Genomic DNA, 196,179 nt, shown 5'->3' with positions numbered 1-196,179 from the left:
GGGCGGGCCGCGGCGACGACCAGCTTGGTGTCGGCATCGATGATGACCTGCACGTTCGCCGAGAACCGGTAGTTGCGTGATGACGCCCCGGCCTTCCGGTCACGGACCGGGATGAGGGTGCCGTCCACGATCCACAACCGTTCCACCGCGTCTGCCGGAGCCGCTGCCGGCTCGATGGCCAGCAGCGGCCGCAACCGCTGGATGACTCGGCACACCGTCGCAGGCGAGCATCCAAACAGGGGGGCGAGCTGCCGCATGGTGAGGTTCGTGCGGTAGTACACGGCGACCAGCAGCACGCGGTCAGCCAGCGGCAGGCACCATGGACGGCCGCCACCGGGCCCGTTTCCACCCCGTTCACGCACTACCTTCAGCAGGCGCTCGAACTGCCGCATCCGCAGTCCCGTGAACGTCTCCACCCACAACGGCTGAACCCTCAACACCCCACGCATACAGGGGAAATGCCCGCTACGCAGCCTTCCGCAACACGCTTTAGCCCCAGCTCCAGCGATGCCGGACCGCAAGGGCCCCGGATCTCGTTCCCGAGATCCGGGGCCCTTCGCGTTGAGGCCGGCGCGCCGGACCCGTGATCGGCTGAGGCGTCCAGGCCGGCCAGCGTGCGTGGAGGGTTGAGAAGTCAGGGCGTCGCCTTGGCACAGGAAGGCGAAGACCAGCCGATTGTCGTCCCGCACCACCAGCTCGCCATCTAGCGGTGCCGTCGGCGCAACCGGACCCCTTCGATTCCGGACGCCCGCATGAGTCTGGCGACACGCTTGTGATTGACCGCCTCACCGCTCGTCTCGCGGAGCTCGGCGGTAATCCTCAGGGCTCCGTAGGTGCCGTCCGATTCCTGGTGCACGGCCCGTATCCGGGCGGCCGGCTTCGCGTCGGCCACCTGACGGGCGGCCCGGTCCGCAGCTGTCCGGCGCCAGTAGTAGAAGCTCGAGCGGCTGACGCCGAGGATGGTGCACAGCCGCTTCACGCCGTAGCGGCGCTGATGGTCGGCGACGCACTGGAAGCGGTTCACCAGCGCGTCTTCCCGGCGAACTACTTCGCCGCTTTCCGCAAAATCTCGCCCTACTCCTCGAGTTCGCGGACATTCTTCCGCAGAGCCGCGTTCTCCGCCTCCAGCGGGGCCGGCGGTTGGGCCGGTTCCTGCGGGCGGCGTCCCCGGGGACGACTCGCTCCGGCAGCCCGAGCCCAATTCCGCAGCGTCTCCGAATTGATCCTTAGGTCGGCGGCGACCGACCTGATCGTCACTTCGGGCCGCGACTCGTACAGCGCGACCGCGTCCGCCTTGAACTCCGGCGGGTAGTTCTTCATGACCACGAGATGTCCGCCTCAGATCCTCAGGATCCAGTGTCTCGTGGGTCCAACATCAGGGGTCAAGGCCCGCCTGCCGCAGGGCGCGTGGCCGCCCGTTTGGGAGTCGCGCCAAGGAATCGCCTTTGAGAGCCCTTCAAGGACATCTCACTGATGGGCAAGGAGGACTTCGTCAGGCCGGACGCAGGGTCCGCCACCCTGCCCGTTGCACACACAGCGGGTGGCGTCCGGTGATGCGCGGTTCTTCGTTGTCGGCGAGTGTTTACCGAAGAGCGGTACGGCTCTCACTCAAACGGGGACTACGCGAATACCTGCGTGCGCACCCCGAAACCATGCATACCCGAAACTACTTCTTCTTCGCACTGCGAACCATGGTCCGGGCCGCACAAACAGCTTCCCTTCGTACCCGTAAGAAGGTACTCGTTGCCCCTGCAACGATCCGCTCCTACCGTGAAATGGCACGGAGACTTTGGTTTCTCTTCGATGGGTACACCATGCGGCTGCACCACCACTTCTCCTCCCGTCTTCTTCCGCGAACCAAGGGACTGAGTCCTTCCCTGTCAGCAACCAACGGCACGAACGCTCGTCGGCATTGGGTACTCACCAAGGACGGTTTCCCGCTCGACGTCGAGGTGACGAGCGCCCGGCATCCGGAGGAAACGGGGCAGCCGCTGGTCGTATTGCCGGCGAGCTGGGCCGCCTCCGCGCGCAGCTTCGCGTGGTTCCAGAAGTGGCTCGCTGATTCGGGCTACTTGGTGGTCGTCTACACCCCGCGCGGTTTCCGCGGCTCCGGTGGGCGCGTCGACGTGGCCACTCATGCGGACGTGCAGGACTTCAGCACGCTGATCGACTGGGTGGGACGGCACCTCCCGCATGTTGACACCGAGCGGGTAGCCGCGGTGGGGCTCTCCTACGGCGCTGGCATCAGCCTCCTCGCCGCAGCTTCCGACCCTCGCGTCGCCACCGTGGTAGCAGTCGACGGTTGGGCCGATCTCGGCGCCGCACTCATGGCCGGGGACACCCCCCGGTTGAGTTCCGGCCTCCTGGTGGCGGGTGCGTTGAGGGGACGCTTCTCGTCCGAGTTCGCGCGCAAGACCCTGCTGCTCTACAGCGGGTTGGGGCGCTCCGAGCTGCATGCCTGGGCGGTCCAGCGGTCCGCCTCGGAGCAGCTCGAACGGTTCGACCGGCCGGGACTGTCCGTGCTGCTCGCCGCCGGGTGGAACGACACGATCCTCAGGCCGGAGCAGGTGGAGGACTTCCACCGGCGGTTGCCGTGCCGCTCACGGTTGCTGCTGCACCCGGATGAGCATCCCGTGCTGCCCTGGTCCCAACTGGCGAGCCAGACCGGACGCGAAGTGTGGCGTCGCGCGGGCGAGTGGCTGGACCAGGAACTGCGCGGCCTGCCGCGTGACATCCCGACGGAGGGTGTCGAGGTCTTGGACGGCCCCGTTTGGCAGGACACTCCGACGAGGCAGCCGGTGGGCCGCCGCTTCTCCACCCCCGCCCACACCCAGGTCTACGAGTTGGGCCCACCACGGTGGCTCGGTCCTGGCCGGATGGGCGCCGAGGGTTCCACCTGGCAGGCCCGGCTGTGGGGGGCGCTGCCGTCCGGGGCGGCCGACCGCGTTCCGGTGCTGTCCCGGCTGGCCGAGCGTACCGTCGGGTATGTCCCGTCGGTCTTCTTCCCTCTGCTCCCCGGCCCGGCCGCCGTTTCGTGGACGACGGCAGCCTTCGAGCGGCCGAGGAAACTGCGGGGATCCCCGGTGCTCCGGGGTTCGGTCAGCTGCCCTACCCGGCGGGTGACGCTGACGGCGCACCTCTACTCGGTGGGGCCTTCGGGTACGGGCAGGCTGTGCAGCCAGGGGGCGGTGACGCTGCCTACCGGCGGCAAGGGGGCCATGCCATTCTGCGTGACCCTGCGTACCACCGTGTACGACGTACCGGTGGGCCACCGGCTGGGGCTGGTGGTCGGGACCTGGGACCCCACCTGTGTGGGCGCCACCCGCCCGCTGAGCAGAGTGGTCCTCCACTCGACACAGAAGCACGCGGCCTCGCTCGCGGTGCCGTTGCACTGAACCGCTGCACAGAACTGCGTTTTCCCCCGTCCGCATGGAATCTGAAGAGGGTCTTCAATGGCTGCAGCCGCCGGCGAAACATCGCGTGCACTTACTACCTCCGAGGCGCTCCTATGGCGGGCCGAGGAATCGGGGCACCGGCTACCGGTCGTCGCTATCGCCGTGCTGGACGGAACTCCGGACTTCGCTGCGCTGAGCGCCACAGTTGAGCGCAGCACACGCCACAACCCGTCGCTCCGGTCCCGGGTGGTGGGTCCGCGTTTCCAGTTGGGCGGCCCCCGGTGGGAAGCCCTGGACGAAATCGACCTCTCCTACCACCTGCGTCACACCACCCTGCCGGGTGCGGGCGGGACCGCGGAGTTGCTGGAACACACGCAGGCAGCGGTGGGTGCCCCCTTCGACGGGAACCGGCCGCTCTGGGACATGCTGCTGGTGGACGGTATGGAGGGGGATGGCTCCGCGCTGGTCATTCGCCTGCACCACGCCATGGCGGACGGTCTGCGCGCCCTGGAGCTGTTCTCCTCTCTCTGTGACGAGACCGCTCCGCGACCCGGCGCGCACCGGCTGAGTCTGATCACCCGGGGGCTGGAGAATACGGACGGTCCACCATCGGACGTTTCCCTTCCGGACACCCTCCTCGGGCTCCTCCCGTGGCCGCGGGCGGGCGCGGGAACCCTCAGTGCGGGACGTCGTTTCCTGGGAAGCGGCCTGCGGCAACTTGTCAGGGCGGGAGCGGGGCTTCAGGCATCTCGCTCCGCACTCCGCCTTCCTGCCGCGCACTCCCCCGTCCTCGTCGGACGCTCCCAGAGCCGCAGGCTTCTAACGCTCACCGCTCCCAAGGAGGAGTTGCGCCGGGCGGGGCGAACCGTCGGTGGGACGACCCATGACGCTTTCCTGGCGGCCGTGGTGGGTGGCCTGCACCACTACCACCGTGCTGAAGGCGTCAGATGGGACCGCGTTCCCATGGCGGTGGCTGTCGCGCTGCCGGCACGGCCGGGTGAGGCGCGCAACCGTTTCACGGGAGTACGGCTCGCCGGTACGACCGGCGAGGAGGATCCGCGACGCCGCCTTGAGCAGACGTACGCGTCGGTCCGCAGAGTACGGTCCCTGCCCTCGATCGACCCCGACCAACTCGGCCCCCTCTCCCCCGCCCTGATGGCCGCGCCCGTGAAGGCGGTACGGATGTTGACGGACCTCGTCACGGAGAGCGACGCCCATTGCACCTACGTGCCCGGGCCCGAGGAGCGCAAAAGCATTGCCGGTAAAGGGATCTCCAAACTCCTGCCTTTCGCGCCGCTGGTGAACAGCGCACTTTCCGTAGCGATGTGCTCATACGACGGAACGTGCGCCATCGGTGTGAATGTTGACTCGGGAGCAGTAAAGGACGTGGAACTGCTACACAGTTCCCTTCGAGCAGGCTTGGACGAAGTCCTGTCTCTCGGTAACCGGTAGTCAACTTGACACCGCAGCACCCATCCCCCGCCTCGACAACATATCGATATCACTCCAGCGTGAAAGGAGCATGATCCGTGGAAAAGCGAAAAGTCCGCCCTTCAAGGAAGCACGCGGAACACGCCGAACGTCACCGCCACAGCCTCAATGACCTCCTGACCGCCGTCGGGAAGCTGGCGGAGACCGTGCAGCAACTGCACTCCAATTTGGCACACCTGCTGCCGTCAGCAGCTCATCCCCCTACACGGGTGCCGGCACCGGCCACCGCCCTCGACAATCGTGCGGGCCACACACAGGCTTGCTCCGGAACTGCCGCGGTCCCCATGGCACCCGAAACACCCGCAGCCCCCGAGACGACGCTCAGCCCTCAGGAGATTCGGGTACTCCGACTCACCAGCCGTGGCTACTCCAACCGGCAGATCGCGCGCGAACTGGCCCTGTCGGAACAGACGGTCAAGAACTACATGTCCACCGTCTTCCGCAAGATCGGCGTGCAGAGCAGGACCGAGGCCGCCTACTACTGGACCCACAAGCACGGAACGCACCCTACCCATTCCCCGTAGGACACGGCTGGGAAGCCGCGCATCCCGACGTTCGGGGCACGATCGAGTACTTAGGTACTCGACTACCACCGCGAATCGACTGGAAGAATGAAAGAACAAAGATGGAGGAGAAAGAATGAAAGTGCCGGTTGATGCTCCTGCGGCCGAACCACTGCCACTTCGGGACGCGAAAATGACGTCCGAGGCGGAGGAAATCGCGGTCCGTGCAGTCGAATGCCCACGCTCGGACGTATGGGTGCTGAGCCGCCGAGAAGACGGAAGGCGTCAGGCTTTCCTTCCTGACGGGGACTCCGTGGAGAATCTGGACACCAACAAATGGAGCGTGGAGGGAATTCTGCCGGGACTGTTTCCCGAATGGCTGGGAGACCGCGGATTCACCGATCGGCACGGAGTGCGGTTTCCCTACGTGGTCGGTGAGATGGCCAACGGCATCGCCACGACGGACATGGTCGTCGCGGCGGCACGCGGCGGTTTCCTCGGCGTGTTCGGAGCCGCGGGGCTGACCGCACGGCAGGTCGAGAAGGCGGTTGGATGCATCCGGAGGGAACTCGGCACCGAGCCCGGGTGGGCGGTCAACCTCATCCACAGCCCTACCGAGCCGGCCGCCGAACGTGCCGTCACGGAGCTGCTGTTGCGGGAACGCGTCCCCACCGTCTCGGTGTCGGCCTTCATGGATCTCACCCCCTCTGTGCTGCGTCTGGCGCTCTCGGGGATCACCGAACGCCCCGACGGCTCCGTGCACCGGCCCGTACGCGTCATGGCCAAGGTCTCACGCCCTGAAACCGCCAGAGCCTTCATGTCGCCCGCCCCGGCCACCCTGCTGGAAAACTTGGTGGACAAGGGCCTGCTGAGCGCGGAGGAGGCACGCCTGGCGGCCCGGATCCCGGTGGCCGAGGACATCACCGCGGAGGCCGACAGCGGGGGCCATACCGACAACCGGCCTCTCACCGCACTGCTGCCGAGGCTGCTGGCGCTGCGCGACAGCATGGCCCGGGTCCACAGCTACACCGTGCGGGTGGGTGCGGCCGGCGGCCTCGGTACGCCGCACGCCCTGGCTGCCGCCTTCGCCGCGGGCGCGGCCTACGCGGTCACCGGCTCGGTCAACCAGACCGCTCGCGAGTCCGGCATCTCCGAACGGGCCCGCACCCTGCTTGCCGCGGCCGACCTCCCCGATATGGTCATGGCGCCCGCCGCCGACATGTTCGAGCTGGGGATCAAGGTGCAGGTCCTCGGGAAGGGGACGATGTTCGCCCAGCGGGCGAGGCTGCTCCACCGGCTCTACGACCAGCACGACGGCCTGGAGCAGCTCGACGAGAGGACGCGGCACCGGCTCGAGCGCGACATCTTCCGGGCCCCCCTCGCCGACATCTGGGCACAGACCGAGAAGTTCTGGGCCGACCGCGACCCCGCCGAGACCGAACGGGCCGCCTCCGATCCGAAGCACCGGATGGCCCTGCTGTTCCGGTGGTACCTGGGCCGATCGAGCCACTGGGCGATCCGGGGCGAGGAAAGCCGGGCCGTGGATTACCAGTTGTGGTGCGGCCCCGCACTGGGCGCGTTCAACCACTGGGTCGCCGGGAGCTTCCTCGCGGACACCCGGAAGCGTTCGGTGGTCCAAGTGGGCCTCAACCTGCTGGAAGGGACGGCCTCGCTCACCCGCGCCCAGCAACTGCGCGCCCACGGCGTCCGGGTGCCCGCCCGAGCGTGGACGTTCCAGCCGCGTCCGCTGCGCCAGTCAGCGTAGCCGAAGTACCCGCCCGGACAGCCACCGGAGGGACACCCCCCGGAGGGGAGGCAGATCAGCCCGGGGACAGACTCGGACAGATCACGCAGAACACTCGGACGGGCAGTAACTCTGTGTACATCCACGGCTGCCGGCAGCGCACTCGCGCCCTGCGGAGCTTGGGTCGGCGACAAACCCCGTCCTGAAGGCACCGGCCCCGGCCCACGCGAGCCCCGCCGGAAGCCCGTACTTCGGGCACGCCTCCCTTTGCGTCACGGCGCCAACTCGTAGGCACCCGGCCTCTCCCCGATGGTCCCAGGCTCCGCACGGCCGGAGGCCTCGGGCCACCACCACGCCACACACACGCCTTCGCCTCTCGTGTCCCCTGGCCCCGCGCCCCGTCGGCCCACGCGCGTAGGACCGTGCCCGGTCCCCCGCCCGCACGTGGGCAGCCGCCCCTCACCCGGAACGTCCGGTCGTACAACCGTCGCCGCAGGATCCCGCCGTGTCCACCCGGCCCCTCCGGGCCCCTCACCCTCTACGGAGCTCCCATGACCGCCCTGTCAACCCGGGTTGACCCCGCCCACACACCTCCCCCCTCCACCTCACCCCTCGACATCGCCGTCGTCGGCGTCAGCGCGCTGATTCCCGGCTCACGATCGACCACCGGTTTCTGGCGCACGGTCTCCTCGGGCCGCGACCTCATGCAAGAGGTGCCCTCCTCCCACTGGCTCGTCGACGACTACTACGACTCCGACCCCGCGGCCCCCGACCGCACCTACGCCACCCGGGGGGCCTTCTTGGATCCCGTGGACTTCAACCCGCTGGCGTACGGGATCCCGCCGAAGATGATCCCGGCGACCGACACCACGCAGTTGCTCGCGCTGATGACCGCCGAACTGGCCCTGTGCGACGCCTTTGGAAATGACCTGTCCGCGCTCGACAAGGCACGCACCGGCGTCATCCTGGGAGCCTCCGGGCTGGAACAGCTCACCGAGATGGGCTACCGGCTCCAACGGCCCGTCTGGCGCAAGGCGATGCGGGAGCACGGCATCGGCGATGAGCAGGCCGAGCGGCTCTGCGACGCCATCGCCGATCATTACACCCCCTGGCAGGAAGCGACCTTCCCCGGTCTGCTGAGCAACGTGGTCGCGGGACGCATCGCCAACCGGTTCGACCTCAACGGCCCCAACTGCACTGTGGACGCGGCGTGCGCCGGATCCCTGGCCGCCCTGTCCATGGCGGTGGCCGAACTCCAGCTGGGCAGGTGCGACACGGTCCTCACCGGTGGGGTGGACACGTTCAACGGCATCGCCATGTACATGTGCTTCAGCAAGACCCCGGCGCTCTCCCCCTCGGGGGACTGCCGGCCTCTCTCCGACGAGGCCGACGGCACGATGCTCGGTGAGGGACTCGCCATGTTCGCCTTGCGACGGCTGGCCGACGCGGAACGCGACGGCAACCCTGTGTACGCCGTTCTCCAGGGGATCGGCTCCTCGTCCGACGGAGGCGGTGGCGCGATCTACGCGCCGGTCCCCCGAGGGCAGCAGATCGCCCTCGAACGCGCCTACCAGCAAGCCGGATACGGCCCCTCGACCGTAGAACTGGTCGAGGCGCACGGCACGGGAACGAAGGCGGGCGATACCGCCGAACTCACCGCTCTGGTGGAGGTGTTCGACAAGGACAGGCCCGGCGAGTCCACCGGTGAGCCGTGGTGCGCCATCGGGTCCGTCAAGTCCCAGCTCGGCCACACCAAGTCAGCGGCCGGCGCGGTGGGACTGCTGAAGGCAGTGCTCGCACTGCACCAGCGCGCGATCCCTCCCACCATCAAGGTGTCGGCGCCGAATCCGCTCCTCGCCGACTGCGGTAGTCCCTTGTACGTGAGTACGGAACTGCGCCCCTGGGTGCGGGACGGCCGCCACCCCCGACGGGCATCGGTCTCCAGCTTCGGATTCGGCGGCAGTAACTTCCACGTGACGGCGGAGGAGTACCGGCCGGGGAATCGACGGGTCGTGACGCCCCTGCTGCGGTCCGTGACGAGCGAACTCCTGCTGCTCGGCGCCGACTCGCCCGCGGAGCTGGCCGGGGCGGCCTTGCGGCTCTCCGGTTCCAGTGCGCCTTTGAGCGAGGACGCACGGACCACGCAGCTTTCCTTCGACGCGGGCCATCCCTACCGGCTAGCCGTCCTCGCGGCGGACCGTGCCCAGGCCATCGAGCGGTTGCGCTCGATGGCCGACCACCTCCGCGACGAACCCGCACACGGCGTCTCGCATCCCGGGCGGGCGCACTACGCGGGCCCGGTCACCGAACCCGGCAAGCTCGCCTTCCTCTTCTCCGGCCAGGGCAGCCAGTACGTGGGTATGGGCGCGGCACTCGCCCTGCACAGTCCGCAGGCGCTCGCGGTCTGGGACCGCGCTGCGGACTGGGGTGACGAACTCGGTTGTGCCCCGCATCGGTTGGTGTTCCCGCCGCCCGCCCTCAGCCGTGCCGCCCGGCGCAGGCAGGCCGAGGCGTTGGCGCAGACCGAACACACCCAACCGGCGCTGGCGGTACAGTGCCTCGCCCAGCTTTCCGTACTGACGTCGATGGGCCTGCGTCCCGACTGCACCGGTGGACACAGTCTCGGTGAGCTCGTCGCCCTCCACGCCGCCGGCGCCTACGACGCGCACACCCTGTTCCGGCTGGCCGCCCGCCGCGGTGAACTCATGGCGTCCGCCGGGGCCGAGCAACCGGGCGGCATGCTGGCCGTCGAGTGCTCGGCCGATCGCTTGGCGGACCTGCTCGGCGCCCAACTGCCCGAGGGGCTCTGGCTGGCGAGCCTCAACGCACCCGAGCAGGTGGTACTCGCCGGGCAGCACGCAGCGATCCAAAACGCCTCGGACTCACTCGCCCGGTCCGGGGTGCACGCCACCAAGCTGCCCACGGGCGCCGCCTTTCACAGCCCTGCCGTCGCCGCAGCCGCGGCGCCCTTCGACGCCTTCCTCGACGTCACCGCCCTGCGGGCGCCTCGTGTCGACGTGTGGTCCAACGTGACCACGGAACTCTATCCGCGTGAGCCCGCCGCCGTACGGCGTCTACTCGGGTCCCAGATGGTGTCGCCGGTCCGTTTCGCGGAACAGGTGGACGCCATGTGCCGCAGCGGGGTGCACGACTTCATCGAACTCGGGGCAGGCAACACGCTCAGCCGCCTCGTCTCACGCAACCTCGGCGACCGGCCTCACCTCGCCGTCGCGGTCGATCACCGGGGAACCGACTCGTTCACCGGTTTCCAGGACACCCTCGCGCAACTCGCCGTGCACCGCGCCAGGTCTCTCGACTTCGCGCCCCTATGGGCCCCGTACGCGGCCGCTACCGACACGCCGGCCGACAGGCTCGGCCGAAGCGGGATGACCGTACCCATCCGCGGCAGCAACTACGGCAGGCCCTACCCTCCCGTCGCCGCCGAACAGACTGCCCTTCCGGCACGCCGTACGGCCGCTGGTTCCCGCTCGTCGGTGTCCTGAGCCGCCGCCCGCCCCGTGCCGCGTGCCCCAGCCGCGAGCAGCAGCGACCGCCGGAGACGTACAGGGGGCGGGAGAGATCCACAGAAGGAGCAATCTTGCCGCCCTGACGAGCCCCGGTGCCCCTCGCGCCCGCCCTTCAACCGCCCCACTCACGTCACCTGTACACCACTCGGACCACCCCAAGGAGCACTCATGACCTCCCTCTCGCAGCACAACAACTCCGCATTTCCCAACGGCAGCAGTGGCATGAGCCCCACGTCTGAGGGCGACGCGGACTTGCCGGCCGTGCTGCGCGGCCTGCTCGGTCCTCTCACGCAGCTCCAGGAGCAGCACAAATCCTCCCTGACCACCCTGAACCAGCTGCACACCCTCCTGACTCGTGTCTCGGCTGACGACACGGCCACCGCTTCGGACCGCAGTTCCCCGACGGCGGAGTCGGATGCCTCGCGTACCGACTCAGGGTCGGGGTCCATTTCGGGGTCCAGCGAGCAGCCCATGACGCCGCCCCCCGGGACCGCATTCTCCAGCTCCGCGGCACCGGCTCCCGCCGGAACAGAGCCGGCCGGCAAGACCGACTCCGGCACCGGGCAGGCCGACAGGGCGACGGAATTCACTCCACTCCTGGTGTCGGTGATCGCCGATGTCACGGGATATCCCGAGGACGCGCTCACCCCGGACATGTCCCTGGAGGAGGAGCTGGGCATCGACTCCATCAAGCGAGTGCAGATCCTTGCGATCGTCCGTGACCAGGTTCCGGGGCTGGACGACGCCGACGGGGCGGAAATGGCACGGCTGCGTACCATCGCCGATGTCGCCGCGCGGCTCGGTGAGCTCACCGGGGCCGCGAACGGGCAGGCTTCGTGACCAACGACGAGCTTGCGACCGACGACGACTTCGCCATCAACGATGTCGTCACCGGCCACGATGTCATGACCGACGACCGCTTCACGCACGGCGACGGGGTGATCACTGCCCCGCCCCGACTGACGCGACTGGCCCTCACGGCCCGTGCGCACCAGCCACCCGGATACGCACTCCCCGGTCTGTCGGGGCAGGTGCTCGTCACCGACGACGACAAGGGCATCGCCACGGCGGTCGTCGCCACCCTGGTCACCCGTGGTGTGCGGGCCCGGACGGTGCGCCCCGGTCTGCCGCTCGACGAGCTGCCCCCGGACACCAGTTGCCTGATCCTGCTGGATGCTCTGCAGAATCTGCAGCAGCCCCCCAAGGCGTCGCCCCTGCTGCACGGTGAACTGCTTCGTCAGCTCGGGTTGCTGACCCGCGCTCCGGCGGCCGTCGAGTCGGTGGTACTCGTCCACGACGGCGGCGGTGACTTCGGGCTCTCCGGCCGACAGGGCCAGGGTGCCTGGCTGAACGGCGGGGCGGCCCTCGCCAGGACCGCCGACCGGGAGTGGCCAAAGGTCACTGTCAAGGCCATCGACCTCCAGCGCGGCGGGCGTCCGTTCGCCGAAGCCGGACAGTCCCTCGCACACGAACTGCTCCTGGGGGGCGACGAGAGAGACGTGGCCCTCGCCGCCGACGGTGAGCGGTACGTGCGCGACTTCACGCCGGCTCCACCCATCCCGGAAAGTCCAGGAACGGCCGTCAACCGCCGTTCCTTCCTGGTGGTGACGGGCGGGGCCCGGGGCATTACCGCAGACTGTCTGGCCGCGCTGGCGACAGGGCGTTCTCCCCGGCTGCTCCTCCTGGGCCGTACGGCTCTGGTGACCGAGAACCCCCGGCTCGCCGCACTGGACGACGAGCCGTTGCTCGTCAGGGCGCTGCTGGAGTACGACAGGGCCGCAGGCACGTCCAGGCCGCTGCCGCAGGTACGCGCGGCAGCCGCGCGTCTGCTCGCCTCGCGGGAGATCCGCGTCACGCTGCAGAGACTGGAACGCGCCGGGGCGACCGTGCGGTACCGCGCAGTCGATGTCAGAGACGCCGCGGCGGTGCGGGATTGTCTGAGCGAGACCAGAGGCGAATGGGGTCCGGTGACGGGTCTCGTACATGCCGCGGGAGTGATCGCGGACAAGACGGTAGCGGAGAAGACTCCCGAGCAGTTCGAACGGGTCTTCACCACCAAAGTGGCCGGCCTGCGAAACCTCCTCGACGCCACCGCCACCGATCCTTTGCGGACCGTGTGCCTCTTCTCCTCGGTCAGCGCCCTGGTGGGGAACAACGGTCAGAGCGACTACGCGATGGCCAACGCGGTCATGGACCACCTGGCCCCCCACCTCGCCAGGCAACGACCCGGCGCCCATGTGGTGTCCATGGCGTGGGGAGCGTGGTGCGGCGGCATGGTGGGACCCCAGCTCCAGGAGCACTTCACCGACCGGGGAGTGGCACTCATTCCGGTCGAGGAGGGGGCCCGCGCGTTCGCAACCGAATTGGCGGCGGGATCGGGTCCCGCCCATGTGGTGCTGGTCCCCGACGAACGGCAGGTCTTCAGCTGGGGCGAGGAATCACCGGAACGCGAAGCGGGCCCCGACGGGGGGAAGCTGACCGCCACGCTACTGACCCACGGCGCTCTCCAGCCACAGTTGGCTGACCACGCGATCATGGGCCGGGTCGTCGTCCCGGTAGCCACCGCCGTCGAGTGGATGGCACGCACGATCGTTCCGCCCGGGGAGGACGGCCCCTTCCTGCTCAGGGACGTCAAGGTGCAGAGCAAACTCGCGCTCGACAACTATCCGGACGCTGAATGGCTCAGCGTCCAGCGCTTTCCTGGCCCGGATGGGACGTATGCACTGCGGCTCGGGCGGCCCGACGGTCACCCTCAGTTCAGCGCGGTGGGTTCGGTCGGCGCCCTGACACCACCGGCGGTTCCACGGGAAGCGCCCCACCTCCCGGGCCCGCAGCAGCCCGTGAGCGGGCCTTTCCGGTACGGCGGCGAGAACCGGTTCCACGGGCCCCTGCACCAGGCGCTCCAGGACATCGCCTACTGCGAGCCGGCCGGAGCGCAGGGCACCGTGCTCGGTCTGCGGGAGTTGGGCTGGGACGCCGGCGAACCGTGGCGTACCGATCCGGCGCTGATGGACGGCGCGGTGCAACTCGCCGTGGTGTGGGGCGAACAGGTGACCGGCCGACCCAATCTGCCCATGGCAGTGGACCGCTGCGAGGTGCACCGCCCGGGTCCCGCCTCCGGACCAGTCACCTGCCGGGTGACTCCTCTCCGCGCCGGCCGGATGCGCGCCGAGTGCGACGCCGTCCTGATCGACGCCGACGGCGGGCTGCGGGCGGCCCTGAGCGGTATCCAGCTCATCGTCCGCCCGAGGTGACCGGGGGCGGAGGCTGACGAGCGCCGGCGAAGCCAACAGAGCGATGCGCGTGAGACGCCGTGTGCACCCGCCGCTCTCCCTCTGCATACGGCTTGGCCAAGAGCCTGCGACCCGAACCGCCCCCTGTGCCTCCGGCACCGCCCGTACACCGTCCCGTACCGCTCCGAGCAGTGACCCGTACGACCTCGCCGACTTCCCTTGCTCGGCTCGACGAACGAGGCTTTTCATGAGTTTTGCACTGATCGCCGTCATGGGCCGCGGCTGCGTCCCGCCTGGCGCGTTGAACCCCGGTGCGCTGTGGAGTGTGGTGGTCTCCGGCGCCTGCGATCCCCGCACCGGCTTGGTCATGGGGAACCTCTCTCATTCGACCGAGGCGTTCACCCACCTGGTCGCGACCCGCAGGCGAATGGGTCAGACGCTCGCGCCCTTCCGGGCCGTGCCCGACATCGATCTGCGCAACGCCTTCTGCTCCGGCGAGCCGGCGGTGCAGGCGGCCGGGACGTTCGGCCTCGGTGCTGGGTCGCTCCTCCTCGACGCCGCGTGTGCTTCGTCGCCGTACGCCGTCAAGATTGCCTGCGACCGGCTGCACGAGGGCGAGGCCGTCGTCATGGTCGCGGGCGGTGTGAGCGATGCGGACAACCTCTTCATGCACATAGGTGTCACCGTGCTCTCCGCGCTCAGTCTGCGCGGGCACAGCTGTCCACTCGACCAGGCGGCGGACGGTCTGGTTCCCGCCGAAGGCGCCGCCTTCGTCACCTTCGTACGGATGGCGGACGCGCTCGCCGGAGGGCTTCCGGTACTCGGTGTCGTGCGGGGCATCGGGTGGGCCGACAACGACCGGCGCGGCAGCTTCGTCACTCCGAACGAGGAGATCCAAAACCTAGTGGTGCGCCAGGCGTACCGGCAGCCCGGGCTCACCCCTGAGGACGTCGGTCTCCTGGAACTCCACGCCGCGAACACTCCCTTGGCGGAGAGTGCGGAGATCCGCAGCACGGCCCGGGATGTCGCTGAGGTCCGTGATCGCCCCACCGGGGCGGTGAAGGCCAACGCCGCTCACGCCTTGGCGAGTTCGGACCCAGTCGGACTGCGCAAGCTGATAGTCACGCTGGAGGAGGGCGGCACCCCGCCGGTCAGCGGGATACAGACGCCGTCCGGAACACTGCGGAGCAGCCCATTCCGGCTGCCTGCCACGCCCGAACCCTGGACCGGTCCGCGGCCGGCGGGGCTCAGTGCCTTCGGCTTGGGCGGGAACAACGCCCGCCTCGTCCTCGAAGCCCGGCCCGCCTCCCACCCGCCTCCAAGGTCCGCCCGTACGCGCCTCTCGGGCGCCGCACGCCCCATTGCTCCCAGGGCGATCGCCTTCCCGTGCCTTCCCCAGCAGAGAGGACCCTCGATGCCCAACGAGCAGGACGAGGCGGCCACTCCCGGCCCCGAGCAGCCCGCTTCTCCCCCACACACACGGCCCGCGCACCGGGACACCTCCCAGGAGCACTCCCTACCTGCGGGGCGTCAGGATGCGGCCGAGATTGCGGTGGTGGGTCTGGGCGTCCGACTGGCGGGCGGCCGGTCCGTCGAAGACCTGGTGCGCCGGCTCGTCACCGCCGACCGACAGCCCGCCCCCTTCGTAAGCCAGGTTGAACTCCCCACGCAGGACCTGCGTTTCCCGTCCGCCGCCTATGCCGGGGCCCTCTCCCACCAGGCGCTGCTCATGGGCGCCTGTCAGGAGGCGACGGCCGGTGTGCGGTTGCCTCGGGAACGCACGCTCGTCCTCGTGGGGGTGGAAGGCGCCCCGGAAACCGCCGGTTTCCGGCAGCGCTGGAACACTCTTCACCGTGACGGCTCCGGCCCGGACACCGTTTCGGGCGAGGGGGCGTCCACCGGTTCCCCGACCGCGTCCTCCATCGACTCCGCGACCACATCCGCGACCGCCCCGGGCTCCGCCGTCGGCCAAGACGGTCCGCAGTTCGAACCTCTGACCACGAACGCCGTGCTGCGGCACACCGAGGCCACGATCGCCGACCAGATCAACGCCTCCCTCGGCCTCACCGGGTGCGGTTTCGCGCTGTCGGACGGCGAGGTCCCGGGACTCACCGCGCTGCGGTTGGCCGCCCATTCGATCCGGGCGGGGGAGAGCGACGCCGCGATCATTGGGGCGGTAGCGGCCCCCGACGAGCCGGTGCACCGCAACATCCCGGCAGCTCTGGGCCGGCCGGTGGACCCCGTGGACGCAGCCGTAGTACTCGTCCTCAAGGACTCCGAGCAGGCCGCCCGGGACGGGGACCGCGTGCTCGCCCGGTTGCCCGCCGATGCCGCGCCGGCCTCCGGTGCTCTCCGGCTGCCGGACCTCGGGGCGCCGTTGACGGTGGGCGACGTCTCCCCCCTCCCGGAATGCGGACGCACCGATCTGAACGTGTCCGAACTGGTCGGCCACGCGGGCTGCGCGCACGCCCTGGTGTCGGTCGCGATCGCCGTGATCTGCCTCGATCGCGCCACTTTGCCGCGACTCGGCTCCCCGGCCTGCCCGTGGCTGGGTGAGCGCACGGCGGAGGTCGTGGTGCGGCCGGCCGACTCGGCGGACGCCCATCGTCTCCGCCTGCACGCCGCACCCAGTCCGCCACGTGCTTGCCTCGTCGAGCCGTCACCCCGTCTGCACGTCTACCGGGGCTCCGGGACGGCCACCCTCCTCGACAACGCCCACGCCTTCCACGAGGGCGGGGGTGGTCCCGCCCGACTCGTCGTCCTGGCCCAAGGGGAGGGGCAACTGCGCGAGCGGGTGGGAGCCGCGTCCCGGTGGCTGCGCCAGGGCGGTGTACGCCCGGCGGGGGTGCACCACCGGGAGACGCCGTTGGAGGGCTCGGTCGCCTTCGTCTACACCGGGGGCGCGGCCTCTTACCCCGAGATGGGCCGTTCGCTGATGCTGGCGCTGCCCGACACCCTCAGCACCCTCGCGGAGCGTTGCGGCGGACCGCTGGGGCCGTTGGTGCAGTGGCTGTTCGACAAAGACAACGCGGACAAGGATGGTACGGAGGATCTGTCCGCCATGCAGCAGATCTGGGCGGCGACCACTTTGAGCGTCGTCCACACCTCACTCACCCGGGACACCCTGGGCCTTCGGCCGCAGAGCGTCATCGGCTACTCGTCGGGGGCCACCAGCGCGCTAATCTCGCTCGACTACTGGCAACGACTCGAATCGGTGATCGCCGACTCGGTCGCCGACCCCTTGTTCGCGGGCGCCCTGACCGGTCCGTGCAGCGCGGTGCGCGCGTACTGGCGCAGGCGGGGCATCACAGGTACGCGATGGGCCACCCACGTGGTGGGTGCCTCGCGCAAGCAGGTCGAGGAGGCACTGACGGGTGAGGCGGCTGTTCACCTCACCGCGGTCAACAGCCCACAGAGCTGCAACATCGGTGGTGAGGAGGCGGGCTGCGAGAGAGTGCTGAAGCGGTTGCGTCCCCGGTACGCCTTCCGCCTCGAGTACGACGTCGCCGTGCACGCACCGGAGCTGAACGAGGTCGCCGCCGCCTGGCGCAGCTTCCACCACCGGCCGCTCAGCCCGCAGCCGGGCGCCTCCTTCTACGCCTGCGCCACGGGCACTCCGCAGGTGGTTCCGACCGCGGACTCCCTCGCCGACGCGCTGACCGCGCAGGCGACCGGCACCGTGGAGTTCGCCGACTCCGTACTCGACGCCTACTCGCGCGGGGCACGCGTTTTCGTGGAGCACGGGCCCAAGCAGGTCTGCACGAACTGGATCGGGGAGACGCTGCACGGCAGGGACCATCTCGCGGTGGCGATGGACGCGTCCCCCGCCCGATCGCTCTCCCAAGTCTTCGACGTGGCCGCACAGTTGGCCGCAGCTGGAGTGGAGGTGGACCACGAGACCCTGACGCGGCGGTTCTCGCCGCCGCCCACACACCTCGCCACGGCGGCCCGTGCCGTCCTCGTCTCGTCGGCAGAGGCGCGGTCCCGGGAACGGGAGCAACCGCAAAAGCGCGGTTCGGAACAGGGCCGGGCCCAAGCTTCGACAACCCCCCGCCCCCGCGAGGAGTCCGCCTCCGCCATCTCCCCGACGCGGACGACGATCGGACCCGCGACCAAGGCCACGACTCCGGCCGGACCTACAACCGACGCCGCGACCTCGGCCGAACCGACCCCCGCCCCACAGGGCCACCCCCCGGCCGTTCTGTTCAACCGCGACCAGCTTGAGTACCTCGCCGAGAACCCAATCTCCCACCTGTTCGGTCCACGCTTCCGCGACCAGGACGGGCGGCGTCGCCAGACGAGGCTGCCCACGCCACCCATGCTGCTGGTCGACCGCGTGACCTCCATCGAGGCGGAGCCGGCCACCATGGGCAGGGGGGTGATCTGGACGCAGACCGACGTCACGCACGACGCCTGGTACCTCGACCCCGCCGGGCGCATGTCTCCGGCGCTGATGGTCGAAGCGGGCCAGGCGGACCTCCTGCTGGTCAGTTGGCTCGGGGTGAACCTGGGCCCGGACGACGGCCGCGTCTACCGGCTGCTCCGCTGCGACCTCAGCTTCCACGGACCGCTCCCCCAGCCCGGTGAGACCCTCACCTACCGCATCGAAATCACCGGGCACGTGCAACACGCCGGCGTGCGCCTCTTCTTCTTCCAGTACGACTGCTGGCTGGGGGACGAGCTGCGCATCAGCGTGCGTAACGCCCAGGCGGGCTTCTTCACCGACGCGGAGCTGGCGCAATCCCCGGGCGTGCTGTGGCGGCCGTCCGAACTGTCCCGTGCCACGGACACGGGTCCGCTGCCGCCGACCGGGGAGGCGGTACGGGCGTTCTCCCCGGCACAGGTGCGGGCCTTCGCGCTGGGCAGCCCCGCCGACTGCTTCGGGCCCGGATGGGAGATCACCCGTACCCATCTGCGGACCCCCCGCATCGGCGCGGGAAAACTGCAACTGTTCCAGGAGGTGACGGACTTCGCTCCGCGGGGCGGGCCTACCGGCGCAGGCTACCTGCGCGCCGAACTGGGCCTGACCCCGTCCGCCTGGTTCTTCGACGGGCACTTCCACGACGACCCGTGCATGCCGGGCACCCTGATGCTCGAGGGCGGCTACCAGGCCATGGCCTTCTACCTGGCGGCGCTCGGCTTGACCACGTCGCGGGACGGCTGGCGCTTCGAGCCTGTCCTGGCGGAGCCCGTGCGGATGCGGTGCCGGGGCCAGGCGGTGCCCGCCAACTCGCTGCTGGTCTACGAGCTGTTCGTCACCGGCGCAGAGGAGGGGCCGGAACCCGTCCTGCGCGCGGATCTGCTGTGCACCATCGACGGAAGGGCGTCCTTTCACGCGGCCGGTCTCGCCCTCAGGCTGGTTCCCGATACCCCGCTCACCCAGTGGCGGGGCCAGGCACGGTCCCTGCCCGCGGAGCAGTGTCCCCCCATGCCCGTCGATCCGGGCGAGCTGGCCCGGGTGGAGCCGCAAGGGCAGGCGTACGTCTTGGACGGCACGCCGCTGGACCGCGATTACATGCTGGGCCTGGCCTGGGGTTCGGCACGTCAGTACCTGGGTCCGGTCTTCGTCGGTGAGGACGACGGGCGCACGATTCCGCGCCTGCCCGGACCGCCCTACCTGTGCATGGACCGGATCGTCGCGCTGGGGGCGCAGGCGGCGCAGCCGGCGGAAGGCAGCTGGGTGGAGGCGGAGTTCGATCTGCGCGCCGACGCGTGGTACTGGAAGGACAGCGGCGGAACGCTCCCCACGGCCCTGCTCATGGAAGCCGCCCTGCAACCGTGTGGCTGGCTGGCACAGTTCGCGGGCTGTGCCCCCGACAATGGGCGTGGCCTGCACTTCCGCAACCTGGACGGTGCCACCACGCTGCTGGAAGCCGTGTCCGTAGGCACACGGACGCTGCGCACCCGGGTCAAACTCACCGGACACACGGTGGCCAACGAGATGGTGCTCACCTTCTTCGACATCGAATGCGCCGCGGACGGCGTACCTGTGCTCAACTGCACCGCCAGCTTCGGGTTCTTCCCACCCGGCGCTCTCGAATCCGCCAGCGGTCTGCCCGCTCCCTCCTGTGCCCACGAGCCGGAAGATCCGACCGACGGCACGGAACCTCGGGCCGATCAGGCGCATGCCGGCCCGCCTCCCGTCGACCTCACGACCCGCCCCGAGGAATACTGCGGGGGTCCGCTGAGGATCGGGCACAGCCGCCTGGTCGTGCCCCAACGGGCCACTCACCGCGACACAGGGGGCGGCGCGGCCGGGCTGGGCAGCATCCGTGGCGAGAAGGACGTCAGGGCCGACGACTGGTACTTCAGGGCGCACTTCTTCCAGGACCCCGTACAACCGGGATCGCTCGGGGTGGAGGGCCTGTACCAACTGTTCCGCGTCCTGCTGATCGACAAGGGCTTCGGTGCCGGGATGCGCGCCCCGCGCTTCGAAGCGGCAAATACCGGCAAACCCCTGTCCTGGAAGTACCGCGGACAGGTCAGCCCCACGTCGCGCCGGGTCCAGTTCCGCCTGGAGATCACCGAAACCGGTGAGACCGCGGAGGGACGTTACGCCGTAGCCGACGGCTGGCTCGGCGTGGACGGAACCTGGGCGTATCGCGTGGACAACATCACCCTGCGCGTGACGGACACCGAACCCGTCGCACTCCCCCAGCACTTCGGTGCCCGGACTCTCGACCCGGCCGTCGAGACCTGGCTCGGCGACCACCGTCCGACGTGCGCCGACCCCGCTCTGCCCGCGACCGTCATCGCTGACGTGCTGGCCTCGGCGACCGAGCGGCACACCGGTCGCACCTGCCACTCGCTCGAGGAGCTGGTCCTCGACCGCTGGGTGGTGCTCCGCGGGCCGTGCCACCTGAGGACGGAGGTACGGGCCCGCCAGGGCGGCGCGACAGTCGAGCTCTTCGCCTGGCGCGAGGCGGGGCGGCCCGCGCTCTGCCGGTACGAGCTGGTCGCCCGGGCGGAGGTCCGCCACGAACCGTCACCGCTGCCCGAAGCGCCGCCCGCGCTGTCCGGCTCCCGTCCGGTACTCGGCTCGCCCTACACCGAGGGACACCTCTTCCACGGACCGGCGTTCCGCTCGCTGGTCGCCCTGCGGATGGGCGACACGGGGAGCAGCGGCGTGCTCGACCCGCGCCGGTGCACGGTGCCGGCGGCGACCCTGCACCCGGGCCTGCTCGACGGCGCGCTGCACGTGGTGCCGTTCCAGAAGCTGGAGCTGTGGGAACCCAGGATCCCCCCCGGTCACGTCGGTTTCCCCCGTCGTTTCCTCCACCTGCGCCGCCATGCGCCCATGGCCTCGCACGGACCGGTGCGTGCCGAGGCCAGGTACGCCGGGCTGGCGGACGACGACCCGCTGCGTCCGCTGATCGACATCGGGCTGTACCAGAGGCAGCGGCCACTGGTCACCATGCGGCTGGAGGTACGCATGATGGACACGGGAAGGCTGGCAGTCCACTCTCCGCAGGACCGTCTGTCCTTCCTGCGCGGGGAGGCCGAGCTGCCCGTCGAGGGCATCAGTGAGGTGCGCGGGTCCCATACCATGCTGGCCGAAGAGGCTCTGCGGTCTCTCGACTGGTTCCCACGCACGCTGACACACGTCTTCGGCCTGGCAGACGACATGGCGGCCGAAGAACTGCCCTTCGCGGTGGCCGTACGGGAACACGTTGCCCGTCGCAGCTCGGTCCATCCCCGGCTGGTGAACGTTGTCGCACGCGTCCAGGCACAGGCACCCAACCTGCCCCTGACGACACATCACCTCTCGGTGCGGCGGAGAGATGGACGGGTGTACGTCCGTGACGCCGCGCCGCCCTCTCTCGATCTGGCCCGGCCTACTGCCTGGTGGGCGGCGCAGAACGGCCCCGATTGGCCCGCACTGGACCTTCTCTCGGCCCTGCTCCGCGGCTTCCTCGGCGGCATCTGCCTATCGCAGGAGCTGGCTCGGGCGCCGCGGTCTCCGCACGGTTCGCCCACTCCCGGCCGCCTCTACGTCCATGGGCCGGGCCAGGAACCCGCGGCGCTCGTCCTGGCGGTCGCCAACTCCGCCCTGCGTGGGCAGCAGACGCTGCTCCCGGCTCCCACCCGCACCACTGAAGGGCTTCTGCGCCTGCTCTTCGACGCCCCTGGCACCCGCACCGATCTCCGTCGTTGTCCCTGCACCCGCGACAACACACCGTTGGCGCAGCGGGTACTGACCCACCTCGCGCACGGCGCCGACGCCGTCCTCCCCGTGAGTGCGGGAGGCGCCGACCCCGAGCAGTCGGAGTCAGTGCTTGAGGCGGCCGGCCGCGCCGGGGTGCCCGTGCACCCGGTCTGCTTCCAGCCGGTACGTTACGCCGACGGGCTGGAGAATCACGTTGCCCTGGGCGCTCTACGGGTGAGCACCACGCATCACGTGGCCGCGGCCTGCCCCGCCGGTACCGTCCAGAACGGGGCACGGCTGACAGCCGCGCTGGCCGCACTCACCCTTGTGCCCGCGCCACCCGCTGTCGTCGTTTCCACCGCGCTGGACGACGCCCGGGCCCACGCCACGCGCCATCCCGCGTATGCCGGCAAGGATCCGGACGACGCCCTGCTTCTCGCACTGGTCCGGGGCCTGCCGAGGCCCAGGGGGTCCTTCGAGGCGGTGCTCGGCGGCCACAGCTCCGTGTCCGGTACCGCCTGGGCACGCGAGGTACGCAAACGGTTCGCGGACCCGGCGGCGCGGAGCAGCGGAGAGAGGCTGCGCGCACCCCGACGACTCGTCACGGGACCGGTGTGAGGCCCGCCTGCCGGTACGCCACAGGGCCACCTGACGACGGGGCTCACCGGCGCCGTCACCTGAGGGACCACCACCCCACCAGCAAAGAGAGGCACCACATGCTCAAGCACCGTCGCTCAGCCACGGTGGACGCCGTGCTGAGCCATCCGCACGCAACCCGTGAGATCCGAGCGCTGTCGCAGCGCACCGGCGTCGACACCGTGGCCGCCCGCCGTCGCGTGCGCCGGTGCCTGCGTGAGATGGTCACCGTCAGGGGGTCGGGGGCCGACCGGTTCACCCGCTTCCTGCGCCGCGCGCTCATTCCCTCCTGGCGGGTGGAAATCACGGAGGAGGACCGGCGGATGCTGCTCGGGCTGGCCGCGAGCGACGCCTGCCTGATCTACCTCCCGCAGCACCGTGCGTACACCGACCCACTGTTCGTGTCCCAGGCCCTGCACGGCGCCGGCAGGGCACGGCCGATCTGGTTCGCGGGTGACAACCTGCGCCTCCCCCTTCTGACCTGGCTCGCGGCCCGTTCCGGCGTGGTGTTCCTGCGTCGCGTCTCCCCGGCCGATGAGGACTACCGCAGTGCGCTCCGGCTCTACATGCGCCACCTCGTGGCCGGGGGCGAGACGCTGGAGTGGTATCAGGAGGGCGGCAGGTCACGTACGGGGCTGCCCGGACCGCCCCGGCACGGGCTGCTGGAACACACCGTGTCCGCGGTCCGGGACAACCCGGGCAAGAAGGTGTGGCTCGTTCCCGTCGCCCTGTCCCTCTCCTGCCTGCCGGACGCGACGGCGCTGGCCGGAGAGGAGGAGGGGCGGGCCAAACGTCCCGAGTCCCTGCGCTGGTTCCTGCGTTACCTCCGTACGCAGCGCCGGACCCGGGGGGTGGCCCATGTGAGGTTCGCCGCCCCACTGTCCGTCGACGACTTCGTCGGACGCAGGAGCGGCTCGCTCTCCGGGCCCGCGGCCGCCCGGGTCCTGGCCCGCGAGGTGAATCGTGCGCACTGCAGAGTCACCCCCGTCACCGGACAGTCCCTCGGGGCACTGGCCGTGTCGGCGGCCGGTGAACGGCCGACCACGACGCAGGTGCACCGCAGGGCGCAGCCGCTCCTGGACGCTGTCGAGCGGGCGGGCGCCCCGATGCTCGACGCCGAGGAGCTGCGTACCGAACAGGGCGTACGGAGCGCTCTGCTGCGCCTGCAGGACGTCGGAGCGGTGTCGCTCATGGCGGCCTACACGGCTCCTGCGGACCAGCAGGGGGAGCCGCCGGTACTCCGCGCGCACGTCCATGAGCACCGCCCGGTGGCCACCCAGTACCGCAATCAGAGCATCTACTGGCTGTGGCCGCGTGCGGCAGCCGAGGTCGCCGCGCTCCGAGCCTCCCGAGTGGCACCAGCCGGCGCGTGGGATGCGGGCGTACAGGAACTGTGGGAAGTCCTGACGGCTGCCACGCTCGGGACCGGGCTGGGCGTCGAGCCGGCCCTGCTGGCGACCGGGGTGGTCGAACTGAAGCGGCTCGCGGCACCCGCGGGCAACTCGGAAGAAGCCCCCTGGACCTTCCCCACCCCGCTCGCGCCCCCGGAGGAGCTCATCGCCCCCGACGTCCTGGCCGACGCAGCTGCGGGGCAACTCGTCGCCTTTCGGGAACTGGCTCAGGAACCGGACAGCAAGGCGGTAGACATCGACGCCTTGCTCCCCCGTGTCCTGGCCCGCGCCCGCGCCAGGGCGGGCACCATTGCGAGCGGGTCCCTCCGACCCCCGCGCGCCCCGGGCTTCTACCAGTGCCTGCTGCTGGACGCCCGGCGGTCGGGACTGCTGGAGCCGGGCACCGCGGCGGAGGGCAGGCGCCGGTACGCGCACGCCGAGTCCCGGCAGCTGCACGCCGACCTGGTGGCGCTCGCCCGGGTCCGGCGGGCCTCGACGCCACCGGGGGGGCGCGGTCTGCCCGGTGGGGGCCTGCTGTGACCGGGACGCCCGCGCTCGCGATGCGCGAACTGCTGGCCGACATCGACAACTCACCCCCTGGCCCAGCGACGGGTGCCTACTTCGACTTCGACGGCACCCTGATCCGCGGTCACTCCTCGATGGCCTTCTGCGTCAACCGACTGCGCCATGGGGAATGGCCGGCGGAGGCATGGCACGCGCTGACCTCCGCCGCGCCTCACCGCATCGCCGCCGATCTGTGGCGGTCCAGGTCCGGTGTCGAGACCCGCGCAGCGGCACGGCTGGGAGCCGCGGCCGCAGCCTGCTGGCACGGACGCGCCGAGGACGAACTTGCGGTGCTGAGCGAGCGCGTCTTCGTGGAGGAGATCGCTCCGAAGATCGACCGCGATATGTGGACCTTGGTACGCGCCCATCAGGCCCGCGGACACTCGGTGTGCGTGGCGACGGCGGCGAGCTCGGCCCAAGTAGGGCCTCTGGCGCGGACGTTGGGGGTTTCCGAGCTCCTCTGCACACCGGTGCCCGTGGTCGAGGGACGGGTGGTCGGCGACACGCTGCCGACACTGTGCTCGGGAGCGGAGAAATTGGCGGCCGTACGCGCGCACGCCCAGCGCTGCGGCGTCGAGCTGACGGAAAGCTACGCGTATTGCGACGGTTACGAGGACCTCCCCCTGCTTCAGGCCGTCGGCAAACCACGGGTGGTGCGTGCCAAGGCCGCACTGGCCGCCGAAGCGAGCAGACGGGGCTGGCCTGCTGTTCTGGTCGGCCGGACCGGCGGTTCGGTTCTCGGCACCTTGCGTTCGACGACGGGGGCCACAGGAGCGGCAGCGGTCTTCCTCGCGGCAGCGTTCGTCGCCGCGGGTGCGGGGGGTGAACGTCGCGCAGTCGTCTCCGGCACCTTCCGCCTGGGCAGTTCCCTCGTCCTGCGGGCCGCCGGCGTTGAGGTGGTGATCAGGGGCGAGGAACATCTGACCCGGGTGGGGCCCGCGGTATACGTCGCCAATCACACCAGTTGGCTGGACGCCGTCATCCTGGCCCGGCTCATCGAGGGTGACTGGTGCGTCGTGGCGAAACGTGAGTTGGGCGACCTCCCCGTGCTGGGCTCCTGTCTGCGGTTCGCGGACACGCTGTTCGTCGACCGGGCCCGACCGCTGCGGTCGGCCGGTGTCCTGGACGCAGCGGTCAGGCGCCTGGCATCGGGACGCTCTGTGCTCGTACTGCCCGAGGGCACCAGGGCCTTGACGCCGGACGTCGGACCCTTCCGAAGCGGCGCATTTCGGATCGCCGCGTGTGCCGGCGTGCCGGTCATCCCCATCGCGATCCACAACGCCACCGACGTGGCGGGGAAATCGGGGCTGACCCTGCGGCCGGGCAGCGTCGAGGTCACCATCCTGCCACCGGTGGACACCCGGGGCTGGGACCCCGCGGCGATCCGCGCGGAGACGGACCGAGTACGTCAGTCGCTCGTGAAGGCGCTGCGAACCTGACCGACGGATACGCGCGACGGACCCAGCGTCACACCTCACCTCGCACCCGCGCCCTGCACCGCAAACGCCCCGCGAGCGCTCGCCCGACATTCGTACTCCCAACGGGAATTCGCGGCACCACATAGGAGGCACAGGTGTTTCTACGCGGTCGCAGCCTTCTCTTCTGGCTGCTCTTTCTCACCACTCTGTATCTGATCCTCACCGTCCCGGAAGCGTTCGCGGAGGCAACCAAGAACCTCTTCAACGGGCTCGTCGACTTCCTCCGATCGGTACGGCGCTACTTCGAACACCTCAGTTCCTGAGGCGCCGGCGAACAGAAGGGCCACCATGTCCGTACGGCAGATGCTCACCATTTTCGTCGTCTCCCTGACCGGTCTGCTCACCGCCGTGGGTTACCGAATCCAGCACCCGTCACCACCCGCCCCGCACGGCGTCACCGTTCTTCTCCCCAACGTGGCCAGTACGCTGGGCCCCACCATGTGGCCCATGCCGCTCCCTGACAAGGCGTCACCAACAGCCTCGCCAGCACAAACCTCCCCGCCCACCAGGAACCCTGCCACCTCGGACGGCACGCCTTCCCCGCGGGGAAGCTCTCTGCCGCAGGGCTCACCGCCCACCACGCCCGCTCTTTCCACTGCACTGCATGCCGCATCCGGCGATCCGGCACCCGCCAGCGGCCTCTGCGCGCCGGGGAGCGCGGGTACCAGGCAGGCTGAGGACCTGGACCGCACAGGGTCGATGCCCTCAGCATTCTCCGAACCTCCGGAGACGTCTCGACCCTCGGAGTCCTCCGGACCTTCGGATGCCCCGGAGTGCTCGCGGGAGAGCCCCGGTAGCGGTCTCCCGGCGACATCCAGGCCGGCGGATTCGCGTACGCCTCCCGCGACGGCCTCTCCTCCGGCGCGTGCCAGTCAGTAGGGACGGCCACGCAGCACCGCCACCCGGGCAAAGGCGCACCGCAGATCAGGCAGAGGCGCAACAGAGGTCAGGCGAAGGCGTCCGGAGCCCTCAACTCGTCCAGCAGGGCGTCGATCCGCGTGCGGGAGATCTGTCGCATGACGTACACGTGGACGTAGTCCCGCTGCTCCCCTTCATGCGTCAGTGTCTGTCCGGGGAGCCCGGCGCGGGTGATGATGTGTTCAGCCGGCGCTCGAAACCAAACACTCAACGACCAGGGCGAGCGGCCCACCCACAGATCCAGTCCGTCTGCGCGTTCTCGCTGGATCTCGCGCAAGCGCTTCGCGGTGTACTGCGCCAGATGCAGCGCCGCCACCACGTGCCTGGCCTGGTCCATGTGGGAGTTGCGGGCGAAGAAGTACCACAGGAGCACGGCGGAGTGACCGTTGCGCGAACCTGCCAGGGTGGTGTCGGAGATGCCGAGGTAATGTGCGAACTGCGGGGGCATCAGGCAGTACCGGTTGTGGGTCATGTAGACCCCGCCGGGCCAAGGGGCTCCGATCCACTTGTGCATGCTGACCAAGAGGGAGTTAATTTCGCGAACGCCGAAGTCGAAGGAGGGCAGCGGAGCCCCCTCATCGGTCGGCGGTAGGGCGCCCTGCTCGACGCCGAGGTGCAAGAAGGGCAGGTAGGCCGCTCCCAGTGCCCCGTCCACGTGCAGCCAGAACCAGTTCCGCCAGTCGCCCCCCGCCGGCCCCGTCCCGCGCGTACCACTTGCCGCCCTGCGCGCCGACGGGTAGACAAGCACACGAAGCCCATCGGCCCGCAGCCCTGCCCGCGCGCACCGCCGCGAGAACGCCTCGGCCTCGGGCAGCTGGCACGACGGTCGACCTTAATCGACCCCTTCTACCAGGAGCTTCGTCGTTCCGCAGCTCCGTCCAACTCGCAGTTGTTCATGCCAGGTTAGAAGGCCCTCCAAAGGCGGTGGGGGGGGGTGTGTGGGGTGTAGCTCTTCACCGGTTGATGGTGAGGCGCTGGGGACCTGCCGGCTACGGCCCTGGTGCGGCTTGCACGAGACGCCCGTCCGGCTCAGAGGAGAATGGCGAGGGTCTCACTCCCGCTTTGCTGGTGGACGTTTGAGGCGAGGCAGCCCAGGACGTCGAGGTCGAGGGTGACTACTTCCCTTTCGGCCGCAGATCCCTGCGCGTAACCGGAGGTGACGGTGCCCGCCGAGGTCACGACGTTCTGGTTGGCGACTCGGGCAACAGCGGTGAGGGTATATGTGATGGTGCTGGTCTGGCCGTTGCTCCAGTGGTACGTGATGACGTCGGCCGGCGGCACGGTGCCCGTGATCGGCGGGATCAGGCAGCTGGCCGACTCCGTGAAGGAGGCGGTGGCGGCACCGGTGAGGAATGGGCCGCCGAGACACGTCAGTCCCTCGGACACGGACACGCCGGTGGGCTGCGGCAGTGCGCCGAGCGGGGGCGAGTACTGCTGGGTCTGTGTACCGGTGCAGACCACCGTGGCGGCGCCCTTCGGGGGCGCGGCCTGAGCCGAACCAGCGACGAGTGTGACCACGGCGATGAGAGCGGCCAGAGAGAAGGAGGCAGAGAAGAGTCTGCGAGCACGTCGCATGTGCTGACCTTTCACCACGACGTCCATGGACGTCCGAAAGCGAATTCTGGGGGGAGATGGGGCCTCCAGCAGCGAAAGCGGGAAGCAACAGCGGGGCCCGGCCGCACCCACAGACCGGAGCCTGGATCCTCATTGTCCTCAGCGGACGGGGCACGTACATAGTCCAGCCGGGTGGTAGGCATGGCCATAACGGACGGAATGCACGCTCCCTTGAATATGCACGCCCCAGCGCTTACGTCCGAGCGTTTTGTGAACGACCCACCTGTCCCCCTTCCAAAAATATGGCTGAATTGATATGTTTCCAACTCGGTAGCAGGGACTGGGGCGTTAGCAAATTTGGGCTGCATGGAACGGCGAAGCTCTTGGCTCGAAAGAAGTGGAAGTCGGATGCCTCATAGCCCTTCCGCAACTATTCGACCGGGGTCGTGCAGACAAGAGCGTCTACTCTTCTCCCTGCCTGTTCGGGAGACTCCGTGACGGCGCGTCGCCAGCGAATCCTGCTGCGCGCCGAGCGGCTCTGGGACGGGCTGAGTGACCGGCTTTCCGAGGAAGCCTGGGTTCTGGTCGACGGCGACCGGATATGTCAGGTTGGTTCTGAGCCTTCCCAAGGGATGGACGTCGAGCGTATCGAGTTGCCGGGGTGCACCTTGCTGCCCGGCCTCATCGACTGCCATGTCCATCTCCCGGATGAGGCCGCAGAAAAAGATTCCACGGCCTATCAGGTACTGACCGCGCTGCCCGCCATGCGGGCCCTGCTGGCCAATGGATTCACCACGGTGCGTGATCTGGGCAGCGCCCATCAACCGCTTAATGTCGCGCTGCGCCGCGCCGTGGAGAACAAGCTGGTTGAGGGCCCGAGGATCCTCGCCGCTCCCAACATCATTTCTATACGGGGCGGGCATGGCGACAAGGCGCCGCACATCACGGAACGATACGGCGCACAGATCGGCACGGTGGCGGACGGGCTCGAGGAACTGCGCCGCGTGGTCCGTCTCCAGGCGCGGGATGGAGCTGACTGGATCAAGTACGCAGGCAGCGGAGGTGTGTCCTCACCTGCCGATAGCCTCGCGTCTCTCGCCTACGCACAGGACGAGGTCGACGTGATCGTGACGACCGCCCGCGATCTGGGTCTGCCCTGCGCCGTCCACGCGCTTCCCGATGAGGCGATTGTCCGGGCGGTACGAGCCGGAGTGCGCAGCGTAGAACACGGCACGCTGGCCAGCGCACGGACTCTCGCAGCGATGGCATGCGAAGGCATCTTCCTCGTCCCCACACACTACTGCCAGTCCCTATATCTGAACCATTTCCAACCCCGAGGCCACGGACGGGACTGTTCGCGTTCCGGCGAGGGCCAGCTGCCCGCCGACGTGTGCGCCGGGCTGCGCCGGCATGCTCGGTCGGATGTGCAGATCGCCTTCGGTTCCGACGCGGGCATGTTCCCCCACGCCGACAACTGGCGTGAGTTCACCGCACTCGTCGACCAGGGCATGACGCCGCTGCGCGCGCTCCAGGCGGCCACATCGGTCGCCGCGGACCTATTGGGACTGCCTGCCCTCGGCCGCGTCGAACCAGGGTGCACAGCGGACTTGGTGGCCGTGTGCGGAGACCCGCTCACTGACATCGCCTGTATGGGACGGGTCGGATTCGTCATGCAGGGAGGCCGAATCATCCACCGACGGGGCTTCCTCCAAGGGGAATGAATGAATTTTCCACCGGAGGCGGCAGGGCCCGCCAGGAACACCCGCCGACCAGCACATAGGCGTTCGCCACGAACAAGCTCTCATCGGGCGTTTCCTTCGTCCCGCCACCCTGCGGCCGCACCTTTGACGGCGGGATGTGGGGCTTCGCGAACTCCCACAATCCGTCCGGAACAAACCAACTCCGCGTTTCTGAGCCAGGTTGAACAGTGCTACCCAGCACTCCCGTAGGACACTGTCGTAGTGTTTTGAGGCGGTGAACCCTACGCGTCGGTCAACCCGGAGCTCACTCGTAACCCCATCGAGTGGTATCGAGGCCTGAGCTTTTAAGAGGGATCATGGCTTCGGATCCGTGCGGATGAGTTTCGTAGTCGCGGGCCAGGGCGGTGTAGCTCAGTCAGCCGTACGTCCGCTCCACCGCCCACCGTTTCGGGATGGGCCTGAAACCCCCTGAGCCGAGGGGCCGTTGGACGATTTCGAGACCGATGCCGATGGCGGCCGCGTGGTCGATGAAGTGCTTGCGGTACCCGCCGTCGACCCAGACCTTGCGCGGTGTGGGGTGGTCGACGGCCGCCTGCTCCAGGAGAGTGTGGCGGCTGTGGAGTCCTGCCCGCTGGCCGCGGTGACCAGCACGGCCAGCAGCAGACCGAGAGTGTCGGTGACGATGCTCCGCTTGCGGCCCGCGATCTTCTTGCCTGCGTCGATGCCCTGATTGCGGGCGGGGACGCTGGTGGAGGCCTTGACGCTCTGGGCATCGATCACGCAGACCGACGGGTGGCGCCTCTTGCCCTCCTGCTGGCGGACCAGTTCTCGTAGCAGGCCATGGGGCTGGGCGAAGATGCCGTCTCTCTGCCACCGGGCGAAGTAGCCGTAGACGCTCTGTTGTGGTGGGAAGTCGTGCGGCAGGTAAGCCCTCTGGCAGCCGGTCCGGCCCACGTAGAGGATCGCATTCATGATCTCACGCAGGTCGTGTCGCGGCGGTCGGCCGAAGTCCAGGGCCCGCTAGGCGGTTTCGTTTGGATCAGCGGGCGGACCAGAGGAAGATGCCTGCGATGTGAAGTCCGGCGAGGTAGACGGTCGCGGTCTTCTCGTAGCGGGTGGCGATGCCGCGCCACTGCTTCAGGCGGTTGATGCACCGCTCGACGGTGTTGCGCTGCTTGTATGCCTCGCGGTCGAAGGCCGGCGGTCTGCCGCCCGCCCGTCCGCGCTGCCGCCGGTTGGCCTGCTGGTCGGCCCGCTCCGGAATCACCGCGCGGATGCCGCGTCGGCGCAGGTGGACGCGGATCGCGCGGGAGGAGTACGCCTGGAACGGTGGGAGGCCGCCCCTGATCAAGGTGTGGGCGAGGAACGCCCAGCCCAGCCGCCCGTATGAGGCCGGCTGGTCGTCGGCCCAGCGAGCAGCATGGAGACTTGCTGCGGTCCATTCGCCGTCCTCTTGGTGAGTAGCAGGCACCACCGCGTCAGATGGAGTGCCGGTACGGCACCCAGGGCCCCGTCAGGATGCCGTCGCGCAGCGCGTGCACCCGGCGTTGCCACTCCGTGCGCAGGGAAGGGTGCGTGCGCAGCAGCGGCAGCACCACCGTGAGGACGTTCAGCGCGTGGACGCGGATCAGGGCAGGCAGGCCGGCCCAGTCGCGCGGGTCGAATCCGTAAGCGTCCACCAGGCGCTGATAGTCGGCCCACGGACGGCCGTAACGCAGACAGCCGACGAGTTCGGGGACCAGGTCCCACTCGGGTGGACCGAGGCACATGAAGTCCAGGTCGCACAGCACGGCGTGTCCTTCCGGGGCGCGCAGCATATTGCCCATGTGGGCGTCGCCGTGGATGACCGCGGGGGGCAGCGTGAAGGGGAGCGCGGGCAGTTCGTCCGCCAGGCGGTCGGCGAGGCCGTGGAGGAAGGCGAGGTCCGTGGGAGGTAGGTCGTCAGGCGCCCGCCGGAGCCGGCCACGGGTGACGCGGAGGGGATCCCACTCGGGCAAGGGGCGAGGTGGCGGGCCGAGCGCGTGGAGGTGACGGAGTGGACCGGCCAGTTCCGGTGGGATCGGCTGGGTCCCCGGGTGCTGCGGCAGGTAGTGCCAGAACGTGGCCGCTGTCCCGTCGGCGGTCACGACCGGTTGGTCGACGGTGAGGTCGGCGAGTCGCACGGTGGGGGCGTCCTCGTCTGCCAGCCACCGCGCAAGCTCGACCACGCGGGCGGCGTCCTCCACACCGAGTTGCGGGCCCGCGATGCGGACGACGAGAGGAAGGGAGCGCAGGCGGAAGACGGCGTTCACGGTGATGTGGACCAGCTCGGCCCCTTCCGCGCTCACGCCCGCGATGCGACAGGCGCCGTCCAGCGCTTCGCGGAACGCCCCGGCGGTGGACGGCACCAAGCCCATCGTCAGGCCGCCGACAGGTCGCGTCGACGCAGAACGAACGGCCCGAGGACCAGAAGGTCCATCGGTGTGGTGGCGAAGCAGGCAACGGCGTCGCGCGGATGATCGGCGATGGGCATCTCGGCGACGTTGAAACTGGTGTTGATGACGACCGGGACGCCCGTCTCCCGCTCGAACTCCTTCAGCATGCGGGCGACGACGGGTTCGTCGGTCGCGTCGATGGTCTGGATGCGGGCGCTGCCGTCGACGTGCAGAGCGGCCGGGATGCGGTCGGCCCAGTCGGGCCGTACCTGGTGGGTGAAGAGCATGTAGGGGCTGGGCACAGGCCCGTCGAAGATCTCCGCGGCCCGCTCCAGGAGGACCATGGGGGCCACGGGCCGGAACTGCTCGCGTCCCTTGATGTCGTTGAGACGTTCGAGGTTCTGCGGGTAGCGGGGGTTGGCCAGGATGCTGCGGTGCCCCAGGGCGCGGGGGCCGAACTCGCTGCGGCCCTGGAACCAGCCGATGACCTTGTTGTCGGCCAGCGCGTGGGCCGCGACCGCGGCCACGTCCGGCGGGCGTGAGTACGACACCCGGTTCGCCCGCAGCCAGGCCTCCGTCTCCGCGTCGTTCCAGCCGCGCCCCAGTGCCGCGGTGGTCATGTGCTTGACGGGATCGCCCGCGGCCTGCGCGGCGTACAGCGCGCCACCGAGTGCGGTGCCCGCGTCCCCCGCCGCGGGTTGCACCCAGACGGACTCGAAGGGGCCCTCGCGGGCTATGCGGGAATTGGCGACGCAGTTGAACGCCACACCGCCGGCCATGGCCAGGTTCCGCTCCCCGGTCTGCCGTTTGAGCCAGCGTGCCAGGTCGAGCAGTACCTCTTCCAGCCGCCGCTGGACGCTGGCGGCCAGGTCCGCGTGGTGGGACTCCATCTTCTCGCCGCGCAGCCGCCGGGGCATCAACTCGTGCAGGCCGAGCGGTTCGACGACGAAGGTGCCGTCCGGATGGGTGCGTACCCGATCCCGGAACCGGCTCAGATAGGCGGGCCGGCCGTAGGCGGCCAGAGCCATCACCTTGTACTCGTCGGCGGACCTGCGAAAGCCCAGGTGTTCGGTGACCTCCTCATACAGGTGGCCCAGGGAATGGGGCAGCTGCTGCCCGGCCAGCACGGTCAGCACTCCCTGCTCGGCGTGGCCCGCCAGGTGCGTCGCCACCTCCCCGCGCCCGTCCAGGACGAGGACCGCGCAGCTGTCGTAGGGGGCCGCCAGGTAGGCGGAGGCGGCGTGGGCGAAGTGGTGGGGCACGAAGGTGACCTTGGCCGCGTCGAGGTCCGGAAACATGCGGTGCAGGAATTCCGGTGCCGTCTGGGCATAGGTCTTGTGGGCCTGTTCCCAGAAGCCCCGCGGTTCACTGATGTCCGGTTGCGGCACAAGAGAGGGCTCATAGGAGTAGATCACGGCGTCGAGATCGCTCATGCGCAGTCCGGATTCGGCCAGACAGCTCGCGACCGCGAACTCGGGAAGTTCCCATCGGTTGAACGGGACCGGTGTTTTGCGGGCCTTCTTCCGGGTCAGTCGCTCCTCCTCCTGCGCGGTGACGATTTCCCCGTCAACCACCAAAGCGGCTGCGGGGTCATGGAAGATCGCGTTGATGCCGAGGAATTTCACGTGCTCCCCTTCATGCCTACCGTGCGCCCTTTGAATGCGCCCTTACAGCGAGCCGGGTGCCGTCTTACTGTAGGGGACAGCCCAGAGGGAACGTAAGGTCATAAACCAGTACCTACCAAGACATTCCACCGGGGGATGATCCGTGCGAATAGAGCACATCTCGGCCACGACGCGAGTGCTGCCAACGCGCGAGAAGCAGGAAATGGGCACCGACTCACTGATCGACTCGGTGACCAATGCCTTCCTGCGCGTCCGGAGCGACCAGGGGGTTTACGGGTACGGTGAGGCCGCGACCTGGAGCCAGTTCTCCTCGGAAACCCCTGAAGGAATATGCCGGGTGGCCGAGAATGTCATCGCGCCTCTTCTGGCTGGTCGGGATGTTTTGGACATCAACAGCATTATGTCGGCTGTGGATACCGCCATCGTAGGCAATCCAGGCGCCAAGAGCGCCGTGGAGATGGCGCTTTACGACCTTGCCGCACGCAGCCTGGGCGTTCCCGTGTACAGCCTTCTCGGCGGATTGCGCCGTGCCGATCTCGGGCTCTCGTACTCCGTATCCGCCCAGGACATGGCGGAGGAGGCGGATCTGGTCCAGGCCCGTTACGAGGAGGGGTACCGGATCTTCAAGGTGAAGACTGGCGTTCAGGACTGGCGCACGGACGCGGCCCGGATCAAGGCGATAGCCGGCCAGTACCAGGACGTCACCATCCGCCTGGACTTCAACTGCACGGGCGATCCGCTGACGGTGCCCCATTTGCTGCGCGAGGTGGCGGACGTACCCATCGACTTCGTGGAACAGCCCTTCCCGCCCGAGCAGTTGCAGCCGCTGCGCCGCCTGCGTCAGAGTTCGGGCATCCCGCTCTGCGCCGACGAAGGCTGCCGCACCCCCGCCGACGCCCGCCACCTGCTCGCCGAAGGCTGCTACGACCTGATCAGCCTCAAGGTCGGCAGGCTCGGCGGCTACGGCGTCACGGGTCGGATCGCCTCGGCGGCGGCACTCCACGGGGTCTACGGCTACGCCGGAGCGTTCTCCGAATCCCGGCTGGGCACGACCGCCGCCCTGCACCAGATGCTGACCCTGCCCTGCCTGGCCGACGGCTGTGACTACTACTTCTCGTTGGTCATCCTCGACCCCGACCACGGCCCTCAGGGCGGCTTCGAGGTGCGCGACGGGCGTCTGCGCCTGCCCGCCGGGCCCGGACTCGGCGTCACGGTGCCCGATCACTGGTTCGCCTGACCGCCACCACCGCCCCGCCCGTCGGGCGACGTCATCGAACGACACCACGGAGGACGCGTGACCGCCGCTGCCGCTGCCCTGTCGGAGACCCTTCCGCTCGCCCATCTCGCCTCGGACCTGGGAGTCCGGCTGGACCACGCGGTCGACTTCGCCGTCGGCCCCCGCCGGGTGCGGCTGCTGAGCAACGATCCGGTCGTCGTCGCTTATGCCGGGGCGGTCCTGCGGCCCGGCACACCGACGCCACCTGGATCACCCGACCGGCAGCCGGACGCCGTGTGCCTGGCAGCTCTGGTCGACGCACCGGAAAGCGACTGGCCGGCCACCGCTGACGGCCGGCCGGCCGAGCCGGTGGCCCTGCATCGAGGCGGCACCGGTCTGAGCTCTGTGCTCAGCGCGGCGCACGGGTTCCGGCTCTTCCGCGTGCCCGGTCGGCAGGATCGTTTCGTCACCGACGCGAAGGCGCGGACCGTGCTGTACATCGGCCGGCGGGGCGACCCGAGGGCCGTACGCGAACCGGTCTGGCTGGTCGAGGCGGTACTGACGGCGGTCACCGCGCAGGACGGACCCGTCCTGGCCGCGGCGGCCGTGGGCTCCGGCTTTGGCGCGGCGCTGCTGCTCGACTGCGGATCCGGGACGGCCGGTGCGGTCCTGCCCTTGCTGGACGGGCCCGGTGCGGCCCTCGTGGCCTGGTCCAACGTCCAGCTCACGACCGCCGCGGACGAGCCGGACCAGCTTTTGGTGCGCGGGCTTCCCGGGCCGTGCGAGGTGCCCGAGCCACTGGTCCGGCACCGCCCGGCCCTGCGTCGGTCGGTGTGCCTTGCCGACCACCCCTCTCTGTCCCTGCCCGGCACAGGACAGGCCGAGGGCCGGGATGAGCGGGTGTCCTTCACCGCCGACGAGATCGGCCGCGCCCTGGACTGCGCCCGGGTGGACGAGGCCCCGTTGGCCTTCGTGGCGACGGAGCGCGGAGCGAGCCGCCAAGCACTCCTGCGCCGGGCCGCCGAGAGGGTGACCACCCGCTGTCCGGCCTGGCACGGCATCTGTCCCCCTCCCGCGCCGGTGGACGGTCCGCTCTGCGAGGCCGGTCTCGCAGCCCTCCCATGGACGACCGTGGACACGTATGACGTCGTCGCGGCCGAGAGTGTGGCAGCGGAGCTGCGACAGCACCGGCTCACCACAAGTGTCCCCGATCTCCCGGACGCCCGGCACTGGCCGCGCGCCCCGATGACCGGACGCTGGGTGGCCGTCATGGAGCACCGCCGTCTCACGCGCGGCATGAGGCTGGAGCGGTGGCGGACACGTGCGGTGAGCGCGGGTGCCGTACACGAGTTGATGACCACGCCGGCCCCTCCCCCACCGGGCAGCGACCGGGTCGATGACGTCGCGTACCTGGGGTTCGCCGAGTTCACCGCTGGGCTGTTCGCCGTCGGGGACGCGGTGCGGGAGGCCGACGGCACCTTGCTGGGACACGTTCTGGGCTTTGACGACACGCATCTGCCCAACCACATGAACGTGATCCTGCTCGCCGAGGACCGGCGTACCGGGCGCCGGCGCGGTCTGGTCCCAGGGGGCGGGCTCCATGTCGTGTCGCCCGCCGACGCACGGACGACACGGGAAGGCCGTGGCCTGTGACGCGCCCACTCCAGGGGTTCAGGAAGACTTCCGGGACGAGCGGGAAGGACGTCCACGCGGTCTGCGTCCGCTGCGGCCACACCCGCCCGTACGCCGCGGTCGACCCACGCTGCGACTGCGGCGGTCTCCTCGACCCGGAGTACGACCTGAAGAGAGCCGTCGTGCGTGACGACGAGGCCGTACCGGGCGCGCGCTATTTCGATCTGCTCCCGCTGCGCGGGCCCGAGTCCGTCCTGGACATCGGGGACGGCAACACACCCTGCGTCCACGCCCGCACTCTGGGGGCGCGGCTCGGACTCGACCAGCTCTACCTGAAGGACGAGACCCGCAACGCCACGTGCACCACAAAGGACCGCATGGCAGCGTGCGTACTGGCGGTCTTCCAGGAACTGGGGGTAGACGAGTTCGTGGCCAGTTCCACCGGCAACAGCTCCACCTCCTTCGCCTGGGGCCTGCCGTTCACCCGAGGCATGCGGGTCCATCTGTTCGCCGGACGGGACTTCATCGACCGCCACCAGTACACCGACCACCCGGGTGTCGAACTGCACGTGGTCGACGACGACTTCGTCGGCGCGGCCAAGGCCGGCCGGGCGTACGCGGATGAGCACGGCCTGCTCTTCGAGGGCGGTTTCTTCAACTCGGCCCGCCGCGAGGGCCTGAAGCTCGCCTACCTGGAGGCGTACGACCAGATGCCGCGGGAACCGGCCGTGGTCGTGCAGGCCATCAGCAGCGGGATGGGTGTCTACGGCGCGCACAAGGGCGCCCGCGAGTACCTGGCGATGGGCAGGCTGCGAGCGATGCCCCGCTTCGTGTGTGTGCAGCAGAGCAGTTGCGCGCCCATGTGGAACGCCTACCGCGAGGGCAGCGACCGCATCCTGCCGCAGCACATCCTGCACCGGCCGCGGGGGCTGGCCAAGGCGATACTGCGGGGGGACCCGACCAACACCTATCCGTTCATGCACGCCATCACCACCGGTACGGGCGGCAGCTTCGCCGCCGTGTCCGACGCGGAGATGGCCGACGCGCGCCGCTGGCTGGCACAGGACGAAGGCATCGAGGTGTGTTTCGCCGCGGCGGCGGCGCTGGCCGGAGCCGCCCAACTGGTCGCGCGCGGAGAGATCCGGCGCGAGGAGGCGGTCCTGGTCAACCTGACCGGGGGCGAGCGGAACGGATCAGCTGATGGGTGAGCCCTCGCACGACACTCGGCGTCCGCTGCGCATCAGTGCACGGGCGCTGCGCATCCGGCTGGCCTCGGTACGGGCGGTACGGGCCACTCGCTGGGGCTTCCTGGGTTCCTGCCTCTCGGTGGCGGACATCCTGGCCGTCCTCGCCGAGCACCTGCGCTTGGCCGACGCCGCCCGGGAGACACCCGACGACGACCGCCTGGTGCTGTCCAAGGGGCACGCGGCTCCGGCCCTGTACGCGGCGGTCACCGAGTGGCCCGGCGACGGCAGTTACGCCGCGCTCGGCAGCTCGTATCAGGGGCATCCCAATCTCTCGTTCCTGCCCGGAGTCGGTGTGACCAGTGGGTCGCTGGGGCTGGCCGTCCCCGCGGCCGCCGGGCTCGCCCAAGGGATGTCGCTGCTCGGGGGCACGGGAAGCGTCGCCGTGGTCCTCGGTGACGGCGAACTCCAGTCCGGCATAGCGCTGGAGGGGGTTCTGTGGGCGGTGCGGGCCGGTCTGCGCAACGTGCTGTTCGTCGTGGACGCCAACGGCTTCCAGTCCGGTGGCGCCACCCCCGGCGGGGACGTGACGCGCCGGATGCTGGAGGCCGCGGTGCCCGCGTTCACGGCTGTCGACGGCCATGACACGGCGGAACTCGACCGCGCGATCGGCCGCTCCTTCCGGGAGGCCGCGGGGCCGGCCCTGGTGTGGGCCACGACCGTCCGCGGCAAGGGGATGGCCGCCGTGGAGGAAAAGCCCGTTCCGATGAGCTGGATCCCCGAGGACACCGTCCTGGCGGCGGCGGAGGAGGACCTGACCGAGGCTCTGCGACGGGCCGATGACCGCCTCGCCCGCCCAGCGGTCGAGCAGACCGTATCCGGGAGGAGTTCGTGATGCGCACTGGAGCCGACGCCCTGGTCGACGCCCTGCACGGCGCGGGGGTGGAGATGTTCTTCGGACTGCCCGGCGAGTCCACGCTGCCGTGGTACGACGCCGTGCGCCGCGGCGGCGTACGGCACGTGATGGCGCGCAGTGAGACCGCCGCCGGGTACATGGCCGACGCCTGCGCCCGGTTCACCGGGAAGGTCGCCGTGGTGGACGCGCCGGGCGGCATCGGATCGCCCCTGCTCCTGCCCGCCTTGCACGAGGCGCACAACAGCTCCATACCACTGGTCGCGCTCACCAGCGGCGTACCCGCGGCGCAGGAAGGCCGGTGGACGACGGCGGCCTGCCGGCACCAGGAGATGTTCCGGCCCACGGTGAAGGCCACCCTCTCCGTGCCGGACGCCGCCCACCTGCCGGCCCTTGCTGCCCGCGCGGTGCACCTCGCCCGCCAAGGGCGTCCGGGGCCCGTCCATCTCGACGTTCCGTCCGACCTCCTCGCCGCACCGTACGAGGGCCCGCCCGCCCCCCGGGAGAGCCGTGGGTACGCGCGCTCCCGCATCCGCCCGGACCAACAGGAGCTGGCCCGTGTGGTCCGCCTGCTCATGGCGGCCGAACGCCCTCTGGTGGTCGCGGGCGGCGGCGTACAGCTCTCCGAGGCCTACCCCCAACTGGCCGCCGTGTGCGAGACGTTCGGCGTGCCCGTGGGGACGACGTTCAACGGCAAGGGCGCACTGGCCGAGACCCATCCGCAGAGCATCGGCGTCGTGGGCGCGAAGGGGTCGGCGGGCGCCAACGACATCGCCGCCCGGGCCGATGTGGTGCTGTGGATCGGCAGCAAAGCGGGCGACAAATCCACCGGCTATGGTCGGCTGCCCGGCCCCGGGGCCGTGTGCGTCCAGGTGGACATCGACGAGGACGAACTCGGCCGCATCCTCACGCCCCGGCACTGCCTGCACGCCGACGCGGCGGCGGCCCTGGAAGACCTCGCCGACGCGCTGAGCGCGGCGGGATGGGCCGGAGCGCCGGACTGGACGGGCACCACGGGCGCCCTGCTGGACGAGCCGCAGGACGACGTCAGCCCCTCCCCCGGCGAACTCGTCCGCGCCCTGACCGACCTCTGCCCGGACGACACCGCCGTGATCGCCGACGCGTCGCGTGCGTGCAGCTGGGTCGGGGCGCACTTCCGCTGCCATCGGGCCGGGCGGTCGGTGATCGCGCCGCGTGGCAGCGGAAGCATCGGTTACGCGCTGCCCGCCGCCATCGGTACCGCGCTGGCCCAGCCGGAGCGCACCGTCGTCGGCGTCGGTGGCGACGGTGGGTTCGCCCTGGCCTGCCAGGAAATGGAGACCGCCGTCCGCACCGGAGCACGTCTGGTCTTCATCCTGCTCGACGACAACGCGTTCGGCCTGCTGAACCGGGTCTCCTCGGTCAACCTGGGAGATCCGCGGCTGGTGGAACCCTTCGCACCCACCGACTGGACGGCGGTGGCCCGGGGATTCGGCTGGCAGGCGCACACGGCCCGGGACCGGGCGTCCTTCGAGAGCGCCCTGAAGGCGGCGCTGGTGGCTCAGGGCCCGACACTCATCGACGTACCCCTCGCGTCCGACGTCTCCTCACCGGACTTCCAGATGTACGCCGAGCGGCAGGCGGGCCGCAGGTGAGCGCGGCGCCCGGACCCGAATCACAACTGGAGGCGTTCACCCACGCCTTGTGCGGCGAACTGCTGCGCCGGCCCGAGCCGTTCGTGATCGTCAGCTGCGACGCCACTTTGTCCTTCCGGCTGGGAGAGTTCGCCCGGCACCACCCGGAGCGGGTCGTGGACGCCGGGATCGCGGAGGCCACCGCCGTCGCCGCCGCGTTCGGCATGGCACGCGCCGGGCTGCGGGTCGTCGTGGCCGGTTTCGCCGCGTTCTTGTCCCTGCGCGCCCTGGAACCCCTGCGCTCTCTCGTCGCCCTGCACCGGGCCGACGTCACCGTCCTCGCGGGCATGACGGGGCTGAGCGCGGGCCGCGACGGCGTACAGCACCAGGCCACCGAGGACGCCGCTCTGGTGCGCTGTGTACCGGGCGTCGAGATCGTCGCCCCCTCCGACGCGGCCGGCGCACGAGCCCTCGCCGCCCACTGCGCCGCCCGCCCCGGGCCACGCTGGGTCCGCCTCGTGCGGCGTCCCGTCACGCTGCGGGGCCCGGCGGACACCGGCCCCGCCTGGGCTCCGGCGCGGTGGCTCGTACGAGGGGACGGCTCCGTCGTGCTCTGTGCCCACGGGGCTCTGTGCGAGCAAGTCGCGCAAGCCGCACGGCTGATGGGCGACCGGTACGGCATCAGCGCCTCGGCCCTGGAAGTCGGGCAACTGGCCCCGGCGCCACCCGGGCTCGCCGACCTGCTCCGGCAGCACTCCCTCGTACTGGCTTGCGAGGACCAGACCAGCCCCGGCGCACTCGCCGCCACCTTGGCGGAAACGCTCACCACCCGGCACGGCCGCCCCCTCACCGAAGTGGCCGGTCGACGGCCGGACCCGCCTCTCCTGCGCTTCGATCTGGCCGCGTCGCCCGGTTCCGGTGACTACGGGGAACTCCTGCACGCGGCCGGGCTGACCCCCGAGCTGATCGCCGCCCGCGCCGCCCAGGCCCTCGCCACCGGTCCGGGCACGTCCCAAGGAGGAACGGCATGATTCACTGCGCGATCGTCGGAAGTGGCTGGTCCGCCGGACGACACGCCCGCGTACTGCGCCGAGTCGAACAGTCCGAACTCGTCCGCGTCGTCGTGGAACCCGGGCAGTCCGTGCGCCTGCCCGGCGACTTCGGCTCCCCTCAGGTGACGGACCGCCTCGACGACGCGCTCACCGACCGGGATGTCGACGCGGTCGTCGTGTGCACACCTCCCGACACGCACCTCGGCATCGCGGAGGCGGTGCTGCGCGCCGGCAAGCACCTGATCGTCGAGAAGCCCGTGGGCCTGCGACCGGAGCGCATCCCGGCCCTGGAGCGCCTGGCGGAAGAACGCGGGCTCGCGGTGATGGTGCCCTATCACTTCCGGTTCGTACCACAGTTGCGGAGGCTGCGCACGCGGGTGCGAGCGGGTGACTTCGGCACCGTCGCCCATGCCTACCACCGCATGTACAGCCTGCGCGACCGCGAGGGCGCCTGGCTGTGGGACGCCTCCCGCAGCGGCGGCATCATCATGGAATCCCTGGTGCACGGCATCGACCAGATCATGTGGGTGCTCGGTGAGCGGCCCGTCGCGGTGACCGCCATGACCCACTCGGGGCGCAATCAGGTGGCCGACGCGGCGACGGTGTTGCTCCAATTCCCCGGTGGAGCCGTGGGCACCGTCGAGGGCTCCTGGATCAGCGACCCGCACGTCCCCTTCGGCAGCCTCGACATCGTGGGCACGGCGGGCTCCGCGGCGTTCGACCGCGGCCGGTTCGACGACCGGTACTTCCGGGTCGAGGCGGCCACGGCCGACGCCCCGGGCACGCGGGTCGACTCCCTCGCGGACGACGACGCCGGATTCGTCGGCCTGCACGAGCACTTCGCCGCGTGCTGCGCCGACGGCAAGCCACCGGAGGCCGCCCACCTGCGGGACGCCCACGCGGCGGCGCTGGTGGCCGCGACCGCCGTCGAGGCCGCCCGCTCAGGCCGTCAGCTGCCGGTCACCGGCCTGCTGCCGGACGCTCCCTGACGAAGACGTGCTCGGGCCGCAGCCGCACCGTCACCCGCTCGGCATCGGCATCGTCCGGGTAGGCGCGGCCCTTGTACCTCATCGACAGTCGCTGGATGAGCTGTGCGGCGTCCGCCTCCTGGATGACGACCGTGCCTTCCAGGGACACGTAGGAGTTCGGGTTCTCCCGCGGGTACACCAGCAGTGTGGCGCGGGGATCCCGCGTCAGGTGCCGGTACTTGAGCCTGTCGCGCAAGGTGCTGATGAGCACCTCGTCCCCGTCCGTCACGCACCACACCACCGACAGGTGCGGTTGCCCTTGCGGCCGCAGGGTCGCAAGGACCGCGAAGGCCCTGTCGTCGATCCATGTGCGCGCAACCTCGGGAATGACGCCGTCCGACACCGGTTCTCCTTCCGTCTGCCCACCTCACGGCTTGTGGGCTTCGTCCGCCCGCCGCCGTTTCACGCGAAGGGACCAGCGTGAGCGCGTCCGGCCCCGGCCGCCAGTGGGCCCGGCGCTTTCCAGCAATACGTCCTGCTCGATCCGGTCCACCACGAACAGCAGGGCGAGACAGCCCAGTACGGCGACCAACGCGGCCGACAACAGACCGGGAACGAACGATCCCGTCGCTCCCTTCAGGAAGCCGATCACCATGGGCGAGGCGATGCCGGCGATTCCCGAGAACGTGTTCTGGATGCTCTGGAGCGTGCCCGCCACCGGCATTCCCGGTGGCGAGATGTCCGCGGGAATCGTCAACAGGACCGACGTGGCGAACGAGACACCGGCGAAGGACAGCGACAGCAGCGCGAGCGCCGCACCGGCGCCGGGAACGACCGCCGCCGCACCCACCGCCGCCGAGACCAGCAGGCCGCCCGCCCCGCAGCTCTTGCGGGCGTACGTGACCGACTTGCCCCGCCGCACCAGCGCGTCCGACGCCCAGCCGCCCAGCCAGTTCCCGACGACGGCCGCCAGGGCGGGAACCGTCCCCAGGAGGCCGAACTTGAGCAGGGTGAACCCCCTGGCCTCGATCAGATAGGTGGGGAACCAGGTGATGAAGAAATAGATCACATAAGACTGGGCGACGACGGCGACGACCGTGCCCCAGACCGTCCGGCTGCGCAACAGCGTCCCCCACCCCGGAGGCGCTGCCACGGGGTCGGTCCCTGCGGGCGCGGAGCCCGTCGCCGGGCTCGGGGCGGGCCTCTCGATACGGCGAAGTTCCGCCGTGGTCACCCGTGGGTGGCGGGCCGGCTCGTCGCGGAACACGGACCACCACAGTGCCACCCAGAGCAGACCCGTCAGCCCCACCACCAGGAAGGCCACCCGCCACCCCGCACCCGCGATCAGCGCGGAGAACACCGGAATCGCGAGCAGTGTGCCCACTCGGGCGCCACTGTCGTACACCCCGCTCGCCGAGGCCCGCTCGTCCCGCGGGAACCAACGCTCCACGCAGCTGGTCGCCGCGGGGAACATGGCGGCCTGGGCGACCCCGAGCAGCAGCCGGAAGCCGATCAGCCAGGCACCGCCGAACGCCAGTCCGGTAACAGCGGTGACCAGTGACCAGCTCACCACGGCCCCGGCCAGCACCCTTCGCGCCCCGAAGCGGTCGACCAAGCGCCCGCAGGGGATCTGGAAGGCGGCGTAAGTCCAGAAGAAGGCCCCGAGGACGACGCCCGACAGGCTGTCGTCGAAGCGAAGGTCCCGCGCGATGGCCGGCAGGGCGACGGACATGCTCGACCGGTCGACGTAGTTGATCACCACGGCCGCGAACAACAGGACCGCGACCTGCCACCGTATTCGGCTGTCCTTCGAACCGGCCGGGCGACTGTCCAAGCCACCATCCGTCTCCCGCAACGGCAGACCTCCCGCGCTGGACTCGAATCCTCTCAGCAGTATCGCCGAGGGCCCGGCCCTCGGCACCTGCGCCAAAACAGGACCAAGGCACGCAAGTCGGCCTGTCGCGCGCATGTGCTCAGGCTCGTGCCGTGTCCGGCGGCCGGATGGTCAGGTGGCCGACGCGGCCCAGGGCCGAGACCGAGGCGGCGCATGCCAGCCCGAGGGCGGTCAACGTTCCCCAGACCAGGAACTCCTGGTGCCGTGTGGCGCCCCAGAAGGCGCCGACGACGAAGTTGCCGCAGGTGATGCCCACACCCGAGACGGTGTGGTAGAGCCCGTAGTGAGTCGCCACGAAGCGGCCGCGGGCCAGCGCCACGACCATGTCCATCTCGAAGGGGTAGACCACCGTCGACCCGGCGGCGAGCAGGGCCACCGCCATGGTCAGGCAGCCGATCCTGGCCGCCCCGCCCCCCTGTGGGCAGAGCGTGAGCGGGAGGAAAGCCAGACCCATGAGCGACAGCCCGCCCACGAGTGCCGTCCGGGCGCTCCACCGGTGTCTCACCCACTCGGTCAGTCGCAACTGGCCCACGACGGTCACCCCGGCCGACACCACGAACAGCCCACCGGTCACGAACGGCCCGTCGGTGCCGAGCGTCTCGGCGGCGACGAGGGGGAGCGCCATGTAGGTCTGAAAGGCCAGCACGTAGGACCCGGCCATGGCCACGGCGAACAGGACGAAGGGCCGGTTGGCGGCCACTGCCCGCCACTGCGCCGTGACCCCGCCCGCTGCGCTACCGGCGCCCAGGTCGCGCCGGGCCGGCAAGGCCCGCCACTGAAGAACGGAGAGGCAGGTGAAGACGGTGGCCGCGACCGCGCACACCAGTCGGAAGTCGACGGCCAGCAGCGCGAGACCGACGACCGGCCCCAGCAGCATCCCGCCCTGGTAGTAGACGTTGAAGACGGCGAAGGCATCGACCCGCCGCTTCCCGGCCTCGGCGGCCAGGTAGGCGCGGACCGCGGGGTTGAACAGGGCGCCGGCGAAACCCGTCGCGACGGAGGCGAGAATCAGTGCGGGGAGAGTCTCCGCCAAGCCCAGCGTCGCGAAACCGACCGTACGCAGGAGACATCCCGCCAGGATGGGCACCTTGTAACCCAGGCGGTCGGCGATCGTACCGCCGAGCAGGAACATGCCCTGCTGGGAGAAGTGCCGAATGCCCAGCACCAGCCCCACGGCCCAGGCGGCGAGCCCCAGTCCGCCCGCCAGATGAGAGGCGAGGTACGGCATCAGCATGTTGAAGCCGAGATTGATCGCGAACTGGTTCACCATGAGCAACCGTACGACCGGCGGAAATGACCGGGTCTGCCGCCAAAGACGCCGCATCAGGCGCCCCAGCGCAGCCGCGCGCGGGACACGGTGGCCCCTGCCGGATGCGAGCCGGACGTCAAAGCCGACGAGGAGTGGCTACGGTAGGCAACTGAATGAGCGTTCACTTAAACAGAGAGTAGTTATTGCGGTGGCGTCGGAGAGCTACTCATGCCGCGCGAACGAGTGATGACGCGAAGCCGGACGGCACTGTTCGCCGTGTCCGGTGGTGTGGCGGTGGGCAACTTGTACTGGGCACAGCCGCTGCTCGCTCCCATCGCGAAGGACTTGCACGCCACGACCGCCGCGGCCGGCACCCTTGTCACAACGGTCCAGTTCGGTTACGCGGCCGGGATCCTGCTCATCGTCCCCCTCGGGGATCTGCTCGACCGCAGACGTCTCATCCCGGTCATGCTGCTCGGCTCAGCCGGGATGCTCACGGCATGCGCGCTGGCACCGACATTCACGCTCCTCGCCGTCGCTCTCACCCTGCTCGGCGTGACGACGGTGTCCGGCCAACTCCTGACGCCGCTGGCGGGCGACCTGGCCGGTGACGGCGATCGGGGCAGCGTGGTCGGCACCGTCACCGGCGGCATCCTCACCGGCATTCTGCTGTCGCGTACGCTCAGCGGCCTCATCGCGGGCGCCGCCGGGTGGCGCGCGGTCTGCGTGCTCGCGGCGCTGTGCGCTCTGCTCCTCGCCGTCCTGCTGCACAGGTCGATTCCCCCTCTGAAGCCACGTACACGACTGCGCTATCCGGCGCTTCTGGCCTCCGTGATGACTTTGGTGAAACGGGAGCGAGCCGTTCGGTGGACCCTGGCACTGGGGGCGATCGCGTTCTCGGTCCTCACCCTGTTCTGGACAGCGCTGACGTTCCTGCTCAGCAGTCCGCCATTCACCTATCCCGTGACCGTTATCGGCGCCTTCGGCCTCGCGGGACTGGCCAGTGTCCTCGCCGTGCGACATGCCGGGCGTCTGCACGACCGGGGGCGGTCTCTCCCCGCGACGGGCGCCGCTTGGGCGCTGGCCGTCGCGGCCTTCGCCCTCGCCGCCTTCGCGAGCCGTTCCGTCCTGCTCGTCATCGTGACGGCTGTCCTGCTCGACGCCGCCGTCCAGACGGTGAATGTGCTCAACCAGTCGCGAGTCCTCACCATCGCCCACGCGGCCCGCAGCCGGGTCAACACCGCGATGGTGGCCAGCAACTTCATCGGCGGCGCCACGGGCTCCGCGGCCTCCGTCTTTCTGTGGTCGGCGGGTGGCTGGACAGCCGTGACCACCGCCGGAACGGCGCTCAGCTGCCTCGGCTTCACGATTTGGATGGCGGGCCGACGAGGCGCGCTGTCGGCCGTCCCCTGACCCCCTTTTGGTTTACGGGGGCCGACTCTCGGCTAAATCCGAACCGATTTCGCCACGATTGCCGGAATCGGCCCAGCACTCCGTGACACTCCTCGATCCCGTCGGCCGGTGTTGTGCGGCACGACACCACGACTCAACCCACCCCTCCGGCGCGACCGGAGAGGGCGTCTCCTGTGCGGCTCCATATAGACCCGGACCGCTGCGACGAGGTACGGCCACGAATCCGCTTCCGAGAGCCGCCCAGGACCCAGACCAGCCTGCCCCCGGCCGCCGGGTCGTAGTCGGCGCCCGCCTCCATCGGGGTGTTGTAGAAGTGCGGGGCGTAGACGAGGTGTTCGTCGGGGACGCTTCCCAGGCCGGTGGGTACGCCTTCGCCGACGATCGGGGTCGGCTCGATGAACAGGTGGTTCGAGCGGTCGCGGGTGCGGATGGCGGCGGTGAGGCGGCGGTACATCGGGGTGAGCTGCGTCGCCTCGATGCGGCGTGCGGCACTGGCCAGGTCCTCGCCCGCGCGCAGCTCCCCCATCGGCTCGTTGATCAGGTCGTAGCCGAAGACCGCGGGGTGTCCGCCGAAGCGGTCCACCAGCAGGCGCCACATGGGGGCCTGCGCGCGTTGCAGGTCGGCGTCCTGGTAGAGGTGGGTGAAGGCGCGCTGGACGGCGGGTTCGAAGTATTCGGCGAACCAGTCCTCGGGGTGCGCGGTGAACGGCAGCCCGTCGGTCCGCGTCGCCCATGCCGGGATCCCGCGGTGGCCGAACGCGGGCCCGAACACGTCCTGGTGGGCGTCGATGACGACGTGGACACCGTGCTCGCGTGCCCAGTCGAGGATGCGCCCGAACTTGCGCAGGTACGACTCGCTGTAGCGCCCGCGCCGCGGCTCCAGGCCGTCCCAGAAGACCAGCAGGCGGGCGCTTCCGGTGGGAGAAACGGCCACCCGAGGGCGCGGGGTCGATGACCAGGCGCCGGGGTGACCTGCGGCCCTTTTCCTGAGACAACCCTCTGCGACCTTCACCTAACAACTGACCTGAGCAGCACATCAGCGTGCCTGGCACTCCATCAGAACGAGCGTCAAATGAGCGTCACGAGCGTCATTTCAGCGTCAAGGTATCGCCTGTAACGCCCACACCGCACACAATGCACACTGACAAAACGGTCAAGGGACCTGGTCCCCAGCTGGTCCCCAAAAACGATCAAGGGGCCGCTTCAGATTACTCTGAAGCGGCCCCTTGACCTGCGACTCTTTCGAGTCGGGACGACAGGATTTGAACCTGCGACCCCTTGACCCCCAGTCAAGTGCGCTACCAAGCTGCGCCACGTCCCGGTGTGTTCCGTGCGGTGTCCCGCGTGATCACAGGTAGAACTCTACCCCACGTGCACGGGTGCTCCGTTCCCCGGTGACCGCCGTCAGGTACGCGCGACAATCGTCGTATGAGCACTGCACCCCGACCGGACGACCGTGACCGCGACCGTGACCGCGACGAGGAGGGCCGGGCCCGCAACCAGCGGCCCCGTGACGGGCTCGGGCGGCCGCTGCCCTACGGCACTGAGGGCGTGGCCCGCCAGCCCGAGGGAGTCGTGCGTACCCCCGAGGAGTCCGTGGCCGAGGCGCAGGCCCTGCTGGACGCGGGTCGGCCCTTCCACGCGCACGAGGTGTTCGAGGACGCCTGGAAGTCCGGCCCGCCCGACGAGCGGGAGCTGTGGAAGGGGCTGGCGCAGTTGGCGGTGGGCCTCACCCACTCGGCGCGCGGCAACGTCACGGGCGGGGCGCGGCTGCTGCTTCGGGGGGCGGGGGCCGTCACGTCCTGGCGCGGCGCGCCGGGCGGGCGCGAGCGGCCGTACGGGATCGACATCGCGGGGCTCGTCGGCTGGGCCGAGGCGCTCGCGGGCCTGCTGGAGCGGACGGAGACGCCGGTGGACGCGGTCCGCCACGCCCCTCGGCTGCGCGGGAGCGCCACCCACTGAAGGGGAGCCCCCCGTAGGCCCCCCGTTCGCGACACCCCCACTGCCCTCCGCGCCCGGCACACTTCCGCGCGGCCCGCACGGGCGGCGCCCGTGTGGCGTCACCGGACCGGACCGGCCCCGCATGCAGCCGCCCCGGCCCGATGTGAGGGTGGCCGTGTGACCATGACCGATCAGCGGGCCGCCGCGGTGCAGGCGCCGCCCGCTCTCGACCGGCGCCGCCGCAACGTCGTCTTCGTGACGATCATGCTGGGGATGCTGCTCGCCGCCCTCGACCAGACCATCGTCGGCACGGCGCTGCCCACGATCGTGTCGGATCTGGGCGGGGCGGAACACATGTCGTGGGTGGTGACGTCGTATCTGCTCGCGGAGACCGTCGCCACCGTCCTGGTCGGCAAGTTCGGCGACCTGTTCGGGCGCAAGGTCGTCTTCCAGGTCTCGGCGGTCGTCTTCATCACCGGATCGTTCCTGTGCGGTCTGTCGACGAACATGACGCTGCTCATCGCCTGGCGGGCGATGCAGGGCATCGGCGCGGGCGGGCTGATGGTGACGTCCATGGCGCTGATCGCCGATGTCATCCCGCTGCGCGAGCGCGGCAAGTACCAGGGTGCGATCGGTGCCGTGTTCGGGGTGTCGACCGTGATCGGGCCGCTGCTCGGCGGGCTCTTCACGGATCATCTGACCTGGCGCTGGGCGTTCTACGTGAACGTTCCCATCGCGATCGTCGTGGTCATCGCGGCGGCCCGCACGATCCCGGTGGTGAAGTCGGTGGTGCGGCCGGTCGTCGACTATCTGGGCATCGCCCTCGTCGCGGTCGGGGCGAGCGCGCTGATCCTGGCGACGAGTTGGGGCGGCAACGAGTACGCGTGGGGGTCGCCCACGATCATCGGGTTGTTCGTCGGGGGTCTGATCGCCCTGGCGCTGTTCTGTGTCGTCGAGACACGCGCCGCCGAACCGATGCTGCCGATGCGGCTCTTCTCGAACCCCGTCTTCACGGTCTGCTCGATCCTCAGCTTCGTCGTGGGCTTCGCGATGCTGGGCGCGATGACGTTCCTGCCGACCTACCTGCAGTACGTCGACGGCGATTCGGCCACGATCTCGGGCGTGCGGACGCTGCCCATGGTGGTCGGGCTGCTCATCGCGTCCATCTTCAGCGGCAACGTGGTCAGCAGGACGGGAACGTACCGGATCTTCCCCATCGTCGGCGCCCTGGTGATGGCGCTCGGGCTCTATCTGCTCTCGCTCATGGGGAGCGCCACGAGCGCGTGGCTGGAGTCGCTGTACATGTTCGTGCTCGGCGCCGGGATCGGTCTGTGCATGCAGGTCCTGACGATCGCCGTGCAGAACACGGTCGCGTACGGCGATCTGGGCACCGCCACCTCCGGGGTGACGTTCTTCCGTACGCTGGGCAGCTCGTTCGGTACGGCGGTGTTCGGCACGATCTACGCCAACACGCTCGCCCCGAACCTGAAGGACGGCGTCGCGGCGGCCGCGGAGAGCGGCGCGGCGGACCCGGCGGCCGTCGCGAGGGCCGCCCAGAGCCCGCAGGGCGTGCACGAGCTGCCGGGCGCCGCGGCGGCGCCGGTCGTCGAGGCGTACGCGGACACCCTGCACACGGTCTTCCTGTGGACCGTGCCCGTGGCGCTCGTCGGGTTCCTGGTGGCGCTCTTCCTCAAGCAGGTCGAGCTGCGTGACAGCGCCCGCATGGGCGCGCCCGACATGGGCGAGGGCTTCGCGCAGCCCGGCAGCGGGGACTCCGGGCACGTCCTGGAGCGGAGTGTGGCCGGCGTCGTCGGCAAGGTCGGCATGGACACCGCGCGCGGCATCATCAAGGGCTCCGACACACGTCTGGACATCGCGGGCGCGTGGGCGGTCATGCAGGTGGCGCTCTTCACCCGGATGGTGGGGTACGCCGGTCTCGGTGTGATCGCGGCGCGCCGCCGGATTCCGGCCGAGGTGCTCGTGCCGGTCTTCGACCGCATGGCCGAGGAGGGGTATCTGACCCACACCGGCACGTACTTCTCCCTGACGCCCGCCGGGGAGCGCGAGGCCGAGGTCATCTCCGGGGCGTGGTCGTCCTGGCTGGCCGAGGAGGTCGAGAAGGACCTCGGACGGCCGCCGGACGAGCAGCTCACCGCGGCGCTCGACACGATCGCCAAGCGGCTCCTCGCGGAGGACCTGGAGCAGGGCCTCGCCCCGGAGACGGCGGGCGCGTCGTTCGCGTCGCGGTGAACCCCCTGCCGCCTACGCCTTGTAGTGGGTGCGCAGTTCCCGTTTGAGGACCTTCATGCTGGGGCCGAGCGGGAGGGAGTCAGTGAACTCCAGGCGGCGCGGGTACTTGTGGCGGCCCAGGTGGTCCTTCGACCAGGTGATGATCGCCTCCGGGTCCTTGGCCGCGCCGGGCGCCGGGACGACGACGGCGCAGATCTCCTCGCCGTGGACGGGGTGGTCCAGGCCGATCACGGCGGCCTGCGCGACGTCGGGGTGGCGCATGAGGACCTCTTCGACCTCACGCGGATAGACGTTGAAGCCGCCGCGGATGATGACGTCCTTCTTGCGGTCGACGATCCTCAGGAAGCCCTCGGTGTCCTTCGTGCCCAGGTCGCCGGTGCGGAACCAGCCGTCGACCAGCGCCTGCGCGGTGGCCTCGGGGCGGCCCAGGTAGCCGGAGAAGACGTTGTGGCCGCGGACCACGACCTCGCCGAGCTCGCCGACGGGCAGCAGCTCCACCCGGTCGTCGACCTCGGCGCGGGCTATCTCCACGTCGACGCCCCACAGGGGGTGGCCGATGGTCCCGGCCCTGGTCCCGAGATCGGGTTGGTTGACGGAGGCGGCCGGGGAGGTCTCGGAGAGGCCGTAGCCCTCGTACACGGGCGTGCCGAAGGCCTCCTCGAAGCGTTCGAGTACGGCGACGGGCAGCGAGGCGCCGCCGGAGACGCACAGGCGCAGCCGGGGCAGCTCGGGGGCGCCGGCGGCGGCCGCCACCAGGCCGACGAACATGGTGGGGACCCCGTGGAAGGTGTTCGCCCCTTCCGCCACCATCAGCTCGATGGCCCGCGCGGCGTCGAAGCGGGGCAGCAGGACCAGGGTCGCGCCGGCCCGCCAGGTGGAGTTCATGGAGACGGTCTGGCCGAAGGCGTGGAAGAGGGGCAGTGCGCCGAGCGCGACGTCGTCGGGGCGGACGTCGTTGGCGTCGAAGGCGTTGACGGTGGCGTTCATCACCAGGTTGAAGTGGCTGAGCACGGCGCCCTTGGGGACACCGGTGGTGCCGCTGGTGTAGAAGATGACGGCCGGGTCGTCGGCGTCCCGGGTGGCGTACGAGGCGAGGGGCTCGGCGGCGCGGGTCAGCGCCTCCAGTTCGCCGGCGGCGCCCAGCTCCAGCATGCGCACGCCGGTGGCCTCGGCGGCCGCCGCTCCCGTGCGCGCCTGCGCGGGGTGGCACAGGAGCAGGCGCGCGCCGCTGTCGCGCAGGACGTGCTCGACCTCCTCCGCGGAGAGCAGCAGGTGGACGGGGACGACCACTCCCCCGGCGGCGAGGATCGCGTAGTAGGCCTTCGGGAACTCGGCGGTGTTGGGCGCCATCAGCGCCACGTGGTCCCCCGGCCGCACGCCCAGTTCGGCCAGCGCGGCGCCCTGCGCGCGGGCCTCGCGCCACAACTCACGGAAGGTGAACCGCCGTTCCCCCTCGACGAGGGCGATGCGGTCCGGGTGGCGGCGGGCGGGTTCGGCGAGGACGGCGGCGAGGGACAGCGTTGCCATGGGGGTGGTGCTCCGTTTCCGTGCGGCCTTCGGTGATTCGGACTGCTGCTCGGCGGGGCGCGCCCGGCGGCGCGCCCGGCCGGCTCAGTCGCGCTCGACGAGGAGCGCGCTGCCCTGGCCCACGCCGACGCACATGGTGGCGAGGCCGCGCGAGGCGCCCGTGCGGCGCATGCGGTGCAGCAGGGTGGTGAGGATGCGGGCCCCCGAGCAGCCGAGGGGGTGGCCGAGCGCGATGGCGCCGCCGGAGGGGTTGACCAGCTCCGGGTCGATGCCGAGGGCGTCGACGCAGGCGAGGGCCTGGGCGGCGAACGCCTCGTTGAACTCCGCCTCCTGGAGGTCGCCCACGCTCCAGCCGAGGCGGTCGAGCACCTTGCGCGTTGCGGGGACCGGCCCAAGGCCCATGACGTCGGGGTGCACGCCGGCGGAGGCCCCGGCGGCGTACCGTCCGAGGGATTCCAGCCCCAGGTCGTTGAGCGCCTCCTCGCTGACCAGCAGCAGTCCCGCGGCGCCGTCGTTCATCGGTGAGGCGTTGCCCGCCGTGACCGTGCCGCCCTTGCGGAAGACCGGCTTGAGGCCGCTGAGCTTCTCGTACGAGGTGTCCTCGCGCACGCACTCGTCCGTGTCGACCACGACGCCGTCGGGCCGGGTGACGGGGAGCAGTTCGTCGTCGAAGTGGCCGTCCTTGCGGGCGGCGGCGGCGCGCTGGTGGCTGCGCAGCGCGAAGGCGTCCTGGCGTTCGCGGGAGACGCCGTGGCGCTCGGCGACCTCCTCGGCGGTCTCGCCCATGGCGAGGACGCCGTGCAGGTCGTTCATCCTCGGGTTGGTCAGGCGCCAGCCGAGGCGGGTGTCGGCGGTCTCCATGCGGTGCGGCAGGGCCTCGTCCGGGCGGGGCAGGACGAAGGGGGCGCGGCTCATGGACTCGGAGCCGCCCGCCAGCACGATGTCGGCCTCGCCCGCGGCGATGGTGCGCGCGGCGGTGGTGACGGCTTCGAGGCCGGAGGCGCACAGCCGATTGACGGTCGCGCCGGGCACGGACTCCGGAAGGCCGGCGAGGAGGGCGGCCATGCGGGCGACGTTGCGGTTGTCCTCGCCCGCCTGGTTGGCGGCGCCCCAGTAGATGTCGTCGATGCGGGCGGGGTCCAGCTGCGGCAGGTCGGCGAGCAGTCCGCTCACGACGCCCGCGGCGAGGTCGTCGGGGCGGACGGGAGAGAGGGCGCCGCGGAGTTTGCCGATGGGGGTGCGGCGGGCGGCGGCGAAGTGGACGGTGCGCACGATACGACTCCGGATCGTTTTGCGGTCTCGCTGCGTTAATTAGCGCTGCTAGTTTTGGAGTCTATGCGGGAGTCGGGGGCTGTGGGAAGAGGGGTCGCCGCCGGCCCCCGCCCCCGCTCTCCTACGCCTGGGCGCGCCCCAGTTCCGCGAGCCGGGTGAGGGCGGGCAGGGCGGCCGTGATCGCCCGGCGCTCCTCGTCGGTGAGCCGCTCGACCAGCGGGCGCAGGTGGCGGGAGCGGTCGGCGCGGCGGGAGCGGCCGATCTCCCGGCCCGCCTCGGTGACGTGGACCAGGACGGCGCGGCCGTCGCTCGGGTCGGGACGGCGCTCCACCAGGCCGTCCCGCTCCAGACGGGTGACCAGCTGCGTGATGCCGGGCTGGCTGACCTGCTCGGTCTTCGTCAGCTCGGTCAGCCGGCGCGGGCTGCCGCCGAACGCGAGGGTGTCGAGCACGGACAGGGTGGTGAAGGGCAGCTTCTCCAGGACCGGCAGGCGGATGTAGAAGCGGTTGAAGTCCTCGATCGCGGCGGTGAAGGCTGCCACGTCCAGGTCCACTTCTCCGTCCACATCTCCGTCATCTACGTCCATCTCCACGTCTGCGTCCGGGTCGCCGGTCAAGGGGGTGTGCGGTTCGTCGTTCGGCATGGCGTCCACTTTAAGAACGGCTCGCCGACTTACGTAAGTTTCTTATGCTGTTTCGCGGGAGGCGGACGCGGACCCGGACGCAGGTCGCGAGGCCGGGGGCGAGGCACGGGGCGGGCGCGAGGCACGGAGGCCGCGGAGGTCTCAGGGAGCCAGGTCGATCCGTACCGCGCCGCCGCGCGCGTCCACCCGCCCGGTCCACTCCCCGGAGACGCGGAAGGTCCGGTTCGGGGTCACCGGGCGTCGGCGGCGCGCCCGGTGGAGCGTCCTGCCGTCCTGCGTGACCGTCAGCACGGGGTGGGCGAGAAACTCCGTCGTCCGCACCATGAAGCCCTCGCCCAGCGCCTCCTCCGTCGGCACCAGCCGGTTCGGGGCCACCCAGGCGAGCGGGCCCGTGACCCGCAGCGGCACCGAGGCCGCGGGCCAGTCACCGTCCGCGAGGTAGCGGCACACCGCGAGGGAGGCGGCGACGCCCTCCCGGGCCACCACGCGCGCGGTCTCCGCGGCGTGCAGGAGGTTGCCCACCGCGAAGACGCCGCGCTCGGCGGTGCGGAAGGCACCGTCGACCGCGGGGCCGCGCGTGCCGGGGTCGAGCGGCAGCCCGCCGTGCCGGGCCAGTTCGTGATCGGGGACGAAATCGCCGGTGAAGACCACCGTGTCGCAGGCGAGGTGCGCCGTCGCGCCGTCCGGGTGCCGCAGTCGCACCCCCGACAGACGCCCGCTGCCGAGGATTTCGGTGACGGTGGCGCCGGTGAGCAGCGGGATGCCGTGCCGCAGCCGGGCCTCGGCGGCGCGGGCGCGCGGTGCCTGGTGGCGGGGGTGCTCCGTGACGAGTGCGGCGACCTCGACCCCGGCGCGCCGCAGTGTGTCCAGGGCGGCGAAGCTCACGGGCTCCGCGCCGACCACCACCGCCCGCGTGCCGATCCGCCGGCCGTGGCCGTGGACGGCTCGCTGCAACTCCCCCGTGGTGAACACCCCGTCGGGCCGGGTCCCGGGCACCAGCCGTGCCGCGCGCGGTTGTTCGCGCGCGCCCGTGGCGAGGACGACGGCCCGGGCGGTGATCCGCTCCAGGCCGTGCGGGCTGGTGGTGTCCACGGTCAGCGGGCCCGACCAGGCGGTGACGGTCACGCCGGTCCGCAGGACCGCGCCGACACCGACGGCCGCGGCCACCCAGCGCTCGGCGTACCGTGCCCCGGTCGTGCCGAGGCGGCCGAAGCCGCCGTGCGCGCAGTGCCGCGCCGCGCCGCCCGCCCGCCGCTCCCGGTCGACCACCTCGATCTCGCCGACGCCCGACCCGGCGAGGCCCACGGCGGTGGCGAGACCGGCCGGCCCGGCCCCCACGACCAGCACGTCGACGATGCGTTCACGCCTCATCCGGACCCCGTCCCCCACCGCTCCCGGCATCCCGCCGGAAGCCCTGCTCGAAGAGTTCGCGCACCTCGGCCCCGCAGTAGAAGCCCTGGCAGCGCCCGCCGCGCGCCCTGGTGCGGCGGCGCAGCCCGTCCGGCGAGCCCGGCGGGACGGTTCCCGCGAGGGCGTCGCGGATCTCGCCGCGCGTCACCCGCTCGCAGTGACAGACGATGCTGCCGTACGCGGGGTCGGCGGCGATGAGGTCGGCGCGCTGATAGGGGCGCGGGAACGCCTCGCCGAGGTTCGGCATGCGGACGGGCGGCAGGTCGCGGGCCGGGGGCAGGTCCAGGCCCGTGGTGGCGAGGAGTTCGGTGACGTGGGCCGCGATGGCCAGGGAGGCGGTGAGCCCGGTCGAGCGGATGCCGCCGACCGTGACGTGGCGCTCTTCCTTGTGGGCGTGGATGCGGTAGTCGTCGTGCTCGGTGGCGGCGCGCAGCCCGGCGTAGACGGCGGTGACCTCCTCGTCGAGCAGTTCGGGCAGGACCCGGCGGCCCTTCTCGCGGAGGGCGGCGATGCCCTCGGCGGTCGACCCGGTGGCCGTCTTGTCGTCCAACTCCTCGGCGGTGGGGCCCAGGAGGACATTGCCGTAGACGGTGGGGGCCACCAGCACACCCTTGCCGAGGGCGGTCGGGACGGGCAGCAGGATGTGCCGCAGCAGGCCGCGGGCGAACTTGTCGAAGACGATGAGCTGGCCTCGGCGCGGGGTGACGGTGAAGTCGTCGTGGCCGAGCAGCCGGTCGATCGTGTCGGCGTGCAGCCCCGCGGCGTTGACGAGGTGCCGGGTGCGCAGGACACCGCGGGTCGTGGTCAGTTCGTGGCGTGCCGGCGTCGAGGCGATCTGCTCGACACGGCAGGCGAGGTGGAGGTCGACGCCGCCGCGCACCGCTTGCGTCGCGTACGCGAGGGTGGTCGTCCAGGGGCAGATGACGCTCTCGCCGGGTACGTCGAGCGCGCCGAGGGCCCCGGGGCCCAGGTGGGGCTCGCGGGCCCGCACCTCCTCGGGGCCGATGATCCGCGCGGCGTCGTAGCCGTTGTCGGCCGCCTTGCGCAACAGGGCCGGCAGCGCGGCGCGTTGTTCTTCGTCCCAGGCGATGAGCAGGGCGCCGACCGGCTCGACGGGAATGCCCGACGCGGCGGCGTACGCGGCCAGGAGCCGTCGGCCCTCGCGGACGAGGCGGGCCTCCAGGGAGCCGGGCACGGCGTCGAACCCGGTGTGCAGGATCGCCGTGTTCGCCTTGGAGGTGCCCTCGCCGACGTCGTTCGCCGCGTCCACCAGGGCGATGCGCAGGCCGCGGTGGCGGGCCAGCTCGCGGGCGATGGCGCAGCCCACGACTCCGGCGCCGATCACGGTCACGTCGTACGTCGCTTCCGGCAGCGCGCCGTTCCTCAGTACCCGGCCGGCGCTCCAGGCGTCCGCTACGGCGTCGCCTCCGCTCATGAGGGCGTGCGTTCCATCAGCGCCGTCACGGCCGAACGGAAGCCCGCGAGGCGTTCGGCGGCCTCGTCCGCGCCGATCCTCGGCTCGTAGGTGGCGGCGGGTCGCCAAGCGGGGGCGACCTCGGCGACCGGGAGCGCGGGGTCCAGGCCGATCCGGGCGAGCGCGGCCACGCCGAGTGCGGTGGCGTCGGGCAACGCCGATACCTCGACCGGCAGTTGGAGCAGGTCGGCCTGGGTCTGCATGAGCAGCGTCGAGCGCGTCAGGCCGCCGTCGACGCGCAGGCTCGTCAGGGGCCCGCCCAGGTCCGCCGCCACCGCGTCGGCGAGCGAGGCGACCTGGGCGGTGATGCCCTCGCACAGGGCGCGGACCACGTGCCCGGCACCCGTGTCCAGGCCGAGCCCGGTCAGCGAGCCGCGCAGGTCGCCGCGCCACCAGGGGGCCGCGAGGCCGGCGAGCGCGGGTACGAAGGTGACGCCACCCGCGTCCGGGACGGCGCCGCCCACGGGGTCGATGTCCTCGGCCCCGCCGATCACACCGAGGTCGGTGAGCCAGTGGACGGCGGACGCGGCGGTGTAGACCTGCCCGTCGAGGCAGTAGTCGGCCTTTCCGTCCAGCCGCCAGGCGACGCAGCTGACCAGGCCCGAGTCCCCGCGCCGGGGCCGTCCTCCGGTCTGGGCGAGCAGGAACGCCCCCGTGCCATAAGTGCACTTGGCGCTGCCCGGCTCGGTCACGCGCTGGGCGAGGAGCGCGGCCTGCTGGTCGACGAGGAGTCCGGTGAGCGGGATCTCGGGGCCGAAGGCGGTGGTGGTGCCGACGGGGCCGGCGGCGTCGACGACGCGGGGCAGGCGTTCCTCCGTGAGGCCGTAGAGCTCCAGTGCGCGCGGTGACCATGTGACGTCGTCGAGGTCGAGGAGCTGGGTGCGGCCCGCCGTGGCGGCGTCGGTGACGAAGGCCCCGGTGAGCCGGTGGACGAGCCAGGCGTCGCTGGTCGTGACCACTCCCCGCCGGGTGAGGTGGCGGCGTATCCACGCCATCTTGGGAGCGGCGAAGTAGGGGTCGAGCGGCAGGCCGGTGAGGTGGCGCAACTCCTCGGCGTGCTCGGCGAGTTCCGCGCAGAGCGAGGCGGCGCGGCGGTCCTGCCAGACGAGGGCCGGGGTCAGCGGCCGCCCGGAGTCGGGGTCCCAGGCCAGGACGGTCTCGCCCTGGTTGGCGAGGCCGACGGCGGCGACCGGTTCGCCCGCCTCGGCCAGCGCCCGCCGGCCGGCGTCGACCACGGAGGTGAGCAGCTCGGCGGGGTCGACCTCCACGCCGCCGCCGGGCAGGTGGCGGGGGCGCACCTCGGCGGTGCCGGAGCCGATCACGCCGCGCTCCGGGCAGACCACGAGGGCCTTCGTCCCGGAGGTGCCCTGGTCGACGGCGAGCACGGGCCGCTGCGCCGAAGGCCGCTCATAGGTGATCACCGCGGAAGCCTGCTACAGGGGGACGGAGGGCGTCAAGGGACCGGAGCGATCAGGTCACCGCGGCATATGAGCACGCGGCGCGCCGTGTTGACAGAAGCCGATCACAAAAGATGCGGGAAGTGCCCTGCACAGGTGAGGGCCGGATCTACACTGTCCGCCGAACAACATCATCAACACCCCTTTCACCGAAGCCCCTTGCCCGACGACCTCTTCACCGAGGCCCCTGCCGACCCGACACGTACACGCCTCCTTCGCCCTCTTCCCCCAACAGAGGACTCATGCCGATGCCGTTAGGCCGTCCGGTGTATCACCCGGCGGGCCACGACGAACCGTTGCGCGCGGTGCTCCAGGACCTCAAGGCGGGTCGCTGGGTCTCCACGCGCAACCTGCTGACCGAGACGCCCGACTGGGGACTGTGGACGCAGCGCACGCAGATACTGGCGGCCGCCGTCGCCGGTTCCGACGTGGTGCGCGCCTGGCGCGCCGAGGAGCCGCACAGCGCGTCGGCGGCCGTCCTGCACGCCCGCGTCCTGGTGGAGCGGGCCCTGCGTGCCCACCGGGCCGGGCACCGGCGCACCAACGATCTGTGGCGCGACGCCGTCGCCGCGTGCGCCGCCGCGTCCTCCCTGTCGCCGGAGGACCCCGTGCCGTGGATCTGTCTGCTGGCCCTGGCCCAGCTGGACGAGGGCCAGCGGTGGGACGAGCACCGGCTGGCGCCCCCGGAGCCGATGCTCTTCCCCGGCCCGTGGCAGCTGCTGGCCGAGGCCGACAAGCGGGACCCCGGCAACCGCGAGGCGTACCACCGGATGCTCCAGTTCGTGTACGGGCGCCGGGCCGGGGGCCCGCTCACCGAGGCGTACAACTTCGTGCAGTGGGCGTCGGCCGCGGCCCCGGCCGGTTCGCCGCTGCATCTGCTGCCCCTGTACGTACGCGTTGAGCGCTACCGCAGGGAAGCCGGCCACGAACGGGCACTCGACCTGCACTGGATCTCGGAGGACGCGACGCGCGGCGCGCTGCGCGCCCTGCACCTGTGGTTCGACCACGCGCTGCCCACGGCGACCTCGCTCCTGGACCTCAACCACCTGGCGCACGCGCTGTGGGGCGCGCACCAGTTCCACGACGCGGCCCGGGTGTTCGAGGCGCTCGACCCCTTCTTCACCGTCGCGCCGTGGACGTACCGCACGCACTCCCCCCAGGACACGGACGCGGCCGCCGAGGTCTTCGTCCAGGCCCGCGCCCGCAGCTTCGCGGCCTCCCGCACACCGGGCTAGGCAACCGCCCGCCCCCGCCCCGTCCCCGCTCCCCGCTCCCCCATCCGGAGGTCCATCCGTGTCCCGCACCACCTGGTCGTCGAGCACCGTCCCCGCGCCACGCCAGGACGAGGAGGAAAGACTCAGGGAACTCGGCTACCAGCCCGTCCTGGCCCGCCGCATGGGCGGTTTCGGCAACTTCGCCATCAGCTTCTCCGTCATCTCCATCCTGTCCGGCTGCATGACGCTGTACGGCTTCGGGATGGTCACCGGCGGTCCGGCCGTGATGCTCTGGGGCTGGGCCGGTGTCGGCCTCTTCGTGCTCTGCGTGGGTCTCGCGCTCGCCGAGGTCACCAGCGCGTACCCGACGTCGGGGGCCCTGTACTACATGGCCGACCGGCTCGGTGGGCGCCGCTGGGGCTGGTACACCGGCTGGCTGAACCTGCTCGGGCTGCTCGGCGCGATAGCCGGCATCGACTACGGCGCCGCGCTGTTCACCGGGGCGTTCCTGAACCTGCGGTTCGGCTTCACGCCGACTGCCGAGAAGACCTTCCTGATCTTCCTGTGCATCCTGCTGCTGCACGCCGTCCTGAACCTGTTCAACGTACGCCTGGTGAGCCTGCTCAACTCCATCAGCGTGTGGTGGCACCTGGCCGGTGTCACCGTGATCGTCGGCGCGCTCGCCATCGTGCCGGACCACCACCAGTCGGTGTCGGACGTCCTGACCATGTACAACGACGGCACCGGCTGGGACAACCCGCTCTACGTCACGGCGATCGGCCTGCTCCTCGCCCAGTACACCTTCTCCGGGTACGACGCGTCCGCCCACCTGTCCGAGGAGACCTCCAACGCGTCGGTGACGGCGGCGCGCGGCATCGTGCGCGCCATCTGGGCGTCGTGGATCGCCGGGTTCGTGCTGCTCGCCGGGCTCACCTTCGCCATCCAGGACTACGCGGGCACGCTGAAGACGGACACCGGTGTGCCGCCCGCCCAGATCATGATCGACGCGCTGGGCGAGTCCGGTGCGACGGCGCTGCTGTTCATCGTGATCGTGGCACAGCTCTTCTGCGGCAACGCCGAGACGGCGGCGGCGAGCCGCATGGTGTTCGCGTTCTCCCGCGACAACGCGCTGCCCGGCTCCGCGCTGTGGCGCAAGGTCAGCTCCCGCACCCAGGTGCCGGTGCCCGCCGTGTGGCTCTCGGTGGGCCTGGCCGCCGTGATCGCGCTGCCTTCGCTGTACTCCACGACCGCGTACACCGCCGTGACCGCCATCAACGTCATCGGCATCACGCCGGCCTACGCCATTCCGATCTTCCTGCGGCTGCGCGCCGGCGACCGCTTCCGGCCCGGGCCGTGGAACCTGGGCCGCTGGAGCCGGCCCATCGGCTGGATCGCGGTGGTCTGGGTGGCGTTCGTGACCGTCCTGTTCTGCCTGCCGCAGACCTCACCGGTGACGGCCGAGACGATGAACTACGCGTCGATCGCGCTGGCCGTGGTGCTGATCCTGGCCACCGTGTGGTGGTTCGTGGCGCGCCGCTCGTACAGCACGCCGCAGGCGTACGGCTCGGACCGCGAGCAGGCCGAGGTCGCCGAGGGCATCGTCTGAGGCAGGCGCCTAGAGCGGCGCGGGGCGATCGTTGAGGATCTTCTGGAACAGCCGGTGGTCGCGCCAGGCGCCGTTGATGTAGAGGGAGTTCGGTGCGAGGCCGTACTCCTGGAATCCGCATTTGGCGAGCACGCGCTGTGAGGCGGTGTTGTGGAGCAGGGTGCCCGCCTCGACCCGGTGCAGGCCGAGGTGGGTGTCGGCCACCGCGCAGACGTGGCGCGCCGCGGCGGACGCGAGGCCCCGGCCGACCTGACCGGCGTCGACCCAGTAGCCGAGGTTCGCGCTGCGGGCGGGGCCGAACACGACGTGCGACAGGGCGGCGTGCCCGACGACCTCCTCGCCCGCGACGAGCACCCAGTGCGCGCTCCGGCCCGCCCGCATGTCCGCCACCTGCCCCCGGACCCGCTCGGCCTGGCCGTCGACGGTGTAGAACGACTCGGGCCGGTCGGGGTCCCAGGGGGCGAGGTGGGCGCGGTTGCGGCGGTAGGCGCGCGCGAGCGCCTCCGCGTCGTCGAACGCGACGGGCCGCATGAGCACGTCCGCCGCGAGTGCTGCCTCTGCCTCTGCTCCGCTCATGCGAACCAGCGTACGAGGAGCCGGCGCGCGGGCGGGTCAGCGGCCGCCGGCGACCCGCAGGACCGTGCCGGTCGTGTACGAGGCGTCGTCCGAGAGCAGCCACGAAACAGCCGCGGCGACCTCCGAGGGCTGACCCGAGCGGCCCATCGGGATGCCCGGGGCGAGCTTCGCGGGGCGCTGCGGGTCGGCGTGGAACTCGGTCCAGATGACGCCGGGAGCGACGGCGTTGACGCGGATGCCGTCCGCGGCGACCTCCTTGGCCAGGCCGACCGTCATGGTGTCGACGGCGCCCTTCGCGGCGGCGTAGTGGACGTACTCCCCCGGCGAGCCGAGCGTCGCGGCGGCGGAGGAGATGTTCACGATCGCGCCGCCGCCGTGCGCCTTCAGGTCCCGTACCGCGCGCCGGGCACAGAGCAGATAACCCAGTACGTTCACCTCCAGCGCGCGGCGCATCCCCTCGGCGTCGGCCTCCGCGAGGGGGCCGACGGGGCCGCTCACCCCCGCGTTGTTGACCAGCCCCGTGACGGGACCGAGTGCCGCGGCGGCGTCGAAGAGGTGGTCGACGTCGCCCTCGTCGGCGGTGTCGACGCGCACGGTCAGACAGTGGCGCCCGGCGGTGCGGACCGCCTCGGCGGCCTTCTTGGCGGCGGCCTCGTCCGAGCGGTACCCGATGACGACGTCGTGACCGTCCTCGGCGAGCCGGCCACCGATGGCCGCGCCGATGCCGCGGCTGCCGCCGGTTATGACGGTTACGGGGTTCTGCATGGGACCTCCGGTCCGGGGGGGGGGCGGATGACTGGCGCCACGGGTTCGCCGCGAGCGGCGGGGGGGCGGCCCGTGGGTCCGCCGCGGCGGTCAGTCCGGGGCACCGGACGTTTCAGGGAGCGAGGGTGTCTTCGGGGGCCGCCTGGTCCGCGGGGAGGCTGTCCATGAAGGAGCTGACCGAGAAGACCGCGTTGCCGGGCCCGGCCGGCCCGTACCCGGGCGGCGAGGAGAGCCCGTTCGCCTCCATCGTCGCCCGGTATGCCTCAAGGAGTCGCACGTGGTACTCCAACGGCGCCCCCTGAGGATTCGCCTTGCCGAGCGGCGTCGTCGGCTCCGGGCACCACGTGGTGAACCGGGGCGTGATGCCCCGCGACATGAAGTACTGCAGGCCCTCGACGGTGGAGTCGATGGCCTCGTCGACCGTCTTGAAGCCGAACGGCTCCGCCATCTCCACGCCCGCGACGAAGTTCGGGATCACGTTGCGCGGCCCGAAGACCTCCGCGGAGTCCAGGATGCGCCGGTGCCACTCGTCGCGGCCGACGTAGCGCTCCTTGCCGGGGCAGTACCGCTCGAAGAGGTAGGGGTCCCACACCTCGTAGTTCGGGTGGTAGATCCGCACGCCGTAGTCGTGGAAGCGCTGCACGTCCGCCTTGGGCAGGGCCTGCGCGACGACCTTGCCGATCCAGCGGCCGGGGAAGCGCTCCTCGATGGCCTTGGCGTACTGCCCGTAGAAGTCCGCCTCGTCCTTGCCGCCGATCTGCGAGGTGATGGCGCCCCCGGTCAGCGTGTACGCGGTGGAGGTCTTGCCGGTGTCGTACTTGTCGATGATGGCGAGGGCCTCCAGGACCTCCTCCACCGGCTTCACGCCCGTGTAGGGGCGGCCCGCCGCCTTGTGCTGGCGCCAGTTGTGGTTGATGTCACAGTACTGGCACTCCTCCTTGGCGCCGAAGTACTGGCAGACCCGGAAGACCGTCAGGTAGATGAGGTAGCCCCACTGGATGGTGGGCGCCACCTCCATGACGGACTTGCCGTTCTCCAGCGTGTGCCGGTAGTAGTCCGGCATGGGCGGCAGGCCGACGTCGGAGATGCGCACGCCGTCGAGGTAGAGGCCGAGCACGCCGTGGTCGTCGGCGGCGACCCGGTAGGGAGAGGCCGGGTTCACGCGCACCGACACGACGGTGCGGCGCAGCTCGTAGGGGCCGCCGGTCAGGACGATCTCCTCGGGCGGGCGGCGCAGCGCGGCGGCGCCCAGCTCGGGGAGGGTGCCGTGGTCGAAGGAGAAGATGAAGTACGACTTCGGCTTGACCTCGCCGCCTTCGTTGTCGCTGAGGGCGGACTCGTCGAAGGCGATGCCGCCGCGCAGGAGGTCCTCCTTGATCACGGCCTCCCGCGGCACGTGCGGGAACCGCTCCATGAGTGACTCGATGAGCTGAGTACGGTTCTCGCTGCGGCTTGGCATGGGCCGGGCACCTCGGATCCTTGTCGTCGATCTGTCCCGTCCACGCTAATACCCGCCCGGCCCTTCGCGGATCCGGCTCCGGTCGCGGGCCGCGTCCGCCGCGGGTCTAGGCTTTGGGCGGTATGCCCTCCCGCCCGTACGAGCCGATGCCCCGCACGCCCGCCCGAGGCTGCGCCGCGCGTCAGGCCGCCGGGCGGGAATCCGCCGGGCGCCGGCGGAGCGCCGGGGTGGTCAGGGACCGGGGGGCCCAGACGCCGTCCGGCGGGTACACGTCCGTACCGGGCGGCACGATCTCGTCGATCCGGTCGAGGGCGGCGTCGTCCAGGGCCACGGACGCGCCCTGGAGGGTGTCGCGCAGCTGCTCCATGGTGCGTGGGCCGATGATCACCGAGGTGACGGCCGGGTGGGCGAGCGGGAAGGCGGTCGCCAGCTCAGGCAGGGAGCAGCCCACCTCCTCGGCCACGGCGACGAGCCGCTCGACGGCCTCCAGCTTCGCCGCGGTGAGCGGTGCCGCCGGATCGAAGCGGCCCGGGTGCAGGGCCGGGCGTCCGCTGCTCAGGTCCAGGGCCTGCCCCTTGCGGTAGCGGCCGGTCAGGAATCCCGAGGCCAAGGGGCTCCAGGTGAGCACTCCCATGCCCAGTCGCTGCGCCACCGGCAGCACGTGCTTCTCGATGCCCCGGGCCAACAGTGAGTACGGGGGCTGCTCGGTGCGGAACCTCTGGAGGCCGCGGCGGTCGGCCACGTGGTGGGCCTCGACGATCTCCTCCGCGGGGAAGGTGGAGCAGCCGAACGCTCTGATCTTGCCCTGGCGCACCAGATCGGTCAGGGCGGAGAGCGTCTCCTCGATGTCGGTGGCGGGGTCCGGCCGGTGCACCTGGTAGAGGTCGATCCAGTCCGTTCCGAGCCGTCGCAGGCTGTCCTCCACGGCCCGCACGATCCAGCGCCGTGAGTTGCCGCCCTGGTTGGGGCCCTCCCCCATCGGGAAGTGGAACTTGGTCGAGAGCACGACGTCGTCGCGCCGGCCCTTGAGCGCCTTGCCGACGATCGTCTCCGACTCCCCGGCCGAGTACATGTCGGCGGTGTCGACGAAGTTGATGCCGTCGTCCAGCGCGGCGTGGACGATCCGTGCGCAGTCGTCGTGATCGGCGTTGCCGACGGCCCCGAACATCATGGTGCCGAGGCAGTAGGGGCTGACCTCGATACCTGTCCCGCCCAGAACCCGGTGGCGCATGCGCTTCTCCTTCGTCGTCGCCCTCTTGACTGCGCTGGACCCTACGACCTGGAGTCCGCTCCAAGGCAAGTCCCCAAGGCGCGTACGGACCCTCGACGGGGCGGCTCAGCTCTTGGAGCCGGACAGGGCGACGCTCTGGACGAAGTGCCGCTGGAGGAAGACGTAGACGAGCAGCATCGGCAGGCTCGCGATGAGCGAACCGGCCATCATCAGCGGGTAGTTGGTCTCGTACTGGCCCTCCAAGGAGGTCAGTCCGGCGCTGATCGGCATCCTCTGCGGATCGGTGTTGACGACCAGGGGCCACAGCAGGTCGTTCCAGGACCACATGGCGGTGATGACGGCGAGCGCGGCGAGGGCGGGCCTGATCAGCGGCAGCATGACGGACCAGAAGATGCGGAAGGGGCCCGCGCCGTCGATGCGGGCGGCCTCCTCCAGTTCCCCCGGCAGCGAGAGGAAGAACTGGCGCAGCATGAAGGTGCCGAAGGCGCTGAACATGCCGGGCAGGAACAGCGCGGGCGCGGAGTTGAGCAGGCCGAGCCGCTGGACGATGTCGTACTGCGGGAGGACGAGCAGCGAGCCGGGGACCATCAGGACCGACAGGAACAGCCCGAACAGGACGTCGCGGCCCCGGAAGCGCATGCGGGCGAAGGCGTAGCCGGCGAGCGAGCAGAACACCAGCTGGCCGAGGGTGCGGCCGAGGGTGTTGAGCACGCTGTTGGTGAGCATCTCGCGGAACGGCAGCGCGGTGAACACCTCCTGGAAGCTCGCCCGGTTCCAGTGGTCGGGCAGAAAGGTGGGCGGCACCCGGGAGGTCTCGGCGAGGGTCTTCAGCGCGGTGAGGAGCTGCCACAGGAAGGGGAAGACCATCACGAGCGCGCCCAGGGACAGGACGGCGTGCGTGGCGATGGATCCGGCGCGGCGCCCGCGTGCGGGGGTGTCAGGCATAGTGCACCCACCGCTTCTGGAGCCGGAACTGCAGACAGGTCAGGGCGGCGATGAGCAGCATCAGCAGGAAGGCGAGCGCGGCCGCGGCTCCTTGCGCGTTCTCGATGAACGCCCACTTGTAGAAGAGGCCCACGATGGATTGCGTGTCGCCGATCGCGGGGTTCTTCTCGGCCATCATGATGTAGATCAGGTCGAAGGTCTGCAGTGAATTGATCATGCAGATGACGGAGGCGAAGAAGATGGTCGGGCTGAGCAGGGGCAGCGTGATGGTGAAGAACCGGCGCAGCGCCCCGGCCCCGTCGAGTTCGGCGGCCTCGTAGTAGTCCCGCGGGATTCCCTTGATGCCCGCCATGAAAATGATCAGGTAGTAGCCGGTGGTCGACCAGACCATCACCGCGCCGATGGCGTAGACGGCTGTGGAGGGATCGGACACCCAGTAGTGCCGGTCGGCGCCGAACCGGCCGAGGAGGTCGTTGAGGAGCCCGAAGTCGCCGTTGTAGAGCCAGTTCCAGACCAGTCCGACGGCGACGGGAAGCGTCACGAACGGCACGAAGTACAGGGCGCGGTAGAGGGCGACGCCGCGCAGGCCGCGCCGGTTCAACAGGGACGCGACGACGATCGCGATCGGCAGGGCGGTGAGGCCGATGACGCTGTAGAGGAGCGTGTTGCCGAGTGCCTGCCAGACGGTGACGTCCTTCACCACGCGGACGTAGTTGTCGGCGCCGATGAAGGTGTGTCCGCCGAACGTCCCGAATTCGGTGAAGCTGAAGTAGAAGGTCTGGAGCAGGGGCCAGAAGTAGAAGACGGTGAAGCCGAGTCCGAGCGGCGCGACGAAGAGATAGGCGGCGCGCTGACCGCGTGGTGTGGGGCGCGCGCCGGACGCGGTGGCGCCGCGTCCGGCCGCCTTCGAGGCGGCCGCTGCGGGAAAGACACTCATGAGGCGCGTTCCTCCTTCAGGGCCCGGTCCATGTGTTCGCCCAGGGTGCGGGCGGCGCTCTCGATTCCGCCCTTGCCGCTGAACGCGGCTCCGAGGAGCGGATATTGGAGGTTCTCCCAGACGGCGGTGTTCTCTGAGCTGGGGTAGGGAACGGCGTACTTCTGCATGTCGATGAAGTGCTTCAGCTCGAATTCGGGCATCGACGCCAACCAGGCGTCCTGCGTCCCCTCGTGGCTGGAGATGGTGACGCCCGCCTTCGCCTGGATCTGTGCCGCCTCGCGCCCCGCCATGAAGTGCACGAGTTTCCAGGCGGCCTCCTTCTTGCGGCTCTTGGCGGAGATGACGTTCGCGAGGCCGTGGATGATGGTGGCCCTGCGGTGCCCCTTGGGCAGGACGGCTATGCCGCCGTGGTCCCGCAGCGCGGGCACGGCGTACATCTGCCCGGCCATCGCGGACAGGTCGTAGTTCATGGCGACCTTCTCCGACCAGTAGCGCACCCGCCCGACGGACTCGACCATCGCGCTCTGCGGCGGTGACCAGCCCCGGTCGATCATGTCGGTGAGGAAGCGGAGGCCCTCGATGGACCGCTCGTCGCCGAAGCCGGAGCGGCCGTCCTTCAGGATGTGACCGCCGGCGCCGCAGACGGCCGGATAGATCTTCGTCTGCCGGTCCATCTCCGCGGCGAAGCCGTGTACGCGCCGCCGTGGATCGGTGAGTTCGGCCGCCGCCGCACGTACGTCGTCCCACGTCCAGTCGGCGTCGGGGTACTTGATGCCCGCCTTGTCGAAGAGCGCCTTGTTGTACCAGAGGCCGATGGTGTCGAAGTCCTTGGGGATGCCGTACTGCGTGCCGCGGTGGGCGTAGAGACGCACCAGGGAGCTCGGGTGGCGGTCCATGGGCGTGGCGTCGGCCGCGATGTGGCCGGAGAGCGGTTCGAGGACGCCGCCCGCCGCGTACAGCTGGAAGTTGACGGCGTTCATCCAGAAGACGTCGGGGGCGGTGCCGCCGCGCATCGACGTCTTGAGGGTCGTCCAGTAGCTCGCCCAGGGAGTGAGGGCGATCCGCACGGATATCCGGGGGTGCCGTCTCTCGAACACGGCGATGACCTCCCGCATGCCCGGCGCCTGTGCCGGGTCCCACATCCCGTACGACAGAGTGGTCCTGCCCCCGCCGTCCGCGCCGTCGCCCCCGCCGGAGCAGGCGGCGAGCACCGGGGCGGCCAACGCCCCGCCGAGCAGAGTCCTTCTGCGCATACGCGCCCTCGCCTCCCGAGAAGTCGCCGGCGCGGGCGTCCGCGGCGGCCGGTCAGTCGAAGTACGACTCCAGCGTGCCCCGGCGCCGCACGTCCAGGGTGGCGCAGTGGAACGAGCCGCCGAACGGCGCGTAGTGGAGCAGGTCGCACGGGATCGGTTCGAACCCCCACTGTTCGAGGGCGCGCAGCATGCCGGTGTGGTGCCGCTCCGCGATGACCCGCTTCTCGTCGATCATCAGCACGTTCATGCTCAGCCATTTGCCGCACAGCGACGTCATCTTGAGCAGGCGTTCGTCGATCGGGTCGGGCTCGGGGGCGATCAGGACGTCCCAGGGGCCGAGCACGTCGGGCAGCCGGTCGACGTCGATGTACTCGGGGTTGACCAGCACCTTCCCCGGCGCGAGCAGGACGAAGGTGGTGTCGATGTGCATGGGCGTGCGGCAGCGGCTCTCGATCTCGTGGATGCGGTAGCCGGGCCCGAGGTGGCGGCGCAGCCATTCGATGCCCAGCTGATTGGTGACGTTGCTCCGTGTCACGAACAGGTCGCGGCCCGCGCGCATGAAATCCGCCGCGTCGAACACCGGCTCGAACTCGGTGAGGAGGTAGCGCATCGGCTCGCCGTCGTTCGGCGGGCGGAAGTCCTTTTCGTACAGCGCGTCGGTGAGCTGCGGTTTCGGCGCCGACGTCCAGCGCGCGCCGCGCCGGAAGTAGTCCTTGAGGAGTCCGCGGTAGGAATGTGTCTCGAAATACCGGCACGGCCACGCCATCGGGGCCTCGATGATCTCGTCGCCGACGACGAGCAGGCCGTCGCGCGGACAGGTGTTGCAGAATCCGCGCGAGGACCAGTCGGGCGTGGCGAAGCGCCGGCTGTGGTCGACCGCGTCCGGACGGGTGACGGTGACGCCGAGGGACCGCAGGAGGGCGAGGAACTGGTCGAGCTCCTGCTGGGCCGGTTCGATGAGCCGGCGCGGATACGCGAAGCCGGCGGCGAACCCCTGGAGCCGCGCCGCCCAGGGCGGGATGTTGCATGCCACGACCGGATGGCTGGAGGGGATGGTCGCGCCGTCGAGACGGCCGACGATCACCTCCTCCAGCGGATCCCACTCGTTGTGCGAGGCGACCGGCGAGACGAGGGGCTCGCGGGTCTGCTCCGCGGCCGTGCTTCCGGGCCTGTCCACCACCGTCATCCTCAACCGCTTCCGCTCGCAGGGACCGGGGTCGCGCTCGACTCGGAGGAGTTCCCGCCGCCCGGCGCGGTGCCGGGCGCTCGGAGGTTCCACAGCGCGTCGAGTACCAGCATCCGCGAAATCCATGCCGCCGCCACACGCGACATCACGAGGCCGCCGACCGGTTGACAGACCTGGCCGAAACGTGAAGATCCAGGTGGGGGCAGGCGCACCCGCCGGCCATGGATGGGGCAGGATGACGTCCGCGCCGGGCCGGGCCTTTCGTTCCGGCGTGACCGAGCCCCCGGAACCTGAGCAGGTAACACAAGGTGACGACACATCACATACGCCGCGCACAGGCGCACTCGCCCCGCACGACGGGAGCGACGCGATGACCCGAGCGCTCACACCGCACGACTGGATCATGGCTGGGATCGCGGTGGCCGCCGGCGTCGCGGCCGGGCTGCTGCTGCGCGCCCTGCTGCGCTGGCTCGGCGAACGGGCCAGCCGGACGCGCTGGAGCGGCGACGACGTCATCGTCGACGCCCTGCGCACCCTGGTGCCCTGCGCGGCCATCACCGCCGGGCTCGCCGCCGCGGCGGGCGCCCTGCCGCTCACCCCGCGCACCGGGCGCAACGTCACCATGGTGCTGACCGCGCTGCTCATCCTGGCGGCGACGCTGACGGCGGCCCGGATCGTCACCGGCCTCGTGGGGGCCCTCGCGCAGTCCCGCTCCGGGGTGGCGGGCTCCGCCACCATCTTCGTGAACATCACCCGGGTCGTCGTGCTCGCGATGGGCTTCCTCGTCGTCCTGCAGACCCTCGGGATCTCCATCGCGCCGCTGCTCACCGCCCTCGGGGTGGGCGGCCTCGCGGTCGCCCTCGCGCTCCAGGACACCCTCGCCAACCTCTTCGCGGGCGTCCACATCCTCGCGGCGAAGACCGTGCAGCCCGGCGACTACATCCAGCTGAGCAGCGGCGAGGAGGGCTACGTGGTCGACATCAACTGGCGCAACACGACGGTGCGGCAGCTCTCCAACAACCTCGTGATCATCCCGAACGCCAAGCTGGCGAGCACCAACATGACCAACTTCAGCCGCCCCGAGCAGGAACTGTCCATCACGGTGCAGGTCGGGGTCGCCTACGACAGCGACCTTGAGCACGTCGAGCGCGTCACGACCGAGGTCGTGGACGAGGTCATGAAGGACATCACGGGCGCCGTCCCCGACCACGAGGCGGCCGTCCGCTTCCACACGTTCGGGGACTCGCGGATCAGCTTCACGGTGATCCTCGGCGTCGGCGAGTTCAGCGACCAGTACCGGATCAAGCACGAGTTCATCAAGCGCCTGCACCAGCGCTACCGCGCCGAGGGCATCAGGGTCCCCGCCCCCGCCCGCGCCATCACCGTCCAGCAGGGCGAACTGCCGCCACCGCTCGGCATCCCGCAGCAGCGGGACCTCTCCATGCCGCCCCGCGTGCGCTGAGCCGACCGGCGGGCCGCTCGGTGGCGGGCCGCGCGACCCCGTGATCCACTCGTCGGCATGGGGCAGGACCACGGCCCGTCCGCCGCGGCGACGGGCGGCACGCTCAGCGGGACGTACCGCGGCCGGCTGCTGTGGACCATCGGCATCAGCGCCTCGATCACCGTCATCCAGGTGGCCGGCGCGCTCCTGTCCGGCAGTCTCGCGCTCCTCGCCGACGCCGCGCACAGCCTGACCGACGCGGTCGGCGTCACTCTCGCCCTCGGGGCCATCACCCTCGCCCAGCGCGCCCCCACGCCGCGGCGCACCTTCGGGTTCTACCGGGTGGAGATCTTCTCGGCGGTCCTGAACGCGTTGCTCCTCGTCGCCGTCTTCGGGTGGGTCCTGTGGTCGGCGGTCGGCCGGTTCAGCGAACCGGTGGAGGTCGAGGGCGGCCTGATGTTCGCGGTCGCGGTCGGCGGGCTCCTCGCCAATCTGGTGGGCCTGTGGCTGCTGCGCGACGCCAAGGAGAAGAGCCTCAATCTGCGCGGCGCCTATCTGGAGGTACTGGGGGACGCGCTCGGCTCGCTCGCGGTGATCGCGGGCGGCCTGGTCATCTGGCTCACGGGGTGGCAGGCCGCCGACCCGATCGCCTCGATCGTCATCGGGCTGCTGATCGTGCCGCGCGCGTACGGCCTGCTGAGGGACTCCGTCCACGTCCTCCTTGAGGCGACCCCGCAGGACGTCGACCTCGGCGAGGTGCGGCGCCATCTGCTGGCGGAGCCCGGTGTCGTCGCCGTACACGACCTGCACGGCTGGACCGTCACCTCGGGGATGCCCGTCCTCACCGCCCACGTGGTCGTCACGGACACCGCCCTCGCGAGCGGCTACGGGAATCTCCTCACCCGCCTCCGACGATGCGTCGCCGGCCATTTCGACGTAGCGCACTCGACACTCCAGCTGGAACCGGAGGGGCACACCGAGGAGGAAGAGGCACTGCATCTGTGAACCACCTCCCGGCGACGTACGCCGTCGTCGTGACGGCACGGGGCGAGCACGGGGCGAGTACGGGGCGAGTACGGACCGGCGTCGGGCACCGGCCCCAGAGCGCCCTTGCCGACCGGATGCGACTTACGTGTAGGACCGGATGGCGACCGTGACATCCATGGTGAAGGCGTTCCTCCCCGCTGCGGACGGCAGGCCAAGGGCCCGGTCGAGCGGACGGTCCAGGACGCCGCAGCCACTGGTGCCCGGGGCGGCGAACTCCGCGTCCTGCGTAGCGAAGGAGACGACCAGGGGGTCCTTCGATATCACCCGGGTGGGGCGGGTGTCCTTGAGCACCAGGTGGACCGCCTCCTCCGCACCGCCCACCGAGCAGCCCGACCGCGGCCGAGCCCGTGGCCCGTGCGCCGCGCCGATGGCGAACGTGATGTCGAACTCGCCGCGCCGGGTCTCGTCGGACAGGAAGTCCGAGTAGCCCCCATACCGTGGAGTCAAGGTCAACGGGGTGCCTCCGGCCCGGATGGACGGAGCGGTCATCGCGCCGAAGACCTGACGGAATTCACCGTCCACCCGGCCCTCCGCGAAGGTGATCTTCATGGGTTCGGTGAGCGGCTCGTCGACGGCGCCCATGCGCAGATGTCCTGTGGCGTGCATGACCTCGCAGCGCCAGGTGCCGGGATCCGCACCGGCGGGCAGCTCGTCGGCGGCCGGGCAGGCGGAGAAGTCGAACCCGGGCAGCGCCGCCGCCTGTTCGACTCCGTGCGCGGGTGCGGCACCCAGGACGAACCCGGCCAGCAGAGCCCCCGTGGCAGCACTTGTGATGCGGCGGAGCATGCGATTCGAGGTCACTCGGTTCGAGGTCATGCACCCAGCATTGCAGAGATTTCTCTGCAGAGGAAGGTCTGCAGAGAAATCTCTGTTCTCGCGCTAGACTGCTCGCATGACGAAAGAGCGGAGAGTGGACGCCGCGGCGCGGCGCACCGTCGACAGCCCCGCGGCACTGAAGGCCCTCTCGCACCCCCTGCGGCTGCGCATCCTGCGCCACCTCGGCACGGCCGGCCCGGCCACCTCGACCACCCTGGCCGCCGCCCTCGGCGAGAACACCGGGACGCTCAGCTACCACCTGCGCATGCTGGAGCGCAGTGGCCTCATCGAAGACATCCCCGAGCGCTCCACCGGGCGGGAGCGCTGGTGGCGCGGGGTCCGCGGCCTCGACATCCGCCGACCGCCGCGGGGCGAGCTGACGGAGGCCGAGCGCGCCATGTCGGCCGAACTGGACCGGATGCGGAAGGAGGAGGACGTCGAGCTCGCCCGGCAGTTCACCGCCGGACAGGCGGAGTCCGAAGGCTGGATGCGGGGTTCACGCAGTCTCAGCCACCTCACGAAGGCTGAGCTGGACGCGTTCCACGACGACTATCTGGCCCTGCTCGCGCGCTATGCCCGAGGTCCCGAGGACGCCCCCGCCGACGCACGGCCCGTGCTCCTGCGCTGGTTCGGCCTGCCCACCGACTGACCGCACGGGTGATCGAGGGAGGACGGCGGCCGACCGGATCGAGGCGTCCCCAGGAGGGAGCGGGAGGGTCGGCGCGGCCCCCGAGCGTGCTCCCGGGCAGGTTAGGGTGGCACCGCTGAGGGTGCGTGAAGTACACGACAGGGGGCTCGCGTTGGAACGCCTGGTCGGAGCGGGGCCGCAAGCAGCCGGGCGACCGGGCGCGGTGGGCCGGTGACCGGCCGGCCGGGGGCCGCCCCGGTACTACCCCCCTCGTTGCGCGCGTGGCTCGGGCTGGTCGCCGCTCTCGCCGCCCCGACGGTCGTCGGGCTCGGGGTGATGTACGCCGGCCACAGCGAGCCCGGCCGGGTGGACCGGTGGGTCGTCGAGCCGACGGCGGACAGTGTGCGTCCGCCGTGGCGGCACGTCGCCGGGGTCACGGACTTCCTGGGGGAACCCGTCGGAGCGGCGGTGCTCGTCCTGGGCGCCGTGCTGTGCTGCCTGCTGCTTCGGTGGCCCCGCGCGGCCGTCCTCGTCGCCGTCGGCCCCGGTGTGACCGTGGGGACGACGACCCTGCTCAAACCACTGGTGGGCCGCACCATCCACGACGGAAGCCTGTCCTACCCGAGCGGGCACACCGCCTTCCTCACCGCGCTCGCCCTCGTACTGGCGTTGCTCGCGACCGGCCGGAGCGGCCACGGCAGGCGAACCGGCACCTCACTCGTGCTCCTGGCGGCGTCGGCCGCCGGCGGCGCCATGGGCTGGGCGCAGGTGGCCCTGGGCGCGCACTACCCGACCGACGCCCTCGGCGGCTGCTGCACCGCGCTGGCGGTGACCCCGGCCGCCGCGTGGCTGGTCGACCGGGCGAGCGAGCGGATGGCGGACCGGAGAAGCGACCCGGCGGGCGACCGGATGGCCGACGCCGGGCGGCCATAGCCTCGCCGGCACTCCCGCACTCCCCCACTCCGGCGCCCCGCACCCCGGCACCCCGACCTCCCCGGCACGTCACCTCACGCCTGGCGCCGGAACACGGGCTTCACCGGCCGTCCCGCCAGCCACGGAGTGGGGTCCTCGGCGTCCAGCGCCTTCCGGTACACCGCACACGCCTGGGCGACCACCTCGACGGTGTGGTCGATGTCGGCGTCGTCGAGCGCGCTGCTCACCACGAACGACGGCGCGAGCACCCCGCCCGCGAGAAGGTGCCGCAGGAACAGGGTGCGGTACCGCTGCGACGGCCGGCCGTTCTCGTCGAGGGTGGCGAAGACCAGGTTGCTGGCCCGCCCCCGGACGACGAGGTGGTCCCCGACGCCCACGGCGGCCGCCACCTCGCGGACACCGGCGGCCAACCGCTCGCCGAGTGCGTGCAGTCGCGCGGTGACGCCCTCCTCCACATAGGTGGTGAGCACGGCCATCGCGGCGGCCAGGGAGTGTGTCTCCGCGCCGTGTGTGGTGGACAGCAGGAACACCCGGTCGCCCTCTCCCCGCAGCCCGCCCCGCTCCATGAGGTCGCGGCGCCCGGCCAGCGCGGAGACGGCGAACCCGTTGCCCAGCGCCTTGCCGAACGTGGAGAGGTCGGGGACGACGCCGTACAGACCCTGGGCGCCCGCCTCGGACCAGCGCAGGCCGGTGATCATCTCGTCGAAGACCAGGACGCAGCCGTGGCGGTCGGCCAGCTCGCGCAGCCCGGCGAGGTACCCCGGCGGGGGCTCGGTGTGGGTGGCGGGTTCGAGGATCAGGCAGGCGACCTCGCCCCGGTGCCGGGTGAGCAGTTCGTCGGTGGCGGCCAGATCCCCGTACGGGAAGCCCAGGGCGAGGTCGGTGGTCGCCGCCGGGATCCCGGCGGACATCGGCGTGGTGCCGATGAACCAGTCGTCCACGGAGAAGAACGGATGGTCGGCGCAGACGGCCACCCGGGAGCGGCCGGTGACGGCGCGGGCGAGGCGGACGGCGGCGGTGGTGGCGTCGGAGCCGTTCTTCGCGAACTTCACCATCTCGGCGGTCGGCACGGTGGCCAGGAAGCGTTCCGCGGCCTCGACCTCCACGATGGACGGCCGCACGAAGTTGCTGCCGCGGTCCAGCTCCCGCCGCACCGCCTCCAGCACCCGCGGATGGGCGTGCCCGAGGCTGACCGACCGCAGGCCGGAGCCGTATTCGACGTAGCGGTTGCCGTCGACGTCCCACACGTGGGCGCCGTGGCCGTGGCTGATGACAGGGGCGAGGTTCTCGGGGTACTGGTCGTCGCCCTTGGCGTACGTGTGCGCGCCGCCGGGGATCAGGGCGTGCAGCCGCTCGTTCGCCTCTCGCGACCGTGGGAGGTCCAACTCTTCGTTCTCCACGCCGACTTCAGCTCTCTTCCTGGTGCCGCAACTGCTTGAGGACCTCGGCGAGGCTCGGCGCCCGCCGGTCCCGCGGGGACATCGACGTGGCCGGCAGCGGCCAGGGGATGGCCAGCTCGGGGTCGTCGAAGGCGATCGTGACGTCCTCGGCGGGATCGTGCCCGCGGTCGATCCGGTACGAGGTGTCGGCGGTCCCGGTCAGCGCCTGGAAGCCGTGCGCGCACCCCGCCGGGACGTACAGGGTGCGCTGCGTCTCGCCGGACAGCTCGAAGAAGGCCCGGGCGCGGTAGGTCGGCGAGTTCGGCCGCAGGTCCACGACGACGTCGAAGATCTGCCCGTACGAGCACCGCACCAGCTTGGCCTCGCCGGCACCGGAGCGCAGGTGCAGGCCGCGCACCACGCCCCGGACCGAGCGGGACACGCTGTCCTGGACGAAGGCGGCCGGGTCGAGGCCCACCGAGCGGACCACGTCGGCGTCGAAGGTGCGGCAGAAGAAGCCGCGTTCGTCGGCGTGCGGTGTCGGTTCGAAGAGGAAGGCGCCCGCGATCTGGGGGACTTCGGTCGCTTTCATGGCGTCTCCTGCCGGGCGTGGCCCTGTGCGTGGTCGGTGGTGGGGAACAGAGCCTCGGTCAACTCGGCCAACTGGTGCTTGAGTTGGTCCTCGACGGAGGCGTTGCGCTCGGTGAGGGTCAGGCGCAGCTCCGCCGCATGCCGCTCCAGGTCGCGGAACTGGCCGAGCAGCCGGTCGGCGTCGACCTCGCGGGCCGGGTGGCAGTACGCGCCGAGCCCCATCCGGTGCATGAGCGCGTCGCTCTTGGCCGCGTAGCTGAGCGCCAGCGTCGGGGTGCCGGTCTTCAGGGCGCAGACCAGGTTGTGGTAGCGGGTCGCCACCACGCTCTCGGCGGCCGCCGTCTCCTTCATCAGGTCGGTGAGCGAGGCCGTCTCGGCCGCGGTGACCAGCGGCGAGCCCACCGCGTCGAGGATCGCGGCGACCACCGGCGCGTCGCACGCGTCGCCGGTGAGCAGCCGTACCGGCCTGCCCTCCTCGGCCAGCGCGCGCACGAACCGGGTCGTCCCGTCGAGGTAGCGGTGATGGATCTCCTCCGCGTGGGCGCGGTCGTCGTCGCCGCCGTGAAAGGCCATGACACCGACGCAGACCACGCCCGGCCCGGCCGGTGGTGCGCTCGCGCGTGGTGCCGGCAGGGCGAAGGCGAGGTCGGGGTGCACCTCGTCGCGCGAGGTGTCCACGCCCATCGCCCGCATCGCGTCGCGGGACAGGGTGTCCCGGTACGAGCGGTACGAGGCCAGCCGCGCCGACCGGCGCACCAGGGCCCGGGTCGCCCGGCTGCCGATGGGGGCGGCGCCGACGCCGACGAGTGCGACCCGGGTGCCGAACAGCCTGCCGGAGGCGCAGAGCAGGAACAGGGAGTACGGGAAACCCCAGGGGCGCAGCGGCAGCGTGGCCTCCAGGACGCCCATGCCCGGCACGATCACCACGTCGTGCCTGCGCACCCAGGCGGCGGTGCGGACGGCGTCCACGACTTTGCCGAGGCCCTTCCCCACGATCGCGCCCGCGCGTGAGGCGGTGCGGTACTCCCCCCGGTACCAGTGCAGTCGCGTCGCCGGGATCGCGTACCGGGCCGCGACGGTCGCGGGTCCCCCGCACAGCGCGTCCACGACCGCCTCGGGGTGCTCGGCGCGCAGGTATCCGAGGACGGCTTCCAGCGACCCGTCGTTGCCGAGGTTGCCGGAGCCGAGCAGACCGAAGAGGCCGACGCGGACGGCGCTCACGCCTGCCTCCCCTCACGGCCGGCGACGAGGGCGTCCACGGAGACGGCGAGCCGGCCGGGGTCGACCGGGGCGCGGTCCTCGACCCGCTCGCCGGCGCCGGGCCGCGCCCGGCTGGTCAGCCACGCGGCCAGGTGGCCGTAGCAGGCGCGCCGGTCGGCCGACGACAGCGGCGCCCGCCGGATCGCCGAGGCGAAGCCCCAGACGTACTCGGCGAGCAGCCGGGGGGTCGGGTGCAGCGGGCCGGCCCGGCGCGGGTCGAGGTTGACGCACCGGGAGCGCTTGGAGGGGTTGGCCCGCTCGGCACGGGTGGGGTGGTCGCGGCGGAAGTACAGCAGTTCCGGCACCTGGTGGAAGGGCCCGTGCAGGGTGATCTCGGCGACGAATGTGCGGTCCGCGTGGTGGTAGCTGTCGTGCGGCTTCACGCGGCGCAGCACGTCGGCCCGCATCACCCCGTAGAAGTCGTCGCCGCCGGGCTCGAACAGCAGGCTGCGGAAACGCTCCGGCGCGTGCGGCGAGTCGGTGGCGAGCCCGTAGTCGTAGGGGACCTTCACCCGGCCGTCCTCGTCGATGACCGCCTGGCCGCTGTGCGCGAGGACCACCTCGGGCCGCTCGTCCAGCACCTCGACGCAGCGCCGCAGCAGGTCCCGGGCGTAGAGGTCGTCGTGCGAGGCCCACTTGAACAGTTCTCCGCGGCACTGGGTGAACACGTAGTTGTGGTTCGGCGCGGCCCCGATGTTCCGGGGCAGCCGGATGCAGCGGATGCGGGAGTCCCGCGCCGCGTACTTGCGGCAGATGTCCTCGGTCCCGTCGGTCGAGGCGTTGTCGGTGATGACCAGCTCGAAGTCCTCGTAGGTCTGGCCGAGCAGGGCGTCGAGCGACTCGGCGAGATACTCCTCGCCGTTGTACACGGGCAGGCCGATGCTCAGCCGGGGATGGGCGCTCATGGTGTCCTCACTTCACGGATGGGGTTGTGGTGGCGCTCGCGCAGGGCGGACCGCAGGTGCAGCCACCACACCGCGCAGGCGCCGACGGTCGCGGCGGCCACGCCCCAGGCCGAGCCGACCGTGCCGGCCACGGCCGCCCCGCCGAGGCCGCCGACGACGTAGCAGGCGGAGGCGAACAGCTGGCCGCGCAGGCTGCGCCGGGCGGCGGCGAGCGCGCGCAGCCCGGCCGCCGCGCCGGTGCCGAGGCCGGCGCCCGCGACGCCGAGCGTGGCCGGCACGATGAGCTGCGAGGCGGAGCTCCAGACGTCGCCGAGCACCAGTTCGCCGGCCCGGTCCGGTACGAGGAGCAGCGCCGCGCCCCAGAGCAGCGCGGCGACGGCCTGCGCACCGCCCAGCAGGAGGCAGAACATGCCGAGGCGGTGCGGGGAAGCGCGCAGCACCCGTGCCGCCTCCGCGACGGTGACCAGCGAAAGGCCCATCAGAACGGCGAGGAACGGGCCGAGCAGGAGTTCGGCGCCCCGGATCGTGCCGACGGCGCCGACCCCGACGATCGCGCCGAGGCCGTACGCCCGCAACTGGCTCGCGCCGCTGGTGCTGACGTTCTCGGCCAGGTACCGGTAGCCGAGGTCGTGGTGGACGCGAAGCCATGCGCGGGCCCCGGTCGGGCGGGGCCGGATGCCGGACTGGAAGCAGCCGTAGAGCGCGGCGACGGCGGCGGACGCGCCCCAGGCGAGCACGAAGGCGCTCACGCTGCCCACGCGGGCGGCCACCACCATGGCGGGGATGAGCGCGACGCCCCACACGAGGTCGTTGACGAACGCCTTCCGCCCGGCGCCGGCGGCGAAGAACGAGTACCGCCAGGCGTCCTGGAGCAGCAGTCCCGGCAGCATGACGCCGAGGCCGGCGAACGCGGGCCCCACGGAGCCGCCGGCGGCGAGCCCGGTCGCCAGGCAGGCCGCGCCGACGACGGCACCGACCCCGAGCGCGGCGCCCGACGAGCGGGCCACCGCCGCTCGCCAGGACGCGTCCGGCACGCCGCTGAAGCGCACCACGAGCGGGTCGGTGGCGAGCCCGCGGGAGACGCTGAGCACCACGCCGTAGGTCACCCAGGCCAGGCTGAACACGCCGAACGCCGCAAGGCCGAGCGAGCGGGCGACGTAGATGCCCACCGCGAAGTTGGTCATGCTGGAGGCCGCCTGGTCGGCAAGGCCCCAGGACAGCCGGCCGAGCATGGCCCGCTTGGCGGTGGGCCGCGCCGTCTTCCGGCGTCCGGTGGCCATCGGCGTCATGCCTTGAGGAGTCCGGCGCCGCGCAGGGCGTCGGCCGCGGCGGCGACGGCGTCGAACGGCAGGGCGGCCCGCTCGGCGATGTCCAGCAGGCTGTGCTCACCGTCGGAGAGGCTGAGCACCCACAGCATGGCCAGCTGGGCGTGGTGCGCGTCGCTGCGGCCGCCGAGCGAGTCGTACAGGCCGCGCCGACCGAGCTGCGGTTCGCCGTAGGGGCTGAGGTTGAGGTAGCGGCGGTTGCGGTCGAGGACGGCGAAGGCCTCGCGGCAGACGGCGAGCGTGTCCGCCATCGCCTCCGGGGAGACGAAGTCGGGGTTGTCCGCCGAGGTGTGGTACTCGGGGTAGCCGGCGTACGGCGTACGGCTGAGGGAGCCCACGCCGAGATCGAAACCGGGCGAGCAGTACTGCCGCTCGTCGTAGCCGTAGGGGGTGAACTCCCGGATCTCGTGCGGACGTTCGGAGGTGGCCAGTACGTGCCGCAGCACCCGGTCGATCTCCGCGTCGCCGCGCCTGCTCTGCTTGTACGTCAGTGTGCCCCGGTCGCCCGCGCAGGCCAGCACCAGGCCGTGCCGGACTCTCCCCCGCCCTCCCGGTTCCGCCCGGCCGAAGGACGCCCCGTCGACCCGTTCTCTGTTGCGGGCCAGCCAGGTGATCGCACCGATGGTGCCGGGCGCGAAGATGAACCGGTACGTGTAGTACGGCGTCTCCGCCGCCAGCGCCCTGGCCAGGAACGTCGCGACGGCGATGCCGGCGAGGTTGTCGTTGGCCAGTGACGGGTGGCAGACGTGGCAGGAGACGATGACCTCGTCGGCGACCTGGCCGGGCACGACGTGTTCGGCGTAGGTGAGGTGGCCGTCGGCGAGGGTGGAGTCGACGCGCACCTCGTACTCGCCGTCCGGCAGCGCGTCCAGGGTCTCCTGGGAGAGGCAGAAGCCCCAGTCCGGCTTGTAGTAGCTGGTGCGGTAGGGCACCAGGGTGGGCTGGTCCGGCAGGGTGTGCAGGTGCTTCCGCAGCTCGGTGAGCGGCATGGTCCTCGCCACCGGCACGCTGTAGCCGAGCACGTGCAGGCTGGACGCGGCGAAGTCGACGACGCGGCGGCCCGTGGCGTCGGCGATGTAGGCGTCCCGGATGTTCCACTCCTGCGGCACCGTCCAGTCGAGCACCTGCGTCCCGGTCGGCACCTCGTGGACCTGAAGCGGCAGGTACTCGTCGACGATCTCCAGGGTGGCGCGCACACCGTCGCCGGTGATGCTCCGGCACAGCGGATACAGCCGCTCCACCAGGGCGTGCATCTCCTCGCCGTGCCCCGTCACCGGCGCCGCCGCAGGGTGTCGTCCACGGTGCCGGCCCCGGTCGCCGCGCGCAGGACGGCGAGCCGCGTGAAGCGCTGCTCGAAGGCCTCCCGGGTCAGGCCGTGCTCCCGGTAGGCGTCGGCGAGTTCGAGCGCGCCGCGCTCGACCGTCCAGGCGCACGCGAAGCCCGGTATCGCGGCGCGGAACCGGGAGAAGTCCACCCGGTAGGACCGCGGGTCGGCGCTGTTCTCGCCGGTGATCACCACCTTGGCGCCGGACACCGCCTCCGCGACCTGTTCGGCGATCTCGGCGACCGTGACGTTGTTGGTCTCGCTGCCGATGTTGAACGCCCGGTCGTGCACCGCCTCGCGGGGCGCGTCCAGCGCGGCCGTGAAGGCCTTGGCGATGTCGGCGGCGTGCACCAGCGGGCGCCAGGGCGTGCCGTCGGAGAGCACGAGGACCTCGCCGGACAGCAGGGCGTGGCCCACGAGGTTGTTCAGCACGATGTCGGCGCGCAGCCGGGGGGAATAGCCGAAGGCGGTGGCGTTGCGCAGGAACACCGGGCTGAAGTCGTCGTCGGCCAGGGCGTGCAGGTCGTCCTCCACCCGCACCTTGGACTCCGCGTACGGCGTCACGGGGCGCAGCGGGGCGTCCTCGCCCACGAGGTCGCCGCCGCCGGCGGCTCCGTAGACCGAGCAGGTCGACGCGTACAGGAAGCGCCGCACCCCGGCCTCGCGGGCCAGCCGGGCCAGCCGTACGGACGCGTGGTGGTTGATGTCGTAGGTGAGGTCGGGCGCCAGCGCGCCGAGGGGGTCGTTGGAGAGTGCGGCCAGGTGGATCACGGCGTCCACGCCGGCGACGTGTTCGGCCGTGACGTCGCGCAGGTCCACCCGGTGGCCCGGCGGGTCCGCGGGCGGCGGGCCGAGGACGCAGTCGGCGAACAGGCCGGAGTCGAGGCCGACGACGTCGTGGCCGGCGGCCGTGAGGACCGGGGCCATGACGGTGCCCAGGTAGCCCTGGTGTCCGGTCAGTAGTACGCGCAAGGTTCAATCTCCCAGATCGAGCGTGAGTTTGGTGACGGCGAACGCCTCGGCGTAGCGGGCGTGGCATTCGATGCCGCGGATCCTGGCCAGACCGAGGAAGGCCTCCCGGTCGTACCAGGGCCGGTGGCGCTGTGAGGGGTAGTGCTCCTGGAGCAGCCGCACCTTCTCCTCGGCGATCCGCGGTGACAGCGGCTGGTACGCCGCCGGGCGGCCGAGGTCGCCGTCCCACTTGGCGATCTCGTAGCCGAGCACGAGGTGGTCGCGGAACGCGGTGGTCATCAGCTTCGCCAGGCCGCGGTGGTCCTGGTGCGCGTCGTCGGTGCGCGGTGCGAGCACGAGATCGGGCTCGGTCCCCGCGCGCAGCTCCTCGACCGCGGCCTTGGCCTCCTCCCACTGCGCCGGCAGTCGGCCGTCCGTCAACTTCAGGACGCTCAACCGCAGTTCGGCGTCGGGGCAGAAAGCGGTGAGCGCGGCGTGCTCCTCCTGCTCCCGCTCGCCGCCACCGCCGGAGAGCACCATGGCGTCGACGCGGAGACCGGGCCGGGCCAGGCACATCGCGAGGAGGGTGCCGCCGGCGCCGATGGCGATGTCGTCGCAGTGCGCGCCCACCGCCACGATCCGCTCCATACGTCGCGCGGTACCGAGCCGGATCACGCGCCCACCCCGGCGCCGTCTCGTTCCCACACGGCCCACGGGCGGTCGCCGCGGGTGTAGGCGGCGTCGAGCGAGGCCCGCTCCTTCACGGTGTCGGTGGGCTTCCAGAAGCCGCGGTGCCGGTGCGCCACCAGCCGTCCGCGCTTGGCGAGTTGGTGGCAGCCGTCGGCGACCAGGTCACCGTTCTCCGGTATGTGGTCGAAGACCTCCTGGCGCAGCACGAAGTAGCCGCCGTTCTCCCACAGCGGCAGTTCGCTCACCGCGGTGATGCCCCCCACCAGTCCGTCCTCGCCCAGCTCCACGCAGTGGAACGAGGACTGCGGCGGCACCACCATCATCGACGCCCCGGCGTCGCGCCCGGCGAACTGCTCGATCATCTGGGGCAGCGGGGCGTCGGTGAGCACGTCGGCGTAGTTGGCGAGGAACATCTCGTCGCCGTCCAGGTGGTGGCGCACCCGGCGCAGCCGCTCCCCGATCGGTGACTCGATGCCCGTCTGCGCGAACGTGATCGTCCAGTCGGCGATGTCGGTGGACAGCAGCTCCGTCTTGCCGCCCCGTAGCACGAAGTCGTTGGACGTCGTCTCCTCGTAGTGCAGGAAGAAGTCCTTGATGTGGTGCGCGCCGTAGCCCAGGCACAGGATGAACTCCTTGTGCCCGAAGTGCGCGTAGTAGCGCATGACGTGCCAGATCAGCGGTCGGGGGCCGACCATCGCCATCGGCTTGGGCACGTCGTCGGCGGCGCCGTTGCGCATCCGCATCCCGTAACCGCCGCAGAACAGTACGACCTTCATGAGTTGACCTCGACAATGCTCAGTTCCGGGACGGGGAAGACAAGGCGGCCGCCCCACTCGTGGACGAAGGACAGCTGCTCGACCAGCTCGGCCCGCAGGTTCCAGGGCAGGACGAGGACGTAGTCGGGCCGGTCGGCGGCGATCTGCTCGGGCGGCAGGATCGGGATACGGGTGCCGGGGGTGAACCGGCCGTGCTTGTAGGGGTTGCGGTCGACCGTGTACGGGAGCAGGTCGGGCCGGATGCCGCAGTGGTTGAGCAGGGTGTTGCCCTTGCCCGGGGCGCCGTAGCCGACGACCGTCTCGCCGCGCTCGGCGGCCTCGACGAGGAACCGCAGCAGGTCGCGGCGGACCTTGGCCACCCGGGCGGAGAACTCGGTGTAGCCGGACAGCTCCTGGAGACCGGCGGCCTTCTCCTCGCTCAGCAGGTCGGCCACCCGCCGGGACGGCTCGCCGGCCACCTCGGCCGGCCGGGCCCACAGCCGGATGGAGCCGCCGTGCGTGGGCAGCGACTCGACGTCCACCAGGGTGAGTCCGCCGCTCGCCAGGGCCCGGATCGCGGAGGCGACCGTGTAGTACTGGAAGTGCTCGTGGTAGATCGTGTCGTACTGGTTCTCCCGGATCAGGGTCAGCAGGTGCTGCACCTCGATGGAGACCCACCCGTCGTCGGCGACCAGGGAGCGCAGGCCCTGGGTGAATCCGATGACGTCGGGGATGTGCGCGTACACGTTGTTGGCCACGACGAGGTTCGCCGGGCCGTGCTCGGCGCGGACGGCCGTGCCGGTGTCCGGGCTCAGGAACTCCGTGAGCGTGGGCACGCCCGCCTCGCGTGCCGCCGCGCCGACGTTCACCGACGGCTCGATGCCGAGACAGCGGATCCCCCGGTCCACCAGGTGCCTCAGCAGGTATCCGTCGTTGCTCGCGACCTCGACCACGAAGGCTTCGGGACCAAGGGCCAGGCGCTGGACGGCGTCGGCGACGAACGTGCCCGCGTGCTCCACCCAGGAGGTCGAGTACGAGGAGAAGTAGGCGTACTCGCTGAACGTCTCCTCCGGCGTGATCAGCGGCGGGATCTGCGCGAGCCAGCAGTCGGTGCACACCCGCAGGTGCAGCGGGTACGTGGGCTCCGGCCGGTCCAGTTGGTCCGCGGCGAGAAAGCTCTCACATGGTGGTGTCGCCCCGAGGTCGACGACGCTCGCCATCGCCTCGGAGCCGCAGAGCCTGCATCGTGTCATGTGCTGTCCCCATCCCCCCTGTTCGCGCGGGTGTCCCCGCCGCGAGCCAGTGCCGACCGACCCGCGATCGCGGTGCGGTACTCCTCCACCAGGCGCTCCAGGCCGACGGCCGGGCTGAAATCCCGCTCGTACCGGCGCCGGGCCGCCTGGCCCATCTGTTGGTTGCGGGCCGGCTGGGCCGTGATCCGGCGCAGGCAGGACGCGAGCGAGCCGGACTCCCCCGGCCGGTGCAGCAGTCCGGCCACGCCGTCCTCGACGAGTTCCACGAAGGCGCCGTGCCCCGCGGCGACGGCCGGGACGCCGGCCGCCATCGCCTCCACGACGACGAGGCCGAACGCCTCCAGCCATGTCGAGGGGGCCACCACGGCGACCGCCCGCGCGATGGCCTGACGGCACTGCGCCGGGTCGTACAGGCCGACGCAGCGCACGTCCGGCCGGCCCGCCGCCCAGGCGGTCACCTCCCGCTCCAGCGGCCCGGCCCCGGCGATCACGAGCGGTACGCCCACGCCGCCGCCCGCCGTGATCTCGTCCCACGCGGCCATGAGCAGCCGCACCCCCTTGGCCTCCGCGAGGCGGCCGAGGTAGAGCAGGTGCTCGCCGGCGCCCGAGCGGCGGACGTCCGGGTCGGGCACGAAGTTGTGTTTGACCGCGAGGCGTTCGGCGGGCATGCCGGCCCGCACCAGGACGTCGCGCTGCGCCGCGGAGATGCACAGGAACCGCTCCACGCCGGTCCACCACCGGCGCCGGTTGACCGCCAGGCTGACCGCGAGCGGCACCGTCGCGAGCCGCGAGTCGCGGTAGCAGCCGTGCCGGACGGCGGGCAGCGGCAGCGCCGCCCCGACGCACTCGGTGCACGGCCGGCCGTCCCGCTGGAGCGTGCCGGGCGGGCAGACCTGGGTGTAGTTGTGCAGCGTGGCGACCGCGGGCACCCCGGCGTCGGCGCAGGCGGCGAGGACCGAGGGCGAGAGCAGCGGGAAGACGTTGTGGACGTGGACCACGTCCGGGCGTTCGGCGCGCAGCCGGGCGGCGAGTTCCGTGCGGACCGCCGGGTTCCACGGCACGAGGAGCGGCAGCGCGGCCTTGCCCGGCAGGGACGTGGCGGCGATGTCGTCGCTGCGCCGCTCGAACAGCTCGACCCGGTGGCCGGCCGCGCGCAGCAGTGCCGTCTCCTGGTCGACGACGTTGTTCTCTCCGCTCGGCTGCGCCGAGGAGTAGCGGTTGTGCACCACGAGAACGTGCATGCCTGCGGTCACCTCCTGGCCCATCGCGGGACGTGTCGTCGGGGAACTTCGGGCGCCGGGGCGGGCGGGCACTGGGCGGGTGCGGCGAGGAGCGAGGCGGCCACGGCCAGATGCAGCAGGTAGGGGGACGCGTCGCCCAGACCCGCCTCGGTGTACGAGGCGATCGCGCAGTAGCTGATCAGGAAGAGCGCGCAGGCCCTGGCCAGTGACGGCGGCCGCAGCAACGCCACGCCGCCGAGGACGACGATGATCGCGGCCACCAGGGTGACGCCGGTCCAGCCCTGCTCGTGGTAGACCGCCAGCCAGCTGTTGTCGATCGGCAGACCGCCGAACGACTTGTCGCCGAGGCCCATGCCGAACAGTTCCTGCCCGGTCGTGCGGGGCGCCGCCAGCAGGGCGTCCCAGACCTTGGCCCGGCCGGTGAGGCTGGTGAGGTTCTCCTCGCTCTGCCCGCGCAGGAACCACGCCCGCAGCGCGGGGGCGAACCCCACCGCGGCCACCGCGGCGCACAGCACCGCCCAGGCGAAGAACCGGCGGGCGGCGGCGCTGGTCATGACGAGCGAGCCGATCGCCACGGCCAGCCCGATGAGCAGGCCGAGCGTGGCCGTACGGGTGTGGGTGAGCGCGAGCAGCACGAGCGAGGGCACGATGACGACCGCCGCGCCGGCCCGGTCGGCGCGGCGGCCGAGGAGGAGCAGCACGGTCAGCCCGATGATCACCGCGGCGTACTGTCCGATCTGCGGCGGGGTGAGCGGCCACAGCGCGCCGACGAGGCGTCCGCCGTATAGCTCGGGCAGGGCCGCGCCGGGCGAGATGGCCGCCCCGGCGGCGACCGAGCCGAGCACCGCGAAGTACATCCGTATGTGGTGCCGTACGAAGGTCGGGCCGCCGTCCCACCAGCGGCTGAGCAGCCACAGCGTGGCGACGAAGAGGGCCAGCCGTCCGCAGCGGAACAGCGCGCCGAACCCGGACTCCAGGTTCACGCTGGAGATCACGCTGGGCACGAGCAGCAGGGTGAGCAGCAGGACGTAGGCGCTGGGCCGTATGCGCAACCGGAGGTTGACCGCGAGCGCCAGCGCGAACGCCGCGACCAGCGCCCCCATGGTGACCATCTGGATGAGGGAGCGGGGCAGCGGGACGATCGTCCTGGCGCCCGCGGAGCCGAGCGTGTTGAGGACCAGCAGGCCCCAGACGATGCCGACGATCCTCGGTGTGCCGGCGGCGCGCGGTGCGGCGCCGGGCCGCGTGCCCACCGTGTCCGGTCCGCCCGGCCGGGTGCCGAGCCGCGGGTCCGGGCCCATCTCAACCACCGGTCCTCTGGTCGAGGGTGCTGCCCGCGTCCTGCCGGTAGGGCGCGGCCTGCCACTGCCCGAAGTCGAGCACCCGGCTCGGGTCGTGGGCGACGAACGTCCACGCGCCGAGGTAGGCGTTGTCGTGCCAGCGGTTGTGCTGCTTGCGGGTGATCGCCTCGGCCACCCGCTCGCCCTGGTACGGCGACCATTTCGGGTAGGTGCCGTAGTTGGCGAGGACCGCCATGCGGTCGCACTTGTTTGTGCACGTGACGACGGACTTGTCCAGCGTGAAGCGGTTGTGGTGGATGTCCACGCGCTGGGTCTTCCACCGGCAGTCGGCGTAGAGCGGTGCGGTGGCGATCGCGGGCCGCGCGCAGCGGTCCGTCTTCTTCACCAGCAGCGTGCAGTCACCGGAAGAAGTGTTGGCGGGGCTGTTGCAGAACCGGTCGGCGTTCTCCCACAGGGTGATCCCGGACCAGTTGTCCTCCAGCAGGTTCCGGTAGATCTCGATCTTGTCGGTGCGGGCCCGGACCCTTGGTTCGCCGCCGGACTCGGACACGTAGAGGGTGCCGAAGGGGAAGGTGTCGCCCCGGTCGGCGTAGGTGCGGCCCTCGACCCAGTTGTTGCGCCGGATCGTGTTCTTCCGGATGACCGCGTTGTAGCTGGTCTCGTAGATCAGCGCGGCTCCGTCGTTGGCCTCGAGGACGTTGCCCTCGATGCGGAAGTCGTTGTTGTTGGTGTCCGCCCACAGCCCCGTGCCGCGGTTGTCGTGCACCCAGTTGCCGCGCACGTCGGCGCCGTCGACGGCCCAGAACTTGACGCCTCCGGTGCAGCCGCAGCCCTTGCGCCGCCGCTCCCAGTCGCCGGTGTTGTTGCCCACGATCTCGTTGCCCTCGACCACCAGACCGGTGATGCGGCCGGTGGCCTTGTAGGCGTTCATGCCGTACTGGCCGTTGCCGCGCAGGCAGTTGGCCCGGACTCGTTGGCGGTCCCCGGCCATCAGCCCGGCACCGGAGTTGTGCTGGATCCTGGCGTGCTCGATCACCCACCCGTCGGCCGAGTCGTGATTGACGACGCCCTCGTCCGGCGGGGCCACGAAGCGCTGCACGGTCAGGTGGCGGATGGTGACGTCGCGGGCACTGCCGCCGAACGCGTACTGGTTGGTCCTGCGGCCGTCGAGCACCGCGCCCGGCGCGCCGAGGTAGTGGTTCCCCTTCTTCGGGATGACCTGGGCGTAGCGGTCGGGCTTGAGCCTGTGCTTGCCCGGCCGCAGCCAGAACGTGGTGTGCGGGGGGTTCTTCTTGGTCTTCGCGGCGAGGTCACCGGTCTTGGCGGGGTCGACCGTCACGGCGCCCGCCGGTGCCTTCGCGGGCGCGGCGGCGGGCTCGGCGCACACCCGGGCCACGGTGCGGGCCCCGGGCGCGGCGGGCGCGGCGGTCGGCTGCGCCGGGGTGTCCGGGGTGCCGACACAGCCACTCGCCAGCAGGGCGAGGGCCGCCCCGGGCGCTGCCCAGTTGCGCCATCTCATCCCCTCGCGCCCCCCTGGTCGTGGAACGTGAGCAGGGTGGTGAACCCCGGCACGCCGTCGGTGGAGCCGGTGCCGATCAGCGTGGTGGTGGGTTGCTTGCGTCCGAAACCGGCGGAGTACCAGCCGAGCGGCGGATCGCTCTCGCCGCGGTGCGCGCGCCAGTCCAGCCGCTCGGGCAGGTCGAGCACCGCGGAGCGGTCCTCGCCGTCCTGGGTCCAGGTGAGCCGGGCCCGGTTGCCCGTCAGGTCCACGGTGATCGCCGGTCCGAGGTGGAAGGCGAGGCGGGCGTCCCGGCGCGGGCCGCGCACCTCGTCGATGATGCGCAGCTCCTGGCTCGCGGCGGTCAGCTCCACGCGGCGGCGGTGCACGGACGGCCGGTAACCGTCGTGCTCGGCGCACCAGCGGGCCACGTCCCCGCCGGAGGTGTCGGCGGCCAGGACGCGGGTGCGGGCGTGGCGGGTCCACAGGAAGGGGCCGCCGGACTCGGACTGGTCGCCGCCGTCCAGTTGCAGGGTGTTGTGGCCGAGGGTGGAGCGGAAGTACTGCCGCCATACGGGCTGCCCGTGGTAGCAGTACGTGCCCGGGTCGGCGAGCACGTCGACGCCGTCGTGCCGGACCTCGACGGACAGCGCGTCCGCGTGGGCGTGCGCGGCGATGGACAAGAAGCCGTGCGGGCCGCCGTCGCAGCGGCACCAGATGCCCGCCGGGCCGCGCAGGATGGTCATGCCCGCGTCGGCGAAGTGCCCTGGCCGGCTCGCCGGGCGCGGCACGGCGGGAGCGGCGCCGGCCTCGGCGTGGGGCCGGATGAGCGCGGCGAGCAGTGGGGTGCGCACGTCGGTGCCGGTCATCCGCGGCCACCAGGCGAGGCGGCCGAACACGGCGTCCCCGGTGGCGAGCAGCGAGGCCCAGCGGTCGGTGCCGGGGCCGTCGAGGACCAGGCCGTGTCCGTCGTCCGCGTCGCCCTGGCGCGGCGGCCGCAGTCGACCGTCCACCACGGCCGCGAGCGCGTCGGTCATCCGCAGCAGCACCAGCCGTACGGTGGCGGGGACGGGCACGTGCGCGGCATCCGCCTCGGCCACCGCGGCCAGGCCGAGTTCGAGCACCAGGCCGTGGTACTCGGAGGCCAGCTCGCGGTTGAGGCCCGAGGGGAAGGTGTTGGCGCGCAGCTGCCGGTCCAGCGACCGCAGTGCGTCGGCCCGCCACCGCGCCGAGGAGTCGAACCAGTCGAACGCGCAGGCCGCCGCGGCCTGCCCGGCGGCCTCCGCGATGACGTGGTTGTTCGCCGAGGAGCCCCGGCTGGGGAAGGCGGCCAGCCAGCGCTGGTGGTGCCAGATCTGGTTGACGGCCACCGGGTTGTCCTCGAACAGCGCGACCGCGCCCGGCCAGCCGTCGAGCAGCCGGCGGACCCACACCCAGGACAGGAGCCGGATGCCCAGCTCGATGCCGCTGATCCAGTGCGCGCCCCGCAGCGGCGCGTTGGCCGCCCACCACGACCGCAGGTGCTCGGCCACCCGCTCGGCGTACCGCTCGTCCCCGGTGAGCGCGTAGGCGCAGGCGAGCACGGTGAGGTACTGGTGCCGGGACAGCTCCCAGATCTGCTTGATGTCCCCGACGGCGTCCTCGTCGCGGTACGGCACGTCGAAGGCGTGGCCCCCGGGAGCGCGGCGCCCGGTCTTCGGGTCGTACGACCAGTCGGGGTGGATCAGGTCGTCGCGGTCCACGCCGAAGTACGCGACGTGCCCGGCCATCAGCCGGTCCGCTTCGGCGACGAGGCGTTTGGCGGCGTCCGGCGGCACGGCGGCGAGCGTCCCCGCGGGCAGCCCCGAGGTGAACCGGGCGCCGCGCACGACGGGGCAGGCCGGCCGGGCCGACCGCCATCGCCGCCTGCGCACGGCGTCGAGCGCCCGGCCGCCGATCTCGCCCGGCCCCATCCGGGAGAGCCGCCGCAGGTACCAGCCCGCGCTCATGGTCATCGCGCGCTCGCCGGCGTCACCGGCGCGCCGGCGGCCAGGGCGGCGGGCACCGCGAGGGTGGCCGCCGTGGTGGCGACGAGGGACGACAGCGGCACCGGCATCGGTCCGCCGGTCCGCACGGCCCTGACGAACGCGGCCAGTTCGGCGCACTGGCCCTTGTCGCGGGCCTTGGGCAGCCGCGAGCTGACCCACCGCTTGCGGCTGCCGTCGTGGACGGAGGCCCGGACGAAGTCGTCCAGCCGCAGCGCGCGGCCGTCGGCGACCATGTCCAGCGTCTCCTTGGGGAAACCGGCCGGGCCCGTGGTGACATAGCTGATGGTGGCGGTGGACCCGTCGGGGTAGCGCAGCAGGACCTGGAGGTCGTCGTTGCCGGAGGACGCGACCGCGTACACCGAGACGGGGTCGGCCCCGAGCAGCCGGCTCGCCGTGTCGATGAAGTGGCCGCCCTCACCGGCGAACCGGGAGCCCTCCGTGCCTTCCCGCAGGTACCAGCTGCCGTGCGCCAGGCGGCCCGCGTTGACCAGGTAGCGGAGGTGCGCCGGCCCAGTGCGGTCCCCGAACCGCTTCGCGGCCTCTTGCAGCAGCGGCGCGAACCGGCGGTTGAAGCCCACCTGGAGCCGGTCGTTGCCGGACTCCTCCACCGCGGCCAGCACGCCGGCCAGTTCCTCCTCGTCCAGGGCCAGGGGCTTCTCCACGAACACCGCCTTGCCGGCGAGGAGTGCCCGGCGGGTCAGCTCGGCGTGCGAGCTGTGCCGGGTGACGACGAACACCGCGTCGATGGACTTGTCGCCGAGCACGGCGTCGAGGTCGGTGGTCGCTTCGGCGAAGCCGAACTTCCGCTTCGCGTTGGCCGCGGACAGCGCCGTCGTGGTGACGACGGTCGACAGGGCGACGCCGTCGCGCTGCGCCAGGTGCGGCAGCAGCATCGACGTGGCGTAGTTTCCGGCGCCGACGAACGCGAGGCGCACCGGTGTGCCGGCGGTTCGGGCCGGTGCGGACCGCGTGCCGTCGCGGCGTGGCTCGGGCACGGTCAGCGCCGGTGGTGCCGCTTCGGCCTCGGGCGCGGACGCGGCAGCCGGGGCGGGGTAGCGGAACAGGACGGCCACAGCCTTGAGGTCGCCGTCCTTCAGCCGCCGGTACGTCTCCACGGCCTCGTCGAAGTCGGCGACGTGCGAGATCAGGGGCTCCACGTCGACGCGGCCGCGGGCGACGAGGTCGAGGAAGCACGCCAGGTTGCGGCGCTCGGTCCAGCGGACGTAGCCGATCGGGTAGTCGCGCCCCTCCAGTTCGTACTCCGGGTCGTAGCGCCCGGGGCCGTAGCTGCGGGAGAAGCGGACGTCCAGCTCCTTCTCGTAATACGCGTTCCACGGCAGGTCCAGGCGGCACTTGCCGATGTCGACCACCCGGCCGCGGTCCCGGCAGAGCCGGGCGGCCAGCTCCACGGGCTGGTTGCCGGTGCCGCCGGCGGCCAGGTACACCTGGTCCACGCCGTGGCCGCCGGTCAGCTCCGCGACGGCGGCCTCCACGGCAGGGGCGGCGGGATCGCCGCAGGCCACGGCGCCCAGGCGGGCGGCCAGTTCGCAGCGCTCCGGGTCGGGATCGACCCCGACGACGCGGACCCCGGAGGCGGTCAGGAGCTGCGCCACGAGCTGCCCGATCAGCCCGAGGCCGATGACCAGCGCCACCTCGCCGAGCTGGGACTCGCCGCGGCGGACGCCCTGCAAGGCGATCGATCCGACGGTGCCGAAGGCCGCGTGGCGCGGCGCGAGGCCGTCCGGCAGCCGGGCGTAGAGGTTCTTCGGCACCCAGTTCACCTCGGCGTGCAGCGCGTGCTCGTTGCCGGCGCAGGCCACGAGGTCGCCGACCGCCACGTCATCGGTCCCGGTGCCGACCTGCTCGACGATCCCGCACAGCGAGTAGCCGAGCGGTGTGTAGGAGTCGAGCTTCCCCATCACCTTGCGGTAGGTGGCGGGCACCCCGTTGGTGGCCACGCTCTGCATCACCTTGGCCACCTGGTCCGGGCGGGAGCGGGCCTTGCCGACCATCGACATGCCGGCCTCGGACACCTTCATCAGCTCGGTGCCGGTGGATATCAGCGAATAGGCGCTGCGGACCAGCACACCGCCCGGCTTGCACGCGGGCACGGGCACGTCGAGCACCGCGAGCTCGCCGCTCTTGTAGTTCTGTACGACCTGTTTCACCGAAGTCCTCTTGTCTCTACGCCGTCAAGCCGCTCGACTCTGGTCGGAGCCAGAGGTCGCGCCGCGATACCAGTACTCGAGCGTCAGCACGTGCCACAGGTGCTTGGAGAAGTCCCGCTGCCCCGCGGCGTCCTCGGCGACCATCCGCGCCAGCGCGTCACGCCGCAGGAAGCCGGAACGCACCAGCAGGCCGTCGTTCACCACCTCGCGCACCAGGGGCGCGAGGTCCCGGCTCATCCAGGCCCGCAGCGGGGCGCTGAACAGGCCCTTGGGCCGGTACGCGATCTCCCGGGGCAGGACGGAGGTGGCCGCCTCCTTGAGGACGGCCTTGCCCTGCCGGCCCACGATCTTGCGGTCACCGGGCACGGCGAACGCCGCCTCGACCACCTCGACGTCCACGTACGGCACCCGCACCTCGGTCGAGGCGGCCATGCTGGAGCGGTCGGTGTAGGCGAGGTTCAGGCCCGGCAGGAACAGCCGGGCGTCGCCCAGGCACATGCGGTTCACGAAGTCGTCCAGGTCGTTGTCCGCGTAGACGTCCGCGTGCTCGGTCAGCACGTCGTCGACGGTCCCGGCCAGGTCCGGGTCGATCAGGGCGAGCAGCTCGTCCCGGTCGTACATGGTGTAGCTGCGCCGGAACGCGGTCTCCTCCGGAAGTTCCGCGAAGGACAGGAACCGCTTCGCGAAGCGCACCGACCGGTATCCCCGGCGGGCCGTGGCGACCGGCAACCGGTTCACGGCCCCGGACAGGCCGCGCCGCAGGGGCCGTGGCACGCGCTGGTAGCGCAGTGCCAGCACGTTCGCCAAGTGCTTGCGGTACCCGGCGAACAGCTCGTCGGCGCCCATCCCGGAGAGCATCACCTTGACGCCGGCCTCCCGGGCGGCCGAGCAGATCAGGAACGTGTTGATCGCGGCCGGGTCGCCGATCGGCTCGTCCAGGTGGTACGTCATCCGCGGCAGCAGGTCGAGGACGTTCGGGGCGATCTCGATCTCGTGCAGGTCGACGCCGAACTGCTCGGCCACCTGCCGGGCGTAGCGCAGGTCGTCCGGCATGGCCTCGAACTTGGCGTCCTCGGCGCGGAATCCGATCGTGTACGCGGAGATCCCGGGCCGGTGGCGGGCCGCGAGGGCGGTGAGGTAGCTGGAGTCGAGGCCACCGGAGAGGAAGGTCGCCACGGGCACGTCGGAGAGCAGATGCCGGCGGGTCGAGTCCTCGATGACGGCGGCGAGGTCCGGTTGCTCGCCGCCGCGGGCCCGCTCGCGGCCCTCGGCGGCGACCTCCTTGAGGTTCCAGTACCGGCCGCGCTCCACCCGGCCGTCGGCCCGGCACCGCAGCCAGCTGCCCGGTGCCAGCTTCTCCGCCTCGCGGAACGCGCAGCGCGAGTCGGGCACCCAGTAGTACAGCAGCGAGGCCACCAGCGCCGCCTGGTCCAGCTCCAGCGACCCGCCGTTCACGGCGGCCAGCGCCTTCAGCTCCGAGGCGAACATCAGGCCCGCGCCGCGCCGGAGCAGGAACAGCGGCTTGATGCCGAGCTGGTCGCGGGCGAGCACCAGCTCACCGGTGCGCTCGTCGAAGACGGCGAAGGCGAACATGCCCCGCAGCCGGGGCAGGCAGTCGGTGCCCCAGCGCCGCCAGGCCTCCAGGAGCACCTCGGTGTCGGAGGTGCCGCGAAAGCGCACCCCGGCGGCCGCCAGTTCGGCGCGCAGCTCGGGCGCGTTGTACAGCTCGCCGTTGTACGTCAGGGCGAGGCCGCCCGAGACCATCGGCTGGGCGCCGGTCCCGGACAGGTCGATGATGGCCAGCCTGCGGTGCCCGAGGTGTACTTCGCCGTCACCGGCGGCGTGGCTGTAGCGGCCCGCTCCGTCCGGGCCGCGGTGGGCGAGGACATCGGTGAGCCGGTCGGTGACGGCCTTTCCGTCCGGCCAGAGGTAAGTGCCTGCGATGCCACACATGTTCTACCGTGCCTCCTGGTCGCTGTCCGGGACCCGTGCGGCCGGCATCGAAGGCCGCTCCGTCCGTCCCTGTCCCGTCCCGTTCTGCCGGGCCGACCGCTCCGTCCGCGGCCTGCCCGTCTCGCTCTGCCGGGCCGCCGCCTCGTGATGGCCGCGCAGCGCGGTGTACGCCCCGTCCCACAGCGTGCCGTCGGTACGGTCGCGCGGGTCGGGGTCGATCAGCACCACGCCGATGACCGGGATGCGCTGGTCGGCGAGTTGCCGGGCCACGGTGTGCAGCCAGGCGGCGCTGCCGTGCCCGGCGCGCACGACGAGCACGGCCCTGCCGCCGAGGTACCGCAGGTCGGTCCACGCCGTGCCGGGCGCGACCGAGCCGACGCCGAGCCGGCGCACGTGGCGCGGCAGGGCCGCGGCCTGTTCGCCGGCGACCACGCTCGGGCCCTGCGGATGCTTGCGGGCCCGGTCGAGTTCGGGTCCGGGCAGGCCGTCGACGACGGCCACCGGCCCCTCCGCCGCCAGTGCCCCGGCGAGGTCCAGGGCGAGCACGCTCGTGCTGCGCGCGCAGCCCAGTTCCAGCAGGGACACCGGTTCCGTGGAGCCGCGCACGGTGCGGGCCAGGGTCGTGGTGAGCCGTTCGTGTGCCGTCCGGGTCCGTCGGCGCCGCCACGGTCCGGTCGGCCGGCGGGAGGTCGGGCGCAGCTCCGCGATGACCGAGGCGCCCAGGTTGGCCGCGATCTCCCGGCGCAGCACGGGGCGGTCCGCGACCACCGCGCCGACGGCGGCCACCACGAGCCCGAGGACGAGCCCGAGGACCAGTCCGATCACGGCGTCGGTGGCGGCGGCCCGGGGCAGGGAGTGCCGCACCGCGCGCGGTGCGTCCACGATCTGGGTGCCGGCGACGAGCTTCGGGGTGCCGGTGCGCGCTTCCGCGGCGCGCTGGTCGAAGTCGGCGATCCGGGAGTTGAGTTCGGCCCGGCGGGCGAAGAGGGTCTCGATGCTCGCCGAGGCCGCCGGGTCGCTCTCCGGCTGGAGGCCGATGGCCTTGTTGACCCGGGCCAGCTCGCCCCGCATGCGGTCACGCTGGTCGAGCAGGGCCTTGGCCTCCGCTGTCGCGGTCTCCCGCATGCGCCGGACGTGGTCCGCGACGAAGGCGTCGGCCAGCGCCTCGGCCCGGGCCACGGCGTCCGCTTCGCTGTCGCCGGTCACATCGATCTGGAGCAGGTTGTTGGTCAGGCCGGTGCCCCGGTAGTCCTTGAGGAAGTCCTCGGGTCTCTTCGGGGACCTGAGGATCTTCAGGGCCTTTCCGGCGATCCGCGTAGTGCCCAGCAGCTCGACGTCGGTGCGGATCAGCGTTCCGGTGTCGTTCGGCTGGTCCTCCTTGTGGGTGACCAGAACCTTGGTGACCGCGCTCGGCGGGGGCGGCAGCAGTACCGCCACGGCGGCGCCGATGAGCAGCCCCAGCAGCGCCATGGCGCTCCAGAGGCGGCGGCGCCTGCGCACCGCCACCACCAACGCGTGCAGGTCGAGCAGCGGGGCGGATGCCGGCGGCTCGGGTGTCGCACTCGTCGTCACGCCGCACCTCCCGGCGCCTGGCCACGGGCCGCGAGGGCCGGACCGGCGTCCCGCGGCGACGGGCCGGGCGATGGTGTCGCACGGGCCCGGACCGGGGCGGCGACGACGGTGCCGACGACCTCGTGGCCGGCGTCCGCGCACGCCTCGGCGACACCGGCGAGTTCCTGCGTGGTCCAGCTGCCCGCGCTCAGGACGACCACGGCGCCGGACTCGGTGTCGCGGTCCGGCACCATCGGCCGGGACATCGAGACCTCCACCACGCGCAGCGTGGGGCCTTGTCCGCTCACGGAGTTCGGGTGCGGTTCGTCGCGGGCCTCGGCGACGAGTTGCCCGGCGGCCCGGCGGGCAATGTCGTCGCCTTGCGGTACGACGACGAGCAGCCCTCGGGGGACGGGCAGCCGAAGGCGCAGGCGGGCGCGGACCCGCCGGTAGCGCAGCCGCCTGGCGTCCTCGTCGCCGGACTTCTGCGGGGCGGGCACGTCCCACCGGATGTCGAGGCCGAGCAGTCGGCGTACGCGGGCCCGGGGGCCGGGCTCCTTCGGTCGGTGCGGGCGGCGTTCCTCGGGCACGTCGACGGTGCCCAGCGGGGTCGAGCCGAGGGCCGCGGCGATCTCCGGTTCGGTGCGCGGCCGGCGGTTCGTCCGTGCGGCGGTCAGATGGCCGACGATCCCGAGCAGGAAGAACAGCAGTGCCCCGCCGGCGATGAGCTGCGTCCTGGTCGGCGGGGCCTCGCCGGTCGGCCGGGGCGCCGGGCCCATGACGACCATGCCGGCGGTGTTGGACGCCGGGTCGGCCTTGTCCAGCTTCTTCATGGCCTCCTCCAGCGAGGCGCGCAGCTTCTCCAGCGCGGTGCGGGCCTGGACGCTCTCGACGGTCCTGCCGGGGTCGGCCGTCTCGGCCAGTTCGGTGATGCGGCGGTTGGTCTCGGCCACCTTCCGGCGCAGCGCCTCGGGCCCCGTGACGGCTTCGGGGTCGCCTTCGCCGCCCCCGATCCGCGCGGCGAAGGTGACGAACTGCTGGGCCACCCGGTCGGCGAGCTGCTGCGCGCGCTCCGGGGTGTCGGCCGTGCCCGAGATCTTGATGATGTTCCCGTCGGCGGCCTTGGCGCCGACGCGGTCCCGCAGGTCGCCGCCGCCGTCCGTCCAGCGCAGCGTCGCGGCCGCCCGGTCGACCACCGCCGAACTGGCCGCTATCTCCGCCTGGGTGAGCAGCTCGCGCTCCTCCCACTGGCCGGGCAGCAGGACGGACGCCGACGCCGTGTAGCGCGGCGGGAACAGCACCGAGGCGCCGAAGCCGACGAGTGCGCCCAGCACGAGAAGGACGGCCAGGAGCCGTCGGCGCCGGCGGAGGATCCGCCCGATCGTGGCCAGGCGTATCGGATCATCGCTCAACGGTGCGGCCTCCTGGGCGCCCGGGCCGGGCGGTTCCGCGACACCGGGGTGTGGTTCCGGCAGGCAGCGGCGTAAGCCGCCAGCAGTGACGCCTGCGAGTTGCGCCAGGAGAGCTGCCCGCCGATCCGTTCCTGGCCGATCTTGCCCATGCGGGTCCGCTGTTCCGGATCGTCGAGGAGCAGTGCGATGAGCGCGGCGAATTCGCCCTCGTCGTCGCCGGACGCGTACAGGGCGGCGTCGCCGGCCGAGACCCGGGCCTCCCGCAGGTCGAACGAGACGATCGGCCGGCCCATGACCATGTACTCCAGGACCTTGTTCATCGTGGACACGTCGTTGAGCGGGTTGCAGGGGTCGGGCGACAGGCACACGTCCGCGGTGGAGAGGTGGCGTGCCAGGTCGGCGTCCGAGATGCGCCCGGTGAACCGCACCTGGTCCGAGAGCCCGAGCCTGCCGGACAGTTCCACCATCGCGTCGAAGGCGTCGCCGGCCCCGATGAACACGGCGTGCCAGTCGGTCCGCCCCAGGTCGTCACGGAGCTTCGCGAGGGCCCGCAAGGCGTAGTCGACCCCGTCCTGTGGGCCCATGACGCCGAGGTAGCACAGCAGATGGGGCTTGCCGCGCTTCAGTTCGGGCTCGGGCGGTACGGGGTGGAACCGGTCGGTGTCCGGTGCGCTGCGCACCACGAAGACGTCCTCCGGCCGTACGCCGCCGCGGCGCACGGCGACGTCCCGGTAGCTCTCGTTCGTGGCGAGCACGACGTCGGCGGCCCGGTAGGTCAGCCGTTCCAGCGCGCACACGGCGCGGTAGAGCAGGTCCTCGCCCCGGTCGAACCGGGAGAGGTACAGCTCGGGCACCAGGTCGTGCTGGTCGAAGACGAACCGCGCGCCGCGCCGCTTGAGCCACAGCGCGGGCAGGAACAGCAGGTCGGGCGGGTTGCAGGCGTGCACGACGTCGACCGGGCCGACCTTGCGGGCGAGACGGGCCGTGTGCCACAGCGCCGTGCCGTACTCCCGCAGGTAGCCGGCCGGGCCTCCGGTCGCCGCCCGCAACGGGTAGCGGTGGATCCGCACCCCGTCGATCTCCGTCTCCGCCTCCGTGTCCCGCTTGTGCCCGCGGGGACAGATGACGTGCACCTCCCAGCCCGCGTCGCGCAGCGTCGTGCACTCCTGCCACACGCGCCGGTCGAACGGCACCGACAGGTTCTCCACCAGGATCAGAGCGCGCCGGCCCGGCCGGTCGCCGCCGGCCATGTCACCGGACGTCGTGTCACCAAGCAAGGCCCATGTACCCCGGTTCGGTCCGGCGCGCCTCGGCGTCCGGAAGGCGGATGAGATCGACGATGGCCGGCTGTTCGCCGTGCGGCAGCGCCGAGACGACGGCCGGGTCCCTGGTGCCGACCAGAAGTACGTCGGCGTGCTCCAGCACCTCCTCGACGGAGTCCGCGAGCAGCTGCGCGAGGTGCGGCAGCCGGGTCTCGATGTACTCGCGGTTCGCGCCGAGCAACCGGGACAGGCTGACGTTGGCGTCGTAGATCTTCAGGTCGTAGCCCTTGCCGAGCAGCCTCTCCGCCAGCTCCACGAGCGGGCTTTCGCGCAGGTCGTCGGTGCCGGGCTTGAAGGACAGTCCGAACAGGCCCGCCTTGCGCCGGCCGGTGCGTTCGACCAGCTCCACGGCGCGTTGCAGATGGGCGGAGTTGGAGGGCAGCACGTGGGAGAGGATGGGCACCGAGACGTCGGCCCGTTGTGCGGCGTGGACCAGGCTGCGCAGGTCCTTGGGCAGGCAGGAGCCGCCGAAGGCGAAGCCGGGCCGCAGATAGGCGGGGCTGATGTTCAGTTTGCGGTCGGCCAGGAACACGTCCATCACCTGGTGAGAGTCCACGCCGAGCGCCTGGCAGACCGCGCCCAGCTCGTTCGCGAAGCCGATCTTGAGGCCGTGGAAGGCGTTGTCCGCGTACTTGATCGCCTCGGCCGTCGCGACCGGTACCCGGAACACCTCGCCGGGCAGGCCCTCGTACAGCGCGAGCACCGCGTCACCGCTCGCCGGGTCCAGCTCGCCCACGACGGTCTTGGGCGGGTCGAAGAAGTCCCGCACGCTCGTGCCCTCGCGCAGGAACTCGGGGTTGACCGCGACCCCGAAGTCGACCCCGGCCGTGCCGCCGACGTACTTCTCCAGGATCGGCACCAGCAGGTTCAGGCAGGTGCCGGGGAGCATGGTGCTGCGGAACACCACGGTGTGCCGCCCGCCGCGCTCGGCCAGCGCGGCGCCGATCTGCTCGGTGACCCGCTCCAAGTAGGTGGTGCACAGGCTGCCGTTGGGTGCCGACGGTGTGCCCACGCAGACCAGCGACACGTCGCTGCCCATGATCGCTTCGCGGACGTCGGTGGTGGCGCGCAACGCCCCGCTCCGCACGGCTTCGGCGGTGAGTTCGCCGATCCGCTCCTCGACCACGGGGGCCTTGCCCTGGTTGACCAGGTCGACCTTCACCTGGTTGATGTCGACGCCGATGACCTCGTGGCCCTTGCCCGCCAGGCACGCGGCCGACACGCAGCCCACGTAACCGAGCCCTAAGACGCTTACCCTCATGACGCGTTCCTCCCCCCGGGCGGGCCCTCGCGGCCCGCCGTCCGTGCGCCGGTCTCCCGGCGCTGCCCGCGCATCAGTACGCCCCCTGTCCGTGGAGCACCGCGCGCAGCGTCTTCCACAAGATCACTGCGTCCAGGGCGAGCGACCAGTCCTCCACGTAGCGCAGGTCGAGCCGGACCGCCTCGTCCCACGGCAGGTCGCTGCGTCCGCTGATCTGCCACAGGCCGGTGAGCCCGGGCTTGACGAGCAGCCGCCGCCGGATGTCCGGGCCGTACGCGGCGGACTCCTCCGGTAGCGGCGGCCGGGGGCCGACGAGCGACATCGATCCCGTGAGCACGTTGAAGAGCTGCGGGAGCTCGTCGAGGGAGTACCGGCGCAGCACCGTGCCGACCCGGGTCACCCTGGGGTCGCTGCGGAGCTTGAACAGCAGGCCGGCGCCTTCGTTGCGGTCGGCCAGTTCGGCGCGGACGCGGTCGGCGCCGGCGACCATGGTGCGGAACTTGAAGATGGTGAACTCCCGGCCGTCCTTGCCCACTCTGCGCTGGCGGTAGACCACCCCGCCCCGGCTGTCGGCCAGCACCAGCAGCCCGACGAGCACCATCAGCGGCGCGAACAGCAGCAGCAGGAGCACCGCGCCCAGCCGGTCGACGACCTCTTTGACCACGCGGCGGCCCCCGGTGAAGGTCGGCATGCTGACCCGCAGCAGCGGTATGCCGAGCACCGCGTCGACGTGCAGCCGGGGTCCCGCCACCTCCATCAGGACGGGGGCGACGACCATTTCGGCGTCGCTTCCCTCCAGGTTCCAGGCCAGCCGTTGCAGCCGGTCCGGTGACCAGTGCGGGTCCGGGGTGACCGCGACGACCCGGTAGCCGTCGCGGCGGACGTGGCCCGCGACGTCCGTCAGCCGGCCGACGACCGGCACTCCGTCCAGCTGGTCGCCGTGCGTCCCGAGGCCGTCCGTCGTGCACACCGCGTCCACGCGCCAGCCGAGGTGCGGGAATCTGCGGGACCGGGCGATCAGATCGAGCACGGTGGCGACGCTCCCGGCGGCGAGCACCGGTCGCAGGCACCGCCCTTCATTGCGCTGTTTGTGCAGCCGAAGACGCAGCAGATATCGCTGCGTCATGGTGACGAGCGCGATGGCGGGTACGGCGACGAAGATCCAGAGTTTGATGTTGCGCGAGGTGAGGGCGATTCCGCCGAGCGCGAGTACGACGACCGCCGTGAACAGCGAGCGGCCGAGCCGGCGGAATTCCTCGGCGCCCTGGCCGAGTACGACCGGAGCCCACGCCCGGCTCAGCGCGAGGGCCGCCAGCACCAGAAGTTCGGTGCCGAATGCGAGTATTCCCCATTTCTCGTGCCAGTTGGCCGCGTCCCTGGCCCCGAAGAAGATGCCGATGGATGCCACGACGAAGGCGGTGCCGACGGTGTCGCTGGTGATCACCGCACGGCGGTACCGCTGCTCCCAGTCGTCGACGGACCGACTGATCGCCCCGTCCGCCACATGCCCGCGTGCCGACGGAAACGGGTTGACTAATTCCCCCTGTTGCACAGGACCCCCCAAGGTCACCATTGGTTCGACGTGCTCGCCCGACCCCGCTGCTCCCTCGGAAGGCACCCCCGCCTCCCGCGCCGCGCCGTTCCTCCCCGGGAGGCCCCCGCCTCCCGCACCGCGCTGCTTCTCCCCCGGGAGGCCTCGCCTCCCGCATCTGACGTCCCGGCCGCCTCGACAGTCACAGCCGTCTCAGCCATTACTGACGTAATCACCGCGTCGCGGACGAATTACCGCGTCGCCGAATTACTTGAACAGGGCACATTTGTTGCTTGAACAACATGTCTCGGCGACGCCGGGCTCGCCCGACTCGCCGAACTCCCGACACAGGCGGAAACCCGTGGAAACCTCGGATACCCCCTGCACCCGAGGCCCTCTCGGGCACCCGTAATCGATCACCCCCACGCACGGCACGAAGTCGCGAATAGCGGCTGTCCCCGCGCCGAGGAACTGCTGAAGCACGGTCAATCTAGACCATCGGAGCCGGTATGGAGAGGGGATGTGTGTAACTTGTGCCCAAGCTTTGAAGCTGGCCGATTCCGAGCCCCATAGCCCGGTCCTTTGGGGCGGCGAGGAGCGGCCGAATGTGAGCATGCCGCCACGTCAGAGGCGATCGCGGACCGCACGCCCGGCCGATGCGGCGAATGCGGGGCAGGCTGCGGTCGCAGACACCAATGCGGGGCAGGCCGCGGTCGCATACGGCAATGCGAGGCAGGTCGCGGTCGCAGACGGCAATGCGAGGCAGGTCGCGGTCGCAGACGGCGATGACACGGCGGCCTTCGGGGCGCCGGCCCGGCGCGGGGTCCACCCTCCCCAGGGCCTTGACAACTCTATTGGTCTGGACCAACTTGGCGCACAGCGGCGGCGGTTGCCGTCCGGTCACTTCCTCACCTCTCCCTGGAGGCACCCCGTGGACCGTGTACGTCAGGGCACATCCGGCGTTCGCCGGAGAATCGGCGCGGCGGTCGCCGTGGGTGCGGCCGCCGCGCTCACCGTCACCGCGCTCGCCACTCCCGCGCAGTCGGCGAACACCGCGGCGGCGGACGTCAACGTCGCCAAGAACGCCGGCTTCGAGTCGGGCCTGAGCAACTGGACCTGCACCGCGAACAGCGGCGCCGCCGTCACCTCCCCCGTGCACGGCGGCACGAAGGCACTGAAGGCCACCCCGTCGGGCCAGGACACCGCCGAGTGCTCCCAGGTCGTGCCGGTGAAGCCGAACTCGACCTACAAGCTGAGCAGTTGGGTGCAGGGCAGTTACGCCTACCTCGGGGTCCGGGGCACCGGCACCACCGACGTGTCGACCTGGACCCCGGGCAACTCGTCCTGGCAGCAACTGACCACCACCTTCACCACCGGCGCGAACAGCACGTCGGTCACCGTGTACACGCACGGCTGGTACGGGCAGAGCGCGTACCTCGTGGACGATGTGAGCGTCTTCGGGCCCGACGGGGGCGGTGGCACCGATCCGGTGGAGATACCGGCGGTGCCGGGCAGCCTCACGGCGGGCACGACCACGTCCACGTCGGTGGACCTGTCCTGGTCCCCGGTGTCCACGGCCACCGGGTACACCGTCTACCGCGACGGCACGAAGGTCGCCTCCCCCGGCGGCGCCGCCACGACCGTCACCGGCCTCGCGCCGGACACCACGTACAGCTTCCAGGTCAGCGCCACGAACGCGGCGGGCGAGTCCGCGAAGTCCACGGCGGTGTCCGTCAGGACCGCCAAGGGCAGCGGCGACGGTGACGGCGGTGTCGTGCCCAAGCACGCGCTGACCGGCTACTGGCAGAACTTCGACAACGGCGCGACCGTGCAGAAGCTGCGGGACGTGTCGCCGCAGTACGACATCATCGCCGTCTCCTTCGCCGACGCCACCAGCACCCCGGGCCGGCTCGCCTTCACCCTGGACCCGGCCGTCGGCTACGCCTCCACCGCCGACTTCAAGGCGGACATCGCCGCGAAGCACGCCGCCGGCAAGTCCGTGGTCCTCTCGGTCGGCGGCGAGAAGGGCAGCGTCTCGGTCAACAGCGACGCCTCCGCGACGGCGTTCGCCGACAGCGCCTACGCGTTGATGCGGGAGTACGGTTTCGACGGCGTCGACATCGACCTGGAGAACGGGCTGAACCCCACCTACATGACCAAGGCGCTGCGCCTGCTCTCGGCGAAGGCGGGCGGGAAGCTGGTCCTCACGATGGCGCCGCAGACCATCGACATGCAGTCCACGTCCGGTGCGTACTTCCAGACGGCGCTCAACGTGAAGGACATCCTCACGGTCGTCAACATGCAGTACTACAACAGCGGTTCGATGCTGGGCTGTGACGGCAAGGTCTACAGCCAGGGCAGCGTGGACTTCCTGACCGCGCTCGCCTGCATCCAGTTGGAGGGCGGTCTCGATCCGTCACAGGTCGGCCTCGGCGTCCCGGCGTCGACGCGCGGCGCGGGCAGCGGGTACGTGGCCCCTTCGGTCGTGAACAACGCCCTCGACTGCCTGACCCGTGGTACCGGCTGCGGCTCCTTCAAGCCGTCGAAGACGTACCCGGGGCTGCGCGGCGCCATGACGTGGTCCACGAACTGGGACGCCACGGCGGGCCATGCCTGGTCGAACGCCGTCGGCCCGAAGGTGCACGGCCTGCCGTAAACCGGCCCCGGCCGGTCACCGGAACCGATCGGGACGGAGGGTGGAGGCTAGCCGCGCAGAGGTCGGGAGGCTCTCGCCGAGAGTGATCATCTCGGACTGCGGACAGGATTTGGAGGAGCGAACAACACCCGCCCGACCTCGCGGCGCAATCACTGTCGGTTCTGTCCCTGACGCCTGGATCGCCGACCTCTGTTTACTTGCACGGCCACCCTCCCCACCTAGCCGGAAAGCAAGTGATCAAGATGGCGAACACCCGATCTGCACCCCCGCGGCCTGGCGCGGACGCGGGCAAGTCCATGGCTTACCGTGCCGCGATCCTTGATTTCACCGGTGACCCCGGGGACTGTCTCGAACCGGAGACGACCGGGCCCGACGCGACCATGCGGTTCTTCCCGGACGGCATCCTGGTGGTCTCCGCGGACGGCAAGGTGGAGTTCACCGACACCTGGTCGGAGGCCGAGCACGGGCATTGGCGGGAGTCCGGCCGGCTCAAGGAGTACCGGGACAGCCTCATCACACCCGGTTTCATCGACACCCACATCCACTACGTGCAGATGGACGCGATCGCCGGGTACGGCGACCAGGTCCTGCAGTGGCTGGAGAAGTACATCTGGCCGGCCGAGGCCAAGTTCGAGGACGTGGACCACGCCAAGGAGGTCGCCAACTTCTTCCTCGACACGCTGCTCGGCGCGGGCACCACGACCAGCCTCGCGCTGGCGAGCACGCCCTGGCAGTCGGCCGAGGGCTTCTTCCAGGAAGCCCTGAGGCGCAACATGCGCATGATCAGCGGCAAGGTCGTGCAGGACCAGCCGCCCCAGAACGCGATTCTGCCGGACAACCAGTTCGACAAGAGCGTGGAAGAGGCTCGCCGGCAGAACGTCGACCTGATCGAGAAGTGGCACGGCAAGGGCCGTCTCCTGTACGCGGTCACCCCACGCTTCGCGATCACCTGCAGCGACTCGATGCTGCGCATGTGCGCCGATCTGATGGACGAGTACGACCAGCGGGGCAAGCCGCTGTGGCTGCAGACGCACCTCTCGGAGAACCTGGAAGAAGAAGTCATCATCCGCGGCAAGTTCGGGGTGGAGACCTACACCAGGGCGTACGAGAAGTTCGGGCTGCTCCGGGAGCGCGCCCTGTACGCCCACTGCGTGTCCATCGATGACGAGGACCGGACCCTGCTGGCACAGGGGGGTGCCACGATCGCGCACTGCCCGACGTCCAACTTCTTCCTCGGCAGCGGTGTCCACAACCTGGTCGACGCGATCGACAAGGGTGTCCGCGTCGGTATGGGAACCGACTGCGGGGGCGGGACCGACTACTCGATCCTGCGGACCCTCGGGGCGGCGTACAAGGCCCAGGCGATCGAGGCGCTCAACCACGTCCCGGCCGAGTTCAATCCGCCGGAGTGCAAGCCCCGGCCGGAGGGCTGGAAGAACCCGTACCCGAAGCTGACCGCTTGGCGGGCCTTCTACCTGGCCACCCTCGGCGGGGCCCGGGCGCTCTACCTCGACAAGCCGTACGAGAGCAACAAGGGTCTCGGCGGCCCCGGCATCGGCTCGTTCCGGCCCGGCAACGAGGCGGACTTCGTGGTGCTCGACCTGGCGGCCACCCCGGTCATCAAGCGTCGTCTGGAGAACGTCGAGCCGAACGACGTCAGGGGCAACGCGCGCAGCCTGCTCGACCAATGGCACGAGAAGCTCTTCGCGGTGATGACCCTGGGCGACGACCGGGTCGTGAAGGAGACCTACATCATGGGCCAACTCGCCTACGAGCAGCAGGACTACGCGAAGGAGCGCTGGCTCCCGGTGGGGAAGCCGGTGAGCGGCTGAGTTGTCCCCTCACCGGGGCCGGCCGCGGTGCGGCGGGTCCTATCGGTCAGGATCTGACGAGCGCCTTCGGGGCCGCCGCTTCCACCGCCCACAGCGGGGAAGTGACGGCCCCGCGCAGCGTCTTGGCCCGCAGGGACTCCATGCCGAGGTGGAGGGCGCCCGCGCCGTGGGCACAGGCGTCCTCGATGGGGACGTAGAACACGAGGTTGAAGTATTCGTGCGCGCCCCGCAGCCGTGCGTAGTCGCAGCCGGAGGCGCGCATCCAGAGGGTGTCCGCGTAGCGGTAGCCGAGGCTGAAGGCGACCATGCGGCCGTCGGCGTACGCGGCGTGGACGATGCCGCTGTCCGCCATGCCGTCGGCCTGCTCACGGAACAGCCGCGCCATGAAGGCGGGGTCGGCCGGGTGCCCGTGCCGGCCCTGCGACTGGGCGGCCAGCGCGCCGACCTCCTCGGCGCACTCGGAGAGCCGCAGCCCGCGCAATGCGTAACCGGCTTCGGCGAAGGCCCGGCGCTCGCGCCGGATGGCCGTGCGCCGACTGCTCGGCAGCCCGGCGAGGTAGTCCTCGAACGTGTCGCCGGGCAGCGGTATGCGGGCGTCCTCGTTGAGCCTCACGGGTACGGTCCCGTAGGCGTCGGCGAGTTCGGCGGCCGCCGCGTCGGTGACGTAGAGCCACCACGGCTGTGCCCCCTCCTGCGCGGCGAGGGAGTCGGCGGCCCGCAGGAGGTGGTGCAACGCCTCGCGGCGGCGCTCGGGGGTGAGGCGGGGGTGGAGGAGGGGCGCGTTGAGATAACCGCGACGCGCGCCCACGAGCAACGTCTTGGACGGCGCGCGGCCGGGGACGAGTTCGCGCACGCGGTAGAGGTCGTTCGGCTCCGTGTCCACCGAGTACAGCGGTGCGGCGGCGACCAGAGCGCCGCCCTCGTGGACCAGGGCGTACCGGACCCGGGCGGTGGGGTCCTGCTGCTGGGCGGCGAGCCACCGGTGGGACAGGTAGAGCCCCGCCGGTGCGGCTATGGCCTCCCATGCGGCGAGGGGGACCTCGGTGATGTCCGGTACGAGGGTGACGTTCATGGCATCCGTTTCGTGGTCGCGGCCGGTCACGGGCACGTCCCGCCGTGCGGAGCGGTGGTACCCGCCGGTTCCTGCTGGGCCCGGTCGTGCGGGGCGGTCTCGCGCAGGCCGAGCAGCAGCGGCACCGCGATGAGGTTCAGGGCGCCCAGGACCACCCAGGGCCAGGCGGGCCCGTACCCGAGGAGCGTGGTGAGCAGCGCGGGGGCGAGGGCGTTGCCGAGGGACCAGGACAGTTGGAAGGCACCGAGGTAGCGGCCGCGGGTGCGCTCGGGGGCCAGGGTGGCGCTGAGTTCGCTGCTCGACGGCATGCTGAGCATCTCGGCGACCGTGAAGACCGTCATCGCCACCAGCAGGCCCGCGGTCACGGCGCGGCCGGGGAGCGCGAGCAGCACCCCGAAGACGGCGAACGCCGCGGCGTTGACCACGCCCGCGAGGGCCAGGACGCGGGTCGGCCGGTGGCGCTCGATCATGCGGGCGACCAGGGTCTGGACCGTGGCGATGAGGGCCATGTTGCCGAGGATGCAGGCCCCCGCCAGCCAGGCGCCGGCGTGCAGAGCCTCGGTCACGTAGAGGGTGAGAAGGACCGGCAGCACGCTCGCCGCCAGTACGAAGGACACGTTCGCCAGGATGAGCCGCATGTAGTGCGCGTCGCGCAGCACCGTCGCGTAGCCGTTGCTCCCGGCCGTGCGGGCAGTGGGCTTCGGGTTCTCGGCGGCGGCCGGGTGCCAGGTGGCGATCAGCCCCGCAGCCACCACGAAGGTCAGTGCGTCGACCAGGACCAGCGCCCGGACCCAGCCGTCGTCCACGGCGACCGCGGCGGAGGCGACGGCGACGCCGAAGCCGCCGCCGATGTTCCGCAGGGCGCCGAGGAAGCCGAACCAGCGGGCCTGGTCCCGGCGGCCGGCGGCGAGGAGGACGAGGCCCCGGCTCGCCGTCCAGTAGGTGCTCGACCCGGCTTGCACGACGAACTGGACGGCGACGATCTTCCAGACGCTGTCCGCGGCGAGGAAGGCGCAGAAGCCGGCCGCGGAGACCAGGTTGGCCGCGATCACCACGGTGCGGGAGCCGAAGCGGTCGATCAGGGAGCCGGCCACGACGGGGGTGAGCAGGGCGAGCAGGTGGCCGAGCGAGAGCGCGCCGCCGATGGAGCCGAGCGACAACGAGGTCGTGGTGGTGAAGTAGACGACGGTGAACGCCAGGAGGAGTCCGTTGCCGAGGCTGTCCATGACGTTCGCGGTGACGAAACGGCCGTTCCCCGTCAGGTCGGGAAGGCCCCACTTCTCCAGGAGACGGCTGGTGCTCATCGGGACTCCGGGCACTCGGGGGGCGGGCCCGGACGCGGTGGTCGGCTCATGCCGTCGCCTCGGCGGCGGAAGCGGCGGGGTCGGCGGCGGGAGCGGCGGCTTCGGCGGCGCGGGGGAAGAAGTCGACCAGCATCATGTCCCGCACGCCCGTCGGGAAGCCGTGGGCCACCTCGACGGCCGACACCCCGTGGAACACGCGGCGGTCGTCGATGATGACCGTCTCGAACGGCTCGGTGAGCAGCGTGCGGTACAAAGGCGCCCTGCTGCGGTCGTACAGTCGCGAGACGCCGCCTTCGATGTTCTCCCGCCGCATGAGCACCTGGGCCACGAAATGGTGTCCGTCTTCGTGTACGCCCTCCGGTGCCGGCAGGCCTTCGGCGTCGCGGGTGGCGAGGACGCGGATCTGGTGGATGCCGAGGCAGCCGGTGGCGGGGTCGAAGTCGCCGGGGAGGCGGTCGGCAAGCGTCCGGACGAGGGTGGCGAGGAGCGGCGACCCGGCCACCTCCTCCTCGATGGGCTCGAACTCCCGGGCCACGCCGCCGTGCAGGGGGTTCACCTCGAGCGACTGGCGGAAGGCCCCATGGGCGGCGCGCACCAGGCCGTCGTCGGTCAGGTGGAACGCGCTGTACCGGCGCCGGCGATAGGAGCCGCCGTCCTTCGGGTAGCGGTCGACCCGCAGCCCCTCCCACGACGCGCGTAGCTGCTTGATCTCGGTCTCGCCGTGCTCGGCGAGACAGTCGAGGATCGTGGCGGCCGGCAGATGGACGTACGGCTGGGACATGGCGGAGAGGCCTTTCATACGACGAGGTGGTGCGGGCGGTGCGTGCGGTGCTCGCGCCGTGGGTCAGCGGGTGCTCTGGGCGGCCGGGCCGGTGAGCAGCTCCTTGAGCCGCGTGAGCATGTCCGGTGACAGGACGCGGTGGGCGGCGTCCAGGGCCGTGATCCGGTCGAGGAAGTCGGTCTCAGCGCCGTACTCGCAGGTGGCGATCAGCAGGCCGCCGTATGCGCGGCCGTCGACCACGAGCGTGGGGGTGATCTGGACGATGTCCAGGGCCTGTTCGGCTTCCTCGACGAAGGTGTCGGTCACGCCGTTGACCGGGAACTCCAGGGACCAGCGCTGCCGGGGCAGCACCGGTTCGGCCGGGGCCCGCCACTGCCCGAGCAGGATGTCCGTCATGCTCAGGTAGGTGTTGTGGCCCGATGCGGCCACGCCGAGGGCGGTCGCGCCGGAGACACGAGGGTTGATCTCCAGCACGTAGTAGGTGCCGTGGCTATAGATGACGTCCAGGTTGATGACGCCGGTGATCCCCACGGTGGCGCAGAGCTTCTTCAGCTTCTCCGCGACCGGTGCGAAGGCGGCGTCGTCCCGGGCGCGGGGCGCGGACGAGCGCAGCTCCCAGAAGGCGAAGGTGGGCTCGGCGCCGGTCGACCCGGTGAAGCACAGTGGCTGGACGGCGAACTGACCGTCCGCGCCGACGAGTTCGACGGTGCACAGCTCACCGGTGACGCACTTCTCCAGGACGACGTTGCCCTCGTCCGGGGCGGCGAGCCAGCTCTCCAGGTCCGCCCGGTCGCGGATGAAGCGCAGGCCGTTTCCGGAGCTGCCCCAGACCGCTTTGGACAGGAGCGGGTAGCCGATCTCCTCCGCCTTGACGCGGATGATGTCCGCGTAGGCCGGGACGGCCGCGGCGCCGTGCTTGAGGAGCGTGCCGTCGACGAAGACGCCCGGCGGAGTCTGCAGGCCGTGGTCGGTGAGGATCCTCTTGGTCTCCCACTTGTCGGCGAGCAACCGGGAGGGCTCGATCCCGTTGGACACCATGGGTATGCCGTGCCGGGCCAGCCTCTCCTTCACCACGGCGTCGCGCAGGCCCGCTTCGTCGGGGAAGGACAGGGAGACGACGCCTTCGGCGCCCCAGGCCCGGATGCGGTCCGCGATGAGGTCGGGGGTGGCGTCCTCGGGCAGTTTCTCCCAGGTGCCCCCTGGGAAGTCCGCGGCGTCGCAGTCACCGTCGGTGTAGAAGATGCGGGCCTCGCGGCCGGTGGCGGCCACGGCCCGGGCCAGGTCGGGGATGTAGGGGCCGGCCCGGGATATCGGGATCGACCGGATGTAGGCGATGCGTTTGATGTCCGCTGCGGTCATGGGCTGCTCCAGTTCACTCGCCGGCTGCGCAACAGGCTTTGTGTGCCGCGTGGTTGACGGTCAATGGGGTCAGGAGATGCTGATAAAAGGTCGCCTCAACGCGCCGAGGGACAGCCCGACATGGCCGGTGCCGCGCGGCGGCTCTCGTCAACTCGCCTTGTTCGCAGGGCGTTTGGGTTGCACAAAGTTATGCACGTCCGGCACCTCGGAGGCAGCCGTCGGGACCAGACGTCTCATGGTGCGGACAGGTTTGGAGGAGTGGACGAAACCCACCGGGCCCCGCAGTGCGTTTGTCGTCGGTTCCACCACTGGCGCCGACCTCACCGCCACCTGTTGACTCGCACCACGCACCAACTCAGCCACATTGATTTACGCACCGGCCGACAGAACTGTTGTGAGCCCAAGCGCTGAGTGCATCGCAAAGTCACGGGAAACGTCTGCGGGAACGAGCGCCACGCACCCCATCACGGCGCACGCCGAGGGTTCAGACCGGCTGCGCCGCCGGGGGCATTGGCGCGCTCCCATCATGTCGACCCGCATTCTCCGGTGAGCCCCACGCCTGTGATCTGCCGCATGGAACAGCGGTACTCATCTCCGTCGACAGGCAGTTCAAGGCCGTACCTACATTCGTAAGGATCAGGCATGTCGAGCGCCATTCGCGACGAACTCGCCAGGCACATCAAGCAGGGTGTGATTCCGCCTTTCAACTACGCGTATCCGTCCCGCTCCACCTACCGCCCGCTGAACGGATCGTGGAACATCCGGGACATCTGGGCGGAGGACCTCAAGCGGCACTCCGTGCCCGAGCTCAACCTGTATCTGCACGTGCCGTTCTGTCGGTACAAGTGCGGGTTCTGCAACCTGTACACCGTGATCTCCGAGGACATGGACGTGTACGACGCGTACACGGCAGCCCTGTGCACCCAGATCCGCGATCACACGGAGATCATCCAGAGCCGCCGGCTGCGCACCATCTACATAGGTGGCGGCACCCCGAGCCTGTTGGCTCCACGCCACTTCGAACAGATCTTCGCGACCCTGGACGAGGTCTACCCCAACTGGCGCAGCACGGTGGAGGAAGTGGCCATCGAGGCCACCCCGGACTCCCTCGTCAAGGAACCCGGCACCTTGCGGGACCTGATATCCATGGGCCGCACCCGGGCCAACATCGGCATCCAGTCGCTGGTGCCCTCGGAAATCCGCGAAGCGGGCCGGGGCCAGGCCAATGAGCACGTCATCCGCCAGGCCATCGAGATCACCCGCGAGGAGCGCCTGCCGAACCTGAGCACCGACCTGATCATGGGGTTCGCCGGGCAGACCCCCGAGAGCTGGAAGCACTCCGTCGACGAACTGGCGGCTCTCGCCCCGGAGACCATCAGCACGTACTTCCTCACGGTCAGGCCGGACGCGTGGTTCTCGAAGACCGGGGCCTATCAGTACATGATGAGCCCCGACCTGTATGAGCGGTACGACTACGCGAACGCCGTTTTCAAGGAGGCCGGTTACATCCAGGAGTCGAACGTCCGGTACAAGAAGCTCGGGCGCGGCGGCTACCAGCAGAAGGTCCTGACCTTCCACGGCGTTCCGCTGCTCGGACTGGGAGCCGGCGCCCGCAGTTATTCCAGTGCGGTCGACTACATGGTCGGCAGCGTGAAGCCGAGCCTCACGGAGGTTGGCGACTACATCTCCAAGGCGCGCAATCACGAACTCACGCCCGTCACCGGCTTCGTCCTCGACGGCGAGGAGATCATACGCAGAAGGCTCGTCCTCGACGCCTTCGACCTGGACCTGAGGGAACTCGACCGCTTCGGCTACCGGGAGAAGGCCCATCTCTTCGAGCCGGTCCTCGAAGCGGCGCAGGACGTAGGACTGCTTCGCCGGCTTCCCAGCGACCGCATTCAGCTCACGCCGGCCGGTTTCAAGTACCGCGACGTCCTCTCGTGGATGTTCTTCTCCGACGATGTCATCGCTCTCGATCGCGAATACTACGCGGGCCTGCACAAGAGCAATAAGCGGGCACAGAAGCACATGGGCAGTGAACCGCTCAGCATCTCGGGTCTGAAGACGGACTCCGTCTGACCGGTTTTCCCGGCACACGGCTCTTCGGTGCGGCCACCGAATGGAAACAGGGTGGCCGTGCCGGGTTCCGTGGTGCTCCGTGCCCCCTCCGGCACCCCGCCGCCGACGCTCCCGTCGGCCGGCTCGACCCGCGCAGGACCCTGCCTCAGGAGAGCGTATGACTCGGCTTCTCGTCGCCGCCGGCGGTGGGGGCGACGTGATCGGCACGACCCTGGTCCACCACGCGCTCCACGGTGACGAACCGGCCGTGGTGCTCAGCTACTCGTGGGAGCGGCTGGTCGTCGACCCGATCCCCGGCCCGCGTGCCGAGCGGGACTTCACGCATCTGCGGCCGCTCACCGCCCACGTCTCCCAGCTCACCGCGGACTCGTCCGCCATCCCACCGGCGGGCTCCACGCTTCCCCGCCTCGCCGCCGAACTGCCCATCACCCTAGGGCTGTTGAGCCCGTACGGTGGCGTGCCGCTCCTGGCCCGCCAGATCGCCGAGGCGGCGGAGAAGTACGCCGTGGACGAGGTCACGGTGGTCGACGTCGGAGGGGATGTGTTCGCCCGCGGCGACGAGCCGACCCTGCTCAGCCCGCTGCCGGACGCGCTGGTGATCGCCGCGTGCGCCGTCGCGGGCGTGCCGGCGGTCCTCCGTCTCGCGGGCCCGGGCCTGGACGGCGAGATTCCCGAGGACGACCTGCTGCCCGACATGGGCACCGACCACCTGACCCTCACCGGAGCCGACACCCACGGCGTCGAGCACGTCTTCGACTGGCATCCCTCGGAGGCCAGCGCACTCCTGGCCGCGGCCGCGCACGGCCTGCGCGGCGGTTGCGTGGTGCGCGACACCGGCAGACCGGTGTTCCTGACCGACGCGAGTGCCCGGGTCCACCGCATCGCCGTCGACCGGGTCCTGCACCGCAACCGGCTGGCCCACGCGCTGTATCGCGGCAGGGTCGACACCCTGGACGGCGCGGAGAAGGTCAGTCGGGACATCTGCGGTTTCTCCGAGCTGCAACGCGAGCGCGACCGTTCCCTGCGCCCGGCGCACGAGAGCTGGTCCAGCCGTTCGGTGGACGAGGCCCTGGACGGCGTCGACGCCCGCCTGCGGCGCCTGCGGTCCGGCAACCCACGGGCGCGCTACGTCACTTTCCGCTGCCTGGCCGAAGGTCTCGGCCTCACCGGCACCGCGGCGCGGACCCTGCGCGCCCGCCTCATCGAACAGCGGCCGGCCCAGTGCGCCGGGCCCCTGTTCCGCCTGACATCGCCCTGAAGGAGGGTCCACCCCACCATGCCCAAACTGCTCCTGCTCGAAGCCATGGGGAACACCGGCGAGTACATCCTCGATGCCGCCCGTGACCTGAACGCCGAGATCATCGTCGTCACCCATGAGGACGTCCACGAGGACTGGTACTCCCCCACGCTCAAGGCGAAGATCGCGGAGTACGGGAAGCTCGTCCTCACCGACTTCTCCGACGGTGAGGGCGCCCTGCGGCAGCTCAAGGAGCTGGCCCGGGCCGAGGGCGTCGACGGTGTGGTCGCCGGCTGGGAGTTCCTGACCCCGCTGGTCGCGCGGCTCGCCGCCGACCTCGGCCTGCCCGGGAACGACCCGACGCGCTCACTGAGCTGCCGCAACAAGCGCATCATGGCCCGCGCCTTCACCGAGCACGGCATCCCGGCCCCCAGGACCGTCGCCGCACGCGACCTCGGTGAGGCGTACACCCTGGTGCGGTCGGCCGGGCTGACCTACCCCGTCGTCGTGAAGCCCGCCGAGCAGTCCGGCTCCTGGGGCGTGTCGGTCGTCAGCGGCGACGAGGAGCTGGCGGACGCCTTCGTGGTCGCCCAGTCCCACATCTTCCAGATGCCGCACGGCATCCCGCTCGACCCGCACGTGATCATCCAGGAGTACGTCGGCGGCACCGAGTTCAGCATCGAGACGGTGGCGGTCCGCGGCGCCGTGACACCGCTGTTCCCCTACGACAAGTTCACCACCGAGGGCGCGAAGCGGGCCGAGTACGGGCACACCGTCCCGGCGGAACTGGACGCGGCCGAGGTGGCCGTCCTGCAACAGGCGGCCGTGGCGGCCGCCCGGGCCGTCGGCATCACCAACGGCGTCGCCCACACCGAGCTGAAGCTGCTGCCGGACGGCACCACCCGGATCATCGAACTCGGCGCCCGCCTGCCCGGTGACCATGTGGTCGCCCTGATGCGGCAGGCCCGCGGGATCGACGAGGCCAGGATCTACGTGCAGATCGCGCTCGGCCAGGAGCCCGCGCTGACGCCCACCGCCGACACCGCCGCGGGCATCCGCTTCCTGACCCCGCCCCGCGGGGGCACCCTGCGCTCGGTCACGGGCCTGGGTGAGTCGGACGCGGTGGCGCTGAGCAAGATGACGGTCCCGCCGGGCGGCCGGGTGCGCGCTCCCGGCGACAACGACTCGCGGGTGGGCTACGTGATCCTGCACGCCGACACCGCCGCCGAGGTCAACGCGGCCGCCGCGCAGGTGCTGGCGAACGTCACCATCGAGGTCGGCTGATGCCGGGTGCGGACCTGCGCCCGAGCCGACGAGACCCGGCCCGGCTGACGCGCGCGTACCTGGCGGGGGTGCCCGGCGAGTGCGCGCCGGAACGCGCGGGGGCGGCCTGCGCCCTCTCCGGGGACATCTACGGGAGCGCCTTCCTGTCGCGCCCGGTCTTCTTCGGCCGCGCCGAGAGCCGGCAGCTGGGAACGCGGCTCAGCGGACTGTACGACCTCCTCCTGTCGCTGCCCGACCGGCTGTACGACGGTGATCTGCGCGCCTTCACCGCCGCCCTCGGCTGGGCGCCGGAACAGCTCGGCGCCGCGCTGAGAGCCGACGGCAGGGCCCGCGAGCTTCCCCGGAGCGCTCGCGCCGACCTGTACCGCGAGGAGGAGGGCTTTCGGCTGCTTGAACTCAACGGCGGCAGCCCCTTGGGCGGTTGGGACATCGCGGTGCTCAATCGGGCCCTGCTCCAAGAGCCGTACATCGCGTCCTTCGCGGACCAGCACCGCCTGGACTTCACCGACGGGATCGAGGTCCTCGTGGACCTGTGGCGGGAGTCCTTTCCCGGCCTCGGCGAGGCCGCCCCCGTCGTCGCCCTCATGGAGTGGCCCGACGCCTACGCCGCACTCGAACCGCACCTGCGCCGGATGGCCTCGCTGCTCGCCGCCCACGGCATCGACGCCGTGCCCTGCCATCTGGGGCAGGTGGACTACCGCGCCGACGGGATCCGTGTCGCCGGGCGCCGGATCGACCTCGTGCACCGCTGGTTCGTCATCAACGAAGTGAGCACCGCCGAGGACGTGGCCCTGCTCGATCCGCTCACCCGGGCCGCCGATCAGGGGCTGGTCCACCTCTTCACGCCGCTGGAGAACGAGGTGTACGGCAGCAAGGCCGCGCTGGCCCTCCTCAGCGACCAGCGCAACCGCCCCCTCTTCGACCGCGCGGAACTGGAGGTGATCGACGTCCTGCTCCCGTGGACCCGCGCGGTCCGCGACGAGAAGGTCGAGGTCGCCGGGGAGCCCGTGGACCTCCTCCCCTAGCGGCCCGTACATCCTCCAACGCCGGGTCCGCCCCGTGCCGGAGGACTTCCCCGCCCCGGGCGCCGGCACCACCGAACCGACGGTGCTCACCTGGGGCGTCTTCCTGGCCGGCCACGGCTACGGCGGGGCGTACCTGCGAGGCACGCCCGAGATCGACAGCGGAGTCATCAGCTCCGGAAGGGGCGGCCGCCTGGGCACGGTGTTCCTCTGCGACGACTGACTCGGTCCTCGGGGGAATGAAATCCGTAGCGGCGCTCGGCCTGGACGAAGATCGGAAACAGGGTTAGGTAAATCCGGTGTGCTTAAGGAAGTTCGTTATTACGAGTGATTTTGCGGGAGACACCCGGCCCCTACCATTGAGGGGGAGAAGGCACCCGCGGCCGCGGTCCTCAACTGCGTCCCTGGTGTGGGTACCTGCCGGTGACCGGCGTTCTTCTGTGCGGACGGGAGCGCCGCCGCGACCGACGGCGGTTCCGCACCGGGCGGCCACCGCGTCGGGATAGTTTTCCGGCACCCGCCTCACCCATATCACCGGACACTTCCGGCTACTGACAGATGAGGGCCGTCATGCCGCACATTCCCCGGGAACGGATCATCAGCCTTCCACGCACCGACATCGCCGGGATCGACGCCGGTGGCACCAAGACGCACATGCGTTTTCTCGATCCGGCCACCGGGGAGGTCAAGCACGTCCAGGCCCGCTCCGCCGACTACGACTCGCTGGAGCACCTCTTCTACGGCTGCTTCGACATGGCCGGCTGTCTGCCGCGGTCCCTGGTCGCCGGTGTCGCCGGCCGGCCGGGACGCGACGGTGACGTCAGGATCACCAACCACCCCCAGTGGCCGACCTTCCGGCGCCGGGCGTTCGCCACGGACCTGGAGATGACGCTCGTCACCATCAACGACATGGTCGCCACGACGGCCGGGGTGGCGGACCTCGACGAGTCCGACTGGGTCCCGCTGACCCCGGACGTCCCGCCCCACCCGGGGCCCGCCCTGCTGGCGGTGTCGGTCGGCACCGGCGTCGGCAGCGCCTCCGTGGACCGCACGGGGCGCGCCCGCCCGGCGGAGTCCGGCCACGTGGCCTGGCAGCCGGTGACCGTCCTGGAGGAGGACTACCTCCGCTCCCTGCAGCGGCTTCGGCCGGGCATCCCGATCTCCGTGGAGCTGTCCATCGGCGGACTGCGCGGCATCGACCACATGTACGACTTCATGACCACGCGCAAGAAGCCGGGCCCCTATATCCAGGAACACGTCGACCGCTTCCGGCGGGAGCACCGCGGCATCGGACCGGTCATCACCGCGGCCGCCGTGGGCGGTGACGCCTGCTGCCGCGAGATCATGCGGCTGTTCGGCGCCATCCTGGGCCAGTTCCTGCGCAGCACCGTACTGACCTGTATGAGCGAGGGCGGCTCGGTGTGGCTGACCAGCGGAGTGCTGCAGGCGCCCGGGATCTGCGACCTCCTCGTCTCGGACACGGCCTTCCTGGAGCGCTTCGTCGCGACGGGCGCGGAGCACGCGGAACTCATGCAGGAGATCCCCCTCTACGCCGTGACGGACCGTCAAGTGGCCGTCAGAGGCGCCTTTGTGCTCACCCGCCAGTCCGCCGCACAAGCACCCGTTCCGGCCCCCGTGCGGCGCGAACACGCCTGCGGATAAGGGGCCTCTGAGCTACCATCCTTAGCACGCAAGGCAAGTTCGCACGTCAATGTCGTCGCGTGCTAGGAGCTCACTGCCTATGTCCTGGGTCCTCCGACACCAGAGCGCACCCCATGGCCGCCGTTTGCGAACAGGGTCCGGCGAACGTGTCGGATGAGCCGACAGTTCTCGGAAGCAGCCGACCTCGAAACAACCAACCTCGGTCGTCCCCGCAGACGCAATCCGTGGCACAGGTCTACGAACTCTTCATGCGGGACACCGTCGGCGGCTTCGGCGCGATCGACCCGGGCGCGCTCCACCAGGCCGTGACCCTCCTCAAAACGGCACGGCGCCGCCGCGCCCGGGTCTACATCATGGGCAACGGCGGAAGCGCCTCGACCGCCAGCCACATGGCCTGTGACCTGGCCAAGGGAATCGGCCGCACCAGACATGAGCGGTTGCGCGCCGTCGCCCTCTCCGACAGTTCCGCACTGCTGACCGCCTGGGTCAACGACAGCGGCAGCACCCTGGGGTTCTCCGGCCAGCTCGACACCCTGCTCGACCCGCAGGACGTCGTGATCGCCGTCAGCGTCAGCGGGAACTCGGAGAACGTACTGGCGGGCCTGGACACGGCGCGGGAACTCGGCGCCGCCACCATCGGGCTGCTCGGCTCCGACGGCGGCCGCGCCCTGCGTCAGGTGGACGTGGCGCTGCACGTGCCGAGTCGGGACTACGGCGTGGTGGAGACCGTCCACATCGGACTGCTGCACGCCCTGGCCAACGCCTTGCGCGGGCACCCGCTGACCGCCCCGCGGCCCCTCGCCACGGAGGCGGTCGATCTCGCCGTCGGGCGTTCCCAATGACGCGTGCGCTCGCGATCGCCTCCGATCGCGGCCCGGTCACCTTCGCCGGCGCGGGGCCACGACTGCGGGCGGAACGCCGGACCGGGAGCGTCACCGCCATCCTCGACGCCGCCGCCCGGGGGCTCCCCCGGTCCACCCTGTGGGTCGCTCCTTCGGACGCGGAGGGCGACCGGCGCGCCATCGGTTCCGCCGCACACGCGCAGCTGGCCCGCCGCCTGGGCTATACGTACACCCCTCACCCCGTCGACGAGCGCCGATACCGCGAGTACTACGACGACGTGGGTGTTCGCATGCTCTGGCTGGCTCTGCACGGGCTGTGGCCGGACGTGGCCGACACGGCCGCCCGGCCGCCGCGGACCGCTGCCTTCACCCGCTCCTACCAGCAGGTGAACCGAGGTGTCGCGGAGCAGATCGTGCGGGACACGCGGCCCGACACTCCTGTGCTCGTTCAGGACTATCAGCTGGCCACCACCCCCGGATTCATCCGCGCCCTGCGGCCCCGTCAGCCCGTCGGACTCTTCCTCCACACGCCGTTCTGCACTCCCGACGAACTGGCCCGGTTGCCGGACTCCGTCGCCGGGGCGCTCCTGGACGGCATGCTCGCCGCCGATCTGCTCGGCTTCCAGTCACCGCGCTGGGCCGCCGACTTCCTGGACTGCTGCGAGGCCTGGGGCCGGCGCGTACAGCGCGGCAGCACGGCGCCGGACATCATCGGCATGGTGACCGGCCCCCGTCGGGCACAGGACGGCGAGGTCGCGGCCCCGGCCCGCACCAGCACGGTCGGCTGCTACCCCGTGCCCGCGGACTCGGCGCTCCTCGCGGCGAACGCGCGGAACGCGCAAGTCGCCGCCTGGCAGAGTGAGTTGGTGCCGGATACGACCATCCGACGCATCGTCAAAGTCGACCGCATCGACCCCGCCAAGAACGTCCTGCGCGGACTGGAGGCGTTCCAGGACCTCCTGGAACACACGCCCGCGTTCCGGGGCCGGGTGGTCATGACGTGCTGTCTGACCCCGTCCAGGGAACGCATCCCCGAGTACCGCCTCCATGCCGACCGGGTCCGCCACCTGGTCGAGCGCCTGAACCACCGGTTCCCCGGCTGCCTCGACGTCCATGTCGGCCACGACCTGGCCCGGTGCCTCGCGGCGCTCACGTCGTACGACGTGCTGTTGGTCAACCCCGTACGCGACGGCATGAACCTCGTCTCGCAGGAAGGGCCGCAGCTCAACACGCGTCACGGGGCGCTGGTCCTGTCCCGCTCGGCGGGCAGCAGCGATCTGCTGGGGAGGCACGCCCTGCTCCTGGAGGACCCGCGCAACGTCGACGCGACCGCGAGGGCGCTGCGGGACGCTCTCGCCCTGTCGCCCGACGAGCGCCGGGAACGCGCCGCGGGGTTACGGAACGCGGTGACCGGCGGTGATCCGGTCCGCTGGCTCGCGCGGCAGGTTCAGGAGCTGAAGCGGGTGACGGCCACACCCCCGGCAGGCGTGCCGTCGCCGCGGTAGTCGAAGACGCAGACCTCCCGGCCCGTCCCGATGACCAGCCGGTTGTCGGGTGCCGCCGCCAGGGACCAGCCCGGCGCGGTCAGCACGAAGCCCTCCTGGCGCCGGCGGGTGTGCAGATCCCAGAACCGTACGACCCGGTCGTCCCCGACCGTCACCACGACCGTCCGGTTCCGCAGTCGCATACAGGCGATGGCGTTGGTCCCGGCCCCCGCGTCGCTGAGGCGCACCGGCCGTTTGCGGCCCTTCAGGTCCCACACGAACACCCCGCCGTCGTCGTCGACGCTGACCACGACCGGGCGCCCGTCCAGCGTGCCGCAGTCCAGGGCCCGCACCCAGCCCGTGTGACCGGTGAACACGGCGGAGGCCCGGCCCGTCTCCAGGTCCCACAGCCGGATCGAACCGTCGAACGACCCGGTCAACGCGGTCGGCCGGCCGTCCAAGGACGTGCACGCCACCGTGTTGATCCCGCCGGTGTGGCCGGTCAGGATGTCGCGTTCGGCAAGGGTGTGCAGGTCCCAGACCCGCAGCGTGCAGTCGTCGCTGGCACTGACCGCCACGGGCTTGCCCCTGATCTGCGTACAGGCCACGGAGCTGACCCAGTCGGTGTGCCCGGTCAGCACGGCGCGCTGGCGCCGGCTCGTCAGGTCCCACACCCTGACGGTTCCGTCACTGGCCCCGCTGACGATCACGGGTGAGTCATCGAGCCGGGCGCAGGCCACCGCCCGGACGAACCCGGTGTGCCCCTCGATGACCGCGCGCCGGCGACCGGACTCGATGTCCCAGGCGCGCACGGTCCGGTCGTCGCCCCCGCTGACGGCAAGGGCGTGACCGTCCGCGGTCACGGTGCAGACCGCGTTGACTCCGCCCGCGTGGCCCACCACATCCGCCTGGGTCTCCATCCGGGGGTCCCAGACGCAGATGGTGCCGTCGCTGGCACCGGTGACCACCGCGGTGCGCCCCTCGACCTCCACACCCGCCACGGCCCGCACCCAGTGCGTGTGCCCGATCAGCACGCTCAGCTCCACCTCCCGGCGCAGGTCCCAGATGTGGGCGTGGCCGCTGTCCGTGCCGCACACCACCACGCTCCGCCCGTCGAGCGTCATGCACGCCACCGCTCTGACCCAGCCCATGTCCCCGGAGAACAAGCACTTCTGCTCCAGGCTCCGCACGTCCCACACGCGTACGGTGCGGTCGTCGCCGCCGCTGATCAGCACGGGCACCCCGTCCAGCTCCGCGAAGGCCACGGTGTTCACCTCACCGGAGTGCCCCTTCAGTTCCACCCGTCCCACCTGGCGGCGCGCCGTGCGGCCGGACTCCAGGTCCGCGGTCCCGGGCACGTCCCACAGGCGTACGCTGCCGTCGCTGCCGCCGCTGGCGACCCTCGGCCTGCCGTCGATCTCCGCGCACGCGAGGGCCCGCACGGCCCCCGTGTGGCCGACCAGGAGCTGCTGCTCCCGCCCGCTCGCGAGGTCCCAGAGGCGGATGGTGCGGTCGTCGCCGCCGCTCGCCAGCGTCAGGCGGCCGCGGACGACGATGCCCGCCGCGACACCCACCCGGCCCACGTGCCCGCTCAGCAGCGTGCGCGCGCTCTCGCTCCGCAGGTTCCACACCCGGACCGTGCCGTCGCTGCTCGCGCTGATCCCGAGCGGTTCGTCCTCGAACCGCAGGTAGGTCACGCAGTTCACCTCCGCCATGTGGCCGCGCAGCATGCCGTGGAGGTTGCCGTCGCTCAGGTTCCACAGCCGCAGCAGGCCGTCCGTGCCGGCCGTGACGACATGGGGCCGGCCGTCGAGTTCGAAGCAGTCGGCGCTCTTGACGCCGTGGGAATGGTCGCCGAAGGACAACTGCAGCGCCGGATTGACCTGGGAACCGGTGGCCCACCGGACCTGCCAGGGCAGGCTCGCGCTCAGCTCCGCCGCCAGTTCCCGGGCCTGGTGGCTCGCGGCGTCGAAGGCGAGGATCTGCCGGCGGGTCAGGGGGTCGCACTGACGGTGCAACCTGAGCGAGGCACGGTAGACCGAGCGCACCATGCGCGCCTCCTCGGTGCCGACCCGGCGCAGCGCCGGTGCCAGCGTCACCGGATCGGCGTGCACCAGGAACTCCGGGTCGCTCAGCAGCTCGTCCAGGGTGCCGGCGATCGCCGCGTGGCTGGCGACATGGCTCCGGACGTAGGGGTGGGCGTTGGTCCAGGCGCGGTGCGCGCCCGACTCGGGCACCTGGTCGAGCAGGGTCGTGGTGATCCGGCGGTGGGCCTCGGTGTCGCGGCGGGAGTCCCGCAGGAACTCCGCGAGTGTCTCGTGGTACAGCCGGAACACCGATCGATCGCCCACGCGCACCTCGACGATGTAGGCGCCGGCATGTCCCAGGAGCCAGTTGATGTCCTCGTCGGAGCAGCGCACGCCGGCCAGCACCGAGGCGAGCGGTGCCCACAGGTTGTCCCAGGGCAGGCCCTGTCCTTCGGCGTAGGCGAGCGGTGTGAGCAGCCGCCGTACCCGCCACTCGTTGGCGCCGAAGCGGGAGAGGTAGGCGGCGAAGACGTCCTTCACCTCGTTGGGGAGCCGGCGGTGCCAGTCGGCCTCGGCGGTGTCGACCTGCACCTGACGGTTGATCAACGCGCGCGCCGTCATGTTGGCGACGAGGAAGGACTGCCCGGCCCGGGCTGCGACGCCGCCCGCCACCGCCGCGGCCAGGGCGGTGTCGTCCCGGTAGGGGGAGGGGCTGTCGGGGTCGTCCTCGGCCCGCAGCAGGGCCGTCACGTAGTCGGCCACGTCCTCGATGCCCGTGTACGCCGGCTGGTCCAGGTCGATGATCTCGACGGCGGTCCCCAGGGCCTCGACCGGTCCGCGCCGGGTGCCGACGATGAGCCGGACCTGCGCCATGGTGGACATCGGCCGCAGCAGGGCCCGCGCGATCAGGGTCGCCTCGGCCTGGTCCCCCACGGTGCCCGCCTCGTCCAAGGCGTCGAGGAGCACCGTGAACTGCGCGGACCGCTCCAGCAGGAAGCCGAGCAGGTCGTCCGGCGTGGCGGCCACGCAGCCCGCGGCCCGGCCCAGTTCGGCCACCACGTCGTCGAGGGTGCGGCGGCGCAGGTGGAGGTGGGTGGTGACGCACCCGGTCGGCGGCACGGTCCCGGGGGGCGTCCGCGCGTCGGGCGCCGACTTGTCCGAGAGGTGCAGAAGCCGTCCGAGCAGGGCGGACTTGCCCGAACCAGGCCCGCCGGTGACGATGCGCGCGCGGCGGTCGTGGGAAGGGCGGGACAGCCAGCGGGCCAGCGCGGTGAGGGCGGCGACGCGGCCGGTGAAGTACGAGCCCACCTCGCCGACGTACTCCACGCCGCGTGCGCGGAGGTCGAAGTGGGTGGATCGCTCGCGCCGCATCCGGGTGAGCGTCTCGACGTCCAACTCCTGGCCGAACAGGCCCGGCACGAAGTTGCGGTTGGGGAAGAACGGCGGCACCCCGGCCGTGTCCACGGAGGTGCAGCTCGCGTGCTGGTACGGGTGGTGTTCGTGGAAGTGGTCGTTGATCCGCTCGGTGATCTCCGACAGGTCGATGTACTGCTGGTGGGCACCTGCCCTCGGTTCGGCCAGTGCGCGGGCCAGCGCCCCGGTCAGGGCGCCTTCGTCGGCCTCGTCCCGGGCGCGGGCGCCGGCCAGCAGCCACAGGTTTCCCGCTTCCGTCGTGCGCCCGGCCGCCAACTGGTTCGCCACCATGGCGATGTCGGTCGTTCCGGCGCCGGCGTAGCACGTGTCGAGGACGAGGAGCACGCGGGCCCGGACCACGTCGTCGGCGAAGAGCAGGGCCAGGTCGTCCGTTCTGACGGCGGAGGACACCAGGCGGTTCTCGACGCTGTCCGAGCAGAGCAGGTAGTGGCGTCCGCCGCCGGCGCGCACGCCGTGACCGGCGTAGTAGAGCACGATGATGTCGTCCGGCCGGCGGTCCGCCGAGGCCAGCCACTCCTCCAGACCGGACACCAGTTCCTTGGCGGTCGGATTCCGGCTGCGGTCCCGGAGCACCCGCTCGTAGCCGAAGGAGGCGAACAGACTCGCCATGAGTTCCACGTCGGCGTCGACGCGTGGCAGGTCTTCGACCCCCTGGGTCGCGTAACTGCCGGTCCCGGCCGCGATCACGAATCTGCGGGGTTCCCCGCAGTCGGCTCCCGTTGGCTCGTTCGAGATCATGCGACCGCTTCCGCCCCCTCGGAACCTTGTCTCCGGTCGTACGATACGCCCCATGCAGGTGAATCGATAGCATTTCACCGCCTACGGGAAGAGACTGGGGCCCGGAGTCGGCACTGACGAATGGGGCGCGGATGGGCGATGCGGTTGCGGTGAAGACGCCCTTGCCGTTCACCGAGGGCCGGCTCAAGGTGGTCGTCACGGGAGCGGCTGGGCGCATCGGCGGCGGATTCGCGGAATTCGCCGCGGACCGGTTCGAACTGCTCCTGCTGGACCGGCCGGGGACCGACCTCTCGGGACTCGCCGCGTACGGGCGCACGGCCCACTGCGACCTCGCGGACCTCTCCCGGCTGACCGAACTGTGCCGGGGCGCCGACTGCGTGCTGCATCTCGCGGCGGATTCGAACACCGCCGCTGAGTGGGAGAGCCTGCTCACCGCGAACATCGTGGGCACGTATCACCTGTTCACGGCCAGCAGGGCGGCCCGTTGTCCGCGGGTCGTCTTCGCCTCCTCGGTGCACGCCGTCTCCGGTTACGCGCCCGGCCGCCAGGTCGCGCCGGACGCACCGGTGAACCCGGGGAACTTGTACGGGGTCTCCAAGTGCTTCGGCGAGGCGTTGGGACGCTATATGGCGGAGCGCCACGGGCTGACGGTCATGGCGGTGCGGATCGGCGCCTGCCAGAATCCCGAGGCCGCGAGGGCTCCGGATTCCGAATGGATGATCGGAACGTTCGTCGCGGAGCAGGATCTGCATCATCTCCTGGAACGTGCCATCCGGGTCGAGGGAATTCGCTTCGGAATCTTCCACGCGGTCAGCGACAACTGGTTCAAGCGCCTGGACATCTCCGCGACCCGCGAACTGCTGGGCTTCGAGCCGGCCTATGACTTCATGCGGCTCGCGCCGGCCTTCAAGGAGCTCTTCACCGATCTGCCTCACGGCCGTACCCCTTCCGGGACGGAGAGCGGCGGCGATCCGGACTGAGCGGAAAAGGACGCGCGGCCCGGACTCACCCGGCGTACACCTCCCGCCAGGAGCGAGCGGGACGCCGGCCGAGCAACTCGCGCGCTTTCGCGGAACACTGCAGCGACTCGAAGGTCCCCAACGGTCTTGTGGTGAGCTTCGCCCCCTCACCGAGAACGTCGAGCAGTTCGGCGGTGGGGCGGTCCGACAGAGTGTCGGGCGCCGCGATCATCAGGGCCGTCGCGCCCTCGACATCCGCCGTCAGCGCGAGCCGGCAGCTCATCGCGACGTCGTCGAGGTCCACGTAGCTCCACAGGTTCCACCGGCCGCGCTCGGGCCGGGCCCAGTACTCGGGCAGCGCCGCGTAGTCCGTCCGGTCCATGACGACCGAGAAGCGAAGTGCCACCAGGGTCATCCCGTGGCAGTGGGCGAAGTGGTGCGCGAGGCTCTCGCCGGTCGCCTTCGACAGGGCGTAGCTGGTCTCCGGGCGGAGGGGGTGGGCCTCGTCCAGGGGCAGGTGAATGGGGCCGCCGATCCGGAAGGGCGGGCCGAGCACGGTCTCGCTGGACGCCCAGACCACACGCTTGACGCCGTGCACCGCTGCCGCCTGGAACACGTTGTAGGTGGAGGTCGTGTTCGCCGTGAAGGTCGCCCCCTCGGCCAGCTCGGAGTGCAGGGTGTGCGAGTCGGGCACGCCCGTGGCGGCGAGGTGGACCACCGCGTCCACGCCGTCCAGGGCGTCGACGGCCTGCCAGAGCTCGCGCAGATCCGCACGCCGGTAGCCGGGCTCCTGCGCCCGCATCGGCGCGATGTCGACCGGGACGGTCTCGTGTCCGTGCGCGGCCAGTTCCGCCCCCACGGCCCGCCCGATCCGGCCCAGTCCCCCGGTCACCGCGACACGCATGACAACTCCCTTGTCAGCACCGGCATCTGACGCACCGCCACCCCCAATGCGCGAGTGGCGGGGGGACTATAGTCGTTCCGCCGACCACCCCGGAAGGTGGCCGCTCCGGTGCTCGTCCGAGGAGGTCCCATGGCGCGGATCGTGGTGGTACACGGGATCGCCCAGCAGTTCAAGGGCCCCCGAACGCTCCACGCCTCGGTCGCGCCCGCCCTGCGCGACGGCGTGACGGCCGCTCTCGGCCCGGCCGGACCGGTACTCGGCGACCACGACGTCGCATGCGCCTTCTACGGCGACGTGTTCGTCCGGCCCGGGACCCGGGCGACGTCGGTCCCGGCGTACGACGAGAGGGACGTGGAGTGCGACTACGAGGCGGAGCTGCTGCTGGAGTGGTGGCTGGCGGCGGCGCGGGTGTACCCGCAGGTGCGGGGCCCGGACGCGAAGTCCCGCGGTGTGGTCGGATACGCGGCCACCCGCCCGCTGACGCGACCGCTGGTACGCCGCGCGCTCGACGCGCTGACGCATGCGCCCTACTTCGCGCGGGTCGCGGAGCCGTTGCTCGTCTTCGGGTTGAAGCAGGTCCGCCGGTACTTCCACGAGCCCGACCTGCGGGAGCGGGTGCGGGCTGCGGTGGCCCGCGCCATCGCGGCGGACACCCGGGTGCTGGTGGCGCACTCGCTGGGCAGCGTGGCGGCGTACGAGCTGTTGTGCGACGAGGCGTTGCGGAAGGCGCACCCCGAGTGGCGGGTCTCCACGCTGATCACCCTCGGCTCGCCGCTCGGACTGCGCGGCCTGATCTTCGACCGCCTGTCGCCTGCTCCCCACCAGGGCACAGGCGTCTGGCCACCCGGAATCGAACACTGGACGAACATCGCCGACAAGGGCGACATCGTCGCCCTCGTCAAGCAACTCGCCCCCCGATTCGGCGCGCGGGTCCAGGACCATGAGGTCCACAACGGCGTCGAGATGCACTCCGTGAGCCGCTACCTCACGGCCCCCACCACGGGCAGGGCCATCGCGGGAGCACTTACCGGAACCACTCCCTGACACGGGCCGGGCGACTGGTCCGTGTCAGGGAGCGTGGGCCGTCAGACTCCGATCAGGTCGTAGGTACCCGTGCCGTCCTGCCTGCCGTTGGAGTACTGGCGCAGGAACTCCCCGTCGGCGTACCGGTCGTGGCCCATCATGGAGCCGGTGTACTTGTTCTGCAGACCGACCTTCGAGCTGCCCGGCACGTCGCGGTAGACGTAGAACCGCTGGAGGTCGTCCTCCGCGCAGGGGACCGTCATCAGGACCGCCCGGTCGATGGCCGCGTTCTGCTCGGGGATGCTCGCGCACCCGCCGTTGCCCCAGTTCCACAGGGACGCCTCGAGGACCCCGTCGCGCTCCGTCACGTTGCACAGGCGCCAGTGGTCCAGGTGGCCGCTGAAGATCGTCGAGGGCCGCAGCCGGACACCGTCGTCCGCCCGGAGCGGTGCGCCCCAGGACAGGGACTTGCCGGGTACGGCGATCTTGAAGGCGCCGCCCACGCAGTCCAGAGCGGCCTCCGCGCCGCGTCCGGCGGCCTTGGGCTGTTCGGCGGGCGTGCCGCCGGCGAGGGCCGGGCGCTGCACGAGACGGTCCCGCTTCTGCTTCGCCGTCGGCGCCACGGGGCCCGCCGGGCGCTCGGTCTTCGCAGCGGCCGAGCCGCAGTCGAGGAGGCCTTGTGCCTTGGCCATGATGCTGCCCGCGGGCACGCTGTCCTGACAGCGGACCGCGCCTTCCTCAAGGGTGGTGAAGGTGGTGAAACTGCCGCCGCCGGACCCCTCGAACCACTTCAACGCCCAGCTGCCGTCGCCCTGTTGGACGCGGTTGCAGTTGAGGCTCGCGTACGTGCCGGTGACCTTCTTGGTGCCCTTGTAGACGCCGTAGTAGCCGGGCTTGCTGAAGTTCCACGTGACGGCGTTCGACACGGTGCTGGTGGAGGAGGAGTCGACCTTCACGCTCAGCCCCAGGCTCGCGCCGACCTTGCCGAGGGTCTCGACGGCGAAACCGCCCTCGGCGTTGCCGTTGAGGCCGACGGAGACGGAGATGGTCGTCTGGGTGCTGGTGGTGACGGTCTGGGTGCCGGTGGTGCCCTCGGTGACGTACCAGCCCTTGAAGTGGGTGATCGTCGGGGACACTTCGGTGGTCTTGATGTACGGGTGCCGGGTGCCGAGGTCGGCGGCCGTACAGCTGTCGCCGGGCCGGGGCGCGGTCGTGCCGGTGGGCGCTGCGGCAGCCGGTGAGGCGGCAAGGCTCATGGCGGTGACCGCTACGGCGGCCGCCGTGGCGGTCACCGCCATGAATGATCTGCCTAAGCGGCCGACGGGTCCTGTGGAGCGCATCATTGCCTGCTTCCCCCTGGTCGGGTGGGTCCGGTCGGGGATGAATGTAGCGGCCACAGGAGGTGGTGGCATGAGGGCCGAACTGGCCACAGATGATCACGGAGGGGCTTGTTCCGCCCCCGGGGCCACCTCACCGTGCAGCTGGTGACGTCACGGGTCTGCAGGTGGGGGGGGCGGGTCAAGCAGTTCCAGGCCAAGGCCATGACCCAGCTCGGCTACGGCGCCGAGAACGGCACCTGGCGCAACTTCTTCCTCACCGGCGCCAAGGAAGTCCTCACCGGCCCCGGCGGCACCCCGAGCCAGGCCGGGCTCGACCTGATCCAGAGCCTCAGCCTGGACCAGATCTTCGACACCCTGGCCCAGAGCATCGACGGCCCGAGGGCCGGCCGGGAACAACGCGAACCGATCTCCCTGCGACGGCTGATCACGGAACCCCAGCAGCAGGGGGCCACCACCACGCTGCGCAACGGCGCCTTCATCCACGTACCCGGCAAGGACCTCCTGGTCGCCAAGCCCCAGGCCACCATCGCCCTGACCCGAAGCGCGCTCAACAAGATGCTGATCAAAGCGGCGGCCCGCGGCGGCTCCCTGCGAACCGCCTTCCAATCCGCTGTGGACGACGGCGAGATCACCGTATCCGGCGACGATCCGACGGCCCCCGCGACCGTGTTCGGCTACGTGACCAAGCCCGACACCGACTTCGCCATCGTCACCCCGTGACCGTGTGCCCCCAAGGCCCACGCCTGTCCCCTACGGCGCATTCGACGACGGAACAGTCACCATCATCCTGTATGACGTCTGACGCCCTCGGACCCTGAAGATGAGGCCCACCACCAATTCCGCGACCCGCCCGAAGGGTCGCGTGCCGCCGCAGACAGTGCGGTGCCCCTGCTGCCCGGGGGCGTCAGCAGGGGCACCGCGGCTCGGGGCGGAACGGCAGCGGGACTACGAGGTGGCCAGCGCTTCGGTGGGAGGCAGCCGGGCGGCTCGTACAGCCGGGTAGAAGCCGGCCAGGCCGCCGATCACGAGGGTGGCGCCGACGCCGCCGACCATGGCCCAGGCCGGCACCACCGTGGTCATGTCCTGGTACGTCGCGTAGCCGATGGTGACGCCGATGCCGAGCAGTACGCCGCCGATGCCGCCGAGTACGGACAGCAGCAGCGCCTCGGCCAGGAACTGGGTGCGGATCTGGCCGCGGGTCGCGCCGAGCGAGCGGCGCAGGCCGATCTCGGAGCGGCGCTCGAGGACGGAGATGACCATGGTGTTGGCCACGCCGACGCCGCCGACGAGCAACGCCACTCCGCCGAGGCCCAGGAGCAGGCCGCTGAGGGTGTCGTCCGTGGCCTCCTTCGCCGCCAGTACGTCGGAGGGGCGGGAGACGTCGACCTCGCTCGGGACCTCCGGGTTGGCGGTGGCGCCGAGCTTGGCCTGGACGTCCTTGACGGCGTCCTCCTCGGCGCGGACGTAGACGGTGGTGGGGTAGCCGTCGAAGCCCAGCTCCGCCTTCGCCACGCCCCAGCCGATCATGGCGTTGTTGTCCAGGGCGGGCAGCAGCTCGTTCGGTGCCAGGATCCCCACGACGGTGAACCAGCGGTCGCCGAGCCAGACCCTTACCTCCGGTCCGGCGTGGTGGATGTTCAGCTGGTACGCGGCGTTGGCGCCGAGCACGACGGCCGGGTACTTACTGTTGGCCGCGTTGAGCCAGCGGCCGTCGGTGAGTTCTCCGCCGATGGACTTCAGCAGGTCGGTGCGGGCCGCGGTGACGCGCAGGCCGCCGGATTCCTCCTCCGGCATCATGTCGTTGCGGTAGACCTTCGCGCTGGTCTTGCCGAGCGCGGAGACCGAGGTGACGTCCGGGATGTTGCCGATCATCGAGAGCGACTGCTCGGGCAGGTGCGCGGTGCCGCCGCCGAAGGATTCGCCGGGGGCCACCGTCAGCAGGTTGGTGCCGAGGGCGGCGAGGCGCTGGTTGAGGTCGTTGGTGGAGGACGAGGAGATGCCCACCACGCCGATCATGGCGGCGATGCCGATGGCGATGCCGAGCGCGGACAGGAACACCCGCATCGGCCGCGCGCGCAGCCCCGAGCCACCGACCCGGACCACATCGGCCGGGCCCATCCGGGCGGCCTTGGGGCGCGGGGGTGCCGGGAGGCTGCGCCAGGGGGCGGATTCGGTCTCCCGGGGCGGGGACACGAGGCTCATCGGGCGCTCCCTCCGGCCATCAGCTCGTCGGCCGCCGTGCCGACGGCCGAGTCGTGCTCGATCCGGCCGTCCTTGAGCCGGACCTCCCGCGGCAGCAATGCGGCGATGTCACGGTCGTGAGTGATGACCACGACGGTCGTGCCGGCCTCGTGCAGCTCGTGCAGGAGCTCCATCACCACCGCGCCGGAACGGGAGTCCAGCGCGCCGGTCGGCTCGTCGGCGAGCAGCAGCGGCGGGTCGCCGAGCACCGCGCGGGCGATGGCCACGCGCTGCTTCTCGCCGCCGGAGAGCTGGTGCGGCTCGTGGTAGAGCCGCAGGCCGAGGCCGACCCGGCGCAGTGCCCGCTCGGCCAGCTCGCGCCGCTCGGCGCGGGGCCGGCCGCTGTAGAGCAGCCCGTCCGCGACGCTGTCCAGCGCCGGTATGCCCTGCGCCAGGTGGAACTGCTGGAAGACGAAGCCGATGGTGGCGGCCCGCAGTGCGGAGAGGTCGCGGTCGCGCAGCTCGTCGATGTCGTGGCCGCCGATGCGGACCTTGCCCTCCGACGGGCGGTCCAGGGTGCCCATGATGTTGAGCATCGTGGACTTGCCGGAGCCGGACGGGCCGACCACCGCGAGCAGTTCGCCGCGGTGGATCACCAGGTCGGCGGAGTGCAGCGCGGTGAGCTCGCCGTACGACTTGGAAACCCCGGCGAGGTCGACCACCGGGTGGGACGCTGGGCTCACTTCGGGACCCCCACGACCGTGCCCTCGGAGATGCCGGCGCCGGAGACCTCCACCATGCTGTCGGCGAACATGCCGAGTTTGACCGTGACGTACTTGACGCCGTTCGGCTCCGAGGGCTTCACGACCTCGAGCGCGTAGCCTCCGCCGTCCTTCGCCACCAGGGCGCTGACCGGGACCGCGAGCACGTTCTTGCGGCTCTCCGACTTCAGGGTGACGTCGACCGACGCCGCCTGATAGCTGCCGAGGCCCTTCTGGTCCTTCACCTTCAGCTCGACGGGGAGGGTCGATGCCTTGTCGCTGTCGTCGGAGCCGGAGCCACCGGAGCCCGAGTCGCCGGACCCCTCGTCGGCGGTGTTCGAGGGCGAGCCGACCTCGGTGACCGTCGCCTCGACGCTCGTCCCGTCGGGGAGTTCTACCTGCGCCTTCGTGCCGTTCTTGACGAGGTCCTCGTACTGGGCGTCGAGGTCCACGGTGATGACCCGCTCGGTCCCGGTCCAGGTCAGCACCTCGCCGCTGGGTGCGGCGCCCAGCTCGGCCTTCACGGCGGAGACCTTCCTGGCCCCGGGGGCCACCACCGCGTCGCCCGGCTTGACGGTGCCGGTCTCCTCGCGGTTCAGGTCGTCCTGCCACTCCGTGACGGCGGCGGCGGTGTCGTCGTTGTACGTGGAGTCGGCGACGAAGCCGTCGTAGCCGAGGGCCTTCAGGTTCTGCTCGAGGATCTTGACGTCGCTGCCGGAGTCGCCGGACTTCATGGTGCGGTAGAAGGGGATGGTCCCGTAGAGCAGCGGCGTCTTCTGCTGGTTGACGCGGTAGACGTCCCCGCCGCGTTTGATGGTGTCGCCTGCCTTGGGCACCCAGGTGACGATCCCGGAGCCGCCGCCCGCTCCAGGCTTGGATCCGCCGCCGGAGGACTGGGCAAGGACGGTGGTGGAATCGCCGTAACTCAGGCTGCCGTCCACGGTCTGGGTGTCGGTCAGGGAGGTGCGCTGCACCTTCGCCGTCGCCGAAGGGCCTTTGGAGGCCTCGGGCTTGTCGTCCTCCTTGCCGCCCAGCGAGCCGCTGGCGGCGAGCCCCGCGGCCGCGGCCACGGCGATCGCCACCAGCACGATCAGGGTGGTGCGCAGCGGCCGCCGCTTGCGGTGACCGAGCGGCTCCTCGCCGCTGCCGGCGCCTCCCTCGCCCCCGCCGCCGGTGGCTGGCACGGGGGCCTGCTCCGCGTGCTCCGCGTGCTCCGGGGCGGAAGCGGCGAGCGCCGCCCCGGCTGGCTGCTCGGTGGCCAGAACACCGGGCTCGCGCACTTCCAGCACGGCGGCCGAGTCGCCGTCCGGCCCGCCGGGCTCCCGCAGTCCCCGGGTGTGATCGGGCGTCGTCACTGCTCGGACCCGTCAGTGAAGTACATCTCGCCGCCCGGGGACTTGTCCTGGCACGCCTGCGACGCCTTCTGCATCTTCGGGTCGTCGGGCATCATGCCGAGTTTGCCGAGCGGCACGTTGATCCGGGTGCCGTCGACCTCCGGGTCCGGGAACTTCGGGATGCCGTTCTTACGGATGCACTCGGCCCACGAGTTCACCTTGGAGGCGTCCATCTTGCCGCCGTTCTCCACGGAGCGCCCCTGCGGCATCTTGTCGCGGCAGGCCTCCATCGCCTGCAGGGTCTTCGGGTCGTTCGCGCCATTGCCGGGGTTCGCCTTGACCCGGCCGTCGGCGTCCTGCTCCGGGTCCGGATAGTCGGGGACGCCGTTCTCCCGCATGCACTTCGAGTAGGCCATCGCCTGGGTGAATCCCTTGTCCTTGGTTCCGGGGGACTTGCCGCCCGATTCGGCGGCGTTCGAGTCACCGGAGCAGCCGGCGGCACCGAAAGCGGCGACGACAAGAGCGGACGCGGCGATCAGGGTGTGCGCTTTGGCGCGCTTACGTGTGATGAGCATGGTGCCGTTTCTACGTGGGCGGCGGTCACACGGCGGACACAGTCGCGTCCGTCCAACTGTCCACTCCGCAAGCGTTTGTGACCGCACGGTTACCGAAGCCCTCACACGGTGGGGGCATGTCACTGACTGCTGCGGCCACCTACCCCAAGGCCTCCCCCGACACCGCCCCACCGCCCCACCGCCGTTGGTTCTGGCGCTCGCCCCCGGACCAGCCGTCCTGGGCCCGCCCGGCGCTGCTGGGGGTGGCCGCGCTCGCCGCCGTGCTCTACGGCTGGAATCTCGCCGGCAGTTCCTACGCCCCGTACTACTCGGTGGCCGCCCGCAGCATGTCGGAGAGCTGGCACGCGTTCTTCTTCACCGCCTTCGACCCGGCCGCCACCATCACCCTGGACAAGGTCGGCGGCTTTCTGTGGCCGCAGGCGCTCGCCGCCCGGCTGTTCGGCTTTCACGCCTGGTCACTGACACTGCCCCAGGTTCTGGAGGGCGTGGTGTCGGTGCTGGTCCTGTACCGGGTGGTGCGCCGCTGGCAGGGTCCGGTGGCCGGTCTTGCCGCGGCCGGGCTGCTGACCATGACGCCGGTGGCGGCGTCGATGTTCGGCCACGCGATACTCGATGCGTCACTCACCATGTGCCTGGTGCTGGCCGCGGACCAGTACCAGAAGGCGGTCATGACCGGCCGCCTGGGCCCGCTGCTGCTCAGCGGCATGTGGGTCGGGCTGGGCTTCCAGGCCAAGATGATGCAGGCTTGGGTCGTCGTGCCGGCGCTCGCCCTCGGCTATCTCATCGCCGCCCCGCACCCGCTGCGCAAGCGGCTCGGGCAGCTCCTTGCGGCGGGCGGCGTGCTGTTCGCGGTGTCGCTGTCGTGGGTCGCGCTGATGACCTTCACGCCGGAGAGCTCGCGCCCGTACGCGGACGGCACGACCAACAACAGCGCCTTCGCCATGGTCTTCGGCTACAACGGCCTCGACCGGCTCCACGACGGCCTGATCGACGGCTCGTTCAAGGGGACCTTCGAGGGCGGGTCGTCGTCGCAGGGCCAGGGCGGCGGCGCGGGCGGTACCAAGGCCATGCCGGACACCGACGGCTGGGGCAAGCTCCTCGGGCCGCGGTTCGGCGCCCAGATCGGCTGGCTGTACCCGCTGGCGCTGCTGTCCCTGGTTCTCGGCCTGGCCCGGCACCGCCGCGCCCCCCGCACCGACCAGCGGCGGGCCGGCTATCTGATGTGGGGCGGGTGGCTGCTCACCTCGGCCGTGCTGCTCAGCGCCATGGGGGTCCCGCACACGGCCTACGTCACGTTGCTCGCGCCCGCGCTGGCCGCGCTGGCGGCCGCCGGCATCGTGGCGATGTGGCGCCTCCACCGCACGGCGCTCGGCCCGCCGCAGACCCTGGTGCTGCCGGCCGCCATCGTCGTACAGGAGGCCTGGACGCTGCATGTGGCCGCGGAGTACCCCGGCTTCGTGCCGTGGCTCACGCCCGTGATCCTCGCGGCAACCGTCGCGGCCTGCGCGGCGCTCGTGTACGCGGTGCTGCCGGCGCCGCCGAACGCCCGGCTGTCCCGCCGGATCGGGGTCGCCGGGCTGGTGGCGGGCTGCGTCGCGATGTTCGCCGCGCCCACGGCGTGGTCGCTTTCGGTGCTGGACTCCCAGTACGCAGGTTCGTCCTTCGACGCGTACGCCGGGCCGCCTTACCGGCCGAAGGGCGGCAAGGCGGGGAAGAAGAGTGGTGGGCCAGTCGTATCCTCGGGCGGGGCGGTGGCTGCCGGGCAGCCGCGCCGCTCGTCGGGACCGTCCGGCGGCCCGAGCGGCGGGGACATCGCGGCCGGGCTGAGCAAGGAACAGAAGGCACTCCTGGCGTACGTCCAGAAGCACAACCGCGGCGCCGAGTACACCTTCTCCACCGACAACTGGCAGGCGGCGGCCCCGTACATCTACGCCAGGGCACTGCCCGTGCTGCCGCTCGGCGGGTTCACGGGCGGGGCCAACTCGGCGACCCTGGCCGAGTACCGCAAGCTGGTCGCGGACGGCAAGCTGCGCTTCGCGCTGCTGAGCAGCGGCGGCGAGAAGTCGGGCGCGTCGCAGGCCGGAAGCTCGGTGGGGCAGATCAACGACTGGGTCAGGTCCACCTGCACCAAGGTCGAGCCGAAGGCGTACGGGGGCCGGCCGGCGGGACCTGATGGCGCGAAGGCTCCGCGGGGATCTCAAGAACCGAAGGCCGCGAAGGAACCTCAGGACCAGAAGGGCCCGAAGGGGCCTCAGGACCAGAAGGGCGGCCCAGGCCCCGAGGCGCCGAAGGATCAAGCCGGATCGACGCCTTCGAAGGACAAGGCAGAACCGAAGCAGCAGGGCCGGGAAACCCTCTACAGCTGCTCCCCCGACGCCGTATGACGACGGTGACGGCGGCCCTCCCGGGCCGCCGTCACCGTCACCAGGCGACCGGCAGCTCCTCCACGCCGTACTGCACGGCGAAGGGACGGAACCGCAGCTCGGCCTCCGGAACGGCGAGCCGCAGCCCGGGGAACCGCGCCAGCAGCCCGGCGATGGAGGCCCGCAGCTGCACGCGCGCGAGCGCGGCCCCGATGCAGTGGTGGACGCCGTGCCCGAACGCGAGGTGGGCGGAGGCATCCGCACGCGTGAGGTCCAGCCGGTCCTCGGGACCGCCGGGCAGGCGCGTGCGGTTGACCGCGAGGAGAGAGCAGGAGACGGTCTCGCCCGCCTTGATCTGCTGCCCGCCAAGGGTCACGTCCACCAGCGCGGTCCGCGGCGACGCCGTCGACACCACCGCGACGTGACGCAGCAGTTCCTCCACCGCCTGATCCAGCAGCTCGGGCCGCGCGCGCAGCAGCGCGAGCTGGTCCGGGTGCTGCACCAGCGTGAGCACGCCCAGGCCCAGCATCTGCGTCGAATTCTCCAGCGCGCCGGCGAGAAACGAGTTGACGACGCCGACCAGTTCGGCGTCGGTCAGCTCCGCCCCGTGTTCGCGGACGATGGTGCCGAGCAGGTCCTCGCCGGGCTCCCGGCGCTGCCGCGCGACGATGCCGCCGAGGTACGAGATGTACGCCTTCTGTGCCGCTATCCGCCGCCGGGCACGGCTGCCGGAGCGGGCGTCCATCCGGCTGGGCGCGCGCACGTCGAGCATCCGACCCAGCTGGGCGAGGTCGTCGCGTGGGATGCCGAGCAGCGCGCAGCTGACCAGGCCCGGCACCGGCCAGCCGAAGTGCCGCATCAGATCGGCCGGCGGCCCGTTCCCGGCCAGCACGTCGAGCCGCTCGGCCACCACCGCTTCGACGGCCGGCGCCATGGCGCTGATGCGCCGCGTGGTGAAGGCCGGTGCCAGCAGCTTCCGTAGCCGGCCGTGCTCCGGGGGGTCGTGATGCAGCAGGTTTCCGGCCTCCTTGGGCTGCGAGATGGCCTTCTGCTGTACGGGCGGCACGGAACTGAACCGGTCGGTGTCGCTGAGCACCGCCCGTACCTCCGCGCGCCCCGTGACGACCCAGTCGAAGGCACCCCGGTCGCGGGCGACGGGCGTGCTGTGGCTCATCCGGGTCAGCTCGGGCGTCGGGTCGAGGCCGTCGCGGCGCAGGTGCGGGGGGAGTTCCGGTGGCTGCGGCATGTGGTGCCTTTCCGTTTACCAGGTGACCGGGAGGTTCTCGATGCCGAAGGTGGCCATCCACGGCGGCCGGAACCGCAGGTCCTCGCGGGGCACCGCGAGCCGCAGCTCGCGGAGGCGGCGCAGCACGGCCGCGAAGGCGATCCGCAGTTCCATGCGGGCCAGGGCCGCGCCCGCGCAGTAGTGGATGCCGTGGCCGAAGGCCAGGTGATTGTTGCCCTCGCGGCGGATGTCGAGATGGTCGCGGCCGGTCTCGTCCGGCTGGGCGCGGTTGACCGCAAGGAGCGAGCAGGAGACGACCTGCCCGGCCTTGATGGTGTGCTCGCCGATGCGCACCTCGGTCAGCGCCGTGCGCGGTGAGGCCACCGCGACGACGGTGGTGTAGCGCAGCAGTTCCTCCACCGCCCGGTCCATCAGCTCCGGTTTGTCGCGGAGCGCGGCGAGTTGGTCCGGGTGGTCGAGCAGCGACAGGATGCCCAGGCCCAGCATGCCGACCATGTTCTCGATCCCGGCGGCCATGACGGAGGCGGCCAGGCCCACCAGTTCCTTGTCGGTGACCTCCGGGCCGTGCTCCTTGATCAGCCCGCTGACGAGGTCGTCGCCGGGGGCGCGGCGCTTGGTGGCGACGTAGCGGGCCACATAGTCGTCGAAGGCCTTGGCGGAGGCGCGGCGGGCCCGCCAGCCGCGGTTGTCGCGCCGGCTGAGGTCGAGGTGGCGGGCAAGTTCCGCCTGGTCGTCGCGGGGGATGCCGAGGAGTGTGCAGCCGACCAGGCCCGGGATGGGCCAGGCGAAGTGCCGCATGAAGTCGGCCGGGCTGCCGGCCCGTTCCATGACGTCGAGGCGGTCCTCGACGATCCGCTCGACCTGCGGTTCGATCCGGCGCATCCGGCGCATCGTGAACTCCGGCGCCAGCATTTTGCGCAGCCGGGTGTGCTCCGGCGGGTCGTGCATCAGCGGATTGCCGATCTGGGTGATCTCCCGCGACTCCTCCTCGCTGTCGGCCGGCGGCCGGGTGGAGAAGCGGCACTGGGCGTCGCCGAGGATCTCCCGGACCTCATCCCGACCGGTGGCGACCCAGCTGATCAGCCCCGGTCCGGTGTCCTCGAGCAGCGGCGTGTGCTCGCTCATCGGCGCCAGGCCGGGCGGCGGCTGCATACCCTCCCGCACATGGTTCGGGATGATGTCGAAGGTCTTCTCCGCTGCCATCTCAATCGCCCCTTCCGGCACGGATCTTCGCGGTGAGCACACGGCCGATGCCGGACCGGTGCGCGGATTCGAGCATGTCCTCGTGGGTGGAGGTGACCTCGTGGGTCTCGATGTTCCCGGCGACATACGGTCGCCAGCTCGCGATGGCCTCGGTGGCCAGCAACTTCTCGGTGCGCCGCTCGGTCGCCACGAACACCAGCAGGTCGCCGCTGAAGCGGCGCGGGGTGTGGTCCCGGATCAGGCCGACGATGTTCATGATGACCTCCCGCATGTTCTCAAGCTGCGCTCCGCGCGCCTCCACGTCCCGGCCGGGAGCGGTGCCACTGTCCTCGTCCCAGGTGCCCTTGCCGTCCACCGGGCCCATGCCGTTCTCCTGGTCGCCGCCGATGGAGCCGACGTCCCGGTACGGATACGCGTCGAGCAGTGCGAGCAGATCGACCTGCTCGCCCAGCTCCTCCAGCCGGCAGGCGATGGCCTGCGCGACGACACCGCCGAAGGACCAGCCGGTCAGCCGGTACGGGCCGTGCGGCTGCACGCTCCGCATCTGGTCGACGTAGTCGTCCACCATCTCTTCCATGGTCTGCGGCAGCGGTTCCGGTCCTGCGAGGCCGCGCGCCTGGATGCCGTACATCGGCAGGTCGGCCGGCAGGTGCGGCAGCAAGGTGGCGTAGCTCCAGCTCAGGCCGGTGCCGTGGTGAATGCAGAACAGCGGCCGGCGATCGCCCTCCGCACGCAGCGGCAGCAGCACCCCGAGGTCCTCGGAGTTCCTGACGGTGCGCCTGCCCACGCCGTCGCGCCGGTGCCGGTCCGGGTCGCCCGCGGCGTGCGGCCGCAACAGGCCGGAGGCTTCGCGCCGGGCCCACTGGCCGGTGCGCAGCATCCGTTCGCCGCGGCGGCCGAAGGGGTTGGCGACGAGACGGCTGCCGGTCTCGCCGGACGCGTCCGGGTAGCGGTGCGCGAGCGCCGGGCCGGTGACGTACACCTCGCCCAGGGCGCCCGGCGGGGCCGGACGGAGGTAGAAGTCCAGTAGATGGGCACGGGTGCCGTCCGGCCACCGCACGTCCGTGCCCTGGTCGCCTGGCGCGTCCACCGGCCGCTCGGTCAGGGCCCGTTCAACCTCGTCCAGCAGCTCGATATGGCCGATCGGGAGTTCCGGATCCTGCGCGACCTGCTCAAGGACCCGCACCAGTCGGCGGGCGAAGGCGGCGGCCTCCGGCTCGTCGAAGAGGTCGACGGCGTAGTCCAGGCTGCCGACGATGCCGTCCGGGTCCCCGTAGTCCTCGAAGCTCTCGGTGAGGGTGAGCCGCAGGTCGAGCGGGGAGTTCTGGGGCGGCAGCGGCAGCCTGGTGGTGGCAAGACCCGGCAATCCCGCGTCCTCCCATTTCTCGGCGATGTCGTCGCGTACGTCCAGGAGGACCTGGAAGACCGGGTGATGGGTTCCGCTGGACCTCGGCTCCAGCCGCTCGACCAGCCGGTCGAAGGGCACGTCCTGGTTCTGCAGCGCTTCCTGGTACGCCTCCCTGGCCCGCTTGACCAGGGTGCGGAAGGCCGGGTTGCCGTGGGTGTCCAGGCGCAGCGACAGCAGCCCGGACAGCGGTCCGACCACGCCCTCCAGGCTTTCCTCGCCGTCCGGTCGCGGCAGTACGGTGCCCAGCGTCAGGTCCGTGCCTGCGCCGAGCCGGGAGAGCAGCAGCGCGAGCGCGGCGTGCACCGCCGTGAAGGTGGTCGCGTCGGCGGCGTCCGCCGCCTCAAGGAGCTGGGCGTGGGTGTCCGCGGCGATCCGGATCGGGATGGAGGCGGTGCGCCGCTCCGGCCCGGCGGCCCGCTCCCGGTCCGTCGGCAGCTCGGTCCGCGGTGGCGCGTCGGCCCAAGCGGCCTTCCAGTACTCGAGCTGATCGGCGACCAGGCTCTCCCCCTCCTCCTCGCCCTTGAGCAGCTCGCGCTCCCAGAGCGCGTAGTCGGCGAACTGTAGCGGCAGTGGCGCCCGTTCCGACGCCCGCCCCTCGCGGCGCGCCCCGTAGGCGGCGGCGAGGTCGCGGATCAGCAGGTTCACCGAGGACTCGTCCGCCGCGATGGGATGGATGACGATGAGCAGCGCTTGCGCGGTCTCCGAGAGGGCGAAGAGATGCTGCGCCCAGGGAGCTTCCCGGGTCAGGTCGAAGCGCTGCCGGATGCGGGACGCCAGCAGCCCCGGCAGCTCGTCCTCGCTCGCCTGGACCACCGCGAGGCCGTCGCGTACGGCATCGTCGCCGCCGGCCTCGGCCGGTTGCTGCACCAGCGTGCCCTCCGGGGTCTCCCAGAACCGCGTACGCAGCAGCTCATGCCGCGCCACCACATCGGCCAGCGCAGCCCGCAGGGCCGGCACGTCCAGCTCGCCCTCGAGCCGCAGCGCGGCGGCGAGGTTGCTCGTCGCACCCGCGCCGGCCGCCCGTTCCGCCTGCCAGACCCGCTGCTGGTATACGGAGGCGGGGAGCTCGGCGGGCCGCTGGTCGACCGCACGCAGCGGCGGCCGCAGCTTGGCGCCGAGCAACCGCTCCACGCCGACCGGAGTCGAGGCGCCGAAGAACTGCCGGATGCTCAGCTCGGCGCCGAGCTCCGTACGGACCCGTCCCGCAAGACGCATCGCCAGGGCCGAGTTGCCGCCCAGGTCGAAGAAGTTGTCGTCGGGCCCGACCCGGTCCAGGCCGAGCACCTCGGCGAAGAGGGCGCACAACCGCTCCTGGAGTTCCCCCTGCGCCGCCTGCGCCGAGACCAGGTTGGCGTAGCTCGGCGCGGGCAGCGCGGACTTGTGCAGCTTGCCGTTGGGAGTGAGCGGCAGCGCGTCGAGTGCCATCACCGTGGCCGGCACCATGTACTCGGGCAGCCGGGCGGCGGCGAACTCCCGCACGGCGGCCGGTTCCAGTCCACTGCCCTCGGCGGGGACGACGTAGGCGACCAGGCGGGGGTCGCCGGGCCGGTCCTCGCGGACGACGACGGCTGCCTGGGCGATGTGCTCGTGGGCGGCGATGACGGATTCGATCTCGCCCAGCTCGATGCGGAAGCCGCGGATCTTGACCTGTTCGTCGGCGCGGCCCTGGAAGTGCAGCAGCCCGTCGCCGCTCCACCTCGCCAGGTCGCCGGTGCGGTACATGCGCCCGCCTTCGGCGTACGGGCAGGCCACGAAGCGCTCCGCGGTCAGGTCCCGGCGGCCCAGGTAGCCGCGGGCCAGACCCGGACCGGCCAGATACACCTCACCCGTGGCACCGATCGGCACCGGGCGCAGGAATTCGTCCAGGACGTACACCTGGGTGTTGGGCAGCGGACTGCCGATCGCCGGGGGCTGGTCGTCCGGTGTGATGCCCTCGTCGAGCGGCACGGCGGTAGCGATGACAGTGGACTCGGTCGGGCCGTACGTGTTCCACAGCCCGGCGACCGCACGCCACTTGGCGGCCAGGTCGGCGGTCAGCCGCTCGGCGCCAAGGACCCAGTTGCGTACGCCGGGAACGGTCTGCGGATCCAGGACGCTGAGCAGGGAGGGCACCACGCTCGCGACGGTGACGCCACTCCGCTCGACCATGGCGGCCAGCGCCTGCGAATCGGTGCGCTCCTCACTGGCGGCGATCGCCAGCGTGCCGCCGAACGCCAGGGTCACGGCGACGTCAAGGACCGAGGCGTCGAAGCTGAACGACGCGAACTGCAGCGTCACCTCACCAGGACCGGCGCCGAGCACCGGCCCCATCGCCTCGGCCAGGTTGGCCGGGCCTCGGTGGGGGACGGCGACCCCCTTGGGGCGGCCGGTGGAGCCGGAGGTGTAGATCACATACGCCAACTGGTCGGGATCCAGCGCCACTTCGAGTGGGGAGTCCGACTCTGCGGCGATCGCCTCCCGCGCATCGGCCAGCACGGTGTCGTCCAGCACGACCTGTGCCTCACTGGACATGACCATGAATTCCAGCCGGTCGGCGGGATACTCCGGGTCCAGCGGCACGTAGGCGCCGCCGGCCTTCCAGACCGCCAGCATCGAGGTCACCATGTCGACGCCGCGCGGCAGCCGAAGCCCCACCCGCGACTCCCGGCGCACGCCCTGCCGACGGAGGTAGCGGGCCAACCGATTCGACCGGGCCTCCAGTTCCGCGTACGACAGCTCCTCGGATCCGCAGCGCACCGCGGCCACATCCGGGGTCCGGACCGCCCACTCCTGGAAGCGCTCGGGCACGGTCAGCGGGCCGATCGGCCGGGTGTCGGCGTTCCATTCCTCGAGCACGCGCGCCCGTTCGTCCGCGTCGAGTACGTCGATCTCGCTCAGCCGCACCTCGGGATCGGCCGCCACCTGCTCCAGGACTCGCACAAGTCGGTCGCCGAGGGCCCGTACGGTCGGCTCGTCGAAGAGGTCCGCCGCGTACAGGATCCCGCCCCCGAGTCCCGCCGGAGAGCCGTCCGCACCGCGCCGCTCACCCAGCGAGACGGAGAGGTCGAACCGCGCCGGGGGCGCGGCAGCCGGCGGCATAGGGGTGACGCGCAGGCCGGGGAGCTGCCATTTCGCTTCGGGTACGTTCTGCAGCGCCAGCATCACCTGGAACAGCGGGTTGCGCGACAGCGAGCGCGCCGGGTTCAGCTCCTCCACCAGCCGCTCGAAGGGCACATCCTGATGCCCGTACGCCGCGAGATCCGTCTCCCGCACTCGCCGCAGCACCTCGGCGAACGACGGGTCACCGGCCAGATCCGCCCGCAGCACCAGCGTGTTCACGAAGAACCCCGAAAGCCCCTCCAGCTGCGCGTCCCCACGCCCCGCGACGGGTGTGCCGAGAGGGATGTCCGAGCCCGCACCCATCCGCGACAGCAGCACCGACAGCGCGGCATGCACCAGCATGAACATCGTCACCCGGCCGCGCCCGGCCACCTCGATCAGACGGGCGTGCGTCGGCGCGGTCACGTCGACGTCCACCGTGCCGCTGCGGAAGGAGGGGGTCGCGGTACGGGCGCGGTCCATCGGCAGCGCCAGCTCGGGTGGGGCGTCGGCGAGAGCGTCCTTCCAGTACGCCAGCTGGCCGCTGATCACACTCTCCGGATCGTCCGGGTCGCCGAGCGCCTCCCGCTGCCACAGCGCGTAGTCCGCGTACTGCACCGGCAGCGGCTCCCAGGCCGGCGCCCGACCCTCGCACCGCGCCTCGTACGCCGCCCGCAAGTCCCGGGCCAGCACCCCCATCGACCAGCCGTCCGAGGCAATGTGATGCACCACCAACAGCAGCACGAACTCCCCCGGCGCCACCCGCAGCAACGACACCCGCCACGGCAACTCCACACCCAGATCGAAGCCACGGCCGCTCAGCCCGGCCAGAGTCTCGTCGAGACGGGACTCCTCGGTGTCCACGACGGTCAACCGCGGATGAGCGCCGCTTCCGGCCAGCACGTCCTGGCGCGGCTTGCCCTCCCGGTCCGGATAGACCGTGCGCAGGCTCTCGTGCCGGTCGGCGACATCGCCGAGCGCCGCCTCCAGCGCCTGCACGTCCAGCTCACCCTCCATCCGCAGCGCCAGCGGCAGGTTGTACGCGCCGGCCGCCTCCGAGTCCACGCCGTCCATCCGGCTCAGGAACCACATACGCTGCTGGCCGAACGACAGCGGCACGTCGTCGGGTCGCGGCTGCGGTCGCAGCGCCACCCGGTTCTCGGCCGCGGCGTCACCGAGCAGCCGGGCGATCCCGGCCACCGTGGGCGCGCTGAAGACGTCCCGGATGCTCAGCTCGGTGTCGAGCGCCGCGCGGATCCGGGCGACGAGCCGCATGCCGAGCAGTGAGTCCCCGCCCAGCTGGAAGAAGTCGTCATCGACACGGACCTCGTCGACGCCGAGGACGTCGGTGAAGAGGGTGCAGAGGATCTCCTCGGCGGGGGTGGATGGTGCGCGGCCGTGGCCGGTGGTCGCTTCGGGGGTGGGGAGGGCGGCTTTGTCGATCTTGCCGTTGGGGGTGAGCGGCAGCTGGTCCAGGACCGTCAAGCTGCTCGGGACCATGTAGTCGGGGAGGCGCGTGGTGGCGAACTCCCGGATGGCTGCGGGATCCGACTCGGTCGCGGATACGACGTACGCGGCGAGGCGGTCGTCGCGGACGATGACCGTGGCCTGAGTGACATCCGGGTGGGTGGTGAGGACGGATTCGATCTCGCCGAGTTCGATGCGGAAGCCGCGGATCTTCACCTGCTCGTCGGCGCGGCCCTGGAAGTGCAGCAGCCCGTCGCCGCTCCACCTCGCCAGGTCACCGGTGCGGTACATGCGGACGCCCGCTGCGTAGGGGCAGGCCACGAAGCGCTCCGCGGTCAGGCCCCGGCGGCCCAGGTAACCGCGCGCCAGGCCCGGACCGGCCAGATACACCTCACCCGTGACACCGACCGGCACCGGGCGCAGGAAATCGTCCAGGACGTACGCCTGGGTGTTGCGCAGCGGACTGCCGATCGCCGGCGCTTCACCATCGGACGTGAGGCCGGCGGGCAGCTCCACGGCCGTGGTCATCACGGTGGCCTCAGTCGGCCCATAGGTGTTCCACAGCCCCGCCTGCGCCCGCCAGCGAGCGGCGAGGTCGGCGGTCAGCCGTTCGGCGCCCAGCACCCAGTTCCGTACCCCTGGGACTGCTTGCGGGTCGAGCACCGACAGCAGTGACGGCACCACGCTCGCTACTGTCACCCCGGCCGCATCGATCATCTCCGCCAGCGCCCGCGGATCCGTGCGCTCCTCGCCGGTGGCGATCGCCAGCGTGCCACCCGACGCCAGGGTCACGGCGACGTCCAGGACCGAGGCATCGAAGCTGAACGACGCGAACTGCAACGTCACCTCGCCAGGTCCCGCACCCAACACCGGCCCCATCGCCTCGACCAGATTCGCCACACCCCGATGCGCGACAGCCACACCCTTCGGCCGCCCTGTCGAGCCCGACGTATAGATCACATACGCCAACTGATCCGGGTCCAGCAGAACCTCAAGCGGCGCATCAGGCTCGACAGCGATCACACTCCCGGCCCCCGCCAACCACTCCACGTCGATCACCACGGACGCGCCACTGTCGACCGCCATGAACTCCAGGCGATCGGCCGGATACTCCGGATCCAGCGGCACATACGCACCCCCGGCCTTCCAGACCGCCAGCATCGACACCACCATGTCGACACCACGCGGCAACCGCAGACCCACCCGCGACTCGGACCGGACACCCAGCCCGCGCAGGTACCGGGCCAGCCGATTCGACCGCGCCCCCAGCTCCCCGTACGACACCGCCTCGGCGCCACACCGCACCGCGACCGCATCCGGCGACTGGGCGGCCTGCGCCGCGATGGCCTCCGCCACCGTGGTCGACCGCACCGGCCACGCAGTGGAATTCCACTGCTCCACCACCCGCGCCCGCTCGTCCGCGTCGAGTACGTCGATCTCGCTCAGCCGCACCTGCGGATTGGCGGCCACCTGCTCAAGCACTCGCACGAAACGGTCGCCCAGAACCCGTACGGTCGACTCGTCGAAGAGATCCGCCGCGTACAGAATCCCGCCCCCGAGACCCGCCGGAGAGCCGTCCGCATCCCGCCGCTCGCCGAGCGTCACGGAGAGGTCGAACCGCGCCGGCAACTCCGCCACGGGCGGGAGCGGGGTGACCCGGAGGCCCGGGAGCTGCCATTTCGCTTCGGGTACGTTCTGCAGCGCCAGCATCACCTGGAACAGCGGGTTGCGCGACAGCGAGCGCGCCGGGTTCAGCTCCTCCACCAGCCGCTCGAAGGGCACATCCTGATGCCCGTACGCCGCGAGATCCGTCTCCCGCACTCGCCGCAGCACCTCGGCGAACGACGGGTCACCGGCCAGATCCGCCCGCAGCACCAGCGTGTTCACGAAGAACCCCGAAAGCCCCTCCAGCTGCGCGTCCCCACGCCCCGCGATCCCGGTGCCCACGGGAATGTCCGCCCCGGCGCCCATCCGCGACAGCAGCACCGACAGCGCGGCATGCACCAGCATGAACATCGTCGCCCGGCCCCTGGCCGCCACCGCAACCAGTCGCGTGTGGGTGTCCGCGTCCACCGACACCGGAACGCTGCCGCCTTGGAAAGAGGGCTCTCCCCTGCGAGCGCGGTCGGCCGGCAGCGCCAGCTCCTGCGGCGCGCCGGCGAGTGCGTCCTTCCAGTACGCCAGCTGGCCGCTGATCACACTCTCCGGATCGTCCGGGTCGCCGAGCGCCTCCCGCTGCCACAGCGCGTAGTCCGCGTACTGCACCGGCAGCGGCTCCCAGGCCGGCGCCCGACCCTCGCACCGCGCCTCGTACGCCGCCCGCAAGTCCCGGGCCAGCACCCCCATCGACCAGCCGTCCGAGGCAATGTGATGCACCACCAACAGCAGCACGAACTCCCCCGGCGCGACCCGCAGCAACGACACCCGCCACGGAAGTTCAGCGCTCAGGTCAAACCCACGGCCTGAGGCCGCCGCGAGCAGCTCCTCCAGCCGCGTCGCATCGGCCGGATGCACGTCCAGCGTCGGCCGTCCGGCCACACACTCCAGCACCTGCTGCCACGGCTCGCCATCCGCATCGGGGAACAAGGTGCGCAGGCTCTCGTGCCGGTCGGCGACATCGCCGAGCGCCGCCTCCAGCGCCTGCACATCCAGCTCACCCTCCATCCGCAGCGCCAGCGGCAGGTTGTACGCCCCCGCTGCCTCCGAGCCGGCCTCGGCAAGCCGGTTCAGGAACCACATGCGGCGCTGCGCGTACGAGACCGGCACCTGGTCGGGGCGCGGTTGCGGCAGCAGTTCCAGCCGCTTGTGTTCGCCGGCGCCGGCCAGCTGCCGCGCGAGACCAGCGGCCGATGGCGCGCCGAAGAGGTGGCGGATACTCACCTCCGCGTCCAGCACCGCACGGATACGGGCGACGAGCCGCATGCCCAGCAGCGAGTCGCCGCCCAACTCGAAGAAGCCGTCGTCCGGCCCCACCCGTTCCACGCCCAGCACATCGGCGAACAGCCCGCAGAGGATCTCCTCCATGGGCGTCGCCGCGGCCCGTCCCTGGCCGGCCGCGTACTCGAGCGCCGGCAGCGCCGCCTTGTCGACCTTGCCATTGGGGGTGAGCGGCAGGGCGTCCAGGACGGTCAGGATGGCCGGGACCATGTACTCCGGAAGCCGGGCGGCGGCGAACTCGCGGATGGCGGACGTGCTCAGGTCGGGGCTGTCGGCGACCAGATAGGCGGCGAGGCGGTCGTCGCGGGCGATGACGGTGGCTTGAGTGACATCCGGGTGGGTGGTGAGGACGGATTCGATCTCGCCGAGTTCGATGCGGAAGCCGCGGATCTTCACCTGTTCGTCGGCACGGCCCTGGAAGTGCAGCAGCCCGTCGTCGCTCCACCTCGCCAGGTCACCGGTGCGGTACATGCGGACGCCCGCTGCGTAGGGGCAGGCCACGAACCGCTCCGCGGTCAGGCCCCGGCGGCCCAGGTAACCGCGCGCCAGGCCCGGACCGGCCAGATACACCTCACCCGTGACACCGACCGGCACCGGGCGCAGGAAATCGTCCAGGACGTACGCCTGGGTGTTGCGCAGCGGACTGCCGATCGCCGGCGCTTCACCATCGGACGTGAGGCCGGCGGGCAGCTCCACGGCCGTGGTCATCACGGTGGCCTCAGTCGGCCCATAGGTGTTCCACAGCCCCGCCTGCGCCCGCCAGCGAGCGGCAAGGTCGGCGGTCAGCCGTTCCGCACCCAGCACCCAATTCCGTACCCCTGGGACTGCTTGCGGGTCGAGCACCGACAGCAGCGACGGCACCACGCTCGCCACCGTCACCCCGGCCGCATCGATCATCTCCGCCAGCGCCCGCGGATCCGTGCGCTCCTCACCGGTGGCGATCGCCAACGTGCCACCCGACGCCAGGGTCACGGCCACGTCCAGCACCGAGGCATCGAAGCTGAACGACGCGAACTGCAACGTCACTTCGCCAGGACCGGCACCGAGCACCGGCGCCATCGCCTCGACCAGATTCGCCACACCCCGGTGCGCGACGGCCACACCCTTCGGGCGCCCCGTAGAACCGGAGGTATAGATCACATACGCCAACTGATCCAGATCGGGTGGTGCATCGGCCTCCGAAGTGATCTCCGCCCGCGCTTCGTCCAGCCACTCCGGATCGATCACCACGGATGCGCCACTGTCGACCGCCATGAACTCCAGGCGGTCGGCCGGATACTCCGGATCCAGCGGCACGTACGCACCCCCGGCCTTCCACACCGCCAGCATCGACACCACCATGTCGACACCACGCGGCAACCGCAGACCCACCCGCGACTCCGGACCGACCCCAACACCCCGCAGACAGCGGGCCAGCCGACTCGACCGCGCCTCCAGCTCCCCGTACGAGATGGCCTCGAAGCCACACCGCACCGCACACGCCTCCGGAGCCCGAACCGCCCACGCCCGGACGCGCTCCACCAACGTCTCCGACCCCACCGGCCGCGCGGTGGCGTTCCACTCCCCCACCACCCGCGCCCGCTCACCAGCAGCCAGCAGCTCGAGCTCGCCCACCCGCACCCGCGGATTGGCGGCCACCTGTTCAAGCACCCGCACCAACCGGCCTGCGATCGCGGCGACGTCTACCCGCCCGAACAGCTCCTCCTGGTAGTCCAGCTTGAGATGCATCCGCTCCTCGGGCACCACGATCAGCGCGAGCGGATAGTGGGAGGCGTCCCGCACCGCCGGTGTGCGGCGGATTTCGAGGCGTTCCGGAGCAGGCTCCTCCTTCGGCGGGCTGGGGTAGTTCTCGTACACCACGATCGTGTCGAAGACGCCGCCCGAGCCGGCCAGCCGCTGCACCTCGGGCAGTCCGAGGTGCTGGTGGGCCATCAGCGCGGACTGGCGTTTCTGAAGGTCGGCGAGGAGTTGGGTGACCGGTTGGGCGGCCTCGAGGCGTACCCGCACGGGGAGGGTGTTCATGAAGAGGCCGACCATGGACTCCACACCGGGCAGCTCCGCGGGCCGGCCGGCGGCGGTCGCACCGAACACCACATCCGTGCGGCCGGCCAGCTGCCCCAGGACCAGCGCCCAGGCCGCCTGGATCACGGTGTTGAGGGTCACGCCCTGGCCGCGGGCCAGCCGGGTGAGGTCTTGGGTCAGCTCGGCGGAGAGGTCGGTGATGAGGTTCGCCGGCTCGCCGGGGCGCCTGCCCGGGTCGGCCGGGGCGACCAGCGTCGGCGTGTCTGCACCGGCGAGTTCCGCCTGCCAGGCCGCCCGTGCGGCCGGCTTGTCCTGGCGCTGCAGCCAGGCGAGGTAGTCCCGGTACGAGGTGGCCCTGGGCAGTTCGCGCGCATCGCCGCCGGCCGCGTAGATGGCCGCCAGTTCGCCGAAGAGTACGGGGAGCGACCAACCGTCCATGAGGACGTGGTGGCTGGTCAGCACGAGCCGGTGGCGGTCCTCGGTGAGGCGGATGAGGAGCAGTCGCAGCAGCGGCGGCGTGGCCGGGTCGAAGCGCTCCCGCAGCTCCGCCGCGCACCGCCGCTCGATATCGGCGGCCGCCTCGGCTTCCGCCAGCCCGCTGACGTCCGCCTGCTGCCAGGGCAGGGGCACCTCGCGGGCGATGACCTGCATTGGTTCACCGGAACTCCGCCGCCGGAAGCTCGCCCGCAGCGCGGCGTGCCGGTCAAGGAGCGCTGCCCAGGATGCGCGCAGTACGTCGGCGTCCAGCGGCCCGATCAGGTCGACGCCGCGCTGGCCCTGGTACACATCCGTGCCCTGGTCGTCGAACGAAGCGTGGAACAGCAGCCCTTCCTGCAGCGGCGACAGCGGCCAGACGTCCTCGACACGTGCTCGGACCATCGGGTTTTCTCCTCACAGTTGCCTGGGTCGAGTGACTTACGCGCGGTCGTCGGCGAATGCGGACTCGAGATCGTCGACCTCGTCCTGAGCGAGGTCGAGCAGGGGAAAGTCGGAGGGGGTGTGGCCGCCGGCGGCCGGGTCGGCCGTGGTGTGGGCGGCCAGTCCCGCCAGCAGGTCCAGCCAGCCGAGCCCCAGCCGGTCGGCGTCGGCCGCAGACAGCAGCCCGCTGGGCCAGGCCAGCGACAGCGACAGCTCCGGTCCGCCCGGGGTGTCATGGACCAGGGCCCCGACCTCCAGTGCGTGCCGTGCCGGCATGTCCGGGGGGGCCGCGCCGCCGAGCGTCGACTCGCCGGCCGGCTCCCAGGCGGCGGGGGGTCCGCTGGAGTCGCCGGAGGGGAAGCGGCCGAGGTAGTTGAAGCCGATCTGCGGGGCGGGCAGTTCGGCGAGTACGGGTGCGGTCGCGGGGTTCAGGTGGCGCAGCAGCTCAACGCCGAGCCCGTCCCCGGTCGCGGCCTTGGCCTGCTCCTTCACCGCCTTGAGCAACGCGCCCGCGGCCGGCCCGCCCGTCCGCGCCCGGTCCACGCCGGTGGTGCCGACGCGCAGCCGTACGGGGCGCGTACTGGCGAACCAGCCCACGGTCCGCGACAGATCGACGCCGTCGTGCAACTGCTCCCGGCCGTGCCCCTCGACGTCGACGAGCACGCCGTTTGCGTACTCCGGCCGCCACTGCGCCACCGACCCCGCCAGCGCCGCGAGCAGCACCTCGCGCACTCCGCAGTGGAAGACGGCCGGGGTGCGCGAGACGAGCGTCTCGGCCACGGCGGCGGGTACCAGCCAGCGCCGCCGGAACGTGGTCCGCTCGGTGTCCTGCGCGGGATCCAGGGGGCGCCGTCCAAGGAGCGGCTCTTTGTCGGCGAGGAGCTGCTTCCAGGCGGGGAGTTCCGCCGTCCGGTGCTCGCTGACGGCCTCGGCGGCCAGCAGCTGCGACCAGCGGCGGAAGGACGTACCCACCGGCTCCAGGGACGGCTCCCGGCCGGCGGCCGCTGCCTCGCAGGCGGCCCGTAGATCCGGCAGCAGGATGCGCCATGACACCCCGTCCACCGCGAGGTGATGGACGACGACCAGCAGGCGGCCCACCCGCTCCGGTCCGGCGTCGAGCCACACCACCTGCGCCATCACACCGGCGGCAGGATCCAGCCGTTCGACGGCCGCCTCGGCCTCGGCGGCCACGAGCGCGTCCACCGCCCCCACCGGCACGGTTGCGGCGTCCACGCGCGATACGAGCGCCGGTACGGCGATCGAGCCCGGCTCCGGCACCACGAGCTTCGACTCGGCCGCCACCAGCCGGGCGCGGAGCATGTCGTGGGCGGCAAGCACGGCGGCGAACCCGGCGGTCAGCGCCGCCAGACACAGCCTCGGGGGTGCGCCGACGACCATCCACTGCGCGAAGCCGGCCCTTGTGACGGCGTTGCCGAGCGACCGCATCACCGGAGTGAAGGCGATCTCACCCACGCCGGACGCGTCCGCCGCGTATGCCGTACTGCCAGTCGCGGCGACGACTCCCGCCAGGCCGGCCGGGGTTCGCTCCTCGAAGACCTGCCGCGGCGATACCACCCAGCCGGCGCGGCGTACCCGCGACGCCAGCTGCATCGACATGATCGAATCGCCGCCGAGCTGGAAGAAGTCGTCGTCGACCCCGACCTCGGCCGCGCCAAGGACCTCGGCGAACAAGGTGCACAGGAGTTCCTCGACAGGCGTTGACGGCGCGCGACTCGGCGCGTGCGCGATGTCGGGGGCGGGCAGCGACGCCTTGTCGATCTTGCCGTTGGGGGTGAGGGGGAGGGTCTCCAGGGCGGTGATGGTGGCCGGGACCATGTGGTCGGGGAGGCGGGTGGCGGCGAACTCCCGGATGGCGACAGGGTCCAGCTCGGGCGCGGACACGGTGTAGGCGGCGAGGCGGTCGTCGCGGGCGATGACGGTGGCCTGGGTGATGCCGGGGTGGGTGGTGAGGACGGATTCGATCTCGCCGAGTTCGATGCGGAAGCCGCGGATCTTGACCTGCTCGTCGGCGCGGCCCTGGAAGTGCAGCAGCCCGTCGCCGCTCCACCTCGCCAGGTCACCGGTGCGGTACATGCGGACGCCGTCGGCGTACGGGCAGGCCACAAAGCGCTCCGCGGTCAGGTCGCGGCGGCCCAGGTAACCGCGCGCCAGGCCCGGACCGGCCAGATACACCTCACCCGTGACACCGACCGGCACCGGGCGCAGGAAATCGTCCAGGACGTACGCCTGGGTGTTGCGCAGCGGACTGCCGATCGCCGGCGCTCCACCATCGGACGTGAGGCCGGCGGGCAGCTCCACGGCCGTGGTCATCACGGTGGCCTCAGTCGGCCCATAGGTGTTCCACAACCCGGCCCGCGCCCGCCACTTGGCAGCCAGGCCGACGGTCAGCCGTTCCGCACCCAGCACCCAGTTCCGTACGCCAGGCACAGCCTGCGGGTCCAGGACGCCGAGCAGGGACGGCACCACGCTCGCGACCGTCACGCCGCTTTTCCGGATCATTGCGGCCAGCGCCACCGGATCGGTCCGCTCCTCGCCGGTGGCGATCGCCAACGTGCCACCCGCAGCCAGGGTCACGGCGACGTCCAGGACCGAGGCGTCGAAGCTGAACGACGCGAACTGCAACGTCACCTCGCCAGGCCCGGCACCGAGCACCGGCCCCATCGCCTCGACCAGATTCGCCACACCCCTATGCGCGACCGCCACACCCTTCGGGCGCCCCGTCGAACCCGACGTATAGATCACATACGCCAACTGATCCGCGATCAGCGGCACATCCAGCGGCAGGCCGGACTCCGCGGCGATGGCTGCCCGAGCCTCGGCCAGCACAGCTGCATCGATCACCATGGACGCGCCACTGTCGGTGGTCATGAACTCCAGCCGGTCGGCCGGATGGTCCGGGTCCAGCGGCACGTACGCACCCCCGGCCTTCCAGACCGCCAGCATCGACACGACCATGTCGACACCACGCGGCAGTCGCAGACCCACCCGCGACTCGGGCCGGACACCCAGCCCCCACAAGTAGCGGGCCAGCCGATTCGACCGCGCCTCCAGCTCCCCGTACGAGACGGCCTCCGCCCCGCACCGCACCGCGACCGCATCCGGAGTCCGAACCGCCCACGCCCGTGAGCGCTCCACCACCGGCTCCGACCCCACCGGCCGCGCGGTGGCATTCCACTCCTCCACCACCCGCGCCCGCTCATCCGCACCGAGCAAGTCGATCTCGCTCACCCGCACCCGCGGATCCGCCGCCACCTGCTCCAGGACCCGCACCAGCCGGGCGGCGATGCGCTCGGCCTCCGTCCGCTCGAACAGATCAGGCCGGTAGGCCAGCTCGATCCGCAGCCGGTCGTGCGGGGTCACCCCTACGGTGAGGGGGTAGTTCGTGGCCTGGCGGGTCTCGCCGCCGGAGATGATGTAGGTCTCGGTGTGGTCTTCCCGCGGTTCCGGGGCCCTGGGGAAGCTCTCGTACACGACCAGCGTGTCGAAGCCCGCGCCCGGTCCGGCCGCGCGCTGGATCTCCGCCAGGCCGAGGTGCTGGTGTGCCATCAGCTCGGACTGGCGCTGCTGCAGTCCGGTGAGCAGTTCAAGGAACGGGAGTTCGGGGCGCAGGCGGACCCGTACCGGAAGGGTGTTGATGAGCAGTCCGACCATTGACTCCGCCCCGGGCAGTTCCGCCGGCCGGCCCGCCACAGTGGCGCCGAAGACGACGTCGGGGCGGCGGGCCAGCCGCGCGAGCACCAGTGCCCAGGCACCCTGCACCACTGTGTTGACGGTCAGGCCGTGGGTTCGGGCCAGCTCCGAGAGGGCGCGAGTGGCGGGCCGGGAAAGGTCGAGGCGGCATTCCTGCGGCAGTACCGCGGTCCGCTTCCGGTCGGCGGCCGTCACCAGCGTCGGTTCCTCCGCGCCGGTCAGTTCGGCCTGCCAGGCGGCTCGTGCCGCCGCCTTGTCCTGGCGGTTCAGCCAGGCCAGGTAGTCCCGGTAGCCGGTCACCGGGGGCAGTGTCCGGGTGTCGCCGCCGGCCGCGTACACCGTGGCCAGCTCGTTGAGCAGCACCGGCATCGACCAGCCGTCCATCAGGATGTGGTGGGTCGTGAGCACCAGCTGATGCTGACGGTCGGCGAGCCGGATCAGCAGCAGCCGGAGCAGCGGAGCGGCCGCCAGGTCCAGCCGCTTCGCGTGCTCCTGTGCGGTGAGTTCCGCGGCCCTGGCCGTCCGCTCGGCCTCCGCCAGGCCGGACAGGTCGGTCTCCTGCCAGGGGAGTTGCACCGTACGGGCGATGAGCTGGACCGGCGCGCCCGACTTCCGCTCGTGGAAGCTCGCCCGCAGTGCCGCGTGCCGGTCGAGGAGCGCCTGCCAGGAGGCCCGGAAGCGGGCCGGGTCGAGCGGCCCGGCTATCGAGATCACCGTCTGCAGGGCGTAGATGTCCGGGCCTTCGCCGTCGAAGGAGGTGTGGAAGAGCAGGCCTTCCTGCAGCGGCGAGAGCGGCCAGACCTCGGCGAGCGCGTTTCCCTTGGGCGTCTTCACTGCGGGTCTTCTCCTTCGCGTTCTGCCGCCAGTGCTTCGAACTCCTCGACCTCGTCCTGGGCGAGCTCGAGCAGGGGGAAGTCGGAGGGGGTGTGGCCGCCGGCGGCTGGGTCGCCGTCCGTGTGGGTGGCGAGTCCGGTGAGGAGCGCCAGCCAGTGGCGGCCGAGTTCCGCACCCTGCGCGTGGTCAAGGAGGGCGCCGGGCCAGGCCAGGGACAGGGTCAGTTCGGGTCCGTACGGGGCATCCTGGATGATCGCGCCCGCTGCCAGCGCATGGGTGACCGGGGCCTGCGGGTCGGCGGCGCCGCCCGGGCCCGTCTCGCCGGCCGGCTCCCAGGCGGCCGGTTCACCGGTGCCGGACCCGACGGGGAACCTGCCCAGGTAGTTGAAGCCGATCTGCGGTGCGGGCAGCACGGCCAGCTCCGGTGCGGTGCGCACGTTCAGGTGGCGGAGCAGCCCGTGGCCGAGGCCGTCGCCCGGAACCCGCTGGAGCTGTTCCTTGACCGCCTTCAGCAGAGCGCCCGCCGCCGGACCGCCCGCCTGCGCCTCGCCGAGATCCGCGTCACCAGCGGCGACCCGTACCGGATGTACACCGGTGAACCAGCCGACCGTGCGCGAGAGATCCACCCCGTCGCCGTGCGCCTCGCGGCCATGGCCCTCGATGTCGACGAGGACGCCGGTGGCGTACTCCGGCCGCCACAGCGCAACCGCCCCGGCCAGCGCCGCGAGCAGCACCTCGTGCACGCCGCAGTGGAAGACGGCCGGGGTCCGGGAGACGAGCGTCTCGGCCACGACAGCGGGCACGACCCACTCCTCACGGCGCAGGCCCGCCACCGTGTCCCGTACGGGATCCAGCGGCCGCCGCCCCATGAGCGGCTGGTCAGCGGTCAGCAGCGCCTTCCAGCCGGGCAGCTCCGCCGTCCGCTCCTCGCTGACGGCCTCGGCGGCCAGCAGCTGCGACCAGCGGCGGAACGACGTGCCACTCCCGTCCACCGCGGGCTCCCGGCCGGCGGCCGCTGCCTCGCAGGCGGCCCGTAGATCCGGCAGCAGGATGCGCCATGACACCCCGTCCACCGCGAGGTGATGCGCGACGATCACCAGCCGGCCCACCCGCTCACAGCCGGCGTCGAGCCACACCACCTGCGCCATCACCCCGGCGCCCGGATCCAGCCGTTCGACGGCCGCCCGGGCCTGCGCCCGTACCAGCTCTCCGAGTTCAGCATCCGCCGCGCCGACCGCGGCCACCCGCGATACGAGCCCGGCGGCGTCGGTCGAGCCCGGCTCCGGCACCACCAGACGGGACTCGCCGGCCACCAGCCGCGCCCGGAGCATGTCGTGTGCGTCCAGCACGGCGGCCACGCCGGCGGTCAGCGTCTCCAGATCCAGCGTCGGGGGCGCACCTACGACCATCCACTGCGCGAAGCCCGGCCGCCTGACGGCCTCCCCGAGCGACCGCATCACCGGGGTGAAGGCGATCTCCCCCACCCCTGACACGTCCACCGCCGACACCCCACCGTCCGCCGCGGCGACAACTCGCGCCAGACCGGCCGGAGTCCGCTCCTCGAAGACCTGCCGCGGCGACACCACCCAGCCCGCCCGCCGAACCCGCGACGCCAGCTGCATCGACATGATCGAATCGCCGCCGAGCTGGAAGAAGTCGTCATCCACCCCGACCTCCCCCGCGCCGAGCACCTCGGCGAACAGGTCGCACAGCGCCTCCTCCACCGGCGACGACGGCGCGCGGCTCGCCTCACGTACGACATCGGGCGCGGGCAGCGCCGCCTTGTCGACCTTGCCGTTGGGCGTGAGCGGCAGCTCGTCAAGGACCACGACGGCGGCCGGGACCATGTACTCGGGCAACCGAGCGGCCGCGGACTCCCTGACGGCGTCGCCGTCCACCTCCCCGCCCGCGGTACGGACGACGTACCCGACCAGCCGCTCGCCGTCCGCCGCCACCAGCGCCTGGGCGACCCCCGGATGCGCGGCGAGGGCCGACTCCACCTCGCCCGGTTCGATGCGGAAGCCGCGGATTTTCAGCTGCTCGTCCGCCCGGCCCTGGAAGAGCAGTTGGCCCTCGGCGGTCCACTGCGCCCGGTCGCCCGACCGGTACATCCGCCCGCTCTCGACGTACGGGCAGGCCACAAACCGCTCCGCCGTCAGCCCCGGCCGCCCGGCGTAGCCGCGGGCCAGGCCCGGGCCGGCCAAGTAGAGCTCGCCCGTTATCCCGGCGGGCACCGGTTGCAGGAAGCCGTCGAGTACAAAGGCCCGGGTGTTCGCCATCGGCCGCCCGATCGGCACGGTGCCGTCGGCGCCCGGCGTCAGTGGCGGGCTCATGGCCGCGCACACCGTCGCCTCCGTCGGCCCGTAGGCGTTCACCAGGCGCCGCCCGGAGGACCAGCGGTCCGCGACCGCCGCCGGGCAGGCCTCGCCGGCCACCGTCACGGTCTGCACCGTGTCCGGCAGGGTCTCCGCCACCGCCAGCAGGCTGGGCGGCAGGGTTACGTGCGTGGTCCGGGTCCGTGCCAGCGTCTCGGCCACCGGCAGCTGCGGCGGCAGGTGTTCGGCGCCGGCCACCACCAGCGTGGCGCCGGACAGCAGCGCCATGCACAGCTCGGATACGGCCGCGTCGAAGCTCAGCGAGGCGAACTGCAGCACCCGGGCGTCCGGGTGCACGGCGAACCGCTCGATCTGCGCCTGCGCCAGGTTCGCAAGCCCGGCGTGCGAGACCACCACGCCCTTGGGACGGCCGGTGGAGCCCGAGGTGTAGATGACGTAGGCCGCATGCTCCGGCCGCAGCGGTGCGCGCCGCTCCGCGTCCGTGATCGACCCGGGTGCCTGGTTCGCCACCGCCGCGGCCACGGCCGGCTCGTCGAGGACCAGCGCCCGCGCCGCGAACTCGTCCGGCAGCACGCCGCGCACCGCGGTGGAGCAGAGCACCAGCGCCGGATCGGCGTCCCGCAGCATGAATTCCAGCCGTTGCCGCGGATAGGCCGGGTCCACCGGTACGAAGACGCCGCCCGCCATCGACACCGCAAGCAGCGCCACCACGGCGGGCACCGTGCGCTCCGCAAGCAGCGCCACCCGGACCTCCGGCCCGACGCCGGCGGCGATCAGCCGCCGGGCCAGCCGGCCGGCCTCGTCCTGCAGCTCGCCATAGGTCATGGTCCGCTCGTGCCCGTGCGACGGCTCGCCCCCGTGCGACTGGGCCGGCTCGTGCGATAGGGAGCTCAGCGCCGCCGCGTCCGGAGTCCGCCGCACCTGGCGGGCGAGCAGCTCGGGCAGCGGGGCGGCGGTCACCGGCGCGGCGGTGTCGGTGTCGTTCCATTCCCGCAGCACCCGCGCCTCCCCGGCCGCGCCGAGGATGCCGATCCGGCCCACCGGCACGGTGGCGTCGGACGCCAGCTGCTCCAGCACCCGCTGCAGAGCGGTCCGGTTCTCCGCCGCCCAGTCGCGCGTGCAGAGGTCCGGACGGTAGACCACCTCTCCTGCCAGCCGATCGCCGGGCGCCATGATGAGCGCGAGGGTGTAGTGACTCGCGTCCTGCGACTTGCCGTCCGGCCGCAGCGAGAGGCCTTCCACCGGGCTCTCGTCGGCCGCGGTGCGCGGGTAGTTCTCGTAGACCACCAGCGTGTCGAACTCGGCCCCGGGACCGGCGAGTTTCTGTATCTCCGCCAGGCCCAGGTGCTGATGACCCATCAGGGCGACCTGGCGCCGCTGCAGGTCCGCGAGCAGGTCCACAGCCGGCTGGGCGGGGTCCAGCCGGGCTCGTACCGGGAGGGTGTTGATGAACAGCCCGACCGAGGCGTCCGCTCCCGGCACCTCGGCGGGCCGGCCGGCCACCGTGCTGCCGAACACCACATCGTCGCGCCCGATGAGCCGGGCCAGCAGCAGCGCCCAGGCGCCCTGCACGATCGTGTTCATCGTCAGGCCGTGAGTGCGGGCGAGTCCGGTGAGGTCACGGGTCAGTTCGGCGGAGCACTCGAACTCCAGCGGGACCGGACGGGCGGCCGCCGCGGCCGACCGCTCGGGCGCGACGCGGGAGGGCTCGTCGGCGCCGGCCAGCTCCGCCCGCCAGGCGGCCCGCGCGGCCGACCGGTCCTGTCGGCCGAGCCAGGCCAGGTACTCCCGGTAGGACGTCGCCGGCGGCAGCGCCGCCCGCCGCTCGCCGACCGCCGCCTCGTACAACGCGGCCAGTTCGCCGAAGAGGACCGGCAGCGACCAGCCGTCGACCACGACGTGATGAGTGGTCACCACCATGCGATGCCGCCGCTCGCCGAGCCGGATCAGCAATACACGCAACAGCGGCGCCCTGGTCAGGTCGAACCGCTCCGCCATCTCCGCGGCGCACAGCCGGCCGATCTTCGCGCGCGCCTGCGCCTCCGGCAGGCCGGACACATCGGCCGCGCGCCACGGCAGTGCGACGTCATCGGCGATGACCTGCACCGCTGTCTCGTCGGAGACACCCTGGTGAAAACTCGCCCGCAGGAGGGGGTGCCGGTCCAGCAACGGCTGCCACGCGCCGCGCAGCCGCGCCGCGTCCAGCGGGCCGTCGAGCAGCAGGGCGCGCTGTCCTGCGTAGACGTCGGGCCCTTCGCCGGCAAAGGCGGCGTGGAAGAGCAGCCCTTCCTGCAGCGGGGACAGCGGCCATACGTCGGCCAGGTCCGGGACCGCCCGCTCCAGCTCCTGGACGCCGCGCTGGGTCAAGGACAGGAGGGGGAAGTCGGCGGGGGTGTGGCCGCCGGCCGCCGGGTCGCTGCTGGTGTGTTCGGCGAGTCCGGTGAGCAGCGCCAGCCACTGACGGCCGAGCTCCGCGCCGTCGGTGTCGTCGAGCAGGCCGCCTGCCCAGGTCAGGGACAGGGTCAGCTCGGGCCCGTGCGCGGTGTCCCGGACGACCGCGCCCGCGTCCAGCACATGGGCGGCCGGAGCCTGCGGGTCGGCGGCACCGCCCGGACCGGTCGCGCCGGCCGGCTCCCAGGCGGCCGGTTCGCCCGAGTCGGGCCCGGCGGTGAAGCGCCCGAGGTAGTTGAAGCCGATCTGCGGTACGGGCAGCTCGGCGAGCACGGGCGCGGTCTCGGGGTTGAGGTGGCGCAGGAGCTGGTAGCCGAGGCCGTCCCCGACCTTGGCATGGGCCTGCTCCTTCACGGCCTTCAGCAGGGCGCCCGCGGCCGGGCCACCGGACCGCGCGTCGGCGAGGTCCACGCCGCCGGACGCCACCCGGACCGGGTGCACGCTGGTGAACCAGCCGACGGTGCGCGACAGATCCACGCCGTCGCCGGCCTCCCGGCCATGCCCCTCGATGTCGACGAGCACCCCGGCGGCGTACTCCGGCCGCCACCGCGCCACCGCGCCGGTCAGCGTCGCGAGCAGCACCTCGTGCACGCCGCAGTGGAAGACGGCGGCGGTGCGGGAGACGAGCGTCGTCGCCGTGGCGGCGGGCACAATCCACTCCTCGCGGCGCAGGCCCGCCACCGTGTCCCGTACGGGATCCAGCGGCCGCCGCCCCAGCACCGGCTCGTCGGCGGCGAGCAGCGCCTTCCAGACGGGGAGTTCCGCCGCCCGGTGCTCGCTGACGGCCTCGGCGCCCAGCAGCTGCGACCAGCGGCGGAAGGACGTACCCACCGGCTCCAGGGACGGCTCCCGGCCGGCGGCCGCTGCCTCGCAGGCGGCCCGTAGATCCGGCAGCAGGATGCGCCATGACACCCCGTCCACCGCGAGGTGATGGACGACGACCAGCAGGCGGCCCACCCGCTCCGGTCCGGCGTCGAACCACACCACCTGCGCCATCACACCGGCGGCAGGATCCAGCCGGCGGACCGCGGACTGCGCCTCGACCCGGGCCAGTTCGCTCAGCCCGGCGGAGTCCTCGACACCGGTGGCATCGACGCGGGACACGAGCGCCGGCACGTCGGTCGAGCCCGGCTCCGGCACCACGAGCTTCGACTCGGCGGCCACCAGCCGGGCGCGGAGCATGTCGTGCGTATCAAGAACGGTGGCGAACCCGGCGGTCAGCGCCGCCAGATCCAGCTGGGCGGGTGCGCCGACGACCATCCACTGCGCGGCCCCGGCGCCCGCCACGGACTCACCGAGCGACCACATCACCGGGGTGAAGGCGACCTCCCCCACGCCGGTCACCTCCGGCTCGTCCCCGGCCGCCGGCTCCGCCGCACGGTCCGAGGCCACGACCCGTGCCAGGCCGGCCGGGGTGCGCTCCTCGAACACCTGCCGCGGAGACAGCACCCAGCCTGCCCGCCGCGCCTGCGAGGCCAGCTGCATCGACATGATCGAATCGCCGCCGAGCTCGAAGAACGAGTCGTCCGCTCCTACCTGGTCGATCCCCAGGACCTGAGCGAAGAGGGTGCAGAGGAGGTCTTCGGTGGGGGTGGATGGTGCGCGGCCGTGGCCGGTGGTCGCTTCGGGGGTGGGGAGGGCGGCTCTGTCGATCTTGCCGTTGGGGGTGAGCGGCAGCTCGTCCAGGACAGTGATGGTGGTCGGGACCATGTGATCGGGAAGGCGGGTGACGGCGAACTCGCGGATGGCTGCGGGATCCGACTCGGTCGCGGATACGACGTAAGCGGCGAGGCGGTCGTCGCGGGCGATGACCGTGGCCTGAGCGATATCCGGGTGGGTGGTGAGGACGGATTCGATCTCGCCGAGTTCGATGCGGAAGCCGCGGATCTTGACCTGTTCGTCGGCGCGGCCCTGGAAGTGCAGCAGCCCGTCGTCGCTCCACCTCGCCAGGTCACCGGTGCGGTACATGCGGACGCCCGCTGCGTAGGGGCAGGCCACAAAGCGCTCCGCGGTCAGGTCCCGGCGGCCCAGGTAACCGCGGGCCAGGCCCGGACCGGCGAGATAGACCTCGCCGGTGGCACCGATCGGCACCGGGCGCAGGAAATCGTCCAGGACGTACGCCTGGGTGTTGCGCAGCGGACTGCCGATCGCCGGCGCTTCACCATCGGACGTGAGGCCGGCGGGCAGCTCCACGGCCGTGGTCATCACGGTGGCCTCAGTCGGCCCATAGGTGTTCCACAACCCGGCCCGCGCCCGCCACTTGGCAGCCAGGCCGGCGGTCAGCCGTTCCGCACCCAGCACCCAGTTCCGTACCCCTGGGACTGCTTGCGGGTCGAGCACGGACAGCAGCGACGGCACCACGCTCGCCACCGTCACCCCGGCCGCATCGATCATCTCCGCCAGCGCCCGCGGATCCGTGCGCTCCTCACCGGTGGCGATCGCCAACGTGCCACCCGACGCCAGGGTCACGGCGACGTCCAGGACCGAAGCATCGAAGCTGAACGACGCGAACTGCAACGTCACCTCGCCTGGACCCGCACCCAGCACCGGACCCATCGCCTCGACCAGATTCGCCACACCCCGGTGCGGGACGGCCACGCCCTTCGGGCGACCGGTGGAGCCGGAGGTGTAGATCACGTACGCCAACTGATCCGGGTCGAGCACTGCCTGGAGCGATCGCGCGGGTTCCGCGGCAATCACCGCCCGCGCGCCGGCCAGCCACTCCGCGTCGATCACCAGCGACGACTCGCAGTCCGCCGCCATGAACTCCAGCCGGTCGGCCGGATACTCCGGATCCAGCGGCACGTACGCACCCCCGGCCTTCCACACCGCCAGCATCGACACCACCATGTCGACACCACGCGGCAACCGCAGACCCACCCGCGACTCGGACCGGACACCCAGCCCGCGCAAGTACCGGGCCAGCCGACTCGACCGCGCCTCCAGCTCCCCGTACGAGAGGGTCTCGGCGCCACACCGCACCGCGATCGCATCCGGAGCCCGAACCGCCCACTCCTGGAATCGTTCCGGCACGGTCAGCGACCCGACCGGCCGCGCGGTGGCGTTCCACTCCTCCACCACCCGCGCCCGCTCATCCGCACCGAGCAAGTCGATCTCGCTCACCCGCACCCGCGGATCCGCCGCCACCTGCTCAAGGACCCGCACCAGCCGGCGTACGATCTGCTCGGCCTCCCGCTCATCGAACAGGTCGTGGCGGTAGTCGAGCCGAAGCTTCAGCTCGGACGCGTCCACCCCGAGTGCCAGTACGAAGTTGGTCGACTCCCGCATCCCCGCGCCCGTCAGCCGGACGGAGTCGAGGGCGGCCGGCACCTCCGGATCACCGGGGAAGTTCTCGAATGCCAGCAGCGTGTCGAAGCTCGCGCCCGGACCGGCCAGCCGCTGGATCTCCGTAAGGCCGAGATGCTGGTGGTCAAGGAGCGCGGTCTGCTCCGCCTGCAGGTCGGCGAGCAGCTCCGCGACGGTCCGCGTGGCCTCGTAACGCACCCGCACCGGGACCGTGTTGATGAACAGCCCCAGCATGTCCTCCATGCCCGGCAGCTCCGCCGGGCGCCCCGCCACGGTGGCTCCGAAGACCACGTCCCGGCGGCCCGTGAGGCCGCCGACCAGCAGCGCCCAGGCGGCCTGCAGAACGGTGTTCAGGGTCACGTCGGCCTCGCGGGCCAGCCGCGTCAGCTCTTGCGCGAGCGGCGGCGCCAGCTCGGCACTGATGTATGCGGTCTCGCCGGGCGATCGGGCCGGGTGGCCGGGGGCCACCAGGGTCGGTTCCTCGGTCCCGGCCAGCGCCTGGCCCCAGACCGCCCGCGCCGCGTCCTTGTCCTGCCGCGTCAGCCAGGCCAGATACTCCCGGTACGGCGTAACCGCGGGCAGTCCGGCGCCGCTGCCGCCTGCCGCGTAGGCGGCCCACATCTCCCGCAGCAGGATCGGCAGCGACCAGCCGTCCAGCACCAGGTGGTGCATGGTGAGCACCAGCCGGTGGCCGTCCCGGCCCACTCTGATCAGCAGCACCTTCAGCAAGGGTGGCGCCCCCAGCTCGAATCGCCGCGCGCGCTCCTCGGCCGCGATCTGCTCGGATCGCGCCCAGGCCGCCTGCCCCGGCTCGTCCGTGAGGTCTTCCTCGCGCCAAGGGAGCTCCACGCCCTCGACGATCACCTGCAGCGGTTGCTCGATCCCGGCCACCTGACGGAAGCCCGCCCGCAAGCTGCCATGCCGGTCGAGCACCGTCTGCCACGACGCCCGCAACACACCCGCGTCCAGCCGGCCCGCCAGGTCCAGGACCAGCTGCTCCACATACACATCCGGGCCCTGCTGATCAAACAGGGCGTGGAACAGCAGACCCTCCTGCAGCGGCGATACGGGCAACACCTCCACCAGCCCGGGAACCGCCGCCTCCAACTCCTCGACCTGCGACTGCCCCAACGCCACCAACGGGAAGTCCGACGGCGTGCGACCGCCACCACCCGAGGCCACATGAGCCGCAAGCCCGGCCAGCATCTCCGCCCAGCCGTCAACCAGCGCCTGTGCCGCGCCCGTGTCCAGCAGCCGCTCCGGCCAGGAGAGGCTCAGGGTGAGTTCCGGACCGCCCTCGGCCGGGTCGTGAACCGCTCCCATGAACTCCAGCGCGTGCAGCACGGGGGAGTCGCCGCAGACGCCACCGCCGAGATCGTCGTCGAGCAGCCGCCAGTCGTCGTCCGCAGGCCTGCTGAATCGGCCCAGGTAGTTGAAGCCGACCTGCGCGGTCGGCAGCGCCGTCTCTGAGTTGAGGTACCGGAGCATGCCGTAGCCAAGACCGTCCCCGGGCACGGCGCGCACCTGCTCCTTGATCCGCTTGAGGACCGTTCCGGCGGCGGCCTGACCGGCCCGTATCGCGCCGCCGTCAACCACGCCGGGATCCAGCCTGACCGGATGCACTCCGGTGAACCAGCCGACCGTCCGCGACAGGTCCACGCCGTCTGCCAACGGCTCCCGTCCATGCCGCTCGATGTCGATCAGGAACGACGCCCGCCCCTGATCGGCCCACTCCCCTATCGCGGCCGCCAACCCGGCCAGCAGCACCTCATCGGCCTTGGCTCCGAACGCCGCCGGCACCCCGGTCAACAGCGCCGACGTCACCGACACCGGCACCCGCACCGACACCCGCCGCACCGACGACTCGACATCCCGTACCGGATCCAGCGGCCCAGCCGTCAGCCCCAGGTCGGGACCCGCGGTCATCGCGGTCCAGGCCTCGAGCTCCGCCAGCCGCTCGACGCTCCCGGCCTGCGCCGTCAACTCCCGTGCCCAATGCCGGAATGACGTCATCGTCGTCTCGAGGTCCGGCTCTCGACCGGCTCCCAACGCCGCACACGTCTCCGCCAGATCCGACAGCAGGACCCGCCACGACACGGTGTCCATCACCAGGTGGTTGAAGACGAGCAGCAGTCGCCCCTCGGCCACCGCACCGCCGTCGAACCACACCGCTTCGAGCATCACGCCGGCGGCCGGCTCCAGCCGCCCAGCGGCCGCACGAGCCTGTGCACCGGTCAATTCCCGCAGAGCGTCGTCCGGCAGGCCGGTCGCGTCGAAGCGGCGTACCCACGTCCGCTCCGGCGCCTCCTCCGGCACCTCGAGCCGCGGCTCCGGACCCGGCACCAACCGCGCCCGCAGTACGTCGTGGTGACCCACCAGCACCTGCACCGTCCGCGCGAGGACCGCGAAGTCGAGTCCGGCCGGGGTGCTCACCACTGCCGACTGCACGGCTCCGCCCACCGCGTCGAGGCCGACCCGTCCGATCAGCTCATGCATCACCGGCGTCAGCGGCACCGCACCCACGCCGGACTCGCCGCCCGGCACCACATCACCGCTCTCCACGGCTCCCGCAACCCGCGCCAGGCCTGCCGGGTTCCGCCGCTCGAACACCTGCCGGGACGAGATCGCAAGGCCTGCCCGCCGAGCACGCGACACCAGCAGCATCGACATGATCGAGTCACCGCCCAGCTCGAAGAACGAGTCCTCGACACCCACCTGTTCCAGCGCCAGCACTTCGGCAAAGAGCTCGCACAGCAGCACCTCAACCGGCGTCGCCGGTGCCCGGCCGCCCCGGGCCGCGCTCCCGGGCGCGGGCAGGGCTGCGCGATCCACCTTGCCGTTGGGGGTCAGCGGCAGCTCGTCCAGTACGACGACGGCGGACGGAACCATGTGCTCCGGCAGCCGGGCGGCGGCAGCGTCCAACAGGGCGACGGTGTCGAGGCGGCTGCCGGTGGCGGGAACGATGTAGGCGGCGAGGCGGTCGTCGCGGGCGATGACGGTGGCTTGAGTGACATCCGGGTGGGTGGTGAGGACGGATTCGATCTCGCCGAGTTCGATGCGGAAGCCGCGGATCTTGACCTGTTCGTCGGCGCGGCCCTGGAAGTGCAGCAGCCCGTCGTCGCTCCACTTCGCCAGGTCGCCGGTGCGGTACATGCGGACGCCCGCTGCGTAGGGGCAGGCCACGAACCGCTCCGCGGTCAGGCCCCGGCGGCCCAGGTAGCCGCGGGCCAGGCCCGGACCGGCCAGATACACCTCACCCGTGACACCGACCGGCACCGGGCGCAGGAAATCGTCCAGGACGTACACCTGGGTGTTGCGCAGCGGACTGCCGATCGCCGGCGCTTCACCATCGGACGTGAGGCCGGCGGGCAGCTCCACGGCGGTGGTCATGACGGTGGCCTCGGTCGGCCCATAGGTGTTCCACAGCCCCGCCTGCGCCCGCCAGCGAGCGGCGAGGTCGGCGGTCAGCCGTTCCGCACCCAGCACCCAGTTCCGTACCCCTGGGACTGCTTGCGGGTCGAGCACCGACAGCAGCGACGGCACCACGCTCGCCACCGTCACCCCGGCCGTACGGATCATTTTCACCAGCGCCTGCGGGTCGGTGCGCTCCTCGCCAACAGCGATCGCCAAGGCGCCACCCGACGCAAGAGTGGCGGCGACGTCAAGCACCGAAGCATCGAAGCTGAACGACGCGAACTGCAACGTCACCTCGCCAGGTCCGACACCGAGCACCGGCGCCATCGCCTCGACCAGATTCGCCACACCCCGATGCGTGACGGCCACACCCTTCGGGCGCCCCGTCGAGCCCGACGTATAGATCACATACGCCAACTGGTCCGGATTCACCGGGATCTCAAGCGATGTGTCAGGCTCGGCGGCAATCGTGCTCTCTGCCTCAGCCAGCCGGCCGGCATCGATCACCACGGACGCGCCACTGTCGACCGCCATGAACTCCAGGCGATCGGCCGGATACTCCGGATCCAGCGGCACGTACGCACCCCCGGCCTTCCACACCGCCAGCATCGACACCACCATGTCGACACCCCGTGGCAGCCGAAGCCCCACCCGCGACTCGGACCGGACACCCAGCCCGCGCAGGTGGCGAGCCAGCCGATTCGACCGCGCCTCCAGTTCCGCGTACGAGACGGCCTCCGCCCCGCAGCGCACCGCACCCGCCTCCGGCGACCGAACCGCCCACTCTTGAAAGCCCTGCGGCACGGTCGGTGACCCGACCGGCCACGCCGTGGCATTCCACTGCTCCACCACCCGCGCCCGCTCATCGGCATCGAGTACGTCGATCTCACCCAGCCGCATCTGCGGATCCGCCGCCACCTGCTCAAGCACCCGCACCAGCCGGCCGGTCAACGCCCGGGCGGTGTCCTCGTCGAACAGGTCCGGGCGGTAGTCGAGCCGCAGATTCAGATCGGACGGGTCCACGCCCAGCGCCAGCGCGAAGTTCGTCGACTCCCGCATCCCGGCACCCGTGACGACCACGGACTCCAGCGATGACGGCACATCCGGATCACCCGGAAAGTTCTCGAACGCCAGCAGCGTGTCGAAGCTCGCGCCGGCCCCCGCCAGCCGCTGTATCTCCGTCAGACCGAGGTGCTGGTGGTCGAGCAACCCCGACTGTTCCGCCTGCAGTTCGGTCAGCAACTGGGCCACCGACTGCATCGCTTCAAGCCGCACCCGCACGGGCACGGTGTTGATGAAGAGGCCCAGCATGGTCTCCATGCCCGGCAGTTCCGCCGGCCGCCCTGCGACCGTCGTCCCAAAGACCACGTCGCGTCGACGGGCCAGCTGACCCACCACGATGGCCCACGCAGCCTGCAGAACGATGTTCACCGTCACGCCGAGCTCCCGGGCCAGGTCGCGCACCGCTTCGCTCAGCTCCGCACCCGGCGCGCATGCCACCGACTGCGGCAGCGCTGCCCCGGCGTCCACGGCGGTGGGGGCGACCAGGGTGGGTTCCTCGGCCTCGGACAGGGCCTGCGCCCAGGCCGCCCGCGCGGCGTCCTTGTCCTGGCGCGCCAGCCAGCCCAGATACTCCCGGTACGGCGTGAGGGCGGGCAGGCTGGTGCCGTGGCCGCCGGCCGCGTAGGCGGCCCAGACCTCTCGCAGCAGGATCGGCAGGGACCAGCCGTCCAGCAGAATGTGGTGCAGCGTGATCACCATGCGACAGCGGTCCGCGCCCAGCCGGATCAGCAGTACGCGGATCAGCGGCGGCCGCGCCACATCAAAGCCCCGCACCCGCTCGGCAAGGACCAACGCCTCCGCCGACTCCGGCTGTTCGGTCAGATCCTCCTCGCGCCAGGGCAGCTCCACACCCTCGACGATCACCTGCACCGGCTGCTCGACCCCCGCCACCTGACGGAAGCCCGCCCGCAAGCTCCCGTGCCGGTCGAGCACCGTCTGCCACGACGCCCGCAACACACCCGCATCCAACCGGCCCGCCAGGTCCAGGACCAGCTGCTCCACATACACATCCGTGGCCTGCTGATCAAACAGGGCGTGGAACAGCAGACCCTCCTGCAGCGGCGATACGGGCAACACCTCCACCAGCCCGGGAAGCGCCGCCTCCAACTCCTCGACCTGCGACTGCCCCAACGCCACCAACGGGAAGTCCGACGGCGTATGACCGCCACCACCCGAGGCCACGTACGCGGCCAGATCCGCCAAGGCCGCCGCCCAGGCATCAACAAGAGACTGCGCCGACTCCACGCCCAACAGCCGCTCCGGCCACGCCAACGTCAGCGTGAGCTCCGGCCCATCCGCCAGATCACGGACCGCACCCAGGAACTCCAGCGCATGCCGCACCGGGAAGTCGCCGCCGAGGCCACCCCCGACATCGTCACTGAGCAGCTGCCAGCCGTCTCCCGCAGGCCTGTTGAAACGGCCCAGGTAGTTGAACCCGACCTGCGCGGCCGGCAACCCGGCCAACCCCGCCGCCGTATCCGCATTCAGATACCGGAGCATGCCGTAACCCAGCCCGTCCCCGGGCACACCCCGCACCTGCTCCTTCACCCGCTTGACGACTTCCCCGACCCCCACCGGCCCACCGGCATGCACCCGGACCGGATGCACACCCGTGAACCAACCGACCGTCCGCGACAAGTCCGCTCCATCGCCACCGAACGGCTCCCGCCCATGCCGCTCGACCTCGACGAGCACCCCGGAGTCACCCTCGGGCCGCCACTCCTCCAGCGCCGCCGTCAGACCTGCCAACAGCACCTCATCGACCCTGGCACCGAACGCCGTCGGCACTCCGGTCAGCAACGCCGAAGTCACGGACGCCGGCACCCGCGCCGACACCCGCCGCACCGACGACTCGACATCCCGCGCCGGATCCAGCGGCAGCGTCGTCAGCAACGGGTCGGATACCGAATGCATCGCACCCCATGCCTCCAGCTCCGCCAGCCGCTCCGCACTCCCGGCCTGCGCCTCCAACTCCAGCGCCCAGTGCCGGAACGACGTCGCCACCGGCTCCAGGCCCGGCTCTTCCCCGGCTGCCAGCGCCGCATACGCCGCCACCAGATCCGGCAGCAGCACCCGCCACGACACCGTGTCCACCACCAGGTGGTTGAGGACAAGCAGCAGTCGCCCCTCGGTCGCCGGACCGGCGTCGAACCACACTGCCTGCACCATCACACCGGACAGCGGATCCAGCCGGCCCACCGCCGTCCGCGCCTCCACTTCCGCATCCGCGACATCCGCATCAACCCGACGCACCCACGACCACCCCGGCACCGCCTCCGGCACCACAAGCCGCGCCTCCGCGCCCGGCACCAACCGTGCCCGCAGCGCGTCATGCCGTGCGGCCAGCGCCCGCACCGCTCGCGCGAGCACCTCGAAGTCCAGACCGGCCGGCGTCCGTACCCAGCTGGACTGCACGACCTCATGGAGCCGGTCGAGTCCGACGCGTTCGATCAGCTCATGCATCACCGGCGTCAGCGGCACCGCACCCACGCCGGACTCGCCGCCGGGCACCGAACCACCGCTGTCCAGCGCACCCGCAACCCGTGCAAGCCCAGCCGGAGTCCGCAGCTCGAACACTTGCCGGGAGGAGATCGCAAGGCCGGCCCGCCGAGCGGCCGAGACCAGCAGCATCGACAGAATCGAGTCCCCGCCCAGCGCGAAGAAGTCGTCGTCGGCACCGGCCTCCCGCACGCCAAGCACCTCGGCGAAGAGCCCACACAGCAGCGCCTCGCCGGACGTCGCCGGCGCCCGGCCCGGTCCGGTCGGCGCGTCGACGGCCGGCAGAGCGGCCTTGTCCACCTTGCCGTTCGGGGTGAGCGGCAGCACGTCCAGCACCGTCACCGCGACCGGGATCATGTACGCGGGCAGCCGGCGGGCGGTGAAGTCCCGTATCGCGGTCGCGTCGGCCGGGCCCTGCGCACCGGGCGTCACATAGGCGGCGATACGGTCCGCACGCACCACCACCGCCGCCTGCGCGACGGCCGGATGCGCCGCGATGACCGACTCGATCTCGCCCGGCTCCACGCGGAAGCCGCGGATCTTCACCTGCGTATCCGCCCGGCCCTCGAAGTGCAGCAGCCCGTCGTCGCTCCACTTCGCCAGGTCGCCGGTGCGGTACATCCGCCCGCCGCCGAAGAAGGGGCTGGCGACGAAGCGCTCCGCGGTCAGCTCCCGGCGGCCCAGGTAGCCGCGGGCCAGGCCCGGACCGGCCAGATAGACCTCACCCACCACACCCGGCAGCACCGGGCGCAGAAAGTCGTCCAGCACGAAGACGCGGGTATTGGGCAGCGGGCCGCCGATGGCCGGCGGCCGGTCGTCGGGGGTGATACCCGCGGGCAGCTCCACGGCGGTGGCTATCACCGTGGACTCGGTGGGGCCGTAGGTGTTCCAGAGACCCGCCTGGGGCCGCCACTTGGCGGCCAGGCCGGCGGTCAGCCGCTCGGCACCCAGCACCCAGTTCCGTACGCCGGGCACAGCCTGCGGGTCGAGCACGGACAGCAGCGACGGCACCACGCTGGCCACCGTCACCCCGGCCGCATCGATCATCTCCGCCAGCGCCCGCGGATCCGTGCGCTCCTCGCCGGCAGCGATCGCCAAGGTTCCGCCGGACGACAGCGTTGCGGCCACGTCCAGCACCGAGGCATCGAAGCTGAACGACGCGAACTGCAACGTCACCTCGCCAGGACCCGCACCCAGCACCGGCCTCATCGCCTCGGCCAGGTTCACCACACCCCGGTGCGCGACCGCCACGCCCTTCGGACGACCGGTCGAGCCGGAGGTGTAGATCACGTACGCGAGCTGATCCGGTTCGACCGCGACGTCGAGAGGGGTGTCCGGCTCGGCGGCGATCGCCGGCCTGGCGTGGGCCAGCCGGTCCGCATCGATCACCACCGAGACGCCACTGTCGACCGTCATGAACTGCAGGCGATCGGCCGGGTATTCGGGATCCAGCGGCACGTAGGCACCGCCGGCCTTCCACACCGCCAGCATCAACACCACCATGTCGACACCCCGCGGCAACCGCAGACCCACCCGCGCCTCCCGAACCACCCCAAGCCCACACAGGTAGCGGGCCAGCCGGTTCGACCGGTCATCCAGCTCCCCGTACGAGAGGGCCTCCGCGCCGCAGCGCACCGCCACCGCGTTCGGCGTGAGCAGCGCCCAGTCCTCGAACAGCTCCAGCCAGGTGTCCTCCGGCACCGGCCGCGGCGTGTCGTTCCACTTGTCGACGACCAGGGACCGCTCCGCCTCGTCGAGGGCGTCCAACGTGCCGATACGAGCCTCCGGCTCCGCCGCCATCCGGGTCAGCACCCGTATCAGCCGCTCCGAGATCGCCAGGGCCGCCGTCGCGTCGAAGCTGTCCAGCCGGTGATCGAGCCGCAGCCGCAGCCCGTCGATCGGGTCGACACCCAGCGTCAGCGCGAAGTGGGTCGACTCGCGGACCCCGGAGGCCGTGAGCCGCAGCGGCTGCGGTGGACCGCTCTCGCCGGCCCGGTAGTTCTCGAACGCCAGCAGCGTGTCGAAGGCCGCGCCCGGGCCCGCAAGGCGCTGGATCTCCGTAAGGCCAAGATGGTGGTGGTCCAGCAGCGCGGACTGCTCCGCCTGCAAGTCGGTGAGGAGTTCGGCGACCGTCCGCGCCGGATCGAACCGCACCCGCACCGGAACAGTGTTGATGAACAGCCCCAGCATGTCCGCCATGCCGGACAGCTCGGCCGGCCGGCCCGCGACCGTCGCCCCGAACACCACGTCCCGACGTCCCGTCAAGGCACCGGCCACCAGCGCCCAGGCGGCCTGCACGACGGTGTTCAGCGTGACGCCGTACCGGCGGGCCAACTCGCGTAGCGCCTCGGCCAGTTCGGCGGCCGGTGCAAAGGTCGTCTGGCCGGTCGGACTCGGCGTGCCGTCCGCGGCGGCGGAGGCCACGAGGGTCGGCTCGTCGAGCCCGGACAGGGCCTGCGTCCAGGCGGCGCGCGCGGCGTCCTTGTCCTGGCGCGCCAGCCAGCCCAGATACTCCCGGTACGGCGTGAGGGCGGGCAGGCTGGTGCCGTGGCCGCCGGCCGCGTAGGCGGCCCAGACCTCTCGCAGCAGGATCGGCAGGGACCAGCCGTCCAGCAGAATGTGGTGCAGCGTGATCACCATGCGACAGCGGTCCGCGCCCAGCCGGATCAGCAGTACGCGGATCAGCGGCGGCCGCGCCACATCAAAGCCCCGCACCCGCTCGGCAAGGACCAACGCCTCCGCCGACTCCGGCTGTTCGGTCAGATCCTCCTCGCGCCAGGGCAGCTCCACACCCTCGACGATCACCTGCACCGGCTGCTCGACCCCCGCCACCTGACGGAAGCCCGCCCGCAGGCTCCCGTGCCGGTCGAGCACCGTCTGCCACGACGCCCGCAACACACCCGCGTCCAACCGGCCCGCCAGGTCCAGGACCAGCTGCTCCACATACACATCCGTGGCCTGCTGATCAAACAGGGCGTGGAACAGCAGACCCTCCTGCAGCGGCGATACGGGCAACACCTCCACCAGCCCGGGAAGCGCCGCCTCCAACTCCTCGACCTGCGACTGCCCCAACGCCACCAACGGGAAGTCCGACGGCGTATGACCGCCACCACCCGAGGCCACGTACGCGGCCAGATCCGCCAAGGCAGCCGCCCAGGCATCAACAAGAGACTGCGCCGACTCCACGCCCAACAGCCGCTCCGGCCACGCCAACGTCAGCGTGAGCTCCGGCCCTTCGGCGAGATCATGGACGATGCCTTCGGCCTCAAGGGCGTGCATGGCCGGCGCCCGGCTCGCGATGCCCTCTCCCAGACCGTCGCCGAGCAGCTGCCAGTCGTCCGAGCGGCTGCTGAAGCGGCCCAGGTAGTTGAACCCGACCTGCGCGGCCGGCAACCCGGCCAACCCCGCCGCCGTATCCGCATTCAGATACCGGAGCATGCCGTAACCCAGCCCGTCCCCGGGCACACCCCGCACCTGCTCCTTCACCCGCTTGACGACTTCCCCGACCCCCACCGGCCCACCGGCATCCAGCCGGACCGGATGCACACCCGTGAACCAACCGACCGTCCGCGACAGATCAAGGCCGTCGCCACCGAACGGCTCCCGCCCGTGGCTCTCCACGTCCACCAGGAACGAAATCCGTCCCCGGTCGGCCCACTCCCCTGTCGCCGCCGCCAGCCCCGCGAGCAGCACCTCGTCGACCCCGGCGCCGAAGGCCCCCGGCACCCCGGTCAGCAGCGCCGACGTCACCGACACCGGCACCCGCACCGACACCCGCCGCACGCTGGCGCCCAAGTCCACGGCCGGGTCCAGGGGCAGCGTCGTCAACAGCGGGTCGGAACCCGCCTGCATCCCGGTCCAGGCAGCAAACTCCGCCAACCGCCCCGCACTCCCGGCCTGCACCTCCAGCTCCCGCGCCCAATGCCGGAACGACGTCGCCACCGGCGCCAGCACCGGCTCCCGACCCGCGCCCAGCGCCGCACACGCCTCCGCCAGATCCGGCAGCAGCACCCGCCACGACACCCCGTCGACCACCAGGTGATGAACCACCAGCAACAGCCGCCCTGGCGCGTCCACCCCAGCGTCGAACCACACCGCCTGCACCATCACGCCGGACAGCGGATCCAGCCGGCCCACCGCTGCCCGCGCCTCCGCATCCGCATCCGCCACAGCGGCATCGACCCGGCGCACCCACAGCCGCCCCGGCACCGCCTCCGGCACCACAAGGCGCGCCCGCGCACCCGGCACCAACCGTGCGCGCAGGAGGTCGTGGTGATCCACGAGCGACTGCAGCGCCGCTGTCAGAGTTGCCGTGTCCACTCCCGGCGGGGTCGCGACCAGAGCCGACTGGAAGATCTCCGGCAGGTCTGCCGGCCGCACCCGCTCCAGGAGTTCGAGCATGACGGGAGTGAGCGGCACCTCGCCCGTACCGGCAGCTGTGTCGACGGCTGCGGCAGCGTCCAGGGGTACCGAGACCGCGGCGATCCGGGCGGCGGTCCGCTCCTCGAAAACCTGCCGGGTCGTGACCGCGAGACCGGCCCGGCGAGCGCCGGATACGACCATCATCGACAGGATGGAATCCCCGCCCAGCGCGAAGAAGTCATCGTCGGCGCCGGCCTCCCCTACGCCCAGCACCTCGGCGAAGAGATCGCACAGCAGCAGTTCAGCGGGCGTTGCGGGGGCCCGGCCCCGCTCGCGTGCGGCCGGGGCCGGCAGCGCCGCCTTGTCCACCTTGCCGTTGGGGGTGAGCGGCAGCCCGTCCAGCAGGGTCACCGAGGCCGGGACCATGTGCTCCGGGAGACGCGCCGCGGCGAACTCGCGCACGGCGGCCGAGGCGAGTTCGCCGTCGGTGACCACGTACGCGGCGAGACGGTCATCCCGTACGGCCACCACCGCCTGCGCGACGGCCGGATGCGCGGTGAGGACGGATTCGATCTCGCCCAGTTCGATGCGGAAGCCGCGGATCTTGACCTGCTCGTCGGCGCGGCCCTGGAAGTGGACCAACCCGTCGCCGCTCCACTTCGCGAGGTCGCCGGTGCGGTACATCCGCCCGCCGCCGAAGAAGGGGCTGGCGACGAAGCGCTCCGCGGTCAGCTCCCGGCGGCCCAGGTAGCCGCGGGCCAGGCCCGGACCGGCGAGATAGACCTCACCCACCACACCCGGCAGCACCGGGCGCAGAGAGTCGTCCAGCACGAAGACGCGAGTGTTGGGCAGCGGGCCGCCGATGGCCGGCGGCCGGTCGTCGGGGGTGATACCCGCGGGCAGCTCCACGGCGGTGGCTATCACCGTGGACTCGGTGGGGCCGTACGTGTTCCACAGTCCCGCCTGGGCACGCCACTTGGCGGCCAGTCCCGCGCTCAGCCGCTCGGCGCCCAGCACCCAGTTGCGTACGCCGGGCACAGCCTGCGGGTCGAGCACGGACAGCAGTGACGGCACCACGCTCGCCACCGTCACCCCGGCCGCATCGATCATCTCCGCCAGCGCCCGCGGATCCGTGCGCTCCTCACCGGTGGCGATCGCCAACGTGCCACCCGACGCCAACGTGACGGCCACATCCAGCACCGAAGCATCGAAGCTGAACGACGCGAACTGCAACGTCACCTCGCCAGGACCCGCACCCAGCACCGGACCCATCGCCTCGACCAGATTCGCCACACCCCGATGCGGGACGGCCACGCCCTTCGGGCGACCGGTGGAGCCGGAGGTGTAGATCACGTACGCCAACTGATCCGGGTCGAGCACTGCCTGGAGCGATCGCGCGGGTTCCGCGGCAATCGCCGCCCGCGCGCCGGCCAGCCACTCCGCGTCGATCACCAGCGACGACTCGCAGTCCGCCGCCATGAACTCCAGCCGGTCGGCCGGATACTCCGGATCCAGCGGCACGTACGCACCCCCGGCCTTCCACACCGCCAGCATCGACACCACCATGTCAACGCCACGCGGCAACCGCAGACCCACCCGCGCCTCCCGAACCACGCCGAGCCTCAGCAGATAGCGCGCCAGCCGACTCGACCGGGCGTCCAGCTCCCCGTACGAGAGGGTCTCGGAGCCGCACCACACCGCGCGTGCCTCCGGCGACCGAAGCGCCTGGGCCCGGATCAGCTCCGGAACGGGGTTGGTGACATTCGAGCGACGGGAGTCAGACATGCCGGAGGTCTCCACTGGGTCGTCGGTCGCTGGGCGTACGGAGCTAGCGGTGCTCCGGCGGCGGTTGCGGGGGGCCCTGGTGGAAGAAGGGGCCGCCGCCGGGCCCGCCGGGGCCCGGCCCGATGCCTGGGCCGGGGCCCATTCCTGGTCCCGGTCCCATCCCGGGCTGTGGCCCCATCCCGATCCGCACCGGACCACGGCCACCAGGCCCAGGACCACCGGGTCCTGGACCACCGGGTCCCGGCCCGGGCCCGCCCGCGTGCACCGGCTCCGGTCGCGGCGCCGGCGATCCGTTCTTCGACTGGTCAGCGAACTGCGTCCGGTACAACTCGGCGTACAGCCCGCCCTGTTCGAGCAGTTCCTCGTGGGTGCCCGACTCCTGGACCCGGCCCTCGTCGATCACCAGGATCTGGTCGGCGTCGCGGATCGTTGCCAGTCGGTGGGCGATGACCAGCGAGGTGCGCCCCTTCAGCGCGGTCTTGAGGGCCTGTTGCACCGCTGCCTCGGACTCCGAGTCGAGGTGCGCGGTGGCCTCGTCGAGGACGACGACGGGCGGGGCCTTGAGCAGCAGCCTCGCCATGGCGATGCGCTGCTTCTCGCCGCCGGAGAGCCGGTAGCCGCGGTCGCCGACCACGGTGTCGAAGCCGTCCGGAAGCGATTCGATCAGCTCCCAGATCTGCGCGGCCTTGCAGGCGTCGGTCAGGTCCTGCTCGGTGGCGTCCGGGCGGGCGTACGTGAGGTTCTGGCGGATCGTGGTGTGGAAGAGATGCGCGTCCTGGGTGACCATGCCGACGGTGTCAAGCACCGACTCCAGGGTCAGGTCGCGCAGGTCGTGGCCGCCGATGCGCACCGTTCCCGCGCCCGGGTCGTACAGGCGCGGCACCAGGTGCGTGATGGTGGTCTTGCCTGCTCCCGAGCGGCCGACCAGCGCGGTGAGCTTGCCGGCCGGTGCGGTGAAGCTGAGGTCCCGCAGGGTCCAGGCGTCGCCGGCGCGCTCCGGCATCGGCAGCGCGATCGATTCGAGGGAGGCGAGCGAGACGTCGGCCGCCTTGGGGTAGCGGAACGACACATTGTCGAACTCGACCGACATCGCGGGCGACTGCTTGCCGCCGGCACCGTCTCCGGCACCGCTCGCCGCCGGCAGCGCCACCGCGTCCGGCTTCTCCGCGATCAGCGGCTTCAGGTCCAGGACCTCGAACAGCCGGTCAAAGCTGACCAGCGTATTCATCACGTCCGCCTGGGCGTTGGAGAGCTGGCCGATCGGCTGCATCAGCCGGGTGAGCAGGGTGGCCAGGGCCACCAGGGTGCCCATCTGAATGGTGCGGTCGATGACCAGATGGCCGCCGACCCCGTACACCGCGGCCGTGGCCAGCGAGCTGACCAGCATGGTGGAGAGGAAGAGCAGCTTCATGTGGACGGAGGTCTGCACTCCCACGTCGCGGCTTCTGCCCGCCAGTCCGGAGAACTCGGCCGACTCCCGGCCGGGGCGGCCGTAGAGCTTGGCGAGGAGGGCGCCGGTGACGTTGAACCGCTCATGCATCATCGAGCCCATTTCGGCGTTGATCTGCATGTGCCGCCGCATGAGCCGCTGCATCCGGCGGCCGATGACCCGGCCGGGCACCACGAAGAACGGGGCCAGCAGCAGGGCGATCAGCGTGATGACCCACGACAGATAGATCATCGTGATCAGGATGAAGGTGAGGGTGAGCGCCGCGGATACGACGGTGGAGAGCAGCGACGTGAGCGCCGCTTGTGCTCCCATCACGTCGGTGTTGAGCCGGCTGACCAGCGCTCCGGTCTGGGCCCGGGTGAAGAAGGCCAGCGGCTGCCGCTGTACGTGGTCGAAGACCTCGGTCCGCAGGTCGTAGATGAGCCCCTCGCTGACCCGGGCGGACACCCAGGCCTCCACGAATCCCAGCAGGCCGGCCACGAGGGACAATCCGGCGACGGCCACGGCTATCCATACGACGGCCGATGTGTCGTTCCTGAGAATTCCGTTGTCGATGAGGTATTTGAACATCAGCGGAATGGCAACCGCGATGCCGGCGTTCAGCGTCGTCGTCGCCAACAGGCCCACTATTATGCGGCGATGTCGCTTGGCGTACGGGAATATTCGCTTGGCGGTGCCGGGCCTGACGTCTTGTTTCCCGATGGACGGATCCGGTCCGTCCCCTCGCACGATCACCGGTCCTGGGCCACCCATCATGGCCACAGCTACCACCCCTGTCCCGTTGTCTCGCCGTCCGGTCGGTCTTCGGTCAGTTGACGGATTCGGCCGCGACGTTCTCGCCGTCGGCCGCGTCCATCGACTCGGCGAGGCTCCTGGGACGCATGTCCGTCCAGTTCTCCTCGATGTACGACATGCAGGCCGCTCGCATTCCTTCGCCGAAAACGACCTTCCAGCCGTTCGGTACCTCCGCGAATGCGGGCCAGAGAGAATGCTGGTTTTCGTCGTTCACCAGCACAAGAAAGGAGCCGTTCTCGTCGTCAAAGGGATTCGCCATGACCACTCCCCGTCAATGAGTTCACCTGGCGTGGCCAATACTAATCAGGCCCCTGGTGGACGACAAGCAGCGTAATTTGACACCCCTGTCCAACCGCTTATTCTCAGCACTTGGACGCTATTTGGACTTGCCGGCCTTTCTTGTCACCGCTCTCGTCGCAGCGCCGGTGAGCTTGCGCTGTGCGGGAAAGGCCACCTGCACGACCAGGCCGCCGTCCGGGCGGTCCCGCGCCGTGAGTTCGGCGTCGTGTGCGGTGGCGATGGAGCGGACGATGGACAGGCCGAGGCCGTGGTGACCGTCGTCGGCGTTGCGGCGCATCCGCTGGAAGGGGTTGAAGAGCCGGTCGACCTGGTCCGCGGGGACCTGCGGACCGGTGTTGGCGACCCGGACGAAGGCCCGGCCGGAGCGGGTGCCGATGGTGATCTCCACCTGCCCGTCGGGGCGGTTGTAGTCGATCGCGTTGTCGAGGAGGTTGGCCAGCAGCCGTTCCACCAGCACTGGGTCGCCGTGCAGGGCGGCGGGCTCGACATCGGCGACGAGCCGCAGGCCGCGCCGTTCGGCGGCCGGGCGGAACGTACGTACGATTTCGTCGGCGAGGTGCGCCAGCTCCAGCGGCTCCGGCTGCTCGAGGCCGCGCTCGCTGGTCGCCAGGAACAGCAGCGACTCCAGCAGTCGGCCCTGCTGCTTGCTGATCGCCAGCAGCCGCTCGAAGTTGGTGCGGAACGACTCGACCGTCGGGTCGCCGTCGATGAGGGACTCCTCGAGCAGCGCGTGCTCCAGCGTGAGCGGGGTGCGCAGTTCGTGCGCGGCGTTGGCGACGAAGCGTCTATGGGAGTCCAGGGCCGTCTCCAGTCGGCCGAGCAGGCCGTCCACCGTGTCGGCGAGGTCCTTCAACTCGTCGCGCGGGCCCTCGACGGCCAGCCGCTCGTGCACATTGTGTGCCGTGATCTGCTGGATGGCGGTGGTCATGGAGCGCAGTGGCCGCAGCACCCGGCCGGCAACGACCCAGCCGAGACAGATCGCGATCACCGCCGTGATCGCCAGCGCGATCGCCGACTCGAACAGCAGCCGGCTCATCATTTCCTCGTGGGTGCGGGCGGCCTGCTGTTCAAGGCCTCTCGTGAGCTGGTTGGTCGGGGCCGGCCGGCCGTCGCCGACAAACCGGCTCCGCCGCGGTGGCCCTCCCGACTCCGTCGACTCCTGTACGCCCTTGACCAGGACCGGCCCGCCGGTGGAGCCGGCCACCAGCACATAGGTGATGGTGAGCAGCACCGCACCGGACAGGACGAACAGACCGCCGTACAGCAGGGTGAGGCGCATCCGTACCCGCCGGGGCCGCAGCAGGGCGGCGGCCCGGGCGCGGGTGAGGTATTTCGCGGTCAGCGGGAACGAGCGCATGGCACCTCAGATCCGGTACCCGCCGCGGGGCACCGTCTCGATCACGGGCGGGGAACCCAGCTTGGCGCGCAGCCGGTTGATCGTCGTCTTGACGGTGTTGGTGAACGGGTCCGTCGCGTCGTCCCATACCCGCTCCAGCAGCTCCTCGGTCGGCACCACCCGGCCCTCGGCTGCCATCAGGTATTCGAGCACCGCCAGCTCTTTGGGGTTCAGCGGCAGCCGCTCGCCGTTGCGGGTGGCGAGCCGCTTGGCCGGGTCGAGCCGCAGGTCGCCGTGGGCGAGGACGGGCGCGAGCGCCTGCTGCGGGCGCCGGGAGATGGCGCGGATCCTGGCAATGAGCTCCGGGTAGGCGAAGGGCTTGGGCAGATAGTCGTCCGCGCCCAGATTCAGCCCTTCCACGCGCTCGGCCATCGTGCCGGAGGCAGTGAGCATCAACACGCGGGGCTGCTGCGGCTGTTCGGCGAGCGTGCCGCAGACTTCGTCGCCGTGAATTCCGGGGAGGTCCCGGTCGAGCACGACGACGTCGTAGTCGACGACGGCGGTGCTCTCCAGGGCGCGTTCGCCGTCGTGTACGACATCGACGGCCATGCCCTCGCGCCGTAATACCCGCGCCACCGATTCCGCCAGCACGGCATGGTCCTCGACCACCAGCACTCTCATCGCCCACCCCCAGGTCACATTTAGCCGATAAGGCTATCGCCGGGTGCGTCGGCTGGGCGTGAAGAATGCGGTGATCGCCTCGTTCACCGCGTCGGGCCTTTCCAGACAGCCGAAGTGACCGCAGCCGGGGATTTCGGTGTATCCGGCGCCGGGGATCGCATCCGCGACCTCGCGGACCAGGTGCGGGCGGGCGACGAGGTCGTCGTCGGCGAAGCCGATGACGTGGCAGGGCACGCCGATCCGGCGGTAGGCAGGCAGCCGGTTGCCGATCAGCTGCAGGCCCGGCTGGTCGCGGACAGAGCCCGGGGCGGCCCCGGACAGCTCGGAGACGGTCAGCCAGTCCTGCAGCCGCTCCTCGTCGTTGAGGGTTTCCGGCGACAGATTCTGGATGGCCTGCGCATACGCCGCGTACGCCGGCGGCACGGCGCCGCCGCTGTCGGCCCGTGCCAGGTCGGCGGCCGCCATGGCTGCGATCAGCGCGTCCGCCCGGCCGCAGGAGGCGATCAGCACCGCCGGACGAGCTCGGGGTGGCCCAGCAGCAGTTCGGCCACGATGATGCCGCCCAGCGAGAAGCCGACGACCCGGCGCGGGCCCGCGCCCAGGTGCTCGATGAGTCCGGAGACATCAGCCGCCATGTCGTCGACGGTGTATGACCGCGGTCCGGCTTCGGTCGGCGGGATGCCTCGGTCGTCGACGGTGACGACGCGGTAGCCGGCCGCCTTCAGAGCGGGTACCTGGTGGGTGCGCCAGATCCACCCGGGCGCGGCGGTTCCGGTGACCATCACCACCGGCTCTCCGGATCCGTAGTCGTCGTAGGTCAGCCTGATCCCGTTGACAGGAACCTTGACCCCTTCCACCGCATCGCCGCTGTGTCTGCGGCGCTCCTCCCAGCTGTACGTGGCGGTGAACGCGTCCGGGAGCGGCATGTCGACCGACGCCAGGGCGGCCTGCTTGATCGCCCGGACCGAGAGCGGGGGCGCTGCGCACCAGGTCCCGCGTCCGCTGGGCGACGCATTCGGCCAATCGGTCGGGCGCTACGACCTCGTTGACCAGGCCGTACCGCAGCGCCGCGGCGGCGTCCGGGTTGCGGCCGGTCAGCAGATGTCCGAGCGCGACCTTCTGCGGCAGCTGCCGGACAAGCCGGAACGCGCCGCCGGCTCCGGGGATCAGGCCGAGCCGCGCCTCGGGCAGGCCGAACACGGCCCGCTCGGAGGCGATGATCAGGTCGCAGGCCAGAGCGAGTTCGAATCCGCCACCGAGGGCGTGACCCTGGACCCACGCGAGCACCGGCTTGGACAGCGTGAAGCGGTCGGTGAGCCGCGGCCAGCCGCTCTGGCCGCGGCCGCCGAAGGTGGTCGGCGGCGCGCCCTGGGCGCCCAGCCGGGCACGCTCCTTGAGGTCCTGTCCGACGCTGAAGGCTCGGTCACCGGCCCCGGTGAGTACGGCGACGCGTACCTGGGCGTCGGCCTCGACGTAGTCCCAGACCGTGCCGAGCTCCTCGTGCATCCGCAGGTCCATCGCGTTGAGCGCGTTCGGGCGGTCGAGCGTGAGGTAGGCGACGTGGTGGCGCGTGACGCACCGCACCCGGGGGCCGGCGTCGTTCATCCGGCGCGCCCCGCGAACCCGCCGACCTTGTCGATGACGTCCTCGCCGTACAGGCGCAGCACCTGCTGCAGCGCGAATTCGGCCATGTACCGGCGGAATTCCTCCGGCGGCTCCTCGACGGCGTTCAGCATTCTGCGGTTCGTGACGACCGCCGGGCTCTGCATCTGCGCCACGCCGCGAGCCACGGCGGCGTCGAGCTCGCCGGGCTCCACGACCTCATCGATCAGCAGCCGGGCGTCCGGTTCGGTCGCCCAGATCCGCCGCCCCGACAGGATGATCTGGCGGGAGATCCGCGGACCGGTGTGCCGGCCGAGGCGGAAGTTGGCGGCTCCCGGCACGATGCCCTCGCGGGCGGCCGGCAGAGTGAGATAGGCGTCCGACGCGGCGAGCACCTGGTCGCAGGCGAGCAGCAGCTGCATGCCGCCGCCGATGGCGAAGGTGTCGACGGCCGCGATCCAGGGTTTTTCGACCGTACGGGAATGCCAGGCCCCGGCGTGGTCGGTGAGCAGGCCGGTGACCAGCTTGCGGAGGTAGCCGAGTTCGCGGCGGAGCAGGAAGCCGGTCAGCGAGATGCCGCCGGCATGCAGGCTCTTGAGGTTGATGCCGGCGCTGAACACCCGCTTGCCGCGGTAGCGGGGATGGCTCATCTCCCCGCCCCGCACCACGCCGACGCGCACCTCCTCGTCAAGGAGCGCGAGGTCCACGGCGGTCTCCATGTCGTCGACCTGCTCACCGTCCTCGGCGTTCAGGCAGTCGTCCCTGCACATCGTCAGGTGCGCGGCGCCGTCCCGCCGTTCCAGCAGGACCGAGCGGGTGCGCAGCACCCCGGTGCGGCGGAACTCCGGCAGCAGCCGCAGGGCGCGCGGCGTCGGCCGCAGCATCGCGTCCAGCACCCGCGGCCCCGCCAGCGGGGAGCGCAGCACCGCCCGCAGGAAGATGCCCTGGTCTATCTCCCAGCCCTCCTTGTCCGCCTGGCGGCGGGCGCGGTCGGCGGCGAGCTGTTTCTCCGTCGGCACCAGGCCGGGGCAGGCGTCCGCGGCGGCTGCCACCAGCTCGTCGATGCGCAGCCCGTCGGGGAGCCGCTCGAATACGGCGTCGGCGTGTGTGTCGAGGTAGTACACCCGCAGCGCGCGGGCCGCGTCCTTGGCGGCGGCGAGCTCCGCGCGCTGCGGGTGCGTGCGCGCACCGGGGTCCGGGAGCGCCGCGATCAGGTCCTCCACGCGGGCCGCCGCCTCCCGCAGGCTCGGCCAGACGTCCCTGTCCGGCCGGCCGGGTGCCGTCACGACGCCTCCTGTCGGACCGTGCCGCGCAGCGCCCGGTCGCAGGCGGCCAGATGCAGGCCGAGCGCGTCCTCGAAGCTCGTCGTCGCGGCGTCGAAGAGCAACTGCCGCCGGATCGCCAGCTCCTTGCCGACCAGCCCGCAGGCAAGTCCGGCGACGGCCGCCGCAGCGGCGGCGGGCTCGACGACGATCTCGTCGACGATGCCAAGACGCAGCGCCTCGGGAGCCTCGATCGGCAGGCCGAAGAGCACGGCGCGGCGGATCCTCGCCGTGCCGACCAGCGCGACGAGCCGGTAGCCCGCCATGCCGGGCCAGGTGGCGGTGGCGTCCCGGGGGACCAGCAGCCGGGTGCCATTCGTCGCCGCGCGGACGTCCGCGGCCAGGAACAAGTCGAGCGCCGTCCCTCCGCAGTCGCCGCCGGCGACCGCAACCGTGGCGACGGGGAGCCGTTCAAGGCGGCGCAGTGCCCGCTCCCACTTGCTGACCAGCATCACGTCGAGTCCGCTGGTCCAGTCGCCGCTGGGGGCGCCGGAGACGTGGATGGTGAGGATGCCGGAGCCGCCCTGTGCCTCGGCCCGGTCGCAGACCTCCTGCACGGCCGAGACGGCGACGGCCGACATCGGCTCGGTGCCGTCCATGGTCAGCGTCAATGCCTCTTTCACGGCGCTCTCCCGCCTCACCACTGGACCAGTGCCGTCTCGAGGGTGGAGCCTGGCCCCATGGTCATCAGCACGCCGTACTCCCCTGGTTTGGTGACGCCTTCGTCCAGCAGCCGTTCGTAGGAGAAGAGGAAGGAGCCGCTGGACACGTTTCCGTAATCGCGCAGCACGCTGGCGGTGTGCCGCACGTCGTGCCTGGTCAGGCCTAGGTTTACGCCGACCGCGTCAATCACCTTCTTGCCGCCCGAGTGCACCAGCCAGTGGGTGATGTCGCTGCGCCGCAGGCCCGTTCCGGCCAGCAGCCGGTCCACGACGATCTCGGTGTGGGCGCCGACCACGTACGGGATCTGCGGGTCGAGGAAGAAGCTGAACCGGGCAAGGTCCCGGTCCCAGTCATAGCGCATGGCCTCGATGGCCTCGGGGATGATGCAGCTGGCGAACTTCAGCAGCCGCGGACCCTCCTCGGCTTCTGCTGCGCCCTCCTGTTCGCCGGTCCGTTCGCCCGCGAGCAGCGCGACCGCGCCGGCCCCGTCGCCGAACAGACTGTTCACGACGGCCGTGCGCATCGTCGAGTCCATCGCATACGCCGCCGAGCAGGCCTCCGTGCACAGCACGACGGCGAGTTCGCCGGGGTGGGCCGCGGCCCAGCCGGTGACGAGGCTCAGGGCGTTGAGCCCGGCGTTGCAGCCCATGCCGACGATGTCGGAACGGCTGCAGTGCCGGTCGATGCCCAGCTCCCGGATGAGCAGCGCGCTGAGCCCGGGGGTGAGGAAGCCGGTGGAGGTCACGCAGCACAGGTGGCGCAGGTCGGCCAGGTCGGCGCCGGCCCGCTTCAGGCAGGCGCGCAGCGCGTCCGCGCCCATCTCGATGGCCAGTTGCTTGTGCTTGGCGAGCAGGTCGCCCTGCGGCTCCGCCCTCCGGGCCCCGGTGGCGTCCATGGCGGGGAGTGTGAGGTGGCGGCGCTCGATGGCGCTGTTGAGGAAGACGGAACGGACCCGGGGGTCGGTTATCGCGCAGGCGTCGAGTACCTCCTGCTGGCTGTACGAGGTGGGCGACACCGCCGTACCGACGCCGACGATCCGCGGGTGCAGGAACTCCCGCCTCGCGGTCAGGCCGGGCTGAGGCACGACCGATGCGGACTCCCGGAGGGAATGCGGGCTTTCAAGGATGGCGGTCACCGGAATGTCCACCCCCATCTGCGCGGCTTACTGTGCAGCAGTCCTGAGTAGCTGGTCACGTACCTCCCCCTTCCTTTCCGGAGTTCTCCGCCGCTATGAAGCGGGCGAGCCGCGCGGTGCCTTCTTTCATTTCCGCGGGCGTCAGATAGCTGATGGACAGGCGGATGCCGTTCTGGCCGCCGCCGTGAGGATAGAAGTTCCGCATCGGCGTCCAGATGACTCCGAATTCGCGCGCGGAGCGGGTCAGAGCGGCCTCGTCCGCCGCAAAGGAGACCCGCATACTGAGGAAGAACCCGCCGGCCGGCTCGTTCCACCGCACCCCGAGCGCCGCACGGCGGTCGGTGGGCAGGGCCTCGCCGAGATGCCGGAGCATGGCTTCCATGGCGTCGCCGTAGTAGTCGGCGGCTTTGGCGTTCAGCTCCGAGAGCCGGCCGTCGGCGGCGAGCAGCGCGCCCGCCACGGCGGCCTGGCTGAGCGACGGGGTGTTCACCGTCACCATGCTCTTGATCTTGGCGAGTTCGGCTGCGAGCAAGGACGTACCGCCGGCGCCGTCGTCGACCCGCTGGTCGGCGACGACGAAGCCGACGCGAGCCCCGGGGAAGACCGTCTTGGAGAAGGAGCCCAGGTGCACCACTGAGCGACCGGTGTCGAGGGACTTCAGCGTCGGCAGCCGCGGGCCGGGGCTCACCATCCGATACGGGCTGTCCTCCACGATCAGGAGGCCGTTCCGCCCGGCCAAGCGAAGGAGAGCCCGGCGGGCCGGCTCGCTCATGGTGGTGCCCGCCGGGTTGGCGTGGTCGGGCAGCACGTAGAGGGCGCGCGGGCGGCGGCCGCGGGCCAACTGCTCCTCGATCGCCACCTCGACGTCGTCGGGGTGCAGCCCGTCCTCTCGTTCCTCGACCGGACAGACGGCGATGTCCAGCAGCCTGGCCGCGCCGGTGATCCCCACGTAACAGGGGCTGGAGACCAGCAGCACGTCATCGGGGCCGGCCATCAGCGCCCGCAGCACCAGGAGCATCGCCTCCTGCGCGCCGACGGTGACCACCAGCGACTCGGCCGGGACGTCGATGCCCTCGTCGGCCCGCAGCGAATCGGCGATGATCTCGCGGATGGTGCCCGCGGTCGGGCCGTACTGACAGAGGGCGGTCCTGATCTCCTGCGGCGAACTCCCCTGCGCGGCAAGGTGGTCGAGGTAGCCGCGGATGTAGGTGAAGACCTGCTCGGTGTCGAAGAAGCCGTCGTACGGGCGGCCGGGGGCAAAGGAGATCGCATCCGGATAGCGGAAGGTGATCTCGTTGAGGAAGTTCATCGTGTCAAGGACCGGGTCGGCGAGGGAGTCGTGCAGGTCCTGCCTCAGTAAATCCGCCGACGCAATCTGCTGCGTTATCATGGACTCCCCCAGAAAGGCCGCCTTGCAATTCAATGAAGGTGAGTTTCCGGCTTCAGCATCACACGTGCACCTGGATTCGACAACGACGTCCAACCGGACGCGGCGAACTCCTGGGCAAGGGAGATTATGATGCGGCGGTGACAGAAAATCGCGACTGGACCGAGCCGTCCAACCAGCTGAATTCGCCACTTGGACGGCTCGGTCGGGCAGCCGCGATCAACTATTCTTACGCCGTAACCTCATAATCCATGCGCGCGGCGATCTCCTCCCAGACGCCCCCGCACTCGCGAGCGAGGCTGGCCACCGTCCCCTTGCAGTGCGGGGGCACGCTGTCGACAATCGCCTGCCACTCCGCGTCGGCGAGGGTGAGGAAATTGAACAGCCGCAGCAACCTGCGTCCGGTGTCGCTGAACCGCAGGGCGGGATCGGATCTCAGCCGGTCCACGGCCGCCAACCGCTCCGCGATCCGCGACCTGCTGATTGCCCCGCCATCGCTCGTCACCGCGGGCGGCTCGGTCCTCGCCCGCTCGGCGGGCGTTGCCGGGATCACGGCCTCGGGCCGTGGACGCGCCCGCACGCGCGGCTTCGGCAGCGGGTCCTCGCCGCGGTGCAGCCGTTTCCTGACGTCCCTGGCGGTCTCCGGCGATATCCGGGCCTCACGCGCGATCTGCCGCAACGAAAGGCCGGGATTCTCCTGGATGAGCTTGCCGGCCAGCACGCGCCCGGCAGCGATGTTGACCGGCCGGACCCGCCCGTCCTGGCCGATTCTGCTGCCCTCGATGAGGTTGCCCCCGGCCGCCCGTCGGCGGATCTCGGACACGATGCCGGGCGACAGGCCCGTGGTCGTCGCGATCATCCGGTCCGACCACTGTGGGTGCGTCGTGATGATCCGGCCCGCCGCCTGCTTCCGGTCCGCCATCGACAGCGGCAGGCCATGCGCGACGTTCGACTCCACCGCGAGCACGAAGGCGTCGGATTCGCTTCCGTCGAAGTACGTTACGGGGATCTTTTCATCACCGCGAAGCTGCGCCGCCCGTAGACGGTGCACCCCGTCGATCACCCGCATGGTCGGCCGGTGCACCAGCACCGGAGGAAGTGGAACCCGCACTTCCGCCAAGGCCTGGATATGGTCCTGATCATCACCCGCACTACGCGGCGAAGTGGCGACGGACAATGAGCTGATCTCGGCTTCGAATACCATCTCTTGTTCGAACTGAGGCTGGCCAGACTGCATCACAAGCTCCTCTCGAGGTAACTCCTGCGAACCAGCTCGCACTCAGCGGTGCATGGCGTTAGGCGTACCCCAAAGGAGTGTGGACCAAGTGATCCCGGCTTCGCTTCCACTGTGGATCTTCCCCACGGTGAGCGCATTGGATTTCTCCCCCCGCAATGCCACCGCACGGGCCGATAACGACCCTGTTAGCCGCTTCGGACTCTAACACCGTCCATCGGCTCTGATGCCAGGAAGCCGGACACCGTATGCCCCCTTCAGAGGGGGCCGGCCAGAAGCCTCAGGCGGAGCCGAGAACGTTGGCCCAGGCTCCGCACGCAAGGGAATAGACGCAGGTCCGACGGGTGTGCGTGGCCGGCTCCCGCCGACCGCCGACGGAATCCGCGCGGCCGGCAACCCGTATCCGCACAGTCAGCGGTCAATTGGCACGAGGCAGGGGAGAGAATGTGCGATTCCGTTGTCTCGCCGGCGAGACAACGGGGCGAACGCACTACGGTGAAAGCGGAGTTTCAGGTTTCGAGAGAGACATCGAGCAGGGCCGCAGATTCCCTGGGATCGCCGGCCGCCTTGTCCAGCATACGGACAATCCACTCCAGTAGGTCTAGTCCTGCCGCCGCGGCAGCCCTTTCCCAACGGACCCGGTGATCGGACGGCAAATCGAGCTGCACCTGCGGGGCAAGTGACCCTCTGGCGGCATTACGCCAAGTCCGGGTCCGGCGGCGCAACTCATTCCGCGACCAGCCGCCCTGCTCGGCCCGGGTCAGCCAGACCTCCCGCTCCTCCGCAGGAAATCCGGCCACCTCGGCATGGTGCTGGAAGCTGAGCTGCGCATGCCGCCGGGCAGGCTCGAACTTGCCGGCGATCCAGGCATAGTTGCGCAGGGTCTGGTAGTCGAGGCCGGTGTCGGCCACCGCCTTGCGGTAGCGGTCGGGATACTCTTTCCTGCCGTATATCAGCCAGTCGCCCAGCCACCATGCCGACGAATCCGCTACCACGAATATCTGCCGGCCGATATGGCGCCACTGCGCCAGCGGAAGACCGGGGGCCAGCGTCAGCGCGGTGCGCCGGGGCGCCATCCGGGCGTCCGGTGTGAGCCGCGCCCGGCCCTCGACCGGCGACTGTGCCGCCTGCTCGCTCCCGCGCGCCGCTCGCCCTGCAGATGTGCGCAACTCATCGCCCCCTTGATCACTCGCTCATCCTCCACCTAGGGGGGTCTCGGCGAGGTAACAGGATCAGACGAACGAGCGGCGGAGCACCCCTTCCTGCCATGTGGCCCCTGTTACAACGGAGTTACCCATTCCCCTGTCTACTGGTCGCAGAGCTGTCAGCCCCGCGAGCAGATACAGGAGGCCCCATGGCCACCGCTACCCGACGCTGCGCCGAATGCGACGCAGCGTTCGCCTGGACCAGCCGGAACCCCACCCGCAGGTTCTGCGCTCCTGGCTGCCGGGCCCGGTGGTGGCGGGCGCAGCGGCTGCGGGCCGCCGAGGCACCGGAGTCGGCGGAGGACCAGTACGCGGCCGAGCCCGGCGCCGGCCTGGGCGCCTTCCACGAGTGCCCCAGCTGCGGCGAGCACCTCACGGTCATCAACCTCCTTATCCCCGACGCCCGTTGACGCGGTCCCTCCAGGCCCCCGTCCAAACAGTCGGTTCTGTCACTTGGACAGCGCTCCGGGCATTCTTGGCGAGGCATTCGACCGCCATTTACGGAGGGGGACAACAGATGAGACGCGCGTGGTGGGTGGTGGCCGGGCTGCTGGCAGCGCTGACCGTGCCACCCGGCGCGGCGGACGCCAAGAACGGCGTACGCCCGCAGATGCAGTCGCTGGACGGCAGCGGCAACAATCGGGCGCACCCGGACTGGGGCCGGGCCGACAGCCCGTATGCGCGCTTGACTGCCCCGAATTACGCCGACGGGCACAGCGCCCCCGTAGCCGGGCCCGACCCTCGCTACACCAGCAACCGGCTCTTCGGCGACGAGGAGGATCTGGGAGGCAACGACGTTCCCGCGGTGAACATCTTTTCCGAGCGCCAGGTCAGCCAGTGGGGCTGGGCCTGGGCGCAGTTCCTCGACCACACCTTCGCGCTGCGCCTTGGCGAGCAGGCCAGTGACCCGCAGGGCGAGCGGGAGGACATGAAGGGCGACGGAAGGGATCCGCTGGAGCTGATATCCGGCAAGCACTATCTGCCGTTCGTACGATCCAGGCCGGCCGACGGCACCGGCGTGATCAACGCGCGCCAGCAGGTCAACATGCAGAGCTCCTACCTCGACGCCTCCGGCGTGTACGGCACCAAGAACGCCCGCCTTGACTGGCTCCGGCAGGGTCCGGCGGACGGCAATGTGGCCAACAACGGGGCGAAGCTGCTGCTGCCTGACGGCTACCTGCCCCGCCGGGACGCGCGAGGCGACGCCTCGAAGGCTCCTGCCACGGACATCGACGGCCAGCTGCACGCCGATCCGGCCGGCGCGGCGGTCGCCGGGGATGTGCGGGTGAACAACAACATCGCGGTGACCGCGGTCCAGACGCTGTTCGCCAGGGAGCACAACAGGATCGTGGACGCGCTGCCCGCGTCACTCAGTGAAGAGGAGCGGTTCCAGATCGCCCGGCGGGTGGTGATCAGTGAGATCCAGTACATCACCTACCGCGAGTTCCTGCCCGCCATGGGGATCAATCTGCCGCGCTACCGGGGCTATGACCCGAAGGTGAACACCACGCTGTCCAACGAGTTCGCCGCCACCGGCTACCGGGCGCACAGCATGATCCACGGCGGCTTCTCCGTCACCCAGCCCGCCGACCGCTACACGCCGGCCCAGCTGGACGCGTTCCGGGCCGCGGGCCTGCCCGCCTTCCTCACCAACGACGGCAAGGTGGTCGTCGAGGTCGACATGGTGCACACCCGCGACAACCCATCGCTGGTCAAGGGCCTGGGACTTGGCCCGACGCTGCAGACCATCGGGGAGCGGGCGCAGTACCGCAACGACGAGACGATCGACCACCTGCTGCGCAGCGTGCTGCGCGGGCCGGAGAGCGCCGACCCGAAGTGCGTCTTCGACCTGGGCGCGACCGACCTGGCCCGCAGCCGCGACCACGGCATGCCCTCGTACAACTCCATGCGCCGGGCCTACGGCCTCCCGCCCGCCCGGTCGTTCACCGACATCACCGGCGAGGCCACCGACGCCTTCCCGAAGGACCCGGAACTCACCCCCGGCAACGAGATCAACGACCCGGACAGCACCGACTTCACCAAAATCACCAACCTCTTCGGCAGCAAGGCCGGCCACCGCAACGACCCGCGCGACCACTCCACCATCAGCTACACCAAGCGGACCACGCTCGCCGCCCGGCTCAAGGCGATCTACGGCTCGGTCGACCGGGTGGACGCCTACGTGGGCATGCAGTCGGAACCGCACCTGAAGGGCTCGGAGTTCGGTGAGCTGCAGCAGTCCATGTGGGCGCGGGAGTTCCGGCGGCTGCGCGACGGCGACCGGTTCTTCTACGGCAACCAGGCCGGCACCCTGGAGGCGACCTCCAAGAAGTACGGCATCGACTTCCGCCACAACCTGGGCGACCTCATCGCGGCCAACACCGACATCAGGCGCACCGAGCTGCCCGACAACGTCTTCTTCCCCCGCGGGGAGGTGCCGGCCGACTCCTGCCGGGTGAGCTACGCGGCGGAGCCGAAGGCCGGCGGCGAGTTCATCGGCACCATGAAGATCAAGAACACCGGGCGGACGCCGCTCGCCGCCTGGTCCGTGCGCTTCCGCTACGCCGACGACCAGCAGATCAAGCAGTCGGAGGGCGCCGATGCCATCCAGAACGGCACCGACGTCGCCCTGCAGAGCCCCGGCTCGGACGGCGCCCTGGCCCCCGGCCAGACCCGCCGGGTCTCCTTCACCGGCACCCTGCCCGGAGCCCACAGCACCCCGTCCGACTTCAACCTCAACACCACGGGGTGCGCCACCGGATAACGGTAGTTCGTTGAAGCCGGCGGTAGGAGGACTTGACGCCTGCCCGGGGCGCTCACAGAGCGGGTGACCTTGCCCTCGTCGCGTAGAGACCCTGGCCGCAGAGGAAGTTGAGGGTCTCACCCCCGGCACCCTGCTTGCCTGCCATCGCGGGTTCATCGCGGGTTCATCCGGCGAAATAGGACTACACCGCACACCGGGGCACCGGTCGCCCACCCACCCTGGCAGCGATCAGGCAACTCGTCCTGCGGCTGACGGAGGAGAATCCGACGTGGGGGTACCGGCGAATCCAAGGGGAACCGGCCCCACTCGGATATCGGATCGCCGCCTCGACAGTGTGGGAGATCGTCAAAGCGGCCGGTACTGACTCCGCGCCTCGTCGCTCAGGCCCCACCTGGCGCGAGTTCCCGACCGCGCAAGCCGAGGGCATCATCGCGGCAGGCTTCTTTCACCATGAGGGGCCTTGCCTTGCCCGCCGCATCTCGCGCCGGGCCGTGCTCTCTTCAGGCGGTCGCTACCTCCGCGACGCCGGCTCGGGCACGTAGGCCAAGCGGGGGCGTCTGGCGGCCGGGCGTCGGCGATCCGAGCAGCGGTGATGTTCCACTACACGCTTGGAACAGCTCCGTACGGCGCCCTACAGACGTGAACGTCCACCCGCGTCTGGGCAAGGGGACTCACGGGACCAGTCATCCGCAGCAGACACCCCCTGCGACCTGCACCGCATCCCGCCACCCCCTTCAACCTCTGGATGCCGTGTGCACCAAGACATGGAGTCCACCCGGACAAGGGGTCGGCAGAACCGTCAAGGGGTCGAGTGGGAGCAGCGACCGTTTCGGGTGACCTGCGGTCGACCGCCAATTGACGTCGCCCCCAGGCTCCCGCTCCCTGGGAGCACGAGGAGCGGCTCCCCGCTCCCAGATTCGCTCCCGAACACGAAGCAGGGGCCATCCGAAGATGGCCCCTACCTGCGACGTTTCCGTCGGGACGACAGGATTTGAACCTGCGACCCCTTGACCCCCAGTCAAGTGCGCTACCAAACTGCGCCACGTCCCGTTGCCCGTGTGACCTGGGGTTTCCCCCTGGCCGAACGCGCAGGAAAACAATACCGCACTCCGACTGGTGATCGCTCACCCCTTACGAGGGGACGGCGGCCTTGACCTCAAGCGCGGTCGAGGTTGCACGCTTCCTCGCATGCTGACGAACACGACCACGCCCCCGGCACGCGCATACGGATACGCCGACCTGCCCCACCTCATGGCGCTGATGACGGGGGACGAGAAGCACGGGCCCGCCGCGACATCGACGCTCGACGCCCTCTGGGTGCTCTACGACCGTGTGCTCCGCGTCACACCGGAGCGGGCGGACGACCCCGGACGGGACCGGTTCCTGCTGTCGAAGGGGCATGGGCCCATGGCCTACTACGCCGTCCTCGCCGCCAAGGGCTTCCTGCCCGTCGCGTGGCTGGAGGGTTTCGGCTCCTACGACTCCCCGCTCGGGCACCACCCGGACCGCCTGCTGGTGCCCGGCGCCGAGATCGGCAGCGGCTCGCTGGGGCACGGGCTGCCCGTCGCCGTGGGGACGGCGCTCGGGCTCAGGGCCCAGGGGCGCACCGGCCCCGCCGTGTGGACGCTCGTCGGTGACGCCGAGATGGACGAGGGCAGCAACCACGAGGCCATCGCCTTCGCCGGCCCGGCACGGCTCGAACAACTGCACGTCCTCGTGATCGACAACGCCTCCGCCAGCCACGCACGGCCCGGCGGGCTCCAGGCCCGCTTCGAGGCCGCGGGGTGGTCCGCCGAGACGGTCGACGGGCGCGACCACGACGCCCTGTACGCGGCCTTCACGGCACCGCACCCGGGGCGGCCGCGCGTGGTCGTCGCCCGGGTCGAGCCCAAGGAGTACGCGGGCGAGCCCCCGCACGACCCCCGGCAATCGTGAGCCCCACCCCCCTCCCCCCTCGCCCCGTCCCCGTACATTTGGAAAGGACCGTTCCGCCATGGACACCATGCGTGACCGATTCGCCCCTGTCGTCTCCCGGCTGCTCGACGAGGATCCCCGCGTCGCCGTCGTCCTCGCCGAGATCGGCAAGGACGCCTTCGCGGAGACGATGCGCGACCACCCCGACCGGGTGATCAACGTCGGCATCAGGGAGCAGCTGCTCGTGGGCGCGGGCGCCGGGCTCGCGCTCGCCGGGATGCGGCCAGTCGTACACACCTTCGCCGCCTTCCTCGTGGAGCGGCCCTTCGAGCAGCTCAAACTCGACTTCGGGCACCAGGGCCTCGGGGGCGTCCTGGTGAGCGCCGGTGCGTCCTTCGACTGGCCCGCCGGCGGTTTCACGCACATGTCGCCCGGCGACGTGGCGCTGCTCGACACCCTCGCCGACTGGACCGTGCACGTGCCGGGTCACCCCGACGAGGCCGAGACACTTCTGCGGCACGCCGTCGCGGCGGGCGACGACAAGGTGTACGTACGCCTGTCGGTGCAGTCCAACTCCCGGGCGCTGCCCGTGGACGGCGAACGTTTCCTCACCGTGCGCGAGGGGCGCGCGGGCGTGGTGATCGCCGTCGGGCCGCTGCTCGACCAGGTCCTCGCGGCGACGGGAGGGCTCGACGTGACCGTGCTGTACGCCACGACCGTGCGGCCCTTCGACGAGCGGGCGCTGCGCAGGGCCGTGGAGGGCGCGGAGGCGGCCGACGTGGTGATCGTCGAGCCGTACCTGGCCGGGACCTCGACCGGCCCCGCGAACGACGCGCTCGCCGATGTGCCGCACCGCGTGCTCGGTCTGGGCGTGGGCCGCCGTGAGCTGCGCCGCTACGGGCAGATCGAGGAGCATCTGGCCGCCCACGGCCTGGAC

At 71.3% G+C, this 196,179-nt stretch carries 120 protein-coding genes, 2 tRNA genes and 5 pseudogenes (1 of these 127 cut by a window edge); 46 read left to right on the top strand and 81 right to left on the bottom strand.

All coding sequences use genetic code 11. From position 1 onward, the window contains the following. From ACZ5GP_RS08915 to ACZ5GP_RS08905, 3 genes are all read right to left on the bottom strand, one after another. Positions 1-449, bottom strand: a 449-nt coding sequence (locus ACZ5GP_RS08915) for a transposase family protein (protein WP_468750138.1), incomplete at its 3' end; no start/stop codon positions are given. A 254-nt stretch (positions 450-703) separates the two neighbouring features. Next, positions 704-1,024 carry an IS3 family transposase gene (locus tag ACZ5GP_RS08910; RefSeq protein WP_468750137.1) on the bottom strand — a complete coding sequence of 107 codons (321 nt, stop codon included), beginning with the start codon at positions 1,022-1,024 and terminating at the stop codon, positions 704-706. Positions 1,025-1,074: 50 nt separating this feature from the next. Next, complete coding sequence (locus ACZ5GP_RS08905; protein WP_468750136.1) at positions 1,075-1,320, bottom strand: transposase; 246 nt, start codon at positions 1,318-1,320, stop codon at positions 1,075-1,077. A gap of 455 nt (positions 1,321-1,775) precedes the next feature. Between ACZ5GP_RS08905 and ACZ5GP_RS08900 the strand changes: the two genes are divergently transcribed. The 11 genes from ACZ5GP_RS08900 (at position 1,776) to ACZ5GP_RS08850 (ending at position 26,371) form a co-directional block, all read left to right on the top strand. Continuing rightward, complete coding sequence (locus ACZ5GP_RS08900; RefSeq protein ID WP_468750135.1) at positions 1,776-3,395, top strand: S15 peptidase family protein; 1,620 nt, start codon at positions 1,776-1,778, stop codon at positions 3,393-3,395. Between the two features lie 57 nt (positions 3,396-3,452). Next, entirely contained in the window at positions 3,453-4,847 is a 1,395-nt protein-coding gene (locus ACZ5GP_RS08895) for a wax ester/triacylglycerol synthase domain-containing protein (RefSeq protein ID WP_468750134.1), read from the top strand. Positions 4,848-5,170: 323 nt separating this feature from the next. After that, a complete protein-coding gene (locus ACZ5GP_RS08890) occupies positions 5,171-5,410 on the top strand; it encodes a response regulator transcription factor (protein WP_468750133.1) in 240 nt (79 codons plus the stop codon). Between the two features lie 292 nt (positions 5,411-5,702). Then, positions 5,703-7,154 (top strand): PfaD family polyunsaturated fatty acid/polyketide biosynthesis protein, encoded by a 1,452-nt coding sequence (locus ACZ5GP_RS08885; protein ID WP_468750132.1) that lies wholly within the window; start codon positions 5,703-5,705, stop codon positions 7,152-7,154. 530 nt (positions 7,155-7,684) lie between these two features. Next, positions 7,685-10,636, top strand: a complete 2,952-nt coding sequence (locus ACZ5GP_RS08880; RefSeq protein ID WP_468750131.1) for a beta-ketoacyl synthase N-terminal-like domain-containing protein — start codon at positions 7,685-7,687, stop codon at positions 10,634-10,636. 192 nt (positions 10,637-10,828) lie between these two features. Next, positions 10,829-11,500, top strand: coding sequence for a phosphopantetheine-binding protein (locus tag ACZ5GP_RS08875; RefSeq protein ID WP_468750130.1), 672 nt, complete (start codon positions 10,829-10,831; stop codon positions 11,498-11,500). After that, positions 11,497-13,914 (top strand): SDR family NAD(P)-dependent oxidoreductase, encoded by a 2,418-nt coding sequence (locus ACZ5GP_RS08870; RefSeq protein WP_468750129.1) that lies wholly within the window; start codon positions 11,497-11,499, stop codon positions 13,912-13,914. The genes ACZ5GP_RS08875 and ACZ5GP_RS08870 overlap by 4 nt, the downstream gene beginning before the upstream one ends. 226 nt (positions 13,915-14,140) lie before the next feature. Then, positions 14,141-22,657, top strand: a complete 8,517-nt coding sequence (locus ACZ5GP_RS08865; RefSeq protein WP_468750128.1) for a beta-ketoacyl synthase N-terminal-like domain-containing protein — start codon at positions 14,141-14,143, stop codon at positions 22,655-22,657. 98 nt (positions 22,658-22,755) lie between these two features. After that, positions 22,756-24,606: a 1-acyl-sn-glycerol-3-phosphate acyltransferase gene (locus ACZ5GP_RS08860; protein ID WP_468750127.1), complete on the top strand. Its 1,851-nt coding sequence runs from the start codon at positions 22,756-22,758 to the stop codon at positions 24,604-24,606. Then, positions 24,603-26,069, top strand: a complete 1,467-nt coding sequence (locus tag ACZ5GP_RS08855) for an HAD-IB family hydrolase (protein WP_468750126.1) — start codon at positions 24,603-24,605, stop codon at positions 26,067-26,069. Before ACZ5GP_RS08860 ends, ACZ5GP_RS08855 begins: the two co-directional genes overlap by 4 nt. Before the next feature lie 134 nt (positions 26,070-26,203). Further along, complete coding sequence (locus ACZ5GP_RS08850) at positions 26,204-26,371, top strand: hypothetical protein (RefSeq protein ID WP_468750125.1); 168 nt, start codon at positions 26,204-26,206, stop codon at positions 26,369-26,371. A gap of 683 nt (positions 26,372-27,054) precedes the next feature. Here the strand turns inward: ACZ5GP_RS08850 and ACZ5GP_RS08845 are convergent. After that, positions 27,055-27,774 carry a PLP-dependent aminotransferase family protein gene (locus tag ACZ5GP_RS08845; protein WP_468750124.1) on the bottom strand — a complete coding sequence of 240 codons (720 nt, stop codon included), beginning with the start codon at positions 27,772-27,774 and terminating at the stop codon, positions 27,055-27,057. A 281-nt stretch (positions 27,775-28,055) separates the two neighbouring features. Continuing rightward, positions 28,056-28,601 carry a hypothetical protein gene (locus ACZ5GP_RS08840; RefSeq protein WP_468750123.1) on the bottom strand — a complete coding sequence of 182 codons (546 nt, stop codon included), beginning with the start codon at positions 28,599-28,601 and terminating at the stop codon, positions 28,056-28,058. A 473-nt stretch (positions 28,602-29,074) separates the two neighbouring features. Between ACZ5GP_RS08840 and ACZ5GP_RS08835 the strand changes: the two genes are divergently transcribed. Beyond that, positions 29,075-30,301 (top strand): metal-dependent hydrolase family protein, encoded by a 1,227-nt coding sequence (locus ACZ5GP_RS08835; RefSeq protein WP_468750122.1) that lies wholly within the window; start codon positions 29,075-29,077, stop codon positions 30,299-30,301. A gap of 16 nt (positions 30,302-30,317) precedes the next feature. Here ACZ5GP_RS08835 and ACZ5GP_RS08830 read toward each other — a convergent pair. From ACZ5GP_RS08830 to ACZ5GP_RS08810, 5 genes and pseudogenes are all read right to left on the bottom strand, one after another. Continuing rightward, positions 30,318-30,518: pseudogene (locus ACZ5GP_RS08830) on the bottom strand (transposase); the annotation flags it as partial. A 66-nt stretch (positions 30,519-30,584) separates the two neighbouring features. Then, positions 30,585-31,300, bottom strand: a pseudogene (locus ACZ5GP_RS08825) (IS5 family transposase); the annotation flags it as partial. A 19-nt stretch (positions 31,301-31,319) separates the two neighbouring features. Beyond that, positions 31,320-31,604: pseudogene (locus ACZ5GP_RS08820) on the bottom strand (transposase); the annotation flags it as partial. 154 nt (positions 31,605-31,758) lie between these two features. Beyond that, positions 31,759-32,667 carry a phosphotransferase enzyme family protein gene (locus ACZ5GP_RS08815; protein WP_468750121.1) on the bottom strand — a complete coding sequence of 303 codons (909 nt, stop codon included), beginning with the start codon at positions 32,665-32,667 and terminating at the stop codon, positions 31,759-31,761. A gap of 11 nt (positions 32,668-32,678) precedes the next feature. Next, positions 32,679-34,319, bottom strand: a complete 1,641-nt coding sequence (locus tag ACZ5GP_RS08810; RefSeq protein WP_468750120.1) for a carbamoyltransferase family protein — start codon at positions 34,317-34,319, stop codon at positions 32,679-32,681. Positions 34,320-34,461: 142 nt separating this feature from the next. Here ACZ5GP_RS08810 and ACZ5GP_RS08805 point away from each other — a divergent pair, with 142 nt between their 5' ends. Genes ACZ5GP_RS08805 through ACZ5GP_RS08775 form a run of 7 tightly spaced genes read left to right on the top strand, consistent with a single transcriptional unit; the run spans position 34,462 to position 42,918 of the window. Beyond that, a complete protein-coding gene (locus tag ACZ5GP_RS08805) occupies positions 34,462-35,556 on the top strand; it encodes a mandelate racemase/muconate lactonizing enzyme family protein (RefSeq protein WP_468750119.1) in 1,095 nt (364 codons plus the stop codon). 57 nt (positions 35,557-35,613) lie between these two features. Further along, entirely contained in the window at positions 35,614-37,188 is a 1,575-nt protein-coding gene (locus ACZ5GP_RS08800) for a DUF6917 domain-containing protein (RefSeq protein ID WP_468750118.1), read from the top strand. Next, a complete protein-coding gene (locus ACZ5GP_RS08795; protein ID WP_468750117.1) occupies positions 37,185-38,375 on the top strand; it encodes a threonine synthase in 1,191 nt (396 codons plus the stop codon). The genes ACZ5GP_RS08800 and ACZ5GP_RS08795 overlap by 4 nt, the downstream gene beginning before the upstream one ends. Beyond that, the gene (locus tag ACZ5GP_RS08790) at positions 38,368-39,246 is read left to right on the top strand and encodes a hypothetical protein (RefSeq protein WP_468750116.1); all 879 of its coding nucleotides are present in this window, start codon (positions 38,368-38,370) and stop codon (positions 39,244-39,246) included. The genes ACZ5GP_RS08795 and ACZ5GP_RS08790 overlap by 8 nt, the downstream gene beginning before the upstream one ends. Further along, positions 39,246-40,898 (top strand): thiamine pyrophosphate-binding protein, encoded by a 1,653-nt coding sequence (locus tag ACZ5GP_RS08785; protein WP_468750115.1) that lies wholly within the window; start codon positions 39,246-39,248, stop codon positions 40,896-40,898. The genes ACZ5GP_RS08790 and ACZ5GP_RS08785 overlap by 1 nt, the downstream gene beginning before the upstream one ends. Next, positions 40,895-41,908 carry a transketolase family protein gene (locus tag ACZ5GP_RS08780; RefSeq protein WP_468750114.1) on the top strand — a complete coding sequence of 338 codons (1,014 nt, stop codon included), beginning with the start codon at positions 40,895-40,897 and terminating at the stop codon, positions 41,906-41,908. The genes ACZ5GP_RS08785 and ACZ5GP_RS08780 overlap by 4 nt, the downstream gene beginning before the upstream one ends. After that, positions 41,905-42,918 (top strand): Gfo/Idh/MocA family protein, encoded by a 1,014-nt coding sequence (locus ACZ5GP_RS08775; RefSeq protein ID WP_468750113.1) that lies wholly within the window; start codon positions 41,905-41,907, stop codon positions 42,916-42,918. The genes ACZ5GP_RS08780 and ACZ5GP_RS08775 overlap by 4 nt, the downstream gene beginning before the upstream one ends. Here ACZ5GP_RS08775 and ACZ5GP_RS08770 read toward each other — a convergent pair. The 3 genes from ACZ5GP_RS08770 to ACZ5GP_RS08760 all read right to left on the bottom strand — a co-directional run bounded on the left by ACZ5GP_RS08770 (position 42,890) and on the right by ACZ5GP_RS08760 (position 46,115). Further along, on the bottom strand, positions 42,890-43,300 hold the full coding sequence (locus tag ACZ5GP_RS08770; protein ID WP_468750112.1) for a PPOX class F420-dependent oxidoreductase: 411 nt from the start codon (positions 43,298-43,300) through the stop codon (positions 42,890-42,892). The two genes, ACZ5GP_RS08775 and ACZ5GP_RS08770, sit on opposite strands and share 29 nt — an antisense overlap. Before the next feature lie 24 nt (positions 43,301-43,324). After that, positions 43,325-44,731: an MFS transporter gene (locus ACZ5GP_RS08765; protein ID WP_468750111.1), complete on the bottom strand. Its 1,407-nt coding sequence runs from the start codon at positions 44,729-44,731 to the stop codon at positions 43,325-43,327. Between the two features lie 139 nt (positions 44,732-44,870). After that, positions 44,871-46,115 carry an MFS transporter gene (locus tag ACZ5GP_RS08760; RefSeq protein WP_468750110.1) on the bottom strand — a complete coding sequence of 415 codons (1,245 nt, stop codon included), beginning with the start codon at positions 46,113-46,115 and terminating at the stop codon, positions 44,871-44,873. 171 nt (positions 46,116-46,286) lie between these two features. Here ACZ5GP_RS08760 and ACZ5GP_RS08755 point away from each other — a divergent pair, with 171 nt between their 5' ends. Continuing rightward, the gene (locus tag ACZ5GP_RS08755; RefSeq protein ID WP_468750109.1) at positions 46,287-47,453 is read left to right on the top strand and encodes an MFS transporter; all 1,167 of its coding nucleotides are present in this window, start codon (positions 46,287-46,289) and stop codon (positions 47,451-47,453) included. 262 nt (positions 47,454-47,715) lie between these two features. Here ACZ5GP_RS08755 and ACZ5GP_RS08750 read toward each other — a convergent pair. Beyond that, positions 47,716-48,363, bottom strand: a pseudogene (locus ACZ5GP_RS08750) (glycoside hydrolase family 5 protein); the annotation flags it as partial. Between the two features lie 337 nt (positions 48,364-48,700). Next, positions 48,701-48,774: transfer RNA gene (locus ACZ5GP_RS08745), tRNA-Pro, on the bottom strand. Between the two features lie 107 nt (positions 48,775-48,881). Here ACZ5GP_RS08745 and ACZ5GP_RS08740 point away from each other — a divergent pair. Beyond that, the gene (locus ACZ5GP_RS08740; RefSeq protein WP_468750108.1) at positions 48,882-49,415 is read left to right on the top strand and encodes a DUF309 domain-containing protein; all 534 of its coding nucleotides are present in this window, start codon (positions 48,882-48,884) and stop codon (positions 49,413-49,415) included. A 162-nt stretch (positions 49,416-49,577) separates the two neighbouring features. Beyond that, complete coding sequence (locus ACZ5GP_RS08735; RefSeq protein ID WP_468750107.1) at positions 49,578-51,644, top strand: MDR family MFS transporter; 2,067 nt, start codon at positions 49,578-49,580, stop codon at positions 51,642-51,644. A gap of 12 nt (positions 51,645-51,656) precedes the next feature. On the opposite strand, the gene ACZ5GP_RS08730 is transcribed toward ACZ5GP_RS08735, so the two are convergent. The 6 genes from ACZ5GP_RS08730 to ACZ5GP_RS08705 form a co-directional block, all read right to left on the bottom strand. Beyond that, complete coding sequence (locus tag ACZ5GP_RS08730) at positions 51,657-53,171, bottom strand: long-chain-fatty-acid--CoA ligase (RefSeq protein ID WP_468750106.1); 1,515 nt, start codon at positions 53,169-53,171, stop codon at positions 51,657-51,659. 84 nt (positions 53,172-53,255) lie between these two features. Then, positions 53,256-54,443: a thiolase family protein gene (locus tag ACZ5GP_RS08725; RefSeq protein WP_468750105.1), complete on the bottom strand. Its 1,188-nt coding sequence runs from the start codon at positions 54,441-54,443 to the stop codon at positions 53,256-53,258. 121 nt (positions 54,444-54,564) lie between these two features. Further along, positions 54,565-55,086, bottom strand: a complete 522-nt coding sequence (locus ACZ5GP_RS08720; RefSeq protein ID WP_468750104.1) for a MarR family winged helix-turn-helix transcriptional regulator — start codon at positions 55,084-55,086, stop codon at positions 54,565-54,567. A 141-nt stretch (positions 55,087-55,227) separates the two neighbouring features. After that, positions 55,228-56,457: an NAD(P)/FAD-dependent oxidoreductase gene (locus ACZ5GP_RS08715; protein WP_468750103.1), complete on the bottom strand. Its 1,230-nt coding sequence runs from the start codon at positions 56,455-56,457 to the stop codon at positions 55,228-55,230. Then, a complete protein-coding gene (locus ACZ5GP_RS08710; protein ID WP_468750102.1) occupies positions 56,447-57,931 on the bottom strand; it encodes an FAD-dependent oxidoreductase in 1,485 nt (494 codons plus the stop codon). The genes ACZ5GP_RS08715 and ACZ5GP_RS08710 overlap by 11 nt, the downstream gene beginning before the upstream one ends. Continuing rightward, positions 57,928-59,391 carry an FGGY family carbohydrate kinase gene (locus ACZ5GP_RS08705; RefSeq protein ID WP_468750101.1) on the bottom strand — a complete coding sequence of 488 codons (1,464 nt, stop codon included), beginning with the start codon at positions 59,389-59,391 and terminating at the stop codon, positions 57,928-57,930. The genes ACZ5GP_RS08710 and ACZ5GP_RS08705 overlap by 4 nt, the downstream gene beginning before the upstream one ends. Before the next feature lie 278 nt (positions 59,392-59,669). Here ACZ5GP_RS08705 and ACZ5GP_RS08700 point away from each other — a divergent pair, with 278 nt between their 5' ends. Next, entirely contained in the window at positions 59,670-60,662 is a 993-nt protein-coding gene (locus tag ACZ5GP_RS08700; protein WP_468750100.1) for a hypothetical protein, read from the top strand. 58 nt (positions 60,663-60,720) lie between these two features. Further along, positions 60,721-62,247 (top strand): amino acid permease, encoded by a 1,527-nt coding sequence (locus ACZ5GP_RS08695; protein WP_468750099.1) that lies wholly within the window; start codon positions 60,721-60,723, stop codon positions 62,245-62,247. Between the two features lie 9 nt (positions 62,248-62,256). Here the strand turns inward: ACZ5GP_RS08695 and ACZ5GP_RS08690 are convergent, their stop codons facing one another. The 8 genes from ACZ5GP_RS08690 to ACZ5GP_RS08655 form a co-directional block, all read right to left on the bottom strand. Beyond that, positions 62,257-62,823 carry a GNAT family N-acetyltransferase gene (locus tag ACZ5GP_RS08690; RefSeq protein ID WP_468750098.1) on the bottom strand — a complete coding sequence of 189 codons (567 nt, stop codon included), beginning with the start codon at positions 62,821-62,823 and terminating at the stop codon, positions 62,257-62,259. Between the two features lie 36 nt (positions 62,824-62,859). After that, positions 62,860-63,588 (bottom strand): SDR family oxidoreductase, encoded by a 729-nt coding sequence (locus tag ACZ5GP_RS08685; protein WP_468750097.1) that lies wholly within the window; start codon positions 63,586-63,588, stop codon positions 62,860-62,862. A gap of 112 nt (positions 63,589-63,700) precedes the next feature. After that, a complete protein-coding gene (locus ACZ5GP_RS08680) occupies positions 63,701-65,047 on the bottom strand; it encodes a radical SAM protein (protein WP_468750096.1) in 1,347 nt (448 codons plus the stop codon). 181 nt (positions 65,048-65,228) lie between these two features. Beyond that, entirely contained in the window at positions 65,229-66,278 is a 1,050-nt protein-coding gene (locus ACZ5GP_RS08675) for an aldo/keto reductase (protein ID WP_468750095.1), read from the bottom strand. A gap of 105 nt (positions 66,279-66,383) precedes the next feature. After that, complete coding sequence (locus ACZ5GP_RS08670; protein ID WP_468750094.1) at positions 66,384-67,223, bottom strand: carbohydrate ABC transporter permease; 840 nt, start codon at positions 67,221-67,223, stop codon at positions 66,384-66,386. Further along, on the bottom strand, positions 67,216-68,160 hold the full coding sequence (locus ACZ5GP_RS08665) for a carbohydrate ABC transporter permease (RefSeq protein WP_468750093.1): 945 nt from the start codon (positions 68,158-68,160) through the stop codon (positions 67,216-67,218). Before ACZ5GP_RS08665 ends, ACZ5GP_RS08670 begins: the two co-directional genes overlap by 8 nt. Further along, positions 68,157-69,413, bottom strand: a complete 1,257-nt coding sequence (locus ACZ5GP_RS08660; protein ID WP_468750092.1) for an ABC transporter substrate-binding protein — start codon at positions 69,411-69,413, stop codon at positions 68,157-68,159. The genes ACZ5GP_RS08665 and ACZ5GP_RS08660 overlap by 4 nt, the downstream gene beginning before the upstream one ends. Before the next feature lie 52 nt (positions 69,414-69,465). After that, entirely contained in the window at positions 69,466-70,599 is a 1,134-nt protein-coding gene (locus tag ACZ5GP_RS08655) for an amidinotransferase (protein ID WP_468750091.1), read from the bottom strand. 370 nt (positions 70,600-70,969) lie between these two features. Between ACZ5GP_RS08655 and ACZ5GP_RS08650 the strand changes: the two genes are divergently transcribed. Continuing rightward, positions 70,970-72,061 (top strand): mechanosensitive ion channel family protein, encoded by a 1,092-nt coding sequence (locus ACZ5GP_RS08650; protein ID WP_358577656.1) that lies wholly within the window; start codon positions 70,970-70,972, stop codon positions 72,059-72,061. A gap of 57 nt (positions 72,062-72,118) precedes the next feature. Continuing rightward, the gene (locus tag ACZ5GP_RS08645; RefSeq protein WP_468750090.1) at positions 72,119-73,045 is read left to right on the top strand and encodes a cation diffusion facilitator family transporter; all 927 of its coding nucleotides are present in this window, start codon (positions 72,119-72,121) and stop codon (positions 73,043-73,045) included. 123 nt (positions 73,046-73,168) lie between these two features. Here ACZ5GP_RS08645 and ACZ5GP_RS08640 read toward each other — a convergent pair whose 3' ends face one another. Continuing rightward, the gene (locus ACZ5GP_RS08640) at positions 73,169-73,903 is read right to left on the bottom strand and encodes a hypothetical protein (protein WP_468750089.1); all 735 of its coding nucleotides are present in this window, start codon (positions 73,901-73,903) and stop codon (positions 73,169-73,171) included. Positions 73,904-73,979: 76 nt separating this feature from the next. Between ACZ5GP_RS08640 and ACZ5GP_RS08635 the strand changes: the two genes are divergently transcribed. Both ACZ5GP_RS08635 and ACZ5GP_RS08630 read left to right on the top strand, forming a co-directional pair. After that, positions 73,980-74,552 (top strand): ArsR/SmtB family transcription factor, encoded by a 573-nt coding sequence (locus ACZ5GP_RS08635; protein ID WP_468750088.1) that lies wholly within the window; start codon positions 73,980-73,982, stop codon positions 74,550-74,552. A gap of 210 nt (positions 74,553-74,762) precedes the next feature. Further along, entirely contained in the window at positions 74,763-75,464 is a 702-nt protein-coding gene (locus ACZ5GP_RS08630; protein WP_468750087.1) for a phosphatase PAP2 family protein, read from the top strand. Positions 75,465-75,538: 74 nt separating this feature from the next. On the opposite strand, the gene ACZ5GP_RS08625 is transcribed toward ACZ5GP_RS08630, so the two are convergent. From ACZ5GP_RS08625 to ACZ5GP_RS08525, 21 genes are all read right to left on the bottom strand, one after another. Beyond that, positions 75,539-76,864, bottom strand: a complete 1,326-nt coding sequence (locus tag ACZ5GP_RS08625) for a glutamate-1-semialdehyde 2,1-aminomutase (RefSeq protein ID WP_468750086.1) — start codon at positions 76,862-76,864, stop codon at positions 75,539-75,541. 7 nt (positions 76,865-76,871) lie between these two features. Next, a complete protein-coding gene (locus ACZ5GP_RS08620; protein ID WP_358577646.1) occupies positions 76,872-77,435 on the bottom strand; it encodes a dTDP-4-dehydrorhamnose 3,5-epimerase family protein in 564 nt (187 codons plus the stop codon). Continuing rightward, the gene (locus tag ACZ5GP_RS08615; RefSeq protein ID WP_468750085.1) at positions 77,432-78,655 is read right to left on the bottom strand and encodes a polysaccharide pyruvyl transferase family protein; all 1,224 of its coding nucleotides are present in this window, start codon (positions 78,653-78,655) and stop codon (positions 77,432-77,434) included. The genes ACZ5GP_RS08620 and ACZ5GP_RS08615 overlap by 4 nt, the downstream gene beginning before the upstream one ends. Further along, entirely contained in the window at positions 78,652-79,599 is a 948-nt protein-coding gene (locus tag ACZ5GP_RS08610) for a glycosyltransferase family 2 protein (protein ID WP_468750084.1), read from the bottom strand. Before ACZ5GP_RS08610 ends, ACZ5GP_RS08615 begins: the two co-directional genes overlap by 4 nt. Continuing rightward, positions 79,596-80,888 (bottom strand): hypothetical protein, encoded by a 1,293-nt coding sequence (locus tag ACZ5GP_RS08605; protein WP_468750083.1) that lies wholly within the window; start codon positions 80,886-80,888, stop codon positions 79,596-79,598. The genes ACZ5GP_RS08610 and ACZ5GP_RS08605 overlap by 4 nt, the downstream gene beginning before the upstream one ends. Beyond that, entirely contained in the window at positions 80,885-82,177 is a 1,293-nt protein-coding gene (locus ACZ5GP_RS08600) for a DUF4910 domain-containing protein (protein WP_468750172.1), read from the bottom strand. The genes ACZ5GP_RS08605 and ACZ5GP_RS08600 overlap by 4 nt, the downstream gene beginning before the upstream one ends. A gap of 17 nt (positions 82,178-82,194) precedes the next feature. Beyond that, on the bottom strand, positions 82,195-83,220 hold the full coding sequence (locus tag ACZ5GP_RS08595) for an NAD-dependent epimerase/dehydratase family protein (RefSeq protein ID WP_468750082.1): 1,026 nt from the start codon (positions 83,218-83,220) through the stop codon (positions 82,195-82,197). Between the two features lie 3 nt (positions 83,221-83,223). Next, on the bottom strand, positions 83,224-83,874 hold the full coding sequence (locus ACZ5GP_RS08590; protein WP_468750081.1) for a PIG-L deacetylase family protein: 651 nt from the start codon (positions 83,872-83,874) through the stop codon (positions 83,224-83,226). Continuing rightward, on the bottom strand, positions 83,871-84,665 hold the full coding sequence (locus ACZ5GP_RS08585) for a glycosyltransferase family protein (RefSeq protein WP_468750080.1): 795 nt from the start codon (positions 84,663-84,665) through the stop codon (positions 83,871-83,873). The genes ACZ5GP_RS08590 and ACZ5GP_RS08585 overlap by 4 nt, the downstream gene beginning before the upstream one ends. After that, the gene (locus tag ACZ5GP_RS08580; protein ID WP_468750079.1) at positions 84,662-85,897 is read right to left on the bottom strand and encodes a class I SAM-dependent methyltransferase; all 1,236 of its coding nucleotides are present in this window, start codon (positions 85,895-85,897) and stop codon (positions 84,662-84,664) included. The genes ACZ5GP_RS08585 and ACZ5GP_RS08580 overlap by 4 nt, the downstream gene beginning before the upstream one ends. Further along, complete coding sequence (locus ACZ5GP_RS08575) at positions 85,894-87,138, bottom strand: glycosyltransferase (protein ID WP_468750078.1); 1,245 nt, start codon at positions 87,136-87,138, stop codon at positions 85,894-85,896. Before ACZ5GP_RS08575 ends, ACZ5GP_RS08580 begins: the two co-directional genes overlap by 4 nt. An 8-nt stretch (positions 87,139-87,146) precedes the next feature. Then, positions 87,147-88,439: an O-antigen ligase domain-containing protein gene (locus tag ACZ5GP_RS08570; RefSeq protein WP_468750077.1), complete on the bottom strand. Its 1,293-nt coding sequence runs from the start codon at positions 88,437-88,439 to the stop codon at positions 87,147-87,149. A 1-nt stretch (position 88,440) separates the two neighbouring features. After that, complete coding sequence (locus tag ACZ5GP_RS08565) at positions 88,441-89,958, bottom strand: right-handed parallel beta-helix repeat-containing protein (RefSeq protein WP_468750076.1); 1,518 nt, start codon at positions 89,956-89,958, stop codon at positions 88,441-88,443. Next, on the bottom strand, positions 89,955-91,931 hold the full coding sequence (locus ACZ5GP_RS08560) for an alginate lyase family protein (RefSeq protein ID WP_468750075.1): 1,977 nt from the start codon (positions 91,929-91,931) through the stop codon (positions 89,955-89,957). Before ACZ5GP_RS08560 ends, ACZ5GP_RS08565 begins: the two co-directional genes overlap by 4 nt. Then, a complete protein-coding gene (locus tag ACZ5GP_RS08555; RefSeq protein ID WP_468750074.1) occupies positions 91,928-94,132 on the bottom strand; it encodes a bi-domain-containing oxidoreductase in 2,205 nt (734 codons plus the stop codon). Before ACZ5GP_RS08555 ends, ACZ5GP_RS08560 begins: the two co-directional genes overlap by 4 nt. A 24-nt stretch (positions 94,133-94,156) precedes the next feature. Next, entirely contained in the window at positions 94,157-96,085 is a 1,929-nt protein-coding gene (gene asnB / locus ACZ5GP_RS08550; protein WP_468750073.1) for an asparagine synthase (glutamine-hydrolyzing), read from the bottom strand. Positions 96,086-96,088: 3 nt separating this feature from the next. Further along, complete coding sequence (locus ACZ5GP_RS08545) at positions 96,089-97,657, bottom strand: Wzz/FepE/Etk N-terminal domain-containing protein (RefSeq protein WP_468750072.1); 1,569 nt, start codon at positions 97,655-97,657, stop codon at positions 96,089-96,091. Then, the gene (locus ACZ5GP_RS08540) at positions 97,654-99,048 is read right to left on the bottom strand and encodes a Wzz/FepE/Etk N-terminal domain-containing protein (protein ID WP_468750071.1); all 1,395 of its coding nucleotides are present in this window, start codon (positions 99,046-99,048) and stop codon (positions 97,654-97,656) included. Before ACZ5GP_RS08540 ends, ACZ5GP_RS08545 begins: the two co-directional genes overlap by 4 nt. After that, the gene (locus ACZ5GP_RS08535; RefSeq protein ID WP_468750070.1) at positions 99,045-100,325 is read right to left on the bottom strand and encodes a glycosyltransferase family 4 protein; all 1,281 of its coding nucleotides are present in this window, start codon (positions 100,323-100,325) and stop codon (positions 99,045-99,047) included. The genes ACZ5GP_RS08540 and ACZ5GP_RS08535 overlap by 4 nt, the downstream gene beginning before the upstream one ends. Further along, complete coding sequence (locus tag ACZ5GP_RS08530) at positions 100,315-101,631, bottom strand: nucleotide sugar dehydrogenase (protein WP_468750069.1); 1,317 nt, start codon at positions 101,629-101,631, stop codon at positions 100,315-100,317. The genes ACZ5GP_RS08535 and ACZ5GP_RS08530 overlap by 11 nt, the downstream gene beginning before the upstream one ends. 73 nt (positions 101,632-101,704) lie before the next feature. Beyond that, positions 101,705-103,183 (bottom strand): sugar transferase, encoded by a 1,479-nt coding sequence (locus ACZ5GP_RS08525; protein ID WP_468750068.1) that lies wholly within the window; start codon positions 103,181-103,183, stop codon positions 101,705-101,707. Positions 103,184-104,093: 910 nt separating this feature from the next. Here ACZ5GP_RS08525 and ACZ5GP_RS08520 point away from each other — a divergent pair. Both ACZ5GP_RS08520 and guaD read left to right on the top strand, forming a co-directional pair. Further along, positions 104,094-105,818, top strand: a complete 1,725-nt coding sequence (locus ACZ5GP_RS08520; protein WP_468750067.1) for a chitinase — start codon at positions 104,094-104,096, stop codon at positions 105,816-105,818. A 296-nt stretch (positions 105,819-106,114) separates the two neighbouring features. Continuing rightward, complete coding sequence (guaD, locus tag ACZ5GP_RS08515; RefSeq protein WP_468750066.1) at positions 106,115-107,650, top strand: guanine deaminase; 1,536 nt, start codon at positions 106,115-106,117, stop codon at positions 107,648-107,650. Positions 107,651-107,696: 46 nt separating this feature from the next. Here the strand turns inward: guaD and ACZ5GP_RS08510 are convergent, their stop codons facing one another. The 4 genes from ACZ5GP_RS08510 to ACZ5GP_RS08495 form a co-directional block, all read right to left on the bottom strand. Beyond that, the gene (locus ACZ5GP_RS08510) at positions 107,697-108,722 is read right to left on the bottom strand and encodes a GNAT family N-acetyltransferase (RefSeq protein ID WP_468750065.1); all 1,026 of its coding nucleotides are present in this window, start codon (positions 108,720-108,722) and stop codon (positions 107,697-107,699) included. A 26-nt stretch (positions 108,723-108,748) separates the two neighbouring features. After that, a complete protein-coding gene (locus ACZ5GP_RS08505; protein WP_468750064.1) occupies positions 108,749-110,026 on the bottom strand; it encodes an MFS transporter in 1,278 nt (425 codons plus the stop codon). 46 nt (positions 110,027-110,072) lie between these two features. Further along, entirely contained in the window at positions 110,073-110,807 is a 735-nt protein-coding gene (locus tag ACZ5GP_RS08500) for a 2OG-Fe dioxygenase family protein (RefSeq protein ID WP_468750063.1), read from the bottom strand. Between the two features lie 63 nt (positions 110,808-110,870). Beyond that, a complete protein-coding gene (locus tag ACZ5GP_RS08495; protein WP_468750062.1) occupies positions 110,871-112,166 on the bottom strand; it encodes an ATP-grasp domain-containing protein in 1,296 nt (431 codons plus the stop codon). Between the two features lie 642 nt (positions 112,167-112,808). Between ACZ5GP_RS08495 and ACZ5GP_RS08490 the strand changes: the two genes are divergently transcribed. The 8 genes from ACZ5GP_RS08490 (at position 112,809) to ACZ5GP_RS08455 (ending at position 121,797) form a co-directional block, all read left to right on the top strand. Continuing rightward, positions 112,809-114,245 carry a coproporphyrinogen-III oxidase family protein gene (locus ACZ5GP_RS08490; protein ID WP_468750061.1) on the top strand — a complete coding sequence of 479 codons (1,437 nt, stop codon included), beginning with the start codon at positions 112,809-112,811 and terminating at the stop codon, positions 114,243-114,245. Positions 114,246-114,402: 157 nt separating this feature from the next. Next, complete coding sequence (locus tag ACZ5GP_RS08485; protein ID WP_468750060.1) at positions 114,403-115,503, top strand: DUF1152 domain-containing protein; 1,101 nt, start codon at positions 114,403-114,405, stop codon at positions 115,501-115,503. Between the two features lie 18 nt (positions 115,504-115,521). Then, complete coding sequence (locus tag ACZ5GP_RS08480) at positions 115,522-116,766, top strand: ATP-grasp domain-containing protein (RefSeq protein ID WP_468750059.1); 1,245 nt, start codon at positions 115,522-115,524, stop codon at positions 116,764-116,766. Continuing rightward, the gene (locus ACZ5GP_RS08475) at positions 116,766-117,791 is read left to right on the top strand and encodes a hypothetical protein (protein WP_468750058.1); all 1,026 of its coding nucleotides are present in this window, start codon (positions 116,766-116,768) and stop codon (positions 117,789-117,791) included. Before ACZ5GP_RS08480 ends, ACZ5GP_RS08475 begins: the two co-directional genes overlap by 1 nt. A 34-nt stretch (positions 117,792-117,825) precedes the next feature. Next, positions 117,826-118,011: a hypothetical protein gene (locus tag ACZ5GP_RS08470; protein WP_468750057.1), complete on the top strand. Its 186-nt coding sequence runs from the start codon at positions 117,826-117,828 to the stop codon at positions 118,009-118,011. A 347-nt stretch (positions 118,012-118,358) separates the two neighbouring features. After that, positions 118,359-119,450: a glucokinase gene (locus ACZ5GP_RS08465; protein ID WP_468750056.1), complete on the top strand. Its 1,092-nt coding sequence runs from the start codon at positions 118,359-118,361 to the stop codon at positions 119,448-119,450. 224 nt (positions 119,451-119,674) lie between these two features. Further along, positions 119,675-120,292, top strand: a complete 618-nt coding sequence (locus tag ACZ5GP_RS08460) for an SIS domain-containing protein (RefSeq protein ID WP_468750055.1) — start codon at positions 119,675-119,677, stop codon at positions 120,290-120,292. Continuing rightward, complete coding sequence (locus tag ACZ5GP_RS08455) at positions 120,289-121,797, top strand: alpha,alpha-trehalose-phosphate synthase (UDP-forming) (RefSeq protein ID WP_468750054.1); 1,509 nt, start codon at positions 120,289-120,291, stop codon at positions 121,795-121,797. The genes ACZ5GP_RS08460 and ACZ5GP_RS08455 overlap by 4 nt, the downstream gene beginning before the upstream one ends. On the opposite strand, the gene ACZ5GP_RS08450 is transcribed toward ACZ5GP_RS08455, so the two are convergent. Further along, positions 121,740-125,975: a caspase family protein gene (locus tag ACZ5GP_RS08450; RefSeq protein WP_468750053.1), complete on the bottom strand. Its 4,236-nt coding sequence runs from the start codon at positions 125,973-125,975 to the stop codon at positions 121,740-121,742. The genes ACZ5GP_RS08455 and ACZ5GP_RS08450 overlap by 58 nt on opposite strands. 131 nt (positions 125,976-126,106) lie before the next feature. Here ACZ5GP_RS08450 and ACZ5GP_RS08445 point away from each other — a divergent pair, with 131 nt between their 5' ends. After that, entirely contained in the window at positions 126,107-126,955 is an 849-nt protein-coding gene (locus ACZ5GP_RS08445; protein ID WP_468750052.1) for an NAD-dependent epimerase/dehydratase family protein, read from the top strand. 25 nt (positions 126,956-126,980) lie between these two features. On the opposite strand, the gene ACZ5GP_RS08440 is transcribed toward ACZ5GP_RS08445, so the two are convergent. Further along, positions 126,981-127,838, bottom strand: a complete 858-nt coding sequence (locus ACZ5GP_RS08440) for an NAD-dependent epimerase/dehydratase family protein (protein WP_468750051.1) — start codon at positions 127,836-127,838, stop codon at positions 126,981-126,983. 129 nt (positions 127,839-127,967) lie between these two features. Between ACZ5GP_RS08440 and ACZ5GP_RS08435 the strand changes: the two genes are divergently transcribed. Continuing rightward, positions 127,968-128,882: an antibiotic ABC transporter ATP-binding protein gene (locus ACZ5GP_RS08435; RefSeq protein ID WP_468750050.1), complete on the top strand. Its 915-nt coding sequence runs from the start codon at positions 127,968-127,970 to the stop codon at positions 128,880-128,882. A 41-nt stretch (positions 128,883-128,923) separates the two neighbouring features. Here the strand turns inward: ACZ5GP_RS08435 and ACZ5GP_RS08430 are convergent, their stop codons facing one another. After that, positions 128,924-130,159, bottom strand: coding sequence for a hypothetical protein (locus ACZ5GP_RS08430; protein WP_468750049.1), 1,236 nt, complete (start codon positions 130,157-130,159; stop codon positions 128,924-128,926). A gap of 186 nt (positions 130,160-130,345) precedes the next feature. Between ACZ5GP_RS08430 and ACZ5GP_RS08425 the strand changes: the two genes are divergently transcribed. Beyond that, positions 130,346-130,921, top strand: coding sequence for an alkyl sulfatase C-terminal domain-containing protein (locus ACZ5GP_RS08425; protein WP_468750048.1), 576 nt, complete (start codon positions 130,346-130,348; stop codon positions 130,919-130,921). Positions 130,922-131,146: 225 nt separating this feature from the next. Here ACZ5GP_RS08425 and ACZ5GP_RS08420 read toward each other — a convergent pair whose 3' ends face one another. Genes ACZ5GP_RS08420 through ACZ5GP_RS08405 form a run of 4 tightly spaced genes read right to left on the bottom strand, consistent with a single transcriptional unit; the run spans position 131,147 to position 135,052 of the window. Next, positions 131,147-132,403 (bottom strand): ABC transporter permease, encoded by a 1,257-nt coding sequence (locus ACZ5GP_RS08420; protein ID WP_468750047.1) that lies wholly within the window; start codon positions 132,401-132,403, stop codon positions 131,147-131,149. Next, a complete protein-coding gene (locus ACZ5GP_RS08415; RefSeq protein ID WP_468750046.1) occupies positions 132,400-133,125 on the bottom strand; it encodes an ABC transporter ATP-binding protein in 726 nt (241 codons plus the stop codon). The genes ACZ5GP_RS08420 and ACZ5GP_RS08415 overlap by 4 nt, the downstream gene beginning before the upstream one ends. After that, a complete protein-coding gene (locus tag ACZ5GP_RS08410) occupies positions 133,122-134,498 on the bottom strand; it encodes a peptidoglycan-binding protein (RefSeq protein WP_468750045.1) in 1,377 nt (458 codons plus the stop codon). The genes ACZ5GP_RS08415 and ACZ5GP_RS08410 overlap by 4 nt, the downstream gene beginning before the upstream one ends. Beyond that, a complete protein-coding gene (locus ACZ5GP_RS08405; protein ID WP_468750044.1) occupies positions 134,495-135,052 on the bottom strand; it encodes a hypothetical protein in 558 nt (185 codons plus the stop codon). The genes ACZ5GP_RS08410 and ACZ5GP_RS08405 overlap by 4 nt, the downstream gene beginning before the upstream one ends. 116 nt (positions 135,053-135,168) lie before the next feature. Between ACZ5GP_RS08405 and ACZ5GP_RS08400 the strand changes: the two genes are divergently transcribed. Beyond that, positions 135,169-137,436, top strand: coding sequence for an ArnT family glycosyltransferase (locus tag ACZ5GP_RS08400; protein WP_468750043.1), 2,268 nt, complete (start codon positions 135,169-135,171; stop codon positions 137,434-137,436). A 37-nt stretch (positions 137,437-137,473) separates the two neighbouring features. Here the strand turns inward: ACZ5GP_RS08400 and ACZ5GP_RS08395 are convergent, their stop codons facing one another. The 18 genes and pseudogenes from ACZ5GP_RS08395 to ACZ5GP_RS08310 form a co-directional block, all read right to left on the bottom strand. Beyond that, complete coding sequence (locus ACZ5GP_RS08395) at positions 137,474-138,661, bottom strand: cytochrome P450 (protein WP_468750042.1); 1,188 nt, start codon at positions 138,659-138,661, stop codon at positions 137,474-137,476. A 15-nt stretch (positions 138,662-138,676) separates the two neighbouring features. Continuing rightward, entirely contained in the window at positions 138,677-139,864 is a 1,188-nt protein-coding gene (locus ACZ5GP_RS08390) for a cytochrome P450 (RefSeq protein WP_468750041.1), read from the bottom strand. A gap of 1 nt (position 139,865) precedes the next feature. Beyond that, positions 139,866-151,655: an amino acid adenylation domain-containing protein gene (locus ACZ5GP_RS08385; protein WP_468750040.1), complete on the bottom strand. Its 11,790-nt coding sequence runs from the start codon at positions 151,653-151,655 to the stop codon at positions 139,866-139,868. Between the two features lie 36 nt (positions 151,656-151,691). Further along, positions 151,692-156,239: an amino acid adenylation domain-containing protein gene (locus tag ACZ5GP_RS08380; RefSeq protein ID WP_468750039.1), complete on the bottom strand. Its 4,548-nt coding sequence runs from the start codon at positions 156,237-156,239 to the stop codon at positions 151,692-151,694. Then, positions 156,236-177,454 carry a non-ribosomal peptide synthase/polyketide synthase gene (locus tag ACZ5GP_RS08375; protein WP_468750038.1) on the bottom strand — a complete coding sequence of 7,073 codons (21,219 nt, stop codon included), beginning with the start codon at positions 177,452-177,454 and terminating at the stop codon, positions 156,236-156,238. Before ACZ5GP_RS08375 ends, ACZ5GP_RS08380 begins: the two co-directional genes overlap by 4 nt. Before the next feature lie 43 nt (positions 177,455-177,497). Beyond that, a complete protein-coding gene (locus tag ACZ5GP_RS08370; RefSeq protein WP_468750171.1) occupies positions 177,498-179,660 on the bottom strand; it encodes an ABC transporter ATP-binding protein in 2,163 nt (720 codons plus the stop codon). Between the two features lie 52 nt (positions 179,661-179,712). Next, positions 179,713-179,958: an MbtH family protein gene (locus ACZ5GP_RS08365; RefSeq protein WP_468750037.1), complete on the bottom strand. Its 246-nt coding sequence runs from the start codon at positions 179,956-179,958 to the stop codon at positions 179,713-179,715. Between the two features lie 117 nt (positions 179,959-180,075). Continuing rightward, positions 180,076-181,356, bottom strand: a complete 1,281-nt coding sequence (locus tag ACZ5GP_RS08360) for a sensor histidine kinase (RefSeq protein ID WP_468750036.1) — start codon at positions 181,354-181,356, stop codon at positions 180,076-180,078. Between the two features lie 6 nt (positions 181,357-181,362). Then, a complete protein-coding gene (locus ACZ5GP_RS08355; protein WP_468750035.1) occupies positions 181,363-182,016 on the bottom strand; it encodes a response regulator transcription factor in 654 nt (217 codons plus the stop codon). A 33-nt stretch (positions 182,017-182,049) separates the two neighbouring features. Continuing rightward, the gene (locus tag ACZ5GP_RS08350; protein ID WP_468750034.1) at positions 182,050-182,526 is read right to left on the bottom strand and encodes an alpha/beta fold hydrolase; all 477 of its coding nucleotides are present in this window, start codon (positions 182,524-182,526) and stop codon (positions 182,050-182,052) included. Next, on the bottom strand, positions 182,520-182,942 hold the full coding sequence (locus tag ACZ5GP_RS08345) for an alpha/beta fold hydrolase (RefSeq protein WP_468750033.1): 423 nt from the start codon (positions 182,940-182,942) through the stop codon (positions 182,520-182,522). The genes ACZ5GP_RS08350 and ACZ5GP_RS08345 overlap by 7 nt, the downstream gene beginning before the upstream one ends. 103 nt (positions 182,943-183,045) lie before the next feature. After that, positions 183,046-183,522, bottom strand: a pseudogene (locus ACZ5GP_RS08340) (enoyl-CoA hydratase-related protein); the annotation flags it as partial. A gap of 95 nt (positions 183,523-183,617) precedes the next feature. Next, positions 183,618-184,904, bottom strand: coding sequence for a (3,5-dihydroxyphenyl)acetyl-CoA 1,2-dioxygenase DpgC (gene dpgC / locus ACZ5GP_RS08335; protein WP_468750032.1), 1,287 nt, complete (start codon positions 184,902-184,904; stop codon positions 183,618-183,620). Beyond that, positions 184,901-185,563 (bottom strand): enoyl-CoA-hydratase DpgB, encoded by a 663-nt coding sequence (gene dpgB / locus ACZ5GP_RS08330; RefSeq protein WP_468750031.1) that lies wholly within the window; start codon positions 185,561-185,563, stop codon positions 184,901-184,903. Before dpgB ends, dpgC begins: the two co-directional genes overlap by 4 nt. A gap of 14 nt (positions 185,564-185,577) precedes the next feature. After that, entirely contained in the window at positions 185,578-186,687 is a 1,110-nt protein-coding gene (gene dpgA, locus ACZ5GP_RS08325) for a 3,5-dihydroxyphenylacetyl-CoA synthase DpgA (protein WP_468750030.1), read from the bottom strand. Positions 186,688-186,793: 106 nt separating this feature from the next. Continuing rightward, positions 186,794-188,128 carry an aminotransferase-like domain-containing protein gene (locus tag ACZ5GP_RS08320; protein WP_468750029.1) on the bottom strand — a complete coding sequence of 445 codons (1,335 nt, stop codon included), beginning with the start codon at positions 188,126-188,128 and terminating at the stop codon, positions 186,794-186,796. A gap of 226 nt (positions 188,129-188,354) precedes the next feature. Further along, positions 188,355-189,362 (bottom strand): ParB/RepB/Spo0J family partition protein, encoded by a 1,008-nt coding sequence (locus ACZ5GP_RS08315; RefSeq protein ID WP_468750028.1) that lies wholly within the window; start codon positions 189,360-189,362, stop codon positions 188,355-188,357. 506 nt (positions 189,363-189,868) lie between these two features. Continuing rightward, the gene (locus tag ACZ5GP_RS08310) at positions 189,869-190,435 is read right to left on the bottom strand and encodes an LmbU family transcriptional regulator (protein ID WP_468750027.1); all 567 of its coding nucleotides are present in this window, start codon (positions 190,433-190,435) and stop codon (positions 189,869-189,871) included. Positions 190,436-190,713: 278 nt separating this feature from the next. Here ACZ5GP_RS08310 and ACZ5GP_RS08305 point away from each other — a divergent pair, with 278 nt between their 5' ends. Both ACZ5GP_RS08305 and ACZ5GP_RS08300 read left to right on the top strand, forming a co-directional pair. Continuing rightward, complete coding sequence (locus ACZ5GP_RS08305) at positions 190,714-190,974, top strand: hypothetical protein (protein WP_468750026.1); 261 nt, start codon at positions 190,714-190,716, stop codon at positions 190,972-190,974. Between the two features lie 107 nt (positions 190,975-191,081). Further along, a complete protein-coding gene (locus tag ACZ5GP_RS08300; protein ID WP_468750025.1) occupies positions 191,082-193,328 on the top strand; it encodes a peroxidase family protein in 2,247 nt (748 codons plus the stop codon). A 976-nt stretch (positions 193,329-194,304) separates the two neighbouring features. On the opposite strand, the gene ACZ5GP_RS08295 is transcribed toward ACZ5GP_RS08300, so the two are convergent. Further along, positions 194,305-194,378: transfer RNA gene (locus ACZ5GP_RS08295), tRNA-Pro, on the bottom strand. Positions 194,379-194,516: 138 nt separating this feature from the next. Between ACZ5GP_RS08295 and ACZ5GP_RS08290 the strand changes: the two genes are divergently transcribed. Continuing rightward, complete coding sequence (locus ACZ5GP_RS08290) at positions 194,517-195,263, top strand: transketolase (protein WP_468750024.1); 747 nt, start codon at positions 194,517-194,519, stop codon at positions 195,261-195,263. Positions 195,264-195,321: 58 nt separating this feature from the next. Next, positions 195,322-196,179: the 5' portion of a transketolase family protein gene (locus ACZ5GP_RS08285; RefSeq protein WP_468750023.1), read on the top strand. It continues 66 nt past the right edge of the window; 858 of the gene's 924 nt are visible here — the first part of the coding sequence; it begins with the start codon at positions 195,322-195,324; its stop codon lies beyond the right edge, outside the window.

The organism is Streptomyces sp. NPDC031466, from assembly GCF_055581265.1.
This window is presented reverse-complemented; position numbering and strand designations above follow the sequence as displayed.

Bases quoted from the DNA above. Each gene is read 5' to 3' on its own strand.
- ACZ5GP_RS08375 (WP_468750038.1), bottom strand. From the start codon at position 177,454: ATGTCTGACTCCCGTCGCTCGAATGTCACCAACCCCGTTCCGGAGCTG.
- ACZ5GP_RS08320 (WP_468750029.1), bottom strand. From the start codon at position 188,128: ATGATAACGCAGCAGATTGCGTCGGCGGATTTACTGAGGCAGGACCTG.
- ACZ5GP_RS08880 (WP_468750131.1), top strand. From the start codon at position 7,685: ATGACCGCCCTGTCAACCCGGGTTGACCCCGCCCACACACCTCCCCCC.
- ACZ5GP_RS08610 (WP_468750084.1), bottom strand. From the start codon at position 79,599: ATGAGCGCCCATCCCCGGCTGAGCATCGGCCTGCCCGTGTACAACGGC.
- ACZ5GP_RS08640 (WP_468750089.1), bottom strand. From the start codon at position 73,903: ATGACCTCGAACCGAGTGACCTCGAATCGCATGCTCCGCCGCATCACA.
- ACZ5GP_RS08735 (WP_468750107.1), top strand. From the start codon at position 49,578: ATGACCGATCAGCGGGCCGCCGCGGTGCAGGCGCCGCCCGCTCTCGAC.
- ACZ5GP_RS08875 (WP_468750130.1), top strand. From the start codon at position 10,829: ATGACCTCCCTCTCGCAGCACAACAACTCCGCATTTCCCAACGGCAGC.
- ACZ5GP_RS08345 (WP_468750033.1), bottom strand. From the start codon at position 182,942: ATGCCGCTCCCGGACGCGTTCACCGCCACGTACAGCTGGGAGGAGCGC.
- ACZ5GP_RS08620 (WP_358577646.1), bottom strand. From the start codon at position 77,435: ATGAAAGCGACCGAAGTCCCCCAGATCGCGGGCGCCTTCCTCTTCGAA.
- ACZ5GP_RS08395 (WP_468750042.1), bottom strand. From the start codon at position 138,661: ATGCCGCAGCCACCGGAACTCCCCCCGCACCTGCGCCGCGACGGCCTC.
- ACZ5GP_RS08740 (WP_468750108.1), top strand. From the start codon at position 48,882: ATGAGCACTGCACCCCGACCGGACGACCGTGACCGCGACCGTGACCGC.
- ACZ5GP_RS08665 (WP_468750093.1), bottom strand. From the start codon at position 68,160: ATGAGTGTCTTTCCCGCAGCGGCCGCCTCGAAGGCGGCCGGACGCGGC.
- asnB (WP_468750073.1), bottom strand. From the start codon at position 96,085: ATGTGTGGCATCGCAGGCACTTACCTCTGGCCGGACGGAAAGGCCGTC.
- ACZ5GP_RS08310 (WP_468750027.1), bottom strand. From the start codon at position 190,435: ATGGCGCCCCGGCGCACCGCGCTGACGCTGGCCCCCGGTCTTCCGCTG.
- ACZ5GP_RS08710 (WP_468750102.1), bottom strand. From the start codon at position 57,931: ATGAGCGGAGGCGACGCCGTAGCGGACGCCTGGAGCGCCGGCCGGGTA.
- ACZ5GP_RS08900 (WP_468750135.1), top strand. From the start codon at position 1,776: ATGGCACGGAGACTTTGGTTTCTCTTCGATGGGTACACCATGCGGCTG.
- ACZ5GP_RS08500 (WP_468750063.1), bottom strand. From the start codon at position 110,807: ATGTCCCAGCCGTACGTCCATCTGCCGGCCGCCACGATCCTCGACTGT.
- ACZ5GP_RS08430 (WP_468750049.1), bottom strand. From the start codon at position 130,159: ATGGCGGTGACCGCCACGGCGGCCGCCGTAGCGGTCACCGCCATGAGC.
- ACZ5GP_RS08600 (WP_468750172.1), bottom strand. From the start codon at position 82,177: ATGCACGCCCTGGTGGAGCGGCTGTATCCGCTGTGCCGGAGCATCACC.
- ACZ5GP_RS08730 (WP_468750106.1), bottom strand. From the start codon at position 53,171: ATGGCAACGCTGTCCCTCGCCGCCGTCCTCGCCGAACCCGCCCGCCGC.
- ACZ5GP_RS08370 (WP_468750171.1), bottom strand. From the start codon at position 179,660: ATGATGGGTGGCCCAGGACCGGTGATCGTGCGAGGGGACGGACCGGAT.
- ACZ5GP_RS08840 (WP_468750123.1), bottom strand. From the start codon at position 28,601: ATGCGACGTGCTCGCAGACTCTTCTCTGCCTCCTTCTCTCTGGCCGCT.
- ACZ5GP_RS08655 (WP_468750091.1), bottom strand. From the start codon at position 70,599: ATGACGGTGGTGGACAGGCCCGGAAGCACGGCCGCGGAGCAGACCCGC.
- ACZ5GP_RS08305 (WP_468750026.1), top strand. From the start codon at position 190,714: ATGGCCACCGCTACCCGACGCTGCGCCGAATGCGACGCAGCGTTCGCC.
- ACZ5GP_RS08685 (WP_468750097.1), bottom strand. From the start codon at position 63,588: ATGCAGAACCCCGTAACCGTCATAACCGGCGGCAGCCGCGGCATCGGC.
- ACZ5GP_RS08715 (WP_468750103.1), bottom strand. From the start codon at position 56,457: ATGAGGCGTGAACGCATCGTCGACGTGCTGGTCGTGGGGGCCGGGCCG.
- ACZ5GP_RS08450 (WP_468750053.1), bottom strand. From the start codon at position 125,975: ATGATCTCGAACGAGCCAACGGGAGCCGACTGCGGGGAACCCCGCAGA.
- ACZ5GP_RS08720 (WP_468750104.1), bottom strand. From the start codon at position 55,086: ATGCCGAACGACGAACCGCACACCCCCTTGACCGGCGACCCGGACGCA.
- ACZ5GP_RS08505 (WP_468750064.1), bottom strand. From the start codon at position 110,026: ATGAGCACCAGCCGTCTCCTGGAGAAGTGGGGCCTTCCCGACCTGACG.
- ACZ5GP_RS08405 (WP_468750044.1), bottom strand. From the start codon at position 135,052: ATGCTCATCACACGTAAGCGCGCCAAAGCGCACACCCTGATCGCCGCG.
- ACZ5GP_RS08675 (WP_468750095.1), bottom strand. From the start codon at position 66,278: ATGCGCCACCGGGTTCTGGGCGGGACAGGTATCGAGGTCAGCCCCTAC.
- ACZ5GP_RS08510 (WP_468750065.1), bottom strand. From the start codon at position 108,722: ATGAACGTCACCCTCGTACCGGACATCACCGAGGTCCCCCTCGCCGCA.
- ACZ5GP_RS08785 (WP_468750115.1), top strand. From the start codon at position 39,246: ATGCGCACTGGAGCCGACGCCCTGGTCGACGCCCTGCACGGCGCGGGG.
- ACZ5GP_RS08585 (WP_468750080.1), bottom strand. From the start codon at position 84,665: ATGAAGGTCGTACTGTTCTGCGGCGGTTACGGGATGCGGATGCGCAAC.
- ACZ5GP_RS08690 (WP_468750098.1), bottom strand. From the start codon at position 62,823: ATGAGCGGAGCAGAGGCAGAGGCAGCACTCGCGGCGGACGTGCTCATG.
- ACZ5GP_RS08565 (WP_468750076.1), bottom strand. From the start codon at position 89,958: ATGAGATGGCGCAACTGGGCAGCGCCCGGGGCGGCCCTCGCCCTGCTG.
- ACZ5GP_RS08445 (WP_468750052.1), top strand. From the start codon at position 126,107: ATGGGCGATGCGGTTGCGGTGAAGACGCCCTTGCCGTTCACCGAGGGC.
- ACZ5GP_RS08480 (WP_468750059.1), top strand. From the start codon at position 115,522: ATGCCCAAACTGCTCCTGCTCGAAGCCATGGGGAACACCGGCGAGTAC.
- ACZ5GP_RS08905 (WP_468750136.1), bottom strand. From the start codon at position 1,320: ATGAAGAACTACCCGCCGGAGTTCAAGGCGGACGCGGTCGCGCTGTAC.
- ACZ5GP_RS08760 (WP_468750110.1), bottom strand. From the start codon at position 46,115: ATGCGGCGTCTTTGGCGGCAGACCCGGTCATTTCCGCCGGTCGTACGG.
- guaD (WP_468750066.1), top strand. From the start codon at position 106,115: ATGGCTTACCGTGCCGCGATCCTTGATTTCACCGGTGACCCCGGGGAC.
- ACZ5GP_RS08435 (WP_468750050.1), top strand. From the start codon at position 127,968: ATGGCGCGGATCGTGGTGGTACACGGGATCGCCCAGCAGTTCAAGGGC.
- ACZ5GP_RS08420 (WP_468750047.1), bottom strand. From the start codon at position 132,403: ATGAGCCTCGTGTCCCCGCCCCGGGAGACCGAATCCGCCCCCTGGCGC.
- ACZ5GP_RS08755 (WP_468750109.1), top strand. From the start codon at position 46,287: ATGACGCGAAGCCGGACGGCACTGTTCGCCGTGTCCGGTGGTGTGGCG.
- ACZ5GP_RS08635 (WP_468750088.1), top strand. From the start codon at position 73,980: ATGACGAAAGAGCGGAGAGTGGACGCCGCGGCGCGGCGCACCGTCGAC.
- ACZ5GP_RS08865 (WP_468750128.1), top strand. From the start codon at position 14,141: ATGAGTTTTGCACTGATCGCCGTCATGGGCCGCGGCTGCGTCCCGCCT.
- ACZ5GP_RS08465 (WP_468750056.1), top strand. From the start codon at position 118,359: ATGCCGCACATTCCCCGGGAACGGATCATCAGCCTTCCACGCACCGAC.
- ACZ5GP_RS08360 (WP_468750036.1), bottom strand. From the start codon at position 181,356: ATGCGCTCGTTCCCGCTGACCGCGAAATACCTCACCCGCGCCCGGGCC.
- ACZ5GP_RS08670 (WP_468750094.1), bottom strand. From the start codon at position 67,223: ATGCCTGACACCCCCGCACGCGGGCGCCGCGCCGGATCCATCGCCACG.
- ACZ5GP_RS08570 (WP_468750077.1), bottom strand. From the start codon at position 88,439: ATGGGCCCGGACCCGCGGCTCGGCACCCGGCCGGGCGGACCGGACACG.
- ACZ5GP_RS08575 (WP_468750078.1), bottom strand. From the start codon at position 87,138: ATGCACGTTCTCGTGGTGCACAACCGCTACTCCTCGGCGCAGCCGAGC.
- ACZ5GP_RS08315 (WP_468750028.1), bottom strand. From the start codon at position 189,362: ATGCAGTCTGGCCAGCCTCAGTTCGAACAAGAGATGGTATTCGAAGCC.
- ACZ5GP_RS08790 (WP_468750116.1), top strand. From the start codon at position 38,368: ATGGGTGAGCCCTCGCACGACACTCGGCGTCCGCTGCGCATCAGTGCA.
- ACZ5GP_RS08365 (WP_468750037.1), bottom strand. From the start codon at position 179,958: ATGGCGAATCCCTTTGACGACGAGAACGGCTCCTTTCTTGTGCTGGTG.
- ACZ5GP_RS08700 (WP_468750100.1), top strand. From the start codon at position 59,670: ATGCCGATGCCGTTAGGCCGTCCGGTGTATCACCCGGCGGGCCACGAC.
- ACZ5GP_RS08605 (WP_468750083.1), bottom strand. From the start codon at position 80,888: ATGACGCCGATGGCCACCGGACGCCGGAAGACGGCGCGGCCCACCGCC.
- ACZ5GP_RS08485 (WP_468750060.1), top strand. From the start codon at position 114,403: ATGACTCGGCTTCTCGTCGCCGCCGGCGGTGGGGGCGACGTGATCGGC.
- ACZ5GP_RS08580 (WP_468750079.1), bottom strand. From the start codon at position 85,897: ATGACACGATGCAGGCTCTGCGGCTCCGAGGCGATGGCGAGCGTCGTC.
- ACZ5GP_RS08290 (WP_468750024.1), top strand. From the start codon at position 194,517: ATGCTGACGAACACGACCACGCCCCCGGCACGCGCATACGGATACGCC.
- ACZ5GP_RS08650 (WP_358577656.1), top strand. From the start codon at position 70,970: ATGACCCGAGCGCTCACACCGCACGACTGGATCATGGCTGGGATCGCG.
- ACZ5GP_RS08390 (WP_468750041.1), bottom strand. From the start codon at position 139,864: ATGGCAGCGGAGAAGACCTTCGACATCATCCCGAACCATGTGCGGGAG.
- ACZ5GP_RS08455 (WP_468750054.1), top strand. From the start codon at position 120,289: ATGACGCGTGCGCTCGCGATCGCCTCCGATCGCGGCCCGGTCACCTTC.
- ACZ5GP_RS08775 (WP_468750113.1), top strand. From the start codon at position 41,905: ATGATTCACTGCGCGATCGTCGGAAGTGGCTGGTCCGCCGGACGACAC.
- ACZ5GP_RS08300 (WP_468750025.1), top strand. From the start codon at position 191,082: ATGAGACGCGCGTGGTGGGTGGTGGCCGGGCTGCTGGCAGCGCTGACC.
- ACZ5GP_RS08475 (WP_468750058.1), top strand. From the start codon at position 116,766: ATGCCGGGTGCGGACCTGCGCCCGAGCCGACGAGACCCGGCCCGGCTG.
- ACZ5GP_RS08680 (WP_468750096.1), bottom strand. From the start codon at position 65,047: ATGCCAAGCCGCAGCGAGAACCGTACTCAGCTCATCGAGTCACTCATG.
- ACZ5GP_RS08860 (WP_468750127.1), top strand. From the start codon at position 22,756: ATGCTCAAGCACCGTCGCTCAGCCACGGTGGACGCCGTGCTGAGCCAT.
- ACZ5GP_RS08645 (WP_468750090.1), top strand. From the start codon at position 72,119: ATGGGGCAGGACCACGGCCCGTCCGCCGCGGCGACGGGCGGCACGCTC.
- ACZ5GP_RS08355 (WP_468750035.1), bottom strand. From the start codon at position 182,016: ATGAGAGTGCTGGTGGTCGAGGACCATGCCGTGCTGGCGGAATCGGTG.
- ACZ5GP_RS08530 (WP_468750069.1), bottom strand. From the start codon at position 101,631: ATGAGGGTAAGCGTCTTAGGGCTCGGTTACGTGGGCTGCGTGTCGGCC.
- ACZ5GP_RS08890 (WP_468750133.1), top strand. From the start codon at position 5,171: ATGGCACCCGAAACACCCGCAGCCCCCGAGACGACGCTCAGCCCTCAG.
- ACZ5GP_RS08660 (WP_468750092.1), bottom strand. From the start codon at position 69,413: ATGCGCAGAAGGACTCTGCTCGGCGGGGCGTTGGCCGCCCCGGTGCTC.
- ACZ5GP_RS08495 (WP_468750062.1), bottom strand. From the start codon at position 112,166: ATGACCGCAGCGGACATCAAACGCATCGCCTACATCCGGTCGATCCCG.
- ACZ5GP_RS08440 (WP_468750051.1), bottom strand. From the start codon at position 127,838: ATGCGTGTCGCGGTGACCGGGGGACTGGGCCGGATCGGGCGGGCCGTG.
- ACZ5GP_RS08560 (WP_468750075.1), bottom strand. From the start codon at position 91,931: ATGACCATGAGCGCGGGCTGGTACCTGCGGCGGCTCTCCCGGATGGGG.
- ACZ5GP_RS08400 (WP_468750043.1), top strand. From the start codon at position 135,169: ATGTCACTGACTGCTGCGGCCACCTACCCCAAGGCCTCCCCCGACACC.
- ACZ5GP_RS08385 (WP_468750040.1), bottom strand. From the start codon at position 151,655: ATGGTCCGAGCACGTGTCGAGGACGTCTGGCCGCTGTCGCCGCTGCAG.
- ACZ5GP_RS08895 (WP_468750134.1), top strand. From the start codon at position 3,453: ATGGCTGCAGCCGCCGGCGAAACATCGCGTGCACTTACTACCTCCGAG.
- ACZ5GP_RS08490 (WP_468750061.1), top strand. From the start codon at position 112,809: ATGTCGAGCGCCATTCGCGACGAACTCGCCAGGCACATCAAGCAGGGT.